Here is a 168,158-nt window from a genome sequence, read left to right as displayed (position 1 = left end):
CCGCGTCCAGGCCTCAAATGTGTAAACGATGTCCCCGGTTTCAGATGTAAACGATGTCTACGGTTCTACACCCCGATGGCGGCTTTGAATCCACCGCAGATCTCAGCGGTTGAGCCACTCCAACATCCCCCGCCCAGCCGCTCTGCCACTGGCAAAACACCCCGTCAGCAAATACCCCCCGGTCGGCGCTTCCCAGTCCAGCATCTCCCCCGCACAAAACACCCCCGGCAATTGCTTGAGCATCAGCCGCTCATCCAACGCTTCAAAGGGCACGCCGCCTGCGGTGCTGATGGCTTCATCCATCGGCCGTGTCTTCACCACTGTCAGCGGCAACGCCTTGATAGCCACCGCCAATTGCGCCGGGTCGTTGAAGTGTTCGGCGGGTGCCAACTCGCGCAACAGCGCCGCCTTGACCCCATCCAAACCCAATTGGCTGTGCAAATGCTTGCTCATCGAGCGTGAGCCACGCGGCTTGGTCAAGGCGGCCTGGACCTTGTCCAATGGCTTGCTCGGCAGCAAATCGATATGCACCGTCGCCGAGCCATTACGGTTGATCGCCTCACGAATCGGCGCCGACAGCGCGTAGATCAAACTGCCCTCGATACCGGTGGCGGTGATCACGCATTCGCCGAGTCGCGGCTTGTCATCCCCCAGCCCAATGGCGACGTTTTTCAGCGGTGCGCCGGCGAATTTGCTGACCATCAAGTCGCTCCAGGCCGACACCTCGAAGCCGCAATTGCTGGGTTGCAGGGCCACGCAAGGCAGGCCTTTATCCTCCAGCAGCTTGAGCCAGGCGCCGTCGGAGCCCAGGCGCGACCAACTGCCGCCGCCCAAGGCCAAGAGCACGGCATCGCTGTGGACAACTTTTTCACCGTCCGGGCTGTGGATAAGTAAATCACCCTCGACATTCCAGCCCACCCAACGGTGCCGGGTGTGGATAACCACGCCCTGGTCGCGCAGGCGTTTGAGCCAGGCACGTAATAGCGGGGCGGCTTTCATATCGGTAGGAAATACGCGACCGGAGGTGCCGACAAAGGTTTGGATACCCAGGCCATGAATCCATTCGCACAACGCTTCGGCACCAAACCCACGCAGCAACGGTGCTATTTGCGGGGCTCGCTCGGCGTAGCGCGACAGGAACGCTGGGTACGCTTCGGAATGGGTGATGTTCATGCCGCCCACGCCGGCCAGCAGGAATTTGCGCCCCACCGAAGGCATGCCGTCGTACAGGTCTACTCGCACCCCGGCCAGGCTCAAGACTTCGGCGGCCATCAGCCCGGCAGGGCCGCCGCCGATGATGGTGACGTGTCGAGAGGAAATATCGGACATGGGCAGGGCTACGATCGCGGAAATAAGTCGGGCATTCTACCCGAGGCGCGCGGCGTTGCCTGATCAAAAAATGTACAGCTTCCTACAGGCTAGGCAGCTACGGGCTCTTAGACGCTTACGCTCAAGTTATCCACAGGCCGTTCCACAGGCATTGTGGGTAACGCTCACACTTCAATGACACCCTGATGACGTCCACACCCGCTGCGCGCTGTGGTGCAGGATGCCGTGGCGGCGGGCCAGGGCCGGGCGATCCTTGCTGTAGCCGCCACCGATCACGCCCATCACCGGGATGTCGCGGCCCAGGCAGTGGCGCATCACGCTTTCATCGCGGGCGGCCACGCCTGCGTCTGTCAGCTTGAGGTAACCGAGGGCGTCATCCTTGTGCACATCGACGCCGGCGTCGTACAGCACCAGGTCCGGCTGGTAGAGCGGCAGCAGGTAGTTGAGGGCGTCGTCCACCACCGTGAGGTAGTCGGCATCGCCCATGCCCATGGGCAACGGGATGTCCCAATCGCTCTGGGCTTTGCGCGCAGGGAAGTTCTTTTCGCAGTGCAGGGACACAGTGATCGCCTCCGGCGTGTCGTGGAGGATGCGCGCGGTGCCGTCGCCCTGGTGCACGTCGCAGTCGAAGATCAGCACGCGGTTGACCCGGCCGCTGGCCAGCAGGTAATGGCTGATCACCGCCAGGTCATTGAAGATGCAAAAGCCCGCCGGGTAGTCGTAGTGGGCGTGGTGGGTACCGCCCGCCAGGTGGCAGGCCAGGCCATGCTCAAGCGCCTGCTCCGCCGCCAGGATCGAGCCGCCGACCGCGCGCACGGTGCGCCGGGCCAGGGCTTCGCTCCAGGGCAGGCCAAGGCGCCGTTGGTCCTCGCGGGACAACTCGCCGCTCATGTAGCGTTCGATATACCCAGGTTCATGGGCGAGGGCCAGAATCTCCGGTGGGCACAGCGACGGGCGCAGCAATTGGCTGTCTTCGGTCAGGCCGCTGGCCACCAGGTGGTCACGCAGCAGGCGGAACTTGTCCATGGGGAACCGGTGGTCTGCCGGGAACTCAGGGCTGTAGTCATCGTGGTAGATCAATGGCAAAGGCATGGGATTTTCTGACGGGGATCTGCGAAGGATCTTAACAGCGCTGTACACTCACGCACATGGCAAGGGGAGGGGACCCATGGAGGAGATATTGCAATTGGAAAGCGCGCGCCTGGTCATGCGCCAATGGCGCGATGCCGACCTGACGGAATTTGCGCGCATGTGTGCCGACCCGCAGGTGATGCGCTATTTCCCGGCCAGATTGAGCCACCTGGAAAGCGCCGCCCTGATCGGCCGGATTCGCGGCCACTTCGCCGAATACGGTTTTGGCCTGTGGGCCCTGCAACGCAAGGACACCGGTGAGTTTATCGGCCTGACCGGGTTGCAGAACGTCAGCTTCGAAGCGGGCTTTACCCCCGCAGTGGAAATCGGCTGGCGCCTGGCCCGCGAGCATTGGGGCCTGGGTTATGCCAGCGAGGCGGCCTGGACCGCGCTGCGCTGTGGTTTCGACCGTCTGCAGTTGGACGAAATCGTCGCTTTCACCACTCAAGCCAATCTGCCATCACAAAAAGTCATGCAGGCCATCGGTATGCATTACGATCCCCAGGCAGATTTTGAACACCCCAAGGTCGCAGCCGATGACCCGCTGTGCCCCCACGTTTTGTACCGCATCACCCGCGCCCAATGGTTGGACACGCTGCACGGATAAGCAGCCCGGAATGCCCAATAGACCCCCTGTAGGAGCGAGCTTGCTCGCGAAGAACGCAAGAGCGCTGCTGTAAACCAGAAGCGCTGCGTTATCGTTAACGATCTTCGCGAGCAAGCTCGCTCCTACAGGTAGATACCGTTTTGCTCTGAGGAGAGTTTGAATGAGCCAAGTATTGGAAGATCTGGTGGACTTGCTGACCCTGGAGCCGATCGAGGAAAACCTCTTTCGCGGCCGCAGCCAGGACCTGGGTTTTCGCCAACTGTTCGGTGGCCAGGTGCTCGGCCAGTCGCTGTCGGCCGCCAGCCAGACCGTCGAAGAAGCGCGACATGTGCATTCCCTGCATGGCTATTTCCTGCGCCCCGGCGATGCGAAGTTGCCGGTGGTGTATTCGGTGGACCGTGTACGCGATGGCGGCAGTTTCAGCACCCGCCGCGTGACGGCGATCCAGAAGGGCCACCCGATCTTCACCTGCAGCGCTTCGTTCCAGTACGACGAGGCCGGCTTCGAGCACCAGACCACCATGCCCGTGGTGGTCGGCCCGGAAAACCTGCCGTCGGAGCTGGAGCTGACCCAGCAGCGCGCGCACCTGATCCCCGAGCATATGCGCGACAAGCTGCTGTGCCCCAAGCCCATCGAAGTGCGCCCGGTCACCGAAAAAGACCCGTTCAACCCGCAGCCGTCCGACCCGGTCAAATATGTGTGGTTTCGCGCCGATGGTGCCCTGGCTGATACGCCGGCGCTGCACAAATACCTGCTGGCCTACGCCTCGGACTTCGGCCTGCTGACCACCTCGTTGCTGCCCCACGGCAAGACCGTGTGGCAGAAAGACATGCAGGTCGCCAGCCTCGACCACGCGTTGTGGTTCCACGCCGACCTGCGTGCCGATGACTGGTTGCTGTACGCCATGGACAGCCCATGGGCCGGCAATTCCCGTGGGTTCTCCCGCGGCAGCGTGTACAACCGCGCCGGGCAACTGGTGGCGTCGGTGACCCAGGAAGGCTTGATTCGCCATCGCAAGGATTGGGCATGAGCCTGACGGACATTAAGCACTGGGTGTTCGACATGGACGGCACCCTGACGGTCGCGGTGCATGACTTTGCGGCGATTCGCGTGGCCCTGGACATTCCCCCCGAGGACGACATCCTCACCCACCTCGCCGCTTTGCCTGCGGACATCGCAGCGGCCAAGCATGCCTGGTTGCTCGAACATGAGCGCGAGCTGGCGCTGGGCTCGGTCGCGGCGGACGGTGCGGTGGAACTGGTGCGCGAGCTGGCCGGGCGCGGTTATCGCCTGGGCATTTTGACTCGCAATGCGCGGGAGTTGGCGCATATCACCCTGGAGGCGATCGGCCTGGCGGACTGCTTTGCCGTGGACGATGTGCTGGGGCGCGACGATGCGCCACCCAAGCCCGATCCGGGTGGGTTGTTGAAATTGGCGGCGGCGTGGGATGTATCGCCGAGCGAGATGGTGATGGTCGGCGATTACCGTTTTGACCTGGACTGCGGCCGGGCGGCAGGGGCGCGGACGGTGTTGGTCAACCTGCCGGAGAACCCGTGGCCGGAGCTGGCGGATTGGCATGCTGCAGACTGCGCTGCATTGCGCCGGATGATCCAGCTCCCACATTTTGAGACTGTTTCGTCAGGTATTACTGAGTGAACAGTACCTTCTGGCCCTCGGGCGACGTAAACATCCCATCCCCGTCATGCCCCACCCCCGGCACTTCCACCAGCGTCTGGCGCAACTGCGGATGGCGCTGCTTGAGGTAGTCAAAGTAGTTGTGCCCGCGAATCAGCCGATACGCGCCCTGGGTCTCGGCTTCGCAGCTTTTATCCAGCGCCGGGTGGTTCGGGTCGGTGTCTTGCTGGCCCAGTAGGTAAGTGATGTTACGTGACACGTAGCCCTGCTCAAGCTGCTCGGCGCTTTGGCCGTTGGCGTAGGCCGGCAGGTTCTGCATGCCGTACTTCCAGGTGTTGAAGCCCGGGCAACTGGCGGTCTCGAACTTCACCGGCCGCTGTGGGCTGAAGTAGGCATAGGACGAGGGGTTGGCCACCACATAACGCAGGCGGATGCCCTCGTTTTGCAGGGCCGGGTGCGCGTGGCCGGTGAGGGCGAAGCGCTGCACCACCTGGCCACCGCCGGAGTGACCTGCGACCACGATTTCCTTCAGCGCCGGGAACAGCGTGCGGTTGCCCAGGTGCTTGATGATCTGGTCGAGGGCGCCGAAAGAGCTGATCTGGCCTGGGCCGGTGGAGGCATCGCCGGCCATCCAGTCATTGCCCTTCCAGCGCAGCAACTGATTGTCCAGATGGTTGCGCTTGACGTCGGCCCCATTGAGAAACTGCGGCGCGATTATCAATGTGGTGGGGCCAACGTCTGCGTGTTCGGCGGCATCCATTCCGCTTTGCAGGTAGGTCTGCGCATTGCGCAGGCGCCCGTGCACGATGATCAACGCGCGGGCGACGTCGGGCAGTGGCTGGCGCCAGTCCTGGCTCAGGCCGAGGCTGAGATCGCCGGCCTCCAGATGAAAACGCTCGGGGCTGACCACCTTGACGCCCTGCTCGGCGGCCCAGGCGGATGACGAGATGAGCAACAGGCCCAACAGCAGTCCCAATCGTTGATTCATTTATAGGCTCTTGGCAGCGAACGTGTCGCATTGAGTGATCTGGCCCTTGGCGAAGCCGGTCTTGAACCAGCGCACCCGCTGTGCCGAGGTGCCGTGGGTAAACGAGTCCGGCACCACGCGGCCCTGGCCCTGCTGCTGCAAACGGTCATCGCCGATGGCGTTGGCGGCGTTCAGTGCTTCTTCAATGTCGCCAGGCTCCAGCCAGTTCAGGCGCTTTTGCGCACGGTTGGCCCACACACCGGCGAAGCAGTCGGCTTGCAGCTCCTGGCGCACCAGCAGGCCACCGTCACCTTGCATTTGTCGGCCTTGCTGGCGTGCGGCCTGGATCTTCGACGAAATGCCCAGCAATGTTTGTACGTGGTGCCCGACTTCGTGGGCGATCACATAGGCCTGGGCGAAATCGCCGGCCGCCTGGAAGCGTTGGGACATTTCCCGGAAGAAATCCAGGTCCAGATAGACCTGCTGATCAGCCGGGCAATAGAACGGGCCGCTGGCCGAGGTGGCGCCACCGCAGGCGGAATTGACCCGGCCACGGAACAGAATCAGCTTCGGGTTCTTGTAGGCCAGGCCGTTTTCCTGGAACACCTGGCCCCAGGTGTCTTCGGTATCGCCCAGCACCGCGCGTACGAAGTCGGCCTGCTCATCGTTGGCCGGCGGTGCCTGGCGTGACTGCGTGCTCACCGAGGGTGCCTGTTCCATCTGGCCGGTCAACTGGCCGAGGATCTGCATCGGGTCCTGGCCGGTCAGCCAGCCGATGCCGACGATCAGCACAATCGCGGTCAGGCTCAGGCCCTTGCCGCCGCCAAAGCGCATCCCGCCACCGCCGCCACTGTCATCGCGGGCATCCACCACGTTGTCGCTGCGTCGGCCTTTTTTCCATAGCATGGGGCAATCCTCTTGATCAGCCTTCTGTAAGAGCGAGCTTGCTCGCGAAAAACGCACAAACACCGCGTTTAACCAGATTGCCCGCGTTATCGTTAACGATTTTCGCGAGCAAGCTCGCTCCTACACTAATTTAGTGTCTGAGTATGGTCGGTATTAACGGCAATAGCCTTCGCCGGTGGCGACGATCAGGCAGTCTTTTTTATCCGCCAGCCATTTCAGCCCAGTCGCTTCTCCGTCGCCGGCGCGCAGCAATTGCGGGCCGTCCGGACGGGTGAAGGCGATGCCGTCTTCGGCCGCTTCACCCTTGAAGGTGCCCGAGTCGTCGGCGTCGAGGCCGTATTGCATGGTCAGGAGGTAATGGCCACGGCCGACGCTGTCGTCCTTGGCGATGGTCAAGTGCAGGCCTTCGACACCGATCCATTTGCCGACCCATTTATCCGTGGGCGGGGTTTCGGGTACCAGGGTGGCCTGCACGGAAGGCGGTGCGGGTTTGGGCGCTGGCGTGGACGCCTGGTTGCAGGCGGTCAGCAGGGCAAGGGCAGAAAGAACAAAGAGGGTTTTTTTCATCGCGGCGAGGCCTTGGTTAAAAAGTATGCAATGCGCAGGCTAAGGTGCTGCGTTGGACTCGAATCCAGTGATTTAGTGCGCTGTTCGCCCGCTGTTTGGTTATGCTCTTGGGGCAGGCGCCAGCCCGGCTGCTAGATTACCGGGTTGAGCGCTGCTTCGTTCAGTGCTCAGCGTTCCGCTCGCCACGCAAGAGAATTCCATGACTGTCAGCACCCCCCTATCCGGCGTCAACCATCCCTTCAAAGGCATTTTGCTGATCGTGTTGGCGACATTCCTGTTCTCCAGCCACGATGCCTTGTCCAAATACCTGGCCGGGTTCTACCCGATCGTGATGGTGGTGTGGGCGCGCTACGTGGTGCATACCTTGCTGATGGCCGGGATTTTCCTGCCGCAATCGGGTTTGCGGGTGCTGCGCAGTAAGCGACCGGGGATGCAGGTGGTGCGGGCCTTGTGCCTGTTGGGCACCAGCCTGTTTTTCACCACGGCGCTGCATTACATCCCATTGGCGGAAGCCACGGCGGTGAACTTCCTTGCGCCAATCCTGGTGACGGCACTGTCGGTGCCGCTGCTCGGCGAGCACGTGACACGCGGCCAATGGCTGGCGGTAATCTGCGGTTTCGTCGGCGTGCTGGTGATCATTCACCCAGGCGGTGAGTTGTTTACGCCGGCGGTGTTGCTGCCGCTGTGTTCGGCGCTGTTCTTCTGCTTCTACCAACTGCTCACGCGCATCCTCAGCCAATACGACACGCCCACCACCAGCAACTTCTTCGCCGGGCTGTGCAATACCTTGGTGATGAGTGCGATGGTGCCGTTCTTCTGGCAGGTGCCCACGCTGTGGCACGGGGTGCTGATGCTGGCGCTGGGCACCTGTGGGATGACTGCCCACTTGATGCTGACCCAGGCGTTCCGCTTTGCCGCACCGGCCTTGCTGGCGCCGTTCGGCTATTGCCAGATCGTCTTCGCGGGGTTGTTGGGCTGGCTGGTGTTCAACCATACCCCCGATGTGACCACGGTGGTCGGCATCGGGGTGATCTGCATGAGCGGTCTGGCCGCTGCCTGGCAGCAGCGGCGCAGGTGATCAGGCGTCTACGGTCGGAATCTTGCGCGGTGCCATGAAGTACATCCAGGTCAGCGCAATGAAGTACATCGCCGGGATCAGGGTGAACAACACGGTGTAGTTGTTGTTGGTGACGGTGAGGATGTGGCCGACGATCTGGGTCATGAACATGCCGCCGATGGCCGCGCACATGCCGCCGAAACCGAACACCGTGCTCATCATGTGCTTGGGCGTGTAGTCCATCACCAGGCTCCAGATGTTGGCGGTCCACGCCTGGTGCGCACCGATGGCCAGGGAAATGGCAAACACCGCGACCCACAACTGGCTGGAACCGGCCGCCATGATCACGCCGACGATGCAGCAGGCAAACAGCAGCATCGACAGCAACCGCGCCTTGATCGAGTTCATCCCACGGCCGATCAGGAACGACGACAGAATCCCCCCGCCCACACTGCCGAAGTCGGCGGTCAGATAGATGATGATCAGCGGGATACCCATCTGGGTCACGTTGATGCCCAGGTTGTACTGCTGGTTCAGGAACGGCGGCAGCCAATACAGGTAGAACCAGAACACCGGTGCGGTGAGTGCATAGGCGATGGCGAAGGCCCAGGTGCCGCGCATGCGCAGGATGCGGCTGAACGGTACGCCAGGTTGTTCCGGTTCGACTTGCTGTTGCACGTAGTCCAGTTCGGATTGTTTAACGCTCGGATGGTCTTCCGGGTTGTAGTACTTCAAGCCCCAGAACACCAGCCAGATCGCGCCCAGCGACGCCATGCACAGGAACGCCGCCTGCCAGCCCCACACATGCAGGATCAGCGGCAGCAGCATCGGCGTCATCATCGCGCCGACGTTGGTACCGGCGTTGAAGATACCGGTGGCCACCGCGCGCTCACCGGCGGGGAACCACAGGCGCGTGGTCTTCACGCAGGCCGGGTAGTTGGCGGCTTCGGTCAGCCCGAGGATAAAGCGGCAGACCATAAAGCCGACGGCCGAAGTGGCTAGGCCATGGGCACCGGTGGCCAGGCTCCACAGCAGTACGGCGCAGAAGAACACGCGCTTGACGCCCACGCGGTCGATCAGCCGGCCTTGCAGCACAAAGCCGATGGCGTAGCCGACCTGGAACCAGAAGTTGATGTTGGCGTAGTCCATCGCCGTCCAGCTCATTTCCTTGGCCAGGATCGGTTGCATCACGCCCAGGGCGGCTCGGTCGATGTAGTTGAGGGTGGTGGCAAAGAACACCAGGGCCAGCATGCCCCAGCGGGTTTTACCCACGGCGAGGGCGCCGCGGATCTTGTCGCCGATGCCGGCGTGCGGGGTGCCCGGGCGCGCGGCCAGGGCGGAGTTTTGCGAAGGCATGTGGTTGTACCCGTTTTTTGAAATTTTTATGAGGTGTTGTGGGTCTTCTTTTGGGTGTCGCTGCGTGATTGATGGTGCGCAGTGGCTAAAAAATCGTCAATTCGCCAAAGAGGCTTAGTGTTCGATAATCGCACCAAAAACTAACCGGTTCGTACATTTTAATTGCTGCGGGTAGTCTGGGGGCGAATAATTTGCCACAAACAACAATTGCCGGGAGTCGCCCATGCAACGTTCCATCGCCACCGTGTCCTTGAGCGGTACCCTGCCGGAAAAGCTCGAAGCCATTGCTGCCGCCGGGTTCGATGGGGTCGAGATCTTCGAAAACGACTTGTTGTATTACGACGGCAGCCCCCGTGAGGTCAGGCAGATGTGCGCCGACCTCGGCATCGCCATCACCTTGTTCCAGCCGTTTCGCGACTTTGAAGGCTGCCGCCGCGATCGCCTGGCGCGCAACCTGGAGCGCGCCGAGCGCAAGTTCGACCTGATGCAGGAACTGGGCACCGACCTGGTGCTGGTGTGCAGCAATGCCTCGGCCGATTGCGTCGGGGATGAACGCATCCTGCTCGACGACCTCGGCCTGTTGGCCGAACACGCCGGTCGTCGCGGCCTGCGCATTGGCTATGAGGCGTTGGCCTGGGGCAAGCATGTGAACACCTGGCAGCAGGTGTGGAACCTGGTGCGCCAGGTCGATCACCCGAGCCTTGGGGTGTTGCTCGACAGCTTCCACACGCTGTCGCTCAAGGGCGACCCGAGCGCCATCGCGCAGATCCCCGGCGACAAGATCTTTTTTGTGCAGATGGCCGACGCGCCGATCCTGGCCATGGATGTGCTGGAGTGGAGCCGGCATTTTCGCTGCTTCCCCGGCCAGGGTGAATTCGACTTGGCGGGGTTCCTCGCGCCGATCATCAAGAGCGGCTACACCGGGCCGTTGTCCCTGGAAATTTTCAACGATGGCTTCCGCGCCGCGCCAACCCGTGCGAATGCGGCAGATGGCCTGCGCTCCCTGCTGTACCTGGAAGAGAAAACCCGCGAGCGCCTGCAACAGGAGGCGCCCGCGCAACCTGTCGAGATTCTGTTTGATACCCCGGCGGCCAGCGAATACGACGGTATCGAGTTCCTTGAATTCGCCGTGGATGAAAACCTCGGCGCCAAGCTTACCCATTGGCTGGAACGCCTGGGTTTCGTCAAGGCCGGCCAGCACCGCTCCAAGAGCGTGAGCCTGCTGCGCCAGGGCGACATCAACCTGATCCTCAACTGCGAACCCTATTCCTTTGCGCATAACTTTTTCGAGGCCCATGGGCCATCGTTGTGCGCCACGGCGATTCGGGTCAAGGACAGCGCCAAGGCCCTGGAACGGGCGGTCGCCTACAAAGGCCAGCCCTATCGCGGCCTGGTCGGGCCCAACGAGCTGGAGCTGGCGGCAGTGCGTGCGCCGGACGGCAGCCTGATTTACCTGGTGGATCAGAGTGAGGGCGGGATCTACGACACCGATTTCAATCTGCAAGCGTCCAGCGCGGCCGGCGGTGGTTTGCTGCGCATCGACCATATGGCCATGGCCTTGCCGGCCGACAGCCTCGACAGCTGGGTGCTGTTCTACAAGAGCCTGCTGGATTTCGAAGCCGATGACGAAGTGGTACTGCCCGACCCCTACGGCCTGGTGAAAAGCCGTGCGCTGCGCAGCCGTTGCAGCTCGATTCGCTTGCCGCTGAATATTTCCGAGAACCGCAACACCGCGATTTCCCACGCGCTGTCGAGCTATCGCGGCTCGGGTGTGCATCACATTGCCTTTGACTGCGCGGATATTTTTGCCGAAGTGCGCCGTGCCAAGGAGGCCGGGGTGCCACTGCTGGATATTCCGCTCAACTACTACGATGACCTGGCCGCGCGCTTTGATTTCGATGATGAGTTCCTCAGCGAACTGGCGTACTACAACGTGTTGTACGACCGTGACGCCCAGGGCGGTGAGTTGTTTCATGTGTACACCGAGCCCTTCGAAGGACGGTTTTTCTTCGAGATCATCCAACGCAAGAACGGTTACGCCGGCTACGGTGCGGCCAACGTAGCGGTGCGCCTGGCGGCGATGGCCAAATCCCGCAGCGGCGCGGTGCGCCAGGCGCGTTTATAACGGTGGGCCAGGTGCTTCCTTCGTAGGACGCCTCGGCCCATAATCGCGGCCTGCACAATAAAAATGGCCGTGAGCGCACCATGACCTCAAGTCCCGAACTCCCCGCGGTGTCAGACGCACCGCGCAAGAGTCGTAAGAACAACCCGGAAAAGACCCGCGAGAACATTCTCCAGGAAGCCATCGTCGAGTTTGTTCAGCAGGGCCTGTCCGGCGCTCGCGTGGATGCCATCGCCGAGCGCATCCATACCTCCAAACGCATGATCTATTACTACTTCGGCAGCAAGGAGCAGTTGTACGTCGAGGTGCTGGAGAAGCTCTACGGCGATATTCGCAACACCGAAACGCGGATGAACCTCACCGCCCTTGAACCGCGTGAGGCGATCCGGCGGCTGGTGGAGTTCACCTTCGATCACCACGATCAGAACGTCGATTTCGTGCGTATCGTCAGCATCGAAAATATCCACAATGCCGAGTACGTCAAACGCACCGAAACCATCAAGGCGATGAACAGCAAAATCCTCGAGGGGCTGGGCGTGACCTTGCGCCGGGGCGCCGAGATGGGGCTGTTCCGTGAAGGGCTGGAACCGTTGGACGTGCACCTGCTGATCAACTCATTCAGCTTTTACCGGGTGTCCAACCGCCATACGTTCAGTGAGATCTTTCAGATCGACCTGTCGGATGAGGCGGTTAAACAGCGGCATCGCGAGATGATTTGCGAATCGGTGCTGCGCTACCTGCAGGCCTGAATCCACCGCCTATGTGGGAGGGCGCTTGGCCCCCTCCCACCTTTCAGCTGTTCATGCTCTTGAAGTGCGCGAGCATCCGCTGCGCATCCGGCACCTCGCCACTGAACAACTCAAACGCCTTCACCGCCTGGAACACCGCCATGTTGCCGCCATCCAGGGTGCGGCAGCCCAAGGCGCGGGCATCGCGCAGCAATTCGGTTTCCAGTGGGAAATACACAATTTCAGCCACCCACAGTTCGGCTCTCAGCAGAGCCGCGGGCACCGGCGTGCCGGGCAGCTTGGCCATGCCCATGGGCGTGGTGTTGACCAGGCCATCCGCCTCGGCCATGGCGTTCTCCAGGTGGGTGCCGACCTGGGCGCGACCTGCGCCGAAACGCTGGGCGAGGTTATCCACAAGGTCGCGGGCGCGGCTGGGGTCCACGTCGAAAATACTCAAGTGCTCCACACCTTCTGCCAATAGCGCATGCGCCACCGCAGCACCGGCGCCACCCGCGCCCATCTGCACCACGCGTTGGCGCGGAACATCGTTGAGGTTGCGGCGAAAGCCTTCGGCAAATCCCAGGCAGTCGGTGTTATGGCCGATGCGCTTGCCGTCCTTGAACACCACCGTATTGACCGCGCCGATGCCTCGGGCCTCGTCGGACAAATCATCGAGCAACGGCAGGATTGCCTGCTTGCACGGGTAGGTAATGTTCAACCCGGTGAAGTGCATCAACTCGGCGGCGTCCAGCAGGTCGGGCAGGGCGTTGATGTCCAGGTGCAGGGGCTCAAGGTCAATCAGGCGATACAGGTAGCGCAAACCTTGGGCGTCGCCTTCCTGTTCATGCAAGGCGGGGGTGCGGGAGGCCTGGATGCCGGCGCCGATCAGGCCGGCGAGGATGCGCGGTTTCATCGGGCCGACCCCTTCAACAACTGGCTGAAATGTTCCAGGGCCAAGTGGTAGCCATGGCTGCCAAAGCCTGCGAGCACCGCCTTGGCGATGGGCGACACAAACGAGTGATGCCGAAACGCCTCGCGCGCATGCACGTTGGATAAGTGCACCTCGATCACCGGCACTTCACTGGCCACCAAGGCGTCGCGAATCGCCACCGAGGTGTGGGTCCAGGCTGCCGGGTTGATCACGATACCGGCGCAGCGGGCGCGGGCGCCGTGGATCCAGTCGAGCAATTCGCCTTCGTGGTTGGTCTGGCGGAATTCGATTTTAAGCCCCAGTTGTTCAGCGCTGCGGCCGCACAGGGCAGCGACGTCGGCGAGGGTTTCATGGCCGTAAGTCGCGGGTTCGCGGGTGCCGAGGAGGTTGAGGTTGGGGCCGTTGAGCACCAGCACGATGGGCGGCATACGGGGGATCTCCACAGTTCTTGTTGGTTGTGGGGATAAAATGTACTGGTTAGTTAATTTGGTCAATTGATGACGGCAGATGTGTTCGATTACCGAACCGTTAATCAGACGTGTCCGGCGCTCGAATCAGATTAGATATCAATTGAAAATCATTCTCGACAACGCTTAAGATGCCCGCCTGTTTCCTTTACATTCCAGGGAGTCGGTTTGTCGGACGTGGATCTCAAAGGCCTGTTTCTCAAGCATGCCGATACCCTGCGTGGGTATCTGGCGCGCAAGGTACGGGACCCGCAGTTGGCGGCCGACCTGGTGCAGGAGAGCTTCCTGCGCCTGGCGGAAAAACCCGCCGGCGAGCGTATCGACAACTCCCAGGGCTATCTCTATCGAACGGCGAGCAATCTGCTGATCGACCATATTCGCCAGGAAGCGCGGCGCAAGACAGACTCCGTGCCCCATGAGGCGCTGGCCGAGATTGAAGATGAAGTGGCCGGGTTGGAGGCTCAGGCAATGGCGCAGCAACAGCGACAGGCATTGAAGCAGGCGTTGGCGGAATTGCCGGAACGCACCCAGCAGATCTTCCGTCTGAACCGTATAGAGGGCATGACCCACGCCCAGGTCGCCCGGCATTTGGATATCTCCGACAGCTCCGTGCAAAAGCACCTGGCCAAGGCGCTGGCGTATGTGATGCAGCGCTTGCAGGACGGCGAGGTGGGGCCAGCCGACGAATGAATTACGGAAAAACCTCCGCTCAGACGTCACAGCGTCATATAACGAAAAATTCGAGATTCACACGTGAATAGCCAGGGTCCGCAACAGCACAGCATTACCGAGGAGGCCGCCGAGTGGGCGGTGCGCCTGCACGCCGGTGCCCTGACCGACCAGGAGCAGGCCGAGCTGCGCCAGTGGATCGCCTGCGACAGCCGCCACGAAGCGGCGCTGCGCTTTGCCGAACAGACCTGGGCGGCGTTGGGCGAGGTGCATAAGGACGAGAGCGTTCACCGCCAGCGCCCCGCGACTGCAGCGCTGCCCGTGCGTCGCTCCCTGCGGCGCAGGCCATGGCAACGTGCGGCGGCGGTCGCGCTGGTCGTGGTGGTGGCCGGCGTCGGCTGGCTGCGCGGGCCGGACGCCTGGCTGCGCATGCAGGCCGACTATGTCACCCAAAAGGGCGAGGTACGCACCGTGCGCTTGGCCGATGGCAGCACGGTGGAGCTGGATTCCGCCAGTGCCATCCGCCTGGATTACGACGGCGTGCAGCGGCGTATCAGCCTGATCCAGGGCTCGGCGATTTTTGATGTGGCGCCGATGGTGGGTCAGGAGACCCGTCCGTTCGTGGTGCAGAGCGCCGGCGGGCAGACGCGGGCGTTGGGCACGCGGTTTGTGGTGGAGCGCGAGGCCGACCGCCGTGCTTGGGTGGGCGTGTTGCAGCACAGCGTCGAAGTGTCTTTGCACGCCTCGCCGAAAAAAGGCCCGAGCGATCGGGTGCTCCAGGAGGGCCAGGCTGCGCGCTACAACGCCCAGGAGGGCGTGGTGCCCCTGGATCAATTTGATGTAGACCGTGCCACCAGTTGGCGACGCGGCGTGCTGATCTTTGATCGCCAGCCCCTGGCCAAGGTCATTGAGCAGCTCAATCGCTACCGTCCGGGGCGGGTGGTGTTGACCCATTCCGATTTGGGCGAGCGCGAAGTCAGCGGCGTCTTCCGTCTCGACATGCTCGACAGCGCGCTCGGAACGCTCACCCAGGAACTCCAAGTGCAACGCTTGGACCTGGCAGGCCTCAGCCTGATCTATTGATGACCCGGTGGGAGGCCTGCTCTCACCCGCTTAAAACCCCCTGCGCAAAAACTTTTGAAAAAACCTTACTGACTTCCTGCGCCTCGTACGTCTTGCTAGGTGAGAAGCATTCGCATAAACAAACATACGATCAGCGCAGGGAAACCAGAAATGTCAGCACTCACCAAGGGGCGTATCACCGGTAGCCGGTTAGCCCTGGCCATCCACTTGGGTCTGTTCGCCGTGGCCGCTCCCGTGTATGCGGTGCAACCTCAGGCGGACGCTGCCCAGTCGGCGGTGCGGGTGTTCGATGTCCCGGCGCAATCCTTGGGCAGTGCCGTATTGGCCTTTGCCGACCAGGCCGGTCTGCAGGTGCTGTTCGACAGCCCGCGCCTGCAAGGCTTGCGCAGCACCGCGCTCAAAGGCAGCTTCAGCGTGCAGGAAGGGCTTGGCCGTTTGCTCGGTGCCACGCCGGTGGAATATCGCTTTACCGGTGAGCGCCAGGTCACCCTCAACCGTGTCAGTGACGACCCCGACGGCGCCATGACCGTGGGCACCACCACCATCACCGGCAACACCAACGGCCAGGCCAGCGACTGGGTGTACCAGACCCCAAAGTCCGTGGCGGTGATCAGCCGCGACATGATCGATAAACGTCCGCCCCGTCACGCCGCCGACATGCTCGAAGAAACCGCCGGCGTCTACACCGCCGTCAACCAGCGCGACCCCGGCCTGTCGGTGAATATTCGCGGTGTGCAGGACTATGGCCGGGTGAACATGAACATCGACGGCATGCGCCAGAACTTCAACGTCAACGGCCACCAGCAGCGCAACGGCACCATGCTGATCGACCCGGAGTTCATCTCCAGCATCGAGATCGACAAAGGCAGCCAGTCGGGGCAGGGCGGTGCGGCCGTACTGGGCGGCATTGCTTCGTTCAAGACCCTGGATGCCAGTGAGTTCCTCACGGACGGCAAGGACTACGGCGGCCGCCTTCGCGCCGGCAGCGGCATCGGTGAGCTGGGTAACGGCACCGACTTCAACGGCAGTGGCGTGTTTGCCTTTGGTGATGAGCGCGGTGATGTCGTGCTGGGCTACAGCGAGCGGCATTTCGGTAACTACCGCGCCGGCAGGCACAACGACGACAACCTGGGCACCAACCTGCGCGCCAGGTCATCTGCCCCTGCGGCCTTCGACGACTGGTTGAACAGCGAAGTCGGCGACACCGGCAGCGTGACCCGCTCGCAGATCGTCAAGTTCGGCCTGAACCTGCCCAACGACCAACGCGTGCAGTTGAGCTACCTGGAAACCGACACCGACAGTAACGATGCCTGGGGCTATATCGCCAACGACCTTCAGAGCACCTACTACGTACGCACCAGCAAAAACAACCTCAACGCCAAAAACGTCGCGCTGGACTACAGCTACAGCCCGGACAACCCGCTGATCGATCTCAAGGCCAAGCTCTATTACGTCACCACCCAGATGGATCGCAGCAACGCCCCCAACCTGTCGTCGCCAGGTACCGGTAACTACGTCGGCGCCTATACCGATCACTTCCAGACCGACACCTGGGGCCTGCAGGGGGACAACACCTCGCGGTTCGATTTCGGCGACCAGGGGCATGTCACCTGGAACTACGGGGTGGAGCTGTATCAGGACGAGTTCAAGCCCCGCACCAACAAAGTTGAAGCCACCAACAACCTGGGCTTGTTGCCTTACGCAGAGGGCAGCACCCCAGGGGGCAAGCGCACCATCGCCAGCCTGTTCAACAACGCGCAGTACGAATATGGCGGCTGGCTGACCCTGGATGCGGGCTTGCGTTATGACCGCTATCGGCTCGAAGGCGAAACCGGCATGACCCTGTACCGGCGTGATCGCTTCTACAACAGCCTTGTCGGCGCCAGGCGTGTTTCGGAAGTGATCGAGGTCGACCGTGAAGAGGGCCAGTTTTCCCCCACCTTCGGTCTTGCGGTGAAGCCGGGCGTGGACTGGCTGCAACTCTATACCCGGTGGGGCAAGGGCTGGCGGCCACCGGCGGTGACCGAAACCTTCATGACTGGCCGGCCCCACGGTGGCGGTTCGGGAGAGCGCGTATTTCCCAACCCCTACCTCAAGCCTGAAGAATCACGGGATTGGGAAGTGGGCATGAATGTCTTCAAGGAAGGCTTGTTTTTCAGTGACGATCGCCTCGGCATGAAGGTGGCTTACTTCGATACCCGGATTGAAAACTTCTCTTTCCTCAACACCAGCGTCAGCTTGCCGGAAACCCAGGTGGGTGGATTCCTCGGGACCATGGCTTACGTCAATAACACCAACCCGACGCGTTTTCGCGGGGTCGAATACCAGCTCAATTACGACATGGGCCGCGCGTACGCCAACCTCAGCTACACCCACATGATCGGCAGCAATGAGTTCTGCTCGAAGAACTATTACATGGGCGGTGCCAAGACCACCGGGCCAAGGACTACTCGCCTGGAGCGTTTCACCCTGCCGGATGGGCGCATCAGCATACGGCCGGTCACCACCTATGAAGTGTTGGATGACGACGTCGCCAACAACAAGGAAAGCTGCGGGCGAATCATGGGGAACGCCACGTACATGCCAGCCGATCGCGGCTCGCTGACCCTGGGTGCACGCTTCCTGGAAAAACGCCTGGATACGGGTGTGCGTGTGCGCTACAGCTCGGGCAACGGCGAAAACCTCAATCAGCAGGGCTACGAGTTGATTGATCAGGCGATGTGGCCCAAGTACACGCTCTATGACCTGTACGCCAGTTACTGGATGACGGATCAACTGAACATTGCACTGGCGTTGGAAAACGCCACCGATGAAGCCTATTTCGTCGCCATGGGCGACGCCAACAACCTCAGTCTGGCGCGCGGGCGAACCCTGAGCGGCATGTTGGAATACAAATTCTGATCAGCGTGCGCAGGCACTTGATCAACGATTTTGCCCATGGGTGGGCAAAAAGGCGCGCCGCACCGGCGTGCTCATCAACAACGTTGTTTAACGAGGTTTAGCGATGACTATTTCTGTTAGCTACGATTCGGGCCTGGGTTCTCTGTCGGTATCGGACTACCTGAGCGCCTGGGCAGTGGGGTTCAACACCGCAGGGCACGGCACCAGCAACACCGGCGGCTTCAGCAACGGCACCCTCAGCGGCGACCAGTATTCGACCCACGGCGCCAACAACTCCGAGTACGCGTTCATCGCCGACAGCGACACCAGCAATGGCCTGCACTATGTGTTCAACCCGTCGTTGCCCGCCAGCAGCAACCTGAACCACTACCTGTGGGGCGACCTGGATAACGTGCAACTGGGCACAGGCCTGGGCGGCGGCAATGGCAGCGACTTCTCCCTGAGCGACTTCAAGGTCGCGTTCAACGGCCTCGACCTGAGCGCCGCCGAGGGCGCCGGCCGGGCTGGCAACGACGTACAAAGCGTGATCTACGGTTTGATGCAGGGCAGCACCGCCGCGCTGGAAACCGTGCTCAACAACCTGCTCGACGACTTCGGCCTGTCCACTGCCAGCACCTTCGACGAAGTGTCTGCGGGCCTGGCGGCACATGCCAGCGCAGTGTCCACCGACGTTGCCCTGGTGGGCGTGCAGGACGTGGCACAGGACTGGGCACTCGCAGCCTGAACCTGCTCCCGCCTGAAAAAAGCGAATGGAAGATCGCTCTCCCATTCGCCGTATTACACCGCCGTCGCCCAAGCCTTCTAACTCTTCCGGCGACGGCGGTGCCGAATTCTGCGCAGCGCCGTATCGGCTGTCAACGCGGCGACGCTGCACGTTCAACCCCACGAGAATCCCCAGATGCGCCACGTCGGCAACGAAACCCTGGCCGCCCTCACTGCCTATAAAAGTGGCTTCTTCAACATCGGCCTGTTCTCGGCGGTGATCAACCTGCTGATGCTGGCCCCGGCGCTGTACATGCTGCAGGTGTACGACCGGGTGCTGGCGTCGGGTAATCAGATGACCCTGCTCATGCTGACGTTGATGATCCTCGGCCTGTTCGGCCTGATGGGGGCGTTGGAGTGGGTGCGCAGCCAGGTGGTGATCCGCCTCGGTACGCAAATGGACATGCGCCTGAACCAGCGGGTCTACGACGCCGCGTTCGAAGCGCAACTCAAGGGCGGCACCCAGGCGGCGGGCCAGGCGTTGCACGACCTGACCACCTTGCGCCAGTTCGCCACCGGCCAGGCACTGTTCGCGTTTTTCGACGCGCCGTGGTTTCCGGTGTACCTGCTGGTGATCTTCCTGTTCCACCCCTGGCTTGGCCTGCTGGCGCTGGGCGGCGCGGTGATGCTGATCGCGTTGGCGTGGATCAACCACCATGTCAGCCAGGCGCCGATGGCCGAGGCCAGCCAACTGTCCATCCACGCCAGCCAGCAGGCCACTGCCAACCTGCGCAATGCCGACAGCATCGAAGCCATGGGTATGCTCGCCACCTTGCGCGGGCGTTGGTTCAATCAGCACCAGGCGTTCCTCGCCCAGCAAAACCTGGCCAGTGAAAAGACCGCCGCCGTCACCGCCTGGTCCAAGGGCGTACGCCTGGCCTTGCAATCGCTGGTACTCGGCCTGGGCGCGTTGCTGGCGGTGCAGGGCGATATCACGCCGGGGATGATGATTGCCGGCTCGATCCTGATGGGGCGGGTGCTGAGCCCCATCGACCAACTGATCGGCGTCTGGAAACAATGGGGCTCGGCGCGCCTGGCCTACGAGCGCTTGTCGCAGCTGCTGGCGGCCAACCCGGCGCGACCGCCGCGCATGAACCTGCCGGTGCCCAAGGGCCAGTTGAGCGTCGAGCACATCAGCGCCTGCGCCCCCGGCAGCCGTCGACCGGCGCTGGCCAACCTGGGCTTCAACCTGCCAGCGGGGGACGTGCTCGGCGTGATCGGACCTTCCGGCTGCGGCAAATCCACCCTGGCGCGGGTGCTGGTGGGCGCCTGGGCACCACTGGCCGGCAAGGTGCGGCTGGACGGCGCCGACCTGGCCCAGTGGGACAAACAGCAACTCGGCCCGCACATCGGCTACCTGCCCCAGGACATTCAATTGTTCGCCGGCAGCATCGCCGACAACATCGCACGGTTTGCCGAACTGGATACCGACAACGTCCTGGCCGCCGCGCAAATGGCCGGCGTACATGAACTGATCCTGCAACTGCCCCAAGGCTATGACACGCAGTTGGGGGAGGGCGGTGCGGGGTTGTCCGGTGGGCAAAAGCAACGCGTGGCCCTGGCCCGTGCGCTGTACGGCCTGCCGGCGTTGATCGTGCTGGATGAGCCCAACGCCAACCTCGACGAAGTGGGCGAGCAGGCGCTGCTCCAGGCCATCACCCAGCTTAAGCAGCAGCGCCGCACGGTGATCCTGATTACCCACAAAGCCAATGTGCTGAGCCTGACCGACCAGTTGCTGATCCTCAAGGACGGCCAGTTGCAGGCCTTTGGTCCGACGGCGCGGGTGCTGGAGGCACGGCAGAAACCGGCAGCCTCCAAACCGGTGTCGTCCCTGAGCATGAGCTACCGCCTCGGCGAAGGAAAACAGGCATGAGCATGAGTAAGCCGGTGCTGGTCAGCGACCGCCCTCACACGGTGTTGGCGCTGGATGACAAAAAATATTCGCGCCTGGGCTGGTTGTTGGTGCTCGGCGGCTTTGCCGGATTTATCGGCTGGGCCGCGCTGGCTCCGCTGGACAAGGGCGTGGCGGTGTCGGGCAAGGTCATGGTCTCTGGCCATCGCAAGACCGTGCAGCATCCTGCCGGGGGCATCGTCGAGCGTATCGAGGTGCGTGACGGTGATGTGGTCAACGCCGGCCAGGTGCTGTTGCGCTTGAAGGAGACGCCCTTGCGCGGGCAGATGCAGTCGCTGCGCAGCCAGTACCTGGCGTCCCTGGCCAGTGAGGCGCGCTTGAGTGCGGAAAGCGAAGGGCTGCCCGCCATCACCTTCGGTCCTGAATTGCTCAACGAGCCGGAGGCGGCCAACACCCTGAACCTGCAACGGCAACTGTTCACCAGCCGCGCCCAGGCGCTGGCCACCGAGCAGCAAGGCCTGCGCGAAACCATCGCCGGCGCCGAGGCGCAGTTGCGCGGCACGCGGGATTCCCAGGCGAGCAAGCTGCAGCAACGCGCGGCATTGAATGAGCAACTGCAAGGGCTGCGCGAGTTGGCGCGCGATGGCTATATCCCGCGCAATCGCCTGCTCGACAGCGAGCGCCTGTACGCCCAGGTCGACGGCACGATTGCCGAAGACTACGGGCGCATCGGCCAGTTGCAGCGCCAGGTTGTGGAACTGCGCCTGCGCATCCGCCAGCTCGGCGAAGAGTTCCAGAAAGACCTGCGCGGCCAGTTGGCCGAGACCCGTACCCGCAGCGATGACCTGCGTAACCGCCTGGCGTCGGCCGAGTTCGAACTGGCCAACAGCCTGGTGCGGGCGCCGGCCTCGGGGGTGGTGGTCGGGTTGGAGGTGTACACCGAAGGCGGCGTGATCAAGCCCGGCCAGGCCCTGATGGACATCGTGCCCCAGGGCGAAGCGTTGTGGGTGGAAGCGCGGGTGCCGGTGCAAATGATCGACAAGGTGCATCCGGGCCTACCGGTGGAGTTGCTGTTCTCGGCCTTCAACCAGGCCACCACCCCACGGGTGGCCGGTGAGGTGACGCTGGTCTCCGCCGACCGCCAGGTCGATGAGCGCACCGACGAGCCTTATTACACCGTGCGCGCCCAGGTCAGTGCGGCGGGCATGCAACAACTGGACGGCGTGCGGATTCGTCCGGGCATGCCGGTGGAAACCTTCATCAAGACCGGTGAGCGTTCGATGCTCAACTACCTGTTCAAACCCTTGCTGGACCGTACCCACATGGCCCTGGTGGAAGAATGAAGGCGCTGTTTTTGACCCTGTGCCTGAGCGTTACACCGGCGGCACATGCCTTGGGTTTGCTCGACGCCTACGACCTCGCCCTGCGCAATGACCCGACCTTCCAGGCCGCCATCCAGGAACGCGAGGCCGGTGAAGAGAACCGCGTGATCGGCCGAGCGGCGTTATTGCCGAACCTGTCCTGGAGCTATAACAACTCGCGCAACGAATCCGAAGTTACCCAAAGCACCGCCGTTGGCGATGTCACCAGCGACCGTGATTACCGCAGCTACGCCTCGACCCTGACCTTGCAGCAACCGTTGCTGGACTACGAAGCCTATGCGCGCTTTCGTCAAGGCACGGCCCAGGCGTTGATGGCCGATGAGCGTTTTCGCGGCAAGAGTCAGGAGTTGGCCGTGCGCGTGCTCAGTGCCTACAGCCAGGCGCTGCTGGCGCAGGAACGCATCGAGTTGAGCCGTGCGCAGAAACGTGCGTATGCCGAACGCCTGCAACTCAATGATCGTCTGCTCAAAGGCGGTGAAGGCACGCGCACCGATGTACTCGAAACCCAGGCGCGCTTGAGCCTGGCCCAGGCGGAGGAAATCGAGGCGCTGGACGCCCAGGACAGCGCCTTGCGCGAGCTGGAAGCGATTGTCGGCCAACCGTTGCAGATCGACGCGCTGGCACCCCTGGCCCGTCAATTCGACATCCCGCCGCTGGAGCCCAATCGCTTCGAAACCTGGCGTGAACTGGCCATGGCCAATAACCCCGAACTCAAGTCCCAGCACCACGCGCTGGACGTGGCGTCCTACGAAGTGGAGCGCAAACGCGCCGGGCACATGCCCAAGGTCAGCCTTTACGCCAGCAGCCGCCAGACCAGTTCCGATTCGGAAAGCAGCTACAACCAGAAGTACGACACCCACAGCGTCGGTATCCAGGTCAGCCTGCCGTTGTTTGCCGGCGGCTCGGTGTCGGCCTCCACGCGCCAGGCGGCCAATCAACTGTCCCAGGCCCAATACGAGCTGGACGCACACACCTCGGCGACGCTGGTGGAGCTGCGCAAGCAATTCAACCTCAATACCAGTGGCGCAGCGAAAGTGCGTGCCTACGAGATGGCCGTCAGCTCCGCCACCGCGCTGGTCATCGCCACCAAAAAGAGCGTCAGCGGCGGTGAGCGGGTCAACCTCGACGTGCTCGACGCCGAACAACAACTCTTCACTGCCCGCCGCGACCTGGCCAATGCGCGGCATGCGTATCTGCTGGCCAGGATTCAGTTGAAGTATTACGCGGGGTTGCTGAGCGAGCAGGACTTGCAGGCCTTGGCGGGGTACTTCCAGCCTTCGGCATGAGTGGTTACAACCCGGCATTCGCCGGTTTTTTTGTGGTTACTAATCTGTGAAACAGCTTCGGGAATAGGGAGCCGGTTGTCGGGTGGCAGGGGGAAATTGTTACCTGGCGGAAAATAACCTAACGGATGGGTTACGATGAAAGTAGGTGCTTACAAGGGATATGTCATCTCGGTGTTTATCAGGGACTAGCATTGTCCGCCTCATGTACATGTCAGGGGCAAGGAGTGGGATGCGCGGTTTCGTTTCAGTTTTTTGGATGGGGACGTTGAATTGTGGGACGTAGAGCCTGAACGGAGGCGGCCACCCACGGCGGTTCTGAAGGAAATACGCGAGGTAATCATGCAGCGACATTATCTGGCACGGGCACGCAGGATTTGGTGGGAAAAACTGCAAACGGTTTGCCTGGAGAACCATTCATGGAACTGGGACACCAGTGAGTTGGTTCCAGGGTTAGTCATTCGACGTGGTGTCTACGTCATCGCAAGCGCCTGGCACGACGCTGTAGCGCAACGGACTATTTTGAATCTGGTAAGAGCGCCAGATTGCGTGGGGATTAATTTATGAAAATCGTAAAAGCCAAAGTCATACCTTATGTACCTCTCACTGACGCCGACATCGACAAGGCAATCGCCCGTGGCCGTAGGCTAAAGCGCCTGTACGCCAACGCCAGCAATGTGCGTTATGTAGACGATTGCATTTCCATCGGTTTCAGCGACGGCAGTCGCGTCATGCTGCCGGTGGCAGGGCTGCCGGAGTTCGAAGGGTTTTCAGAGGAAGATTTCCAGCAGTTGGAAGTCAGTTTCGGTGGCAAGGCTATTAGCTGTGAGGCTCAGGATCTGGATGTTTCGATCACGGGCCTGATCGCCACAAGCCAGCCGCTGATGGACCTGGCCACCAGCCTGGTAGCGTCACGCAACGGTCGCAAGAGCAGCGCCGCCAAATCCGCCGCCGCCCGAGCCAATGGCAAGAAGGGCGGCCGGCCACGCAAGAAGGAGCCTGAGGACGCTGAATTACCGCCGGGTCAATAACACCCCGGATTCCATATGGTGCGTCCAGGGGAACTGGTCAAACATCGCACACCGGGTAATGCGGTGGGTGTCATGCAGTTGCGCAATGTTCGCCGCCAGCGTCTCCGGGTTGCAGGAGATGTACAGGATATTGTCGAAGCGTCGGGTCAGTTCGCAGGTGTCCGGGTCCATGCCGGCGCGGGGCGGGTCGACGAATACGCTACCGAATTCATAGCTCTTCAGGTCGATGCCGTGCAGGCGACGGAATGGGCGCACTTCGTTCAGCGCTTCGGTGAGCTCTTCGGCGGAGAGGCGCACCAGGGTGACGTTACCCACCGCGTTTTCATCGAGGTTGCTCAGGGCCGCATTCACCGAGGTCTTGCTGATCTCGGTAGCCAGCACTTTACGCACACGGGTGGCCAGGGGCAGGGTGAAGTTGCCGTTGCCGCAATACAGCTCCAGCAAGTCATCCGGGCGATCGCCCAAGGCTTCGTATGCCCAGTTGAGCATCTTCTGGTTCACCGTGCCGTTGGGCTGGGTGAAGGCGCCTTCGGGCTGGCGGTAACTGAAAGTGCGGCCGCCGACGTCGAGTTTTTCCACCACGTAGTCGTGGCCGATCACATCGCGCTTGCCCTTGGAGCGGCCGATGATGCTCACATTCAATTCAGTCGCCAGCTTATTCGCCGCCGTGTGCCAGTGCTCGTCCAGCGGGCGGTGATAACACAGGGTGATCATCGCGTCGCCGGCCAGGGTGGTGAGGAATTCCACCTGGAACAGCTTGTGGCTCAGGGCAGCGCTGGCTTGCCAGGCGGCCTTGAGCTGGGGCATCAGTTGGTTGATGCGTGTGCTGGCGATGGGGAACGCTTCGATCAGGATCGGCGTGCGCTTGTCGTCCTGGGAAAACATCGCGTAGTGGCGTTCACCGCCTTCGCGCCACAGGCGGAACTCCGCCCGCAGGCGGAAGTTCTGCAGCGGCGACTCGAAGACCTGCGGCTCGGGTGCGTCGAACGGTGCCAGCAGGTCACGCAAGCGCGTGACCTTGTCTTGCAGTTGAGCGGTGTAGCGTGCGGCGTCAAAAGTCATGCGTTGAACCAGCCCAGCTTGATCACGAACAGAATCGACAGAATCACCAGTGCCGGGTTGAGCTCACGGTAGCGGCCCGAAAGCAGCTTGATGGCGGTCCAGGCGATGAAACCGAAGGCAATGCCGTTGGCGATGGAGTAAGTGAAGGGCATCGCCAGGGCGGTGATCACCACCGGCGCTGCAACGGTAATGTCATCCCAGTCGATTTCGGCCAGGCCCGAGGTCATCAATACGGCGACGAACAGCAGCGCCGGCGCGGTAGCAAAGGCCGGTACGCTGGCGGCCAGCGGCGAGAAGAACAGCGCCAGCAGGAACAGGATCGCCACCACGATGGCGGTCAAGCCGGTACGGCCACCGGCGCTTACGCCCGCAGCGGATTCGATGTAGCTGGTGGTGGTCGACGTACCCAGCAGCGAACCGGCCATGGCGGCGGTACTGTCGGCGATCAGCGCACGGCCCATTTTCGGCATGTGGCCGTCCTTGCCCATCAGCCCGGCGCGCTTGGCCACGCCGATCAGGGTGCCGGAGTTGTCGAACAGGTCGACGAACAGGAAGGCGAAGATCACGCTGACCAGGCCGATGTCCAGCGCGCCCTTGATATCCAACTGCAGGAAAGTCGGGGCCAGGGACGGCGGCATCGACATCACGCCACCAAACGCGGTGACGCCCAGCAGAATGGAGACGATGGTCACCGCCAGGATGCCGATCAGCACCGCGCCGCGTACGGCCAGGGCTTCCAGCGCAACGATCAGCATGAAGCCGAGGATGGCCAGGATAGGCGCCGGTTTGGTCAGGTCGCCCATGCCCACCAGGGTGTTGGGGTTGCCGACCACGATCCCGGCGTTGTGCAGGGCGATCAGTGCCAGGAACAGGCCGATACCGGCGGCAATCGCCGAACGCAGGGGCAGGGGAATGCTGTTGATGATCCACTCACGGATACGGAAGATCGACAGCAGGAAGAACAGCACCGCCGAAATGAATACCGCACCCAGCGCAACCTGCCAGGTGTGACCCATGTGCAACACCACGGTGTAGGTAAAGAAGGCGTTGAGGCCCATGCCCGGTGCCAGCGCGATCGGGTAGTTGGCGATCAGGCCCATCACAGTCGAACCGATGGCCGCCGCCAGGCACGTCGCGACAAACACCGCGCCCTTGTCCATGCCGGTCTCGCCGAGGATGCTCGGGTTCACGAACAGGATGTAGGCCATGGCCAGGAATGTCGTGATGCCCGCGAGGATCTCGGTGCGCACGTTGGTGTTGTGTGCCTTGAGTTGAAACAGCTTTTCCAGCATGCCTGCTCCCTGTGACGCTATGTTGCGTCGTTATTTGTTGACCTCTAAGTCAAAGCACAAACTGCGCCAAGCGCCTGTGGTTCCAGAGAGGATCGGAAAAAGCGGCGCATCATACCAGCAGCCGAGGCTGTGTGGCGCATGGCCTTGAGGCATACTGCGGCGACGTTCAACAGCAGGTCATCGACAGCATGAAAAAAGCCAACGCGTGGAGTCTAGCCCTGATCCCCTGTCTCGGCCTGTGGTTGGGCGCGGCACCGGTGTGGGGCGCGACTGCACCGCCCTTGAGCGAGGTGCGCGTATTCAAGGTCGAATCGGCGCACTGCACGGAAACCATCCCGGAACGCGCGCAAAGCACCCAGATGTGCACGCACCGTGGGCCCACCCAAGTGTCGGTGATGGAAGTCGGCCTGGGTAACAACCCGATGGGGCGCTTCAATGGTGCCGAACTGAACGGGCAACGTACGCCCGTGTGCCAGGTCGGCAGCGTCAGCGAGGCCTGCAGTGGGGCAGGCACGCTGATGGGCTACATCTATGTATTTGACCTGAATGTCCAGGCCCAAGGCTGGTTCGAATACAGCAACTCGTCGATCAACGGCCCGCGGAACACCTTGAAGACCCTGCTCAATATCCGCTGATCAATCAGCTTGAACGCTCAAAACCCCGGGAAGTCGTACCCCTGAGACGGCGACTTTCCTGAACGCCGCGGATGTACACCAACCCGTGAGGTGTTTATGAGCGCGATCCCCAATGGCGCGGCGGCCCAACCGTTCGTCGCCCACTCCATACGCTTGACCCTCAATGGTCAGGACCGCCAACTCGACGTATTGCCCTGGACCACGTTGCTGGACCTGCTACGCGAGCAATTGAACCTGGTCGGCAGCAAAAAAGGCTGCGACCACGGCCAATGCGGTGCGTGCACAGTATTGCGCGACGGCAAACGCATCAACGCCTGCCTGACCCTGGCGGTGATGTGCGACGGCGCCGAGCTGACCACCATCGAAGGCCTGGCCGACGGCGACCAACTGCACCCGATGCAGCAAGCCTTTATCAAGCACGATGCCTTCCAGTGCGGTTACTGCACGCCGGGTCAGATTTGCTCCGCCGTCGGCCTGGTCAATGAAGGCCGTGCCCACGACAGCGCACAGATCCAGGAGCTGATGAGCGGCAACCTGTGCCGCTGCGGCGCCTACAGCAATATTCGCGATGCCATCGAAGAGGCTTTGCCGGCGTGCCGGGCCCAGGGAGGTGAGCGATGAATCCCTTCCAGTACAGCAAACCGGCGGATGTCCACGCAGCCGTGCACCTGAGCAGCGCCGCGTCGCGCTTTATTGCCGGGGGCACCAACCTGCTGGACTTGATGAAAGAAAACATCAGCCGCCCCGAGCACCTGATCGATATCACCGGCCTGCCGCTCAATGAGATTGAACAAACCGCCGAGGGCGGCCTGCGCATCGGCGCGCTGGTGAGCAATGCCGACCTGGCCTGGCACCCGCTGATCGAACAGCGTTACCCGTTGCTGTCCCAGGCGATCCTTGCCGGTGCTTCGCCGCAACTGCGCAATATGGCCAGCACCGGCGGCAACCTGTTGCAACGTACCCGGTGCTACTACTTCTATGACGCCAGCGTGCCCTGCAATAAGCGTGAGCCCGGCAGCGGCTGCCCGGCGCGCACTGGCTTGAACCGTATCCATGCGATCCTCGGTGCCAGCGAACAGTGCGTGGCCACTCACCCGTCGGACATGTGCGTGGCCCTGGCGGCGCTGGAGGCGCGGGTGCATGTCGAAGGCCGAGGCGGCGCGCGGATTATCGAGTTTGCCGACTTCCACCGCCTGCCCGGTGATGCGCCGCAACGCGACAACCAACTGGCCGACGATGAGCTGATCACCGCCATCGAATTGCCCGCTGACCACCTGGCCCGTCACAGCCATTACCTGAAAATCCGCGACCGCGCGTCTTATGCGTTTGCCTTGGTGTCGGTGGCCGCCGCTCTCGAGTTGGACGGCGATCGAATCGTCGACGCGCGCCTGGCCCTCGGCGGCGTGGCCCATAAGCCCTGGCGCGACCGTGCGGTGGAAGCCTCGCTGATCGGCCGGGCGGTCAGCCGCGAAACCTTCAGCAATGCCGCCGACGCCGTGCTGCAAGACGCCGAGCCGCTGGAACACAACGGCTTCAAGATCAAGCTGGCGCGCCGCGCAATCATCCGTGCCCTGAGCGACGCTGCTGTCGCAGGAGATCGCCCATGACCGCTATTGGCAAACCCCTGGACCGTGTCGACGGTCTGCTCAAGGTCACCGGCCAGGCGCGTTATGCCGGTGAGTTTCCCGAGGACGGCCTGCTCCACGGCAGTGTGGTGTCCAGCACCATCGCCAAGGGCCGTGTGCTGGCGATCGACGCGTCCAGGGCACTGGCCCTGCCGGGTGTGGTGGCGGTTATCCATCACCTCAACCGGCCGACAATCGCCCGTTACGACGAGGCCTTCCAGGATGACGATGCGGCGGACGGCTCACCGTTTCGCCCGCTGTATAACGACCGGGTGCTGTACAGCGGCCAACCCCTGGCCCTGGTGATCGCCGACAACCTGGAGCTGGCGCGGCATGCCGGCTCGTTGGTAGTGATCGACTACGCACGGGAAGACTTCGAGACCGACCTGCTCGCCCAGCAGGAACAGGCCCATGCTTCACCGCAGGCGCCGCCCAAGCCGCGTGGCAATTTCCAGGCCGAGTGGGCCGCTGCCGCCGTCAGCCTCGACCTGCACTACAGCACCCCCATCGAACACCACAACCCCATGGAACCCCACGCCAGCACCGTGCTGTATCAGCCGGACGGCACCCTGCATATCCATGACAAGACCCAGGGGCCGCAGAACTGCCAGGCCTATGTGCAAGAGGTGTTCGGCCTGGATAAAAGCCAGGTTCGGATCTTCGCCGCGTTCGTCGGCGGTGCGTTCGGCTCGGGCTTGCGCCCGCAGTATCAATTGTCGCTGGCGGTGATGGCGTCCCTGGCGCTCAAGCGCTCGGTGCGCGTCACCCTGACCCGCCAGCAGATGTTCACCTTCGGCTACCGCCCGCGCACCTTGCAGCGTGTGCAGATGGGCGCCGCCGCCAATGGTCGCCTGCTGGCATTGGGGCATACGGCGATTGGCCAGACCTCGCGCTTCGAAGACTTCAGCGAGCACGTGGTGGAGTGGAGCGGCATGCTCTATCACTGCGACAACGTGCAACTGACCTACAAACTGGTGCCGCTGGATGTATTCACGCCCCTGGACATGCGCGCGCCCGGCGCCGCCTTGGGCTTGATCGGCCTGGAATGCGCCATGGACGAGTTGGCCTGTGCGTTAGGGATGGACCCGGTGCAATTGCGGCTGGTCAACTACGCCGAGCGCAACCAGAACGAAGACAAACCCTGGTCGAGCAAGGCCCTGCGCGAGTGTTACAGCGAAGGTGCCGAGCGCTTCGGCTGGAGCCAGCGCAACCCGGAACCGCGCAGCATGCGCGACGGCTGCCAGTTGATTGGCTGGGGCATGGCCGGTGGCGTGTGGGAGGCCATGCAGATGAAGGCCAGCGCCAAGGCGCGCATCGACGCCGAGGGCAAGCTGACCGTCAGCAGTGCGACCACGGACATCGGCACCGGCACCTACACGGTGATGACCCAGATCGCGGCGCAGGCCAGTGGCGTGGCGGTTGAGGACGTGGTGTTCCTGCTCGGCGACTCTTCATTGCCCACCGCGCCGCTGCAAGGCGGCTCGTTCACCGTGTCGTCCGTCGGCACCGCCGTGCAGCAAGCCTGCGAAGCGTTGAGCGCGAGGCTGCTGACCATCGCCCGGCAGACTTACCCGGTGTTCAAGGATGCCGAGTCCGTGCGTTTTGAAGACGGCCAACTGCACGCCGGCGACGTGAGCGTGTCGTTGGCACAGCTGGTCAAGGACAGCGGTGAAGAGAGCGTGGAAGTCCAGGTCGACAGCGAGCCGGACAAAAAGCGCGAGGGTTACGCCACCGCCACCCATTCGGCGGTGTTCGTCGAAGTGCGGGTGGATGAAGACTTGGGCACGATCAAGGTCTGCCGCGTGGTCAGCGCCATTGCGGCCGGGCGGGTGGTCAACCCGAAGATGGCCCGCAGCCAGATCCTCGGCGGGGTGGTGTGGGGCATCGGCATGGCCCTGCATGAAGAGACCCAGATCGACCATCAGTTGGGCCGCTACATGAACCACAGCCTGGCCGAGTACCACATCCCGGTAAATGCCGATATCGGCGAGATTGACGTGGTGTTTGTCGAGGAACATGACGAGATCGTCAACGCCCTTGGCTCCAAGGGCGTGGGAGAGATCGGCATTGTCGGGGTGGCGGCGGCGGTGGCGAATGCGGTCTACCATGCCACCGGAAAGCGGGTGCGAGAGTTTCCGATCACCCTGGATAAGGTGCTCTAGAGCACCTTATCCAACGGTTTACAGGTCAATGTAGAGTTCTGTCTTGTCTCGGGATTGAATAAGCGAGGGGCCCTTGCCGGGGATTGCATCGTCGACACTAACCCCGGTGGCGCCTGTCAACTGAGATATGCCTCGAATCGCAGGTTCGCCGTCATAGGTGAACACATGGTCGCTGCCGACTCTTGCAACCCATTTGGACTGCGGGTTCGCGGCTTGGTCGTGCTCGATCAGTTTGGTTGCGTAGTAGTTCATGTTTTTGAGACGTGTGGACTTCGGTTCTACTGAAGGCACATCAATCGCTTTGACTCGAACACCATGCGCTCGCATGGTCAACAGAAGCTCTCGATTGGTGTATGCCCCGTGTGTACTGTGGGCGCGGTCAATCAATCGCAAATTCGATCTTAGCGCGGGTGAAAATTCACCGGTTTCGAAAAACCTGTCCAGATCGGGCTGCAACGAATGCTCGAACCCTTCCGAGTACAGTGTGGAGACATTGTTTCTCTCAAACTCGGCTGCATTATCGATCAGCAGTCGCAGACCGGCAGATTGGGAATGGTCTTCGCCAATAATCATGCCGAGGGATTTCTGGTAGACGGTATTGATGACCTCTGACATTGACGCATTGCCCGGGATATCCGAGTGAGCGGGGCGCTCCTTGGTCTTGGCCTTTTTATGGAAGGTGTCAGCGTCCTGCTTCATTCGCTTGTCGATTTTCTCGTTTGTCCTCGACGTTGATGCTTCTCCCTGTGCAGGGTAGTCGTACGCGGCGGGGTCAAAACTTTGCTCCGCCGAACCTCTTGACCGCCATGGCCACCTTATTCCTCCCGGTCCGTTGATCGGCTCCCAGGCGCCGTCCTGGGTGGAGTGCACCGTCATCACAGGCTTTCTCGTCTCGGGATCAATAATGCGGGCATACCCGTCACTGAGTTTGAACCTACCGTCGATCTCATAGATACGGCTGATGTCTTCAGCATCGGTCAAACGGATAAACCACCTGTCTGCACCATCACTTCCTTTTACTTGATACATGCCTTTGGCGTTGGCATGAGCCCCCGAGATCAGTTGTTCTCCCTCCACGACGGCGTGGTTGCTGATATCGAGCCACTGTGACGGGCGCAGACGATTGACTTCGTCGGCAGTGGGCCCCGGACCGGGTACGGCGCTGACGGGTTCTTTTATTGGCTGGGTCGCAGGCGTTGCTGACGTGGGGCTGTTCGACTTGAGTGACGGTTTAGGCTCGGGCAGGTTTTTCCTCGCGGGGCTGTTCGGTTTCAACGCAAGCCCATCTGCCAGGTCCCTTGTCTCCTGAACAGACAGCGCCTCATTTCGAAGCGCTTTGGCCAGCAGCGAAGACAGCATTCTGGCTTGGCCATAGGCAGGGATGAATCCCTGTGCGAAATCACCGACGTTTTTGAGCTCTGCGTCCAGCGTCGACTTGTCGAGACCGAATACCTTGCCAAGCTGATTGTTTGTATTCAAGTCAACCAACAGAGCACTGAATGGGTTGTCCAGGTAGCGCTCTACGGTGTCTGCGGTGGTTTTATTCACACCGAATACTTGCAAGGCATCCGCGATACCTGCAGAGGGGTGCTCAAGGTGTTTGAGAAACTCCTCGTAGAATCCCCGGAGATCGTTTGCTCCGACATTTTCAGCCGCTTCGTTCTGGACTTTGTACTTGAACTCGCCGAGTGTGATTGGCACCAGTGGCTTGTGACTGTTCAAGCCATCTTTCACAAAATAGAAGTTGTGCTGTTTGTCTTGGCCCAGAAGGTTTCCGTAGGCGTCATAGGTAAACAAGACTGTTTCTCCGTCGGGTCGCTGCCCGGAATAAAGCAGTCGTCCGCTCGGTGAAGAGCTTTCCTCTTTAATATTCGTCAAGCCATTGACCGCAGTGGGCGGCGCAGTGGGGCCTTTATCCAGACGCCCGAAGATATTGTCGCCTTCATTGGCATAGGGGCCGACGATGGCGTTGATATCATTGTTTCTGAACCGAATCAGTGTATCGATAACCCGTGTTTTTTTTTCGGATGACTCACCGCCCGCAAAATGCTGGCTGAGGGACTCCAGTCGCTTGGGCTCGTTGGCCTGGGTTTTCACCCATGCGTTCATTTCTTCGGTGGTCGTGAATGAGTGAAGTGAACGACCTTCCTTTTCTGGAACAAATAGCACGATATTCGGCTCGTCAGGCACAGCCGGAACACGCTGAATAAATATGATGTCCCTGGCTTGGATGCCATCCACGGCAAAGGTCTTGACTTGCACTTGAGGGCTGTTTTTTTTACCCGGCCACATCACTGCATCGGCTATTTGGCTGACCTCTGGACTCATGTATCCGCTGTTCAGATCCTTTGCGACGCTTGTCGTGAACCGATCCTTGGCGTTCATCAGGATGTAGTTGTCGTTGGGGGTGTTCCAGGAGGCAGTCGGGAATAGGTGGGGGGGCATCATCCCGATGGGGACGCTGGCATTATTCACGTTGTTCATCAACTGAGGGCCTGTCGAAAGGTACTTGGTTAGCACCGGATTATTCCAGTAATGTTGTAACCCTTACGTAACCCCAGCTTAAGAATGCGTTCCATCTTCGGCCTGCATCCGTGCCTAAGTGCTTTTCTCCTCCACCGGCACATGCATACGATCCCGATTTGCCAGGGTCGGGAACAGTTTGATCCACACTCCGGTCACCACCAGCGTACCGATCCCGCCCATGACCACGGCGGGCACGGTGCCGAACCAATGGGCGGTAATCCCCGATTCGAACTCGCCCAGTTGGTTGGACGCACCGATAAACAGACCATTGACCGCACTCACCCGCCCGCGCATTTCATCCGGCGTCTCCAACTGCACGAAAGACGCACGGATCACCATGCTGATCATGTCCGCCGCGCCCAGCACCACCAGCACCGCCAGGGAAAACCAGAACGAGGTGGACAGGCCGAAGGCGATGGTCGCCACGCCGAATACGCCGACGGCGGTGAACATCACTCGGCCCACCTGCCGATCTACCGAAAAGCGCGCCAGCCACAACGACATCAACAGCGCGCCCACCGCCGGCGCCGAGCGCAACAGGCCCAGGCCCCAAGCGCCGGTCAGCAGGATGTCCTTGGCGAATACCGGCAGCAACGCGGTGGCGCCGCCCAGTAGCACGGCGAACAGGTCGAGGGATATCGCCCCGAGGATGTCCGGGCGGCTGCGGATAAAACGGATGCCGGCCAGCAGTGAATCGAGGGTGGCCTTGCCTTTGTTGAGCGGGGTCTGGCGGGCGGGCAGATTGAGGGTCAGCACACAGGCAATCAGGTACAGCGCCACCGTGGGCCCATACACCCAGACGCTGCCGAAGGCGTATAGCAAACCTCCGAGGGCCGGGGCGACGATGGTTGCCAGTTGCTGGGCCGACTGCGACGAGGCCACCGCACGCGGGAACAGCGCACTGGGCACGATGCTCGGCAACAGGGCCTGGGTGGTGGGCATTTCAAACGAGCGCGCGGCGCCGAGCAGGAAGGCGAGGATAAAGATCATCTCGCGGGTCACGTTGCCGGTGAGACCGCCGATGGCCAGGGAAAGGGCAATCAGCGCCTGCACGGTCTGGCAGATGGCCGCGACTTTGCGTCGCTCATAGCGGTCGGCCACATGCCCGGTGTGCAGCATGAACAGCACGCGCGGCACGAATTCCACCAGACCGACCAGCCCCAGGTCGAGCACGTTGCCGGTGAGTTGGTAGAGGTTCCAGCCAATGGCCACGGTAAGCATCTGGAAGCCGCTGGCGGTGAAGATCCGTGCCAGCCAGAACGCGATGAAAGGGCGGTGGTGACGTAACAGCAACGTGGGTTCACTGGGCATCGGGAGTTCAGGTCAAGGCCGGAGGGAAGAGGCAGATTAGCATCAAGCTGTAACAATTAGTTGCGAGAAGAAGGCTGAGGCAAGCTGTCACGCGGCAAAAGACCACACAGGCCAGCCGTGAAAATGGGACTACTCTTTTCACTGTGATTGACCCAGATCAAAGTCATTTCAGAATTTGTTCTGGTGGCCGCAAGGCCCGATTCCCTGCGTGGCTGGTTAAAAAAAGAAACGAATTGAAATTCGCCAGACTCCATATCCGTGGGGGCAGTGGGTGCAGGCTCCCGCCAGCAGCCGGTATTACCTGACAGAGGAAGACTTATGTTCGGTTTGGAGGCGCTAGATCTCGCCCGAATTCAGTTCGCGTTCACCATCTCATTCCACATCCTGTTCCCGGCGATCACCATCGGCCTGGCCAGTTACCTCGCGGTGCTGGAAGGCTTGTGGCTCAAGACCCATAACGATACCTACCGTGACCTCTACCATTTCTGGTCGAAGATCTTTGCCGTCAACTTCGGCATGGGCGTGGTCTCCGGTCTGGTCATGGCCTACCAGTTCGGCACCAACTGGAGCCGCTTCTCGGACTTCGCCGGCGCCGTGACCGGGCCGCTTCTGACGTACGAAGTGCTTACGGCCTTCTTCCTGGAAGCCGGTTTCCTCGGCGTGATGCTGTTCGGCTGGAACAAGGTGGGGCGCAAGCTGCACTTTTTCTCCACCGTGATGGTGGCCGTCGGTACGTTGATCTCGACCTTCTGGATCCTGGCGTCCAACAGCTGGATGCAGACGCCGCAAGGCTTTGAAATCATCGACGGCCGCGTGATTCCTACCGATTGGCTGGCGGTGATCTTCAACCCGTCGTTCCCTTACCGCCTGATGCACATGGCGACGGCGGCGTTCGTGGCCACCGCGTTCTTCGTCGGCTCCTCGGCGGCCTGGCACTTGCTGCGCGGCAAAGACAACCCGGCCATCCGCAAGATGTTGTCGATGGCGATGTGGATGGCCCTGATCGTGGCGCCTATCCAGGCGGTGATCGGCGACTTCCATGGCCTCAACACCCTCGAGCACCAGCCGGCGAAAATTGCCGCGATTGAAGGCCACTGGGAAAACAAAGGCAATGAGCCAACCCCGCTGATCCTGTTTGGCTGGCCGGACATGAAGGCCGAAAAAACCAAATACGCCGTGGAGATTCCGTACCTGGGCAGCCTGATCCTGACCCACTCCCTGGACAAACAGGTGCCGGCGCTCAAGGAATTCCCGCCGGAAGACCGGCCGAATTCGACCATCGTATTCTGGTCGTTCCGGATCATGGTCGGCCTGGGGTTCCTGATGATCTTCACCGGCCTGTTCAGCCTCTGGCTGCGCCGGGGCGACAAAATGTACACGTCCAGGCCGTTCCTGTACCTGGCGCTGTGGATGGGGCCGTCTGGCCTGATCGCGATTCTCGCCGGTTGGTTCACCACCGAAATCGGCCGTCAGCCGTGGGTGGTCTACGGGTTGATGCGCACGGCGGATGCTTCTTCCGGGCATAGCCTGGCGCAGATGACGATCACCCTGGTGTTGTTCGTGGTGGTGTACTTCGCGCTGTTCGGCGCCGGCCTGGGCTACATGATGCGCCTGGTGCGCAAAGGCCCGGTGACCCACGAAGGCACGGAACCGACCCACGGTGGTCCTGGCCAGAAACGCACACCGGCCCGTCCGTTGTCCGCCGCCGATGATGGCAGCGATGACGACCACGCCCACATCCAGCACAAGGGGAATTGAGATGGGTATTGATCTTCCGCTGATCTGGGCCGTGATCATCATCTTCGGCATCATGATGTACGTGGTCATGGACGGCTTCGACCTCGGCATCGGCATCCTCTTCCCGTTTATCCCGGGCAAGACCGACCGTGACGTGATGATGAACACCGTGGCCCCGGTCTGGGACGGTAACGAAACCTGGCTGGTGCTGGGCGGCGCGGCGTTGTTCGGCGCGTTCCCGCTGGCCTATTCGGTGGTGTTGTCGGCGCTGTACCTGCCGCTGATCCTGATGCTGGTAGGGCTGATCTTTCGTGGCGTGGCCTTCGAGTTCCGCTTCAAGGCCAAGGACCACAAGCGTCACCTGTGGGACAAGGCGTTTATCGGCGGCTCGCTGGCGGCCACGTTCTTCCAGGGCGTGGCGCTGGGGGCGTTTATCGACGGGATCCCGGTGGTCAATCGCCAGTTTGCCGGCGGCTCGCTGGACTGGCTCACGCCGTTCACGATGTTCTGCGGCGTGGCGCTGATCGTGGCCTATGCCTTGCTGGGTTGCACCTGGCTGATCATGAAAACCGAAGGCCCGTTGCAGGAGAAGATGCACAACCTGGCGCGGCCATTGGCCTTCGTGGTGCTGGCCGTGATCGGCATCGTGAGTCTCTGGACGCCGCTGTCGCACCCGGAAATCGCCTCGCGCTGGTTCACCCTGCCGAACCTGTTCTGGTTCCTGCCGGTGCCGATCCTGGTGCTGGTGACCATGTACGGCTTGATCCGCGCCGTGGCGCGTAATGCCCACTACACGCCGTTCCTGCTGACGCTGGTGTTGATCTTCCTCGGCTACAGCGGCCTGGGGATCAGCCTGTGGCCGAATATCATCCCGCCCTCGGTGTCGATCTGGGATGCCGCTGCGCCGCCGCAGAGCCAGGGCTTCATGCTGGTGGGCACCTTGTTCATCATACCGTTCATCCTGGGCTACACCTTCTGGAGCTACTACGTGTTCCGCGGCAAGGTCACCCACGAAGACGGCTATCACTAGGAGGGGCGTTGCATGTCCGGCAAACCTACGTTGCACGAGATCGAACAGGCCGAGAAACAGCCGCTGTGGCGGCGCCTCGGCTGGCTGGCGATGATCTGGACCGGCAGTGTGCTGGCCCTGTTCGTAGTGGCCAGCCTGATGCGCATGTTCATGAATGCGGCCGGCCTGACCACCCACTGACATCCCGATCCGGGCTTCGCGCCCGGTTTTCAGCCCTGCTCTTCTTTTGGAAGGGCAGGCTTTTTTTATTTGCGCGCTTTGAGAATCACGAACTTGGGCGTGGCGGCGACCTGCTCTACGCCACGGAACAAGCGCGCCAACTTACTGTGATAACCCAGGTGACGGTTGCCGACGATATACAGGGCGCCGCCGACCACCAGCGCCTCCCGCGCCTGCTGGAACATACGCCAGGCCAGGAAGTCGCCGACCACCTGCTGCTGGTGGAACGGCGGATTGCACAGCACCACGTCGAGGGAATCCGGCTCCTGGCCTGCGAGGCCGTCCCCGGCGCGTACTGTCACCTCCCGCTCACCGAGGGCGGCTTGCCAGTTCTCAAGGGCCGATTGCACGGCCATGTAGGACTCGTCCACCAAGGTGTACCGGGCTTCGGGGTTTTGCAGTGCGCTGGCAATCGCCAATACGCCGTTGCCGCAACCCAGGTCCGCCACGCGGGCACTGCCCAGGTTATTGGGCAGGTGCGGCAGGAAGGCGCGGGTGCCGATGTCCAGGCCTTCACGGCAGAACACGTTGGCATGGTTGAGCAGTTCGATGGCCGGCGCGTCGAGGGTGTAGCGCGTCGGGTAGGGCGAGACCGCCGCGGGGCGGTCGGCCAGTGTCGCAATCAGCAACCGCGCCTTCTTCACCGCCAGGGAGGCATGCATCGGCCCGATATAGCGCTCCAGCAACTCACCGGCCGCCCGGGGCAGGTGCTTGACCATGGCTGCGGCAATCACTTCGGCGCCCTGCGCGAGTTGGCCTTGCAGGCGGATCAGTTGTTCTTCCAGCAATGCCAGGGTCTTGGGGACGCGGATCAGCACCCGGTCGAACGGCCCGCTGGGCACCTCGCTGGCGGGGATGAACGGCACGGCGTCAAAGGCCTTGCCATTGCGCACCAGGTTTTTATCCAGGCCCAGGGCGGCCAGGAACGAGTCGCCGCTGGAGGTCACCTGCACCCGGCCTTCCAGGCTCGCAGCCAGGGCGCCGAAGCTGTCATTGAGCACCAGCACGCGGGTCGCAGCGCTCGGTTGCTGTTCAGCCAGGTAGCTGAGCAGGTACTCGTCGGCGGCGTCGAAGGCTTGCAGCGGATCGTTATGTTGCTCTGGCTGGCGGATCAGATCGAGCTGGGCGAAGGGGCTGTCGAGCAGGGGCATGGCGAGGGAGGCTCTGGGTCATCGATGGGTGTTCGGCAGTCGGCTGCGGAACCGTCTGAGTGAACAGCGGGCGGCACCCCGTGGGAACAGCCCAGCACTCAGAATGGGTCGTAAATGTTACTTTTTTTCCAGAGGGATTACATGCGGTGTTTCAACGCTGATTAAAACAACCCCGCTTTCGAAGCGCAGAGCACGGCGGCGATCTTGTTATTGACCCCCAGTTTTTTGAAGCAACTGCAGATATGAAAGCCCACGGTGCGTTCGGACAGGCACAGGATGACGGCGATGTCCGCAGCGGTCTTGCCCATGGCTGACCACTTGAGGATTTCGGTTTCGCGCGGGGTTAATTTGTTTGCAGGGTTAATGCTGGGCTTGTGTGCGTAAGTCTTCGTGACTACCGCATGCATCGCATGGCACAGCCACAGCACTTGGCCGGCTTTTTCATAAAGCTCCTGCGGGGTCACTTCACCCGCACTGCGACCAAGGGTCAGCATGCTGAACACACCCTGGAAATCATGCACGGCTTGGGTCCATCCCAAATGCACACCAAAGGATCGGGCTAAAGACCACAGGTTGGGTGAGTCTTTAAAGGTTTTTTCCTCCCATACAAGGGGCAGTACACAACGTTTGCAATGTTCCACCACGGGATCAGCTTCAAAGAAGTGGGCCTGGTTATACAGTTTGTTCCACTCATCGGGATAGTTGTTGAGGCGAATAGGCTTCGTTTGGTTGTTAGGTAGTTGAGAACTCATCGTAAAAGAACAGTATTGGAAGCCAAGTGCGTAGGTGTGGTTGACAGCCATCTCGAAAAGAGTCGTAACCTCGCTCTCGCCTTCCAGTTTGGGAAGTCGGGTATTGCGCCAGTTGACCATTGGTAACTCTCCATGGGTTTCCGCATGACATGGGATACGTCCTGAACTCCCACTGCACGGAAATTAGTGTAGGACATGAGCTACATGACGAGATGAAATTTTCGCTCTTGCAGGGCAGCGTTTAAGAAATTTTCTCTAAGGTCGCGGCGGGCTTAGCTAAGGGGCTTAGTTGTTTTTTTCGATTTTTTAGTCAGTTAAAGCACCTGTAGCGGATCAACTTAGAGCGTGCTTGTAGCGCGGATAAAGGAGCTAATAGCAAATTGATCAGAGTTGATATTAGGTTGCCATTATGTTGTGCCTATATAATGCCACTACCAACCAGAGGTGTTTCCGGGCTCGAGTTTGAGGGACACTAGGGCACCTGTAGAACGGAGTCCCCCATGACGGCCAGTGCTGAGAAATTTACCCGCCAGACCTTGCTCGATGTGCAATCCCTGACCCCCAGCCTGTTTACCCTGCGAACCACCCGTGACCCCGGGTTCCGGTTTACCGCCGGTCAGTTCGTGCGCTTGGGCGTTACCAAGGCGGATGGCAGCACGGTGTGGCGCGCGTATTCCGTGGTGTCCTCGCCGTTTGATGAACACTTGGACTTTTTCTCGATTGTTGTCCCTGGCGGTGAATTCACCAGTGAGCTCAGCCGATTGCGGGTGGGCGATACCTTGATGGTGGAGCGCCAGGCTACCGGGTTCCTGACCCTGAACCGCTTCGTCGATGGCCGGGACTTGTGGATGTTAGGCACCGGCACCGGGGTGGCACCGTTTTTGTCGATCCTGCAGGACTTCGAAGTCTGGGAGAAATTCGAGCGCATCATCCTGGTGTACAGCGCGCGGGAAGCCCGGGAACTGGCGTACCAGTCGCTGATCGAGGGGTTGGGCGAGCGGGAGTACCTGGCAGAATATGCGCACAAACTGACCTACATCCCCATCGTGACCCGAGAGGATTATCCGGGTGCATTGAGCGGGCGTATTACCACCTCGATCGAAAACGGAGAATTGGAGCGTGCTGCCGGCGTCGAGCTGACCCCGGAACACTCCCGCGTGCTGATTTGCGGCAACCCGCAGATGGTGGATGACACTCGCCAGTTGCTCAAGCAGCGCGACATGCAACTGAGCCTTAGCCGCCGGCCAGGGCAGGTGGCAGTGGAAAACTACTGGTAATGAAAAGGCGCCTCAAGGAGGCGCCTTTTTTCCAAGCCGGTATGGGTTAAAGCGGCTTGTCGTTCTGTGCCTTGAGCAGGTCGCGAATCTCGCCCAGCAGCACTTCTTCCTTGCTCGGTGTCGGTGGCAGGCTCGGCGCCACGGCTTCTTCGCGCTTGAGGCGGTTGATGGCCTTGACGCCCATGAAGATCGCGAACGCGACGATCACAAAGTCGATCACGCTCTGGATGAACTTGCCGTACGCCAGCACCACGGCAGGCACATCGCCCTGTGCCGCCTTTAGCGTAATCGCCAGGTCACCAAAGTCCACGCCACCGATCAACAGACCAATGGGCGGCATCACCACATCGCCTACAAACGAGGAAACAATTTTGCCGAAGGCGGCGCCGATGATGATACCGACGGCCATGTCGACCACATTACCTTTGACCGCGAAGGCCTTGAACTCACTGATCACGCCCATAGGTTATTCCTTGTTACAGATGAGAAGGGTGCCGCTCAGTGTAAGTCAGTCGTAACCGGCTTGCCTGATACAGCTGCTAACACTGTCAGTTTTTATCGACACATTAAATCGCAAATAGTTTGCAAAGTGCCACCAGTCGCGCGCGAAATACGCGCCATTTCAGCGGCTTACCACATTATTTTCTTAATCGCCCTGGTGGTGTTTTTCTATTTATCTTCTGACTCGCGGGTCACTAGCCTCTGGCAAGCACAACTGAATGTGCACTAAAAAAACCAGAGGAAACCTTGATGAAGAATCCAATGAATCGCGGCCCGGTATTGGCGCGTCATGTGCTGGTACTGGCGACCGCCAGCCTGCTTTCCCTCTCTGTACAAGCCGCCAACCTGACCCGTGACAACGGTGCCGCCGTCGGCGACAACCAGAACTCGCAAACCGCCGGCGCCAACGGCCCGGTGCTGCTGCAGGACGTGCAACTGATCCAGAAACTGCAGCGCTTCGACCGTGAACGCATCCCCGAGCGCGTGGTGCATGCCCGCGGCACCGGCGCCCATGGCACCTTCACCGTCACCGATAACCTCAGTGACCTGACCAAGGCCAAGGTCTTCGCTGCTGGCGAAACGACCCCGGTGTTCGTGCGCTTCTCGGCCGTGGTGCACGGCAATCATTCCCCTGAAACCCTGCGTGACCCGCGCGGCTTCGCCACCAAGTTCTATACCGCCGATGGCAACTGGGACCTGGTGGGTAACAACTTCCCGACGTTCTTTATCCGCGATGCCATCAAGTTCCCCGACATGGTCCACGCCTTCAAGCCGGACCCGCGCACCAACCTGGATGATGACTCCCGTCGCTTCGACTTCTTCTCCCATGTTCCCGAGGCCACTCGCACACTTACCGAGTTGTATTCCGACTCCGGTACTCCGGCCAGTTATCGGGAAATGGACGGCAATGGCGTACATGCCTACAAGTTGATCAACGCCAAGGGTGAAGTGCATTACGTCAAGTTCCACTGGAAGAGTCTGCAAGGCATCAAGAATCTCGATCCCAAGCAAGTTACCGAAGTGCAGGGGCGTGACTACAGCCATATGACCAATGACTTGGTCACCCATATCAACAAGGGCGACTTCCCCAAGTGGGACCTGTACGTGCAGGTACTCAAGCCGGAAGACTTGGCCAAGTTTGATTTCGACCCGCTGGACGCCACCAAGATCTGGCCGAATGTGCCCGAACGCAAAGTCGGGCAGATGGTACTGAACCGCAACCCGGCGAATGTCTTCCAGGAAACCGAACAAGTGGCCATGGCTCCGGCCAACCTGGTACCGGGCATCGAGCCGTCGGAAGACCGCCTGCTGCAAGGCCGGGTGTTCTCGTATGCCGACACGCAGATGTATCGCCTGGGCGCCAATGCCCTGCAGCTGCCGATCAACGCCCCACGGGTCACCGTCAACAACGGTAACCAGGACGGCGCGCTGAACTTTGGCAAGACCACCAGTGGCGTGAACTACCAGCCAAGCCGCCTGGAAAACCGTGAAGAGCCGCAAGCCGCGCGCTACAGCCAGACGGCGCTGTCGGGCAGCACCCAGCAGGCGAAGATCCAGCGTGAGCAGAACTTCAAGCAGGCCGGCGATCTGTATCGCTCCTACAGCCCGAAAGAACGCCAGGACTTGATCGACAATTTCGGCGGCTCCCTGGCCACTACCGATGACGAGAGCAAGCACATCATCCTGTCGTTCCTCTACAAGGCCGATCCGGAATACGGCACCGGCGTGGCCAAGGTCGCCAAGGGTGACCTGGCGCGCGTGAAGGCGCTGGCCGAAAAACTCACTGACTGACGTTGGTTTCGGTCGACGCCCCTCCCGGGCGTCGACCTCTGGCAGGAGAGCACCCATGCGTATTTCTATCGGTTTACTGATGACCATGCTGGCCTTTGTCGCCCATGCCGAGTCGCCCGACCCGGTCGCGCTCAAGGCGCAGCTCCAGGACTATTACTTCGACGCCGCCCGCCGTGGCGACCTCGACATGCTCAACACCTTCATCGACGCCGGCTTCCCCCTCAACACCCAGGACGACAAGGGCTACACCGCGCTGATCCTCGCCGCCTACCACGGCGAAAGCGCTTATGTGGAGCGTTTGCTCGCCGCCGGTGTCGACGCCTGTGTGCAGGACAAACGCGGCAACACCGCGTTGATGGGGGCGATCTTCAAGGGTGAGTTGAACATTGCCCAGCGCCTGCTGGCCAGCGACTGCAACCCCGACCAACGTAACGGTGCCGGTCAAACGGCCGCCATGTACGCCGGCCTGTTCAAGCGCCTCGAGTTGCTCGACGAACTCAAGGCCAAGGGCGCCGATCTCAACGCCGAAGATCCGGTCGGCAACAGTGCTTCACGATTGGCCTGCGGTGAAATCCGGACCCCGGCGTCGCGCTGAGCTATCATCGCGGTTTTTCGGTTGGAGGTTTTCAAATGGCAAAGGCCAAGCGCATGTACGGCTGCACGGAGTGCGGCGCGACCTTTCCCAAGTGGGCCGGCCAATGCACCGAGTGTGGTGCGTGGAATACCCTGACTGAAACCATGATCGAAAGCGGCGGCGCCTCGGCCCCCACCGGCCGCGCCGGCTGGACCGGGCAGCAGGCGCAGATCAAGACCCTGGCGGAAGTCAGCGTTGAAGAGATCCCGCGTTTCTCGACGGCCTCCGGTGAGCTGGATCGGGTCCTGGGGGGCGGCCTGGTGGATGGTTCGGTGGTGTTGATCGGCGGCGACCCCGGCATCGGCAAGTCGACGATCCTGCTGCAAACCCTGTGCAGCATCGCCAGCCGCATGCCGGCGCTGTACGTCACCGGCGAAGAATCCCAGCAACAGGTGGCCATGCGTGCCCGTCGCCTCGGCTTGCCCCAGGACCAACTGCGGGTCATGACCGAAACCTGCATCGAAAGCATCATCGCCACGGCTCGGATCGAAAAACCCAAGGTCATGGTGATCGACTCGATCCAGACGATTTTCACCGAGCAACTGCAATCAGCGCCGGGTGGTGTATCCCAGGTGCGCGAAAGTGCGGCGCTGCTGGTGCGTTATGCCAAGCAGAGCGGCACGGCGATCTTCCTGGTCGGTCATGTGACCAAAGAGGGCGCGCTGGCCGGGCCACGGGTGCTGGAGCATATGGTCGATACCGTGCTGTATTTCGAAGGCGAGTCCGATGGCCGCTTGCGCTTGCTGCGGGCGGTGAAGAACCGCTTCGGTGCGGTGAACGAACTGGGTGTGTTCGCCATGACTGACCGGGGGCTGAAGGAGGTCTCCAACCCCTCGGCGATTTTCCTGACCCGTGCCCAGGAAGAAGTCCCGGGCAGCGTGGTCATGGCAACGTGGGAAGGCACCCGGCCGATGCTGGTGGAAGTCCAGGCGCTGGTGGATGACAGCCATCTGGCCAACCCACGCCGCGTCACGCTGGGCCTGGATCAAAACCGCCTGGCGATGCTGTTGGCGGTGCTGCACCGTCATGGGGGGATCCCGACCCACGACCAGGACGTGTTCCTCAACGTGGTCGGCGGGGTCAAGGTGTTGGAAACCGCGTCCGACCTGGCGTTGATGGCGGCGGTGATGTCCAGCCTGCGTAACCGGCCATTGCCCCACGACCTGCTGGTATTTGGTGAAGTGGGCCTGTCGGGCGAAGTGCGCCCGGTGCCGAGCGGTCAGGAACGCTTGAAGGAAGCGGCCAAGCACGGCTTCAAACGCGCGATTGTGCCCAAGGGCAATGCGCCGAAGGAAATGCCACCTGGATTGCAGGTGATTGGGGTCACGCGCCTGGAACAGGCGTTGGATGCACTTTTCGAATAACTCAGGGATGGACGCCATGCAACGATCGAATCGCTGGGGTGTCGTCGCCCTGTTTATCACCTTGGCCGCCTTGCCCGCCGTGGCGTGGGCTCAACTGCCAACGGGCTATCGCCTGGCGCAAACGCTGGTGACACAGGACGGCAGTGTGTTGCAGGTGCTCGAAGACCAACGCATCAGCGCCCAGCTGCACAAGGACAGTTGGGGCAGTGGGCTGGATGAAGACTCGTTCGACGAGCCCGGCGATTTGGTCGACAACCCGCTGCTCGAAGCCCAGGTGCGGTGGGTATCGGCCTCGGGCGAGGTGATAGCCCACGAAGACCTCGGCTACCCGTTGGCCGAAGTCAAGAAAGCCCCGCTCAAAGGGCTGCCCGAACCTGTGTATTTTTTGACCATCGACCAGACCGCCCCCATGGGCAGCTACAGCGGGCCTGCCACGCAGCTGTTGCTGCCTGGCAAGCAGCAACTCAAACCGCTGGGTTACCAGGGCGCCGACGGCAAAGTCCAGGTGCTGACCCTGGCTCATACCGGCAAGGCTGCGTGGACGATCGCAACGCCAGTCAGTGGCGGCGCGGATGAACTGCTGCAGGTGTCGTCATTTATGGACGGCGACGGTGAGGATGACTTTGCCACCCGTTATCAGACTTATCGGTTTGTCGACGGGCAGTGGCACAGCGCCTCAAGTCAGAAGAAGGGCTACTGGGACACGGAAAGCGAATTTCCCGCACGTACCGCGTTCCCCTGAGCCATCACACTTCCAGCAACGCCGCCAGCTCCCGATCCAGTTCTTCCTGATCGCCTAGGTTCAGCTCGATCAGCCGCCGCAAGTGGCTGATCGAGTCCAGGTCGATGTATTGGCATACGAAACCCAACTGGCCAGGATCCTCGTGGGTCAGCTTCACCTGCATCTTTATATGGGCCTTTGGATCCAGACGAATATCGACGTCAAAGGGCAGCGCCTTATTTCCCTTCCACTCTTCAGGCCGTTGCACCAACAGGCCCTTGAGCGACAAATCCACCAATTGCACCGGCCATTCGTTGCCGTTTTGCCGAAGTTCGGTCTTGGCATCAAAGGCGATCCGGCGAAAACGACGGCGATCAGACGCTTGCTCGGTCATGGTGAAACCCTCTGTGGATAAAAGGATTGTAGCCCTGCGCCATCATCGGGTGGTTTTTTCTGCTTTTTTTGCCTCTGCAAGGCTCTAGACCAACGTAGGGGGGTGGCCTTTAAGGCCAGTAGCGCTAAACTCCGGATGGCTGTCCTTTCTGTCCACCCTGGCTGGAATATAAAAATGAAAAATAATAATAGCCTGCTACGCCACCTACCCTGGCTGGTGCTGGCAATCGTAGGAGCGTGCGCCCTGGGCGTAGTAGCCTTGCGCCGAGGCGAGGCGATCAACGCCTTGTGGATCGTGGTCGCTGCCGTGGCCATCTATCTGGTTGCTTATCGCTACTACAGCCTGTTCATCGCTAATAATGTGATGCAACTCGATCCACGGCGGGCCACCCCCGCAGTGCTCAACAATGACGGTCTGGACTATGTGCCGACCAACAAACACATCCTTTTCGGTCACCACTTTGCGGCGATTGCCGGTGCAGGTCCCCTGGTCGGCCCGGTACTGGCGGCGCAAATGGGCTACCTGCCCGGCACGCTCTGGCTGATTGCCGGCGTGGTGCTGGCCGGTGCGGTGCAGGACTTCATGGTCCTGTTCCTGTCCACCCGTCGTAATGGCCGTTCCCTGGGCGACATGGTTCGCGAAGAGATGGGGCGTATCCCGGGGACCATCGCGCTGTTCGGCTGCTTCCTGATCATGATCATCATCCTCGCGGTGCTGGCGCTGATCGTGGTCAAGGCCCTGGCCGAGAGCCCATGGGGCATCTTCACGGTGATGGCGACCATCCCGATTGCGATGTTCATGGGCATCTACATGCGCTACATCCGCCCGGGCCGTATCGGTGAAATCTCCATCATCGGCGTGCTGTTGCTGCTCGGTTCGATCTGGCTGGGCGGGCAGATCGCCGCTGATCCGGTCTGGGCCAAGGCCTTCACCTTCACCGGGATCCAGATCACCTGGATGCTGATCGGCTACGGTTTCGTGGCGGCGGTACTGCCGGTCTGGCTGATCCTCGCGCCACGTGACTACCTTTCTACCTTCTTGAAGATCGGCACCATCATCGCCCTGGCGATCGGCATCCTGGTGACCATGCCCGACCTGAAAATGCCGGCGCTGACCCAGTTCATCGACGGTACCGGCCCGGTATGGAAGGGCGGCCTGTTCCCGTTCCTGTTCATCACCATTGCCTGTGGCGCGGTTTCGGGCTTCCACGCGCTGATTTCCTCGGGCACCACGCCCAAGCTGCTGGCCAATGAAAGCCACGCCCGTTACATCGGTTACGGCGGCATGCTGATGGAGTCCTTCGTGGCGATCATGGCGATGGTTGCCGCTTCGGTGATCGAGCCAGGCGTGTACTTCGCCATGAACAGTCCGGCGGCAATCGTCGGCACCGACGTGGTGACCGTGGCACAAACCGTCAGCAGCTGGGGTTTTGCAATTACCCCCGAGGCGTTGTCGGCGGTGGCCCATGACATCGGTGAAACCACCATCCTCGCGCGTGCCGGTGGTGCGCCGACGTTGGCGGTGGGTATCGCGCAGATCCTGCACAGTGTGTTGCCGGGTGAAAACACCATGGCGTTCTGGTACCACTTTGCGATCCTGTTCGAAGCGCTGTTTATCCTGACTGCCGTCGATGCGGGCACCCGTGCCGGTCGCTTCATGCTTCAGGACTTGCTCGGCTCCTTCGTACCGGCGCTCAAGCGCACCGAGTCCTGGACCGCCAACCTGATCGCGACCGCCGGTTGCGTCGCCATGTGGGGTTACCTGCTGTACCAGGGCGTGATCGACCCGCTGGGCGGCATCAACACCTTGTGGCCGCTGTTCGGTATCTCCAACCAGATGCTGGCCGGTATCGCGCTGATGCTCGCCACCGTTGTGCTGATCAAAATGAAGCGCCAGCGCTACATCTGGGTGACCATGCTGCCGGCGGTCTGGCTGCTGATCTGCACCACCACCGCGGGCTTCATCAAGCTGTTCGACGCCAACCCGGCGATCGGCTTCCTGTCGCTGGCGAAGAAGTACAGTGATGCCCTGGCGAACGGCCAGATCCTGGCCCCGGCCAAGAGCGTGGACCAGATGCAGCACGTGATCTGGAACGCCTACACCAACGCAACGCTGACTGTGCTGTTCCTGTTCGTGGTGTTCAGCATCCTGTTCTATGCGCTCAAGGTCGGCGTCGCTGCCTGGGGCAACAAAGAGCGTACGGATAAAGAAGCCCCGTTCCAGGCAGTACCGGACGCATAATCGAGGATTGCAAGCATGTTCAATGACATCAGTCGCCTCGGTAAATACCTCGGTCAGGCCGCGCGCCTGATGGTCGGCATGCCCGACTACGACACGTACGTCGAGCATATGCAAACCAAGCACCCGGACAAGCCGATGATGGACTACAAGGCGTTCTTCCGGGAACGCCAGGAGGCCCGTTACGGCGGCAAGGGTGGGCCCAAGTGCTGTTGATTTAACGCAACTCCCTGTGGGAGGGGGCTTGCCCCGATAGCGGTGTGTCAGTGACAGATCAGTGCCTGACACACTGCTATCGGGGGCAAGCCCCCTCCCACATTTGTTTCTGTGTTCCTTTAAGGAGAATTTCTTTTGTCCTCTCCCATTCCAGTCACCGTTCTCAGCGGCTTTCTCGGCGCGGGCAAGACCACCTTGCTGCGCCATCTGCTCAAGGCAGAGCACGGGCTGAAAATTGCCGTGATCGAAAACGAATTCAGCGACGCCGGTATCGACACCCAATTGCTGGGCGAAGAACCGGTGCAAGTCATGACCCTGTCCAACGGCTGCGTGTGCTGCACCATCCACACCGACCTGACCAAGGCCCTGTATCTGTTGCTCGAGCGCCTGGACAGCGGTGAGATCGCCTTTGACCGCCTGGTGATCGAGTGTACCGGCCTGGCCGACCCGGCGCCGGTGGCCCAGACCTTTTTCATCGATGAAGAACTGCGCGAGCGCTACATCCTCGACGGCATCATCACCCTGGTGGACGCCGCCCACGCCGAGCATCACCTGACCCAGACCATCGCCCAGGCGCAGATCGGTTTTGCCGACCGGCTGCTGGTGAGCAAGCGAGACCTGGTGGATGACGCTACCTTCGAAGCACTCAGTGAACGCCTCACACGCATCAACCGCCGCGCGCCGATTCGCGTGGTCGAGCACGGCAAGATTGATCTGGCCGAACTGCTCGATGTGCGCGGCTTCAATCTCAACGCCGGCATGAGCCTGCGCCCGGTGAGCAAGGCGCCGTCCATCGACCGTATATCCAGCCTGGTGCTGCGCACCGACCAGCCGCTGGATATCGACCGGCTCAGTGAGTTCATGAACGAACTGCTGGAAGACCATGGCAAGCAGCTGCTGCGCTACAAGGGCGTGCTCAATATTGCCGGCGAAGACCGCCGCATGGTGTTCCAGGGCGTGCTCAAGCTCTATGGTTTCGACTGGGATACCGAGTGGGCCGAGGGTGAGGCGCGGGAGAGTGTGATCGTGTTTATTGCCGATGAATTGCCGGAGGACAAGATCCGAGAAGGCTTTGAGCGGGTCTATCAGGCATAAAAAAGCCCACCTGTAGGAGCGAGCTTGCTCGCGAAGAACTCACAGGCAACGCGTGCACCCAAGATGCACGCGTTATCGTTGACGTTTTTCGCGAGCAAGCTCGCTCCTACAGTGGGCTTCTTTGTATTACGCGCCGTATACCGGCAGCTTCTTGCAGATGGCCTTGACCTTCTCACGTACCGCGTCGATCACGGCTTCGTTGTTCAGGTCCGCCAGGATGTCGCAGATCCAGCCGGCCAGTTCCTTGCACTCTGCTTCCTTGAAGCCACGAGTGGTCACAGCCGGGGTGCCGAAGCGCAGGCCGGAGGTGACGAACGGCGAACGTGGGTCGTTCGGCACGGAGTTTTTGTTCACGGTGATGAAGGCTTTGCCCAGGGCGGCGTCAGCATCTTTACCGGAAATGTCCTGCTTGATCAGGGACAGCAGGAACAGGTGGTTTTCAGTACCGCCGGACACCACGTCAAAACCGCGCTCGATGAACACGCCGGCCATGGCCTGGGCGTTTTTCACCACTTGTTGCTGGTAGGTCTTGAACTCAGGCTGCAGGGCTTCCTTGAAGCAGATCGCCTTGGCAGCGATCACGTGTTCCAGTGGGCCACCCTGGGCGCCCGGGAATACGGCGGAGTTCAGCTTTTTCTCGATCTCGGCGTTGGCACGCGCCAGGATCAGGCCGCCACGTGGACCGCGCAGGGTCTTGTGGGTGGTGGTGGTCACCACGTCAGCGAAAGGCACAGGGTTCGGGTAGACGCCAGCGGCGACCAGACCGGCTACGTGAGCCATGTCGACGAACAGGTAGGCGCCCACCTTGTCGGCGATGGCGCGGAAGCGTGGGAAGTCGAGGATCTGCGAGTAGGCAGAGAAACCGGCCACGATCATTTTTGGCTTGTGCTCGACCGCCAGGCGCTCGACTTCGTCGTAGTCGATCAGGCCGTTGGCATCGATACCGTACTGAACGGCGTTGTACAGCTTGCCGGAGGAGGAAACGCTGGCGCCGTGGGTCAGGTGACCACCGTGGGCCAGGCTCATGCCCAGGATGGTGTCGCCGCCTTGCAGCAGGGCCAGGTACACGGCGCTGTTGGCTTGGGAGCCGGCGTGTGGCTGGACGTTGGCGTAATCGGCGCCGAACAGTTCTTTTGCACGGTCGATGGCCAGTTGCTCAACCACGTCGACGTACTCGCAGCCACCGTAGTAGCGCTTGCCTGGGTAGCCTTCGGCGTACTTGTTGGTCAGAACCGAACCTTGAGCCTCCATCACCGCAGGGCTGGTGTAGTTTTCCGAAGCGATCAGCTCAATGTGCTCTTCCTGGCGCACGGCTTCTTGCTCCATGGCGGCGAAGAGATCGGCGTCGTACTTGGCAATAGTCAAATCACGGCTGAACATGGCGGTCCTCAAGGATCGGGGGCAGAAAAGGAGGGCATTCTAACCCAATGGGTTTTAGATGGCATATGAAAGGACATCATGTCGCGGACAAGTGGGGCTCATCTCGGGATGGGCGGTGACTGTGCCGGCCTCATCACACCGCTCAATCGAACATGAACAGCGCATCATTGCTGAACTGCGCCTCGAACCGATGTGCCGGCATCGGCCGCCCGAACAGATACCCCTGCACCTCGTCGCAACCATGCTCGCGCAGGAAGTCCAACTGCTCATGGGTTTCCACACCTTCGGCAATCACCGCCAGGTTGAGGCTGTGGGCCATGGCGATAATGGCGCGGGCGATTTGCGCATCCTGTTCGCCGGAGGGCAGGCCATCGACGAAGGTGCGGTCGATTTTCAGCACGTCGATGGGGAATTGCTTGAGGTAGTTGAGGGACGAATAACCGGTGCCGAAGTCGTCCACCGCGATGCTCAGGCCCAGGTTTTTCAGGCTGTCGAGGATGTGCATGGCTTCGTTGACTTCGCGCATCAGGATACTTTCGGTCAGCTCCAGTTCCAGGCACGCCGGCGGCAGGCCGGTGTCCTTGAGGATGGTGGCGATGCGCGTGCCCAGTTGGCCGTCGGAGAACTGCCGCGCAGAGATGTTCACCGAGACTTTCGGCACCCGCACCTTGTTCTGGTGCCAGGTCTTGAGCTGGCGACAGGCTTCGCTGATCACCCAGTCGCCCACGTCCACCACCAGGCCCAGCTCTTCGAGCACCGGAATGAAGTCCCCCGGCGGCACCAGTCCACGGCGTGGGTGGCGCCAGCGCAGCAGCGCCTCGGCACCGGTCAGACGTTTGCCGTCGCCGCTGAACTGCGGCTGGTAATAGAGTACGAATTCGTCCTGCTCCAGGGCGTGGCGCAGGTCGCTTTCCAGTTCCAGGCGTTCCAGGGCGCTGGCGTTCATATCGGCCTGGTAGAACTGGAAGTTGTTCTTGCCGCGTTCCTTGGCGTGATACATCGCTGTGTCGGCGTTTTTCATCAACTGGCTCAGCTCGTTACCGTCCTGGGGGCTGAGTGCGATGCCGATACTGGCGGTCACAAAGAACTCGCGACCCTCCAGCACGAAGGGCTTCACCAGGCTGGCGAGGATCTGCTCGGCCACATGGATCGCGCGGTTCAGCGCCATTTCGCGGTTGACCCGTGGTTGCAGCAGCAACGTGAACTCGTCGCCGCCCATGCGTGCCACGGTGTCGTCTTCGGCCACGCAACCGAGCAGGCGGGTCGCCATTTCCTTGAGCATACGGTCGCCGGCGGCGTGGCCCAGGGAGTCGTTGATCGGCTTGAAACGGTCGAGGTCAAGGAACATCAGCACCACCCACGACTTCTGCCGTTCGGCTGATTGCAGCGCGGTGTGCAGGCGGTCCTGGAACAGCGTGCGGTTGGGCAGGTGGGTCAGGGCGTCGTAGTAGGCCAGGCGGTGGATGCGCTGTTCGCTGGCCTTGCGTTCGCTGATATCACTGAAGAAACACACATAACTCGCCAGGTCGCCTTCGTCGTCGAACACCGCCGTAATGCCGACCCAGGCCGGGTAGTGCTCGCCGTTGCGGCGCTTGAGCCACACTTCACCTTCCCAGGTGCTGTGCTGGTGCAATTGCTTGAGCACGTAGCGCAGGTGGGCTTCCTGTTGTTCGTCGACGGTGAGCATGTTCGGCAACTGGTCGAGTACGTCACTCACTGCATAACCGCTGACCCGGCTGAACGCCTCGTTGGCCTGCACGATATAACCGGCCGGGTCGGTGATCAGGATCGCCGACGTGGAGTGTTCGAATACGGTGGCGGCCATGCGCAGGTCTTTTTCCGCGCGGCGTTGCTGACTGATATCGCGGCCCACGCCGAGGACGCCTTCGAAGGCGCCGTGCTCATCCCACACCAGCACCAGGCGCAGCTCGATCGGCACCTTGCGGCCGTCGGCGCGCAGGCAGTCGAACAGGAACAATTGGGTCTGCACTTGATCGCGGAGTCTGTTCAGCGCGTCGGGATCGCCCAGCGCCCGGCTGACCTGTTCCAGCAAGCTATAGATGCCGGTCAGTTGCTGCGGGTTGGCGATGATCGACTGCCAGCCGTTCTTGAATACCCAATCCACGTCGTAACCCAGCACGGCGTTGACCGACGGGCTGATGTAGTTGAGGGCCAGTTGGCTGTCGGTGGAGCAGATCACGTCGCTGATGCTTTCGGCCAGCATGCGGTAGCGCTTTTCGCTGTCGCGCAGGGACTCGCTGGCTTCGATCTGGTCGGTGATGTCCTTGGCCACACCGATGATGCGCGTGACTTGCGCCGATTTGTCCCGCGCCAGGGCCTGCTCGCGGATATCAAAGCGCCGCCATTGATTGTTGCGATGGCGAAAGCGCAACTGGCAGTGCAACTGCGTCGCGTAGCCGGCCTGGCGTTGCTGCTGGCGCAAATCGTGGTAATGCTCGGCGTCTTCGGGGTGCAGCAGGATTTCCCAGAAATACTCGCCCATTTGCTGCAGTTCGGCCTTGGTATAGCCGAGGGTGTGGCCCAGATGGTGGTTGCTGAAGATCATCCGCTGGCTGATCACGTCCTGCACATACAAGTGGTCGGGCACGGTACGCACCACGTCCGACCAGAAGCTTTCGCGTTCCACCAGCGACAGTTCGATCAGCTTGCGGCTGGTGATGTCGCTGATGCTGAGGATCACCGCCTTGAAGTCGTCCTGCTGCTCCGGCAGGCGCATCACCATCCAAAGGTACTGTTCGTTGCCGGCCACATCCTTGAGCTGGATTTCCAACTCAAGCTGATTCTGTTGGGTCAGGACCGCTTCGAGTATCTGATGCCCGATGGACGTGGTGTTGCGCGGGCAATCATCGATCAGCCGCTCCCACGCTTCCTCGCAGGAGCCCACTCTGAGCAGGCTCACCGCCACCTGGTTGATCTCGGTGATGCGCAGTTCGGTGAGCAACTGCCGGCATTCCTCGGGGGAGCTTTGCAGCCAGGCGTGCAGTTGCTCGCGGGTCTGCAAGTGCACCTTGCCAAAGAATGCATTCAGGCCCGACAGGTCAAGTACGCACAGGGCGACGCCGGTGCCTTCGAAAATATCCTGATACCGACGCCGGCCTTCATGCACCTGGCGCTGGCGGCGACGCATATTCAGCAGCACGATCACGGGGATCAGCGAGAAGGCCAGGCCCAGCAGGCATTTACCGATAAACGCCGGCAGCAGTTGTTCCAGCACGGCTGCGCGGTCGAACATCCCGCGCAACTGCCAGTCGCTTTTGCTCAGGGGCGTGACCAGCACGCTTTTATTCAGGTCATCCGGGGTCAGGGCGCCGGCCCATTGCGCCGGCATACCGCTGTCACGGCTGACCACTCGGTGGTTCAGGCGATTCTCGATGGCCCACATCGGCCGTTGGCCCTGGCTGTCCTGGCGGGTCAGGTTGACCAGGTACTCGGGTGCCAGGCGCAGCGCCCAGTACATCCTTGAGTCGCCGCTGGGCTGGTGCAGCAACAGATAGATGAGGGTGCCGTCGTTGTTATTGCTCAGGTAGTAGGGTTGGCCGTGGCTGCGCTGCACCAACTCTTCCAGCCAGGCGCTGTCCTGGCTGTCATTGGCGCTGTCGCTGATCATCGCGCCGCTGGGCGCCAGCAGGGCGATACTGCGCAGTTCCGGCAGCGAGCGCTGCAACGTGCGCGTCAAGGCCTGCTGCTGTTCGATATCGCGTGGCGGCTCGACCATCGGTAGCAGGTTAAGGGCAATTTTTGCGCTCAGGGCCATGTTCAGGCTGATCTGTTCAGCCAGGTCGGCGCTGTAGTCGATGGTGTATTGCTGTTGGTTTTTCTGGTTTTGCTGCAACTGGTCCAGCAGTTGCCAGAACAATAATGCGAGCAGCAGGAGGACAAGCGTCGCCAATGCGCCTTTGAGGGTGCCGTGCAGGGGCGTTCCCGGCGCTACATGAGCGGCGCGCAAGGGCGTTGGCGGCGTGACTTTGGACAAGCTGTGATCCTGCGGTTTGGCTGGACTGGCGCGCGACGTGCACTATAAGCCGGACGCCCGGAGGGCGGCTAGCATGCCTTGACTTGTGGCAAAGTGCCAGCCCCGCTTGGCTGGACTGACCAAGCGCATTCAGGTAGCTTTGCCGGTTACGCGGGGGCGTTCCAGCCCCAGACATTCAGGCTTTTTCCGCTCGCTGGCATTGATGATAGTCAACGGCCCGCGCGGCGCATGGCCTGGCACGGGCTTCGCCCGCTTAATTCATCAGTCACTGACGCTAGGTTCACCATGGCTCAATACGTCTTCACCATGCATCGGCTGGGAAAAGTTGTCCCTCCGAAGCGGGAAATCCTGAAAAATATTTCGCTGTCCTTCTTCCCCGGCGCCAAGATCGGCGTGCTCGGCCTCAACGGTTCGGGTAAGTCCACGCTGCTGAAAATCATGGCCGGCGTCGACACCGAGTTCGAAGGCGAAGCCCGCCCGATGCCGGAACTGAACATCGGTTACCTGCCCCAGGAGCCGATCCTGGACCCGACCAAGACCGTGCGTGAAGTGGTCGAAGAAGCCGTCAGCGTGATCAAGGACGCCCAGGCCCGCCTGGACGAGGTCTACGCCGCCTACGCCGAACCGGACGCCGACTTCGACAAGCTGGCCGCTGAACAAGCCAAGCTCGAAGCCATCCTGCAGGCCGGCGACGGTCACAACCTGGAGCGCCAGCTGGAAGTCGCCGCCGATGCGCTGCGCCTGCCGGCGTGGGACGCCAAGGTCGAACATCTGTCCGGTGGTGAAAAACGTCGCGTGGCCCTGTGCCGCCTGCTGCTGTCGGCGCCCGACATGCTGCTGCTCGACGAGCCGACCAACCACCTGGACGCCGACTCCGTCGCCTGGCTGGAGCACTTCCTGCACGATTTCCCGGGCACCGTGGTTGCGATCACGCACGACCGCTACTTCCTCGACAACGTTGCCGGCTGGATCCTCGAGCTTGACCGTGGCGCCGGTATCCCTTACGAGGGCAACTACTCCGGTTGGCTGGAAGCCAAGTCCGACCGTCTGGCTGCCGAATCCAAGCAGCAATCGGCCCACGAAAAAGCCATGAAGGAAGAACTGGAGTGGGTACGAAAAGGCGCCAAGGCCCGCCAGTCCAAATCCAAGGCACGTCTGCAACGCTTCGAAGAAATGCAGTCGCAGGAATTCCAGAAGCGCAGCGAAACCAACGAGATCTACATCCCGGCCGGCCCGCGCCTGGGTGACAAGGTCATCGAGTTCAAGAACGTGTGCAAAGGCTATGGCGACCGCGTGCTGATCGACAACCTGTCGTTCTCCATGCCAAAAGGCGCGATCGTCGGCGTCATTGGTGGTAACGGTGCGGGTAAATCCACCCTGTTCCGCATGCTGATGGGCAAGGAAACGCCGGATTCGGGCAGCATCGAAATCGGTGAAACCGTGCAACTGGCCTGTGTGGACCAGAGCCGCGAAGACCTGGATGGCAGCAAGACTGTGTTCCAGCAAATTTCCGACGGTTCCGACCAGATCCGCATCGGCAACTATGAAATCCCGTCGCGCACCTACGTCGGCCGTTTCAACTTCAAGGGCGGCGACCAGCAGAAGTTCGTCAAGGACCTGTCCGGTGGTGAGCGCGGTCGTTTGCACCTGGCCCTGACCCTGAAAGAGGGCGGCAACGTCCTGCTGCTCGACGAACCGTCCAACGATCTCGACGTTGAAACCCTGCGTTCCCTGGAAGAAGCCCTGCTGGACTTCCCGGGCGCCGCCATTGTGATCTCTCACGATCGGTGGTTCCTTGACCGCGTCGCGACCCACATCCTGGCGTACGAAGACGACTCGCAAGCGGTGTTCTTCGAAGGCAACTACACCGAGTACGAAGCGGACCGTAAAAAGCGTTTGGGCGAAGCGGCTGCCCAGCCGCACCGTGTGCGCCACAAAAAACTGGCCTGATCCGGCTGGTGTGAAAAAAGCGGAGTCCTCGGACTCCGTTTTTTTTTGTACATTTTTCCTGACCCACACCGATCAAAAGTGGGAGGGGGCTTGCCCCCGATAGCTTTTTCCCTGCTGGTGCATAACCTGCCTTGGCAATCCCCTTTTAAGTGCGATAAATCCCTTTTTCCTGGGTTTATTTATATCTAATGCACCATTTAAATTCACAAAAGCGACATTTTGCCCTGTCGCGGTGCGGCATGAATTGATAAAGTCCGGCTCAATCTCATTTAAAAACAATCAATTTGCCGAGACTTCTCATGATCGAATCCGTCGAATCCTTCCTTGCCCGCCTGAAAAAACGCGACCCTGACCAGCCGGAATTCCACCAGGCCGTAGAAGAAGTCCTACGCAGCCTGTGGCCGTTTCTTGAAGCCAATCCCCACTACCTGGCCTCGGGCATTCTGGAGCGTATCTGCGAGCCGGAGCGTGCGATTACCTTTCGGGTGTCGTGGGTGGATGATCACGGCAAGGTCCAGGTCAACCGCGGCTTTCGTATCCAGATGAACAGCGCCATCGGCCCCTACAAGGGCGGCCTGCGTTTCCATCCGTCGGTAAACCTGGGGGTGCTGAAGTTCCTCGCCTTCGAGCAGACCTTCAAGAATTCCCTGACCTCGCTGCCCATGGGCGGCGGCAAGGGCGGCTCGGATTTTGATCCCAAAGGCAAGAGCGATGCCGAAGTCATGCGCTTCTGCCAGGCGTTCATGAGCGAGTTGTACCGCCATATTGGCGCAGACGTGGACGTGCCGGCCGGCGACATCGGCGTGGGCGCCCGTGAAATTGGCTTCCTGTTCGGCCAGTACAAGCGCCTGAGCAACCAATTCACCTCCGTGCTCACCGGCAAGGGCATGACCTACGGCGGCAGCCTGATCCGCCCGGAAGCCACTGGGTTCGGGTGTGTGTACTTCGCCGAAGAAATGCTCAAGCGCGACGGTCTGCGAGTGGAAGGCAAGCGCGTGGCGGTCTCCGGCTCCGGCAACGTCGCCCAATACGCGGCGCGCAAGGTCATGGACCTGGGCGGCAAGGTGATTTCCCTGTCCGACTCCGAAGGCACGCTCTACGCCGAAAGCGGCTTGACCGAGGAACAATGGTCGGCGCTGCTGGAGCTGAAAAACGTGCAGCGCGGGCGCATCAGCGAACTGGCCGGCCGTTACGGCCTGGAGTTCCGCGCCGGTAAGACCCCTTGGGAGCTGGCCTGCGACATTGCCCTGCCATGCGCTACCCAGAACGAACTCGACGCCGAAGCGGCCCGCACGCTGCTGCGCAACGGCTGCATCTGCGTGGCCGAAGGCGCCAACATGCCGACCACCCTTGAGGCTGTGGATATCTTTATCGAGGCGGGCACCCTGTTTGCGCCGGGCAAGGCATCGAATGCCGGCGGCGTCGCCGTGAGCGGCCTGGAGATGTCGCAGAACGCCATGCGCCTGTTGTGGACCGCCGGTGAAGTGGACAGCAAGCTGCACAACATCATGCAGTCGATCCACCATGCCTGTGTGCACTACGGTGAAGAGAACGGTCGGATCAACTACGTGAAGGGCGCGAACATTGCGGGCTTCGTCAAGGTTGCCGACGCGATGCTGGCCCAGGGCATCGTCTAAGCCTCGGCCTCGATGCGCAGCACCTCGATCAACTGGTCGCCGACGGGGCGCTTCCACAGCACCTCGTCACCCTCCTGGGCGCCCAGCAAGGCACGGCCCAGGGGCGAGCCCCAGTTGATCAGGCCGGCGCTGGCGTCGGCCTGGTCTTCCCCGACCAATTGAATGCGCTGCTGCTCGTCATGCTCATTGGCGAACGTCACCCAGCTGCCGATCTGCACCTTGTCGGTAGACGTAGCGGGCGCCACCACCTGGGCGCTCTGCACGCGCTGGTTGAAGTAGCGCAAATCCCGCTCAAGGTCGGCCTGGCGCTGCTTATCGGCCTGTTCGCCCTTGGCGGACTCGGCGCTGTGCGCGACCTGTAGCTGCGCAACCTTGGCCTGCAATTGCGCCAACCCTTGCGCGGTCAGGCGATTGGGCTGCTCACTGACCTGGCGCTCCACCGGCTGATCGGCCTGGGCGGCGGCGTTGTCCTCATTTACAAAAGCTCGGCTCATGACGTTCTCCCTCTATGGAGCTTGGGCCATGTTCGCCGCGCTTTAGTTTCGATGGATGTCTGAAAGCGACCTATTGCGAGCGATAGGCCCGCGCAGCATCCCGGTTCTTCTCCTGTTGCCAGGCGCGTTCACGCTCATCCCAGTGATTGTCCTTGTAGTCGCGCAGCTCCTCGTTCTCGCGCATGGCCTTGCACTGGCGAAAACCATCCTCCCAGCCTTCGGCGTAGACCCGGTCTTTCAGGTAACGCGGCACGTTTTTGCGAAACACCCCGGTGATCACCCCCGCCGCCTGGCGACCGCTGCTGCACCCATCGTCAAAACCATCGGCAAAGGCGGGCGGATAGCCCCGGGCCAGCAATTCCTGATGGGTTGACTGGCAACCCGATAGCCACACCACCGCACACAGCATTACTGCATACCGCCACATTGCTTGCTCCCTGGCCGCTTCACGGCTGATAGGAGAAGTCTAGATAGGGATTTGTCGGGGAGGTGTGAAAGGGGTGTGAGAAAGGTGTGGAGTGCGATGAGATCGAGCGGTGGGCGCCGAAGTCGTTGGCGCCCTCACCACAAGGGCCTATGTCGCCTGGTTGGTCGCCAGGGCCGCATGATCCGCCAATTCCTGCTGGATAAACGCCTCGATCATTGCGCGATAGACCTGCTCGGTCACCTCGGGGTTGGCGCCCACGGTCTGCGCCAGATCCCGCACCTTGGCGATCACCTGCTCGACCCGCTGCGGGGCCTTGACGCCATCGGTGTCTTTTTTGAAGCGTGCCGCCTGGGAGACGTAGCGGCCGCGTTCGGCCAGCAGGGTGACGATTTGCTGGTCGAGGCGGTCGATGTTGTTTCGAACTTCTTCAAGGGTGGTGCAGGTAACGGCCATGTCGAATGAACTCCTGATGGTGCGGGCAATGCTGACAAAAGGTGTTAGTCAGTAGTGATACCACTTCACCTCAAGCATCACTTCATTCACCGGCGTCGACAAGTGGCTGTACTCGCGCTGTGCACTCAGGCGCAGGCCCAGGTTGCGGGACAGTTCCCACTGCTGGTTCAGGCTGAGGCTACGACGTACCTCGCCATTGGTGAAGAAGTCCCCTTTAGCCTCCAGGCTCAAGTTGCCCAGGGGGTTTTTCCATAGCACGCCGGTATTGAACCCGGCCGCGGGGGAGATGGCTTCGTTGAAGTCGTTGTTGTGTTCCACGCGCACGGTGCCGAGGGCGAAGCCGAGCATGTCGTCGCGCAGTTGCCAGGTGCCGCCGGCGCCGCCGTTGACGTGGGCGACCAGGGTTTCGTCGTCGTGTTTACCGGGTACCCGCTCCAGGCCGCCGGTAACTTGCCAGGACCACGGCTGCAGCAAGGCGTTGCGCGGGGTCAGGGAGCGGATGGTGGCCAGATCCAGTTGCTGCAGTTGCCAGTGGTTGCCTTCGTACTGGCGCAGTTTCATCTGCAGGATTTCGATCTGGGCGCCGAGGGGGAAGCCTTCGGCGTTGTCGTTTAGGTCGTGGTAGGCCATGCGCAGGCCGTATTCGCCGAAGGCCTTGTCGCCACGGGTGCCGAGGCCGGCTTGCCAGGTGCGCGATTCATGGCCGTTTTCGGGCAGGCCGGGGGGTGTGATCGTCAGGTCGGGCGCGGGGTTCTGGTTGATCGCGCGCAGCAGTTCGAAGCTGCGTTGGGAGCGCGCGGTGTCGCGCTCGAGGCCATTGGCACGGTAGCGGCCCAGGCGGTAGGCGGCGTCGATGATCAGCGCCTGGCGGTCGCGAGGCAATGCTTTGAAGGCTGGCGCCTGCAATTGCTGCTGGTCGTCGCTGACTTTCAGTACCCATTGCTGTTCGTCGCTGTCGAGCGGCTTGGCACGCTCCAGCAACTCGCGCTCGCGGGAGGGACGGTAGTCGATCTTTTCCACCAGTCCCGCGTCCTTCACGGCCTTGACCGTGTCGGTGGGGATCGCGGTGAGCGGGAATTGCTCGGTCAGGCGCAGGCCGGGGCGGGCCACTTGCAGCAGTTCCAGCAGGCGATAGGAGCAGTTTTCATCGAAGAAAAAGTAGTCGAACTGGATCTGCTTGAGTTCCCACACGTGCTCGACCATCCGCTCGGTCTCGACCTGGGTGAGGTTGAGGCGGTATTCCCACAGGTCGCGGTTTTCGAGGCTGCGGTATTCGGAGAGTTTTTCCTGGTAGGGCACCAGGGCGAACAGGCCGGGGTAGCCGCCCATCAGGCCTTTCCAGGCGTACAGGATGCTGTTGTCCGAGCCTTCGATATAGGCGCCGAAGTTGATCGCGTAGCTGAGCAGCGCAGTCTTGTTGCTCTGCACGTCGGCCTGGTCGATACGCAGCAGGGTGTGACCGAACATCGACGACGGGCTGTTGAGGTAGGCCGCCGGGAAGATCATCACCGCGCTATGGGGCGCGACGTCCTTGAACCATTGCTTGAATTCCTTGCAGTCCACGGCGGGCAGGTCAGTGAGGTGCAACTGATCCTTGAGCCAGCGGGTACGTGCGGGGTAAACGCATTGGGCGTGTTTTTTACCCAGGCTGGCCGGAGCGTAAAGCGCTTCAACGGTGGCCTTGAGTTCTGCATCCGGGTGGTGGGCGCCATCGGCGGCGAGGAAGAATTTCTTTTCACTGACATAGCTGCGCCAGCCACTGACTTTGCCAGCTTCGTAATGGCCCAGAGAAAGCCAGAACGGATCATTGGCCAGTTGCTGCAAACGTTGATCATCAAGATGCGGTGCCGCGTACAGCGGGGCGCAGGCAAAGAGTGCCATCCAGGCAAAGCGTTTGAGCATAGGGGCAACTTAAGTCGGAAATTAGAGAGACCCAAGGAGAGGCGGGTCCAAAAATAAAACCCGCGCCTGGGTAGGCGCGGGCAGGACGAGCTTAAGCCTGGGTAGCGTATTTCGCCAGACGGGCATCGCCTTTCAGTACAGCCAGGGTGTTGTTGTGCACGTCTTCAGCGGTCACATCGGCCTTGCTGAAGATTTGCTGGAAGTGTTCGTGAGCCACGGCAGCGAAGTGCTCGCGATCTTCCGGAGCAACGCCCAGTACCACGGCGTAGGTGGTCAGTGCTTCGCCATTACCCTTGGCCATGTCTTCGGACAGCTCGTTCATCATGCCATTCATGGCAATCCAGGACTTGCCGCCGTAGGTCAGCGCGCTGTTGGTGCTGCAACCGTTGGTGCCCGAGGTCATGCCGAAGGTGGCGTTACCCGAAGTACCGTTGGTGGTGGAAGCCAGGAAGTGAGCTGGAGTACCGCGCTGGCCTTCGAACAACATGTTGCCCCAACCGCAGTTCGGGCCACCTGGTGCTTCAGCCATTGCATTGAGGGAGACGACGGTGAAGAGAGTACCGAGAAGGATCCGTTTCATAGCTTTGTTCTCTTTGTGTGCAAACCAATGGACAAGGGTTCAGGCACTTCATAGCGCCCTAGGGATCGGTTATTAGTCCAACCCGCGCAGTTTGGAGTTTAGGCACGTTCCAAGGGTTCCGTGTGTTTTTATAAAACAAGCGGCAATGTCGCAATTTTTTTTGCAGGGTGCCTCCCGTGTCCAGGGTTTCCCAACGGCGCGCCTTGCCAGAGCGCGCAACAGGGAGCCAGAATGCCGTCATCTGCCCCGCCTGATGTAAGGAAGCCCGATGCCTGATCCTGTTGCTGCCAGCTTGCGTCTAGCGCCCGAAGCGCTGACTCGCCCTTTCTCCGCTGAACAGTTCAGCTTCTCGACCACCAATGATTTGGAGCCCTTTCGCGGTGTGCTTGGCCAGGAACGTGCGGTTGAAGCGTTGCAGTTCGGTGTGGCCATGCCGCGCCCCGGTTACAACGTATTTGTCATGGGCGAGCCGGGCACCGGCCGCTTTTCGTTCGTCAAACGCTACCTGAAAGCCGAGGGCAAGCGCCTGCAGACCCCGGCGGATTGGGTCTATGTGAACAATTTTGACGAACCTCGCGAACCCCGCGCCCTGGAATTGCCAGGCGGCGGTGCGGCGGCGTTCATTGCCGATATCAATGGCCTGGTCGACAACCTCGTCGCGACCTTCCCGGCGGTGTTCGAACACCCGACTTATCAGCAGCGCAAGAGTGCCATCGACCGCGCCTTCAACCAGCGCTATGACAAGGCCCTGGACGTGATCGAGCGCCTGGCCCTGGAAAAGGACGTGGCGCTGTACCGCGACAGCTCAAATATCGCCTTCACCCCGATGCTCGACGGCAAGGCCCTGGATGAGGCCGAGTTCTCGCAGTTGCCGGAAGTGGATCGCGAGCGTTTCCACACGGATATTTCCGAGCTGGAAGAACGCCTCAACGAGGAATTGGCCAGCCTGCCCCAGTGGAAGCGCGAGTCCAACAACCAACTGCGTCAGTTCAACGAAGAAACCATCACCCTGGCCCTGCAGCCTTTGCTCGCACCGCTGTCGGAAAAGTACGCGGAGAACGCCGGTGTCTGCGGTTATCTGCAGGCCATGCAGGTGTACCTGCTGAAAACCGTGGTCGAGCAACTGGTGGACGACGCCAAGACCGACGCCCAGGCCCGCAAGCTGCTCGAAGAGCAATACTGCCCGAGCCTGGTGGTGGGCCATCCGGTCAACGGTGGCGCGCCGGTGGTATTTGAACCGCACCCGACCTACGACAACCTGTTCGGCCGTATTGAATACAGCACCGACCAGGGCGCGCTGTACACCACCTATCGCCAGTTACGCCCGGGTGCGTTGCACCGTGCCAACGGCGGGTTTCTGATTCTTGAAGCCGAGAAGATGCTCAGCGAGCCGTTTGTGTGGGACGCCCTCAAGCGTTCCCTGCAGTCGCGCAAGCTGAAGATGGAATCGCCCCTGGGCGAACTGGGCCGCCTGGCCACCGTGACCCTTAACCCGCAGATGATCCCGTTGCAGGTCAAGGTCATCATCATCGGTTCGCGCCAGTTGTATTACGCGCTGCAGGACGCCGATCCGGACTTCCAGGAGATGTTCCGGGTGCTGGTGGATTTCGACGAAGACATCCCGATGGTGGACGAGAGCCTGGAGCAGTTCGCCCAGTTGCTCAAGACCCGCACTTCGGAAGAAGGCATGGCGCCGCTGACTTCGGAAGCGGTGGCGCGCCTGGCCACCTACAGCGCAAGGCTGGCGGAGCACCAGGGCCGTTTGTCGGCACGTATTGGGGATTTGTTCCAGCTGGTTAGCGAAGCGGACTTTATCCGGCACCTGGCAGGCGATGAGATGACCGATGCGGGCCATATCGAGCGTGCGCTGAAGGCCAAGGCCACGCGCACCGGGCGTGTGTCGGCGCGGATTCTCGACGATATGCTCGCCGGGGTGATCCTGATCGACACCGCCGGCGCGGCGGTCGGCAAGTGCAACGGGCTGACGGTGCTGGAGGTCGGCGACTCGGCGTTCGGGGTGCCGGCGCGGATTTCCGCCACGGTGTACCCGGGCGGCAGCGGCATCGTCGACATCGAGCGTGAAGTTAACCTCGGGCAGCCGATCCACTCCAAAGGCGTGATGATCCTCACCGGTTACCTGGGCAGCCGCTATGCCCAGGAGTTCCCGCTGGCGATCTCGGCGAGTATCGCGCTGGAACAGTCCTACGGTTACGTGGACGGTGACAGCGCGTCCCTGGGCGAGGCCTGCACGTTGATCTCGGCCTTGTCGAAGACGCCGCTCAAGCAGTGCTTTGCGATCACCGGTTCGATCAACCAGTTTGGTGAAGTGCAGGCCGTGGGCGGGGTCAACGAGAAGATCGAAGGCTTCTTCCGCCTGTGCGAAGCCCGCGGTTTGACCGGCGAGCAAGGGGCGATCATTCCCCAGGCCAACGTGGCCACGTTGATGCTGGATGAGAAGGTGTTGCAGGCCGTGCGCGCCGGGCAATTCCACATCTATGCGGTGCGTCAGGCCGACGAGGCATTGAGCCTGCTGGTGGGCGAGGATGCCGGTGAGCCGGACGCCGAGGGGCAGTTCCCGGAAGGCACGGTCAATGCCCGCGTGGTCGAGCGCTTGCGCGCGATTGCCGAGATGATCAGCGAGGAAGACCTGAAGGAAGCGGAGAAGGAGCTGGCGCAGCAGGCGCTGGCCGAAGCCAAGCCCACCTGAGTTCTGAGGCCAGGCCGGATCAAACATGTGGGAGGGGGCTTGCTCCCGATTGCGATAGGTCAGTCATGTAGATGTCGACTGACACACTGCATCGGGAGCAAGCCCCCACACATTTGGATCTGGTTACGTCACTAAATTGACGTCCTTCCGAGGGGCCAACGTCCGTTGGTCCCTACAGCCTTGGTTTGTCATGTTTTTATTCTATTCTGAGCCTTAGGGATATCCACAGGAGTCGCTGGATAGAAACAGCCTCGCCATAGGTTGAGGCTGAACACCGATCTACCGAGGGTCGCCGCCATGCCGCGCAACCTTTGCCTTACCCGCCAGTGCTTCGGCCTGGTTACCCGAATCGAATGTTCCGTTCGCCCGCTCGCGGGGGATAACGGGATGTGGACCTTGTTGTTTGCCGCCGGAATGACGGGTGAGCAGCCTTCCACAATCAAGTCCCAGGGCCCGTTTCATGGGTCCTTCGTGGCAGAAAGCATGCTGCAATCGATCGTCGACAGCCTGACCCTGCACGGCTATGAGCTGGCGGGTGACCCGCAGATCTGGTGCCTGCACATGCAGGCCCATCTGCGGCAGCTCAATGGCAGCCATGAGCAACTGGCGCTGTAGGCGCGGTTATTTGCTCTCGGGTTTGTCCAGCTTGACCTCAAAGCCGTATTGCACGGTACTCAGGTCGGTGCGCTGGTAGCTTTCCAGTGCGGTCGGCTGGCCGTAGAAGTAATGCACGTCAAACAAGGCCGTGCCGTATTCCTCGGCGCGATGGCTGACGCCGAGGATTTCCTTGAGGTAGTTGCCGCTGGCGTCCTTGGCATAGAAGCGCCAGCTGTCGGCGGGGAATTCCTTTTGGTCGACGATCAGTGCGTTGTCTTTGAGCGACAACCCCTTGGGCAGCTTGGCCGCATCGATGTCGCCTTTCTCGATAGTCGCCAGGAACAGCGGGATCGAACCCACCACAAACGCCGGGTTTTCCGGGAACAGGTTGAGGTCGTAGGTGAGGGTGCCGCGGGCCGGGTTCAATTCATACGCCTCGGTCGGCAATTCGATGGGCTCGCCGCGTTCACCTTTCTCATCGGCAGTGAAGAACGTCACCGGTGATTCGCTGCTGTTGCGCTCGCTGCCCACCAGGTCGTCATTGAAGGTGAATGGGTGGTCGAACACGATATGGGCGGCGCTGGCGTCTTCGACGGACTGGCTGATGGTGACGCTGTTCTTCAGTTGTTCCTCGGTCAACGAGGCGTCCTTGAGCCAGCTGGCGGCGCCGTCGTCGTACACGGTGACCGGCATGGGCAAGGCTTGTACGGTTTTTTCCAGGCTGTTCTTGTCGAAGCGCAGGACCGGCAGGTCGAGGTCCTTGCGCGTGACTGTGGCCGTGGAGAAATCCAGCACGTTGATCTGCAGGGTGTCGATCAGGCCATTGAAATAGACCTTGGCGTAATGGCTGCTCTGCTTGTGTTCGAAGGCTTTCTGCTCATCGACCAGTTGCTTTTCAAACCCATCGGACCAGGCCTTCTGTTTTTGCATCTCGGCCAATTGCTTCTGGTAGAACTCGACTTGCGCGCTGCTTTCGTTGATCGAACCCGAGCGTGTGAGGAATTGCCCGGTGCTGTCCCGCGCCTGTACCAGTAAGGGGTTGGGCGATTCGTCACCCACTTCGGGTGCCAGTGGTTGGCTGTTGGTCAGTTCGATTTCGGCGTAGTTCTTTTCCAGGAGCAGCAGGTTGACGGTGATATTGCCTTCGGTGCGTTTGTGGCCGACGTCCTTTTTCGACAAGTCGAAGGTCAGCACTTTGCCCGGTGCGATCACTTCCACTGCGCCTTTGAGGCGAACGGGTTGCGGCTGGCTTTTGTTTTCCGTCTCGATGCCATCGATGAACGGGTAGGTGACCGTCAGGTCATCCGGGTTGGTCAGGTTGGAGCTGCTGGGGCTCAACTGGATGCCGGGATCGGTTTCCGACCATTCCGGCTGGAACGGCACGACCTTGTTGTTGCTCAAGGTGACGGACTGCCATTCCAGGCCGTGGGGGAAGGGGAACTGGTCCGGCACATTGAAGTTGAACGGGAAGACCGGCTGCAGATCGGTCAGGTAGTCGGAATGTGAGGCTTTGCGCAGTACGAACAAGCCATTGATGTAGGTGTCCACCAGCCCTTGCGGCGTGGGGTAGTGCTTGAGCAGCGCGAGGCTGTCCTCGCCGTATTCGGCCTCGATGGGCTTGGTGGCCAGCTTGACCCGCGCCCGTTCCAGCAGCAGCAGCGAGCCGCCGAGGTCGGCAATGGCGTCGCGCAGTTTCGGATCCTGGATGCTGTCGAGGGACTGCTCGAACTTCGCGGTTTTCTCTTCGAGGGTGGCCTGTTTCTGCTCATCGCTTGGGGAACAGCCGCCGGCCAGCAACAAGGCGGCGCACAGGCCAACGCTGGCCAAAGGGGATCGCACATCCATCATCTGAGTTTTTTCCTGTCCGACGTCATCGAGCCGAGTTATTGGGCTCGACACTAGCAGAAAAATTCTCTTACAGATGCCGCCCAGGTCAGTTTTCTCGTGGTTACAGGTGTCTTATAGCGGCTGGTATACTCGCCGCCATTTCTAGCCATGCTGTGTGAGATCCAATGGAACGCTTTATCGAAAATGCTATGTACGCCTCGCGCTGGCTGCTGGCGCCTATCTATTTCGGCCTGTCCCTCGGGTTGCTGGCGCTGGCGCTGAAATTCTTCCAGGAAGTGATTCACCTGCTGCCGAGCGTGTTCTCGATGGCCGAGTCCGAGCTGATCCTGGTGCTGCTGTCGTTGATCGACATGGCCCTGGTCGGCGGCTTGCTGGTGATGGTGATGATTTCCGGCTACGAGAACTTCGTCTCGCAGCTGGACATCGATGAAAGCAAGGAAAAGCTCAATTGGCTGGGCACCATGGACTCTTCATCGCTGAAGATGAAAGTGGCGGCCTCCATCGTGGCGATTTCCTCCATCCATTTGCTGCGCATCTTCATGGACGCCAAGAACGTCGATCCGCAACACCTGATGTGGTACGTGATCATTCACATGACCTTCGTGATCTCGGCGTTCGCCATGGGTTACCTGGACAAGGTCACCAAGCACTGATGCCCCGCGCTGGCCTTACTGCTCGATGAAGTAGTAGGGCTGGCGGTTGATGGCCATCTCCTTGATCACTGTGACCTTGGTGGTCAAGTCGTTGGTATGGTCCAGCAGCGCGACGTTGCCGGGCTTGGCGGTCAAAAAGCGCTGAAGCTCGGCTTCGGTCTGCAGGATCGGGAGGTAGGCCTGGGTGTAGAACACGCTGGCGCCGGCGATCCTCTCATTGGGCTGAAACAACACCACCTCCTTGCCTTCGGCTTGCAGTGCCTGGATCTGACTGATCAACGGCACGAACGACTGGCGCACGTCGGCTTTGGGCGCGAACCAGAAAGCAGCGATCAGGTAGCACGCCACTGCCAGGGTGAAAACGCCGCCAATCACGCGGCGGTGATAGGCGTACAACGCCGGCTTGTGATCCTTCAGCCATTTCAGCAGTACCCGCACATATTCCGCAGCCAGTACGGCGGCGGCCGGTGTCAGGGCCATCAGGTAAACCGTGCGCTTGCTTGAGGCCAGCGTCAGCAGGGTGAATTGCGCCACCAGCCATACGCTGAAAAACAGGCGGTAGCGGTTGCGCACCAGGCTTTTACGAAAATGCCACAGGCCCAGGTACACCAGGATGTTCCACGGCAGGAAGGCCTCGGGCAGCTTGGCGATGTAGTAATAGAACGGTTCGTAATGCCCGGCCTCCACGAACGAGCCGCTGAAGCGCCCGACGCTGTTGGTCCACAGCACTTCGCCCACGGCCTGCATTCCGCCGCGCTGGAACAGGAAACCCAGCCAAATCATCAGTGGCACCAATGCCAGCAGGGTGAACAACGCCGGCTTGAGCCAGTCGGCGAGGCGCAGGCGCTTGTCCATCAGGCTGGTGCTGGCCAGGTACACGAAAATCACGATGCCCGGCATCGCCAGGCCCAGTACGCCTTTGCTCAAGGTGGCGATCACCATGCCGGCGGTAAACAGCGCCCAGGCCCAGGTCGTGGAGCCTTGGCGCTCGGACTCAGGCCGCATTGCCTGGTAGAACGCCAGCAGTGCGGTGGTCACGCCGAGGCTGAGCAGTGAGTCTTCCCCCACGCCGCGCACATTGCTCCAGTAGCTGGCCATGGTCGCCAGGATCAGCGCCGCACTGAAGGCCAATGTTTTCGGGCGCCCGAACCGGCGCAGCATTCCATAGAACAGCATCACGCTGAACAGACCGGCAAATGCCGAGGCCAGACGGACCGCCCCAGGCGTGCCGCCGAACAGGCGAATCGCTCCGGCGTCCAGCCACAGGCTCAAGGGCGGTTTTTCCAGGAAGGGTTCACGAAACAGTTGCGGCACGACCCAGTCATTGTCCAGGTGCATGGCCATGGCGATCCCCGCGACGCGGGCCTCGGTGGAGCCTTGCAGTTCGTGGTTACCCAGGGCAAAGAAAAACAACAGAGCAGCAAGCAGGAGCAGCAGGGGGGCGGGGCGCGTCATGGAGTCTGGCTACCGAGGCAGAAGGCCGTTCGGGGGAACGGCTCGCAATCGGTGAGTATAGGGAGACGATTCTTAATATTTCATGAATGGGAGTGGGTTTATATCGCTGGGCCAGGAGGTTGATGTACCCCCTGGCTTTGCGTGAGGCATTACGAGGCTTTGACTTTGAAGCGGCTCAGGCCCTGTTGCATGGCGTTGGCTCGTTCCGAGAGATTCTTGGCCGCCACCGCGCATTGTTGGGAGTTGACCTGATTCTGCTGGGTGACTTCGTCGATCTGCTCCAGGCCGATGCTCGCCTGCTGCAGGCCGGAAGCCTGTTCACTGGAGGCTTGGTAGATCAACGACACTAGGCTGGACACCGTGCTGGTGCCGCTGACGATATTTCTCAACGAGTCGGCTGTGCGGCCGGCGATGATCATGCCGCGCTGGGTCTTGGTCGAGGAGTCGGCAATCAGCGCGGCGGTTTGCTGGGCGGCTTCGGCGCTGCGGGCGGCGAGGCTCCTGACCTCATCGGCGACCACCGCAAAGCCACGGCCCAGTTCGCCGGCACGCGCGGCCTCGATGGCCGCGTTCAGCGCCAGCAGGTTGGTTTGAGCGGCGATGTTGTCGATGGTGGTGATAATGGCCGTGATGTCTTTGCCCGAGTTGTCGATCTCCGCCATGGCCGCGATCAATTCACTCATCAACTTGTCACTTTCCCCGGCGTCGGCGCGGGAGGTCTGGGATTGCTCATCGGCCTTTTTCGCATTGGCGGCGTTGTCGGTGGTTTGCGCTGCCATCTGGGTCATCACCGCACTGATTTCAGTGATGGACGATGCAGAGTTGGACGCGCCGTCGGACAGCGACTGGCTCAACTCGGTGACCTGCGCGGAACTGCCGGTGATTTGCGTGGCGCTGGCCTGCACCTGGGAAATCAAGGTGTTCAGGTTGCCGACCATTTTTTCCAACGACTTGCCCAGGGTGTCATTGGGCGAGGACAGGCGCACTTCCAGATCCAGGTCCCCCTCGGAAATTCGCTCGGCTACGCGCACCTGGCGTTGCAGGCTTTCCGACATATCGTTCAAGGCAAAGGACAATTGGCCCACTTCATCTTCAGATTTTTGCACCAGCCGACGCGAGAAATCCCCCAGGCTGATGTTGGCGGCCAGGGCCGCGGCTTCACGAATCGGACCGACGATTTTTGCCGTGGCCAACCAAAGCGCCAGCAATGCCAGCAAGGAGATGCCGACGCCGACCGAGACCTGCCAGATGCTGCTTTTGACACCGCGTGACTGCAGTTCCTGCTCCAGGGCCATGGCCTGGCTCATGACCACCGCCTTGGGCAGATGGATCACGATCGCCCAAGGCTTGCCGGTGCGCCCCAGGTTGATCGGCATCTGCACTTCGATTTCCTGGGAGTCCGGGTTGAGCCGGCTGTCTCCCTGGCCCTTCTGCACATTGGCCAACACTTTTTCCCACGTGCCGGGCAGCAAGGCTTTCAGTGACTGGCCGATGAGTTCCGGGCGTTTACTGTCGGCCACCACCAACCCTTGATTGCTCAGGATCGACACCGAGCCTTTGCCGCCATACAGGTCGGCGGACATTTGCTCGCTGAGTTTCTGGATAAACGAAATGTCGAAGTCTGCACCGACCACGCCGTAGAACTTGCCATTGGCGATGATCGGTACCGACAGCGTGGTCAGCCATACATTTTTGCCCTGCACTACGTAGGGAAGCGGGTCGAGCACGCTTTCTTTCTGGGTGTCCCGCGGGCCGGAATACCAGCCGCCCTTCAACACACCGTTGGGGTGGCGGGCATCGGAATCGTACTCAACCAGCGGTTGCACGGCGATATGGCCGTCTGAACTGCGTGTCCAGTAAGGCGTGAAGCGGCCCGTCAGCGGGTTGTTACCGCCCTCATTGATACGAAAGGCTTGATCCTGGCCGTCCAGCGCATCCGGCTCCCAGCATGAATAGGTGCCGTTGAAGTCGGGGTTGTCCTTGAGCACGCTGAGCAGCATCGCATTGATCTGCTCGCGGCCCAGGGTCAGCGGGCTCTGGGCGCTTTTACTCGCTCCCAGGGTATTGGCCATTGTGCGTGCCGAATCCAAGGCGTTTTGCAGTTTTGCCTGGATGGCATTGGCACGCGCCTCAGCCAGGTTTTGCACTTCGCGGATAGTGGCGCTTTCAATCAGGGTTGAAACTTCAGCACCTACAAAAGCCTGGTTGGCATTCGAGGAATACAGGCCATATAACACCAGGCTCGCGCAAGAGATAAACAGGCAGAGCCCGGCGGTGAAACAGATTCGAGTCTGCAATGAGTTGAATTTCATGATGTTTCCTGCCCATGCTAATAGTTGCCAACATCATCGAATGTCGACATTCCGGTACTTTCTTGGCGCAAGGCATAGTGTTCTATCATTGGCTGCTTAGGCATATGCATGCGGTACAGCGCTGAGTTTGCTTAATGCTCTTTTGGCATCTCTTCATCGAGCCATAAATGCTCGGTATTTTTAAAACCGTAACGCTGGGGCGGTACTCTCGCGACAATTCGGTCGGAGTGTGCGGGATCACTCAGGTCTATTATTTTCGGCGTTACATAGATATTTAGAACGGGCAGGAAAAACACTTTGATTTTTGGCGTCAATAAAGAGTCGGGATGTTGCTCTATGACGACACCGATACTGCCACTTTTCAATTGAACGATAGAACCGATCGGGTAAATACCCACGGACTTTAAAAACGCACGAAATACCTCGTCATCAAAGTGTCCGTCCCATGTGGACATTTGCTGGATGGCGACGGCGGGGTCCCAGCCCTGGTTGTAGGAACGGTCCGAGGTGATTGCATCGTAGACATCGCATACCGCCGCCATCCGGGCCACCAGGCTGATCTGGTCACCCGCCAACTGATGGGGGTAGCCGGTACCGTCGACTTTTTCGTGGTGATGCAGGCACACATCCACGACCATTTCGCACATCTGCGAGGCCGCCAGCAGGGTTTTCTCCCCCTCCAGTGGATGGGTGCGCACCAACTGCAATTCGTCACTGCTCAACCGGCCAGGCTTGTTGAGGATGGCACCTGGTATGGCCATTTTGCCGATGTCGTGCAGCAACCCGGCCATCCCGACCCGACGAATCAGTGCGGTGGACAGGCCCAATTGATTACCCAGGGCAATCATCAACGCACACACGGCGACCGAATGCATGTAGGTGTAGTCGTCGATGCTTTTCAGGCGTGCCAGGCTGATAAAGGCGTTGGGATGGCGGGCGATGGAGCTCGAAATGTCGTCCACCAGTGCACTGATGTGTTCCAGCTCCAGGGCCCGGCCCATGCGGGCATGGCCGAACATTTCGACAACGGCGGTCTTGGCGCGGCTACAGATTTGCTGTGCGGCCACCAACTCGTCTTGCATGGATCTGGGGACGGCGGGGACGGCTGGCGCTGCTGTCGGGGCCTGGGTGGCTGGCTGAGTGCCGCAGCTCAGCGCGCACGGCCCTTCTGAGGGTACGCCGTCCCGCCAGAATGGCTTTGCCTCGCCGTCAGGCGCCTGCAGATTGAGTTCATTGCACTTCAACATGGTATGCCCTCTGTTGATGTTCTTCTTATACCTTTCTCATCAGCCTCCTTGGCTTGAGCAGTGTTGTCTTGCCTTTCAGGTCGGGCTCGCGGTCTTGATACGCGCGACTACGCGGCCTGCCAGGTCATCCGGGCGAAACTTCGCCAGGAAGTCATCGGCCCCGACTTTCTTGACCATGGCCTGGTTGAAACCGCCCGACAGGGAGGTGTGCAGCACGATATGCAACTTGGCCATGCGCGGGTCGCCGCGGATTTCGGCGGTCAGGGTATAACCGTCCATTTCCGGCATTTCGATGTCCGAAATCATCATCAGGAACTCCTCGTGCGGGTTGCGCCCCTCGTCAAGCATGGCCCGAAGGTAATCCAGCGCCTGGCGCCCATCGTTCAAGGCGACCACCTCGACGCCTACCGTCTCCAGGCAGCGGGTCACCTGTTTACGCGCCACCATCGAGTCGTCCACGGTCAGCACACGCAGATGCCTGGCCTGTTGGGTGACCGCGTCATCCACCACCCCGACGGATATTTCCTCGGACGAGGGCGAGATTTCCGTCAGCACCTTTTCCACGTCGATGATTTCGACCAGACGATCATCGGCACGGGTAACGGCCGTCAGGTAATTGTTGTCGCCGCTGCCCTTGGGGGGCGGATGAATGTCTTCCCAGTTCAAATTGACGATGTGTTCAACCGCATACACCAGGAAGCCCTGAACGCGGTTGTTGTACTCCGTAAGTATAATAAAGGCGCTTTCTTTATCCGTGATGCCAGGCAGCCCCGTTGCCATCGCGAGGTCTAGAATAGGAATGCAAGCGCCGCGTATATTGGCAACGCCACAAATGTTGTTATTAGACTTTGGTAGTAGAGATAACTTGGGGCAGCGGATAACTTCCCGAACTTTAAAGACGTTGATTCCGTACAGCTGTTGGTCGTTGAAGCGGAATAGCAATAATTCCAGCCTGTTCTGACCGACCAGTTGTGTACGGCTGTTAACGGATGCCATTACACCTGCCATACACACCCCTTGATTCTGGTTGGAACAGCGTTGATGTCGTAATGACATTAGCATATGTAAGGGAATGTAAAATATATGTGAAATAAAAATAATCGAGGGGTTTATCGTTAAAGCAGCAGCGATGCGGATGAGTAGCTATTCAGGCGGATGTTTGAAAATAGTTAGTTGGCTAACTTGCTATTTTTGCAGCTGAGAATGATTCAGGTTGAAAAAGCGTAGGGTTCGCGCGTATGACTACTTTTGTTACTGGAGTGCGCAGGCGTCTCCGGTGAGTAGCAACACGCCTTCGACCAACAGTTCACCCAGCACAGTGGATTGGTGGGTGGCCAGTAGCGTGTGCCGGTTGGCGCCTTCGAGTTCGAAGGCCTGGTCATGGCGTTGGGTGAGACGAGGATTTGGCGAACATCAAGTGGACTTTGCGCAGAGCTCCTGCATCAGAGTGAATTACGCCGGTACCCTTGTTCAGCACCGTATCCCGCTTGTGCTCCTACTGGAAATGGATTGGGAGGATTGTGGGGAGGACGTCGTCTGCACAAGTGCAGGGGCTTTCCCAAGGCGGGGGGCTGGGTAGCCGGGGTGTCAAAGCGTCTGGAACGCAAAAGGCCTATATGGAAGCCAATAGCTCCGAAACCCTTGGTTTTTCTGGATTTCAGGCACAAAAAAAGACGTCCGTGGACGTCTTTAGGCCGGGGTAATCTGAACTGTCCGCGTATCACGTTGATTTTGTTTATTATTTCCAATTAACTATTTTTTTTGGAATACCAACTGGAATACCACTGATTCAAAGATTCAAAATGTATCGGCTGGCAACGGATATTTTTTTCGCCAAATCCATCAAGCTTCAGTCGGCTCAACGGCTGCGGTCTCCCGTTGAAGGACATAAGCCGCTGGCTATCATCGGCGATTGCTTCCTGTCCTTGATGGCTCATTGCCTTTCTGAATGCTAATATTTCAGATCTTTTCCAAAGGCCGTAGAGAATGGACTCGCTAGGTATCGATCAGCGCATCAATTCTGCTCCAGAATTGGGCTGTGCGTTCCATGTTTGCGCTCCAGCACTCTCCAATACCATCACCAAGAGAATGGCATGACTAATCATCAAAAGCCCATGCTGGGCGTTTTCGTGCATGGCTTCACCGGCGGTAGCGAAACGTGGAAAAACCCTAGCGGCTTAACTTTCAAGAGCCTGCTCGCAGCAGAGCCTGAAATCAACCAACAGTTCGATTTTGTCGAGTTCGAATACTTTACTAAGGTAGTAAGTATTTTTAATACAAACCTCTTGCAGAAGGCTGCAGGCTTTTTGGGGTTTGGGCGTAGTGCTGTCAGATATAATAGGCCAATTAACAAGTTGGCCCAGGAGCTTCAAACGTTTATCCAGTTGAATGCTGATGCTTATGAAGGCATAGTATTAATAGGGCACAGCATGGGTGGACTAATCTGTAAGGAAGTAGTTTTATCGCAAGTGAGAGGAGAGGTTCCAGAAATAGTTGGTTATGTGTCTGTAGCAGTTCCGCATAAGGGGTCTCTCAATGCAATGCTTCTTTCAGGTGTTAACACTAACGCCAAAGAATTTACTCCTCTTAATGAATATAACGATCAGCTAAATAATAGATGGATAGATCAAAAGAGTAGTCTTCCTGAGTCCTTGTATTTAGTCGGGCAGCATGATCAATACGTGCCTAGTACCAGTGCACTTCCTTTCAATACCAAGCACTTTACATTGGCGCACGATCACAACACTATTTCCAAACCGGTAGGTCCTGCTGATGGATCATTCAAAGCAGTTGCTAAATTTATCTCAAAAATCGCTAAAGCGAAAATGATGGAGGCAGCTTTAAATGTTTCATATGACGAAGCTGCCCCTGAATATGATAAAGAGATTTTCGTCATAAAAATGATTCTTGCTGAAATCGGGCCAAAGGGGATAGATGATGCGAAAGAGTCATTTTTTAATGCGGAAATAATCACCAAGGCAGCCGACGACGCCGACAAGGAAATGTTACGCGACTTGCGAGCGAAGGTTATATCCCTCTACCGCCAAACGTACAATCACTACACAGCAATCCAGAATTCACCAAATGTGGTTTTTGCACAAGTGCATGAGAAGCTTCTATCGCAAGACAGACAAAGTCTTGAAGTGGGTGCTAAGTATGTAAATTTTCTGCATAAAAAGGGATTGCTTCATCAGGTTGCCAATAAGCTATGCACTACCGTTGTTTGGCACGACGACACCGATCTTGACGAATTACATAGGAAGACTCAATGAGCATCGACTACATGTTCTTCGATTATCGGGAAGAACAGTATACGAGTATGTTCAGAATATGGGCGATTGCTGAGACATTAGACCGCAATAGTAAGGGGCGCAATGTCTTGACCTTGAATAAGGCTCTGCTCATTGATTTGATAGTGAAAAACCCGTCTTTGTTTCGGCGAACCTGCGAGTTTTTGAGCGGGAAAGGAACTGCTCGAGTGGTGGGGGACGTTCTATACAGTACTCATGTCGATAAAAGCCATAGAACTCGGCAAAAAGACTTTCTAGCTAAAGTTCTTCTCCTGCAAAAAGATGGAGTAGTTAACTTCTTTCGTGAGGAGGAGGACTACTACTTGCAGTGCTTGCAACCGCTGCCGATTAGTGAAGATGAGAGTCTTGTTCACCTCAAGAGTCAGCTTGTTGCAATAAAAGGCATCCTTAGTAAATCGGATGCAATTATCGAGAAAATGATTTTAGGTGCCGAATGAGCAATAGACCGTCTTTAATAATCCAGCGATTAGTTTTGTCTGGGGTAAGCAAGAATTATGAGTCTACTTTTGCGCCAGGACTGAATATCGTTCGTGGTGCAATGGACTCTGGAAAATCTACAATTCTTCACATGATCAATTATTGCCTTGGTGGGTCAAATAGGAAAATTCTATATGACGAGGTAAGAGCAAAAGTTCGTATAATATCTCTTCAGGTTTCGCTGAACGGCCAAGTTTTTACTTTCGAGCGCCAATTGCTGGATTCTAAAGCTGCAGTCAAAGTTTATGCCTGCCCCTACGATAATCGCGATGAGGTTTTTCCTCAGTTTATGTCCGCTGATTCGCAAGGCTCTATGCCTGATGGCTGGCTGTCGGACTTCATTCTCGAAAGCTTGGGGATCGCTCGTGTAAAAATCACTGAGTCCTCTAGGAATCCGAACGCAGGCGAAGATCGTCTTAGCTTTCGTGATCTAATGAAATTAATGTTTTTAAAACAAACCGAAGTCGGTTCTGACGGTCTGTTAGACTATAAGAATAAGTCGGTATTTTTTAAGAATGTTAATGTTCAAAAATTTGTTTTTAATGTTCATGATGAACAGCTTTCCAATCTAAAAACTCAACGAAATCTAGAATCTACAATACTTAATGAACTTCAAAAAAGCGAAAAAACAATATCTGCATTTTTAAAAGACGTAAGAATTCCTCTTGATAGATTTTCTGCTGGCGATCAGATTGATGAGGCGAAGAGTAAAATTCAAGAGCTAGATGCTGCGACTCAAGAGTTAAAAAATGACTTGGGTTTTAGCACTCAAGCCTCATTAGCTCTGCGTCAAACTATAGTAAATTTCAAATCGGAACTTGACACTAAAAATTTAGCGATCGATCTCGCAAAAAAGCAAATTGACAATTTTACAAAATTGAAAAGTACTTATCGGCTTGAATATGACAGTCTTCAGTACTCCAAGCTGGCACGGCCTCATATTTTTAGTATGCAATCCTGTAAGATAATTGCGTGTCCTTTATGCACTTCCGAGTTGTCGCTCGATACGGAGGTTATCCCCGAGGAGGATATAGCCGCGCTTGAACGTTCTCTTAAAAATCGTTTGGCGGGGTTAGATGCGTCAATCAAAAATTCTTTAGAAAAAATCGAGAGTATAAAAACTGAGACTGCTCATATAGAAAGCTTGATCAACGAAAATACTCAGATTTTCGATCAGAGTAATCTGTCTAGCATTTCTCCATTGATTTCGATGATTGAAGCTTCTGAAAAAACGAAAATACAAGCTCATCTTGATCTTTCCCAATTGAAGCGAAACTTATCGATATATAATAAATATACGGAAATAAAAGATAAAATTCGAAATAAACAGGCGGTGATTGATAATCTTAATGATGCCATTTCTACCGTCGAGGGTGGTCTGGTTGATTTGGATAATGTAGTAACTGAATTAGGCGCCATGTTTCGTAATTACATGAGCCGTAGCGCGGTTCAGAATGTCCAAGCGGCCAGTTATAGTAAGACATTTACAGCTAGCTTGAGGGGGGTTTCCTATTATGATCATCTTTCGGGTGGTATAAAAACTGTTACTTCGATTGGGATGTATCTGACGCGTTTCTTATACACGCTGGATCATAAAAGTAATTTGCCTCCGCTTCTTATGATTGATACCCCTGGGCAGAATATCGGTCGAAAGCGTTCAGCGGATGATGGTGATGCAAGCGTTTCCGATCCGGATGTTTATGAGAAAATCTATCAGCAATTATTAGACGCTGTTAATTATGCTGAGGAAAAACAAATTCCTTGCCAGATCATTGTAGTCGATAATGATTTTCCAGATATTTTGACTACACCACCGTACAGCGATAAATATCATTTGGTGAAAAGGTTTCAGAAAAATAGTGATAAATTTGATAAGGGCCTTATTGATGATGCGTGATTTATCTTGCTAATAAATTAACGGGTTATCAGGGCTCTAGCTGATTGGTGTTGGTTTTTTAAAGGTGTCATTTAGGGTGGGGATTAACTTTGAAGGGGTTTTTCCTCATTCGCTTCCAGATAATGAGAGCGGTGAGTTGGTAGTAATACCGGGAGGCGTATGAATGGGCTTTTAGGTGCTGATTAAAAAACCAGTGCACATGTTTGAGTTGCCAGGCCCAGGGATTATCTCGTTGCCATCGCTGGTGAATGGCTGTTTGCATGATTTGGGCTTGCCGTAGATGGCGTTGTCGAGTGGCCTTTGAGCCAGTTAAGACACCGCTGAGGAACAGCCCCATATCGTAGGGCTTGGTCATGCTCGAACTCCAATGTAGGCCGAAACCACATCGATTCGGTTATGCCCAAGCTCGAGACTGATTTGCCGTCGCGCCTGTTGGTCCAGAACGCGGTCGATGCTATAGCATCGGCCACCGTTGACGGGGGCTGCGTGGCCAGTAAATTGTGCGTAACGCTCGCACGCATAGGCCGCTCGCAGTTCATGAAGCCCCTTCAGCCCCAACTTCTGTAGTAATTCACGGGTGGGCCTAACGGACTGTTGCTGGAACTTGGCGTAGCTTTCATCTTGGGCCAGCAAATTGCGGCTGTGGGGCGGCGAAGCGTGACGAGCTATCTGCAAGGCTGCCTTCACCTCTTTATTTGCGATGATCCATCGCGGTGCCGAAGCCCCGGACCGGCCGCCTTTGGTGCCATCCTGAATATTGATGCGACCTAAGTGTTTAGCCTCACGTTGCAAACGTGGGAGATCAGCCAGGATCGCTTCGCGTAGGCGCATGCCGGTTGCGCGGGCCAAGCAGACAATCGCGGCTACGCGGTGGTGCCGCTGTTCGCGAAGCGCTTCAATCACTCGACTCAATTGTTGGTGGTCTTGGCCATCCGGTGCTCGGGTGCGTACGCTTGATCGCTGCATGCCGAGTGCGTTACTCGGGCTGGTGATTTTCACGTACTGATCACCGCGTAGCGCAGCGAGGGTGCGGTTGACGCTACTCAGGCGGTTCTGCGCGGTGGCGATGCAGAGTTCGCCTTGCTGGATCTGTTGGCGCAGGTGCGCGGCGTAGCTTTGCAAGGTACTGCGATCTATCTGGCGGGCATCGTTGTAACCTGGGCCGTCCGTAGACCGACACCATTTCACAAACGCCTGCCAGCGATCGCTGTGTGCTTTGACCGTGGCGAAGTGGCCGCCCGCAAACATATCTTTCAGTGCCTGCGGGCCGGCATAGCTCAATTGGCGGCCGTAGCCAAAGTTTCGCCCATCACGCCGACCGAGCAGTGCCATCTGCGTCACCGTTTTCATTGTCTTGCAGAAAGCACAGCACGGCTTTCCAGTGGCGGCTGATCTTGTCCACCTGTTGCCAGTGTGTGGGGCGAATTAGCAGGGCATTTTTCTGGTGCTGCAGCATGACTCCTTCTTCGCGCAACTGCTGGATAAGTAGGTTTATGTCGGCGGAACCTAAGGTGGGTGTGGCGACAACGGCGACAGTGGCGACAACGCCCGCAGTTGCTGGCCTGGGACCTGGCGACAAGGCGGCGACAGAAGTGGCGACACACCGCAACGGAGTTCGGGTTTGATACTGCGCCTGATAACGGCGCACTGCCTCATTGAGGCGGAACATGGCGCACCTCGAAAGTCTTGGCATCGCGACTGTTCAACCAGTTATGCGTGATCAATTCGACCAGCAGCGTAATGGTGTGATGACTGCTTCTGCGGGCAAAGCGGGGGCCATTACGATTGAGATCGCGCACGGTAAATTGGTTCCAGCCTTTTTGCGTCAGCCAACGCAGCAGGCGATCCGCCTCTTCGCGTAACGTGTTGATGGGTTCTTGTTCTGTCAGGCGCTGGATCTCAGCCAGGTAGTAATCCATCAGCGTCGAAGCGCGCTGGATATGGACTTCGCCTACCACTTTGGCGTCTTCAATTACTGCTAGTACGCCGGCAATGCGCAGCACATTGGCTGCCGCTTTTCCCGCGACGGATTGGATGCTGGCCAGTTCGCCGAATTCGCCAGACTGGCATTCGATTGTGTCGTGAATATCAATCCAGGCAGTGCGGGCGCTAGGCGTCAGTTCCAGCCTGGCTGGGTTAAGTGAACCGTCCTTATGCAGCGACAACGGCTTATCCAGCAGGGTAATGATGCGTGCTTGGTAGCGCTGGACCTTTGCATCTCGCGTCAGGTCGATTGCCTTGTACAGGCGCCGACCGACCAGGCGTTCGGGCCAACTGATCAGGCAGCGGCCTAGGATGCCTTGACCATTGATTACCGGATCTTTGAGTAGCTGGTTGGCCAGGTAAGGCTGAAGCATCAGATGCAGACTTAGACGGCGATCATAGGCACGCAGGCTTTCCCCGGGCATGGAGCGCGCTCGGTCGATTGGGCTGCCATCCCAGAGCGAGGATAGGGTAGTAATGGCCTTGAGTTGGTTCTCTTTGCTCATGGTGCTGCTGCCGAGGAACTGGCCACCTTCATCGTTGAATAACCCCATGCTGGGCAAACCATGGCACAGGCTTTTGATCAAAGCCTCGATAGTGGGTTCGGCGATGATCAACCTGGGCGGTACGGGTTCGGAAAGCTCACGGGCTTCAAGCTTTCCACGGATGGCTGCGCGGTAGGCTTTCAGCTGTTCCGAGTACAAGGCCCATTGCTGCCGCTCCCATTCGCGCGCCGCTGTCAGCGCCAAGTGGTCCACCGCGCTTTTGCGATCACCCGACGACGCCACCGTCAGCATATACAGGGACAACGGATAAATGCGGCCATCGAGATGCACATTGGCGTGCGGCTGGCTCACCAGGGCTGAGGTGACCAACACCGATTGCGCGGCCATAGCGCAAGGCACGCCGATGACGTCGGCCATCCGCTCCACCGCGGGCCCCAATATCTGTCCCAACGCTTCGACCGGATACGCCAGCGGCTCGGGCCGATACTCCAGCAGCGGCCGTGGCAGGTCGAACGTTTCGCACAATTGCATCGCCATTCTCCTGGTGCTTCGAGTTTTTTCCTCACTTTCCCCGCCACGGTTGTTGAGTGTTATCAGGGATCAAGGCCCCTGCTGCCTGTGAGATTTGTCCACTAACGCGGGACTGGCGGCTCCTTACGGCCGAGAGCTTGGGCATCTCATGATCTGGCCCCCTGAGCACCGATACCGGTGGGCGGGTGGAGGCTGCGTCGGGTGACGAGACCGGCGCCGCGAGATCCTGAGTCGGTTGCGGGTAGTAATGCGATGACCGGGGCGTGCCTGACTGTCAGTCAGGTGCAGTCCATTCCATGGGCTGCGGCACCATCATCTGCATCGCTGCTGCGGGTGACATCGGGATTTGTCATTCCGATTGTCATTGGGACAAAAGCCGCAATACATTGCCGGGTAAGGGCTGCGGCAGTGGTTTCGGCGCCCGTCTCTTTCCGGGAGAAAGAGACGGGCTTGGGTTGCCGCATTTGCACTGTGGATAAGTTGGCTTCCATCACGTTGGGCGTGACCGCGCGTACTACCGGAAGCGAACGCGCATGGGCATGGACCGCCACGGCGTGGCGTAGCCTTAAAGGTCCTGGCTACCTGGGCATGCTGTCGAGGACAGCGCTTTACGGTTCTGGTGTAACGCTTGCGCGGCGGGTGGTCAACCGAGTGTGCGGTGGGTTTTTTATGCGGTGTACGAGTATGGAAGAGGGTGGCATTGAGTGGACGAGAGGCCATTCGTCGGTTTTTTTAAGTGAGCCCCTGAGGACGGGAAGGCGAAGCCTTCCTGCCCTCAGGGGCTTGGCCGGTAAAGCTCAAGGGCAACGCAGATGGTGGCGACTGTCGCCGATTTGTCGCCATATGCCAGACCCGTTAATGCGCGGGTTGTCGCCACTGTCGCCGCTGTCGCCAACAGAACTGTCACTGCGTCTGAGGTGTTACGGATACTGGCGCCATCCACTGAGTGCTTAACGTATCGGTATGGCGTTGCGGTCCTGCGTTTAATTGATCGCTGGGCCAATCCATCATCGTACGGCGGCGTTCGATGCTGTCCTCGCGGTTGTACCTGACAGCCTCAACCGCTAGTCGTTACACTGCGCGCACCTTGTCAGGCTGGCGTTTCCCCGGCTTGGCATATTGCCCTCAGTGTTGCTTCGCTGAGCATCAAATCCATTATTCAATTCAGGTAGTCATCAGTAGTGATCACAGGCGCCATCAAATCCCAAGTTGACCAGATCTGGAATGCCTTCTGGAGCGGCGGTATTTCCAACCCCATGGAAGTTATCGAGCAGATGACCTATCTGCTGTTTATCAAGCGTCTTGACGAGTTGCAGACGGTTAAAGAGCGTAAGGCCGCGCGCACCGGGCAGCCGATTGATAATCCGATTTTCAGCCCCTACCAGGCAGATTTGCGCTGGGCGGCGTTCAAGGCACTGGGTGATCCGGCCAGCTTATACGCGCTGATTGCCGATAAGGTGTTCCCTTTTATCAAGTCGCTGGGCGGCGAAGATGGCGAGTCCACCTACGCCGCGCATATGAAGGATGCGCGCTTTACTATTCCCAACCCTGCGTTGTTGGCCAAGGTGGTGGACATGCTCGACGCCATTCCCATGGAAGACCGCGACACTAAGGGCGACCTCTACGAATACATGCTCGGCAAAATCGCCAGTGCTGGGCAAAATGGTCAGTTCCGTACACCACGGCACATCATCAAATTAATGGTCGAGATGATGGCGCCCAAGCCGTCGGACACCATTTGCGACCCGGCCTGCGGCACCGCTGGTTTTCTGGTGACGGCTGCCGAGTACCTCAACACCCATCACAACCACGAGTTGTATCAGGACGCAACCAGCGCCAAGCGCTTTAACCACGACACTTTCCATGGCTTCGACTTCGACAGCACCATGCTCCGCGTTGGCTCGATGAACATGCTGCTGCACGGCGTGGAAAACCCGGCGATTGAAAACCGCGATTCTCTTAGCGAAGGCCATGCCGGTGTCGAAGGTCAGTTCAGCCTGATTCTGGCCAACCCGCCGTTTGCCGGCAGCCTGGATTACGAGAGTTGCGCCAAAGACTTACAGCAAGTCGTTAAAACCAAAAAGACCGAGCTGTTGTTTCTCGCCCTGTTCCTGCGCCTGATGAAAGCCGGCGGCCGCGCGGCGGTGATCGTTCCGGACGGCGTATTGTTCGGCTCCAGCAAGGCGCACAAAACACTACGGCAGATGCTGGTGGAGGAGCACAAGCTGGACGGCATTGTCTCCATGCCCTCCGGCGTGTTCCGCCCGTATGCCGGGGTGTCTACCGCGATCTTGCTGTTTACCAAAACCAACTCCGGCGGCACCAACCACGTCTGGTTCTACAACATGCATGCCGACGGCTTCTCGCTGGACGACAAGCGCAATGAGCTGGACGCGAGCAAACACGAATGCAACAACCTGCCCGATATCCTCGACCGCTGGCATAAGCGTAATACCAGCACCGGCCTCGACCGCACCGCGCAAAGCTTTCTGGTGCCTAAGGACGAGATCGTTGCCAACGACTATGACCTATCGATCAACCGCTACAAGCAGGTGGTGTATGAAGAGTTGCAGCACGAAGCGCCGCAGAAAATTCTGGCTGAGTTAAGGGTTTTGGAGGCGGAGATTTTGCGAGGGATGGATGAGTTGGGGGGAATGATCGGTGCCGAATAACCTTGTTAGGTCAACTCGGCAGCTAGGTGAGCTTGCAGAGGTTGTGACCAAAGGAACTACCCCAACAACGTTAGGCCACGATTATGTAGGTGCCGGTATACCTTTTATTCGTGCCAACAATCTTGTCGGAGCATACGTTGATCCAGCGAAAGATGTTCTTTTCATTGATGAAACGACCGATGACTTGTTGAAGCGTTCTAGAATTCTTCCGGGTGACGTTCTTCTCTCAATCGCGGGAACAGTCGGGCGGGCTTCCAGGGTCCCGGACCATTCACCCGCTATGAACTGCAATCAAGCGGTTTGTATAATTCGATGTACTTCAGAAATTGATGGCGACTTCCTGCGCTATTGGTTGGAAAGCCAGAACGCTAAAGCGCAGATTGCAACCTCTAAAGTCACAGGTGTGATTTCTAATCTCAGCTTGGCTGAGGTTAAGTCATTAGAAATCCCTCTTCCACCAATCACCGAACAACGTCGTATCGTGGCGATTCTGGATAAGGCCGATGCTCTGCGGTCCAAGCGCCGCGAAGCCATCGCCAAGCTCGATCAACTGCTGCAATCCGTATTTCTGGAAATGTTCGGCGGCAGCACCGGAACGACCACATCAGTAGCTGAGCTTGCACCTTCTGCGGGTGCTATTCGGACCGGTCCCTTTGGCAGTCAATTACTGCATAGCGAGCTTGTTGATCACGGCATCGCTGTCCTTGGTATAGATAATGCTGTATCCAATAAATTTATATGGGCGAAGCCAAGATTCATTACGGCAGAAAAATATTCTCAGCTCTCTCGCTATCGGGTTAATCCAGGCGACGTACTAATCACCATCATGGGGACCTGTGGGCGATGTGCTGTGGTACCTGACGACGTTCCAGCAGCTATTAATACAAAGCATCTTTGCTGCATCTCGCTCGACCGCACGCGCTGCGAGCCGGAGTTTTTGCACTCGTACTTCATGATGCATCCCATTGCCCGGAGATACCTTGAAAGTCGAGCAAAAGGCGCAATCATGGCGGGGCTCAATATGGGAATCATCAAAGAACTACCGGTTGCGTTACCCTCGTTGGAAGATCAGCGCCGTTTTGTCACGATCAAGAAATCGCTAGAAAGGCAGAGCGCGCAGGTGATAAGTCAGGAAAACCGATCTAACGAGCTTTTTGCTGCGCTCCAGCAACGTGCATTTGCAGGTGCGCTTTAGGTCATAACCAGTGCCCCAGCACGCCAAGGAACAGGCAACTTCGTATGGCGCAATTCTTCCCCGCCCGCACCGTCTGTCGTTTCGACAGCTCCGGCGAACGTCGCTTCGCCGAAATGGGCTCACAGAAGGCGGTAGGTTGATATGAGCAACTTTGAATTTCTCATCCCCGAATTCAAAACCCTGTTTGAGCCGGCCAAGGGTGCGGAACAGCTGGTGTATTCCGACCCGCGTGCCTGCTGCATGCGCACCCGCCATGCCCTGGAACAGGCTGTGCATTGGCTGTACGAGCATGACCGCGACCTGCGCATGCCTTACGACAAAGGCCTTAACCTGCTGCTGACTCAGCTCGAATTTGTGCGACTGCTGCCGCCGCAAATTCATCAAAAGGCGCGGCTGATTCAGAAGTTCGGCAATCAGGCGGTGCACGCCAATCAGCCGATTAGCTACAGCGATGCGATGAAGCTGGTGCGAGAGCTGTTTCATCTGCTGTTCTGGCTGGCTCGGACTTATACCCGAAAAAGCGACCCAAAGAGCATCGATGCGGCGTTTGACGAAAAGCGCGTGCCGCAGTTGGTCAGTGCTAGCGATGCGGCGGCCTTTACCCGCGATGAATTGAAGAAGCAGGAAGCCAAGTTCCAGCAACAGATCGCTGCCCAGCACGGCACTCTGGAAGCCCGCGAGGCAGCGATTGCCGAACAGGCTGCAAGCCTGAGCGAACGCGAAGCCTTGCTGGCGAAGCTGGATGCCGAACTGGTCGCCACCCGTGCGGCACTGGCCCAGGCCAAGGCCAACAATATTGCTGTACCCGATAGCCACGATTACGACGAGGCCGATACCCGCCGGTTGTTTATCGACGTGCTGTTGCGCGAGGCCGGTTGGGAATTGGGCAAAAACGCCGACGCCGAAGTACCAGTCAGCGGCATGCCCAACGCGCAGGGCGAGGGGTTTGTCGATTACGTGCTGTGGGGTGCGAACGGTAAACCGCTGGCGGTGGTGGAAGCCAAACGCAGCCTGAAAGACCCGGACGTGGGCCAGCAACAAGCCAAGCTGTATGCCGATTGCCTGGAGGCCGAGAAAGGTCAGCGGCCGCTGATTTTCTACAGCAACGGCAACCACACCTGGCTGTGGGATGACCGCCGTGCGCCGCCACGTGAGGTACAGGGGTTTTATACTCGCGATGAGCTGGAACTGGCGATTCAGCGGCGCAGCCTGCAAAACAAGCTGAGCGAGCTGTCGATCAATAGCGAGATTGTCGAGCGGACTTATCAACACCGGGCAATTCGAGCGATGACCGAATCGCTGAGTCAGGGCCGCCGCGCCGGTTTGCTAACCATGGCCACCGGCACTGGCAAGACGCGGATGTCGATTGCCCTGATCGAGCTGTTGATGCGGGGCAACTGGGTCAAACGGGTGCTGTTTCTGGCTGACAGGGTAGCCCTGGTAAAACAAGCCGCGAATGCCTTCAAGGAGTTTCTGCCGGACTCTAGTCCTGTCAATCTTGTTACCGACAAAAATGGCCAAGGCCGGGTGTACCTGTGCACCTATCCGACCATGATGGGCTTGATCGACCAGATGGAGGGCGACCGTCGCAAGTATGGCGTTGGCCATTTCGACCTGATCGTGATCGACGAGGCGCACCGCAGTGTTTACCAAAAGTACGGCGCGATTTTCCGTTACTTCGACAGTTATCTAGTGGGGCTGACCGCTACCCCGCGCGACGAAGTGGATCGCGATACCTATCACCTATTCGGTCTGGAAACCGGTGTACCGACCGATGCCTACGGCCTGAGTGAAGCGGTAGATGATGGCTATCTGGTGCCGCCCAAGGCTTATTCGGTGCCGATCAAGTTTGTTCGCGAAGGCATCCGTTACGACCAGCTCAGCGATGATGAGAAGGAGCACTGGGAGTCGCTAGATTGGGGCGATTACAGTCCCGAAGGTGATGCACCTACCGAGGTGCTAGCGTCTGAGGTCAACAAGCAGTTATTCAACGAGCCAACCGTTGACCTGATGCTAAAGCATTTGATGCAAAATGGCCTGACTGTGGAGGGTGGTGACAAGCTCGGCAAGACCATTGTTTTTGCAGTGAATCAGAAGCACGCTGATTTTATCGCCCGGCGCTTCAATCATCATTACCCACACTTTAAGGGGGAGTTTGCCCGGGTTATCACCCATGCGGTGAGTTATGCGCAGACTCTGATCGATGACTTCAGCAGCAAGCTGAACAAGCAGCCGCAGATCGCCATTTCCGTGGATATGCTCGATACCGGCATCGACGTACCACAGGTGCTGAATTTAGTGTTCTTCAAAGCCGTTCGCTCAAAGGTGAAGTTCTTGCAGATGATCGGCCGCGGCACGCGCCTATGCCCGGACTTGTTTGCGCCGGGTGTGCACAAGCGCGAGTTCGCCATCTTCGATTTCTGCGCCAACTTCGAATACTTCAACGAAAACCCTAAAGGCGCTTTGGGCGGTACGGCCGAACCGCTAGGCAAGCGGTTGTTCAAAGCACGGCTGGATCTGCTGTCGTTGTTAGCGCCGAAGGACGTTCGCGAGCCTGGTGATCTGGCGGAAACCAGAGGCCGGTACGATGCCTTTGTCGAGTTGCGCACGGAGTTGACCGACGAGCTGCACGACGAAGTCGCGGCGATGAATAAGGACAACTTCATCGTGCGTACCGAACTTGAGCACGTAACCCGCTTTGCCGAGCGTGAAGTTTGGAATGCACTGGATGATGCGGCGCTGGGTGATCTGCGCAGTCACGTCGCCGGCTTGCCGAGTGAGCGCGCTCCTGAGCACATCACCGCCAGGTTGTTCGATCTCCTGTGCCTGAATTTACAGCTGGCGTTAGTGCGCTCGACCAGCGACTTCGTGACGTATCGCGATAAGGTGGTCGAGCTGGCCAGCCAGCTAGAGGTGATGGACAGCATTCCAGCAGTGCATGCTGAGCTGGCGTTGCTTCAGGACGTGCAAACCGACGAGTACTGGCAGGACATCCGCTTGCCGATGCTTGAGCAACTGCGGCGCAAGATGCGCGAGCTGATCAAGTTTATCGAGCGCCGCCCGAGCAACCCCGTTTATAGCGTACTCAGCGACGAAATTGGCGAAGCGACGGTGGTCAACCTGAAGGATTTCAACACTGGCATCAATCTGGAGCAGTACAAGAAAAAGGTCGAAGCCTATATCCGTGGCAACGAGAACCATGTGGCCATCGCTAAGCTCAAATTCAACCGGGCGCTGACTCAGAGCGATCTGAGCGAGCTGGAGCATTTTGTCTACGAGTCGGAACCGGTTCAGAGTCGCGAGCAGTTCGAACAATGCTACGGCGCTGACCAACCGCTGACCCTGTTGATCCGGTCATTGGTCGGCTTGGATCGTAACGCCGCAAAAGAGGCTTTCGGTCAATTCCTCGACGAAAACCGCTACAGCAGTCAGCAGATTCGTTTTGTTGAAATGATTATCGAGCGTCTCACCCGACAGGGTGTGATGGAGGCGGGTCAACTCTATGAACCGCCTTTTACCGCGTTGCACCATGAGGGATTAGACGGTGCGTTTGGCAACGCGGATGCCAACGCGATCATTTCGGTGATCGCGGCAATCAAACGCAGTGCGGCAGCTTGATGGCGACTGACTCAATCATGGGGACTGCCTAGTTCGCACTGGCGTTTGACTAAGCACTTGGCGACAGTCGCTACTCTGTCGCCATGCTGCACGCCATGGATTACACGGGTTGTCGCCGCTGTCGCCATCCGGTGAGCGCTCAGCGTATCGGCACGACGTTGCGGTCCCTTGTGTGGTTGATCGCAGATGCCGAGAGGCTGCCGGTGGCCGCCTTCTGAATATGCTCACTCCACCAAGCCATCATCGGCCGCCGGCGTTCGATGTAGTCCGCCCGGTTGTAGGCGCTCCGAACTTCGTCCTTGTCGACATGCGCCAGGGCGACTTCGATCAGCTCGGGATCCCAGCCATGCTCATTCAGGATGGTGCTGGCCATTGAACGCATGCCGTGGCTGACCAAGCGGTCCTGGAAGCCCATGCGTTTCAACGCCATATTGGCGGTCTGGCTGTTGGCGTGGGTGCGTGGGTTTCTGTCTGCTGGGAACACGTATTCCCTGTGACCGCTGTGAGACTTGAGTGTCTCCAGCAGCGCGAGTGCCTGGTCGGTCAGCGGGATGGTGTGCGGGCGACGCTTTTTCATGCGCTCCGGTGGGATGGTCCAGATGCGTTTGTCGAAGTCGATGTCTGCCCATCGGGTGGTCGCTGCTTCGGAAGGGCGGGTCATGGTGTGCAGTTGCCATTCAATCAGGCAGCGGGTTGTTCTCTTGATGGCGGCATTGGCGATTTCCAGCATGAGCTCGGGAAGCTCATCAGCTGGTAGTGCGGCCATGTTCTCTTTCTTGGGTTTCTTGAAGACCGCGCGAATGCCGATGAGAGGGTTGGCAAAGATCAGCCCGGAGTTAACCCCATAGGTCATGATTTCGTTGAGCCTTTGGCTCAACCGCTTCACGGTCTCGAGGCTGCCTTTCGCCTCGATTGGCCGAAGCAGTTCGATGATCATCGGTGCGGTAATTTTCGAGAGCGGCGTTGTTTTCAGGTCTGGAAATATATGCAGTGTGAGCGATCGCCAGATGTCTTCGGCATACGCAGGTGTGACCGAATCTTTCTTCAATTCGAACCAGGCGGTGGCGACGTTCTCGAATGTGTGTTCGGTCTCCGCTCGTTTGGCTTCGTTCTGAGTGTTGCGTTGCACCTTGGGATCAATGCCTTGTGCAAGTAGCTCCCGTGCCTCAACGACTTTCTTTCGGGCGTTCGCCAATGAGAGTTCTGGATACGTGCCCAGTCCCATGTTGATACGATTTTTGGTTACCGGCTCGCGGTAGTTAAAGTTCCACAGCATCGAGCCGTTGCTCCTGACTCGGAGCTGGAGGCCATCACCATCGCTAAGGACGTAATCCTTGTCTTTTGCCTTGACTGCCTTGAGCTGGCGGTCGGAGAGGCGGAGGGCTGGAGCAGGCATGAGAGCTACCTCTGACACCGTTTTGGTATTCCAAAAAATAGCACCGGATGGCTTGGAATACCATTTGGAATACCCAAACGGCTGGAACTCAGAAAACCTCTACGAAGCCCGATAGCGCTTAAATCCTTGATTTTGCTGGGTTTCAGGCACAAAAAAAGACGTCCGTGGACGTCTTTAGATGATGAAGTGGTGGAGCCGGGGGGATTTGAACCCCCGTCCGCCAGTACTCCGCTGTCGGTACTACATGCGTAGCCGTTTCTATTAAGTTAACCCTCAGCGACCCGAAGGGCAGGGTGCTTTGGGCGAGTTGTGTAAGTTTTAGCCGCTTCGTCCACAACGTACTGCACGGCGATTCTGTTCTATATGACAATCACTTTGGGTTTACAGACATCCCCTGGTGATTGCTGGACCCGAAGGTACCAGAAGCTCAGGATCTAAGGCTGCTTACGCAGCGATAGAGTTTTCCCAGCTTGGATTGGCGTCATTGGCAACTATAAGAAGTTGCAACAGTGGATTTACGAGTTCTGTTACCAACTCGGCATGCACCTAAAGTTTCGCGACCGGCGTCGAATCCTAAACGGCCCCGTGCTTGTAACTCGTTGTTTCATAGTGAGTGACAAGCCTGTGCAGTGTACGCCAAACGGTCACGGAAGGCCAACCCGAAGGTTGACCCTCTCGTTTACTGGCCGCCTTTGTCGAGGTTCTGCAGGTCTTGCAGGGCCTTGGAGGTGATTTCGATGCACTTCTTGTCATCACCAGCGGCGTGGGCGGCCTTGGCTTGGGAGGCGGCTGTGTCGATTTCGCCGCTTTTGCCACTGGTGTCAGTGGCGAGCAGCGCTTTACCGTTGTTGATTTTGTCCAGGTTGATCTTGCACAGGTCGGGCTCGCCAGCAGCGAAAGCAGGGAAGGCCAACATCGCAGCGGTAATGAACAAGCCAGCAAGAGCGGAACGCTTCATAGGGTATCTCCTCGCGCAAAAAAGGCTCGACGCTGCTGGCGTTCATGGGCTGCCAGCGACATCACTGATGGGCCTCGTGCGTCGAGGCCTATGCAGATGACTACGCCAGTGCGCAGGGGTTCTGTTTTTTTGCGGGGTTAATGGGCTCGGGCCTGGGTCACGCGATCCACGAGGTACACCAATCCGTGATAGTCGATGCCGCCATGCTGGCTCAGGCCGATCTCGCAGGTGCGGCTGGTGGAGATCCCTTCACTGCAATACTGCACTGCATCCTTGAGGGAGCGCAGCGAGTGGGCGTTGAGTTCCGGCGTGGTGAAACCTTTGTCGCCGGCAAACCCGCAGCAGTGGATGCCTTCCGGGATCACCACGGTTTTGGCACAGCGACGGGCCAGGTCGATCAGGGCCTGGCTTTCTCCCAGGTGTTGGGTGCTGCAGGTGACGTGTACGGCGATCGGCGCTTCCTGGGGGGTGAAATCGAGACGGTCCATCAGGTGCGTGCGGATGAAACGTACGGGGTCGTAAAGGTCCAGGCGCGTTTCGCCGAGGTCTTGCACCAGGCGCAGGGTGCAGGGGCTGGTGTCGCAATAGATCGGGTCCAGGCCTCCGCGGCTGGCATGGAGCAGGGCGCCGATCAGTTCCTGGCGTTTGTGTTCTGCCTGTTCGGCGTAGCCTTTGGACGCGAAAGGTTGGCCGCAGCACAGGTTGTCCTGGTTGTCGGGAAACACGACCTGGTAACCGGCTTTTTCCAGCAGGCCCTGGGTTTTTTCGTACAACGACATCTGCTCTTTATCACCTGCCGCCGGGCCCATGGCGCGTGAGACGCAGGCCGCCAGGTAGACCACCCGTGGCCGCTCATCCGTCACCGCCGGGCTGAAGCGAATGGCTTTTTCCGGTTGTGGCATGGCGTTGGTCCACTGCGGGATCTGCCCCTTGGACAGCTTGGTCATGGTGGCCGACAGCTTCGCCAGGCGAGGCGCTCCCAGCAGCATGCGGGCACCATTGGCTACATGCAGGGTAAAGCGCGCACCTTGCAGTGCCGTGGCGAAATGGGTGGCCAGCCATTCGGCGGTTTTCGTACGGTCGGCGTCACGGCTTCGCAGTTTTTTCACCAGGTCGCCGGTATTGATTCCTACCGGACAGCGTTGGGCGCATAGGCCGGTGGCGGCGCACGTGTCGATGCCCTGGTAGTGGTAGGCCGCCTCCAATTCGGTGGTGTCGACGCCGGCGCGTTTTTTCGCCTGTATATCTCGCCAGATCACGATGCGCTGGCGCGGGCTCAACGTCAGGCCTTTCGATGGGCACACCGGTTCACAGAAACCGCACTCAATGCACTTATCCACAAGCTCGTCGGCCGCAGGCAGCGGCTTGAGGTGCTTGAGGTGAATCTGCGGGTCTTGGCTGAGCACCACGTCCGGGTTGAGGATGCCGTTGGGGTCGAGCAGGCGTTTGAGTTGCCACATCAATTGATAGGCGTCGCTGCCCCATTCCAGCTCCACGAAGGGTGCCATATTGCGGCCGGTACCGTGTTCGGCTTTCAGCGAACCGCCGAACTCCACGGCCACCAATTGCGCGACGTCATCCATGAACGCTTGATAGCGTGTGACTTCATCCGCGCTGTTGAAGCCTTGGGTGAACACAAAGTGCAGATTGCCTTCCAGGGCATGTCCGAAAAGGATGGCTTCGTCGTAGTGATGCTTGTCGAACAGTTCGATCAAACGGTTCACGCCAATGGCCAGTTGCTCGACCGGGAAGGTGACGTCTTCGATGATCACCGTGGTGCCGGTTTTGCGTACAGCACCTACGGCGGGGAAGGTGTCCTTGCGGATGGCCCACAGGCGGGCGTTTTCCACCGGGTCTTCGGTGAAGTCGACCTGTTTCTCCACCGGGAAACCGGCCAGCGACGCCATGATCAGTGCCAATTGTTCATGCAGCAATGATGGCGATGCGGCGCGGGATTCAATCAGCAGAGCGCAGGCACTTTCTGACAGGTGCTGTACGAATGCGGGCATGCCCGGTTTGTCCTGCACCGAGCGCATGCTGCGTCGATCCAGCAGCTCGACGGCCGACACTGGTTGGGTTTTCAGTACGGTGACTGCGTTGCAGCAGGTCTCCACATCCGGAAACACGATCAACGCCGACGCCTTGTTCGGGTGGTCGATCACGGTGTCGTAGGTGACTGCGCTGATAAACCCTAGGGTTCCCTCGGAGCCCACCAATAAATGGCTGAGGATATCCAGTGGTTCATCAAAATCCACCAGGGCGTTGAGTGACAGGCCGGTGGTATTTTTCAGACGGTATTTGTGGCGGATTTTTGCTGCCAATTCAGCGTTTGCCCGCGTTTCACGGCCGAGTGTGGCCAGGCGCTCGAGCAGTGCGCCGTGCTGTTCACGAAACGCAGTAACGCTGCTTGCGTCTTCTGTATCGAGGCGGCTGCCATCGGCCAGGACCAGACGAATTCCGGCCAGGGTGTGATAGGTGTTCTGCGCCGTACCGCAGCACATGCCACTGGCGTTGTTGGCGACGATTCCGCCGATCTTGCAGGCATTGATCGACGCCGGATCTGGGCCGATCTTGCGCCCGAATGGCGCCAGCCAGGCGTTGGCCTGTGCGCCGATCACGCCGGGCTGCAGGCGGATCTGAGTGCCTTGCCCGCGAATCTCACGGCCGTTCCAATTGTCCCCCAGCACGATCAGTACCGAGTCGCTTATCGCTTGCCCGGACAGGCTGGTGCCGGCTGCGCGGAAGGTTACCGGCACACGTTCACGCTGGGCCAGTTGCAGCAGTGCCACCACTTCGTCTTCCGACTCGACGCGGATCACCAGTTGTGGGATCAATCGGTAAAAACTGGCGTCGGTGCCGAATGCGAGGGTGGAAAGTGGGTCGTCGAAACGTCGATCTTGTGGGATCAGCTGTGCGACGTCAGCAAGGAAAGCGGCAGGCAGACTCATTGGTCCTCCAGGATCAGCACCCCCTGGGCGCCGTATTGACACGATTGCGCAAAGCCGACGCCGAAGTTATAGCCCGGCGTCGGTTATGACCCTATTGCTACGGCTTTAGTGCACCAGCATGCCGGTAAACCAGTAAGCCTGGGCCAGGGTGATCAGCCCCACGATCGTGGCGAAGAACAGGCTGTGCTTGAGGGTGAAGCGGAACAGGTCGGATTCTTTACCCACCAGTCCGGTAGCGGCGCAGGCCACGGCGATCGATTGCGGCGAAATCATTTTGCCGGTCACGCCGCCGCTGGTATTTGCAGCGACCAGAAGCGTGTCGTTGACGCCGATCTGGTGCGCCGTGGTGGCTTGCAACGAGCTGAACAGGGCGTTGGACGATGTGTCGGAGCCTGTCAGGAAAACCCCCAGCCAGCCGAGGAAAGGCGAGAAGAACGGGAAGGCTGCACCGGTGCCGGCCAATACCAGCGCCATGGTCGAAGACATGCCGGAGTAATTGGTGACAAAGGCGAATGCCAGCACCATGCCGATAGACAGGATCGGCCACCGCAGCTCGTAGAAGGTCTCTTTTAAAGTGGTAAGACCAATCTTGATATTGATCTTGAGTACCAACATCGAGATCAGTGCCGAGAAGAAAATCGCGGTGCCGGTCGCCGAAATCGGGTCCAGCTTGAATATCGCTGGGATCGCAGTCGGGTTGGTCACGATGGGTGCGACCTTGACTACCATTTGATCCAGGTGCGGGATCGCAAAGTTGAATACCCAGCTGTACATCGAACCGCCTGCCGCGAACATCGCCTTGAACGGTTTGAGGGTCCAGATGGTGACCAGCACGGTGAGGATCAGGAAAGGTGACCAGGCCTTGAAGATCTGGCCCAGGCTGTAAGGTGAGGCGACGGTGCTGCGCGGCAGGCCGAAGCCGCCGGCGCTGGCGGTAATCGCTGCGTCGGAAGTGGCGCCGGCAATCTGCGCGCCCGCAGTGCGTTTAGGTTGCCAGACTTTCAAGAACAGGGTCAGAGAGATCAGGCTGGCCAGGGCCGAGGTGATGTCCGGCAGTTCCGGGCCGATGAAGTTGGACGTGAAGTACTGCGTAATGGCGAAGCTCAGGCCCGCGACCAACGCAGCTGGCCAGGTTTCGCGAACGCCGCGCAGGCCATCCATCATGAAGACCAGCCAGAACGGCACGAACAGCGACAGCAGCGGCAGTTGGCGGCCAGTCATGGCGCCGATCTTGAATGCATCGATTCCGGTCACTTGCCCGGCAACGATGATCGGAATTCCCAGGGCGCCAAAGGCGACGGGTGCGGTGTTGGCAATCAGGCACAGGCCGGCCGCGTACAGCGGGTTGAAACCCAGGCCTACCAGCAGTGCGGCGGTAATCGCCACGGGGGCGCCGAAACCGGCAGCACCTTCCAGGAATGCGCCGAAGCAGAAGCCGATCAACAGCACCTGCAGACGCTGGTCATCGGTGATCGACAGGACAGAGCTGCGGATGATCTCGAACTGGCCGCTCTTGACGGTGAGTTTGTAGAGAAACACCGCCGCGACAATGATCCAGGCAATAGGCCACAGGCCATAGGCAAAACCGTAACCGGCGGCTGCCAGCGCCATGTCCACTGGCATGTGGAAGGCAAAGATCGCCACCAGTATCGAGAGTGCCAGGGTGATGCTGCCGGCCACGTGACCTTTGAGGCGAAACACGGCCAGAGCCAGGAAGAAGAACACGATCGGAATAACGGCGGCCAGTGCGGACAGGCCGAGGCTGCCGAGCGGGCTGTAGAGCTGTTGCCAGGTTTGCATATGGGGTAGCCCCTAATTGTTGTTGGTCAGGCACTTCATAGTCGACTTGGATAATTGGTAATACCAATTTACAATCGCTGGAGGCTAGGTTAAAAGTCTTCGCGGGATGTGTCAATTTGCCGCTCGCGAAACTTTGGTCGTAGCCCGGCAGGCGAGGTGGTTTGATCGGGTGAATCGAAGCGGTTCTGATAGGTGCTGGAAGAACGGCGATAGGCCAGAATAGAGGGCCCGGCGAGTGGTCGGGATGGTGGAGAGTGAGTTATGGGGTTTGATCAGGTGCGTCAGCGCCGTTTGTCTGACGATATTGTCGAGCAGCTTGAGGGGATGATCCTTGAGGGCACGTTGAAGTCGGGTGAGCGCTTGCCGGCCGAGCGCGCCTTGGCTGAACAGTTTGGCGTGTCGCGTCCGTCGTTGCGGGAGGCGATTCAGAAGCTGGCGGCTAAGGGCTTGTTGGTGAGCCGTCAGGGAGGGGGCAATTATGTTGCCGAGTCACTGGGCTCGACGTTCAGCGATCCGCTGCTGCACCTGCTGGAAAACAATCCCGAGGCCCAGCGTGACCTGCTGGAGTTTCGCCAGACCCTTGAAGCGTCCTGTGCATATTACGCAGCATTGCGAGCGACTGAGGTCGACCGTGAGCGGCTGACCGTTGCATTCGAAGCGTTGCAGGATTGCTATGCCCGCGTCGACGACGTGAGCCGGGTCGAGGAGGGGGCTGCGGATGCACAGTTTCACCTGGCCATTGCGGAGGCCAGCCATAACGCGGTGTTGCTGCACACCATTCGCGGCTTGTTCGACCTGCTCAAGCGGAACGTGGTAACCAATATTGGCGGCATGTATCAGCAACGTACGGAGACGCGCGACATGCTGATCAGTCAGCACCGGGAGCTGTACATGGCGATTATCGAGGGCCGGGCAGAACAGGCGCGAGAAGTCTCGACACGTCACCTGGAATACGTGCAGGAAGTGTTGGAGGAAGTACGTCAGGAGGTTCAGCGCGTGGCGCGGGCGGAGCGGCGCAAGGGGATGTAGCCGGGGGACGTCCCGAGGCTACATGGTTAGAAGGATTATTCTTCCTTGCCCTTGTTGCGCACCGCGCGATGCAGTTCGCGGTTGGAATCGCGTTCGCGCTCAGTATCACGCTTATCGTATTCCTTCTTGCCCTTGCCCAGTGCGATCTCGCACTTGACCAGGTGCTTGCTCCAATACCAGGACAGGCAGACACAGGCGTAGCCTTTCTGCTGCACGGCTGCGGCGAGCTTTTCCAGTTCACGGGCATTGAGCAATAGTTTGCGCGTGCGCACCGGATCGGCAATCACGTGGGTGCTCGCGGTTGTCAGCGGGGTGATATGACTGCCAAGCAGCCATGCCTCGCCATCCTTGAGCAATACGTAGCTGTCGACCAGTTGCAACTTGCTGGCACGCAGACTCTTTACTTCCCAGCCGGCCAGGACCAGACCAGCCTCGAACCGATGTTCGATGAAGTAATCGTGTCGCGCTTTTTTATTTTGCGCGATGGTCCCTGTGGGGTGTTTCTTTTGTTTAGCCATAGGGGCGGCATTATAGGGAGTTGCGAGCGTGTCGGCTACGGTCAACCTGCGTGCTTGAGCGTGTTGGTCGAATCCCGGACAATACCGGCAGTTCTTTGGTTTTTTTCTTTCGCGGATCGGACTGTTGTTTCGCGATGTTTGCCGCTCAGCTGTGGAAATCACGCACACATGACGACGCATATTCAACGTTCGGCCCTGTTGCCCTATCCGGCGCAGGCGCTCTATGACCTGGTCAACGACGTGGCGCGTTACCCGGAATTCCTGCCTTGGTGCTCAACTGCCGAGGTGCTGGAAAGCAGTGATGAACATATGGTTGCCAGTGTTGGGGTGGCGAAAGGCGGGCTCAGTCAGCACTTTGTTACGCGGAATGCGCTGGTGCCGGGCAAGTCCATTGAAATGAATTTGCAGGAAGGGCCGTTTACCCAGCTGCATGGTGTATGGGTTTTCAAGGCACTTACCGACAAGGCCTGCAAGATCAGCCTGGATTTGTCGTTTGATTACGCTGGGCCGATTGTGCGGGCGACATTGGGGCCGTTGTTCAACCAGGCGGCCAATACCCTGGTGGATGCATTCTGCCAGCGAGCCAAGCAATTGCATGGTTGAGATCGAGGTGGTTTATGCCGCCGAGGATCGCCAGGTTCTGCTGGCGCTGACGGTGGTTTCGGGAACCAGTCTGCGTGCAGCCGTGCAGTTGTCAGGGATGGCTATGCAGTTTCCTGAGCTGGATCTGGCTGCTTGCCCCTTGGGGGTATTCGGTAAGATCGTCACGGGGGCTGAGGTCCGTCCCGTACAATCGGGCGATCGCATTGAAATCTATCGGCCCTTGCTTGTGGACCCTAAAGAAGTGCGCAGGCTGCGTGCTGCCAAGGCGGCGTTGGCGAAGCGGCAGCATCCATAGGCTGGTTGAATGACAGGCAACAAAAAGCCCGGCATGCCGGGCTTTTTATATGCGCCGCAATGTTACTGCGGGCTGGTGTCCAGAGGCTGAGGCGTCGGGACTGGGACCGTCTCGACCCCGTCGACGTCTTTCTGGATCTTGTCGAGCAAGGAGCCTGGCTTGGCCGGTACTTCGGACTTCGGCTTTTCGCTTTCCTGCACAGGTGCAGTCACGTTGGTGCCGTTATCGTTGCCGAGCAGTGCTTGATCACGGCTTACGCCTGGCATGAAGTCACCCGACAGGCTGACAAGCTGGTCATTGCCATTGAAAATGACGCTGACGCGCTCCTGTTGGCGTTCACCGCCACCAGGCTGCAGGCTGTAGAGATAATCCCAGCGATCGGCGTGGAAAGTGTCGGTCAGCAGGGGGTTGCCCATGATAAACCGTACTTGCCGTCGGGTCATTCCCGGGCGTAACTGGTCTATCATGTCCTGCGTGACGACATTGCCCTGCTGGATGTCGATTTTGTAAACCCCGGGGAATGAACAACCGGCGAGTGCGAGCAGTCCCACAAAGGTGAAACTGGTTAGCAAGAGCTTGGTGTTTTGCATCGGTGGGCGACTTCCACTATCTTGGCTGGGACAACGTAAACGCCGATCATACCCGTATTAAGAGAAGCTGCGAAGCAGCATCCGCGAGAAAGCTAACCATGGTTGAAAATAGCGAACTACGCAAAGCCGGTCTTAAAGTGACTCTGCCACGAGTCAAGATTCTACAAATGCTCGATTCTGCTGAGCAGCGCCACATGAGTGCCGAGGATGTTTACAAGGCGCTGATGGAGTCTAACGAGGACGTCGGCCTGGCCACGGTTTACCGTGTACTGACCCAGTTTGAAGCCGCAGGGCTGGTGGTTCGTCATAATTTCGACGGCGGTCATGCTGTGTTCGAATTGGCTGACGGTGGTCATCACGACCACATGGTTGACCTGGATACCAATGAGGTTATCGAGTTCACCAGCCCGGCAATCGAAAAGCTCCAGCACGAAATTGCTGAGGAGCATGGTTTCGATTTGGTCGACCACAATCTTGTGTTGTACATCCGTAAGAAAAAGTAAAAAGCGACGCAGAATTGCTCTGCGAAACGATCGAAGGCGACCCTAGGGTCGCCTTCGTGCTTTCTATAATAAGGAAAAGCTCGGCTCAGGCCTTGGTGGCTACGACCATTTTCTTCGCGTGTGCCAAAGACTCTTTGGTCAGGTCGATCCCGCCGAGCATCCGTGCCACTTCTTCCACGCGCTCCGACTTGTTCAGTTTGGATACTGCCGTGTGTGTCGCTTCGCTGCCTCTGACCTTGTGCACAAACAAGTGTTGATGCCCTTGGGCCGCGACTTGCGGCAAGTGAGTAACGGTCAGCACCTGGCCGCGATCCCCCAGGCGGCGCAGTAACTGACCCACAATTTCCGCCGTGGGGCCACCGATACCTACGTCTACTTCATCGAACACCAGTGTCGGTACCCGTGAGGTTTGCGCGGTAATCACTTGGATCGCCAGGCTGATTCGCGAGAGCTCGCCACCAGACGCCACTTTTGCCAGTGCCTTGAGCGGTTGCCCCGGGTTGGCGCTGACCAGTAGTTCTACCTGCTCCAGGCCGTAGGGCTGCAGCTCATTGCTGGCGTTGGTGCGCAACTCGATGGTAAAGCGCCCGCCCGGCATGCCCAGGCGCTGAATTTCCTGCTCGACGGCGCCAGCGAGGCTGGTCGCAGCCTGTTTGCGCAGATCGCTCAGTTCGCGGGCTTTCTCCTGATAGTGGCGGGCAAAAGAGCCGAGCTCTTCGCCCAGTCGCTCAATGGATTCGTCATTCGCGTTCAGGGTCTCGATTTCATCCAGCAGTTTCTGCTGCATGGTTGCCACTTCGGTGGGCTGGATTCGATGTTTGCGCGCCAGCGTATAGATGGTGTCCAGGCGCTCTTCTATTTCCTGCAGTCGCGCCGGGTCGGCGTCGAAATGATCGAGAAAGCGATTGAGTTCGCCGACGGCTTCTTCTACCTGGATTTGCGCACTGGTCAGCAGGGTGGTGGCTTCACTCAGTGAGCCCGAAGCGCTGTTAACGCTGGACAGTCGGTTGAGGCTGGCGGTGAGTGCGTTGAGCACATTGCCGGAATCGCTCTCGCTGCATTGCTCCACCACCTGGCGGCAGATAGACAGCAGGGTTTCGGCGTTGGTGAGGTTCTTGTGTTCCTGTTCCAGTTGTTCCAGCTCGGTTTCGCCAAGACCCAGGCTTTCCAGCTCTTCAAGCTGATAGCTGAGCAATTGATGGCGAGCGCGCTGCTCGTCACCGGAATTGGACAGTCGCTCCAGCTCCTGTCGGGTCTGGCGCCAGCGCTGGGCGGCCAGTTGTACCTGCCGGGCAAGGTCGGTGGCGCCAGCGTATTCGTCGAGCAGGCGGCGATGGGTGTCGGTTTTGAGCAGGGATTGGTGTTCATGCTGGCTATGGATGTCGATCAGCAGTTCGCCCAGGGCCTTCAGGTCGCCAAGGGGGCAGGGCGTTCCATTGATATAGCCGCGTGAGCGGCCCTCGGCGGTGATGACTCGGCGCAGGATGCACGGGCCGTCGTTATTAAGGTCGCGCTCGACCAGCCAGGCTTCGGCTTCGGGGATGTCCGCGAGGTCGAAGGTGGCCAGAATGTCGGCCTTATCCGCGCCGGGGCGCACCACGCCACTGTCGGCGCGGTCGCCCAGGGTCAGGCCCAGGGCGTCGAGCATGATCGACTTGCCGGCGCCGGTTTCGCCTGTGATTACGCTCATCCCGCTATCCAGTTCGAGGTCCAGATGTTCAACGATGGCGTAGTTGTGTACAGACAGGTGCACGAGCATGACGGCCGCTCCCAGGCTTTAGGTCTGGTTATTTATACAGTGTTTTGTTCTGGGCTGACAATCCTGACGCTTAGCTCAATTTGCTCGGTTATTCAGCTTTTTTAGTGCAAAGGAGAATGATCAGGCCGAAGTTGATCTGGGGCAGACGAAAGACTTTTGGTAGCGCCTGTACCCTTGAACCTGGAAATTGTGGCCCCATATACGGGAACAGAAGCGCGAGTTGAGTTCGCGCATGATTTTGAAAGGAGAAATCTATGGCTGACGAACAGACGCAGGATACGCAAACTCCGGACGCCAATTCGGCTGTCGGTGATGAACTGGCAACTCGTGTGCAAGTGCTCGAAGAGCAGTTGGCCGCTGCGCAGGATCAGTCTTTGCGTGTTGCCGCCGATCTGCAGAACGTCCGCCGCCGTGCCGAGCAGGACGTAGAAAAAGCTCACAAGTTCGGGCTGGAGAAGTTCGCGGGCGACCTGCTGCCAATTATTGACAGCCTGGAGCGTGGCCTCGAGTTGTCCAACCCGGATGACGAAAACATCCGCCCGATGCGCGAAGGGATCGAACTGACCCTGAAAATGTTTCAGGACACCCTGAAGCGTTATCAGCTGGAAGCCATTGATCCGCAAGGCGGCGAACCGTTCAGTGCTGAGCTTCACCAAGCCATGGCCATGCAAGAAAGCCACGACCTCGAACCCAACAGTGTGTTGAAAGTGTTCCAGAAGGGCTATCAGCTTAACGGTCGCCTGTTGCGCCCTGCAATGGTGGTAGTGAGCAAGGCTCCTGCACCCGTTGCACCTTCTATTGATGAGCAGGCTTGAAATCCGCCGTAAGGCCCCCATCTATAAGTCAAGCGTTTAAGTGCTACCGCAGTTAGCCACCACTGCTGCGGCAACCAAATTCAAGTTTCGGGAGAGTAAATCATGGGCAAAATTATCGGTATTGACCTGGGGACCACCAACTCCTGCGTCTCCGTGTTGGAAAACGGCGTTGCAAAAGTAATCGAAAACGCCGAAGGCGCGCGTACCACGCCGTCGATCATCGCTTACGCCAACGATGGTGAAATCCTGGTTGGCCAGTCGGCCAAGCGCCAGGCTGTGACCAACCCGCATAACACCCTGTACGCGGTGAAGCGCCTGATCGGTCGTAAGTTCGACGAAGAAGTCGTACAAAAAGACATCAAAATGGTCCCTTACAAGATCGCCAAGGCTGACAACGGTGACGCCTGGGTTGAAGTAAATGGCCAGAAAATGTCGCCACCGCAAATCTCGGCTGAAATCTTGAAGAAGATGAAGAAGACTGCCGAAGATTACCTGGGTGAGACAGTGACTGAGGCGGTGATCACCGTTCCAGCCTATTTCAACGACAGCCAGCGCCAGGCGACCAAAGACGCCGGCCGCATCGCGGGCCTGGATGTAAAACGTATCATCAACGAACCGACCGCAGCTGCTCTGGCTTACGGTATGGACAAGGCCAAGGGCGATCACACCGTGATCGTTTATGACCTGGGTGGCGGTACGTTCGACGTTTCCGTGATCGAGATCGCTGAAGTAGACGGCGAGCACCAGTTCGAAGTGTTGGCCACCAACGGCGACACCTTCCTGGGTGGTGAGGACTTTGACATTCGTCTGATCGACTACCTCGTTGACGAATTCAAGAAAGAAAGCGGCATGAACCTCAAGGGTGACCCGCTGGCGATGCAGCGCCTGAAAGAGGCTGCTGAAAAAGCCAAGATCGAGCTGTCCTCTGCTCAGTCGACCGACGTTAACCTGCCGTATATCACCGCAGACGCCACCGGTCCTAAGCACTTGAACGTGAAGATTTCTCGCGCCAAGTTGGAAGCGCTGGTCGAAGACCTGGTTCAACGCACCATCGAGCCATGCCGCATTGCGCTGAAAGACTCCGGTATTGATGTTGGTGCGATCAACGACGTGATCCTGGTAGGCGGTCAGACCCGTATGCCACTGGTTCAGAAGTTGGTTACCGAGTTCTTCGGCAAAGAAGCACGTAAAGATGTAAACCCGGACGAAGCGGTTGCCATGGGTGCTGCCATCCAGGGCGCGGTATTGGCCGGTGACGTGAAAGACGTGTTGCTGCTGGACGTAAGCCCGCTGACCCTAGGTATCGAAACCATGGGTGGCGTGATGACTGCGCTGATCGAGAAAAACACCACGATTCCTACCAAGAAATCCCAGGTGTTCTCGACGGCTGATGACAACCAGGGTGCTGTGACCATTCACGTGCTGCAAGGTGAGCGTAAGCAGGCGGCTCAGAACAAGTCCCTGGGCAAGTTCGACCTGGCTGAGATTCCACCAGCACCACGTGGCGTGCCACAGATCGAAGTGACCTTCGACATCGACGCCAACGGCATTCTGCACGTAGGGGCGAAAGACAAGGCTACCGGCAAAGAGCAGAAGATCACCATCAAGGCCAACTCCGGTCTTTCTGATGAAGAAATTCAACAGATGATCCGTGATGCTGAAACCAATGCTGAAGCTGACAAGAAGTTCGAAGAGTTGGCAGGTGCCCGTAACCAGGGCGACGCACTGGTTCACTCGACACGCAAAATGATCGCTGATGCTGGCGAGAAAGTGACCGCTGAAGAGAAGGCCGCGATCGAAGCTGCTGTAGTTGCCCTGGAAGCCGCTGTTAAAGGCGACGACAAGGCTGCCATTGAAGCCAAGGTTGAAGAGTTGTCGAAAGTTTCCGCGCCAGTGGCTCAGAAAATGTACGCCGAACAGGCTCAGCCGGCTGACGGTGCTGCTCAACAGGCAGAGCCTGAAGCTAAAGACGATGTTGTCGATGCCGAGTTCGAAGAAGTTACCGACAAGAAGTAAGTTGGTCGCCCGGTTGACCGCTATCAAGCGGTGACTGGTAGGATGTCGCCGCGCGGGAGCTTGCTCCCGCGTTGGCGTGTCTGGGGTATGCGAATTTTTACAGCATGCGACTGCGTTCGGATGTTGGCGGTGTGATCGGGGATGCTCCTGCTTTCCGAGCAATGAATACCGCGTTTTTGGCCGGGTCCCTGGCTAAAAAGTAGTAACGACCAGGATCGTTGAATTGACGTGAGTTGGGTCCGGGCCTGTATTGGGGCTCAACGAGTTTAGCCAGGCTCAGGAGGGTCTGGCTGGACGTCCTTAAGAGTGCAAAGACTTATGGCAAAGCGTGACTATTACGAAGTGTTGGGTGTGGATCGCGGCTCCAGCGAGGCGGACCTGAAAAAGGCTTACCGTCGCCTGGCAATGAAGCACCACCCGGACCGTAATCCGGATAGCAAAGAATCCGAAGACATGTTCAAAGAGGCCAATGAGGCCTACGAATGCCTGTCTGATCCCAACAAGCGTGCGGCTTACGATCAGTATGGCCATGCGGGTGTCGACCCGAGCATGGGGGGCGGCGGTGCCGGTTTTGGCGGTCAGAACTTCTCCGATATTTTCGGTGATGTATTCAGTGACTTCTTTGGTGGTGGCCGGGGTGGTCAGCGCGGTGGTGCCCAGCGTGGCAGCGACTTGCGCTACACCCTGGAGTTGAACCTGGAAGAAGCCGTGCGTGGCACCAGCGTTAATATCCGCGTGCCGACGCTGGTTAACTGCAAGCCGTGTGATGGTTCGGGTGCCAAGAAAGGCTCCGCGCCGATTACTTGCCCGACATGCGGCGGTATCGGTCAGGTCCGTATGCAGCAGGGTTTCTTCTCGGTGCAGCAGACCTGTCCGCGTTGTCATGGGCAGGGCAAGATCATTTCCGATCCGTGCGATTCCTGCCACGGCGAAGGCCGCGTCGAAGAGTACAAGACCCTGGCGGTGAAAGTGCCGGCGGGAGTCGATACCGGAGACCGTATTCGTCTGTCGGGTGAGGGTGAGGCCGGTACCCAGGGCGGTCCTACGGGCGACCTGTACGTGGTGATCAATGTGCGCGAGCACTCGATCTTCCAGCGCGACGGCAAGCACTTGTTCTGTGAAGTGCCGATCAGCTTTGTCGATGCAGCCCTGGGTGGCGAATTGGAGATTCCGACCTTGGACGGTCGGGTCAAGCTCAAGATCCCTGAAGGTACGCAGACCGGCAAGCAGTTCCGTATTCGTGGCAAGGGCGTAGCGCCGGTGCGCGGTGGCGGTGCTGGCGACTTGATGTGTCGTGTGGCCGTGGAGACTCCGGTCAATCTGGGGCGCCGTCAGCGTGAATTGCTTGAGGAATTCCGCAGTTCGCTGGAGGGCGATGACACGCATTCGCCGAAAACCACTGGCTTTTTCGAAGGCGTGAAGCGCTTCTTCGGCGACCTGTAAGGAAGTGAGTATGCGACGTATAGCCGTAATGGGCGCTGCCGGGCGCATGGGCAAGACGCTGGTCGAGGCAGTGCAGCAGCGCTCCCCGGCCTCTGGGCTGACCGCAGCGATTGTTCGTCCCGGTAGCACGTTGATCGGTGCGGATGCGGGTGAGTTGGCTTCGCTGGGGCGTATCGGTGTCTCATTGTCAGGCAGCCTGGAGCAGGTGGCTGACGAATTCGATGTGCTGATCGACTTCACCCTGCCGGAGGTAATGCTGAAAAACCTCGCGTTCTGCCGCAAGGCGGGCAAGGCGATGGTGATCGGCACTACGGGGTTGACTGCGCAGCAGAAGCAGTTGCTTGAGGAGGCGGGTAAGGATATTCCCGTCGTCTTCGCAGCCAACTTCAGTGTCGGCGTGAATCTGTCGCTCAAGTTGCTGGACATGGCGGCGCGGGTGCTGGGGGAAGAGGCGGATATCGAGATTATCGAGACGCATCACCGCCACAAGATCGATGCGCCGTCGGGTACCGCACTGCGCATGGGTGAGGCTATTGCCGACGCGCTGGGGCGTGACCTGTCCAAGGTGGCGGTTTACGGTCGCGAAGGGCATACCGGTGCACGTGCACGTGACACCATTGGTTTTGCGACTGTCCGCGGCGGTGATGTGGTGGGCGATCACACGGTATTGTTTGCTACCGAGGGTGAGCGCCTGGAAATCACGCACAAGGCTTCCAGCCGTATGACATTCGCCAAAGGCGCGGTGCGTGCCGCGTTGTGGTTGGAAGGTCGCGAGCCTGGTCTGTACGACATGCGCGATGTGTTGGATCTGCACTAATCAGTAGCTAAAACGGGGCCTCAGGATTATCCTAAGGCCCCGTTTTTACCCGCTAAGCGACGTCCTGTCGCATTCTCCTGCCTTTAAGGCTCATTAGCGGTGGACCAAAAAAGCCTTTTTCTGTAAGCTACAGCTTTAGTGTGTCCACTAAAAGCGCGCAGAATAATTCAGTGAAGAAGCGGGGTGACGTGTCCATACGTCACTCCGCTTTTTTACAACCTGCGATCGCCCTTTCAGGCTTTATTTACGGGAGGTCTTCTTGACTAAGCCAGCCATACTCGCCCTTGCTGATGGCAGCATTTTTCGCGGCGAAGCCATTGGAGCCGACGGTCAAACCGTTGGAGAGGTGGTGTTTAACACCGCCATGACCGGCTATCAGGAAATCCTTACCGATCCTTCCTACGCCCAACAGATCGTTACCCTGACCTATCCGCACATCGGCAATACCGGTACTACGCCGGAAGACGTTGAGTCTGATCGTGTCTGGTCGGCGGGTCTGGTCATTCGTGATCTACCACTGGTTGCGAGCAACTGGCGTAACACGATGTCGCTGTCCGATTACCTGAAAGCTAACAATGTCGTGGCGATCGCCGGTATCGATACGCGCCGCCTGACGCGCATCCTGCGTGAAAAGGGCTCGCAGAACGGCTGCATCATGGTCGGTGAGAATATTTCCGAAGCAGCGGCGATTGCTGCAGCGCAAGGCTTCCCAGGCCTGAAAGGCATGGACCTGGCGAAAGTCGTCAGCACCAAGGAGCAGTACGAGTGGCGTTCCACTGTCTGGGACTTGAAGACCGACAGCCACGAGACTATCGAAGCGGCTGACCTGCCGTATCACGTGGTCGCATACGACTACGGCGTCAAGTACAACATCCTGCGTATGCTGGTCGAGCGTGGGTGCCGCGTGACCGTGGTGCCGGCGCAAACGCCTGCCAGCGACGTGCTGGCCCTGCAACCTGACGGCGTGTTCCTGTCCAACGGCCCGGGTGATCCTGAGCCTTGCGACTACGCCATCCAGGCCATCAAGGACGTGCTGGAAACCGAGATTCCGGTATTTGGTATCTGCCTCGGTCACCAACTGCTGGCGCTGGCCTCCGGCGCCAAGACCCTGAAAATGGGTCATGGCCATCACGGCGCCAACCACCCTGTGCAGGACCTGGACACCGGCGTTGTGATGATCACCAGCCAGAACCACGGTTTTGCGGTGGATGAAGCGACCTTGCCGAGCAATGTCCGCGCGATTCACAAGTCGTTGTTCGACGGTTCCCTGCAGGGTATTGAGCGTACTGACAAGAGCGCGTTCAGCTTCCAGGGCCACCCTGAAGCAAGCCCGGGCCCGAACGACGTAGCGCCGCTGTTCGACCGTTTCATCAATGAGATGGCCAAGCGACGCTGACTGAGCGGCCTGCGGGCGGCCCCTGCCTTGGTGGCCCCCGCAGGCTCTTCGAAGATTGTTCAAGACGGCTTGCCGACTGACCTGCGGATTTGAGTGACAAACCCATGCCAAAACGTACAGACATAAAAAGCATCCTGATTCTCGGCGCTGGCCCGATCGTTATCGGACAGGCCTGCGAGTTCGACTACTCCGGCGCCCAGGCCTGTAAAGCCCTGCGCGAAGAGGGTTACCGCGTCATCCTGGTGAACTCCAACCCGGCCACCATCATGACCGATCCGGACATGGCCGACGCCACCTACATCGAGCCGATCAAGTGGCAGACGGTTGCCAAGATCATCGAGAAAGAGCGTCCGGACGCACTGCTGCCGACCATGGGCGGCCAGACTGCACTGAACTGCGCCCTGGACCTGGAGCGCGAAGGCGTCCTGGAAAAATTCGGCGTAGAGATGATCGGCGCCAACGCCGACACCATCGACAAGGCTGAAGATCGTTCGCGCTTTGACAAGGCCATGAAGTCCATCGGTCTTGACTGCCCGCGTTCTGGTATCGCCCACAGTATGGAGGAGGCCAACGCAGTTCTCGAAAAGCTGGGCTTCCCGTGCATCATCCGTCCGTCCTTCACCATGGGCGGCACCGGTGGTGGCATTGCCTATAACCGTGAAGAGTTCGAAGAAATCTGCGCCCGTGGCCTGGACCTGTCTCCGACCAAAGAGCTGCTGATCGACGAATCCCTGATCGGCTGGAAAGAGTATGAGATGGAGGTTGTCCGCGACAAAAAGGACAATTGCATCATCGTCTGCTCCATCGAAAACTTCGACCCGATGGGTGTGCACACCGGTGACTCGATCACCGTTGCTCCGGCGCAGACCCTGACGGACAAGGAATACCAGATCATGCGTAACGCCTCGTTGGCGGTATTGCGTGAGATCGGCGTTGAAACCGGTGGCTCCAACGTTCAGTTCGGCATCTGCCCGGACACAGGCCGCATGGTCGTGATCGAGATGAACCCGCGTGTATCGCGTTCTTCGGCGCTGGCATCGAAAGCGACCGGCTTCCCGATTGCGCGTATCGCCGCCAAGCTGGCTATCGGTTACACCCTGGACGAGCTGCAAAACGAAATCACGGGCGGCGCTACGCCGGCGTCCTTCGAGCCGTCCATCGACTATGTCGTGACCAAGCTGCCACGCTTTGCCTTCGAGAAGTTCGCCAAGGCCGACGCGCGCCTGACCACTCAGATGAAGTCGGTGGGTGAGGTCATGGCCATCGGTAGGACCTTCCAGGAATCCCTGCAGAAAGCCCTGCGAGGCCTGGAAGTCGGCGTTTGCGGCCTGGACGAGAAGCTCGACCTGAGCAATCCGGAAAGCATGAGCATCCTCAAGCGCGAGCTGACCGTTCCGGGCGCCGAGCGTATCTGGTATGTGGCTGATGCCTTCCGCGCCGGCATGACTGTCGAAGACATCTTCGGCATGAACATGATCGATCCGTGGTTCCTGGTGCAGATCGAAGACCTGATCAAGGAAGAAGAGAAGGTCAAGACCCTGGGGCTGGCCAGCATCGACCGCGACATGATGTTCCGCCTCAAGCGCAAAGGCTTCTCCGACCAGCGCCTGGCCAAGCTGCTGGGTGTGACCGAGAAGAACCTGCGCACGCATCGCCACAAGCTGGAGATCTTCCCGGTCTACAAGCGCGTTGACACCTGTGCCGCCGAGTTCGCCACCGACACTGCGTACCTGTACTCCACCTACGAGGAAGAGTGCGAGGCCGCGCCGTCGGGCCGCGACAAGATTATCATCCTGGGCGGTGGTCCGAACCGTATCGGTCAGGGTATCGAATTCGACTATTGCTGCGTACACGCCGCCCTCGCGCTGCGCGAAGACGGGTACGAGACCATCATGGTCAACTGCAACCCGGAAACTGTTTCCACTGACTACGACACTTCCGACCGCCTGTACTTCGAGCCGGTAACGTTGGAAGACGTGTTGGAAATCTGTCGCGTCGAGAAGCCCAAAGGCGTGATCGTCCAGTACGGCGGCCAAACCCCGCTGAAACTGGCGCGTGCCCTTGAGGCTGCCGGCGTGCCAATCATCGGCACGAGCCCTGACGCCATCGACCGTGCCGAAGACCGTGAGCGCTTCCAGCAAATGGTTGAGCGCCTGAACCTGCGTCAGCCGCCAAACGCTACCGTGCGCAGTGAAGACGAGGCCATCCGTGCAGCCAGCAAGATCGGCTACCCGCTGGTGGTGCGTCCATCCTACGTGCTGGGCGGCCGGGCGATGGAAATCGTCTATGAAGAAGAAGAGCTCAAGCGTTACCTGCGTGATGCGGTAAAAGTGTCCAACGACAGCCCGGTGCTGCTGGACCACTTCCTCAACTGCGCCATCGAAATGGACGTGGATGCAGTTTGCGACGGTACCGACGTGGTCATCGGCGCGATCATGCAGCACATCGAGCAGGCGGGCGTTCACTCCGGTGACTCCGCATGCTCGCTGCCGCCGTATTCGTTGCCTGCACATATCCAGGACGAGATGCGCGAGCAGGTCAAGAAAATGGCCTTGGAGTTGGGTGTTGTCGGCCTGATGAACGTACAGTTGGCGCTGCAGGGCGAAGACATCTACGTCATTGAAGTCAACCCGCGTGCTTCGCGTACCGTGCCGTTCGTTTCCAAGTGCATCGGCGTGTCCCTGGCCATGATCGCTGCGCGTGTGATGGCGGGTAAGACCCTGAAGGAAATTGGCTTCACCAAGGAAATCATTCCGAACTTCTACAGTGTGAAAGAGGCAGTGTTCCCATTTGCCAAATTCCCTGGTGTGGACCCGATCCTCGGTCCGGAGATGAAGTCCACCGGTGAAGTGATGGGCGTGGGCGACACCTTCGGTGAAGCATTCGCCAAGGCCCAGATAGGCGCCAGCGAAGTGCTGCCGACCGGCGGTACTGCGTTTATCAGCGTGCGTGATGATGACAAGCCGCTGGTTGCAGGCGTGGCCCGTGATCTGATCAACTTGGGCTTTGAAATCGTGGCAACTGCCGGGACCGCCAAGCTGATCGAAGCGGCCGGCTTGAAAGTGCGCCGCGTGAACAAGGTGACGGAAGGCCGTCCGCATGTGGTCGACATGATCAAGAATGATGAAGTCACGCTGATCATCAACACCACCGAAGGTCGCCAGTCGATCGCGGATTCCTACTCCATTCGCCGTAATGCCTTGCAGCACAAGATCTACTGCACCACCACTATTGCTGCTGGCGAAGCTATCTGCGAAGCGCTCAAGTTCGGTCCGGAAAAGACCGTGCGTCGCTTGCAGGATCTACACGCAGGATTGAAGGCATGATCAAATACCCAATGACCGTCCAGGGTGCCAAGGCCCTGGAAGAGGAGCACGCCCATCTGACCAAGGTCGTACGTCCAAAGCTGAGTCAGGACATTGGTACGGCCCGCGAGCTGGGTGACCTGAAGGAAAACGCCGAATACCACGCTGCTCGTGAGCAGCAGGGTATGGTCGAAGCGCGGATCCGTGATATCGAAGGCCGTTTGCAGAATGCGGTGATCATCGACGTCACGACTATTCCCCACACTGGCAAGGTGATTTTCGGTACCACCGTGGAGATCGCCAACGTTGAGACTGACGAGAGCGTGGTCTACCACATCGTGGGAGAGGACGAGGCTGACTTCAAGCTCGGCAAGATCTCCGTCGGCTCACCACTGGCCCGTGCCTTGATCGCCAAGGAAGAGGGTGATGTGGTGTCTGTCAAAACGCCAGGCGGTGTGATCGAGTACGAGATTGTTGAAGTTCGTCACATCTGAAAGGCGGCGCCCGCTTCGTGCGGGCGCCATGCTTTGGCAGCTTGCCCAGATGCTTTGGGTGGGCGGCCTATGGTTGTTACATCTTGGTGTATTGCCGGTGCTGGGCGTGATTGGCCTGGCTCCGTTGCTGATCGATGAAATCGATGGATTACTGAGTGCGCTGCTGGTGGGTTTCGCGGCGGCGTGCGTAGCGCTTCAGGCGTTGGTGCTGGTCAAGGCTGAAGGCTTGGAGAGTCTGTGGCGGGATATTCGCGGCCAACTGCTGTTGATGGCGCTGTATGCGTGTGCAATGTATTGCATTGTGCATGTCTGGCTGCCGGAAGCGTTGCGCTGGCAGCTATTCAGCTATCTTGTGCTAGGGTTCTCCGGCCTGGTGCTGGTTATACAGCCTGCTCCGGGATGGAGTGGCGGGGCGCGCGAAGCACGCCCGTGACCCTTTGTATTACTTGAAGCGGTGTACGTTCGACAGTTGCTTGTTGACGCTGAAGTTCTTGCGATACAGCAGCGCCATCTTGCCGATGACCTGAACCAGGTCCGCCTTGCCAACCTTGCACAGTTCTGCAATGGCGGCCAGGCGCGCCTCGCGGTCAAGGATGTTGACCTTGATCTTGATCAGTTCGTGATCGCCCAATGCGCGTTCAAGTTCGGCTAACACACCTTCAGTCAAACCGTTGTCTGCCACAATCAGAACTGGTTTCAGATGGTGGCCAATGGATTTGTACTGTTTCTTCTGCTCTTGAGTGAGCGGCATAATCTGACCCCTGCGTCTGATCTTGTAAAAAGCGGCGGCCAGTTTACCCGAGCGAGTCCGGGACCGCCCAGTTAATCACGACCCGTTTTATTTTCGAGGTGGCCCGTGGCCCGTTCCAAAACTAGCCTTAAGTGGCTGCAAGAGCATTTCAACGATCCTTACGTCAAAAAGGCGCAAAAGGATGGCTATCGTTCCCGGGCCAGCTACAAGCTGTTGGAGATCCAGGACAAGGACAAGTTGATTCGTCCAGGCATGAGCGTCATCGATCTTGGCGCGGCTCCCGGTGGCTGGTCCCAGGTGACCAGTCGTCTGATTGGTGGTCAAGGTCGCCTGATTGCTTCCGACATCCTGGAAATGGACAGCATCCCGGATGTGACCTTTGTTCATGGAGACTTTACCCAGGACACAGTGCTCGCCCAGATCCTTGAGGCTGTGGGAAATTCGCAGGTAGACCTTGTGATTTCCGACATGGCCCCCAATATGAGTGGATTACCGGCCGTTGATATGCCGCGGGCCATGTTCCTTTGCGAATTGGCGCTGGATTTGGCGGGTCGGGTGTTGCGTCCCGGTGGCGATTTCCTGGTGAAGGTGTTCCAGGGCGAGGGTTTCGACGAGTACCACAAGAACATCCGCAAATTGTTCGACAAGGTGCAGACGCGTAAACCAGACTCTTCCCGGGACCGGTCCAGGGAGCAATACCTGCTGTGCCGCGGCTTCCGTGGCGTCGAAGGCGCGGCGAGTGAAGAGCGTTTTTGAGGAATTCGAGGAGGGCGATAGGTTTTTTTATATCGCTTTCGTCACGAAGCTTTACGAATATTGTGTAGTCAAAGTTTCACAAAGGGTTACAGACGGCGCCTGCCAGAGTTGTAGGTAATGTAGTAAGTTAGGCCGGTGAATATCATGCGAAGCGCGCGCCAGTAGCGGAGCTTGCTTCAGAGGGTAGTTAATTGAACGATATGGCAAAGAATCTGATCCTGTGGTTGATCATCGCGGCTGTCCTCGTGACGGTGATGAACAACTTCTCCAGCCCTAACGAGCCGCAGACCCTCAACTATTCCGACTTCATCCAGCAAGTTAAGGATGGCAAGGTCGAGCGCGTAGCGGTTGATGGCTACGTGATCACCGGCAAACGCAACGATGGCGACAGCTTCAAGACCATTCGTCCGGCAATTCAGGACAACGGTCTGATCGGCGACCTGGTGGATAACCACGTGGTTGTCGAAGGCAAGCAGCCTGAACAGCAGAGCATCTGGACTCAACTCCTGGTGGCAAGCTTCCCGATCCTGGTGATTATTGCCGTGTTCATGTTCTTCATGCGCCAGATGCAAGGTGGTGCGGGAGGCAAGGGCGGGCCGATGAGCTTCGGCAAGAGCAAGGCGCGCCTGCTCTCTGAAGATCAGGTGAAGACCACCCTGGCTGACGTAGCGGGTTGCGATGAAGCCAAGGAAGAAGTCGGCGAGCTGGTTGAGTTCTTGCGCGATCCAGGCAAATTCCAGCGCCTGGGTGGCCGTATTCCTCGCGGCGTGCTGATGGTCGGCCCTCCAGGTACCGGTAAAACCTTGCTGGCCAAGGCGATTGCCGGCGAAGCCAAGGTACCGTTCTTCACCATTTCCGGTTCTGACTTCGTTGAAATGTTCGTCGGTGTCGGTGCGAGCCGCGTTCGCGACATGTTCGAGCAGGCCAAGAAGCATGCGCCATGCATCATCTTCATCGATGAAATCGACGCTGTTGGTCGCCATCGTGGTGCTGGCATGGGCGGTGGTCATGATGAGCGTGAGCAGACCCTCAACCAGTTGCTGGTCGAGATGGATGGTTTCGAGATGAATGACGGCATCATCGTCATCGCGGCAACCAACCGTCCGGACGTGCTGGATCCTGCGCTGCTGCGTCCAGGCCGCTTTGACCGCCAGGTGGTGGTTGGCCTGCCGGACATCCGTGGGCGCGAACAAATCCTGAAAGTGCACATGCGCAAAGTGCCGATGGGCGACGACGTTGCACCGGCTGTGATTGCCCGTGGTACCCCAGGGTTCTCGGGTGCTGACCTGGCCAACCTGGTGAACGAGGCTTCGCTGTTTGCAGCCCGTACCGGCAAGCGCATCGTTGAAATGAAAGAGTTTGAGCTGGCGAAAGACAAGATCATGATGGGCGCTGAACGCAAATCCATGGTCATGTCCGAAAAAGAGAAGCAGAACACTGCTTACCACGAAGCGGGTCACGCCATTGTGGGGCGTGTCGTGCCTGAGCATGACCCGGTCTACAAAGTGTCGATCATTCCTCGTGGTCGTGCGTTGGGTGTCACCATGTTCCTGCCGGAAGAGGATCGTTATAGCCTCTCCAAGCGTGCGCTGATCAGCCAGATCTGCTCGCTGTACGGCGGTCGAATCGCTGAAGAAATGACCTTGGGCTTCGATGGTGTGACCACTGGGGCTTCCAACGACATCATGCGCGCCAGCCAGATTGCGCGGAACATGGTGACCAAGTGGGGTTTGTCGGAAAAACTCGGTCCTTTGATGTACGCCGAGGAAGAAGGTGAAGTATTCCTGGGTCGTGGCGGCGGTGGTCAAAACGCCAGTTTCTCCGGTGAGACAGCCAAACTGATCGATTCTGAGGTGCGCAGTATCATTGACCAATGCTACGGCACTGCCAAGCAGATCCTGACCGATAATCGCGACAAGCTTGATGCAATGGCTGATGCACTGATGAAGTACGAGACCATCGACGCAGACCAGATCGACGACATTATGGCCGGTCGGGCACCTCGTGAGCCTCGTGATTGGGAAGGTGGTTCGGGTACTTCGGGCACCCCGCCTGTGGTTCAGAACGAACGCCCTGAAACCCCAATCGGTGGCCCGGCAGCTGATCATTAAGGTTTGAAATGACTTTTGCTCCGTCCTCCCCCCGGTTGCCTTGCGGCAACCGGGTTCTTGATTTGGCCCATACGCATGTCATGGGCATTCTTAATGTAACCCCTGACTCCTTTTCCGATGGTGGCCGCTTTAGCCAGCTTGATGCTGCATTGCGCCACGCAGAAGCCATGGTGGCGGCTGGTGCGACCTTGATTGATGTGGGCGGTGAATCGACTCGGCCTGGTGCTCGCGCAGTTTCTCCTCTGGAGGAGTTGGAGCGCGTGGCGCCGATTGTCGAGCGCATCGCTCGAGAGTTGGATGTGATCATTTCGGTTGATACCTCCACCCCGGCCGTGATGCGTGAGACTGCGCGATTGGGTGCCGGCTTGATCAACGATGTGCGGTCCCTGCGGCGCGACGGAGCCCTGGATGCAGCTGCAGCTACCGGTTTGCCTGTGTGTTTGATGCATATGCTGGGTGAGCCCGGCAATATGCAGGACAGCCCGCACTATGATGATCTGGTGGGTGAGGTGAGTGGTTTTCTCTCCGAGCGCGTTGCCCAATGCGCTGCGGTAGGTATTGCGCCGGAAAGGATCATCCTTGATCCGGGGTTTGGTTTCGCCAAGACCCTGCAACACAATTTGAGTTTGTTCAAACACATGGAGTCCTTGCATGCCCTTGGTCGGCCCCTGTTGGTCGGTGTTTCGCGCAAGAGCATGATAGGGCTGGCATTGAGCCGTCCGGTGGGTGAGCGGTTGTACGGCGGTCTTGCACTGGCGGCGCTCGCGGTGACCAAGGGTGCGCGCATCTTGCGTGTGCATGACGTTGCTGAGACCGTGGATGTGGTACGCATGATTGCAGCTGTGGAATCAGCCGAATAAGAATGATGGAGCACTTATGACTAAAAAATACTTTGGCACCGACGGTATCCGTGGTCGGGTCGGCGAGTTTCCGATTACTCCTGATTTCATGCTCAAGCTTGGATGGGCGGCGGGCATGGCGTTCCGCAGCATGGGGGCATGCCGCATCCTGGTGGGCAAGGACACCCGAATTTCGGGGTACATGTTTGAATCAGCGCTTGAGGCCGGCTTATCCGCCGCAGGCGCCGATGTGATGTTGCTGGGGCCAATGCCGACGCCCGCGATTGCATACCTGACGCGTACCTTTCACGCTGAGGCCGGTATTGTGATCAGTGCTTCGCACAATCCACATGACGACAACGGCATCAAGTTCTTCTCCGGTCAGGGCACCAAGTTGCCGGATGAGATTGAGCTGATGATCGAAGAGCTGTTGGATGCGCCGATGACCGTGGTCGAGTCCAGTAAGCTGGGCAAGGTGTCGCGCATCAATGATGCGTCCGGTCGTTATATCGAGTTCTGCAAGAGCAGTGTGCCAACCAGTACCAATTTTGCCGGCCTTAAGATTGTTGTCGACTGTGCCCATGGTGCGACCTACAAAGTCGCGCCAAGCGTATTCAGGGAGCTTGGTGCAGACGTGACGGTTCTGTCGGCTCAGCCCAACGGATTGAACATCAACGAAAACTGCGGCTCCACCCATATGGAGCAGTTGCAGGCCGCTGTCCTGGCCGAGCACGCCGACCTCGGGATTGCCTTCGACGGTGACGGCGACCGCGTGCTGATGGTTGACCATACCGGTGCAGTGGTGGACGGCGATGATCTGTTGTTCATCATTGCCCGCGACCTGCATGAGCGTAACAAGCTGCAAGGCGGTGTCGTCGGTACGCTGATGAGCAACCTGGGGCTTGAGCTGGCGCTGGCAGACCTGGGTATTCCTTTTGTTCGCGCCAACGTCGGTGACCGGTATGTGATCGCCGAGCTGCTGGAGCGTAACTGGCAGGTAGGTGGTGAGAACTCCGGGCACGTGGTGTGCTTCCAGCACACCACCACCGGCGACGCGATTATTGCGGCGTTGCAGGTGCTATTGGCTTTGCGTCGCCGCGAAGAGAGTCTGGCCCAGGCGCGTCAGGCTTTGCGCAAATGCCCGCAAGTATTGCTGAACGTGCGTTTCGCAGGTGGGGAAAATCCGATCGAGCACCCTGCTGTCAAAGAGGCTTGCGAGCGCGCGACCCTGGCAATGGCTGGTCGTGGGCGGGTATTGCTACGCAAGTCCGGCACAGAGCCTTTGGTGCGCGTCATGGTCGAAGGTGACGACGAAATACAGGTTCGTGGCCATGCCGAAGACCTGGCAAAACTGGTAACTGAAGTTTGCGCCTGAATTCGGCTTGCCAGTGATGATGTGGTTGGGTAACATCTGCGCCCACTTTGACCGACGAGGTACAGCATGCGTCGCACTATGGTAGCTGGTAACTGGAAGATGCACGGTACCCGCGCCAGTGTCGCTGAGCTGATCAATGGCCTTCGTCACTTGGCCTTGCCTAGCGGTGTTGATATCGCGGTGTTCCCGCCTTGCTTGCATATCACCCAAGTGGTGGATGGCTTGAAAGGTAAGTCGATTCAGGTCGGCGCGCAGAACTCTGCGGTGGAAGCCATGCAAGGTGCGTTGACCGGTGAGATTGCACCGAGTCAGCTGGTTGATGCAGGTTGTTCCTATGTGCTTGTCGGGCACTCCGAGCGCCGTCAGATGATGGGCGAGCGTGATGGGACACTCAATCGCAAGTTCGCAGCGGCACAGGCTTGTGGCTTGATTCCGGTGTTGTGTATTGGGGAGACCCTTGAGCAGCGTGAATCGGGCAAGACCCTTGAGGTTGTCTCGCGTCAGCTTGGCAGCATCATCGAGGAGCTGGGTGTTGGTGCGTTCGCAAAGGCGGTAATTGCTTACGAGCCGGTCTGGGCCATTGGTACCGGGCTGACTGCTACACCGCAACAGGCGCAGGATGTGCATGCAGCCATTCGCGCTCAGTTGGCGGCAGAGAATTCTGAAGTCGCACAAGGTGTGCGGCTTCTATACGGCGGCAGCGTGAAGGCGGCCAATGCGGTCGAACTGTTCGGCATGCCGGATATCGATGGGGGGCTCATTGGTGGGGCTTCCCTGAATGCAGATGAGTTCGGTGCGATTTGTCGCGCCGCGGGAAACTGAAAAAATGCTGGAAACAGTCGTAGTCGTTTTTCATCTGTTGGCTGCCCTGGGCGTAGTTGCCCTGGTTTTGTTGCAACAGGGTAAAGGTGCGGATGCTGGTGCGTCTTTCGGTGCAGGTGCTTCAAATACTGTGTTCGGAAGCCAAGGTTCCTCTACCTTTCTTAGTAAGTTTACTGCTATACTTGCCGCCGGTTTCTTCATAACCAGCTTAGGGTTAGGTTACTTTGCTAAAGAGAAAGCTCATGTGCTGACTCAAGTAGGCTTGCCAAACCCAGCAGTGTTGGAAGTGCCAAAAGCAAAGCCGGCTTCTGATGATGTCCCGGTGCTTCAAGAGCAAAAGTCGGCTACTCCAGCGACTGACGTACCTCCAGCTCAAGAGCAGAAGTAAGAAGGGTTGTAAACGCTGTATTGCCGAGGTGGTGGAATTGGTAGACACGCAACCTTGAGGTGGTTGTGCCCATAGGGTGTAGGGGTTCGAGTCCCCTTCTCGGTACCAATTATCAGGAGAGCCCGCTGTTGCGGGCTTTCTTGTAGGTGGAAGGTTACATTGACCCTGTAAGGGATCGGTCGTATACTTCCGCCCCAGCTTTGTCGCGGGGTGGAGCAGTCTGGTAGCTCGTCGGGCTCATAACCCGAAGGTCGTCGGTTCAAATCCGGCCCCCGCAACCAGTTTTAGCGGAGCCCCTTTTAAGGGGCTTTTTGTTAGCTGGACACTTTCAACGCCGCTGTTCGACGGCGTTTCAAGGATGGGCGTTTCGCCCATTTTTTTATTTTGCACAGCATGCACATACATGCACGAGGGGGTTCAGGTGTCGAGCAAGCTAGAAGAGTTGCAGGCCTTGTTGGCCCCGGTGGTCGTGGCCCTAGGCTATGAATGCTGGGGTATTGAGTTTTCGGCTCAAGGTCGCCACTCAATGTTGCGCGTTTATATCGATAAAGAGGGCGGCGTGCTGGTGGACGATTGTGCCATTGTCAGCCGTCAGATCAGCGGTGTTCTGGATGTTGAAGATCCTATCTCCGTTGAGTACACCCTCGAAGTTTCCTCGCCAGGCATGGAACGCCCACTGTTCACTATTGATCAGTTTGCAAAATTTGCCGGTGAACAAGTGAAGATCAAGCTGCGATCCCCGTTCGAAGGGCGTCGCAACTTTCAGGGCCTTCTGCGCGGTGTAGAAGAACAGGATGTCGTGGTGCAGGTAGAAGACCATGAGTTCCTGTTGCCGATCGATATGATCGACAAGGCCAACATTATTCCCAGTTTTGACTGAGACGCGGATCCCGCGGATCCAATGGCTTGCGAAAGGCGAGGCGTACGATGAGCAAAGAAGTACTGCTGGTTGTTGAGTCGGTATCCAATGAAAAGGGCGTACCGGCAAACGTGATTTTTGAAGCGCTGGAGCTGGCCCTGGCCACTGCTACCAAAAAGCGTTTTGAAGACGAAGTTGATCTGCGTGTGGAAATCAACCGCCACACCGGTGCCTATGAGACTTTCCGTCGCTGGACGGTCGTCGAAGAGGCCGATCTTGATGATCCGGCCATCGAAACCTGGCCAAGCAAGGTTGCTGAAACGCACCCAGGTGCCCAGGTCGGTGATGTCGTTGAAGAAAAGATCGAGTCCATCGAGTTCGGCCGCATTGCTGCACAGACCGCCAAGCAGGTCATCGTGCAGAAGGTTCGCGAAGCCGAGCGCGCTCAAGTCGTTGATGCCTATCGCGAGCGTCTGGGGGAAATCATCTCCGGCACCGTGAAAAAAGTTACCCGCGACAATGTGATCGTCGACCTGGGCAACAACGCTGAAGCGTTGCTGGCCCGCGAAGACATCATCTCCCGCGAAACCTTCCGTGTTGGCGTGCGTTTGCGTGCGCTGCTCAAGGAAATCCGCACCGAGAACCGTGGCCCTCAGTTGATCCTGTCGCGTACTGCGCCGGAAATGCTGATTGAGCTGTTCCGTATCGAGGTGCCGGAAATTGCCGAAGGCCTGATCGAAGTCATGGCTGCGTCCCGCGACCCGGGTTCGCGTGCCAAGATCGCGGTCCGCTCCAAGGACAAACGCATCGACCCGCAAGGCGCTTGCATCGGTATGCGCGGTTCGCGCGTCCAGGCAGTGTCGGGCGAATTGGGTGGTGAGCGTGTGGACATCGTCCTCTGGGACGATAACCCGGCGCAGTTCGTGATCAATGCCATGTCGCCGGCTGAAGTGGCGGCAATTATCGTTGACGAAGATGCCCATGCAATGGACATCGCCGTTGGCGCAGACAATCTGGCCCAGGCCATTGGTCGTGGTGGTCAGAACGTGCGTCTGGCCAGCCAGTTGACCGGCTGGACCTTGAACGTAATGACCGAATCGGACATCCAGGCTAAGCAGCAAGCTGAAACCGGTGACATCCTGCGCAACTTCATCGACGAGTTGGAAGTCGACGAAGACCTGGCGCAGGTGCTGGTAGATGAAGGCTTCACCAGCCTGGAAGAGATTGCCTACGTACCGTTGGAAGAAATGCTCAACATCGACGGCTTTGACGAAGACACCGTCAACGAGCTTCGCGCTCGGGCCAAGGATCGTTTGTTGACTAAAGCCATCGCTACTGAGGAAAAGCTGGCAGACGCCCATCCGGCCGAAGACCTGCTCTCGCTTGAGGGTATGGACAAGGATTTGGCGATGGAACTGGCGGTGCGCGGCGTAATTACCCGCGAAGACCTGGCCGAGCAGTCTATTGACGATCTGCTCGACATCGACGGCATTGACGATGATCGTGCCGGCAAGTTGATCATGGCCGCCCGAGCCCATTGGTTCGAGTAATTAGGCGCGGCCTGAGGAGAGAAGTGCATGACGCAAGTCACGGTGAAACAACTGGCCGATGAGGTCAAAACACCGGTAGAGCGCCTGTTGCAGCAGATGCGTGAGGCAGGTCTGCCGCACACCGCCGCCGATGAAGGTGTGAGCGATAGTGAGAAGCAGTCTTTGCTGACTCACTTGAAGAGCAGCCACAAGGCGAAAGTGGAAGAACCGCGCAAGATTACATTGCAGCGCAAAACCACCAGCACCCTGCGGGTTGCGGGTAGCAAGAGCATCAGCGTTGAAGTACGCAAGAAGAAAGTCTTCGTACAGCGCAGCCCGGAAGAAATCGAAGCCGAGCGCAAACGCGAACTGGAAGAACGTCGCGCAGTAGAAAATGCTGCACGTCAGAAGGCTGAAGAAGAAGCCAAGCGTCGCGCCGAAGAAGAAGCGCGTCGTCAGCCTGCTGCTGCGCAAACGGCTTCCACTGAAGCGGTAGCCGCGCCTGGCGCTCCTGCAGACGCTGTGCGTGAGGCCGCTCCGGTTGTCGCTGCACCAGCACCTGCGGCCGATGCCCGCAAGCGCGAGGAACCTCGTCGTCCGGATAAACCACGTGCCGACGATAACAATCGTCGCGGTGGTGGTGGCGATGGCGAGCGCAAAAACGCTCCCCATCGTGCTTCGGTCAAAGAGAAAGCGCCTGCTCCACGCGTTGCTCCACGGACTACCGACGAAGAAAGCGATGGCTTCCGTCGTGGTGGTCGCGGCAAGGCCAAGCTGAAGAAACGCAACGCCCACGGTTTCCAGAGCCCAACCGGCCCTGTCGTGCGTGATGTGCAGATCGGCGAGACCATCACGGTTGGCGATCTTGCCAACCAGATGTCGGTCAAGGCTGCTGAAATCATCAAGTTCATGTTCAAACTGGGTACTCCAGCGACCATCAACCAGGTGCTTGATCAGGAAACTGCTCAACTGGTAGCCGAAGAACTGGGTCACAAAGTGACCCTGGTCAGCGACACCGCCCTGGAAGATTCCCTGGCAGAGTCCCTGAAGTTTGAAGGCGAAACGTTCTCCCGTGCGCCAGTCGTGACCGTAATGGGCCACGTTGACCATGGTAAGACTTCGCTGCTCGACTACATCCGTCGTGCCAAGGTAGCTGCTGGCGAAGCCGGTGGTATCACCCAGCACATCGGTGCGTACCACGTTGAAACCGAGCGCGGCATGGTCACCTTCCTCGACACCCCAGGTCACGCCGCGTTTACCGCAATGCGTGCCCGTGGTGCCAAGGCGACTGACATCGTGATTCTGGTCGTTGCAGCGGACGACGGCGTGATGCCGCAGACCATTGAAGCTGTCCAGCACGCTAAAGCCGCTGGTGTTCCTCTGGTTGTTGCCGTGAACAAGATCGACAAGCCGGGCGCCGATCTCGATCGCATCCGTAGCGAACTGTCGGTTCATGGCGTGACGTCTGAAGAGTGGGGCGGTGATACGCCGTTCGTTTCGGTTTCGGCGAAAGTCGGTACTGGCGTTGACGAACTGCTCGAAGCTGTCCTGCTGCAAGCTGAAGTACTTGAACTGAAAGCAACCCCATCGGCCCCAGGTCGTGGTGTTGTGGTTGAGTCGCGTCTCGACAAAGGTCGTGGCCCGGTTGCAACCGTACTGGTTCAAGACGGTACCCTGCGTCAAGGCGACATGGTACTGGTCGGTTCGAACTATGGCCGTGTACGTGCCATGCTCGACGAGAACGGCAAGCCAATCAAGGAAGCCGGTCCTTCCATCCCTGTCGAGATCCTCGGCCTGGACGGTACTCCGGACGCTGGCGACGAGATGAGCGTGCTGTCTGACGAGAAGAAAGCCCGTGAAGTGGCTCTGTTCCGTCAAGGCAAGTTCCGTGAAGTCAAACTGGCTCGCGCGCATGCCGGCAAGCTGGAAAACATCTTCGAGAACATGGGCCAGGCCGAGAAGAAGACGCTTAACATCGTCCTCAAGTCTGACGTTCGTGGTTCCCTCGAAGCGTTGAACGGCGCCTTGAATGGCCTGGGTAACGACGAAGTGCAAGTGCGTGTTGTCGGTGGCGGTGTCGGTGGTATCACCGAGTCCGACGCCAACCTGGCACTGGCTTCCAACGCTGTACTGTTCGGCTTCAACGTGCGTGCCGATGCTGGCGCTCGCAAGATCGTCGAGCAGGAAGGCCTGGACATGCGTTACTACAACGTCATCTACGACATCATCGAAGACGTCAAGAAAGCCCTCACCGGCATGCTTGGCAGTGACGTCCGGGAGAACATCCTGGGTGTCGCCGAGGTTCGTGACGTGTTCCGCTCGCCGAAATTCGGTGCGATCGCCGGTTGCATGGTTATCGAAGGTACCGTGTACCGTAACCGTCCAATCCGTGTACTGCGTGAAGACATCGTTATCTTCGAAGGCGAGCTGGAATCCCTGCGCCGCTTCAAGGATGACGCTTCCGAAGTGCGTGCCGGCATGGAATGCGGTATCGGCGTCAAGAGCTACAACGACGTCAAGGCTGGCGACAAGATCGAAGTCTACGAGAAGGTTCAGGTTGCTCGCAGCCTCTAACTCGCGCACTTCAGGAGCCACGCCGCGTGTGGGCATGCAAATGCCCCGCGCAGCGTGAGGACTCTAAACGCAACGCCCGGTCTGGCTTTTGTCAGGCCGGGCGTTTGCCGCTTTCAGACCCCATGGGTTTCACCGTGTGGCAGTAACAGGTAACAAGACATGGCAAAAGAATACAGCCGTACCCAGCGTATCGGCGATCAGATGCAGCGTGAGCTGGCCCAACTGATCCGTCGCGAAGTCAAAGACCCCCGCGTTGGCCTGGTCACCATCACCGCTGTTGAAGTGAGCCGTGACGTGGGTCACGCGAAGATCTTCATCACCGTGATGGGACAGGACAACAGCGAAGAAATCGCGCAAAGCATCAAGGTGCTCAACTCGGCCGCAGGTTTCCTGCGCATGCAGTTGGCCCGTGAAATGAAGCTGCGCAGCGTGCCCCAGTTGCACTTCCACTACGACGAAAGCGTCGTGCGTGGCGCGCACCTGTCGGCACTGATTGAGCGCGCCGTGGCTGAAGACAGCCAGCACCCATCCACACCTGAAGACGCCAAGGAGTAAGCGGTGGCTCAGGTCAAACGTATCCGTCGCAACGTCAGCGGCATCATTCTGCTCGACAAGCCGATTGGCTTTACCTCCAATGCCGCGTTGCAGAAGGTCCGCTGGTTGCTCAATGCCGAGAAGGCCGGACACACCGGCAGCCTCGATCCCCTGGCCACCGGTGTACTGCCGTTGTGCTTTGGCGAGGCCACCAAGTTCTCGCAATACCTGCTCGATTCCGACAAGGGTTACGAAACCCTGATGCAACTGGGCAAGACCACCACCACGGCAGACGCCGAAGGTGATGTTTTGCAGGTTCGCGACGTGACCGTTGGTCGTGCTGATATCGAAGCTGCTTTACCTGCTTTTCGTGGGCAAATCAGTCAGATACCGCCGATGTACTCGGCGCTCAAGCGTGATGGGCAGCCCCTTTACAAGCTTGCACGTGCGGGCGAAGTAGTGGAGCGCGAACCGCGTTCTGTTACTATTGCGCGCTTGGAATTGCTCGCCTGTGAAGGTGACACCGCGCGCTTGGCCGTGGACTGCAGCAAAGGCACTTATATCCGTACCCTGGTGGAAGATATTGGTGAGCAACTTGGTTGCGGCGCCTACGTTGCAGAGCTGCGACGTACCCAGGCCGGACCTTTCAGCCTGGCCCAGACGGTTACGCTGGAAGAGTTGGAGGCGGTACACGCCGAAGGTGGCAACGAAGCGGTTGATCGCTTCCTGATGCCGTCGGACAGTGGTTTGCTGGATTGGCCATTACTGCACTTTTCGGAACACAGCGCGTTCTACTGGCTTAACGGCCAGCCGGTACGTGCCCCGGATGCCCCGAAGTTCGGCATGGTGCGGGTACAGGATCATAACGGTCGCTTTATCGGTATCGGTGAAGTGAGCGAAGACGGGCGCATCGCGCCACGTCGACTGATTCGGTCAGAATGACCGAACGAGTGTGGCTGTTAACAGGCACGGTCAACACTCATTTTTAGATACAGGGATTTGTCCCTGGCCTGTTGAAACTGCCCTTTGGGTGGTTTCCTGAAAAAAGGATTGCCTCATGGCTCTCGACGTTCAAGAAAAAGCACAAATCGTAGCTGACTACCAGCAAGCTGTTGGTGACACTGGTTCGCCAGAAGTGCAAGTTGCACTGCTGACCCACAACATCAACAAGCTGCAAGGTCACTTCAAGGCCAACGGTAAAGATCACCACTCCCGTCGTGGTCTGATCCGCATGGTAAACCAGCGCCGTAAGCTGCTGGACTACCTGAAAGGCAAGGATCTGGGTCGTTATCAGGCTCTGATCGGTCGCCTGGGTCTGCGTCGCTAATCAGCGATTGCGCTAGAGGTTGGTTGTCTGCCGTGTGTCAGTGGGATTCCCGCTGGCCCATGGTAGGCTCCCAGCCTCAAGTTTTATCTGGATACACGTTTTACCCCTGGACAAGGGTTGGGCCGATTCCCGACATTGCCCAAGAATTTCGCAAGAAGACAAGTTCCCCAAGAGCCACAAAGAAGGTAGGACACCGTGAACCCGGTTATCAAAAAATTCCAGTTCGGTCAGTCGACCGTTACCCTCGAGACAGGCCGTATTGCCCGTCAAGCCTCCGGCGCAGTGCTGGTTACCGTTGACGACGACGTTACCGTATTGGTGACCGTTGTTGGCGCCAAGCACGCCGACCCAAGCAAAGGCTTCTTCCCTCTTTCCGTTCACTACCAGGAAAAGACTTACGCTGCCGGTAAGATCCCTGGCGGTTTCTTCAAGCGCGAAGGCCGTCCTTCCGAGAAAGAAACCCTGACTTCCCGACTGATCGACCGTCCGATCCGTCCGCTGTTCCCAGAAGGCTTCATGAACGAAGTGCAGGTTGTCTGCACCGTCGTTTCCACCAGCAAGAAAACCGATCCTGACGTCGCTGCGATGATCGGTACTTCGGCAGCCCTGGCCATCTCCGGTATTCCTTTCGATGGCCCGATCGGCGCAGCCCGCGTTGCTTTCCACGAAAGCACCGGTTACCTGCTGAACCCGACTTACGAGCAACTGAAAGCATCGAGCCTGGACATGGTCGTTGCCGGTACGTCGGAAGCCGTATTGATGGTTGAATCGGAAGCCAAAGAGCTGACCGAAGACCAGATGCTGGGTGCAGTACTGTTTGCTCACGACGAGTTCCAGGTTGTGATCAACGCTGTTAAAGAACTGGCTGCCGAAGCTGCCAAGCCGACCTGGGCCTGGGCTCCGCAAGCCGAAGCCACCGAACTGCTGGGCGCTATCCGCTCCGAGTTCGGCACTGCGATCTCCGACGCCTACACCATCACCGTCAAGGCCGACCGTTACGCTCGCCTGGGTGAGCTGAAGGACCAGGTTGTTGCCAAGCTGTCCGGCGAAGAAGGCCAGCCTTCTTCCAGCGAAGTCAAAGCAGCCTTCGGTGAAATCGAATACCGCACCGTTCGCGAAAACATCGTTAACGGCAAGCCTCGTATCGATGGCCGCGACACCCGCACCGTTCGTCCGCTGAACATCGAAGTCGGCGTTCTGCCGAAGACTCACGGTTCGGCACTGTTCACCCGTGGTGAAACCCAGGCACTGGTCGTTGCGACCCTGGGTACTGCCCGTGACGCACAGCTGCTGGACACCCTGGAAGGCGAGAAAAAAGACCCGTTCATGCTGCACTACAACTTCCCGCCGTTCTCGGTGGGCGAGTGTGGTCGCATGGGTGGCGCTGGTCGTCGCGAAATCGGTCACGGCCGTCTGGCCCGTCGCTCGGTCCAGGCCATGCTGCCTGCTGCTGACGTGTTCCCGTACACCATCCGTGTGGTGTCGGAAATCACCGAGTCCAACGGTTCCAGCTCCATGGCTTCGGTCTGCGGTGCTTCCCTGGCGCTGATGGACGCGGGTGTGCCGATGAAGGCGCCGGTTGCCGGTATCGCCATGGGCCTGGTTAAAGAAGGCGAGAAGTTCGCCATCCTGACCGACATCCTGGGTGACGAAGACCACTTGGGCGATATGGACTTCAAAGTAGCCGGTACCGCCAAAGGTGTTACCGCGCTGCAGATGGACATCAAGATCAAGGGCATCACCGAAGAAATCATGGAAATCGCCCTGGGCCAAGCCCTGGAAGCGCGCCTGAACATCCTCGGTCAGATGAACCAGATCATTGGTCAGTCCCGTACCGAACTGTCGGAAAATGCTCCGACCATGATCGCGATGAAAATCGACACCGACAAAATCCGTGATGTTATCGGTAAAGGCGGCGCGACCATTCGTGCGATCTGTGAAGAGACCAAGGCTTCGATCGACATCGAAGACGACGGCTCGATCAAGATCTTCGGCGAAACCAAGGAAGCTGCAGAAGCTGCGCGTCAACGCGTCCTCGGCATCACCGCTGAAGCCGAGATCGGCAAGATCTACGTCGGTAAGGTTGAGCGCATCGTCGACTTCGGCGCATTCGTCAACATCCTGCCAGGCAAAGATGGTCTGGTTCACATCTCCATGCTGAGCGATGCTCGCGTTGAGAAAGTGACCGACATTCTGAAAGAAGGCCAGGAAGTGGAAGTGCTGGTACTGGACGTGGACAACCGCGGCCGTATCAAGCTGTCCATCAAGGACGTAGCAGCAGCCAAGGCTTCGGGCGTTTAATTACCCCAGGCTCACGCTGAAAAAAAGGACTCTTCGGAGTCCTTTTTTTACGCCTGAAGGAAAATGCCGAAAAATCAGACGCTTAGTAAATCGCAAAAGCCGCAACTTGCACGCAGGCACGATGGCGTTCATGCAAGTTGCACGATTCCGAAATTCGAGTGTTTTTATAAGTATATGATTTTTAACGATTTAATCTTCCATGGCGACTTGGCACACTGCCTGCAATAACCCTGTTAACGCTGCAGCATCAAGGTTCACACACTGCAGACTTTTAATAAAACAGGAGTTACTCGTATGAAGAAGTTCGCTCTCGCTACTGCTACCGCTCTGACCCTGGCCATGGGTGCTAACGTGGCCTTTGCCCAGACTTCCCAAGCTCCAATGACCCTGGCGGCCGGTGAAGCCACCAAGGCAAAAGAAAGCGTTTCGGATACTTGGATCACCACCAAAGTTAAATCCGATCTGCTGACCGAAAAAGGCATTCCTGGTTCGGACATCAAGGTTGAGACCAACAAAGGTGTGGTTTCCCTGTCTTCGACCGTAGCCATTTCGGACGCGCAGAAAGAAACTGCCGTAGCGATCACTAAAAAAATCAAAGGTGTAACCGCAGTTTCTGCTGACGGCCTGTTGGCTGGCGGCGCTACCAAGGCAGACAACATCGACAAAACCAAAGGTGCAGCAGCTGACGCCAAAGGCGCAACCTCCGACACCTGGATCACCACCAAAGTCAAAGCTGACCTGGTCACCGAGAAAGGCATTCCTGGCACCGACATCAAAGTCGAAACCAACAAGGGTGTAGTTTCCCTGTCCTCTTCGGTCGCTGTGACCGAGGCACAAAAAACGACCGCGGTGAACATCACCAAGAAAATCAAAGGCGTTAAAGCTGTATCGGCCGATGGCCTGAAAGCAGAGTAACGCTCAAGAATTCGTCTGAACTAGCGGCGGCGGCGCGTGAGTTAGATATCCACTCAATGCACCTCTAAGTTTCATGCGACCGACCACACGGATGTGGTCATTACAGGCCCCGGCACTTCTGTGTCGGGGCCTGTTCTATTGGGGCGGGAAAGTAATGCGCCAGCGGCTTGCCTTGGACGCCTACTCGGCGTCCAGGTGCATCGGCGTTATCACTCGACCGTCTTTCTCTGCCTGGCCCAGTTGCGCGTCAATGAAGTAGACCCGGTCGTCCTCCAGCTGGGCTTTATCCACCAGGTAGTCCTTGATCGTGCTTGCACGGTCCTGGCCCAACTGGCGCAGGAGCACGTCACTGCCACTCCAGAACTTGATCACGCCCTCTTTCAACCTGGCGGTGCGGTCACTGCTGCTCAGGTCCTTCCATTCAGCCGGAGGCTGCTGTTTCAAGCGGGTGCGGTAAATACCTTCGAGCAAGGGGGCTTTTTCGCTCTCAGGGACTTCCAGCAAGGACGCCTGGGCCGGGACTTTCTCGCCACGGCGCTGCAGCATTTTGTAGTAGTTGTATTGGTATTCCCGCTCCAGCCGCTGGGCCGCCAGGAATGGGCCGTCGCTGCTGGCTGCGGCCGTGCCTTCGATTTCCAGGCGTAGGGCAGGGCGTTCTTTCAAGGCTTTGGCCAAGGTGTTGAGAGCGCCTTCGGCGTCTTTGTTCAACTCGCTGGAGCCTGCCGCGAACGACACGCTACCCAAGTCCTCCGCTCCGCCTCCGGTGACCAATCCGCCAATAAACTTGAACGGCGCAGTGGCCGCTCGCACCACCAGATTGCGCAGGGTTTGCCACACAATGGGCATCACGCTGAATTGCGGGTTATTCAGGTCACCGGATACGGGCAGTTCGATGGAGATCTTGCCGTCGCTGTCCTTAAGCAAGGCGATTGCCAGACGAATCGGCAGGTCCACGGCATCGACGCTGTCGACTTTTTCGCCCAGTTGCAATTGCTCGACCACCACTTTGTTCTCTGCCTTCAACTGGCCCTTGGTGATCACGTAGTGCAGGTCCAGGTTGAGGCGGCCCTTGCGGATGCGGAAACCGGCGAATTTGCCCGAGTAAGGCGTCAGGGTGGTCAGCTCGACACGTTTGAAGCTGGTGGCGATGTCCAGCGCGGCCATCGGGTCAAACGGGTTCACGCTGCCTTTGATGGTGACCGGTGCATAACGGTCCACCTTGCCCTTGATGTCAACACTCGCCGGCTTGGCCTGGCGACTGTCAATGGTGCCGATCTGTCCATTGAGCTGTTGGATCGCAGTGGCGAAGTTGGGGGTGAGGCTGAAGTCGGCGAAGTTGGCCGAACCGTCGTTGATCGCAATCTGCCCGATATGAATGCCCAGGGGTTTTTCTTTGCTCGCGGCAGGTTTGGCTGACGATTTGGCGCCACTGTCGGCCGGCTGCGGTATCAGCAAGTCGTCGACGTTGGTGGTGCGGTCATCGTTGATCATGAACCGCGCATAGGGCTGCAGCAGGTTGACCTTGTCGATCGACAGGCTGTCGCCGTGTTGATAGTTCACGCCTTCGAGCACCAGGCGCTGCCATTTGAGGAAGTCGCGGGTCTTGAGGGTGTCGAGAGTATGCAACTGGTCGACCTGCGCGCGGCCGGTGATCTGCAGCGCCAGGGGATCGGTGCTTTTCAGGTTCACGTCGAGGTCGCTGCCAAGCATGCCGCTACGCAGCTCCAGACGGATAAACGGGCTGATATAGGACTGGGCGACCCGCAGGTCGATGTCCTTGGTATTGACCTTCAACTTGGCGCTGACCGGGTTGAGGTTAACCGTGCCGGTTGCCTGGATCTTGCCCTGCTTGCCCAGGCCGGTGTCGACCTTCAGGGTAAAAGGGCTCTGGTTGAGGCTGTCGAAGTTCTGCACGTCGACGTTCAACGGGCCGAGCTCCAGCGCCACTGCAGGTTTGGCCTGGCGGTCGGCCAAGTGCACTTGGTAGTTGCGCAGCTGTACATCCTTGAGCAGCACTTGCCAGGGCTTGCTTGGGGCGACGGGCGCAGGCTTTGGCGAGTCGGCCGTGGCGGGTGCAGTCGCAGGCTCCGGCGCCTTGGCCGGTTTGTTCGGCTGACCGGCGAACAGTTTTTGCCAGTCCAGTTGCCCATCCGCTTCACGAGCCGCCCAGGTCTCGAGTTTATTGCTGCGGATCTTGCCCACCACCACCTGCTGTTTGGCCAGGTCCACCGTGGTCTCACTGACGTCCAAACGCTCCAGGCGCACCAACGGCCGGCCATCCGGGGCCTTGATCGCGAACGGTGCGATGCTGGCGGCGGTGTTGGTCAGGTTCAGCTCGGTCTCTTTGGCCAGACTGAACCTGTATTCGGTACTGAAGTTGAGCACGCCGTCTTCAAGTACCAGAGGTAAGGCGTCACGCACATAAGGCCACCAGGCTTTCATCTTGCCGCCGGTGACTTTGAGCGTACCTTCGGACGTGATCGGCACCAGGCTGAAGTTGCCTTTCCAGTCGATCTGTCCGCCTTCAGGGCCGGCGGCGACCAAGGTCATGTCCGCATTGTCTTCCGGCAGGGTGCTGAGATTCTTCAGTTCGAAGTCGAGGGTGTCGTAGAGGAATTCGATGGGTTCGCTGGGGCGCAGGTCTTGGAAATGCAAATAACCGCCAGCCAGCTTGATGCTGTCGACACGCAGCGGGAACGGCTTGGCGTCAGGGTCTGCCGGGGTCGGCTCGCTCGGTGGCAGCTTGAACAACTGCGCCAGATTCAGCTGGCCTGACTTGTCGAACAACAACTCGGTCCTAGGCTTGTCCAGTTGCACATCCGCCAGGTGCAGGGCGCGGGTCCACAGGCTATCGGCCTGAAGGTTGGCGTAAAGCCGTTCGAAACCTACCTGTTCCTTACCGGGTTCACCGATTTTCAAACCCCATACCGTGACTTCCAGGCTGAACGGGTTAAGTTCGATCCGCTCGATGCGTGTCGGCACCGTGGCGTAATTGGCTAACTGTTGGTTGGCAATACGAAGGGCGATGCCAGGCAAAATCAGAAAGCCCAGCAAGCTGTACAACGCGAGGGCAGTCAACAAGGCGCCAGTGGCGCGAATCAATCCTTTGGGCATGGGGCGGCGCCATCTATGTCAAACAGGAGTGCCTTGGAGTATGGCACGGGATTTCGGTTCCGAAGCACCGAGGAACATGGGAAAAGTACTACAACTGCAGGATCAGGGTCTTCAACGGTGGCTGTTGATCCTGTGAAGGGAAGTCCGCGCCAGGCGTCATGATTTGCCAGTCGCGTACCGGACGCCCGGCTTTTTCGGCGCAGCGCAAAACCTGGTCACGCCAGTCTTCCATGCTGACTTTTGCCAGGTTGTTACAGCAGATCAGCACGCCATTGTCGGCGGTAGCGAGCAGTGCCGGCTTGAGCAGGCTCTGGTAGTCACGCAACAGGTCAACGGTACCGAAGGCACTCTTGGCCCAGGCCGGCGGGTCGAGCAACACCAGGTCATATTGACGCTGCTGCAGGCGCGGATAGCTCGGCAGTTTCTGCCCGCGACGCTGGGTGATCGGCAGTCCGGCCAGTTGGCGAATCGCCGGGAAGTAGTCCGATTGCACGAACTCCATGGTGGGAAGCTGTGGATTGAGCTGGCCGTTTTCACGCCCCACCGCCAGGTTGCCCTCGGCGAAGTCCAGGTTGCATACTTCGCGCGCACCACCGGCAGCGGCGCTCAGGCCCACCCCACAGGTGTAGGCAAACAGGTTCAATACGCTTTTGCCGGCGCAGTGGTCCTTGACCCAGCCACGGGTATTGCGCAGGTCGAGGAACAGCAGTGGGTCCTGGCCGGCATGGCGCCCACGGACACGGTAATTGAGGCCCCATTCGTGACCCACCAGGTCTTCCAGCGCGGCAGGTTCGGCGCGGTATACCGAATCTTCGCGATCGACCCGCGAGTTGCCGCGGGAGCGGTCGTTGTAGACCAGCAGCAACTCCAGGCCCATGTACTGGTTGATCAGTTGGTGCAGCTCCAGCAGGTCAGCGGTTTCCAGCGACTGATGGAAGCTTTGCACCAGTAACTGCGGGCCATAGCGGTCGATGGTCAGGCCGCCGGCGCCTTCCTGGCTGCCATGGAACAGCCGATAGCAGTCGGTGCCCTGGGCGTGCAGTTCGCTGATCAGATCCTGGCGATGATCGAGGGCGGCGCGCAGCGCCTGATTCAAGGGAGACATGGAGCGCGCCTTGCTTAGGTAAATGGGGGCAATGAGGGCGCGGAGTTTAGCAGCTATGGCGCGTTGCCTACATCAACCCCATCCGCCGGTGTGCACGCTGCACCGAACCATTGCGCATCGCCCAGCGCAACAACGGCGCGCTGCGCTTGACCCCGGCGCGGATCATCTGGCGTTGCAGGGGGCTCTGGTGCTGATCGAGCAGGGTGCTGGCCCAGTCCGGCAGCAGGTCGATCCCGGCTTGCATCATCAAGGCACCAAAAGGCTTGGCCAACAGGCTGGGGGAGGGCGCGTTCAGCAACAGGCGCAGCACTTCGCGGCTGCGCTCGTCGCACAGCAATTGCGGGCGGATGCACTCAAGGTAATCGGAAATTTCCTGGCGTGAATGCGGCACATCCTGCGCGCCGAGCCGTTCTGCGACGACGGCGATCTCGCTGTAGTAACGGTCTTGATCACGGCCGGAGAGGTACGGGTTGCGATAGCGCAAGTGGGCAGCAAGAAAGTTGCTCACCTCCGCCACATGCACCCAGGTCAGCAACGCTGGATCGCTGGCTGCGTAAGGCCTCCCGTCCGGGGCATGGCCCACCACCTGCAGGTGAATGGTGCGCACTTTTTCGATCAGCCAGTCGGCGTCTTTGCGCGCGCCGAACGTGGTACCGGAAATAAACTGCGAGGTACGGCGCAGGCGCCCGAGCATGTCCTGGCGAAAGTTCGAATGGTCCCACACGCCGGCCAGGGCCAATGGGTGCAAGGCTTGCAGCATCAAGGCGCTGATACCGCCGATGAGCATGCTGCTGAAGTCACCATGGACTTGCCAGCTGACCGAGTCCGGCCCGAACAGGCCCGGATCGCCCTTGGGGTTTTCCAGGTCCAGTTGGCCCAGTGACAAGCCGGTGAGGCTCATCAACTGGGTTTCGATACGGCTGCGGATAAATTCCATGGCGACTCGGGTTTCCTAGCGGTTCAGGCGTTTGTCGATCAGGCCGTCGACGACGCTGGGGTCGGCCAGGGTCGAGGTATCACCCAGGCTGTCCAGTTCGTTGCAGGCGATCTTGCGCAAAATCCGGCGCATGATCTTGCCGGATCGGGTTTTCGGCAAGGCCGGTGCCCATTGGATCAGTTCCGGCTTGGCAAAGCTGCCGATTTCCTTGCTGACCAGTTCCAGCAGGTGTTTTTTCAGCGCCTCGCTGGGTTCGACGCCATTCATGGGGGTGACGAAGGCGTAGATGCCCTGGCCCTTGACGTCGTGGGGGTAGCCCACCACGGCAGCCTCGGCCACCTGGTCATGCAGCACCAGCGCACTTTCTACCTCGGCGGTGCCGATACGGTGGCCGGACACGTTGATCACATCGTCGATACGCCCGGTGATCCAGTAGTCGCCGTCCTCATCGCGGCGCGCGCCGTCACCGGTGAAATAGTAACCGGGGTAGGGTTTGAAATAGGTGTCGACCATGCGCTGCGGGTCGCCGTAGACGCTGCGAATCTGCCCCGGCCAGCTGGCCTTGATCGCCAGTACGCCGCTGCCGGCTCCGCTGATGACCTTGCCTTGTTCATCCAGCAGCACGGGCTGCACGCCAAACATCGGCTGGGTGGCACAACCTGGTTTGATCCGCTGGGCGCTGACCAGCGGGCTGAGCATGATGCCGCCGGTCTCGGTCTGCCACCAGGTATCGACAATGGGGCAACGCTGTTCGCCCACTGCGTTGAAGTACCAGTCCCAGGCTTCCGGGTTGATCGGTTCGCCCACGCTGCCGAGCAGGCGCAGGCTGGCGCGGGAGGTCGTCTCCAGCGGGGCGTGACCCTCGCGCATCAACGCGCGCAAGGCGGTGGGAGCGGTGTAGAAGATATTCACCTGGTGTTTATCAATGACCTGCCAGAAGCGCGAACTGTCCGGGTAGCTCGGCACACCTTCGAACATCAGCGAGGTCGCGCCATTGGCCAGCGGCCCGTACACGATGTAACTATGGCCGGTGACCCAACCCACATCGGCAGTGCACCAGAACACCTCACCGTCGCGGTAATCGAGTACGTACTTGAAGGTCATTGCCGCCTGGAGCAGGTAGCCGCCCGTGGTGTGCAGCACGCCCTTGGGTTTGCCGGTGCTGCCGGAGGTGTAGAGGATAAACAGCGGGTCTTCGGCGTCCATCGGTTCAGGAGGGCAATCGTCGCTCGCTGCATCCAAGGCCTGTTGATACTTGAGGTCGCGGCCTTCGCTCCAGTTCACCGGGGCGCCGGTGCGTTGTACCACCAGCACCGTGCTGACGTCGGGGCAACTGGCCAGGGCTTTGTCGACATTCTGTTTCAACGCCACCGGCTTACCACCGCGCACGCCTTCATCGGCTGTGATCACGGTGCGGCAGTCGGCGTCCAGAATGCGGTCACGCAGGGCGTCCGGTGAGAACCCGCCAAATACCACCGAGTGCACCGCGCCAATCCGCGTGCAGGCCAGCATGGCGTAGGCCGCTTCCGGGATCATCGGCATGTAGATACACACCCGGTCGCCTTTTTTTACGCCACGGCTTTTCAGCACATTGGCCAGGCGGCAGACGTTTTGGTGCAGTTGGCGGTAAGTGATTTTTGAGGATTTTGTGGGATCGTCACCTTCCCAGATGAAGGCCGGCTGATCGGCGCGTTGCGCCAGGTGACGGTCGATGCAGTTGTAGCTGACGTTCAACTGGCCACCGGCAAACCATTGGGCGGCACCGGTCTGGATGTCTGACTGCTGGACGGTGTGCCACGGTGTTATCCAGTCGAGAAAGCCCTTGGCCTGTTCGGCCCAGAACGTGTCCGGCTGTTCGATGGATTGTCGATAGAGGCGCTGGTAGTCCTCTTGACTGAGTTGCGCAGCCCGGCGGACGGCATCGGCGATGGGAAACGTGCTGATATCGAACATGAGCGATCCTTATTCTTGTTTTTGCGACAAGTCATAAAGATGCACCCTGTATGGAGAGGGTTCAAGGCCAACGTCCAAACGGACGTTGGCCTTGCGGTGCCTGTATCAGCCGCGGTGACGGCCGCGGAAGTAGTTGATCAGGCCCTGGGTCGACGCGTCTTCGGCCAAGGTTTCTTCGGCGCCGGTGAGGCGATTGTATACGCCCTTGCCCAGCTCCTTGCCCAGCTCCACGCCCCATTGGTCGAAGGCGTTGATGCCCCAGATCACGCTTTGCACGAACACTTTATGTTCATACATCGCAACCAGGGCGCCCAGGCGACGCGGGCTGATGCGTTCAACCACCAGGGTGTTGCTCGGACGGTTGCCCGGGATCACCTTGTGCGGTGCCAGCTTCTGCACGTCGTCTTCCGGGATGCCCTTGTCGCGCAGCTCGGCTTCGGCTTCGCTGCGGGTCTTGCCGAGCATCAGTGCCTGGCTTTGGGACAGGCAGTTGGCGTACAACCACTGATGGTGGTCGGACACCGGGTTGAAGCTGACGATCGGCACGATGAAGTCGGCCGGGATCAGTTGGGTGCCCTGGTGCAGCAACTGGTGATAAGCATGTTGGCCGTTGCAGCCGACGCCGCCCCAGATCACCGGGCCTGTGTCGGTGGACACTGGTTTGCCGTCCTGGCGCACGCTCTTGCCGTTGGATTCCATGTCCAGCTGCTGCAAGTGCTTGGTGATGTTACGCAGGTAGTGGTCGTATGGCAGGATCGCATGGCTCTGCGCACCCCAGAAGTTGCCGTACCACACGCCCAGCAGGCCCAGCAGCACCGGCATGTTCTGTTCGAACGGTGCGTTCTGGAAATGCTGGTCCATGGTGTAGGCACCGGACAGCAGTTCCTTGAAGTTGGACATGCCGATGGCCAGGGCGATTGGCAGGCCGATGGCCGACCACAACGAATAACGGCCGCCCACCCAGTCCCACATCGGGAAGATGTTTTCTTCGCGGATACCGAAGGCCACGGCAGCCGCGTTGTTGCTCGACACGGCGATAAAGTGGCGGTACAGCTCGGCTTCCGAGCCACCCTGGGCCAGGTACCAGGCGCGGGCGGCCTGGGCGTTTTTCAGGGTTTCCAGGGTGTTGAAGGATTTCGACGAGACGATAAACAGCGTGGTCTCGGCGCGCAGCTTCATGGTCAGCTCATGGAATTCGCTGCCATCGATGTTCGCCAGGTAGTGGCAGCGCACGCCTTTGTGGGCGTAGGACAACAGCGCTTCAGAGACCAGCTCCGGGCCGAGGAACGAGCCGCCGATGCCGATGTTCACCACGTCGGTGATCGGCTTCTCGGTGTAGCCACGCCACAGGCCGTCGTGGATGCGGCCGACCAGGTCGGTGATCTGGTTCAGCACCTTATGCACGTCCGGCATGATGTTCACGCCGTTGACCGACAGCTTGTCGCCCACCGGGCGGCGCAGGGCGGTGTGCAGGGCAGGGCGGCCTTCGGAGGAGTTGACCGGCTCGCCCGCATACAGCGAGTTGATTGCGTCTTTAAGGCCCACTTCGTTGGCAAGGCCCACCAGCAGGTCGCGGGTTTCGCCGGTGATCAGGTTTTTCGAGTAATCGAGGAAAAGTCCGCAGCTGCTCAAGGTGAACTGGGAAAAGCGCTGGGGATCGGCATTGAACGCTTCGCGCATGCTGAAATCCTGCATGGCTTGGCGATGTTGATTGAGCGCTTGCCAGGCGGGCAGAGCGGTAACGTCATGAGGGGTGCGGTAGTACGCCATCGCTGCGGGTTTCCTTTTATTACGGGGACTGCCTTTAGGACACTTCAAAGCCCGGAACATCCAGTCTTATCTCAAGGATTGGGTTCCAGACAGCGCTAACCATAGCGCAGGGCGATTACATTAAACCTAGCGTGTCGATATGTCTTGGCTTTGTCTGCGCTGTGGCCGGTACTTTTTTATACCGGCACAGCGATCAGGGCAATCGGCGGGGTGTTCAGAGGTGTCAGTCGAGGGTCAGATGCAGGTTGTCGATCAGGCGGGTCGTGCCTAGAAAGGCCGCCACCAGAATCACAATATCCCGATCCTCCGCCGTAGCGGCCCGCAGGTGCACGCCCTGGCGCACTTCGAGGTAATCCAGGCGCAACCCGGCAGCCTCGATCTGCTGCACCTGTTCGGCGCGCAGCCTGGCGAAGTCGTGATCACCGCTTTTGATGGCTGCGGCAATCTGGCTGAGGCTGCGGTACAGCACCGGCGCGATCGCACGTTGTTCTTCGCTGAGAAAACCGTTGCGCGAGGACAGCGCCAGGCCATCATCGGCGCGTACGGTGGGCTCGCCGATAATCTGGATCGGCATGTTCAGGTCATGGACCATGGCACGAATCACGGCCAGTTGCTGGTAGTCCTTCTGGCCAAATACAGCCATGTCCGGCTGGACCATGTTGAACAATTTGCTGACCACGGTCGCCACGCCTTCGAAATGCCCGGGACGGCTGGCGCCGCACAAGCCTTCGGACAATTGCGGGACGCTGACGCGGGTCTGGCCGGTCATGCCGCCGGGGTACATCTCCTCGACGGTCGGCGCGAACAGCAGGTTGCAGCCTGCCTGTAGGAGCTTTTCCTGATCGGCGGCCAGGGTGCGAGGGTACTTGTCCAGGTCTTCGCCGGCGCCAAATTGCAGCGGGTTGACGAAAATACTCGCCACGACAAAGTCCGCCTGCTGCACAGCCTTGCTGACCAGGCTGGCATGGCCGCTGTGCAGGTTACCCATGGTGGGCACGAAGCCGATGCGTTTGCCGGCCTTGCGGGCGTGGGCGACGGCGGCTCTGAGTTCACGTACGGTTTTTACGGTGTTCATGCAGAGAATCCGTGTTCGGCGCCTGGGAAGGTCACGCCTTTGACTTCGGCGACGTAAGCACTCAATGCCGCGTGGATGCTGTCCTGGCCGGTCATGAAGTTCTTCACGAACTTCGGCACGCGGCCGGTAATCGACAGGCCGAGCATGTCGTGCAGCACCAGCACCTGGCCGTCGGTGGCCGAGCCCGCGCCAATACCGATCACCGGCACTTTAACGGCCTGGGTGATTTCTGCTGCGAGTTCGCTGGGCACGCATTCGAGCAGGATCATCGCAACGCCCGCCTGCTCCAGGGCGATGGCATCGGCACGCATCTGGCGCGCCTGGGCTTCGTTGCGGCCTTGGACCTTGTAGCCGCCGAGGATGTTCACGGACTGTGGCGTCAGGCCCATATGTGCACAGACCGGCACGCCGCGCTCAGCCAGCAGGCGAATCGACTCGGCGAGCCACACGGCGCCCTCCACCTTGATCATGTGTGCACCGGCACGCATCAGTTTGCCGGCGTTCAGGAAGGTCTGTTCGACGGTGGCGTAGTCCATGAACGGCAGGTCGGCGATGATGAATGCGCCGTCGTTGCCGCGCTTGACGCTGGCGGTGTGGTAGGCCAGTTCATCGGTGGTGACGGGCAGGGTGCTGTCATTCCCTTGAAGGACCATGCCCAGGGAGTCGCCTACCAGTAACACTTCAACCCCGGCCTGGCAGCAGGCGTGGGCGAAGGTGGCGTCATAGCAGGTCAGCATGGTGATTTTTTCACCTTTGAGCTTGAGGCTCTGCAAGGTGGTCAGGGTAATGTCTGGCATGAAAAGGGTCCTCGTTCAGGCGCTTGGAAACAGCGAGTTACGCGCGTGAGTCTTCGTTATTCAGGCGCACCGTCTTGAGAGCAGTGCTTATAAGGCCTGGATTGCGCCCTTCAGCGCCGGGTTGGCGGCAGCGGGACGCCTATAGTCGTGAGGAGGACACGGGAAGTCAATTGGATGTGTTACCGCATTGTTACGATGGCGGTGTTACCGCTGTTACTGACGCGATTCAGCAACGGGGAGCCGTTCCAGGCCGACAAACGGGCAGGCTTCAAGCAGGGCACTGAGGCGCTTTCCATCCGGCAATTGCAATGCGGCAGGCGCCACTTCGGCCAATGGGTACAACACAAACGCACGCAGGTGCATCTGGTAATGGGGCACCTTCAGGCGCGGTTCGTCGATCAGGCGATCGCCAAACAGCAGAATGTCCAGGTCAAGGGTGCGAGGGCCCCAACGCTCCAGGCGCTCGCGGCCCTGATCGTTTTCGATGGCTTGCAGCGCATCCAGCAGGTCAAGTGGCGCAAGGCGGCTGTCTAGGGCGGCAACCGCGTTGGTGTAGCGCGGTTGGCCCGGTAGCAGCGAATCACTTTGGTAAAAGGCGGAAACGCCGGCGACGCAAGTGTCTGGCAATTGTGCCAACGCCTCGACAGCGCTGCGCAATTGTTGATCCGGGGCAGCCAGGTTGCTGCCCATGCCGATGTAGATGCGTTCCACGTTTATTCGCCCGCAGCGCCCGAGGCATCGGCAGCACTGCGTTTGCGCTTGGTGCCGCTGCGACGACGCTTCTTCGGCCCTGCGCCTTCGCCATCACCCTTGCTGCCGAGGTCGCGAATCATATCGCGGCGTTGGCTGTCATTGGCATCCTGATAGTCGGTCCACCATTCGCCCAGGCCGTCGGTCTGCTCACCGGCGCTTTCGCGCAGCAGCAGGAAGTCGTAGCCGGCACGGAAGCGCGGGTTGTCCAGCAGCAGGTCGGCTCGCTTGCCGCTGCGGCGCGGCAGGCGTTCCTGCATGTCCCAGATCTCGCGGATCGGCATCGTGAAACGTTTCGGGATAGCAATGCGCTGGCACTGTTCGGCGATCAGCTCGTGAGCGGCTTCCTGCATGGCCGGGATCGGCGGCATGCCACGCTCCTGCAGACGCAGTACGCGCTTGGGCAGGGCCGGCCACAACAGGGCGGCAAACAGGAACGCCGGCGTGACCGGTTTGTTCTGCTTGATGCGCAGGTCGGTATTGATCAAGGCTTCGCTGATCAGCGTGTGGGTATAAGTCGGGTTGTACTCCAGTGCTTCGGCGCTGGCCGGGAACAGTGGGTCGAACAACTGCAGGTCTACCAGCATTTCGAAGGTGTCGGCGGCGTAGCCCGAGAGGAACAGCTTGAGCACTTCTTCGAACAGACGCGCGGACGGGATTTCCCGCAGCATCGGTGCCAGCTCGCGTATCGGTGCGGCGGTGTGTTTCTCGATACCGAAGTTGAGCTTGGCGGCGAAGCGTACGGCCCGCAGCATGCGCACCGGGTCTTCCTGATAGCGCTGCGTCGGGTCGCCGATCAGGCGGATCAGGTTATTGCGAATGTCGTGTACGCCATTGGCGTAATCGAGGATGCGTTCGCTGACCGGATCGTAATAGAGGGCATTGATGGTGAAGTCGCGGCGCTGCGCGTCTTCTTCCAGGGTGCCGTAGACGTTGTCGCGCAGGATGCGCCCGCTCTCGTTGCGGGAGGACTGATTGGTGTCTTCCTCTTCATCGTTTTGCGGGTGGCCGGCACGGAAGGTCGCGACCTCGATGATTTCGCGACCAAAGTGGATATGCACCAGCTTGAAGCGGCGACCGATGATTCGCGCATTGCGAAACTCGGCACGCACTTGCTCAGGCGTGGCACTGGTGGCGACGTCGAAATCCTTGGGCGTAATATTGAGCAGCATGTCGCGTACGCAACCGCCCACCAGGTAGGCCTGGTAACCGGCGTTCTGCAACCGTTCGACGATATTCACCGCATAACGGCTGAATTGAGCGCGCTGCAACGAATGCTGGCTGCTGTTGAGCACTTCAGGCGTGCTGCGTTTGTGTTGCGTACGACGCAAGGGAGAACGGAATGACTGGAACAACTTCTTCAGCATGGGATGCACTGTTTGAAGGAATGTTCGGCCATAACGAAGAATGACCGCATGATGGGCGGGGATTCTAGCATTTAGTCAGGGGATGGTGTAGGAACAAGCTTCGGCGTTGCGCCATAAGCCTTAAATCGTCAAATTCCGGAAACTACAAGGGGAGCCGAAGCTCCCCCAGAAGTAGTTGCGTGCTCTATTTTTATTATTGATTTCGGGCTTCTTGTTTTTGTTGATCGCCCTCGCCATGAAGCTTCACCTTCATGACACTCCCAATCGGGAGTCAAGAGCAAACGGATTGCTTTGGTCGCTGTGTTGCTGATCTACGATCCAACCAGTTCAGGCTCTGCCTTAGGGCAGTTTTTGTTGTTCTCGGCCTGGTTGCGGGGCAAGCCCCAAATGCAACGCCTCTCCAAAAGAATCAGTTAGCTGCGCCTCCGCCGTGTTGTTTTTATTGTGCGTGAGTCGATTCGTCTTATTTTTATTGTCTTGTACAAAGCTTGTTATTGTTTTTGTACTAAGCATATAGCAGGGTGCGTGCCAACTTTTGCACCGGCCAGCAAAACCGGGGGGTTGAGGTGGTTTCGGGTTTTTGGCGGGCGAAAAAAAGCCGGGGCTTCGTTACCGTAAGCCCCGGCTTTTGTTACGTGAAAAGTCAGCGGTAACAGTTTTTTCACATCAGTAGGTGTTACCTGAGGGGGCGCACCCTCAGCTTTCGCTGGCCACCCCGGTCTTGCGCCGCGGAATACCCAGGCGCTGGCGACGTTCCCACAGGCACTTACGGCTCACGCCCAGCTTGCGGGCCAACTCGGTCTCGGTCATGTGGTCCTGGTGCTCCAGGACGAAATGCTGGAAATAGTCTTCCAGTGACAAATCTTCCGTCGGCTCATGGCTGGTGTTGCTACCGCCGCCCTGTGTCGGGACCAGGCCGATGAAATCGTCATCCTCCAAGTCACTGAGTTCAATATCGATACCCAGCAGCTCGGCGGAAATTTCCGGGCTTTCCGACAGGATTACCGCACGCTCGACCGCATTCTCCAGCTCCCGCACGTTACCCGGCCATGAGTAATGCCGAATGGCTTGCTCGGCGTCGGGCGCGAACTTCAGGTCGGTGCGGTTGATGCGCGCACTCTGGCGCAGCAGAAATGCGTTGGCGATCTCATTCACGTCGGCGCCGCGCTCACGCAGGGCCGGCAATTTGAGCGCGATCACGTGCAGGCGGTAATACAAGTCTTCACGGAACTGACCGATCTTGGCCAGGCTCTTCAGGTCGCGGTGGGTGGCCGCGATCAGGCGTACGTCAACCTTCTGCGATTGCACCGAGCCTACACGGCGAATCTCACCTTCCTGCAACACACGCAGCAGTCGCGCCTGGGCCTCCAGCGGCAACTCACCGATTTCATCAAGGAACAACGTCCCGCCGTCCGCCGCTTCCACCAGGCCCGCACGCCCAGCGCTGGCGCCGGTAAACGCGCCTTTCTCGTGGCCGAACAGTTCGGACTCGATCAGGGATTCGGGGATCGCCGCACAGTTCACTGAAATCATCGGTGCCTTGGCGCGCTTGGACAGGTTGTGCAGGGCGCGGGCCACCAGTTCCTTACCGGTGCCCGACTCGCCCTGGATCAATACATTGGAGTCGGTGGGCGCGACCTTACGGATCTTGCTGTACAGGTCCTGCATCGGCGGGCAGGAGCCAATGATGCCGATCTCGCCGTTACTGTTGTCGACCCCCGGCTTGTCGGCGCCGTTGGTCGCCTTGCCGGCGGGGCGCTGTTCGGCAGGCGCGCTGCTGGCTGACTGGCGGTCACGCAGGATGCGGGCCACGGCCTGGAGCATTTCATCGTGGTCAAACGGCTTGGCGATGTAGTCCACCGCACCCATCTTCATGGAATCAACCGCCGAGCGCAGGCTGGCGTAGCTGGTCATGATCAGCACCGGAGTGCCCTGGCCAAGCTTGATCAGCTCGGTGCCCGGCGCTCCGGGCAGACGCAGGTCGCTGACAATCAGGTCGAACGTGGGGATGCTGAAACGCTCTTGTGCTTCCTGCACCGAGCCGGCTTCGCTGACCTGGTACTGATTACGTTCAAGCAGGCGACGCAAGGCAGAGCGGATAATGGTTTCGTCTTCGACGATCAAAATGTGCGGCATTGATTCAATTCTCTCGACGGTCTCAGTTCACAGCGGACGTCGCTTCGACATGACGCGGCAAGGTCACCCGAATACGGGTGCCGCGTTGGCTTTCGGTGTCAGCCGGGCTGTCGATGGTGATTTGTCCATAATGCTCTTCAACGATGGAATAGACCAGTGCAAGGCCCAGACCGGTACCTTCACCCGGGTCCTTGGTGGTGAAGAAGGGTTCGAACAATCGGTCCATGATGTTCTGTGGAATACCGCTGCCTTCATCTTCGACGATCAGATCGACGGTATGTTCGAAAGCCTCGGTCTTGACGCGTACCGCACCACCGGCCGGGGTTGCGTCACGGGCGTTGGACAGCAGGTTGATCAGCACTTGGGCCAGGCGTTGTGAGTCGCCGTCAACCCAATGGTCGGGGTCGCACAAGTTGAAGAACTGTACTTCGAAATTGCGCCGGTTCAAGGCGAGCAGCCCAATGGCATCCTGGGCCACTTCGGCCAGGCACACGGCCTCATCCAGATTCTGATGGCCTCCGGCATGGGCAAAGCTCATCAGCGACTGCACGATGCGCGAGACGCGCTTGGTCTGTTCGAGGATTTGCCCGCTGATTTCGATGATTTCGCCGTCTTCTTCACGTTCTTCCCGCAGGTTTTGCGCGAGGCAGGCGATACCGGTGATCGGGTTGCCGATTTCGTGGGCTACGCCCGCTGCCAGGCGACCAATACTGGCCAGGCGCTCGGAGTGCACCAGCTTGTCTTCGAGCATCTGGGTTTCAGTCAGGTCTTCGACCAGCAGCACCAAGCCGCTGTTACCCGGGGCCAACGGTTCATCGATCGCGGCTTTGTGCAGGTTGAGCCAGCGGGTCTGGCCGTCGAGGGCCAGGTGCTGTTTGTGCAAATGCTCGTCGGGCAGGTTGATAAAGCCCTGGAGCAGTTCTTTCCACGGATCGCCCAGGGTATTCAGGCGCGAGCCCACCACCCGTTGCGCGGCGATGCCGGTGAGTTCTTCCATGGCCTTGTTCCACATCAGGATCTCCTGATCCTTGGCCAGGGAACACACGCCCATCGGCAGTTCCTGCAGGGTCTGGCGGTGGTAGCGGCGCAGGGCATCGAGTTCGGCCGCCAGGCCGGTGAGGCGTGAGTGGTAATCCTCCAGCCGGCTTTCGATGAAATGGATGTCCTCGGTGACGTAGTTTTCGCCGCCGGCCTTGTAGGGCAGGAAGGTTTCCACCATGTCCTGGGACACGCTGGGGCCCATCAGGCCGGAGAGGTTGGCTTCGATGCGGTCGCGCAGGCGACGCAGCGCATACGGCCGGCGCTCGTCAAAGGGCAGGTACAGATCGCGCAGCGCCTGCTCGACTTCCTTCTGAGCCGCCTTGGCGCCGAGGGGCTTGGCCAGTTGCGTGGCGAATTCCTGGGGCGAGGCCGCGTGCAGTTCGCGGCGCTGCGGGCGACGCACATTATCCACCGCGCACGCCTCGGCGGCGCTGGTCTCTTCCGGGCTGGCATTGGTGAACAGTGAGATCAGGGTGAACATCAGTACGTTGGCGGCCAGCGAGGCAATCGCCGCCATGTGCCAGCTGGTGTCGTCCAGCACGTAGATCATGTTCAGCAGCGGAATGTAGAAACCCTGCAGGTTGCCGACCAACGGCAGCAGCATGGTGACGATCCATACCAGGATCCCGGCCAGCAGCCCGGCGATAAACCCACGGCGATTGGCGGTCGGCCAGTACAGCACCGATAGCACCCCCGGCAGGAACTGCAAGGTGGCGACAAACGCGACAATGCCCAGGTTGGCCAGGTCTTGCCCGGCGCCGAGCAACAGGTAGAACCCGTAGCCGGCCATGATGATCGCGACGATCAGCGCGCGGCGCGTCCATTTCAGCCAGCGGTAGATATTGCCTTCGGCGGGCGGCTGGTACAGCGGCAGCACCAGGTGATTGAGGGCCATGCCCGAAAGGGCCAGCGTCGTGACGATAATCAGCCCGCTGGCAGCAGACAAGCCGCCGACGTACGCCAGCAGCGCCAACGCCGGGCTATTGGCGGCGATACCGATACCCAGGGTGAAATACTCGGGGTTGGTGGTGGCCCCCAGCTTCAGGCCGGCCCAGAGGATCAGCGGCACCGCAAGGCTCATCAACAGCAGGAACAGCGGCAAGCCCCAGCTGGCGCTGACCAGCGAGCGCGGGTTGAGGTTCTCGGTGAAGGTCATGTGGTACATGTGGGGCATTACGATCGCCGAGGCGAAGAACACCAGCAACAGCGTGCGCCATGGGCCTTCCTGCAACGGCGTGTGCAGGGCGGCGAGAGCGGTCTGGTTTTGCAACAGCCACAGCTCCAGCTGTTGCGGGCCGTCGAACACGCCATAGAGCGCGTAGAGGCCGACGCCGCCGATGGCGATCAGCTTGATCACCGATTCGAACGCAATCGCAAATACCAGCCCTTCATGCTTCTCGCGGGTGGCGATGTGACGTGAGCCGAAGAAAATCGTGAACAGGCTGATCAGCGCACAGAACGCCAGGGCGACCCGGTGTTGCACCGGCTCGCGGGTCAGGATGCTGATGGAGTCGGCCACCGCCTGGATCTGCAGGGCCAGCAGGGGCAGCACGCCGATCAGCATGAACACCGTGGTCAATGCCCCGGCCCACGTGCTGCGGAAGCGGAAGGCGAACAGGTCGGCCAGGGACGACAACTGATAGGTGCGAGTAATTTTCAGGATCGGGTACAGCAGCACCGGTGCCAGCAGGAACGCGCCGGACACACCCAGGTAGCTGGAGAGAAAGCCGTAGCCGTATTGATAGGCCAGGCCGACGGTGCCATAGAACGCCCAGGCGCTGGCGTACACGCCGAGGGACAAGGTGTAGGTCAACGGATGGCGAATGATCGCCCGCGGAATCATTCCGCGCTCACTGATCCAGGCGACGCCGAACAGTGCCGCCAGGTAAGCGGCGCTGATCAGCAGCATCTGAGTGAGGCTAAAGCTCATCGGCATCTTTTTGGCTCTGCAGGATGAAGGTCACGACGATCAGGATCAGCCACAGCAGATAGGGGCGATACCAGGCGCCCGTGGCGTCGATCCACCAATCCATGATGGCGGGGGAAAACAAGTAGATCCCGACGACCAGCAGCAGGACCAATCGATAGATGTACATGTTGGCCTTTGATTGAGAGTGCGGTAATGCAACGGTTTTCTGTAGGAGCGAGCTTGCTCGCGAAGGGCGCTAATCTAAACGCGTACATCCTGGATAAACGTGTTGCCTGGGAGTTTTTCGCGAGCAAGCTCGCTCCTACGCGATGGTAACGGATGGCTGGCAGGCTGCAAGCGCCTTCAGCGTAATTGCGCTTCGGCCAGGGTCAGTGTGCGCGGGATCCTGCTGGCATCCCAGTGCACAATGCCCCAATCCAGCAACTCCCGTGGGCTGGCATGAAGCAGTTCGTTGCCAGGCTGCTGGCCAAGGGCGCGCAGGGCTCTTAATAGCAGCGGCGTGGCCTGGTCGGGATGCAGTGGCGGGGAACGATAGGACTTGCCCAACTTGTTACCGTCCGGCTGGACGATCAACGGTACGTGCAGATAGCGCGGCTGGCGCAGGCCCAGCAACTCCTGCAGGTACAGCTGGCGTGGCGTGGAGTCGAGCAGGTCGGCGCCGCGCACGATATCGGTAATCCCTTGCCAGGCATCGTCGAGCACCACGGCCAGTTGGTAGGCGTAGAGGCCATCGCGGCGACGGATGACGAAGTCGCCGACATTACGGCCCAGGTGTTGTCGGAATTCTCCTTGTACGCGGTCAGTAAAGTGGTACTCCAGCTCCGGAACACGCAGGCGGATGGCGGCGTCCTGCTGGTCGTGACCGGCATTTCGGCACAGGCCTGGGTAAATCCCGTCGTAGGGCTCCAGTTGTTTGCGTGAACAGGTACAGGCGTAGGCCAGGCCGTGGTTGAACATATCGTTCAGTACCTTGGCGTAGGCGTCATGCCGCTCGCTTTGTCGGACCAGTTCGCCATCCCACTCAAAGCCGTAGCTTTCCAGGGCATGCAGGATTGCCGCCTGGGCGCCGGGCTCTTCGCGGGGCGGGTCGAGGTCTTCCATGCGCATCAGCCAGCGGCCGTGATTGGCGCGGGCGTCGAGGTAGGAGGCGAGGGCGGCGACCAGGGAGCCGAAGTGCAAATGGCCGCTGGGCGTGGGGGCGAAACGCCCGATATAGGTAGAGGCAGTCATGGGCCGGATACTACTGGAAAATCGGTAAATCCCAGAAACAAAAATGGGGCGTTTGCACGCCCCATTTATTCAGCTCGGCTGGATCACTTGCCGACCTGTTTTTCCTTGATTTCAGCCAAGGTCTTGCAGTCTACGCAGAGGTCCGCAGTAGGGCGGGCTTCCAGGCGACGGATACCGATCTCGACACCGCAGGATTCGCACCAGCCGTATTCTTCGTCTTCGATCAGTTGCAACGTCTTGTCGATTTTCTTGATCAGCTTGCGCTCGCGATCGCGGGCGCGCAATTCGAGGGCGAACTCTTCTTCCTGGCTGGCACGGTCTGCCGGGTCCGGGAAGTTGGCCGCTTCATCCTTCATATGGTCAACCGTGCGGTCGACTTCCTGCATCAAGTCCTGCTTCCACTGCTTCAGGATTTTGGAGAAGTGCTCGCGCATGGGCTTGCCCATGTATTCCTCACCCTTCGATTCAACGTAGGGTTGGAAGCCGCTGATGCTCTGTTGCTTTGCTTGGGTGGACATGAATAGACCGCCTCTCACTCTTCTAATCCATTGCGCAGGATTGCAACGTCACCGACACCTGCCGGCCCTGCGGCTGCAAGCGGGCGAACTTACCAGATAGATTCAGGGTGCGCCACTCCCGGTTGTCGACGTCCGTCACGCAGGGGTTGCCAACTGCAGCAGCCCGCTGTTGCTGGGTATGCATCGTCTCGAATGTTGATTTTAGTCGTTTTGCAAGCGCTTGCCGGGTTCATCTTGGACGGCCAGGCAGGCAATAGAGCATGTTTTACCGCGAGGGTTCGGTAGAATCCTGATTTTGTCCTCACCGTTAAGGAAGGCTAATGGCTCAGCCCTACAGTGCGCGCAGTCGCGCCATCGAACCTTTTCATGTCATGGCGTTACTGGCGCGAGCCAATGAGCTGCAAGCGGCCGGCCATGATGTGATCCACCTGGAGATCGGCGAGCCGGATTTCACCACGGCCGAGCCGATCATCCAGGCGGGCCAGGCGGCGCTGGCCAATGGTAAGACCCGCTATACCGCGGCCCGTGGCCTGCCGGAATTGCGTGAAGCCATCAGCGGTTTCTACCAGCAGCGCTACGGATTGAACGTCGATCCCGAGCGTATCCTGATCACTCCCGGGGGCTCCGGCGCACTGTTGTTGGCCAGCAGCCTGTTGGTGGACCCCGGCAAGCATTGGCTGCTGGCAGACCCGGGTTACCCGTGTAACCGGCACTTCCTGCGCCTGGTGGAAGGTGCCGCGCAACTGGTGCCGGTAGGTCCTGAAGTGCGTTATCAACTGACCGCTGACCTGGTGGCCAGACACTGGGATCAGGACAGCGTGGGCGCGTTGGTTGCCTCCCCGGCGAATCCCACCGGCACGATCCTCACGCGCGATGAATTAGCCGGGCTTTCCGACGCAATCAAGGCGCGTAACGGCCATTTGGTGGTGGATGAGATCTATCACGGCCTGACCTACGGCACTGACGCCGCCAGCGTGCTGGAGGTCGACGATGAGGCCTTCGTCCTGAATAGTTTTTCGAAGTATTTCGGCATGACCGGCTGGCGCCTGGGCTGGCTGGTGGCGCCGCCGGCTGCGGTCGGCGACCTGGAAAAACTGGCGCAAAATCTGTATATCAGCGCGCCCAGCATGGCCCAACATGCCGCGCTCGCCTGCTTTACCCCGCAGACCCTGAGCATTCTGGAGGAGCGCCGTGCCGAATTTGGCCGGCGTCGCGATTTCCTGCTGCCCGCCTTGCGCGAGTTGGGCTTCGGGATTGCGGTAGAGCCGGAAGGTGCGTTCTATTTGTATGCCGATATCAGTGCGTTCGGCGCAGATGCCTTCGCGTTTTGTCGTCATTTCCTTGAAACCGAGCATGTCGCCTTTACCCCCGGTCTGGATTTTGGTCGCTATCAAGCGGGCCATCATGTGCGTTTTGCCTACACGCAAAACCTTGATCGGCTACAGGAGGCGGTGGAACGAATCCAGCGCGGCCTGCGGAGCTGGCAAGGCTGATGCGATTTCATCCTCCCCTCGAAGAAGGTCGGCTGATTCGCCGCTATAAGCGCTTTCTCACCGATATCGAAACCGTTACCGGCGAGTTGTTGACTATTCACTGCCCAAATACCGGTTCGATGCTCAACTGCATGGTGGAAGGCGGGCAGGTCTGGTTCAGTCGCTCCAATGACCCCAAGCGCAAGTTGCCCGGCACCTGGGAAATTGCCGAAACGCCCCAGGGCCGCTTGGCGTGCGTTAACACGGCACGCGCCAATCCGTTGGTCGAGGAGGCGTTGCGTGCTGGCGTGATCACCGAACTCAACGGTTTCACCGCGTTGAAGCGAGAAGTGCCTTACGGCCAGGAGAAAAGCCGCATCGACTTTCGTCTCGAATATCCCGACGGCGCGGCGTATGTGGAAGTCAAAAGTGTCACGCTGGGATTTGATGGCACCCGGGTTGCGGCTTTCCCCGATGCGGTGACCCAGCGTGGCGCCAAGCATCTGCGGGAACTGGCACATCTGGCGCGTGAAGGTGTGCGGGCGGTGCAGTTGTATTGCGTCAACCTCTCGGGAATTGATGCGGTGCGCCCGGCGCTGGAAATCGATGCCGCCTACGGTGCGGCCTTGCGCGAAGCTAAAGCTGCCGGGGTGGAAGTGTTGGCGTATGGGGTGCGCGTGACATCCGAGGAGATTTGCGTGGACCGTCGTTTAGACGTGCTGCTCGACTAGAGATCCACCCACAGGCCCTGTGCGTCTTCGCGACCACGCAGGGCCTTGAGGCTTTTACCTGCGCATGGGCCGGCAATGCACTCGCCGCTTTCGATCAGGAACAGCGCGCCGTGGGTGGCGCACTGGATCAGGCTGGCGCTGTCGTCTAGGAAGCGGTCGGGTTGCCACTCCAGTGGAATGCCGCGATGTGGGCAGCGGTTGATATAGAAGTAGGCGATGCCGTCCCGGCGTACCGCCAGCAGCGGCGTGCCATCCATCGTAAAACCGAGGCTACTGTTGGGCGCGAGCGTGTCCGAGGGGCAGAGAAACTTCATTTCAATCCTTAAGTGCCTTGACGTTCAAATGCAAACAATTATCAAATGCCGGCTTCGCCCGTTAGCTGACTGGGTGCTCAGTTCGATGTCCGCCAGGGGTTATCTGTCACATCGATGAGTGCTCGAAAGGCCCTGCCCTTTGGAAGGAAACCCTGTTATGCGCCTGAGTGCCAGCGCTATTGCGCTTGTTGTCGGACTGCTGGTCAACCATGGGGCGCAAGCCTCTGAACTGCCACAACGCTGGGTGAGTGCCGGTGGGGCGCTGTCGGAATGGGTCACGACGTTGGGCGGTGAGCCGAAGTTGGTCGGCGTGGACACCACCAGCCAGCATCCTGAATCGCTCAAGGCGTTGCCGAGTATCGGCTATCAGCGACAGTTGTCGGCCGAAGGCATTCTCAGCCTGCGCCCACAGGTGCTGGTGGGGACTGAAGAGATGGGGCCGCCACCGGTGCTGGCGCAGATTCGCAGTGCAGGTGTCCAGGTCGAGATGTTCTCGGCGCAGCCGGATTTGCCGACCTTGAAGGGTAATCTTCAGCACCTGGGCAAGTTGCTGGGAGATGAGGCTAAGGCCAGTGCATTGTTTACCGCATATGAACAGGCCCTTGATCAGCAGAAAAGCTGGGTCGCCAAGGCACGAGCCGTGCAGAAGGCACCTGTCGTGTTGCTGCTGATCGGTCATGCTGGCGGCAAGCCGCTGATTGCCGGTAAGGACACCGCGGGCGATTGGGTGGTGCAGCAGGCCGGCGGGCATAACCTGGCTACCCACAGCGGTTACAAGCCGTTTTCGGTGGAGTCGTTGGCAGGGCTGAGCCCTGATGTGCTGGTGTTTGCCGATCGTGCCCTTACCGGAGACGCGGCGCGCGCGGCGTTGTTCAAGGAGAATCCGATCCTGGCTTCGACGCCGGCGGCCAAGCGTGGGCGTGTGTTCGAGCTGGACCCGACCTTGCTGGTGGGTGGGCTTGGACCGCGCCTGCCGCAGAGTCTTTTGAAACTCTCGGCCAGCTTTTACCCGTCACAGGCTAAACCCGCTCCATGACCACTCTGGTTAAACCGAAAGCGCTGTTCATCGGCCTGGCACTGTTATGCCTGTTGGCGACCTGGCTCTCGTTGGCATTGGGCCCGGTAAGCTTGCCGTTGCTGGATACGCTCAAGGCGGCATTGCGCTTGATGGGCGTGCCGATAGAGGCGCAAGGCCTGGAGCAGGCTGAGTTGATCCTGGGGCAGATTCGTTTGCCGCGGACGTTGCTCGGTTTGGCGGTGGGCGGCGTATTGGCATTGTCCGGCGTGGCCATGCAAGGGTTGTTTCGTAACCCGCTGGCCGATCCGGGGTTGGTCGGGGTTTCCAGCGGGGCGGCACTGGGGGCGGCAATCGCCATTGTCGGCGGTTCGTTTTTCGGTGGGTTACCGGAGGCATTCGGGCCTTATGTGCTGTCGCTGTGCGCCTTTCTAGGTGGGCTGGGTGTGACCGCGCTGGTTTATCGACTGGGGCGTCGTAACGGTCAGACCAATGTGGCGACAATGCTGCTTGCCGGCATTGCCCTCACTGCACTGGCAAGCTCGGCGGTGGGCCTGTTCACCTACCTGGCGGACGACGCCACCCTGCGTACCCTGACGTTCTGGAACCTTGGCAGCCTCAACGGCGCGAGCTATTCGCGGTTATGGCCCTTATTGCTGGTCAGTGCCGGTGTGGCGCTCTGGTTGCCGCGCCGGGCCAAGGCGTTGAATGCGCTGTTGCTCGGCGAATCCGAGGCCAGTCACCTGGGGATTGACGTTGAAGGGCTCAAGCGCGAGTTGGTGTTCTGTACCGCATTAGGTGTAGGTGCTGCGGTGGCTGCGGCGGGCATGATTGGTTTTGTCGGGCTGGTGGTGCCGCATCTGGTCAGGCTGCTGGCCGGGCCTGATCACCGCGTGCTGTTGCCGGCGTCGATATTGGCGGGCGCGAGTTTGTTGCTGTTTGCCGATCTGGTCGCGCGACTGGCCTTGGCGCCGGCTGAATTGCCGATTGGTATCGTGACTGCGTTTATTGGCGCGCCGTTTTTTCTTTACCTGTTGTTGCGGGGACGTGCCTGATGCTGCGTGTTGAAGACCTGCAGATCCGGCGTGGCCGCAAAATCGTGCTGGCGGATGTCACCCTGGAGTTGCTGCCGGGTGAAGTGATCGGAGTGCTGGGTCCCAATGGCGCGGGTAAGAGTACGTTGCTAGGGGCGTTGTGCGGTGAGTTGCACCCGGATCAGGGCAAGGTGTGGTTGGGGCAGCAGGCGTTGAAAGACTGGAGCGGACCGCAGCGCGCGCAGCGGCTGGCGGTGTTGCCACAAACCTCGACCCTGGACTTCGCGTTCCGTGTCGAAGAGGTGGTCGGCATGGGCCGTTTGCCCCACCAGGCGGGGCGTGTGCGCGATGATGAAATTATCCATGCGGCCTTGCTGGCGGCGGACGTCGCACACTTGAAAGGTCGCAGTTACTTGGCGCTGTCTGGTGGCGAGCGTCAACGCGTGCACTTGGCGCGGGTGTTGGCGCAATTATGGCCAGGTGAGTCTGGGCAGACATTGCTGCTGGATGAGCCGACATCGATGTTGGACCCCCTGCATCAGCACACGACCTTGCAAGCGATTCGCCGCTTTGCCGATCGTGGTGCGGCGGTGCTGGTGATCCTCCATGACCTGAACCTGGCCGCGCGCTACTGTGATCGCATTTTGCTGCTGGAGCAGGGCCGTCCCCACGCCTTGGATACACCGGTGCAGGTGCTGCAGCCCGAGCCGCTTAAGGCCGTGTTTGGTTTGGAAGTATTGGTTCAGCCGCACCCGGAGCGTGGGCATCCGTTAATCATTGCTCGCTGAGGCGTGCTTTTTCACAGGCAAAAAAAGACCCGGCAAAAGCCGGGTCAAATAACCGTGATTAGCCTGATGAGGAGATAATCTGAGAGTCCGAACCAATGGTCTTTCAGTTATCGGCTGATCTCGCGACCAGTTGTGATAATCATAACGATTCTCATTTGAGAGTCAACAGTTGTTTTTGAATGATCTGCGGTTTTCCTCAAACGTCCGTTCGAAGTGCGCATAAACATTGGGCCTTGCTGACGATCTAGCTCTTCTGACGCGCTGAAATGGCATCCAGCTGGCGGTTCAACGCTTCCTTACGCTCGACCGGAATGTCATTCCAGTGCACGTCCATCAGGGCCCCTTCGATCGCATAGAGCAACACTTTTGATGCGCGAAACCCGCGAGTCCTGACGGCTCGATACGCATCGACCGCTCCCAGGCGACGCAAGTCGGATGCACTGTGGATGCCCACCGCATGCAGCCACTGCGCTGACGTCTTGCCGAGGTTTTTCAGGTGTTGCAGCTCATCGTTCATCAAGCCTCCTTGCGACGGCCGAATGGTGCGGTGGGTATCGTGACCAGGCAGGCCTGAACAGCAGTGTAGCGCTCAGTAGGAAAAGCGTAGTTCTTTGGTCCGAAACGGCCAAAAAGCTTATAAGAATGGCGCGGGGATTTTGACGCGGGGCAGGCGTGAAGCACCCGCTACGCGTTGCGCGTAGTCGGGCTTGGATCGAATCTTACTTGGTGCGGTAGCGCAGTCGCGTGCCGAAATTGACCGACATGAGGATCTCATCGGCAGTCAATTCAGGCGGGAAGTAGGTGCCCGAAATCTGCGCATGGGCCAGGCTGGCGCCTTCCAGTGAGCAGTCGCGCAAATCCAGGCCGCGCAAGTCGGCGGAGCGGAAATACGCGTCGGTGAAGTCCACGCCGGTGGCATTCAAGTCGCGCAGGTCCAGTCCACGGAAGTCGCCACCACGCATGTCGATAATGCCGCCTGCAGGGCGTTCCTGGTTGAAACCACGGATATCGTCTTTATGCAGGAGTGCGTAGAGCGGTGTATCTAGAAGCTTGGGCTGACTCATGAAAACGACTCCTGTTGGAATTATGACGCCATTATAGTGCCACTATTTCTTGGGCGTGCGTCCAAGTAGACGACACGCCCAAGAAATTTTTCTTACAGACCTGGCAGGCGCTGGCGAATTTGTGCGACCAACGCATCGAGGGTCCCGCTTTGATTGGTCTCGACGCGTTTACTCAGTAACAGTTCTTCAGCGGTCAGTGGGTCACGGTTGGCCTGTTGTTCTTCGATAACGCTCAGGGTCGCGTCGGATGGATCGTTTTTGTCGGCCTGACGTTGCGCCAACCAACTGGTGATAACCGCCTGTGGCGCGTTGCAGTCCAGGATCAGGAAAGGCGCCCCCGTGGCTTCGGCCACTTTGGCTGCGGCGTCGCGTTGTTCGCGTTTGAGGAAGGTGGCATCCAGTACTACCGGGAAGCCGGCGCGCAGCACGGTATCCGCGATGTCATTCAAGCGAGCGTAGGTCCTGGCGCTGGCGTCGGACGCATAGATGCCGGCCTGGGGCGTGTTTTCCACCTGCTGCTCGCCGAACATGCGCTTGCGCTCCACGTCCGAGCGCAGGCGTACAGCGCCCAATGCTTCCACCAGGCGCATGGCCACGTGGCTTTTGCCCACTGCCGAGACGCCATGGGTAATTGCCAGGAAGCGCGATGGAATGGTGCTGTAGCTTTCCGCCAGGTTGGCGTAGTTGCGGTATTGGCGCAGGGTGGTGGCGCGCTGTACCGGGCTTGCCTCGCTCGGCATGCTGAACAGCGACACCTTGGCACGCACCAGGGCGCGGTAGGCTTTGTAGAAGTTCAGCACTTCAAGGCCCTGATAGTCACCGGTCAGTTCCAGGTACTGGCTGATAAAGCGCCGCGCCAGGGACTTGAGGCCGCGGTCTTCCAGGTCCATGGCCAGGAAAGCGGTGTCGGCGTACACATCGGTGAAGCGAAACGGCTCGTTGAACTCGATGCAGTCGAAGATCACCACGTTGCCGTCAATCAAGGTGGCGTTGCCGAGGTGGATGTCACCGTGGCACTCGCGGGTGAAACCGTCGAGCTTGCGCTGTGCCAGCAGCGGTTTCAGGCGTTCGAAGCTGCTTTCGGCCCAGGCTTGCAGGGCGTCCAGTTGAATCAGGTCGGCCTTGTCGCTGAGGAATGGGCGGATCTGGTCGAAGTTCTGCCGTACCGGTGCCATCACTTCATCGGGGGTGCCGGCCGCGTGGTCCTGAGGCACTTTTGGTGCGGCGAGGTGAAAGCGTGCGATCTGCCTGGCCATTTCATCGATATGCGCGGCGGTCAATTCGCCATTGGCTTGCAGGGTGCTGAGCAGTTGGCTTTGCGGGAACTGACGCATCTTCAGGGCATATTCGATCACCGGGCCGTCGCCACCCAATTGCGGGGCTTCGGCTGTGCCGGTAATCGGCAACACTTCCAGATACAGATCCGTGGTCAGGCGTTGGTTGAGGCGCAGTTCTTCGTTGCAGAAGTGCCCGCGTTTCTCCAGGTCGGTGAAGTCCAGGAACCCGAAGTTCATCGGTTTTTTCAATTTATAAGCGTAGGGGCCGGTCAAGATGACCCATGAAATATGCGTTTCGATGACCTGGAACGCTTCAACCGGATGAGGGTACAAAGCCGGGTTTTGCAGGGCTGCGATCAGTGACTGGCTCACGGGCGATCCTTCAGAGTCGGGGGGAAATCATGGCGCGCATTATGGCTGCTACGGGCGGTCGTGCAAACCGCTGTCCGGCTCATGTTGATCATCAATAAAGTGCGTATAATCCGCCGCCATGACTCGAACCCGATCTCCCCGTTCCCGTAAAAAACCTCCTTCCCGCGGCCTGCGCCCGTGGCTTGGCTGGGCGCTCAAGCTCGGCCTGGTAGGCCTTGTGGTGCTCGCTGGCTTTGCGGTGTACCTCGACGCTGTGGTCCAGGAGAAGTTCTCCGGCAAGCGCTGGACTATCCCGGCCAAGGTGTATGCACGCCCGCTGGAACTCTTTACCGGCCAGAAGCTGAGCAAGGATGACTTCCTCACCGAACTCGACGCCCTGGGCTATCGACGCGAACCCGTGAGCAATGGTCCAGGGGCGGCTGCGGTCAGCGGCAACACCGTCGACCTCAATACTCGCGGTTTTCAGTTCTATGAAGGGCTGGAGAAAGCCCAGCCTGTGCGCGTGCGCTTCTCCGGCGACTACGTGGCCGAACTGTCGTCCCTCAACGGCTCGAAGTTGCCGGTGGTACGCCTTGAGCCGCTGATGATCGGCGGGATTTACCCGAAGAACCTTGAAGATCGCATCCTGATCAAGCTTGATCAGGTGCCGCCGTATCTACTGGAAACGTTGGTGGCTGTAGAGGACCGCGACTTTTATAGTCACTGGGGCGTTTCGCCGAAGTCGATTGCCCGTGCCGTCTGGGTGAATACTTCCGGCGGCAGGATGACCCAGGGCGGCAGTACGCTGACCCAGCAGTTGGTGAAGAACTTCTACCTGACCAACGAGCGCAGCCTGACCCGTAAGCTCACCGAAGCCATGATGGCGATGCTGCTCGAGTTGCACTACAGCAAGCAGGAGATCCTTGAGGCGTACCTCAACGAGGTATTCGTCGGCCAGGATGGTCAGCGCGCGGTGCACGGCTTCGGTTTGGCCAGCCAGTTCTTCTTCGGTCAACCGCTGTCGGAGTTGAAGCTGCATCAAGTGGCCTTGTTGGTGGGCATGGTCAAGGGGCCTTCCTACTACAACCCGCGTCGTAATCCGGAGCGTGCGCTTGAGCGCCGTAACCTGGTGCTCGATGTGCTTGAACAGCAAGGCGTTGCCACGGCGGAACAAGTGGCCGCGGCGAAAAAAATGCCACTGGGTGTGACAACCCGCGGGAAGTTGGCGGACAGTTCATTCCCAGGCTTTATCGATCTGGTAAAGCGCCAGTTGCGTGAAGACTATCGCGACGAAGACTTGACCGAAGAAGGCCTGCGGATCTTCACCAGCTTCGACCCGATCCTGCAGATGAAGGCAGAAGCGTCGGTCAACGACACCTTCAAGCGCCTGACGGGCCGTAAGGGCGCCGACGAAGTAGAAGCCGCCATGGTGGTGACCAACCCGGAAACCGGTGAAGTCCAGGCCATGATCGGCAGTCGCCAGGCCAGCTTTGCCGGTTTCAACCGCGCACTGGATGCCGTGCGGCCGATCGGCTCGCTGGTCAAGCCGGCGGTCTACCTGACGGCGCTGGAAAAACCGAGCAAATACACCCTCACCAGTTGGCTGTCGGATGACCCGCTGTCGGTCAAAGGGGGTGACGGCCAGGTCTGGACGCCGCAGAACTTTGATCGCCGCTCCCACGGCACGGTGTTCCTGTACCAGGGCTTGGCCCATTCCTACAACATTTCCACGTCTCGGCTCGGCTTGGAGGTTGGCGTGCCGAATGTCCTCAAGACACTCGCGCGCCTGGGCATCACCCGCGAATTCCCGGCCTTCCCATCGATTCTGCTGGGCGCCGGCGCCATGACGCCGATTGAAGTGGCGACCATGTACCAGACCCTCGCCAACGGTGGCTTCAATACCCCGATGCGCGGGATCCGCAGTGTACTGACGGCCGAGGGTGAGCCGCTCAAGCGCTATCCGTTCCAGATTCAGCAACGCTTTGACGCGGGCTCCATCTATCTGATCCAGAACGCCATGCAGCGTGTGATGCGTGAAGGTACCGGCAGCTCGGTCTATAAAGTCTTGCCTTCCAACCTGACACTGGCGGGCAAGACCGGTACCAGTAACGACTCGCGTGACAGCTGGTTCGCCGGTTTCGGCCAGGATGTGCTCGCCGTGGTGTGGCTGGGCCGTGACGACAATGGCAAGACGCCGTTCACCGGTGCCACCGGCGCACTGCAGGTCTGGACCAGTTTCATGCGCAAGGCCGACCCGCTGCCGTTGAACATGCCGCAGCCGGATAACATCGTGCAGGCCTGGATTGATCCGCATACCGGCCAGGGCTCCGATGCCAACTGTCCGGGCGCGGTGCAGATGCCGTATATTCGCGGCAGCGAACCACCAGCCGGTGCTGCGTGCGGTGGCGGAGCCCCTGCAGATGCGGAATCGGTGATGGATTGGGTCAAGGGCTGGATGAATTAAGCAAAGAGGGTTTCAAGTGAACAAGTGGTGGATTCCAGCTATTACAGCTCTGGCTTTGCTCGGCGGTTGCTCCAGCGTGCAGCGCGGCTCTATTCCTGTGGTGGATTCGAGTACAGCTGTCTCCAATAATGACCGTATCTCGGCCAATGGCGGTTTCCGCCAAACCGTGACCAACCGTCCGGCCCAGGCCAGGCCTCAGGCCGTGCCGCAGGATTCGGGTGTGGTCGTGATGGTGCCGGGCGGCGGTGCAGCTACCTCGGCGCCAATCAGTGCCGAGCCTTGGACGCCTGGGCCAAGCTCCTCTGGGCCGATTGATGCCGCGCCGATGCAGACCGCGCCGATCAACCAGGGCACCTACACCATGCCGTCGACGCCGAGCGGCATTCCATCGGCCTCCAGTGCAGGCGGCTTGTCTGCCGACGAGCAATTGGACGGTCCGGTGCTGGCGTTGCTGACCACCGCGCAGCAACAGCAGGCGGGTGGTGACTTGAATGGTGCGTCATCCAGCCTTGAGCGTGCGCAACGTGTTGCTCCGCGCGAGCCGCAAGTGCTGTATCGCCTTGCCCAGGTACGCATGGCCCAGGGCGATGCGCCCCAGGCCGAACAATTCGCTCGTCGTGGTCTCACGCTGGCCAACGGTCGTCCCGACCTGCAAGCCAGCCTGTGGGCGTTGATCGGCGATGCGCGTGCGGCACAAGGTGACGCTGCCGGCGCTGCCCAGGCTCGGCAAAAAGCCAAGGTCAACCTCTGATGGATGCACGGTTTCCCGCGATTGCCGAACAGTTATTGCTGATCGAGCGCGAATTGCGCGTGCAGGGCTGGTGGGATGAGGTGCGCCCCAGTGCCGAAGCGCTCAGCAGTGTCGAGCCCTTTTCGGTGGATACTCTGGACTTCCACCAGTGGTTGCAGTGGGTCTTCCTTGTGCGCATGAAGCAGATTCTCGAGCAGGATCTGCCCTTGCCCAATGCTTCCGGGATCATGGAGATGGCCGAGATGGTCTATGCCGACCGGCCGCTCGAGAGCCTTGGTTTGCGCAATGCGCTGAAAAAGTTCGACCAACTGATCGTCGACGCTCGTTAATTGCCTGGCTGCCGGTTTTTCCGGCAGTCTTGCGCACATTTCTACCGCTTGACGACATTCAGGCGAGTTTTATCCCTCCTCAAAGCCCTTTCTTCTACGTTCTCATGCGCTTAGTTGGAAAAAAGCGCAATTATTGCTTGACTTGAGAGGCCTGAAACAGAAGAATCCAAAGTCCGCTGTATCGGGACTGCCAGAAGCAGGCCCGCTCAGCAGATCATGAGGCGCACATCCGCGCCGACCTGTTACACCCGCAACGCGTTACCTCGCGCTGGGTGGGAAAAGCCCGCAACACTTGGGACGATCCCAATACTTGCTCAGTCAGTGCTGACGTAGTCGGCGACCACCGTCGCTCATGCTCTGTTGAGAAGTAAACCTATTAAGACCCGTCGGTTTTCAACGGACGGTATTCTGGCGTTTTAGAGGTGAACAACGTGGAGCTTTTATCTGGCGGTGAGATGCTCGTCCGCTTTTTGCGTGACGAAGGCGTCGACTATATCTACGGGTACCCAGGTGGTGCTCTGCTGCATGTTTACGACGCACTGTTCAAGGAACCGGCTGTTACCCACATCCTGGTTCGCCACGAACAGGCCGCGACCCATATGGCTGACGGTTATGCCCGTGCCACCGGTAAAGCCGGTGTGGTACTGGTAACCTCCGGCCCAGGCGCAACCAATGCCATTACCGGCATCGCGACTGCTTATATGGACTCCATTCCGATGGTGATCATTTCCGGCCAGGTGCCAAGCACCATGGTGGGGACCGATGCGTTCCAGGAAACCGACATGATCGGTATCTCCAGGCCGATCGTGAAACACAGCTTCATGATCAAGCATGCGTCGGAAATCCCGGACGTCATGAAAAAGGCCTTCTACCTCGCACAGTCCGGTCGCCCGGGGCCTGTCGTGGTCGATATCCCGAAAGACATGACCAACCCGGCTGAAAAATTCGAATACGTTTTCCCGAAGAAAGCCAAGCTGCGTTCCTACAGCCCGGCCGTTCGTGGGCACTCGGGGCAAATCCGCAAGGCGGCAGAAATGCTCCTGGCGGCCAAGCGCCCCGTGTTGTACTCGGGGGGTGGCGTGATCCTGGGCGGTGGTTCTGCACCGCTGACCGAGTTGGCCAAACTGCTCAACCTGCCAGTCACCAACACCCTGATGGGCCTCGGCGCATTCCCAGGTACGGACCGTCAGTTCGTGGGCATGCTGGGCATGCACGGCAGCTACACCGCCAACCTGACCATGCACCACGCCGACGTGATCCTGGCAGTGGGCGCGCGTTTTGATGACCGCGTGATCAACGGCGCGAGCAAGTTCTGCCCGAATGCCAAGATCATCCACATCGACATCGACCCGGCGTCCATCTCCAAGACCATCAAGGCCGATGTGCCGATCGTAGGTCCTGTAGAAAGTGTATTGACCGAAATGGTCGCTGCGCTCAAGGACATCGGCGAAACGCCGAACAAGGAATCCGTTGCCAGCTGGTGGAAGCAGATCGACGAATGGCGTGGTGACCGTGGCCTGTTCCCTTACGACAAGGGCGACGGCAGCATCATCAAGCCACAAACCGTGATCGAGACCCTCTGCGAAGTGACCAAGGGCGATGCCTTTGTGACCTCCGATGTGGGCCAGCACCAGATGTTCGCCGCGCAGTACTACAAGTTCGACAAGCCTAACCGCTGGATCAACTCCGGTGGCCTGGGCACGATGGGCTTTGGTTTCCCGGCAGCCATGGGCGTGAAACTGAGTTTCCCGGACTCTGACGTTGCCTGCGTCACCGGTGAAGGCAGCATTCAGATGAACATCCAGGAGCTGTCGACATGCCTGCAGTACGGTCTTCCTGTGAAGATTGTCTGCTTGAACAACGGTGTGCTGGGTATGGTTCGTCAATGGCAGGACATGAGCTACGGTAGCCGTCATTCCCATTCCTACATGGAATCGTTGCCGGATTTCATCAAGTTGGTTGAAGCCTATGGCCACGTTGGCATTCGCATCACCGATCTGAAAGATCTGAAGCCGAAGATGGAAGAAGCGTTCGCCATGAAGGACCGTCTGGTGTTCATCGATATTCAGGTGGATACCAGTGAGCACGTCTACCCGATGCAGATCAAAGACGGCTCTATGCGCGACATGTGGCTGAACAAGACGGAGCGTACTTAATCATGCGGCACATTATCTCCCTGCTTCTGGAGAACGAACCCGGCGCTCTGTCTCGTGTTGTCGGCCTGTTTTCGCAACGCAACTACAACATCGAAAGCCTGACCGTGGCGCCGACCGAAGACCCGACTTTGTCGCGCCTGACGTTGACCACCGTGGGCCACGATGAGGTGATCGAGCAGATCACCAAGAACCTCAACAAGCTGATCGAAGTGGTCAAGCTGGTCGACCTGTCGGAGAGTGCCCACATCGAGCGCGAGCTGATGCTGGTCAAGGTCAAGGCAACGGGGGCCCAGCGTGCCGAGATCAAGCGCACTACCGATATTTATCGCGGGCAGATCGTCGATGTGAGCGCCAGTGTTTATACCGTTCAACTGACCGGTACGAGCGACAAGCTGGACAGCTTCATCCAGTCGATCGGGACGGCCTCGATTCTGGAAACGGTACGCAGTGGTGTCACCGGGATTGCCCGTGGCGACAAAGTACTCAGCATCTAACCCAAATTAGCGAATGGCCTTACGGCCTGGATATATAGAGGAACCTCATGAAAGTTTATTACGATAAAGATTGTGACCTGTCGATCATCCAGGGCAAGAAAGTCGCCATCATCGGCTACGGCTCCCAGGGTCACGCGCAAGCTTGCAACCTGAAAGACTCCGGCGTTGACGTGACTGTTGGCTTGCGTAAAGGCTCGGCCACCGTTGCCAAAGCTGAAGCCCACGGCCTGAAAGTGACTGACGTTGCTTCCGCTGTTGCTGCCGCCGACCTGGTCATGATCCTGACCCCGGACGAGTTCCAGTCCGCGCTGTACAAGAACGAGATCGAGCCGAACATCAAGAAGGGCGCCACCCTGGCCTTCTCCCACGGCTTCGCGATCCACTACAACCAGGTTGTACCGCGCGCTGACCTCGACGTGATCATGATCGCGCCGAAAGCACCGGGCCATACCGTACGTTCCGAGTTCGTCAAAGGCGGCGGTATCCCTGACCTGATCGCGATCTACCAGGATGCTTCGGGCAACGCCAAGAACGTTGCGCTGTCTTACGCTGCTGGCGTGGGTGGCGGTCGTACCGGCATCATCGAAACCACCTTCAAGGACGAGACCGAAACCGACCTGTTCGGCGAGCAAGCCGTTCTGTGCGGCGGTACCGTTGAGCTGGTTAAAGCCGGTTTCGAAACCCTGGTTGAAGCTGGCTACGCGCCGGAAATGGCCTACTTCGAATGCCTGCACGAACTGAAGCTGATCGTTGACCTCATGTACGAAGGCGGTATCGCCAACATGAACTACTCGATCTCCAACAACGCCGAATACGGCGAGTACGTGACTGGCCCGGAAGTCATCAACGCCGAGTCCCGCCAGGCTATGCGCAACGCCCTGAAACGTATTCAGGATGGCGAGTACGCCAAAATGTTCATCAGCGAAGGTGCTACCGGCTACCCTTCGATGACCGCAAAGCGTCGTAACAACGCTGCTCACGGTATCGAAGTCATCGGCGAGCAACTGCGCTCCATGATGCCGTGGATCGGTGCCAACAAGATCGTCGACAAAGCCAAAAACTAAGTCGTACGTATCAACAGAAAACGCGGCTTAGGCCGCGTTTTTTCGTTTGAGGGGCGGGTTCTGGTATAAAGCTGCATCGTTTGCGGGCGAACACTCGCCGCAAGTATTGGTCGAATTTTTTTCACACCGTTGCAAGGTAAAGTCCATGAGCGAACGTCCCGAAGAGCCAAACCAGGCTTCTGACGCCGAAAGCCTGCTGCCGATCGATGAACATGTCGAAGAAGGGCATGACGCTGAAGGCCGCAAGGTCCGGCATCGTGGCATCTATTTGCTGCCCAATTTGTTCACTACGGCAAACCTGTTTGCCGGGTTCTATTCCATCATCAACTCAATGAGTGCCCAAAGTGCCTTGGCGGCGGGTGATGCGGCGAGCGCCAGCAAGTATTTCGGCTTTGCTGCCATCGCGATTTTCGTGGCCATGGTGCTGGATGGCCTTGATGGTCGTGTGGCGCGCATGACCAATACCCAAAGCGCCTTCGGAGCCGAGTATGACTCGCTATCGGACATGGTTGCCTTTGGTGTTGCACCTGCACTGCTGGCCTTCGCCTGGGCGCTGGGGGATATGGGTAAGGTTGGCTGGATGGTCGCCTTCATCTATGTTGCGGGGGCGGCGTTGCGTCTGGCTCGCTTCAATACCCAGGTGGGTACTGCTGACAAGCGTTACTTCATCGGTCTGGCCAGTCCGGCAGCGGCGGGCGTGGTGGCGGGTATCGTCTGGGCGTTCAGCGACTACGGCATCCAGGGTTCGAAAATGTCGTTCCTGGTGGCGTTGATGGTTGCTGCGGCCGGTATGCTGATGGTCAGTAATATCAAGTACAACAGCTTCAAGGAGCTTGACCTCAAGGGGCGTGTACCTTTCGTGGCGATCCTGGCAGTGGTACTGGTGTTTGCGGTGGTCTTCAGTGATCCTCCTCGGATCCTGCTATTGGCCTTTCTGGTCTACGCCGCTTCGGGGCCGATTCAGTACTTGCTGCATATGCGCCGGGACAAAACGTTGCCTTAATGTAATTTCCCCCATACTCCGCAGTCTATTGGTGCATCAGTTCTCCAATGCTGCGGAGTTGCCATGTTAATCAAATTGCCCAAAGCGTCCGATTGCCAAGAATCGGATGTCACGCCTGAATCCTTCTACCTTTCTCGCCGTAGCTTGCTCGGCGGTGCGCTTGCCGGCATTGCTGCCAGCAGCCTGCCGCGTTGGGCCAGTGCTGACGAGGCCGCGCGTTATCCCGATGTTGAGCCTGGCAAGGCGCCCAATTGGTTTGCCGAAAAATTGCCGGCAACGAAATGGCAGGCAGTGACGGTCAAGGATGAGTCCATCACCCCGTTCAAGGACGCAACCCACTACAACAATTTCTATGAGTTCGGTACAGACAAGGGTGATCCTGCGAAAAATGCAGGCTCACTCAAGACCGAGCCCTGGAGTGTGGTGATCGATGGCGAGGTTGCAAAACCGGGGCGTTACGCCCTTGAAGACTTCATGAAGCCCTATCAATTAGAAGAGCGGATCTACCGTTTACGCTGTGTCGAGGCGTGGTCGATGGTCATCCCGTGGATGGGTTTTCCGATCTCTGCCTTACTCAAGCAGGTTGAGCCGACCTCCAAGGCCAAATACATCCGCTTTGAAACCCTCCAGGATGCCAAGAGCATGCCTGGGCAGCGCTCGAGTTTTGGCTTGATTGACTGGCCATATGTAGAAGGGCTGCGTCTGGATGAAGCGATGAACCCTTTGGCGATTCTGGCCGTTGGCATGTATGGGCGCGAGTTGCCCAATCAGAACGGTGCACCGTTACGTCTGGTCGTACCTTGGAAGTACGGTTTCAAGAGCGTGAAATCCATTGTGCGTATCAGTCTTGTAAGCGAGCAGCCCAAAACCACCTGGCAGAGTATTGCGGCGGATGAGTATGGCTTCTATGCGAATGTGAACCCTACGGTGGATCATCCCCGCTGGACCCAGGCGCGGGAGCGTCGTCTGCCAAGTGGGCTGTTCAGTCCCAATGTGCGCGAGACGCAGATGTTCAATGGCTACTCGGATGAGGTCGCCTCTTTATATACAGGCCTCGATCTGCGGAAGAACTACTGATGCGTTACCCCATCTGGCGCATTGGCGTTTTTATAGCTGCGGCAGTGTGGCCGTTATTATGGCTGTATGAGGCATGGAGTTTTGCCTTGGGGCCGGATCCGGGCAAGGTGCTGGTTGATCGGCTTGGCCTGGGTACCTTGATCCTCTTGTTGATTACCCTTGGAATGACGCCGCTGCAGAAGCTGAGCGGTTGGGCGGGGTGGATTGCCGTGCGCCGGCAGCTTGGATTGTGGTGCTTTGCTTATGTAGTGCTGCATTTGGCGGCGTACTGCGTGTTTGTCCTGGGGCTGGATTGGTCGCAATTGGGTGTGGAGTTGCGCAAACGGCCTTACATTATTGTGGGGGCGCTGGGGTTCTTGTCTTTGTTGGTGTTGGCGGTGACGTCTAATCGCTATAGCCAACGCCGACTGGGTAGTCGCTGGAAGAAACTGCATCGGCTGGTGTATGTGATTCTTGGGCTTGGTCTGTTGCACATGCTGTGGATCGTGCGGGCTGATCTGAAGGAATGGGTTATCTATGCTTCTATAGGTGCGTTGCTTCTGGTGCTGCGTGTACCGCTAGTGGCGCGCCGAATCCCCCGACTTATTACTAAAAAAGCACTCACTGCAACAAAAGCGTAATTAACGCTTGACCGCAGATTGTAGACGTCTATAATTCGCCCCACTTCCGGCGCAGTCGAAACGTAAAACTCCTTGGTAAACAACGAGTTATGCAGAATAAGGCAGCGGATTGCTTCAGTTCATCGAAGCCCAGAAGGAGTTGGTAGGGTCGTGTTGTTTGACGCTATTAACGATTCGATCTTCTCGGTCGAAAGCGGAGAAGAAGAGGTGTTGACAGCAGCGTGTAACGCTGTAGAATTCGCCTCCCGCTGACGAGAGATCGAAAGCGCAAGTGGTTGAAGTTGTTGAAGAAATCTTCGAAAGCTTCTGAAAATAATCACTTGACAGCAAATGAGGCTGC

Annotated in this window: 138 protein-coding genes, 2 tRNA genes, 1 other RNA gene and 3 pseudogenes; 83 read left to right on the top strand and 61 right to left on the bottom strand. The window is 59.1% G+C overall.

All coding sequences use genetic code 11. The annotated features are described in order from the left end of the window. Positions 1-102: 102 nt before the first annotated feature. Together AC07OP_RS21975 and AC07OP_RS21970 are read right to left on the bottom strand one after the other, a co-directional pair. Positions 103-1,329 carry a TIGR03862 family flavoprotein gene (locus AC07OP_RS21975; protein WP_495102405.1) on the bottom strand — a complete coding sequence of 409 codons (1,227 nt, stop codon included), beginning with the start codon at positions 1,327-1,329 and terminating at the stop codon, positions 103-105. Between the two features lie 171 nt (positions 1,330-1,500). After that, the gene (locus tag AC07OP_RS21970) at positions 1,501-2,421 is read right to left on the bottom strand and encodes a histone deacetylase family protein (protein WP_065938335.1); all 921 of its coding nucleotides are present in this window, start codon (positions 2,419-2,421) and stop codon (positions 1,501-1,503) included. Between the two features lie 76 nt (positions 2,422-2,497). Between AC07OP_RS21970 and AC07OP_RS21965 the strand changes: the two genes are divergently transcribed. From AC07OP_RS21965 to AC07OP_RS21955, 3 genes are all read left to right on the top strand, one after another. Further along, positions 2,498-3,067: a GNAT family N-acetyltransferase gene (locus AC07OP_RS21965; RefSeq protein WP_115487538.1), complete on the top strand. Its 570-nt coding sequence runs from the start codon at positions 2,498-2,500 to the stop codon at positions 3,065-3,067. A 160-nt stretch (positions 3,068-3,227) separates the two neighbouring features. After that, positions 3,228-4,097: an acyl-CoA thioesterase II gene (gene tesB / locus AC07OP_RS21960; protein ID WP_027605282.1), complete on the top strand. Its 870-nt coding sequence runs from the start codon at positions 3,228-3,230 to the stop codon at positions 4,095-4,097. Further along, positions 4,094-4,723 carry an HAD family hydrolase gene (locus tag AC07OP_RS21955; protein ID WP_281113638.1) on the top strand — a complete coding sequence of 210 codons (630 nt, stop codon included), beginning with the start codon at positions 4,094-4,096 and terminating at the stop codon, positions 4,721-4,723. Before tesB ends, AC07OP_RS21955 begins: the two co-directional genes overlap by 4 nt. On the opposite strand, the gene AC07OP_RS21950 is transcribed toward AC07OP_RS21955, so the two are convergent. The 3 genes from AC07OP_RS21950 to AC07OP_RS21940 all read right to left on the bottom strand — a co-directional run bounded on the left by AC07OP_RS21950 (position 4,713) and on the right by AC07OP_RS21940 (position 7,142). Then, on the bottom strand, positions 4,713-5,690 hold the full coding sequence (locus tag AC07OP_RS21950) for an alpha/beta hydrolase (RefSeq protein ID WP_495102406.1): 978 nt from the start codon (positions 5,688-5,690) through the stop codon (positions 4,713-4,715). The two genes, AC07OP_RS21955 and AC07OP_RS21950, sit on opposite strands and share 11 nt — an antisense overlap. Next, complete coding sequence (gene ypfJ, locus AC07OP_RS21945) at positions 5,691-6,575, bottom strand: KPN_02809 family neutral zinc metallopeptidase (RefSeq protein ID WP_495102407.1); 885 nt, start codon at positions 6,573-6,575, stop codon at positions 5,691-5,693. Positions 6,576-6,728: 153 nt separating this feature from the next. Next, complete coding sequence (locus tag AC07OP_RS21940) at positions 6,729-7,142, bottom strand: membrane lipoprotein lipid attachment site-containing protein (RefSeq protein ID WP_495102408.1); 414 nt, start codon at positions 7,140-7,142, stop codon at positions 6,729-6,731. Between the two features lie 199 nt (positions 7,143-7,341). Here AC07OP_RS21940 and AC07OP_RS21935 point away from each other — a divergent pair, with 199 nt between their 5' ends. After that, the gene (locus tag AC07OP_RS21935; protein ID WP_027605286.1) at positions 7,342-8,220 is read left to right on the top strand and encodes a DMT family transporter; all 879 of its coding nucleotides are present in this window, start codon (positions 7,342-7,344) and stop codon (positions 8,218-8,220) included. On the opposite strand, the gene AC07OP_RS21930 is transcribed toward AC07OP_RS21935, so the two are convergent. Next, positions 8,221-9,555 carry an MFS transporter gene (locus AC07OP_RS21930; protein ID WP_065938329.1) on the bottom strand — a complete coding sequence of 445 codons (1,335 nt, stop codon included), beginning with the start codon at positions 9,553-9,555 and terminating at the stop codon, positions 8,221-8,223. A gap of 223 nt (positions 9,556-9,778) precedes the next feature. Between AC07OP_RS21930 and quiC the strand changes: the two genes are divergently transcribed. Further along, a complete protein-coding gene (quiC, locus tag AC07OP_RS21925; protein WP_027605288.1) occupies positions 9,779-11,680 on the top strand; it encodes a 3-dehydroshikimate dehydratase QuiC in 1,902 nt (633 codons plus the stop codon). 80 nt (positions 11,681-11,760) lie between these two features. Further along, the gene (locus tag AC07OP_RS21920) at positions 11,761-12,426 is read left to right on the top strand and encodes a TetR/AcrR family transcriptional regulator (protein ID WP_027605289.1); all 666 of its coding nucleotides are present in this window, start codon (positions 11,761-11,763) and stop codon (positions 12,424-12,426) included. Positions 12,427-12,469: 43 nt separating this feature from the next. On the opposite strand, the gene AC07OP_RS21915 is transcribed toward AC07OP_RS21920, so the two are convergent. Continuing rightward, positions 12,470-13,318 carry a shikimate dehydrogenase gene (locus AC07OP_RS21915; protein ID WP_253492145.1) on the bottom strand — a complete coding sequence of 283 codons (849 nt, stop codon included), beginning with the start codon at positions 13,316-13,318 and terminating at the stop codon, positions 12,470-12,472. Continuing rightward, entirely contained in the window at positions 13,315-13,764 is a 450-nt protein-coding gene (aroQ, locus tag AC07OP_RS21910) for a type II 3-dehydroquinate dehydratase (RefSeq protein WP_010206717.1), read from the bottom strand. Before aroQ ends, AC07OP_RS21915 begins: the two co-directional genes overlap by 4 nt. Before the next feature lie 207 nt (positions 13,765-13,971). Here aroQ and AC07OP_RS21905 point away from each other — a divergent pair, with 207 nt between their 5' ends. From AC07OP_RS21905 to AC07OP_RS21865, 9 genes and pseudogenes are all read left to right on the top strand, one after another. Then, positions 13,972-14,493 (top strand): RNA polymerase sigma factor, encoded by a 522-nt coding sequence (locus AC07OP_RS21905; RefSeq protein WP_027605291.1) that lies wholly within the window; start codon positions 13,972-13,974, stop codon positions 14,491-14,493. Between the two features lie 63 nt (positions 14,494-14,556). Then, positions 14,557-15,555 (top strand): FecR family protein, encoded by a 999-nt coding sequence (locus AC07OP_RS21900; protein WP_495102409.1) that lies wholly within the window; start codon positions 14,557-14,559, stop codon positions 15,553-15,555. A 150-nt stretch (positions 15,556-15,705) separates the two neighbouring features. Further along, entirely contained in the window at positions 15,706-18,456 is a 2,751-nt protein-coding gene (locus AC07OP_RS21895) for a TonB-dependent receptor (protein ID WP_495102410.1), read from the top strand. Positions 18,457-18,559: 103 nt separating this feature from the next. Then, positions 18,560-19,180, top strand: a complete 621-nt coding sequence (locus AC07OP_RS21890; protein ID WP_495102411.1) for a heme acquisition protein HasA — start codon at positions 18,560-18,562, stop codon at positions 19,178-19,180. A gap of 174 nt (positions 19,181-19,354) precedes the next feature. Further along, positions 19,355-21,091: a type I secretion system permease/ATPase gene (locus AC07OP_RS21885; protein ID WP_495102412.1), complete on the top strand. Its 1,737-nt coding sequence runs from the start codon at positions 19,355-19,357 to the stop codon at positions 21,089-21,091. Continuing rightward, positions 21,088-22,413, top strand: a complete 1,326-nt coding sequence (locus AC07OP_RS21880) for an HlyD family type I secretion periplasmic adaptor subunit (protein WP_115487548.1) — start codon at positions 21,088-21,090, stop codon at positions 22,411-22,413. The genes AC07OP_RS21885 and AC07OP_RS21880 overlap by 4 nt, the downstream gene beginning before the upstream one ends. Continuing rightward, positions 22,410-23,738 (top strand): TolC family outer membrane protein, encoded by a 1,329-nt coding sequence (locus AC07OP_RS21875; protein WP_495102413.1) that lies wholly within the window; start codon positions 22,410-22,412, stop codon positions 23,736-23,738. Before AC07OP_RS21880 ends, AC07OP_RS21875 begins: the two co-directional genes overlap by 4 nt. Before the next feature lie 135 nt (positions 23,739-23,873). After that, positions 23,874-24,302: pseudogene (locus tag AC07OP_RS21870) on the top strand (DUF4160 domain-containing protein). Next, on the top strand, positions 24,299-24,766 hold the full coding sequence (locus AC07OP_RS21865; protein ID WP_065938320.1) for a DUF2442 domain-containing protein: 468 nt from the start codon (positions 24,299-24,301) through the stop codon (positions 24,764-24,766). The pseudogene AC07OP_RS21870 and the gene AC07OP_RS21865 overlap by 4 nt, the downstream one beginning before the upstream one ends. Here the strand turns inward: AC07OP_RS21865 and trmA are convergent. After that, entirely contained in the window at positions 24,749-25,828 is a 1,080-nt protein-coding gene (gene trmA / locus AC07OP_RS21860) for a tRNA (uridine(54)-C5)-methyltransferase TrmA (protein ID WP_495102414.1), read from the bottom strand. The two genes, AC07OP_RS21865 and trmA, sit on opposite strands and share 18 nt — an antisense overlap. Then, on the bottom strand, positions 25,825-27,120 hold the full coding sequence (locus tag AC07OP_RS21855) for an NCS2 family permease (RefSeq protein WP_053137959.1): 1,296 nt from the start codon (positions 27,118-27,120) through the stop codon (positions 25,825-25,827). Before AC07OP_RS21855 ends, trmA begins: the two co-directional genes overlap by 4 nt. A gap of 188 nt (positions 27,121-27,308) precedes the next feature. Between AC07OP_RS21855 and AC07OP_RS21850 the strand changes: the two genes are divergently transcribed. The 4 genes from AC07OP_RS21850 (at position 27,309) to AC07OP_RS21835 (ending at position 31,542) form a co-directional block, all read left to right on the top strand. Further along, complete coding sequence (locus AC07OP_RS21850) at positions 27,309-27,755, top strand: DUF4879 domain-containing protein (protein ID WP_065938392.1); 447 nt, start codon at positions 27,309-27,311, stop codon at positions 27,753-27,755. A 96-nt stretch (positions 27,756-27,851) separates the two neighbouring features. Beyond that, positions 27,852-28,376, top strand: a complete 525-nt coding sequence (locus AC07OP_RS21845; protein WP_495102415.1) for a (2Fe-2S)-binding protein — start codon at positions 27,852-27,854, stop codon at positions 28,374-28,376. Further along, the gene (locus AC07OP_RS21840; protein WP_495102416.1) at positions 28,373-29,362 is read left to right on the top strand and encodes an FAD binding domain-containing protein; all 990 of its coding nucleotides are present in this window, start codon (positions 28,373-28,375) and stop codon (positions 29,360-29,362) included. The genes AC07OP_RS21845 and AC07OP_RS21840 overlap by 4 nt, the downstream gene beginning before the upstream one ends. After that, positions 29,359-31,542 (top strand): xanthine dehydrogenase family protein molybdopterin-binding subunit, encoded by a 2,184-nt coding sequence (locus AC07OP_RS21835; protein ID WP_495102417.1) that lies wholly within the window; start codon positions 29,359-29,361, stop codon positions 31,540-31,542. The genes AC07OP_RS21840 and AC07OP_RS21835 overlap by 4 nt, the downstream gene beginning before the upstream one ends. An 18-nt stretch (positions 31,543-31,560) precedes the next feature. Here the strand turns inward: AC07OP_RS21835 and AC07OP_RS21830 are convergent, their stop codons facing one another. Next, entirely contained in the window at positions 31,561-34,026 is a 2,466-nt protein-coding gene (locus tag AC07OP_RS21830) for a membrane-targeted effector domain-containing toxin (RefSeq protein ID WP_495102418.1), read from the bottom strand. Between the two features lie 114 nt (positions 34,027-34,140). After that, positions 34,141-35,379 (bottom strand): MFS transporter, encoded by a 1,239-nt coding sequence (locus AC07OP_RS21825; RefSeq protein WP_065924168.1) that lies wholly within the window; start codon positions 35,377-35,379, stop codon positions 34,141-34,143. A 318-nt stretch (positions 35,380-35,697) separates the two neighbouring features. On the opposite strand from AC07OP_RS21825, the gene AC07OP_RS21820 reads away from it, so the two are divergent. Genes AC07OP_RS21820 through AC07OP_RS21810 form a run of 3 tightly spaced genes read left to right on the top strand, consistent with a single transcriptional unit; the run spans position 35,698 to position 38,326 of the window. After that, on the top strand, positions 35,698-37,137 hold the full coding sequence (locus AC07OP_RS21820; RefSeq protein ID WP_495102419.1) for a cytochrome ubiquinol oxidase subunit I: 1,440 nt from the start codon (positions 35,698-35,700) through the stop codon (positions 37,135-37,137). Between the two features lies 1 nt (position 37,138). Then, positions 37,139-38,146 carry a cytochrome d ubiquinol oxidase subunit II gene (gene cydB / locus AC07OP_RS21815; protein ID WP_027605307.1) on the top strand — a complete coding sequence of 336 codons (1,008 nt, stop codon included), beginning with the start codon at positions 37,139-37,141 and terminating at the stop codon, positions 38,144-38,146. Positions 38,147-38,158: 12 nt separating this feature from the next. Continuing rightward, the gene (locus tag AC07OP_RS21810; protein ID WP_010562540.1) at positions 38,159-38,326 is read left to right on the top strand and encodes a DUF2474 domain-containing protein; all 168 of its coding nucleotides are present in this window, start codon (positions 38,159-38,161) and stop codon (positions 38,324-38,326) included. A 65-nt stretch (positions 38,327-38,391) separates the two neighbouring features. Here the strand turns inward: AC07OP_RS21810 and AC07OP_RS21805 are convergent, their stop codons facing one another. Together AC07OP_RS21805 and AC07OP_RS21800 are read right to left on the bottom strand one after the other, a co-directional pair. Beyond that, positions 38,392-39,516 carry a methyltransferase gene (locus AC07OP_RS21805; RefSeq protein ID WP_141156059.1) on the bottom strand — a complete coding sequence of 375 codons (1,125 nt, stop codon included), beginning with the start codon at positions 39,514-39,516 and terminating at the stop codon, positions 38,392-38,394. Between the two features lie 161 nt (positions 39,517-39,677). Beyond that, complete coding sequence (locus tag AC07OP_RS21800) at positions 39,678-40,388, bottom strand: helix-turn-helix transcriptional regulator (protein WP_495102420.1); 711 nt, start codon at positions 40,386-40,388, stop codon at positions 39,678-39,680. 380 nt (positions 40,389-40,768) lie between these two features. Between AC07OP_RS21800 and AC07OP_RS21795 the strand changes: the two genes are divergently transcribed. Then, positions 40,769-41,545: a ferredoxin--NADP reductase gene (locus AC07OP_RS21795; protein ID WP_495102421.1), complete on the top strand. Its 777-nt coding sequence runs from the start codon at positions 40,769-40,771 to the stop codon at positions 41,543-41,545. Positions 41,546-41,591: 46 nt separating this feature from the next. On the opposite strand, the gene mscL is transcribed toward AC07OP_RS21795, so the two are convergent. Next, positions 41,592-42,008 carry a large-conductance mechanosensitive channel protein MscL gene (mscL, locus tag AC07OP_RS21790; RefSeq protein ID WP_053137928.1) on the bottom strand — a complete coding sequence of 139 codons (417 nt, stop codon included), beginning with the start codon at positions 42,006-42,008 and terminating at the stop codon, positions 41,592-41,594. 287 nt (positions 42,009-42,295) lie between these two features. Between mscL and katB the strand changes: the two genes are divergently transcribed. From katB to AC07OP_RS21770, 4 genes are read left to right on the top strand one after another with little or no spacing between them, the layout of a single operon-like run. Further along, complete coding sequence (gene katB / locus AC07OP_RS21785; protein WP_495102422.1) at positions 42,296-43,837, top strand: catalase KatB; 1,542 nt, start codon at positions 42,296-42,298, stop codon at positions 43,835-43,837. A 55-nt stretch (positions 43,838-43,892) separates the two neighbouring features. Further along, positions 43,893-44,432 (top strand): ankyrin repeat domain-containing protein, encoded by a 540-nt coding sequence (locus AC07OP_RS21780; protein WP_495102423.1) that lies wholly within the window; start codon positions 43,893-43,895, stop codon positions 44,430-44,432. 35 nt (positions 44,433-44,467) lie between these two features. Then, the gene (gene radA / locus AC07OP_RS21775) at positions 44,468-45,835 is read left to right on the top strand and encodes a DNA repair protein RadA (RefSeq protein ID WP_024077502.1); all 1,368 of its coding nucleotides are present in this window, start codon (positions 44,468-44,470) and stop codon (positions 45,833-45,835) included. 16 nt (positions 45,836-45,851) lie between these two features. Next, complete coding sequence (locus tag AC07OP_RS21770) at positions 45,852-46,577, top strand: hypothetical protein (protein WP_495102424.1); 726 nt, start codon at positions 45,852-45,854, stop codon at positions 46,575-46,577. Between the two features lie 4 nt (positions 46,578-46,581). On the opposite strand, the gene AC07OP_RS21765 is transcribed toward AC07OP_RS21770, so the two are convergent. Continuing rightward, positions 46,582-46,950, bottom strand: a complete 369-nt coding sequence (locus tag AC07OP_RS21765; protein WP_027605315.1) for a PilZ domain-containing protein — start codon at positions 46,948-46,950, stop codon at positions 46,582-46,584. Between the two features lie 174 nt (positions 46,951-47,124). Here AC07OP_RS21765 and AC07OP_RS21760 point away from each other — a divergent pair, with 174 nt between their 5' ends. From AC07OP_RS21760 to yjiA, 3 genes are all read left to right on the top strand, one after another. Continuing rightward, entirely contained in the window at positions 47,125-49,191 is a 2,067-nt protein-coding gene (locus AC07OP_RS21760; RefSeq protein ID WP_027605316.1) for a carbon starvation CstA family protein, read from the top strand. A gap of 15 nt (positions 49,192-49,206) precedes the next feature. Further along, a complete protein-coding gene (locus AC07OP_RS21755) occupies positions 49,207-49,404 on the top strand; it encodes a YbdD/YjiX family protein (RefSeq protein ID WP_003176208.1) in 198 nt (65 codons plus the stop codon). A 135-nt stretch (positions 49,405-49,539) separates the two neighbouring features. Further along, the gene (gene yjiA / locus AC07OP_RS21750; RefSeq protein ID WP_065924175.1) at positions 49,540-50,499 is read left to right on the top strand and encodes a GTPase; all 960 of its coding nucleotides are present in this window, start codon (positions 49,540-49,542) and stop codon (positions 50,497-50,499) included. 126 nt (positions 50,500-50,625) lie between these two features. Here the strand turns inward: yjiA and glyA are convergent, their stop codons facing one another. Together glyA and AC07OP_RS21740 are read right to left on the bottom strand one after the other, a co-directional pair. Then, positions 50,626-51,879 (bottom strand): serine hydroxymethyltransferase, encoded by a 1,254-nt coding sequence (glyA, locus tag AC07OP_RS21745; RefSeq protein WP_027605318.1) that lies wholly within the window; start codon positions 51,877-51,879, stop codon positions 50,626-50,628. Between the two features lie 142 nt (positions 51,880-52,021). After that, positions 52,022-55,873, bottom strand: a complete 3,852-nt coding sequence (locus AC07OP_RS21740) for a sensor domain-containing protein (protein ID WP_495102425.1) — start codon at positions 55,871-55,873, stop codon at positions 52,022-52,024. 285 nt (positions 55,874-56,158) lie between these two features. Here AC07OP_RS21740 and ettA point away from each other — a divergent pair, with 285 nt between their 5' ends. Continuing rightward, positions 56,159-57,823: an energy-dependent translational throttle protein EttA gene (gene ettA, locus AC07OP_RS21735; RefSeq protein ID WP_027605320.1), complete on the top strand. Its 1,665-nt coding sequence runs from the start codon at positions 56,159-56,161 to the stop codon at positions 57,821-57,823. 299 nt (positions 57,824-58,122) lie between these two features. Next, positions 58,123-59,460 (top strand): NADP-specific glutamate dehydrogenase, encoded by a 1,338-nt coding sequence (gdhA, locus tag AC07OP_RS21730; RefSeq protein WP_495102426.1) that lies wholly within the window; start codon positions 58,123-58,125, stop codon positions 59,458-59,460. Here gdhA and AC07OP_RS21725 read toward each other — a convergent pair. The 5 genes from AC07OP_RS21725 to AC07OP_RS21705 form a co-directional block, all read right to left on the bottom strand. Next, positions 59,457-59,954: a GreA/GreB family elongation factor gene (locus AC07OP_RS21725; RefSeq protein WP_495102427.1), complete on the bottom strand. Its 498-nt coding sequence runs from the start codon at positions 59,952-59,954 to the stop codon at positions 59,457-59,459. The two genes, gdhA and AC07OP_RS21725, sit on opposite strands and share 4 nt — an antisense overlap. Positions 59,955-60,024: 70 nt before the next feature. Beyond that, entirely contained in the window at positions 60,025-60,381 is a 357-nt protein-coding gene (locus AC07OP_RS21720; RefSeq protein ID WP_495102428.1) for a hypothetical protein, read from the bottom strand. A gap of 147 nt (positions 60,382-60,528) precedes the next feature. Continuing rightward, positions 60,529-60,834, bottom strand: coding sequence for a chorismate mutase (locus AC07OP_RS21715; protein WP_495102429.1), 306 nt, complete (start codon positions 60,832-60,834; stop codon positions 60,529-60,531). Between the two features lie 48 nt (positions 60,835-60,882). Beyond that, the gene (locus tag AC07OP_RS21710) at positions 60,883-62,736 is read right to left on the bottom strand and encodes an Lnb N-terminal periplasmic domain-containing protein (RefSeq protein WP_495102430.1); all 1,854 of its coding nucleotides are present in this window, start codon (positions 62,734-62,736) and stop codon (positions 60,883-60,885) included. Positions 62,737-62,827: 91 nt separating this feature from the next. Beyond that, complete coding sequence (locus AC07OP_RS21705) at positions 62,828-63,316, bottom strand: DUF3015 domain-containing protein (RefSeq protein ID WP_027605327.1); 489 nt, start codon at positions 63,314-63,316, stop codon at positions 62,828-62,830. A 268-nt stretch (positions 63,317-63,584) separates the two neighbouring features. On the opposite strand from AC07OP_RS21705, the gene AC07OP_RS21700 reads away from it, so the two are divergent. Beyond that, entirely contained in the window at positions 63,585-66,023 is a 2,439-nt protein-coding gene (locus tag AC07OP_RS21700) for a Lon protease family protein (protein WP_495102431.1), read from the top strand. Positions 66,024-66,320: 297 nt separating this feature from the next. Continuing rightward, on the top strand, positions 66,321-66,638 hold the full coding sequence (locus AC07OP_RS21695) for a PA4575 family protein (protein WP_495102432.1): 318 nt from the start codon (positions 66,321-66,323) through the stop codon (positions 66,636-66,638). A 6-nt stretch (positions 66,639-66,644) separates the two neighbouring features. Here AC07OP_RS21695 and AC07OP_RS21690 read toward each other — a convergent pair whose 3' ends face one another. After that, on the bottom strand, positions 66,645-68,468 hold the full coding sequence (locus AC07OP_RS21690; protein WP_083236332.1) for a hypothetical protein: 1,824 nt from the start codon (positions 68,466-68,468) through the stop codon (positions 66,645-66,647). A gap of 164 nt (positions 68,469-68,632) precedes the next feature. On the opposite strand from AC07OP_RS21690, the gene AC07OP_RS21685 reads away from it, so the two are divergent. Further along, on the top strand, positions 68,633-69,121 hold the full coding sequence (locus tag AC07OP_RS21685; protein ID WP_016976786.1) for a TIGR00645 family protein: 489 nt from the start codon (positions 68,633-68,635) through the stop codon (positions 69,119-69,121). A 15-nt stretch (positions 69,122-69,136) separates the two neighbouring features. Here AC07OP_RS21685 and AC07OP_RS21680 read toward each other — a convergent pair whose 3' ends face one another. The 5 genes and pseudogenes from AC07OP_RS21680 to AC07OP_RS21660 all read right to left on the bottom strand — a co-directional run bounded on the left by AC07OP_RS21680 (position 69,137) and on the right by AC07OP_RS21660 (position 75,143). Continuing rightward, positions 69,137-70,576, bottom strand: coding sequence for an ArnT family glycosyltransferase (locus AC07OP_RS21680; RefSeq protein WP_495102433.1), 1,440 nt, complete (start codon positions 70,574-70,576; stop codon positions 69,137-69,139). A gap of 149 nt (positions 70,577-70,725) precedes the next feature. Then, positions 70,726-71,514: a methyl-accepting chemotaxis protein gene (locus AC07OP_RS21675; RefSeq protein WP_495108378.1), complete on the bottom strand. Its 789-nt coding sequence runs from the start codon at positions 71,512-71,514 to the stop codon at positions 70,726-70,728. Positions 71,515-71,625: 111 nt separating this feature from the next. After that, positions 71,626-72,888 (bottom strand): annotated as a pseudogene (locus AC07OP_RS21670) (cache domain-containing protein); the annotation flags it as partial. A gap of 131 nt (positions 72,889-73,019) precedes the next feature. After that, on the bottom strand, positions 73,020-73,955 hold the full coding sequence (locus tag AC07OP_RS21665) for an HD-GYP domain-containing protein (protein ID WP_495102434.1): 936 nt from the start codon (positions 73,953-73,955) through the stop codon (positions 73,020-73,022). Between the two features lie 255 nt (positions 73,956-74,210). Further along, positions 74,211-75,143 carry a chemotaxis protein CheV gene (locus tag AC07OP_RS21660; protein ID WP_495102435.1) on the bottom strand — a complete coding sequence of 311 codons (933 nt, stop codon included), beginning with the start codon at positions 75,141-75,143 and terminating at the stop codon, positions 74,211-74,213. A gap of 1,085 nt (positions 75,144-76,228) precedes the next feature. Between AC07OP_RS21660 and AC07OP_RS21655 the strand changes: the two genes are divergently transcribed. Genes AC07OP_RS21655 through AC07OP_RS21645 form a run of 3 tightly spaced genes read left to right on the top strand, consistent with a single transcriptional unit; the run spans position 76,229 to position 79,820 of the window. Next, positions 76,229-77,407, top strand: coding sequence for an ABC-three component system protein (locus tag AC07OP_RS21655; protein ID WP_446432029.1), 1,179 nt, complete (start codon positions 76,229-76,231; stop codon positions 77,405-77,407). After that, positions 77,404-77,883, top strand: a complete 480-nt coding sequence (locus AC07OP_RS21650) for a hypothetical protein (RefSeq protein ID WP_495102436.1) — start codon at positions 77,404-77,406, stop codon at positions 77,881-77,883. Before AC07OP_RS21655 ends, AC07OP_RS21650 begins: the two co-directional genes overlap by 4 nt. Further along, entirely contained in the window at positions 77,880-79,820 is a 1,941-nt protein-coding gene (locus tag AC07OP_RS21645; RefSeq protein WP_495102437.1) for an AAA family ATPase, read from the top strand. The genes AC07OP_RS21650 and AC07OP_RS21645 overlap by 4 nt, the downstream gene beginning before the upstream one ends. Before the next feature lie 67 nt (positions 79,821-79,887). Here AC07OP_RS21645 and AC07OP_RS21640 read toward each other — a convergent pair whose 3' ends face one another. Genes AC07OP_RS21640 through AC07OP_RS21625 form a run of 4 tightly spaced genes read right to left on the bottom strand, consistent with a single transcriptional unit; the run spans position 79,888 to position 82,840 of the window. After that, positions 79,888-80,175, bottom strand: coding sequence for a hypothetical protein (locus AC07OP_RS21640; protein ID WP_446432032.1), 288 nt, complete (start codon positions 80,173-80,175; stop codon positions 79,888-79,890). Then, positions 80,172-81,152 (bottom strand): integrase domain-containing protein, encoded by a 981-nt coding sequence (locus AC07OP_RS21635; protein ID WP_495102438.1) that lies wholly within the window; start codon positions 81,150-81,152, stop codon positions 80,172-80,174. Before AC07OP_RS21635 ends, AC07OP_RS21640 begins: the two co-directional genes overlap by 4 nt. After that, complete coding sequence (locus AC07OP_RS21630) at positions 81,130-81,489, bottom strand: hypothetical protein (RefSeq protein WP_495102439.1); 360 nt, start codon at positions 81,487-81,489, stop codon at positions 81,130-81,132. Before AC07OP_RS21630 ends, AC07OP_RS21635 begins: the two co-directional genes overlap by 23 nt. Continuing rightward, positions 81,473-82,840 carry a YfjI family protein gene (locus tag AC07OP_RS21625; protein WP_495102440.1) on the bottom strand — a complete coding sequence of 456 codons (1,368 nt, stop codon included), beginning with the start codon at positions 82,838-82,840 and terminating at the stop codon, positions 81,473-81,475. The genes AC07OP_RS21630 and AC07OP_RS21625 overlap by 17 nt, the downstream gene beginning before the upstream one ends. Before the next feature lie 1,181 nt (positions 82,841-84,021). On the opposite strand from AC07OP_RS21625, the gene AC07OP_RS21620 reads away from it, so the two are divergent. The 3 genes from AC07OP_RS21620 to AC07OP_RS21610 all read left to right on the top strand — a co-directional run bounded on the left by AC07OP_RS21620 (position 84,022) and on the right by AC07OP_RS21610 (position 90,325). Continuing rightward, complete coding sequence (locus tag AC07OP_RS21620; RefSeq protein ID WP_495102441.1) at positions 84,022-85,512, top strand: type I restriction-modification system subunit M; 1,491 nt, start codon at positions 84,022-84,024, stop codon at positions 85,510-85,512. Beyond that, positions 85,502-86,707, top strand: a complete 1,206-nt coding sequence (locus AC07OP_RS21615) for a restriction endonuclease subunit S (RefSeq protein ID WP_495102442.1) — start codon at positions 85,502-85,504, stop codon at positions 86,705-86,707. Before AC07OP_RS21620 ends, AC07OP_RS21615 begins: the two co-directional genes overlap by 11 nt. Positions 86,708-86,848: 141 nt before the next feature. Further along, positions 86,849-90,325, top strand: coding sequence for a DEAD/DEAH box helicase family protein (locus AC07OP_RS21610; protein WP_495102443.1), 3,477 nt, complete (start codon positions 86,849-86,851; stop codon positions 90,323-90,325). A 139-nt stretch (positions 90,326-90,464) separates the two neighbouring features. Here AC07OP_RS21610 and AC07OP_RS21605 read toward each other — a convergent pair whose 3' ends face one another. The 5 genes from AC07OP_RS21605 to AC07OP_RS21585 form a co-directional block, all read right to left on the bottom strand. Next, positions 90,465-91,721, bottom strand: coding sequence for an integrase domain-containing protein (locus tag AC07OP_RS21605; RefSeq protein WP_495102444.1), 1,257 nt, complete (start codon positions 91,719-91,721; stop codon positions 90,465-90,467). 187 nt (positions 91,722-91,908) lie between these two features. After that, positions 91,909-92,306, bottom strand: a transfer-messenger RNA (tmRNA) gene (gene ssrA / locus AC07OP_RS21600). A 94-nt stretch (positions 92,307-92,400) separates the two neighbouring features. Beyond that, a complete protein-coding gene (locus tag AC07OP_RS21595) occupies positions 92,401-92,679 on the bottom strand; it encodes a PA2433 domain-containing protein (RefSeq protein WP_495102445.1) in 279 nt (92 codons plus the stop codon). A gap of 137 nt (positions 92,680-92,816) precedes the next feature. Beyond that, positions 92,817-95,627: an FAD-binding and (Fe-S)-binding domain-containing protein gene (locus AC07OP_RS21590; protein ID WP_495102446.1), complete on the bottom strand. Its 2,811-nt coding sequence runs from the start codon at positions 95,625-95,627 to the stop codon at positions 92,817-92,819. A 105-nt stretch (positions 95,628-95,732) separates the two neighbouring features. After that, entirely contained in the window at positions 95,733-97,427 is a 1,695-nt protein-coding gene (locus tag AC07OP_RS21585; protein ID WP_027605351.1) for a lactate permease LctP family transporter, read from the bottom strand. 261 nt (positions 97,428-97,688) lie between these two features. Between AC07OP_RS21585 and AC07OP_RS21580 the strand changes: the two genes are divergently transcribed. Beyond that, entirely contained in the window at positions 97,689-98,456 is a 768-nt protein-coding gene (locus tag AC07OP_RS21580; protein ID WP_495102447.1) for an FCD domain-containing protein, read from the top strand. Positions 98,457-98,491: 35 nt separating this feature from the next. Here AC07OP_RS21580 and smpB read toward each other — a convergent pair whose 3' ends face one another. After that, on the bottom strand, positions 98,492-98,974 hold the full coding sequence (smpB, locus tag AC07OP_RS21575) for an SsrA-binding protein SmpB (protein ID WP_014719962.1): 483 nt from the start codon (positions 98,972-98,974) through the stop codon (positions 98,492-98,494). A gap of 168 nt (positions 98,975-99,142) precedes the next feature. On the opposite strand from smpB, the gene AC07OP_RS21570 reads away from it, so the two are divergent. Together AC07OP_RS21570 and AC07OP_RS21565 are read left to right on the top strand one after the other, a co-directional pair. Then, entirely contained in the window at positions 99,143-99,577 is a 435-nt protein-coding gene (locus AC07OP_RS21570; RefSeq protein ID WP_027605353.1) for a type II toxin-antitoxin system RatA family toxin, read from the top strand. Then, positions 99,570-99,872: an RnfH family protein gene (locus AC07OP_RS21565; RefSeq protein ID WP_495102448.1), complete on the top strand. Its 303-nt coding sequence runs from the start codon at positions 99,570-99,572 to the stop codon at positions 99,870-99,872. The genes AC07OP_RS21570 and AC07OP_RS21565 overlap by 8 nt, the downstream gene beginning before the upstream one ends. A gap of 62 nt (positions 99,873-99,934) precedes the next feature. Here the strand turns inward: AC07OP_RS21565 and AC07OP_RS21560 are convergent, their stop codons facing one another. Further along, positions 99,935-100,462: an outer membrane protein assembly factor BamE gene (locus AC07OP_RS21560; RefSeq protein ID WP_027605355.1), complete on the bottom strand. Its 528-nt coding sequence runs from the start codon at positions 100,460-100,462 to the stop codon at positions 99,935-99,937. 98 nt (positions 100,463-100,560) lie between these two features. On the opposite strand from AC07OP_RS21560, the gene fur reads away from it, so the two are divergent. Next, a complete protein-coding gene (gene fur / locus AC07OP_RS21555; protein ID WP_010562662.1) occupies positions 100,561-100,965 on the top strand; it encodes a ferric iron uptake transcriptional regulator in 405 nt (134 codons plus the stop codon). Between the two features lie 85 nt (positions 100,966-101,050). On the opposite strand, the gene recN is transcribed toward fur, so the two are convergent. Continuing rightward, entirely contained in the window at positions 101,051-102,724 is a 1,674-nt protein-coding gene (gene recN / locus AC07OP_RS21550; protein ID WP_495102449.1) for a DNA repair protein RecN, read from the bottom strand. 254 nt (positions 102,725-102,978) lie between these two features. Here recN and grpE point away from each other — a divergent pair, with 254 nt between their 5' ends. The 8 genes from grpE (at position 102,979) to AC07OP_RS21510 (ending at position 113,443) form a co-directional block, all read left to right on the top strand. Beyond that, positions 102,979-103,539: a nucleotide exchange factor GrpE gene (gene grpE / locus AC07OP_RS21545; protein ID WP_027605357.1), complete on the top strand. Its 561-nt coding sequence runs from the start codon at positions 102,979-102,981 to the stop codon at positions 103,537-103,539. Positions 103,540-103,641: 102 nt separating this feature from the next. Then, a complete protein-coding gene (gene dnaK / locus AC07OP_RS21540) occupies positions 103,642-105,555 on the top strand; it encodes a molecular chaperone DnaK (protein WP_027605358.1) in 1,914 nt (637 codons plus the stop codon). A gap of 318 nt (positions 105,556-105,873) precedes the next feature. After that, complete coding sequence (dnaJ, locus tag AC07OP_RS21535) at positions 105,874-106,998, top strand: molecular chaperone DnaJ (protein ID WP_495102450.1); 1,125 nt, start codon at positions 105,874-105,876, stop codon at positions 106,996-106,998. A gap of 10 nt (positions 106,999-107,008) precedes the next feature. Then, positions 107,009-107,815, top strand: coding sequence for a 4-hydroxy-tetrahydrodipicolinate reductase (gene dapB / locus AC07OP_RS21530; RefSeq protein WP_495102451.1), 807 nt, complete (start codon positions 107,009-107,011; stop codon positions 107,813-107,815). Between the two features lie 259 nt (positions 107,816-108,074). Beyond that, a complete protein-coding gene (carA, locus tag AC07OP_RS21525; RefSeq protein WP_115487575.1) occupies positions 108,075-109,211 on the top strand; it encodes a glutamine-hydrolyzing carbamoyl-phosphate synthase small subunit in 1,137 nt (378 codons plus the stop codon). A 104-nt stretch (positions 109,212-109,315) separates the two neighbouring features. Then, positions 109,316-112,537: a carbamoyl-phosphate synthase large subunit gene (gene carB, locus AC07OP_RS21520; RefSeq protein WP_495102452.1), complete on the top strand. Its 3,222-nt coding sequence runs from the start codon at positions 109,316-109,318 to the stop codon at positions 112,535-112,537. Continuing rightward, complete coding sequence (gene greA, locus AC07OP_RS21515) at positions 112,534-113,010, top strand: transcription elongation factor GreA (protein ID WP_027605363.1); 477 nt, start codon at positions 112,534-112,536, stop codon at positions 113,008-113,010. The genes carB and greA overlap by 4 nt, the downstream gene beginning before the upstream one ends. 28 nt (positions 113,011-113,038) lie before the next feature. Then, positions 113,039-113,443, top strand: a complete 405-nt coding sequence (locus AC07OP_RS21510) for a hypothetical protein (RefSeq protein WP_027605364.1) — start codon at positions 113,039-113,041, stop codon at positions 113,441-113,443. 9 nt (positions 113,444-113,452) lie between these two features. Here AC07OP_RS21510 and AC07OP_RS21505 read toward each other — a convergent pair whose 3' ends face one another. Continuing rightward, positions 113,453-113,761, bottom strand: coding sequence for a YhbY family RNA-binding protein (locus AC07OP_RS21505; protein WP_017139256.1), 309 nt, complete (start codon positions 113,759-113,761; stop codon positions 113,453-113,455). A gap of 105 nt (positions 113,762-113,866) precedes the next feature. Here AC07OP_RS21505 and rlmE point away from each other — a divergent pair, with 105 nt between their 5' ends. The 16 genes from rlmE (at position 113,867) to AC07OP_RS21425 (ending at position 130,091) form a co-directional block, all read left to right on the top strand. Next, entirely contained in the window at positions 113,867-114,517 is a 651-nt protein-coding gene (rlmE, locus tag AC07OP_RS21500; protein ID WP_015885924.1) for a 23S rRNA (uridine(2552)-2'-O)-methyltransferase RlmE, read from the top strand. Positions 114,518-114,717: 200 nt separating this feature from the next. Beyond that, entirely contained in the window at positions 114,718-116,628 is a 1,911-nt protein-coding gene (gene ftsH, locus AC07OP_RS21495) for an ATP-dependent zinc metalloprotease FtsH (RefSeq protein WP_027605365.1), read from the top strand. Between the two features lie 8 nt (positions 116,629-116,636). Then, positions 116,637-117,488, top strand: a complete 852-nt coding sequence (gene folP / locus AC07OP_RS21490) for a dihydropteroate synthase (protein WP_495102453.1) — start codon at positions 116,637-116,639, stop codon at positions 117,486-117,488. 16 nt (positions 117,489-117,504) lie between these two features. Further along, positions 117,505-118,842, top strand: a complete 1,338-nt coding sequence (glmM, locus tag AC07OP_RS21485; RefSeq protein WP_115487578.1) for a phosphoglucosamine mutase — start codon at positions 117,505-117,507, stop codon at positions 118,840-118,842. A gap of 66 nt (positions 118,843-118,908) precedes the next feature. Further along, positions 118,909-119,664, top strand: a complete 756-nt coding sequence (gene tpiA / locus AC07OP_RS21480) for a triose-phosphate isomerase (protein ID WP_015885920.1) — start codon at positions 118,909-118,911, stop codon at positions 119,662-119,664. Positions 119,665-119,668: 4 nt separating this feature from the next. After that, positions 119,669-120,052, top strand: a complete 384-nt coding sequence (gene secG / locus AC07OP_RS21475; protein WP_010206600.1) for a preprotein translocase subunit SecG — start codon at positions 119,669-119,671, stop codon at positions 120,050-120,052. A 22-nt stretch (positions 120,053-120,074) separates the two neighbouring features. After that, a tRNA-Leu gene (locus AC07OP_RS21470) sits at positions 120,075-120,160 on the top strand. A 96-nt stretch (positions 120,161-120,256) separates the two neighbouring features. After that, positions 120,257-120,333, top strand: a tRNA-Met gene (locus AC07OP_RS21465). Positions 120,334-120,473: 140 nt separating this feature from the next. Further along, positions 120,474-120,932 carry a ribosome maturation factor RimP gene (rimP, locus tag AC07OP_RS21460; protein ID WP_003235029.1) on the top strand — a complete coding sequence of 153 codons (459 nt, stop codon included), beginning with the start codon at positions 120,474-120,476 and terminating at the stop codon, positions 120,930-120,932. A gap of 47 nt (positions 120,933-120,979) precedes the next feature. After that, entirely contained in the window at positions 120,980-122,461 is a 1,482-nt protein-coding gene (gene nusA, locus AC07OP_RS21455; protein ID WP_003212187.1) for a transcription termination factor NusA, read from the top strand. Between the two features lie 27 nt (positions 122,462-122,488). Then, positions 122,489-125,014, top strand: a complete 2,526-nt coding sequence (gene infB, locus AC07OP_RS21450) for a translation initiation factor IF-2 (protein WP_495102454.1) — start codon at positions 122,489-122,491, stop codon at positions 125,012-125,014. A 159-nt stretch (positions 125,015-125,173) separates the two neighbouring features. Then, positions 125,174-125,569, top strand: a complete 396-nt coding sequence (rbfA, locus tag AC07OP_RS21445; RefSeq protein ID WP_003176137.1) for a 30S ribosome-binding factor RbfA — start codon at positions 125,174-125,176, stop codon at positions 125,567-125,569. A gap of 3 nt (positions 125,570-125,572) precedes the next feature. Continuing rightward, positions 125,573-126,490 carry a tRNA pseudouridine(55) synthase TruB gene (truB, locus tag AC07OP_RS21440; RefSeq protein WP_027605370.1) on the top strand — a complete coding sequence of 306 codons (918 nt, stop codon included), beginning with the start codon at positions 125,573-125,575 and terminating at the stop codon, positions 126,488-126,490. 115 nt (positions 126,491-126,605) lie between these two features. Then, complete coding sequence (gene rpsO / locus AC07OP_RS21435) at positions 126,606-126,875, top strand: 30S ribosomal protein S15 (protein WP_003176135.1); 270 nt, start codon at positions 126,606-126,608, stop codon at positions 126,873-126,875. A 195-nt stretch (positions 126,876-127,070) separates the two neighbouring features. Further along, positions 127,071-129,176 (top strand): polyribonucleotide nucleotidyltransferase, encoded by a 2,106-nt coding sequence (gene pnp / locus AC07OP_RS21430; RefSeq protein WP_027605371.1) that lies wholly within the window; start codon positions 127,071-127,073, stop codon positions 129,174-129,176. A 294-nt stretch (positions 129,177-129,470) separates the two neighbouring features. Beyond that, positions 129,471-130,091 carry a BON domain-containing protein gene (locus tag AC07OP_RS21425; RefSeq protein WP_027605372.1) on the top strand — a complete coding sequence of 207 codons (621 nt, stop codon included), beginning with the start codon at positions 129,471-129,473 and terminating at the stop codon, positions 130,089-130,091. Between the two features lie 180 nt (positions 130,092-130,271). Here the strand turns inward: AC07OP_RS21425 and AC07OP_RS21420 are convergent, their stop codons facing one another. The 14 genes from AC07OP_RS21420 to dksA all read right to left on the bottom strand — a co-directional run bounded on the left by AC07OP_RS21420 (position 130,272) and on the right by dksA (position 149,814). Then, positions 130,272-133,205: a DUF748 domain-containing protein gene (locus AC07OP_RS21420; protein WP_495102455.1), complete on the bottom strand. Its 2,934-nt coding sequence runs from the start codon at positions 133,203-133,205 to the stop codon at positions 130,272-130,274. 88 nt (positions 133,206-133,293) lie between these two features. After that, positions 133,294-134,310, bottom strand: coding sequence for a class I SAM-dependent rRNA methyltransferase (locus tag AC07OP_RS21415; RefSeq protein ID WP_495102456.1), 1,017 nt, complete (start codon positions 134,308-134,310; stop codon positions 133,294-133,296). A 67-nt stretch (positions 134,311-134,377) separates the two neighbouring features. Next, the gene (locus tag AC07OP_RS21410) at positions 134,378-135,247 is read right to left on the bottom strand and encodes an oxygenase MpaB family protein (RefSeq protein WP_495102457.1); all 870 of its coding nucleotides are present in this window, start codon (positions 135,245-135,247) and stop codon (positions 134,378-134,380) included. Positions 135,248-135,262: 15 nt separating this feature from the next. Continuing rightward, positions 135,263-137,200 (bottom strand): acetate--CoA ligase, encoded by a 1,938-nt coding sequence (acs, locus tag AC07OP_RS21405; RefSeq protein ID WP_495102458.1) that lies wholly within the window; start codon positions 137,198-137,200, stop codon positions 135,263-135,265. Positions 137,201-137,305: 105 nt separating this feature from the next. After that, a complete protein-coding gene (pgi, locus tag AC07OP_RS21400) occupies positions 137,306-138,970 on the bottom strand; it encodes a glucose-6-phosphate isomerase (protein WP_027605377.1) in 1,665 nt (554 codons plus the stop codon). A gap of 223 nt (positions 138,971-139,193) precedes the next feature. Then, complete coding sequence (panC, locus tag AC07OP_RS21395) at positions 139,194-140,045, bottom strand: pantoate--beta-alanine ligase (RefSeq protein ID WP_027605378.1); 852 nt, start codon at positions 140,043-140,045, stop codon at positions 139,194-139,196. Beyond that, a complete protein-coding gene (gene panB, locus AC07OP_RS21390) occupies positions 140,042-140,842 on the bottom strand; it encodes a 3-methyl-2-oxobutanoate hydroxymethyltransferase (protein ID WP_065938273.1) in 801 nt (266 codons plus the stop codon). Before panB ends, panC begins: the two co-directional genes overlap by 4 nt. A gap of 213 nt (positions 140,843-141,055) precedes the next feature. Continuing rightward, positions 141,056-141,553 carry a 2-amino-4-hydroxy-6-hydroxymethyldihydropteridine diphosphokinase gene (gene folK / locus AC07OP_RS21385; RefSeq protein WP_495102459.1) on the bottom strand — a complete coding sequence of 166 codons (498 nt, stop codon included), beginning with the start codon at positions 141,551-141,553 and terminating at the stop codon, positions 141,056-141,058. Between the two features lie 2 nt (positions 141,554-141,555). After that, a complete protein-coding gene (locus AC07OP_RS21380) occupies positions 141,556-142,959 on the bottom strand; it encodes a polynucleotide adenylyltransferase PcnB (RefSeq protein ID WP_027605381.1) in 1,404 nt (467 codons plus the stop codon). A 696-nt stretch (positions 142,960-143,655) separates the two neighbouring features. Further along, on the bottom strand, positions 143,656-145,095 hold the full coding sequence (locus tag AC07OP_RS21375; RefSeq protein WP_495102460.1) for a sigma-54-dependent transcriptional regulator: 1,440 nt from the start codon (positions 145,093-145,095) through the stop codon (positions 143,656-143,658). A gap of 22 nt (positions 145,096-145,117) precedes the next feature. Next, a complete protein-coding gene (locus tag AC07OP_RS21370) occupies positions 145,118-148,072 on the bottom strand; it encodes a sensor histidine kinase (RefSeq protein ID WP_027605383.1) in 2,955 nt (984 codons plus the stop codon). Continuing rightward, positions 148,056-148,232, bottom strand: coding sequence for a hypothetical protein (locus AC07OP_RS21365; RefSeq protein ID WP_003176118.1), 177 nt, complete (start codon positions 148,230-148,232; stop codon positions 148,056-148,058). Before AC07OP_RS21365 ends, AC07OP_RS21370 begins: the two co-directional genes overlap by 17 nt. A 176-nt stretch (positions 148,233-148,408) precedes the next feature. Continuing rightward, positions 148,409-149,296, bottom strand: a complete 888-nt coding sequence (gluQRS, locus tag AC07OP_RS21360; protein WP_115487586.1) for a tRNA glutamyl-Q(34) synthetase GluQRS — start codon at positions 149,294-149,296, stop codon at positions 148,409-148,411. 83 nt (positions 149,297-149,379) lie between these two features. Next, positions 149,380-149,814 (bottom strand): RNA polymerase-binding protein DksA, encoded by a 435-nt coding sequence (gene dksA, locus AC07OP_RS21355; RefSeq protein WP_005791430.1) that lies wholly within the window; start codon positions 149,812-149,814, stop codon positions 149,380-149,382. A 320-nt stretch (positions 149,815-150,134) separates the two neighbouring features. Between dksA and AC07OP_RS21350 the strand changes: the two genes are divergently transcribed. Together AC07OP_RS21350 and sfsA are read left to right on the top strand one after the other, a co-directional pair. Beyond that, the gene (locus tag AC07OP_RS21350) at positions 150,135-151,307 is read left to right on the top strand and encodes a pyridoxal phosphate-dependent aminotransferase (protein WP_495102461.1); all 1,173 of its coding nucleotides are present in this window, start codon (positions 150,135-150,137) and stop codon (positions 151,305-151,307) included. Beyond that, positions 151,307-152,017 carry a DNA/RNA nuclease SfsA gene (sfsA, locus tag AC07OP_RS21345; RefSeq protein WP_495102462.1) on the top strand — a complete coding sequence of 237 codons (711 nt, stop codon included), beginning with the start codon at positions 151,307-151,309 and terminating at the stop codon, positions 152,015-152,017. Before AC07OP_RS21350 ends, sfsA begins: the two co-directional genes overlap by 1 nt. On the opposite strand, the gene AC07OP_RS21340 is transcribed toward sfsA, so the two are convergent. After that, the gene (locus AC07OP_RS21340) at positions 152,014-152,331 is read right to left on the bottom strand and encodes a Rieske (2Fe-2S) protein (RefSeq protein WP_027605387.1); all 318 of its coding nucleotides are present in this window, start codon (positions 152,329-152,331) and stop codon (positions 152,014-152,016) included. The two genes, sfsA and AC07OP_RS21340, sit on opposite strands and share 4 nt — an antisense overlap. A gap of 157 nt (positions 152,332-152,488) precedes the next feature. Here AC07OP_RS21340 and AC07OP_RS21335 point away from each other — a divergent pair, with 157 nt between their 5' ends. Genes AC07OP_RS21335 through AC07OP_RS21325 form a run of 3 tightly spaced genes read left to right on the top strand, consistent with a single transcriptional unit; the run spans position 152,489 to position 155,168 of the window. Further along, positions 152,489-153,367, top strand: a complete 879-nt coding sequence (locus AC07OP_RS21335) for a heme/hemin ABC transporter substrate-binding protein (protein WP_495102463.1) — start codon at positions 152,489-152,491, stop codon at positions 153,365-153,367. 50 nt (positions 153,368-153,417) lie between these two features. Beyond that, the gene (locus AC07OP_RS21330; RefSeq protein ID WP_495102468.1) at positions 153,418-154,401 is read left to right on the top strand and encodes a FecCD family ABC transporter permease; all 984 of its coding nucleotides are present in this window, start codon (positions 153,418-153,420) and stop codon (positions 154,399-154,401) included. Next, positions 154,401-155,168 carry a heme ABC transporter ATP-binding protein gene (locus AC07OP_RS21325; RefSeq protein WP_495102464.1) on the top strand — a complete coding sequence of 256 codons (768 nt, stop codon included), beginning with the start codon at positions 154,401-154,403 and terminating at the stop codon, positions 155,166-155,168. The genes AC07OP_RS21330 and AC07OP_RS21325 overlap by 1 nt, the downstream gene beginning before the upstream one ends. Positions 155,169-155,412: 244 nt before the next feature. Here AC07OP_RS21325 and AC07OP_RS21320 read toward each other — a convergent pair whose 3' ends face one another. The 3 genes from AC07OP_RS21320 to AC07OP_RS21310 form a co-directional block, all read right to left on the bottom strand. Beyond that, complete coding sequence (locus AC07OP_RS21320; RefSeq protein WP_027605391.1) at positions 155,413-155,685, bottom strand: TfoX/Sxy family protein; 273 nt, start codon at positions 155,683-155,685, stop codon at positions 155,413-155,415. Positions 155,686-155,887: 202 nt separating this feature from the next. Next, a complete protein-coding gene (locus AC07OP_RS21315) occupies positions 155,888-156,232 on the bottom strand; it encodes a pentapeptide repeat-containing protein (protein ID WP_027605392.1) in 345 nt (114 codons plus the stop codon). Between the two features lie 92 nt (positions 156,233-156,324). Next, a complete protein-coding gene (locus AC07OP_RS21310; RefSeq protein WP_495102465.1) occupies positions 156,325-157,881 on the bottom strand; it encodes a bifunctional aminoglycoside phosphotransferase/ATP-binding protein in 1,557 nt (518 codons plus the stop codon). A gap of 118 nt (positions 157,882-157,999) precedes the next feature. Between AC07OP_RS21310 and mrcB the strand changes: the two genes are divergently transcribed. The 9 genes from mrcB (at position 158,000) to msrQ (ending at position 167,818) form a co-directional block, all read left to right on the top strand. Next, complete coding sequence (gene mrcB / locus AC07OP_RS21305; protein ID WP_065938262.1) at positions 158,000-160,324, top strand: penicillin-binding protein 1B; 2,325 nt, start codon at positions 158,000-158,002, stop codon at positions 160,322-160,324. A 16-nt stretch (positions 160,325-160,340) separates the two neighbouring features. Continuing rightward, positions 160,341-161,075 (top strand): tetratricopeptide repeat protein, encoded by a 735-nt coding sequence (locus AC07OP_RS21300; RefSeq protein ID WP_495102466.1) that lies wholly within the window; start codon positions 160,341-160,343, stop codon positions 161,073-161,075. Further along, positions 161,075-161,404 carry a YqcC family protein gene (locus tag AC07OP_RS21295; protein ID WP_065938260.1) on the top strand — a complete coding sequence of 110 codons (330 nt, stop codon included), beginning with the start codon at positions 161,075-161,077 and terminating at the stop codon, positions 161,402-161,404. The genes AC07OP_RS21300 and AC07OP_RS21295 overlap by 1 nt, the downstream gene beginning before the upstream one ends. Before the next feature lie 431 nt (positions 161,405-161,835). Beyond that, positions 161,836-163,560: an acetolactate synthase 3 large subunit gene (locus AC07OP_RS21290; protein WP_027605397.1), complete on the top strand. Its 1,725-nt coding sequence runs from the start codon at positions 161,836-161,838 to the stop codon at positions 163,558-163,560. A 2-nt stretch (positions 163,561-163,562) separates the two neighbouring features. Further along, a complete protein-coding gene (ilvN, locus tag AC07OP_RS21285; protein ID WP_003176102.1) occupies positions 163,563-164,054 on the top strand; it encodes an acetolactate synthase small subunit in 492 nt (163 codons plus the stop codon). Between the two features lie 47 nt (positions 164,055-164,101). Then, positions 164,102-165,118: a ketol-acid reductoisomerase gene (gene ilvC, locus AC07OP_RS21280; RefSeq protein ID WP_003176099.1), complete on the top strand. Its 1,017-nt coding sequence runs from the start codon at positions 164,102-164,104 to the stop codon at positions 165,116-165,118. A 145-nt stretch (positions 165,119-165,263) separates the two neighbouring features. Beyond that, complete coding sequence (gene pssA / locus AC07OP_RS21275; RefSeq protein ID WP_053137711.1) at positions 165,264-166,121, top strand: CDP-diacylglycerol--serine O-phosphatidyltransferase; 858 nt, start codon at positions 165,264-165,266, stop codon at positions 166,119-166,121. Positions 166,122-166,184: 63 nt separating this feature from the next. Further along, complete coding sequence (gene msrP / locus AC07OP_RS21270) at positions 166,185-167,198, top strand: protein-methionine-sulfoxide reductase catalytic subunit MsrP (RefSeq protein ID WP_141156013.1); 1,014 nt, start codon at positions 166,185-166,187, stop codon at positions 167,196-167,198. Next, positions 167,198-167,818: a protein-methionine-sulfoxide reductase heme-binding subunit MsrQ gene (msrQ, locus tag AC07OP_RS21265; protein ID WP_108574817.1), complete on the top strand. Its 621-nt coding sequence runs from the start codon at positions 167,198-167,200 to the stop codon at positions 167,816-167,818. Before msrP ends, msrQ begins: the two co-directional genes overlap by 1 nt. Before the next feature lie 114 nt (positions 167,819-167,932). On the opposite strand, the pseudogene AC07OP_RS21260 reads toward msrQ, so the two are convergent. Further along, positions 167,933-168,158, bottom strand: a pseudogene (locus AC07OP_RS21260) (hypothetical protein); the annotation flags it as partial.

The organism is Pseudomonas sp. GW821-FHT09D08, from assembly GCF_059416305.1.
This window is presented reverse-complemented; position numbering and strand designations above follow the sequence as displayed.

Coding starts and splice junctions, on each gene's coding strand:
- AC07OP_RS21370 (WP_027605383.1), bottom strand. CDS start 148,072: ATGCCGATGAGCTTTAGCCTCACTCAGATGCTGCTGATCAGCGCCGCT.
- AC07OP_RS21605 (WP_495102444.1), bottom strand. CDS start 91,721: ATGCCTGCTCCAGCCCTCCGCCTCTCCGACCGCCAGCTCAAGGCAGTC.
- fur (WP_010562662.1), top strand. CDS start 100,561: ATGGTTGAAAATAGCGAACTACGCAAAGCCGGTCTTAAAGTGACTCTG.
- tpiA (WP_015885920.1), top strand. CDS start 118,909: ATGCGTCGCACTATGGTAGCTGGTAACTGGAAGATGCACGGTACCCGC.
- AC07OP_RS21795 (WP_495102421.1), top strand. CDS start 40,769: ATGACGGCCAGTGCTGAGAAATTTACCCGCCAGACCTTGCTCGATGTG.
- AC07OP_RS21325 (WP_495102464.1), top strand. CDS start 154,401: ATGCTGCGTGTTGAAGACCTGCAGATCCGGCGTGGCCGCAAAATCGTG.
- aroQ (WP_010206717.1), bottom strand. CDS start 13,764: ATGCCGCCCATCGTGCTGGTGCTCAACGGCCCCAACCTCAACCTCCTC.
- AC07OP_RS21315 (WP_027605392.1), bottom strand. CDS start 156,232: ATGAGTCAGCCCAAGCTTCTAGATACACCGCTCTACGCACTCCTGCAT.
- AC07OP_RS21720 (WP_495102428.1), bottom strand. CDS start 60,381: ATGTGGCGGTATGCAGTAATGCTGTGTGCGGTGGTGTGGCTATCGGGT.
- AC07OP_RS21695 (WP_495102432.1), top strand. CDS start 66,321: ATGCCGCGCAACCTTTGCCTTACCCGCCAGTGCTTCGGCCTGGTTACC.
- AC07OP_RS21320 (WP_027605391.1), bottom strand. CDS start 155,685: ATGAACGATGAGCTGCAACACCTGAAAAACCTCGGCAAGACGTCAGCG.
- dnaK (WP_027605358.1), top strand. CDS start 103,642: ATGGGCAAAATTATCGGTATTGACCTGGGGACCACCAACTCCTGCGTC.
- AC07OP_RS21940 (WP_495102408.1), bottom strand. CDS start 7,142: ATGAAAAAAACCCTCTTTGTTCTTTCTGCCCTTGCCCTGCTGACCGCC.
- secG (WP_010206600.1), top strand. CDS start 119,669: ATGCTGGAAACAGTCGTAGTCGTTTTTCATCTGTTGGCTGCCCTGGGC.
- AC07OP_RS21715 (WP_495102429.1), bottom strand. CDS start 60,834: ATGGCCGTTACCTGCACCACCCTTGAAGAAGTTCGAAACAACATCGAC.
- AC07OP_RS21710 (WP_495102430.1), bottom strand. CDS start 62,736: ATGCTCAAACGCTTTGCCTGGATGGCACTCTTTGCCTGCGCCCCGCTG.
- AC07OP_RS21705 (WP_027605327.1), bottom strand. CDS start 63,316: ATGAAACGGATCCTTCTCGGTACTCTCTTCACCGTCGTCTCCCTCAAT.
- quiC (WP_027605288.1), top strand. CDS start 9,779: ATGCAACGTTCCATCGCCACCGTGTCCTTGAGCGGTACCCTGCCGGAA.
- AC07OP_RS21585 (WP_027605351.1), bottom strand. CDS start 97,427: ATGCAAACCTGGCAACAGCTCTACAGCCCGCTCGGCAGCCTCGGCCTG.
- AC07OP_RS21335 (WP_495102463.1), top strand. CDS start 152,489: ATGCGCCTGAGTGCCAGCGCTATTGCGCTTGTTGTCGGACTGCTGGTC.
- AC07OP_RS21920 (WP_027605289.1), top strand. CDS start 11,761: ATGACCTCAAGTCCCGAACTCCCCGCGGTGTCAGACGCACCGCGCAAG.
- msrP (WP_141156013.1), top strand. CDS start 166,185: ATGTTAATCAAATTGCCCAAAGCGTCCGATTGCCAAGAATCGGATGTC.
- ypfJ (WP_495102407.1), bottom strand. CDS start 6,575: ATGCTATGGAAAAAAGGCCGACGCAGCGACAACGTGGTGGATGCCCGC.
- glyA (WP_027605318.1), bottom strand. CDS start 51,879: ATGTTCAGCCGTGATTTGACTATTGCCAAGTACGACGCCGATCTCTTC.
- AC07OP_RS21955 (WP_281113638.1), top strand. CDS start 4,094: ATGAGCCTGACGGACATTAAGCACTGGGTGTTCGACATGGACGGCACC.
- AC07OP_RS21805 (WP_141156059.1), bottom strand. CDS start 39,516: ATGCCCCTGCTCGACAGCCCCTTCGCCCAGCTCGATCTGATCCGCCAG.
- AC07OP_RS21295 (WP_065938260.1), top strand. CDS start 161,075: ATGGATGCACGGTTTCCCGCGATTGCCGAACAGTTATTGCTGATCGAG.
- AC07OP_RS21560 (WP_027605355.1), bottom strand. CDS start 100,462: ATGCAAAACACCAAGCTCTTGCTAACCAGTTTCACCTTTGTGGGACTG.
- dnaJ (WP_495102450.1), top strand. CDS start 105,874: ATGGCAAAGCGTGACTATTACGAAGTGTTGGGTGTGGATCGCGGCTCC.
- mscL (WP_053137928.1), bottom strand. CDS start 42,008: ATGGGCGTGATCAGTGAGTTCAAGGCCTTCGCGGTCAAAGGTAATGTG.
- rbfA (WP_003176137.1), top strand. CDS start 125,174: ATGGCAAAAGAATACAGCCGTACCCAGCGTATCGGCGATCAGATGCAG.
- AC07OP_RS21825 (WP_065924168.1), bottom strand. CDS start 35,379: ATGCCCAGTGAACCCACGTTGCTGTTACGTCACCACCGCCCTTTCATC.
- gluQRS (WP_115487586.1), bottom strand. CDS start 149,296: ATGACTGCCTCTACCTATATCGGGCGTTTCGCCCCCACGCCCAGCGGC.
- AC07OP_RS21780 (WP_495102423.1), top strand. CDS start 43,893: ATGCGTATTTCTATCGGTTTACTGATGACCATGCTGGCCTTTGTCGCC.
- AC07OP_RS21590 (WP_495102446.1), bottom strand. CDS start 95,627: ATGAGTCTGCCTGCCGCTTTCCTTGCTGACGTCGCACAGCTGATCCCA.
- AC07OP_RS21850 (WP_065938392.1), top strand. CDS start 27,309: ATGAAAAAAGCCAACGCGTGGAGTCTAGCCCTGATCCCCTGTCTCGGC.
- grpE (WP_027605357.1), top strand. CDS start 102,979: ATGGCTGACGAACAGACGCAGGATACGCAAACTCCGGACGCCAATTCG.
- panB (WP_065938273.1), bottom strand. CDS start 140,842: ATGCCAGACATTACCCTGACCACCTTGCAGAGCCTCAAGCTCAAAGGT.
- AC07OP_RS21820 (WP_495102419.1), top strand. CDS start 35,698: ATGTTCGGTTTGGAGGCGCTAGATCTCGCCCGAATTCAGTTCGCGTTC.
- AC07OP_RS21970 (WP_065938335.1), bottom strand. CDS start 2,421: ATGCCTTTGCCATTGATCTACCACGATGACTACAGCCCTGAGTTCCCG.
- AC07OP_RS21765 (WP_027605315.1), bottom strand. CDS start 46,950: ATGACCGAGCAAGCGTCTGATCGCCGTCGTTTTCGCCGGATCGCCTTT.
- AC07OP_RS21830 (WP_495102418.1), bottom strand. CDS start 34,026: ATGAACAACGTGAATAATGCCAGCGTCCCCATCGGGATGATGCCCCCC.
- AC07OP_RS21880 (WP_115487548.1), top strand. CDS start 21,088: ATGAGCATGAGTAAGCCGGTGCTGGTCAGCGACCGCCCTCACACGGTG.
- AC07OP_RS21350 (WP_495102461.1), top strand. CDS start 150,135: ATGGCTCAGCCCTACAGTGCGCGCAGTCGCGCCATCGAACCTTTTCAT.
- AC07OP_RS21875 (WP_495102413.1), top strand. CDS start 22,410: ATGAAGGCGCTGTTTTTGACCCTGTGCCTGAGCGTTACACCGGCGGCA.
- AC07OP_RS21915 (WP_253492145.1), bottom strand. CDS start 13,318: ATGAAACCGCGCATCCTCGCCGGCCTGATCGGCGCCGGCATCCAGGCC.
- AC07OP_RS21660 (WP_495102435.1), bottom strand. CDS start 75,143: ATGGCAGGTGTAATGGCATCCGTTAACAGCCGTACACAACTGGTCGGT.
- recN (WP_495102449.1), bottom strand. CDS start 102,724: ATGCTCGTGCACCTGTCTGTACACAACTACGCCATCGTTGAACATCTG.
- ettA (WP_027605320.1), top strand. CDS start 56,159: ATGGCTCAATACGTCTTCACCATGCATCGGCTGGGAAAAGTTGTCCCT.
- AC07OP_RS21570 (WP_027605353.1), top strand. CDS start 99,143: ATGACGACGCATATTCAACGTTCGGCCCTGTTGCCCTATCCGGCGCAG.
- dapB (WP_495102451.1), top strand. CDS start 107,009: ATGCGACGTATAGCCGTAATGGGCGCTGCCGGGCGCATGGGCAAGACG.
- nusA (WP_003212187.1), top strand. CDS start 120,980: ATGAGCAAAGAAGTACTGCTGGTTGTTGAGTCGGTATCCAATGAAAAG.
- pssA (WP_053137711.1), top strand. CDS start 165,264: ATGAGCGAACGTCCCGAAGAGCCAAACCAGGCTTCTGACGCCGAAAGC.
- AC07OP_RS21890 (WP_495102411.1), top strand. CDS start 18,560: ATGACTATTTCTGTTAGCTACGATTCGGGCCTGGGTTCTCTGTCGGTA.
- trmA (WP_495102414.1), bottom strand. CDS start 25,828: ATGACTTTTGACGCCGCACGCTACACCGCTCAACTGCAAGACAAGGTC.
- panC (WP_027605378.1), bottom strand. CDS start 140,045: ATGAACACCGTAAAAACCGTACGTGAACTCAGAGCCGCCGTCGCCCAC.
- AC07OP_RS21930 (WP_065938329.1), bottom strand. CDS start 9,555: ATGCCTTCGCAAAACTCCGCCCTGGCCGCGCGCCCGGGCACCCCGCAC.
- AC07OP_RS21635 (WP_495102438.1), bottom strand. CDS start 81,152: ATGGCACTGCTCGGTCGGCGTGATGGGCGAAACTTTGGCTACGGCCGC.
- ftsH (WP_027605365.1), top strand. CDS start 114,718: ATGGCAAAGAATCTGATCCTGTGGTTGATCATCGCGGCTGTCCTCGTG.
- AC07OP_RS21510 (WP_027605364.1), top strand. CDS start 113,039: ATGCTTTGGCAGCTTGCCCAGATGCTTTGGGTGGGCGGCCTATGGTTG.
- folP (WP_495102453.1), top strand. CDS start 116,637: ATGACTTTTGCTCCGTCCTCCCCCCGGTTGCCTTGCGGCAACCGGGTT.
- AC07OP_RS21865 (WP_065938320.1), top strand. CDS start 24,299: ATGAAAATCGTAAAAGCCAAAGTCATACCTTATGTACCTCTCACTGAC.
- AC07OP_RS21725 (WP_495102427.1), bottom strand. CDS start 59,954: ATGAGCCGAGCTTTTGTAAATGAGGACAACGCCGCCGCCCAGGCCGAT.
- AC07OP_RS21690 (WP_083236332.1), bottom strand. CDS start 68,468: ATGATGGATGTGCGATCCCCTTTGGCCAGCGTTGGCCTGTGCGCCGCC.
- cydB (WP_027605307.1), top strand. CDS start 37,139: ATGGGTATTGATCTTCCGCTGATCTGGGCCGTGATCATCATCTTCGGC.
- AC07OP_RS21675 (WP_495108378.1), bottom strand. CDS start 71,514: ATGGTCGGCAACCTGAACACCTTGATTTCCCAGGTGCAGGCCAGCGCC.
- AC07OP_RS21895 (WP_495102410.1), top strand. CDS start 15,706: ATGTCAGCACTCACCAAGGGGCGTATCACCGGTAGCCGGTTAGCCCTG.
- AC07OP_RS21700 (WP_495102431.1), top strand. CDS start 63,585: ATGCCTGATCCTGTTGCTGCCAGCTTGCGTCTAGCGCCCGAAGCGCTG.
- AC07OP_RS21595 (WP_495102445.1), bottom strand. CDS start 92,679: ATGAAGCGTTCCGCTCTTGCTGGCTTGTTCATTACCGCTGCGATGTTG.
- greA (WP_027605363.1), top strand. CDS start 112,534: ATGATCAAATACCCAATGACCGTCCAGGGTGCCAAGGCCCTGGAAGAG.
- AC07OP_RS21845 (WP_495102415.1), top strand. CDS start 27,852: ATGAGCGCGATCCCCAATGGCGCGGCGGCCCAACCGTTCGTCGCCCAC.
- AC07OP_RS21580 (WP_495102447.1), top strand. CDS start 97,689: ATGGGGTTTGATCAGGTGCGTCAGCGCCGTTTGTCTGACGATATTGTC.
- AC07OP_RS21640 (WP_446432032.1), bottom strand. CDS start 80,175: ATGACCAAGCCCTACGATATGGGGCTGTTCCTCAGCGGTGTCTTAACT.
- AC07OP_RS21655 (WP_446432029.1), top strand. CDS start 76,229: ATGACTAATCATCAAAAGCCCATGCTGGGCGTTTTCGTGCATGGCTTC.
- sfsA (WP_495102462.1), top strand. CDS start 151,307: ATGCGATTTCATCCTCCCCTCGAAGAAGGTCGGCTGATTCGCCGCTAT.
- msrQ (WP_108574817.1), top strand. CDS start 167,198: ATGCGTTACCCCATCTGGCGCATTGGCGTTTTTATAGCTGCGGCAGTG.
- AC07OP_RS21610 (WP_495102443.1), top strand. CDS start 86,849: ATGAGCAACTTTGAATTTCTCATCCCCGAATTCAAAACCCTGTTTGAG.
- AC07OP_RS21650 (WP_495102436.1), top strand. CDS start 77,404: ATGAGCATCGACTACATGTTCTTCGATTATCGGGAAGAACAGTATACG.
- AC07OP_RS21380 (WP_027605381.1), bottom strand. CDS start 142,959: ATGCTGAAGAAGTTGTTCCAGTCATTCCGTTCTCCCTTGCGTCGTACG.
- AC07OP_RS21685 (WP_016976786.1), top strand. CDS start 68,633: ATGGAACGCTTTATCGAAAATGCTATGTACGCCTCGCGCTGGCTGCTG.
- radA (WP_024077502.1), top strand. CDS start 44,468: ATGGCAAAGGCCAAGCGCATGTACGGCTGCACGGAGTGCGGCGCGACC.
- AC07OP_RS21840 (WP_495102416.1), top strand. CDS start 28,373: ATGAATCCCTTCCAGTACAGCAAACCGGCGGATGTCCACGCAGCCGTG.
- AC07OP_RS21770 (WP_495102424.1), top strand. CDS start 45,852: ATGCAACGATCGAATCGCTGGGGTGTCGTCGCCCTGTTTATCACCTTG.
- acs (WP_495102458.1), bottom strand. CDS start 137,200: ATGTTCGATATCAGCACGTTTCCCATCGCCGATGCCGTCCGCCGGGCT.
- glmM (WP_115487578.1), top strand. CDS start 117,505: ATGACTAAAAAATACTTTGGCACCGACGGTATCCGTGGTCGGGTCGGC.
- AC07OP_RS21625 (WP_495102440.1), bottom strand. CDS start 82,840: ATGCAATTGTGCGAAACGTTCGACCTGCCACGGCCGCTGCTGGAGTAT.
- AC07OP_RS21420 (WP_495102455.1), bottom strand. CDS start 133,205: ATGCCCAAAGGATTGATTCGCGCCACTGGCGCCTTGTTGACTGCCCTC.
- AC07OP_RS21975 (WP_495102405.1), bottom strand. CDS start 1,329: ATGTCCGATATTTCCTCTCGACACGTCACCATCATCGGCGGCGGCCCT.
- AC07OP_RS21935 (WP_027605286.1), top strand. CDS start 7,342: ATGACTGTCAGCACCCCCCTATCCGGCGTCAACCATCCCTTCAAAGGC.
- AC07OP_RS21965 (WP_115487538.1), top strand. CDS start 2,498: ATGGAGGAGATATTGCAATTGGAAAGCGCGCGCCTGGTCATGCGCCAA.
- AC07OP_RS21885 (WP_495102412.1), top strand. CDS start 19,355: ATGCGCCACGTCGGCAACGAAACCCTGGCCGCCCTCACTGCCTATAAA.
- AC07OP_RS21645 (WP_495102437.1), top strand. CDS start 77,880: ATGAGCAATAGACCGTCTTTAATAATCCAGCGATTAGTTTTGTCTGGG.
- AC07OP_RS21565 (WP_495102448.1), top strand. CDS start 99,570: ATGGTTGAGATCGAGGTGGTTTATGCCGCCGAGGATCGCCAGGTTCTG.
- AC07OP_RS21810 (WP_010562540.1), top strand. CDS start 38,159: ATGTCCGGCAAACCTACGTTGCACGAGATCGAACAGGCCGAGAAACAG.
- AC07OP_RS21375 (WP_495102460.1), bottom strand. CDS start 145,095: ATGCCGCACATTTTGATCGTCGAAGACGAAACCATTATCCGCTCTGCC.
- infB (WP_495102454.1), top strand. CDS start 122,489: ATGACGCAAGTCACGGTGAAACAACTGGCCGATGAGGTCAAAACACCG.
- AC07OP_RS21630 (WP_495102439.1), bottom strand. CDS start 81,489: ATGTTCCGCCTCAATGAGGCAGTGCGCCGTTATCAGGCGCAGTATCAA.
- AC07OP_RS21950 (WP_495102406.1), bottom strand. CDS start 5,690: ATGAATCAACGATTGGGACTGCTGTTGGGCCTGTTGCTCATCTCGTCA.
- gdhA (WP_495102426.1), top strand. CDS start 58,123: ATGATCGAATCCGTCGAATCCTTCCTTGCCCGCCTGAAAAAACGCGAC.
- katB (WP_495102422.1), top strand. CDS start 42,296: ATGAAGAATCCAATGAATCGCGGCCCGGTATTGGCGCGTCATGTGCTG.
- AC07OP_RS21680 (WP_495102433.1), bottom strand. CDS start 70,576: ATGACGCGCCCCGCCCCCCTGCTGCTCCTGCTTGCTGCTCTGTTGTTT.
- ilvC (WP_003176099.1), top strand. CDS start 164,102: ATGAAAGTTTATTACGATAAAGATTGTGACCTGTCGATCATCCAGGGC.
- tesB (WP_027605282.1), top strand. CDS start 3,228: ATGAGCCAAGTATTGGAAGATCTGGTGGACTTGCTGACCCTGGAGCCG.
- carB (WP_495102452.1), top strand. CDS start 109,316: ATGCCAAAACGTACAGACATAAAAAGCATCCTGATTCTCGGCGCTGGC.
- ilvN (WP_003176102.1), top strand. CDS start 163,563: ATGCGGCACATTATCTCCCTGCTTCTGGAGAACGAACCCGGCGCTCTG.
- AC07OP_RS21410 (WP_495102457.1), bottom strand. CDS start 135,247: ATGGAATTTATCCGCAGCCGTATCGAAACCCAGTTGATGAGCCTCACC.
- mrcB (WP_065938262.1), top strand. CDS start 158,000: ATGACTCGAACCCGATCTCCCCGTTCCCGTAAAAAACCTCCTTCCCGC.
- AC07OP_RS21505 (WP_017139256.1), bottom strand. CDS start 113,761: ATGCCGCTCACTCAAGAGCAGAAGAAACAGTACAAATCCATTGGCCAC.
- AC07OP_RS21755 (WP_003176208.1), top strand. CDS start 49,207: ATGTTCAATGACATCAGTCGCCTCGGTAAATACCTCGGTCAGGCCGCG.
- AC07OP_RS21800 (WP_495102420.1), bottom strand. CDS start 40,388: ATGGTCAACTGGCGCAATACCCGACTTCCCAAACTGGAAGGCGAGAGC.
- AC07OP_RS21855 (WP_053137959.1), bottom strand. CDS start 27,120: ATGCTGGAAAAGCTGTTTCAACTCAAGGCACACAACACCAACGTGCGC.
- AC07OP_RS21425 (WP_027605372.1), top strand. CDS start 129,471: ATGAAGAAGTTCGCTCTCGCTACTGCTACCGCTCTGACCCTGGCCATG.
- smpB (WP_014719962.1), bottom strand. CDS start 98,974: ATGGCTAAACAAAAGAAACACCCCACAGGGACCATCGCGCAAAATAAA.
- AC07OP_RS21835 (WP_495102417.1), top strand. CDS start 29,359: ATGACCGCTATTGGCAAACCCCTGGACCGTGTCGACGGTCTGCTCAAG.
- AC07OP_RS21760 (WP_027605316.1), top strand. CDS start 47,125: ATGAAAAATAATAATAGCCTGCTACGCCACCTACCCTGGCTGGTGCTG.
- rpsO (WP_003176135.1), top strand. CDS start 126,606: ATGGCTCTCGACGTTCAAGAAAAAGCACAAATCGTAGCTGACTACCAG.
- dksA (WP_005791430.1), bottom strand. CDS start 149,814: ATGTCCACCCAAGCAAAGCAACAGAGCATCAGCGGCTTCCAACCCTAC.
- AC07OP_RS21415 (WP_495102456.1), bottom strand. CDS start 134,310: ATGTCTCCCTTGAATCAGGCGCTGCGCGCCGCCCTCGATCATCGCCAG.
- AC07OP_RS21365 (WP_003176118.1), bottom strand. CDS start 148,232: ATGTACATCTATCGATTGGTCCTGCTGCTGGTCGTCGGGATCTACTTG.
- AC07OP_RS21340 (WP_027605387.1), bottom strand. CDS start 152,331: ATGAAGTTTCTCTGCCCCTCGGACACGCTCGCGCCCAACAGTAGCCTC.
- pgi (WP_027605377.1), bottom strand. CDS start 138,970: ATGGCGTACTACCGCACCCCTCATGACGTTACCGCTCTGCCCGCCTGG.